Source organism: Streptomyces bathyalis (assembly GCF_015910445.1).
Taxonomy (GTDB): Bacteria; Actinomycetota; Actinomycetes; order Streptomycetales; family Streptomycetaceae; genus Streptomyces; species Streptomyces bathyalis.
Genome location: NZ_CP048882.1, coordinates 1372590 through 1603275, shown reverse-complemented (window position 1 = coordinate 1603275; position 230686 = coordinate 1372590). Strand labels below are relative to the sequence as shown.

186 protein-coding genes and 3 pseudogenes (2 of these 189 only partly in view) are annotated in these 230686 nt (G+C 70.4%); 124 read left to right on the top strand and 65 right to left on the bottom strand.

All coding sequences use genetic code 11. The features are described 5' to 3' along the window. The 3 genes from G4Z16_RS06925 to G4Z16_RS06915 all read left to right on the top strand — a co-directional run. A protein-coding gene (locus tag G4Z16_RS06925) for a FadR/GntR family transcriptional regulator (protein WP_281393669.1) crosses the window boundary here: on the top strand, nucleotides 1-558 show its 3' portion. 435 nt of this gene lie to the left of the window's left edge; the window shows 558 of its 993 coding nt (coding positions 436-993); its start codon lies beyond the left edge, outside the window; the stop codon is at nucleotides 556-558. Between the two features lie 403 nt (nucleotides 559-961). Further along, a complete protein-coding gene (locus G4Z16_RS06920) occupies nucleotides 962-2587 on the top strand; it encodes an RNA polymerase sigma factor (RefSeq protein WP_197349798.1) in 1626 nt (541 codons plus the stop codon). Nucleotides 2588-2757: 170 nt separating this feature from the next. Beyond that, nucleotides 2758-3591, top strand: coding sequence for a S1 family peptidase (locus G4Z16_RS06915; protein WP_197349796.1), 834 nt, complete (start codon nucleotides 2758-2760; stop codon nucleotides 3589-3591). A 233-nt stretch (nucleotides 3592-3824) separates the two neighbouring features. Here G4Z16_RS06915 and G4Z16_RS06910 read toward each other — a convergent pair whose 3' ends face one another. After that, the gene (locus tag G4Z16_RS06910) at nucleotides 3825-4055 is read right to left on the bottom strand and encodes a DUF7455 domain-containing protein (protein ID WP_028437414.1); all 231 of its coding nucleotides are present in this window, start codon (nucleotides 4053-4055) and stop codon (nucleotides 3825-3827) included. A gap of 424 nt (nucleotides 4056-4479) precedes the next feature. Between G4Z16_RS06910 and G4Z16_RS06905 the strand changes: the two genes are divergently transcribed. The 4 genes from G4Z16_RS06905 (at nucleotide 4480) to G4Z16_RS06890 (ending at nucleotide 10052) form a co-directional block, all read left to right on the top strand. After that, entirely contained in the window at nucleotides 4480-6627 is a 2148-nt protein-coding gene (locus G4Z16_RS06905) for a DNA gyrase/topoisomerase IV subunit B (protein ID WP_343070719.1), read from the top strand. A gap of 146 nt (nucleotides 6628-6773) precedes the next feature. Continuing rightward, the gene (locus G4Z16_RS06900) at nucleotides 6774-7322 is read left to right on the top strand and encodes a DUF485 domain-containing protein (RefSeq protein WP_197349794.1); all 549 of its coding nucleotides are present in this window, start codon (nucleotides 6774-6776) and stop codon (nucleotides 7320-7322) included. Then, a complete protein-coding gene (locus G4Z16_RS06895) occupies nucleotides 7319-8905 on the top strand; it encodes a solute symporter family protein (protein ID WP_197349792.1) in 1587 nt (528 codons plus the stop codon). The genes G4Z16_RS06900 and G4Z16_RS06895 overlap by 4 nt, the downstream gene beginning before the upstream one ends. A gap of 286 nt (nucleotides 8906-9191) precedes the next feature. Next, nucleotides 9192-10052, top strand: coding sequence for a glycoside hydrolase family 16 protein (locus tag G4Z16_RS06890; protein ID WP_197349790.1), 861 nt, complete (start codon nucleotides 9192-9194; stop codon nucleotides 10050-10052). A 73-nt stretch (nucleotides 10053-10125) separates the two neighbouring features. Here G4Z16_RS06890 and G4Z16_RS06885 read toward each other — a convergent pair whose 3' ends face one another. Beyond that, nucleotides 10126-11760, bottom strand: a complete 1635-nt coding sequence (locus tag G4Z16_RS06885) for an ATP-binding protein (protein ID WP_197354217.1) — start codon at nucleotides 11758-11760, stop codon at nucleotides 10126-10128. A 436-nt stretch (nucleotides 11761-12196) separates the two neighbouring features. Here G4Z16_RS06885 and G4Z16_RS06880 point away from each other — a divergent pair, with 436 nt between their 5' ends. Next, entirely contained in the window at nucleotides 12197-13369 is a 1173-nt protein-coding gene (locus G4Z16_RS06880; protein ID WP_197349788.1) for a CobW family GTP-binding protein, read from the top strand. A gap of 72 nt (nucleotides 13370-13441) precedes the next feature. On the opposite strand, the gene G4Z16_RS06875 is transcribed toward G4Z16_RS06880, so the two are convergent. Further along, nucleotides 13442-15886, bottom strand: a complete 2445-nt coding sequence (locus G4Z16_RS06875; protein ID WP_197349786.1) for a DNA gyrase/topoisomerase IV subunit A — start codon at nucleotides 15884-15886, stop codon at nucleotides 13442-13444. Nucleotides 15887-16179: 293 nt separating this feature from the next. Here G4Z16_RS06875 and G4Z16_RS06870 point away from each other — a divergent pair, with 293 nt between their 5' ends. The 3 genes from G4Z16_RS06870 (at nucleotide 16180) to G4Z16_RS06860 (ending at nucleotide 20391) form a co-directional block, all read left to right on the top strand. Then, nucleotides 16180-17532, top strand: coding sequence for a M16 family metallopeptidase (locus G4Z16_RS06870; RefSeq protein ID WP_197349784.1), 1353 nt, complete (start codon nucleotides 16180-16182; stop codon nucleotides 17530-17532). 59 nt (nucleotides 17533-17591) lie between these two features. After that, complete coding sequence (locus tag G4Z16_RS06865) at nucleotides 17592-18962, top strand: M16 family metallopeptidase (RefSeq protein WP_197354216.1); 1371 nt, start codon at nucleotides 17592-17594, stop codon at nucleotides 18960-18962. 610 nt (nucleotides 18963-19572) lie between these two features. After that, nucleotides 19573-20391 (top strand): M23 family metallopeptidase, encoded by an 819-nt coding sequence (locus G4Z16_RS06860; RefSeq protein ID WP_197354215.1) that lies wholly within the window; start codon nucleotides 19573-19575, stop codon nucleotides 20389-20391. A gap of 170 nt (nucleotides 20392-20561) precedes the next feature. Here G4Z16_RS06860 and G4Z16_RS06855 read toward each other — a convergent pair whose 3' ends face one another. Continuing rightward, the gene (locus G4Z16_RS06855) at nucleotides 20562-20846 is read right to left on the bottom strand and encodes an HPr family phosphocarrier protein (RefSeq protein WP_197349782.1); all 285 of its coding nucleotides are present in this window, start codon (nucleotides 20844-20846) and stop codon (nucleotides 20562-20564) included. A 141-nt stretch (nucleotides 20847-20987) separates the two neighbouring features. Here G4Z16_RS06855 and G4Z16_RS06850 point away from each other — a divergent pair, with 141 nt between their 5' ends. The 4 genes from G4Z16_RS06850 (at nucleotide 20988) to G4Z16_RS06835 (ending at nucleotide 26404) form a co-directional block, all read left to right on the top strand. After that, on the top strand, nucleotides 20988-23846 hold the full coding sequence (locus tag G4Z16_RS06850) for a bifunctional acetate--CoA ligase family protein/GNAT family N-acetyltransferase (RefSeq protein WP_197349780.1): 2859 nt from the start codon (nucleotides 20988-20990) through the stop codon (nucleotides 23844-23846). A gap of 28 nt (nucleotides 23847-23874) precedes the next feature. After that, nucleotides 23875-24459, top strand: coding sequence for a DUF5998 family protein (locus G4Z16_RS06845; protein WP_028437403.1), 585 nt, complete (start codon nucleotides 23875-23877; stop codon nucleotides 24457-24459). After that, nucleotides 24459-25652, top strand: a complete 1194-nt coding sequence (locus G4Z16_RS06840) for an alkaline phosphatase family protein (RefSeq protein WP_197349778.1) — start codon at nucleotides 24459-24461, stop codon at nucleotides 25650-25652. The genes G4Z16_RS06845 and G4Z16_RS06840 overlap by 1 nt, the downstream gene beginning before the upstream one ends. An 83-nt stretch (nucleotides 25653-25735) precedes the next feature. Next, the gene (locus tag G4Z16_RS06835; RefSeq protein WP_028437401.1) at nucleotides 25736-26404 is read left to right on the top strand and encodes a thymidine kinase; all 669 of its coding nucleotides are present in this window, start codon (nucleotides 25736-25738) and stop codon (nucleotides 26402-26404) included. 19 nt (nucleotides 26405-26423) lie between these two features. On the opposite strand, the gene G4Z16_RS06830 is transcribed toward G4Z16_RS06835, so the two are convergent. Then, nucleotides 26424-27209, bottom strand: coding sequence for a VOC family protein (locus G4Z16_RS06830; RefSeq protein WP_246530715.1), 786 nt, complete (start codon nucleotides 27207-27209; stop codon nucleotides 26424-26426). A gap of 232 nt (nucleotides 27210-27441) precedes the next feature. Here G4Z16_RS06830 and G4Z16_RS06825 point away from each other — a divergent pair, with 232 nt between their 5' ends. Then, nucleotides 27442-28284 carry a sulfurtransferase gene (locus tag G4Z16_RS06825; RefSeq protein WP_197349774.1) on the top strand — a complete coding sequence of 281 codons (843 nt, stop codon included), beginning with the start codon at nucleotides 27442-27444 and terminating at the stop codon, nucleotides 28282-28284. A gap of 122 nt (nucleotides 28285-28406) precedes the next feature. On the opposite strand, the gene sepH is transcribed toward G4Z16_RS06825, so the two are convergent. Next, complete coding sequence (gene sepH, locus G4Z16_RS06820) at nucleotides 28407-29471, bottom strand: septation protein SepH (RefSeq protein ID WP_197349772.1); 1065 nt, start codon at nucleotides 29469-29471, stop codon at nucleotides 28407-28409. A gap of 671 nt (nucleotides 29472-30142) precedes the next feature. Then, entirely contained in the window at nucleotides 30143-31486 is a 1344-nt protein-coding gene (locus tag G4Z16_RS06815; protein ID WP_246531232.1) for a D-arabinono-1,4-lactone oxidase, read from the bottom strand. A 176-nt stretch (nucleotides 31487-31662) separates the two neighbouring features. Here G4Z16_RS06815 and G4Z16_RS06810 point away from each other — a divergent pair, with 176 nt between their 5' ends. Continuing rightward, complete coding sequence (locus tag G4Z16_RS06810; protein ID WP_197349770.1) at nucleotides 31663-32826, top strand: ferrochelatase; 1164 nt, start codon at nucleotides 31663-31665, stop codon at nucleotides 32824-32826. A gap of 75 nt (nucleotides 32827-32901) precedes the next feature. Next, nucleotides 32902-33711, top strand: coding sequence for an inositol monophosphatase family protein (locus G4Z16_RS06805; protein ID WP_197349769.1), 810 nt, complete (start codon nucleotides 32902-32904; stop codon nucleotides 33709-33711). 133 nt (nucleotides 33712-33844) lie between these two features. Here the strand turns inward: G4Z16_RS06805 and G4Z16_RS06800 are convergent, their stop codons facing one another. Beyond that, nucleotides 33845-34018, bottom strand: a complete 174-nt coding sequence (locus G4Z16_RS06800; protein ID WP_165434865.1) for a hypothetical protein — start codon at nucleotides 34016-34018, stop codon at nucleotides 33845-33847. A gap of 338 nt (nucleotides 34019-34356) precedes the next feature. Between G4Z16_RS06800 and G4Z16_RS06795 the strand changes: the two genes are divergently transcribed. From G4Z16_RS06795 to G4Z16_RS06780, 4 genes are all read left to right on the top strand, one after another. Beyond that, on the top strand, nucleotides 34357-35010 hold the full coding sequence (locus tag G4Z16_RS06795; RefSeq protein WP_197349768.1) for a response regulator transcription factor: 654 nt from the start codon (nucleotides 34357-34359) through the stop codon (nucleotides 35008-35010). Nucleotides 35011-35015: 5 nt separating this feature from the next. Next, on the top strand, nucleotides 35016-36296 hold the full coding sequence (locus G4Z16_RS06790; protein WP_197349767.1) for a sensor histidine kinase: 1281 nt from the start codon (nucleotides 35016-35018) through the stop codon (nucleotides 36294-36296). Between the two features lie 451 nt (nucleotides 36297-36747). Further along, the gene (locus G4Z16_RS06785; protein WP_016470291.1) at nucleotides 36748-37047 is read left to right on the top strand and encodes a DUF4193 domain-containing protein; all 300 of its coding nucleotides are present in this window, start codon (nucleotides 36748-36750) and stop codon (nucleotides 37045-37047) included. 117 nt (nucleotides 37048-37164) lie between these two features. Then, a complete protein-coding gene (locus G4Z16_RS06780) occupies nucleotides 37165-37881 on the top strand; it encodes a hypothetical protein (RefSeq protein WP_246530714.1) in 717 nt (238 codons plus the stop codon). A gap of 68 nt (nucleotides 37882-37949) precedes the next feature. On the opposite strand, the gene G4Z16_RS06775 is transcribed toward G4Z16_RS06780, so the two are convergent. After that, entirely contained in the window at nucleotides 37950-38429 is a 480-nt protein-coding gene (locus G4Z16_RS06775; protein ID WP_197349766.1) for a DUF3093 domain-containing protein, read from the bottom strand. Between the two features lie 160 nt (nucleotides 38430-38589). Here G4Z16_RS06775 and G4Z16_RS06770 point away from each other — a divergent pair, with 160 nt between their 5' ends. The 5 genes from G4Z16_RS06770 to G4Z16_RS06750 all read left to right on the top strand — a co-directional run bounded on the left by G4Z16_RS06770 (nucleotide 38590) and on the right by G4Z16_RS06750 (nucleotide 41959). Continuing rightward, complete coding sequence (locus G4Z16_RS06770; protein WP_246531231.1) at nucleotides 38590-39153, top strand: PaaI family thioesterase; 564 nt, start codon at nucleotides 38590-38592, stop codon at nucleotides 39151-39153. Continuing rightward, nucleotides 39150-39671 (top strand): dUTP diphosphatase, encoded by a 522-nt coding sequence (gene dut, locus G4Z16_RS06765; protein WP_197349763.1) that lies wholly within the window; start codon nucleotides 39150-39152, stop codon nucleotides 39669-39671. The genes G4Z16_RS06770 and dut overlap by 4 nt, the downstream gene beginning before the upstream one ends. Nucleotide 39672: 1 nt before the next feature. Then, the gene (locus G4Z16_RS06760) at nucleotides 39673-40449 is read left to right on the top strand and encodes a DUF3710 domain-containing protein (protein WP_197349761.1); all 777 of its coding nucleotides are present in this window, start codon (nucleotides 39673-39675) and stop codon (nucleotides 40447-40449) included. A 181-nt stretch (nucleotides 40450-40630) separates the two neighbouring features. After that, nucleotides 40631-41038 (top strand): OB-fold nucleic acid binding domain-containing protein, encoded by a 408-nt coding sequence (locus G4Z16_RS06755; protein ID WP_197349759.1) that lies wholly within the window; start codon nucleotides 40631-40633, stop codon nucleotides 41036-41038. 3 nt (nucleotides 41039-41041) lie between these two features. Further along, on the top strand, nucleotides 41042-41959 hold the full coding sequence (locus G4Z16_RS06750; RefSeq protein WP_197349758.1) for a DUF3159 domain-containing protein: 918 nt from the start codon (nucleotides 41042-41044) through the stop codon (nucleotides 41957-41959). A 57-nt stretch (nucleotides 41960-42016) separates the two neighbouring features. On the opposite strand, the gene G4Z16_RS06745 is transcribed toward G4Z16_RS06750, so the two are convergent. Together G4Z16_RS06745 and G4Z16_RS06740 are read right to left on the bottom strand one after the other, a co-directional pair. Beyond that, nucleotides 42017-42685, bottom strand: a complete 669-nt coding sequence (locus G4Z16_RS06745; RefSeq protein WP_197349756.1) for a potassium channel family protein — start codon at nucleotides 42683-42685, stop codon at nucleotides 42017-42019. 34 nt (nucleotides 42686-42719) lie between these two features. Next, nucleotides 42720-43388 carry a potassium channel family protein gene (locus tag G4Z16_RS06740; protein ID WP_028437386.1) on the bottom strand — a complete coding sequence of 223 codons (669 nt, stop codon included), beginning with the start codon at nucleotides 43386-43388 and terminating at the stop codon, nucleotides 42720-42722. Between the two features lie 78 nt (nucleotides 43389-43466). Between G4Z16_RS06740 and G4Z16_RS06735 the strand changes: the two genes are divergently transcribed. Together G4Z16_RS06735 and G4Z16_RS06730 are read left to right on the top strand one after the other, a co-directional pair. Further along, entirely contained in the window at nucleotides 43467-45557 is a 2091-nt protein-coding gene (locus G4Z16_RS06735; RefSeq protein WP_197354214.1) for an APC family permease, read from the top strand. Between the two features lie 131 nt (nucleotides 45558-45688). Then, entirely contained in the window at nucleotides 45689-47038 is a 1350-nt protein-coding gene (locus G4Z16_RS06730; protein ID WP_197349754.1) for a class I SAM-dependent RNA methyltransferase, read from the top strand. Nucleotides 47039-47113: 75 nt separating this feature from the next. On the opposite strand, the gene G4Z16_RS06725 is transcribed toward G4Z16_RS06730, so the two are convergent. Next, complete coding sequence (locus G4Z16_RS06725; RefSeq protein WP_197349752.1) at nucleotides 47114-47686, bottom strand: helix-turn-helix domain-containing protein; 573 nt, start codon at nucleotides 47684-47686, stop codon at nucleotides 47114-47116. 65 nt (nucleotides 47687-47751) lie between these two features. Here G4Z16_RS06725 and G4Z16_RS06720 point away from each other — a divergent pair, with 65 nt between their 5' ends. Next, nucleotides 47752-48648 (top strand): NAD(P)/FAD-dependent oxidoreductase, encoded by an 897-nt coding sequence (locus G4Z16_RS06720; protein WP_197349751.1) that lies wholly within the window; start codon nucleotides 47752-47754, stop codon nucleotides 48646-48648. Beyond that, nucleotides 48648-49301 carry a class I SAM-dependent methyltransferase gene (locus G4Z16_RS06715; RefSeq protein WP_197349749.1) on the top strand — a complete coding sequence of 218 codons (654 nt, stop codon included), beginning with the start codon at nucleotides 48648-48650 and terminating at the stop codon, nucleotides 49299-49301. Before G4Z16_RS06720 ends, G4Z16_RS06715 begins: the two co-directional genes overlap by 1 nt. Before the next feature lie 221 nt (nucleotides 49302-49522). On the opposite strand, the gene G4Z16_RS06710 is transcribed toward G4Z16_RS06715, so the two are convergent. Both G4Z16_RS06710 and G4Z16_RS06705 read right to left on the bottom strand, forming a co-directional pair. Continuing rightward, nucleotides 49523-50200, bottom strand: coding sequence for a peptidoglycan-binding protein (locus G4Z16_RS06710; protein WP_197349747.1), 678 nt, complete (start codon nucleotides 50198-50200; stop codon nucleotides 49523-49525). Nucleotides 50201-51848: 1648 nt separating this feature from the next. Further along, nucleotides 51849-52115 (bottom strand): hypothetical protein, encoded by a 267-nt coding sequence (locus tag G4Z16_RS06705; protein WP_197349745.1) that lies wholly within the window; start codon nucleotides 52113-52115, stop codon nucleotides 51849-51851. Between the two features lie 94 nt (nucleotides 52116-52209). Between G4Z16_RS06705 and G4Z16_RS06700 the strand changes: the two genes are divergently transcribed. From G4Z16_RS06700 to G4Z16_RS06690, 3 genes are read left to right on the top strand one after another with little or no spacing between them, the layout of a single operon-like run. Then, nucleotides 52210-52524: a hypothetical protein gene (locus G4Z16_RS06700; RefSeq protein WP_197349743.1), complete on the top strand. Its 315-nt coding sequence runs from the start codon at nucleotides 52210-52212 to the stop codon at nucleotides 52522-52524. Between the two features lie 9 nt (nucleotides 52525-52533). After that, a complete protein-coding gene (locus tag G4Z16_RS06695; RefSeq protein ID WP_197349741.1) occupies nucleotides 52534-53268 on the top strand; it encodes a hypothetical protein in 735 nt (244 codons plus the stop codon). Between the two features lie 29 nt (nucleotides 53269-53297). Then, nucleotides 53298-53702, top strand: a complete 405-nt coding sequence (locus G4Z16_RS06690; protein ID WP_197349740.1) for a hypothetical protein — start codon at nucleotides 53298-53300, stop codon at nucleotides 53700-53702. Nucleotides 53703-54487: 785 nt separating this feature from the next. Here the strand turns inward: G4Z16_RS06690 and G4Z16_RS33230 are convergent. After that, nucleotides 54488-54763 (bottom strand): annotated as a pseudogene (locus G4Z16_RS33230) (NERD domain-containing protein); the annotation flags it as partial. Between the two features lie 398 nt (nucleotides 54764-55161). On the opposite strand from G4Z16_RS33230, the gene G4Z16_RS06680 reads away from it, so the two are divergent. Next, on the top strand, nucleotides 55162-57051 hold the full coding sequence (locus G4Z16_RS06680; protein ID WP_197349738.1) for a DUF2075 domain-containing protein: 1890 nt from the start codon (nucleotides 55162-55164) through the stop codon (nucleotides 57049-57051). A gap of 241 nt (nucleotides 57052-57292) precedes the next feature. On the opposite strand, the gene G4Z16_RS06675 is transcribed toward G4Z16_RS06680, so the two are convergent. After that, nucleotides 57293-57763, bottom strand: coding sequence for a hypothetical protein (locus G4Z16_RS06675; protein WP_197349737.1), 471 nt, complete (start codon nucleotides 57761-57763; stop codon nucleotides 57293-57295). 712 nt (nucleotides 57764-58475) lie between these two features. Between G4Z16_RS06675 and G4Z16_RS06670 the strand changes: the two genes are divergently transcribed. After that, nucleotides 58476-59177, top strand: coding sequence for an HAD family acid phosphatase (locus tag G4Z16_RS06670; protein WP_197349735.1), 702 nt, complete (start codon nucleotides 58476-58478; stop codon nucleotides 59175-59177). A 76-nt stretch (nucleotides 59178-59253) separates the two neighbouring features. On the opposite strand, the gene G4Z16_RS06665 is transcribed toward G4Z16_RS06670, so the two are convergent. Beyond that, nucleotides 59254-59496 carry a DUF805 domain-containing protein gene (locus G4Z16_RS06665; RefSeq protein WP_197349733.1) on the bottom strand — a complete coding sequence of 81 codons (243 nt, stop codon included), beginning with the start codon at nucleotides 59494-59496 and terminating at the stop codon, nucleotides 59254-59256. A gap of 410 nt (nucleotides 59497-59906) precedes the next feature. Here G4Z16_RS06665 and G4Z16_RS06660 point away from each other — a divergent pair, with 410 nt between their 5' ends. Continuing rightward, nucleotides 59907-60527 carry an L-threonylcarbamoyladenylate synthase gene (locus G4Z16_RS06660; RefSeq protein WP_028437723.1) on the top strand — a complete coding sequence of 207 codons (621 nt, stop codon included), beginning with the start codon at nucleotides 59907-59909 and terminating at the stop codon, nucleotides 60525-60527. A gap of 176 nt (nucleotides 60528-60703) precedes the next feature. Here the strand turns inward: G4Z16_RS06660 and G4Z16_RS06655 are convergent, their stop codons facing one another. The 4 genes from G4Z16_RS06655 to G4Z16_RS06640 all read right to left on the bottom strand — a co-directional run bounded on the left by G4Z16_RS06655 (nucleotide 60704) and on the right by G4Z16_RS06640 (nucleotide 63438). Next, nucleotides 60704-61003 carry a hypothetical protein gene (locus G4Z16_RS06655; protein WP_197349732.1) on the bottom strand — a complete coding sequence of 100 codons (300 nt, stop codon included), beginning with the start codon at nucleotides 61001-61003 and terminating at the stop codon, nucleotides 60704-60706. Nucleotides 61004-61207: 204 nt separating this feature from the next. Beyond that, entirely contained in the window at nucleotides 61208-61696 is a 489-nt protein-coding gene (locus G4Z16_RS06650) for an SRPBCC family protein (protein WP_197349731.1), read from the bottom strand. Nucleotides 61697-61753: 57 nt separating this feature from the next. Then, nucleotides 61754-62371, bottom strand: a complete 618-nt coding sequence (locus tag G4Z16_RS06645; protein WP_197349730.1) for a TetR/AcrR family transcriptional regulator — start codon at nucleotides 62369-62371, stop codon at nucleotides 61754-61756. Nucleotides 62372-62559: 188 nt separating this feature from the next. After that, nucleotides 62560-63438 carry an SAM-dependent methyltransferase gene (locus tag G4Z16_RS06640; protein ID WP_197349729.1) on the bottom strand — a complete coding sequence of 293 codons (879 nt, stop codon included), beginning with the start codon at nucleotides 63436-63438 and terminating at the stop codon, nucleotides 62560-62562. Between the two features lie 298 nt (nucleotides 63439-63736). On the opposite strand from G4Z16_RS06640, the gene G4Z16_RS06635 reads away from it, so the two are divergent. The 12 genes and pseudogenes from G4Z16_RS06635 to G4Z16_RS06580 all read left to right on the top strand — a co-directional run bounded on the left by G4Z16_RS06635 (nucleotide 63737) and on the right by G4Z16_RS06580 (nucleotide 76788). Next, the gene (locus G4Z16_RS06635; RefSeq protein WP_197349728.1) at nucleotides 63737-64309 is read left to right on the top strand and encodes an LOG family protein; all 573 of its coding nucleotides are present in this window, start codon (nucleotides 63737-63739) and stop codon (nucleotides 64307-64309) included. 667 nt (nucleotides 64310-64976) lie between these two features. Further along, entirely contained in the window at nucleotides 64977-66008 is a 1032-nt protein-coding gene (locus G4Z16_RS06630) for a 2,5-dihydroxypyridine 5,6-dioxygenase NicX family protein (RefSeq protein WP_197349727.1), read from the top strand. Nucleotides 66009-66069: 61 nt separating this feature from the next. Continuing rightward, nucleotides 66070-67338 (top strand): FAD-dependent monooxygenase, encoded by a 1269-nt coding sequence (locus G4Z16_RS06625; RefSeq protein WP_197349726.1) that lies wholly within the window; start codon nucleotides 66070-66072, stop codon nucleotides 67336-67338. Between the two features lie 109 nt (nucleotides 67339-67447). Next, nucleotides 67448-68866, top strand: a complete 1419-nt coding sequence (locus tag G4Z16_RS06620) for an MFS transporter (protein ID WP_197349724.1) — start codon at nucleotides 67448-67450, stop codon at nucleotides 68864-68866. Nucleotides 68867-68995: 129 nt separating this feature from the next. Further along, nucleotides 68996-69868: an FAD binding domain-containing protein gene (locus G4Z16_RS06615; RefSeq protein ID WP_197349722.1), complete on the top strand. Its 873-nt coding sequence runs from the start codon at nucleotides 68996-68998 to the stop codon at nucleotides 69866-69868. Next, nucleotides 69865-72318, top strand: a complete 2454-nt coding sequence (locus G4Z16_RS06610) for a xanthine dehydrogenase family protein molybdopterin-binding subunit (protein WP_197349720.1) — start codon at nucleotides 69865-69867, stop codon at nucleotides 72316-72318. Before G4Z16_RS06615 ends, G4Z16_RS06610 begins: the two co-directional genes overlap by 4 nt. A gap of 68 nt (nucleotides 72319-72386) precedes the next feature. Beyond that, nucleotides 72387-72845: pseudogene (locus G4Z16_RS06605) on the top strand ((2Fe-2S)-binding protein); the annotation flags it as partial. A 119-nt stretch (nucleotides 72846-72964) separates the two neighbouring features. Beyond that, nucleotides 72965-73693: an SRPBCC family protein gene (locus G4Z16_RS06600; RefSeq protein ID WP_197349716.1), complete on the top strand. Its 729-nt coding sequence runs from the start codon at nucleotides 72965-72967 to the stop codon at nucleotides 73691-73693. Further along, on the top strand, nucleotides 73690-74385 hold the full coding sequence (locus tag G4Z16_RS06595; RefSeq protein ID WP_281393667.1) for an isochorismatase family protein: 696 nt from the start codon (nucleotides 73690-73692) through the stop codon (nucleotides 74383-74385). The genes G4Z16_RS06600 and G4Z16_RS06595 overlap by 4 nt, the downstream gene beginning before the upstream one ends. 72 nt (nucleotides 74386-74457) lie before the next feature. Further along, entirely contained in the window at nucleotides 74458-75312 is an 855-nt protein-coding gene (locus tag G4Z16_RS06590) for an alpha/beta fold hydrolase (RefSeq protein WP_197349713.1), read from the top strand. 71 nt (nucleotides 75313-75383) lie between these two features. Continuing rightward, complete coding sequence (locus tag G4Z16_RS06585) at nucleotides 75384-75866, top strand: MarR family winged helix-turn-helix transcriptional regulator (protein WP_197349711.1); 483 nt, start codon at nucleotides 75384-75386, stop codon at nucleotides 75864-75866. Nucleotides 75867-76035: 169 nt separating this feature from the next. Next, nucleotides 76036-76788 carry a maleate cis-trans isomerase family protein gene (locus G4Z16_RS06580; protein ID WP_197349709.1) on the top strand — a complete coding sequence of 251 codons (753 nt, stop codon included), beginning with the start codon at nucleotides 76036-76038 and terminating at the stop codon, nucleotides 76786-76788. Nucleotides 76789-76886: 98 nt separating this feature from the next. On the opposite strand, the gene G4Z16_RS06575 is transcribed toward G4Z16_RS06580, so the two are convergent. The 7 genes from G4Z16_RS06575 to G4Z16_RS06545 form a co-directional block, all read right to left on the bottom strand. Beyond that, nucleotides 76887-78065 (bottom strand): L-talarate/galactarate dehydratase, encoded by a 1179-nt coding sequence (locus tag G4Z16_RS06575; RefSeq protein ID WP_425508055.1) that lies wholly within the window; start codon nucleotides 78063-78065, stop codon nucleotides 76887-76889. A 395-nt stretch (nucleotides 78066-78460) separates the two neighbouring features. Continuing rightward, complete coding sequence (locus tag G4Z16_RS06570; protein WP_197349707.1) at nucleotides 78461-79828, bottom strand: DUF6895 family protein; 1368 nt, start codon at nucleotides 79826-79828, stop codon at nucleotides 78461-78463. Then, the gene (locus G4Z16_RS06565; protein ID WP_197349706.1) at nucleotides 79825-80652 is read right to left on the bottom strand and encodes an ABC transporter permease; all 828 of its coding nucleotides are present in this window, start codon (nucleotides 80650-80652) and stop codon (nucleotides 79825-79827) included. Before G4Z16_RS06565 ends, G4Z16_RS06570 begins: the two co-directional genes overlap by 4 nt. Next, nucleotides 80649-81629 carry an ABC transporter ATP-binding protein gene (locus tag G4Z16_RS06560; RefSeq protein ID WP_197349704.1) on the bottom strand — a complete coding sequence of 327 codons (981 nt, stop codon included), beginning with the start codon at nucleotides 81627-81629 and terminating at the stop codon, nucleotides 80649-80651. The genes G4Z16_RS06565 and G4Z16_RS06560 overlap by 4 nt, the downstream gene beginning before the upstream one ends. A 53-nt stretch (nucleotides 81630-81682) precedes the next feature. Continuing rightward, nucleotides 81683-83038 carry a lanthionine synthetase C family protein gene (locus G4Z16_RS06555; protein ID WP_197349702.1) on the bottom strand — a complete coding sequence of 452 codons (1356 nt, stop codon included), beginning with the start codon at nucleotides 83036-83038 and terminating at the stop codon, nucleotides 81683-81685. After that, complete coding sequence (locus G4Z16_RS32900; RefSeq protein WP_197349701.1) at nucleotides 83035-86259, bottom strand: lantibiotic dehydratase; 3225 nt, start codon at nucleotides 86257-86259, stop codon at nucleotides 83035-83037. Before G4Z16_RS32900 ends, G4Z16_RS06555 begins: the two co-directional genes overlap by 4 nt. Nucleotides 86260-86359: 100 nt before the next feature. After that, complete coding sequence (locus G4Z16_RS06545; RefSeq protein WP_197349700.1) at nucleotides 86360-86530, bottom strand: gallidermin/nisin family lantibiotic; 171 nt, start codon at nucleotides 86528-86530, stop codon at nucleotides 86360-86362. Nucleotides 86531-86760: 230 nt separating this feature from the next. Between G4Z16_RS06545 and G4Z16_RS06540 the strand changes: the two genes are divergently transcribed. The 7 genes from G4Z16_RS06540 (at nucleotide 86761) to G4Z16_RS32350 (ending at nucleotide 92355) form a co-directional block, all read left to right on the top strand. Then, complete coding sequence (locus G4Z16_RS06540) at nucleotides 86761-87318, top strand: RNA polymerase sigma factor (protein WP_197349699.1); 558 nt, start codon at nucleotides 86761-86763, stop codon at nucleotides 87316-87318. After that, entirely contained in the window at nucleotides 87315-88217 is a 903-nt protein-coding gene (locus G4Z16_RS06535; protein ID WP_197349698.1) for a cupin domain-containing protein, read from the top strand. Before G4Z16_RS06540 ends, G4Z16_RS06535 begins: the two co-directional genes overlap by 4 nt. A gap of 196 nt (nucleotides 88218-88413) precedes the next feature. After that, the gene (locus G4Z16_RS06530) at nucleotides 88414-89097 is read left to right on the top strand and encodes a hypothetical protein (protein WP_197349697.1); all 684 of its coding nucleotides are present in this window, start codon (nucleotides 88414-88416) and stop codon (nucleotides 89095-89097) included. Continuing rightward, nucleotides 89094-89885: a hypothetical protein gene (locus G4Z16_RS06525; protein ID WP_197349696.1), complete on the top strand. Its 792-nt coding sequence runs from the start codon at nucleotides 89094-89096 to the stop codon at nucleotides 89883-89885. Before G4Z16_RS06530 ends, G4Z16_RS06525 begins: the two co-directional genes overlap by 4 nt. Beyond that, the gene (locus G4Z16_RS06520; RefSeq protein WP_197349695.1) at nucleotides 89882-90784 is read left to right on the top strand and encodes an ABC transporter ATP-binding protein; all 903 of its coding nucleotides are present in this window, start codon (nucleotides 89882-89884) and stop codon (nucleotides 90782-90784) included. The genes G4Z16_RS06525 and G4Z16_RS06520 overlap by 4 nt, the downstream gene beginning before the upstream one ends. Before the next feature lie 11 nt (nucleotides 90785-90795). Further along, on the top strand, nucleotides 90796-91323 hold the full coding sequence (locus G4Z16_RS06515; RefSeq protein ID WP_246530713.1) for a DUF2511 domain-containing protein: 528 nt from the start codon (nucleotides 90796-90798) through the stop codon (nucleotides 91321-91323). A gap of 93 nt (nucleotides 91324-91416) precedes the next feature. Then, a complete protein-coding gene (locus G4Z16_RS32350) occupies nucleotides 91417-92355 on the top strand; it encodes a helix-turn-helix transcriptional regulator (RefSeq protein WP_246530712.1) in 939 nt (312 codons plus the stop codon). A gap of 118 nt (nucleotides 92356-92473) precedes the next feature. On the opposite strand, the gene G4Z16_RS06505 is transcribed toward G4Z16_RS32350, so the two are convergent. Together G4Z16_RS06505 and G4Z16_RS06500 are read right to left on the bottom strand one after the other, a co-directional pair. Beyond that, nucleotides 92474-93214, bottom strand: a complete 741-nt coding sequence (locus G4Z16_RS06505; RefSeq protein WP_197349694.1) for an ABC transporter ATP-binding protein — start codon at nucleotides 93212-93214, stop codon at nucleotides 92474-92476. A 2-nt stretch (nucleotides 93215-93216) separates the two neighbouring features. Further along, nucleotides 93217-94020, bottom strand: a complete 804-nt coding sequence (locus G4Z16_RS06500; protein WP_197349692.1) for a lantibiotic immunity ABC transporter MutE/EpiE family permease subunit — start codon at nucleotides 94018-94020, stop codon at nucleotides 93217-93219. A gap of 284 nt (nucleotides 94021-94304) precedes the next feature. Between G4Z16_RS06500 and G4Z16_RS06495 the strand changes: the two genes are divergently transcribed. The 5 genes from G4Z16_RS06495 to G4Z16_RS06475 all read left to right on the top strand — a co-directional run bounded on the left by G4Z16_RS06495 (nucleotide 94305) and on the right by G4Z16_RS06475 (nucleotide 98605). Then, complete coding sequence (locus tag G4Z16_RS06495; protein WP_197349690.1) at nucleotides 94305-94613, top strand: hypothetical protein; 309 nt, start codon at nucleotides 94305-94307, stop codon at nucleotides 94611-94613. A 108-nt stretch (nucleotides 94614-94721) separates the two neighbouring features. Next, nucleotides 94722-94946 carry a hypothetical protein gene (locus G4Z16_RS06490; protein ID WP_197349689.1) on the top strand — a complete coding sequence of 75 codons (225 nt, stop codon included), beginning with the start codon at nucleotides 94722-94724 and terminating at the stop codon, nucleotides 94944-94946. 519 nt (nucleotides 94947-95465) lie between these two features. Then, the gene (locus G4Z16_RS06485) at nucleotides 95466-96368 is read left to right on the top strand and encodes a S1 family peptidase (RefSeq protein WP_425508054.1); all 903 of its coding nucleotides are present in this window, start codon (nucleotides 95466-95468) and stop codon (nucleotides 96366-96368) included. Between the two features lie 255 nt (nucleotides 96369-96623). Further along, nucleotides 96624-98057 (top strand): molybdopterin-dependent oxidoreductase, encoded by a 1434-nt coding sequence (locus tag G4Z16_RS06480; RefSeq protein WP_197349688.1) that lies wholly within the window; start codon nucleotides 96624-96626, stop codon nucleotides 98055-98057. Nucleotides 98058-98113: 56 nt separating this feature from the next. Further along, nucleotides 98114-98605: a hypothetical protein gene (locus G4Z16_RS06475; RefSeq protein ID WP_197354210.1), complete on the top strand. Its 492-nt coding sequence runs from the start codon at nucleotides 98114-98116 to the stop codon at nucleotides 98603-98605. A 19-nt stretch (nucleotides 98606-98624) separates the two neighbouring features. On the opposite strand, the gene G4Z16_RS06470 is transcribed toward G4Z16_RS06475, so the two are convergent. Then, on the bottom strand, nucleotides 98625-100703 hold the full coding sequence (locus G4Z16_RS06470) for a hypothetical protein (RefSeq protein WP_197349687.1): 2079 nt from the start codon (nucleotides 100701-100703) through the stop codon (nucleotides 98625-98627). Nucleotides 100704-101840: 1137 nt separating this feature from the next. On the opposite strand from G4Z16_RS06470, the gene G4Z16_RS06465 reads away from it, so the two are divergent. From G4Z16_RS06465 to G4Z16_RS32345, 6 genes are all read left to right on the top strand, one after another. After that, nucleotides 101841-109151: a type I polyketide synthase gene (locus G4Z16_RS06465; RefSeq protein ID WP_197349686.1), complete on the top strand. Its 7311-nt coding sequence runs from the start codon at nucleotides 101841-101843 to the stop codon at nucleotides 109149-109151. 3 nt (nucleotides 109152-109154) lie between these two features. Beyond that, nucleotides 109155-113906 (top strand): type I polyketide synthase, encoded by a 4752-nt coding sequence (locus G4Z16_RS06460; RefSeq protein WP_281393666.1) that lies wholly within the window; start codon nucleotides 109155-109157, stop codon nucleotides 113904-113906. Between the two features lie 85 nt (nucleotides 113907-113991). Then, nucleotides 113992-114246, top strand: a complete 255-nt coding sequence (locus G4Z16_RS06455; protein ID WP_246531227.1) for an acyl carrier protein — start codon at nucleotides 113992-113994, stop codon at nucleotides 114244-114246. 6 nt (nucleotides 114247-114252) lie between these two features. Next, nucleotides 114253-115089 (top strand): alpha/beta fold hydrolase, encoded by an 837-nt coding sequence (locus G4Z16_RS06450; protein WP_197349684.1) that lies wholly within the window; start codon nucleotides 114253-114255, stop codon nucleotides 115087-115089. Beyond that, a complete protein-coding gene (locus tag G4Z16_RS06445; RefSeq protein WP_197349683.1) occupies nucleotides 115086-116282 on the top strand; it encodes a glycosyltransferase in 1197 nt (398 codons plus the stop codon). The genes G4Z16_RS06450 and G4Z16_RS06445 overlap by 4 nt, the downstream gene beginning before the upstream one ends. 33 nt (nucleotides 116283-116315) lie before the next feature. Beyond that, nucleotides 116316-118820 (top strand): ABC transporter ATP-binding protein, encoded by a 2505-nt coding sequence (locus tag G4Z16_RS32345; RefSeq protein ID WP_246530711.1) that lies wholly within the window; start codon nucleotides 116316-116318, stop codon nucleotides 118818-118820. A 107-nt stretch (nucleotides 118821-118927) separates the two neighbouring features. Here G4Z16_RS32345 and G4Z16_RS06435 read toward each other — a convergent pair whose 3' ends face one another. Next, entirely contained in the window at nucleotides 118928-119728 is an 801-nt protein-coding gene (locus tag G4Z16_RS06435) for an SGNH/GDSL hydrolase family protein (protein ID WP_197349681.1), read from the bottom strand. A 520-nt stretch (nucleotides 119729-120248) separates the two neighbouring features. Here G4Z16_RS06435 and G4Z16_RS06430 point away from each other — a divergent pair. The 5 genes from G4Z16_RS06430 (at nucleotide 120249) to mmuM (ending at nucleotide 124380) form a co-directional block, all read left to right on the top strand. Next, nucleotides 120249-121508, top strand: coding sequence for an AAA family ATPase (locus G4Z16_RS06430; protein ID WP_197349679.1), 1260 nt, complete (start codon nucleotides 120249-120251; stop codon nucleotides 121506-121508). 67 nt (nucleotides 121509-121575) lie between these two features. After that, nucleotides 121576-121905, top strand: coding sequence for a nucleotide pyrophosphohydrolase (locus tag G4Z16_RS06425; protein WP_197354208.1), 330 nt, complete (start codon nucleotides 121576-121578; stop codon nucleotides 121903-121905). 102 nt (nucleotides 121906-122007) lie between these two features. Continuing rightward, on the top strand, nucleotides 122008-122481 hold the full coding sequence (locus tag G4Z16_RS06420; protein WP_343070710.1) for a DUF6099 family protein: 474 nt from the start codon (nucleotides 122008-122010) through the stop codon (nucleotides 122479-122481). A 43-nt stretch (nucleotides 122482-122524) separates the two neighbouring features. Then, a complete protein-coding gene (locus G4Z16_RS06415; protein ID WP_197349677.1) occupies nucleotides 122525-123439 on the top strand; it encodes an LLM class F420-dependent oxidoreductase in 915 nt (304 codons plus the stop codon). Continuing rightward, nucleotides 123436-124380, top strand: coding sequence for a homocysteine S-methyltransferase (gene mmuM / locus G4Z16_RS06410; protein WP_197349676.1), 945 nt, complete (start codon nucleotides 123436-123438; stop codon nucleotides 124378-124380). The genes G4Z16_RS06415 and mmuM overlap by 4 nt, the downstream gene beginning before the upstream one ends. A gap of 76 nt (nucleotides 124381-124456) precedes the next feature. Here mmuM and G4Z16_RS06405 read toward each other — a convergent pair whose 3' ends face one another. Beyond that, nucleotides 124457-126235, bottom strand: coding sequence for a sugar-binding protein (locus G4Z16_RS06405; RefSeq protein ID WP_246530710.1), 1779 nt, complete (start codon nucleotides 126233-126235; stop codon nucleotides 124457-124459). A gap of 315 nt (nucleotides 126236-126550) precedes the next feature. On the opposite strand from G4Z16_RS06405, the gene G4Z16_RS06400 reads away from it, so the two are divergent. Further along, nucleotides 126551-127783, top strand: a complete 1233-nt coding sequence (locus tag G4Z16_RS06400) for an arginine deiminase (protein ID WP_197349674.1) — start codon at nucleotides 126551-126553, stop codon at nucleotides 127781-127783. 107 nt (nucleotides 127784-127890) lie between these two features. After that, the gene (argF, locus tag G4Z16_RS06395; protein WP_197349672.1) at nucleotides 127891-128913 is read left to right on the top strand and encodes an ornithine carbamoyltransferase; all 1023 of its coding nucleotides are present in this window, start codon (nucleotides 127891-127893) and stop codon (nucleotides 128911-128913) included. A gap of 84 nt (nucleotides 128914-128997) precedes the next feature. Here the strand turns inward: argF and G4Z16_RS06390 are convergent, their stop codons facing one another. The 4 genes from G4Z16_RS06390 to G4Z16_RS06375 all read right to left on the bottom strand — a co-directional run bounded on the left by G4Z16_RS06390 (nucleotide 128998) and on the right by G4Z16_RS06375 (nucleotide 132371). Further along, nucleotides 128998-129537: a putative immunity protein gene (locus G4Z16_RS06390; RefSeq protein WP_197349670.1), complete on the bottom strand. Its 540-nt coding sequence runs from the start codon at nucleotides 129535-129537 to the stop codon at nucleotides 128998-129000. A gap of 87 nt (nucleotides 129538-129624) precedes the next feature. After that, a complete protein-coding gene (locus tag G4Z16_RS06385; RefSeq protein WP_197349669.1) occupies nucleotides 129625-130911 on the bottom strand; it encodes a low temperature requirement protein A in 1287 nt (428 codons plus the stop codon). A 196-nt stretch (nucleotides 130912-131107) separates the two neighbouring features. Then, on the bottom strand, nucleotides 131108-131323 hold the full coding sequence (locus G4Z16_RS06380; RefSeq protein ID WP_277400611.1) for an EF-hand domain-containing protein: 216 nt from the start codon (nucleotides 131321-131323) through the stop codon (nucleotides 131108-131110). Between the two features lie 277 nt (nucleotides 131324-131600). Then, nucleotides 131601-132371 (bottom strand): sulfite exporter TauE/SafE family protein, encoded by a 771-nt coding sequence (locus G4Z16_RS06375; protein ID WP_197349665.1) that lies wholly within the window; start codon nucleotides 132369-132371, stop codon nucleotides 131601-131603. Nucleotides 132372-132567: 196 nt separating this feature from the next. Here G4Z16_RS06375 and G4Z16_RS06370 point away from each other — a divergent pair, with 196 nt between their 5' ends. Further along, complete coding sequence (locus tag G4Z16_RS06370; RefSeq protein WP_197349663.1) at nucleotides 132568-133395, top strand: enoyl-CoA hydratase family protein; 828 nt, start codon at nucleotides 132568-132570, stop codon at nucleotides 133393-133395. A gap of 41 nt (nucleotides 133396-133436) precedes the next feature. Then, complete coding sequence (locus G4Z16_RS06365; protein ID WP_197354205.1) at nucleotides 133437-135725, top strand: bifunctional salicylyl-CoA 5-hydroxylase/oxidoreductase; 2289 nt, start codon at nucleotides 133437-133439, stop codon at nucleotides 135723-135725. A 53-nt stretch (nucleotides 135726-135778) separates the two neighbouring features. On the opposite strand, the gene G4Z16_RS06360 is transcribed toward G4Z16_RS06365, so the two are convergent. The 3 genes from G4Z16_RS06360 to G4Z16_RS06350 form a co-directional block, all read right to left on the bottom strand. Then, the gene (locus tag G4Z16_RS06360; protein WP_197349661.1) at nucleotides 135779-136009 is read right to left on the bottom strand and encodes a DUF3099 domain-containing protein; all 231 of its coding nucleotides are present in this window, start codon (nucleotides 136007-136009) and stop codon (nucleotides 135779-135781) included. 68 nt (nucleotides 136010-136077) lie between these two features. Continuing rightward, complete coding sequence (locus G4Z16_RS06355; RefSeq protein ID WP_197349659.1) at nucleotides 136078-136908, bottom strand: PaaX family transcriptional regulator; 831 nt, start codon at nucleotides 136906-136908, stop codon at nucleotides 136078-136080. Nucleotides 136909-136917: 9 nt separating this feature from the next. Then, nucleotides 136918-138636 (bottom strand): AMP-binding protein, encoded by a 1719-nt coding sequence (locus G4Z16_RS06350; RefSeq protein ID WP_197349657.1) that lies wholly within the window; start codon nucleotides 138634-138636, stop codon nucleotides 136918-136920. Between the two features lie 141 nt (nucleotides 138637-138777). Here G4Z16_RS06350 and G4Z16_RS06345 point away from each other — a divergent pair, with 141 nt between their 5' ends. Together G4Z16_RS06345 and G4Z16_RS06340 are read left to right on the top strand one after the other, a co-directional pair. Next, nucleotides 138778-139914 (top strand): acyl-CoA dehydrogenase family protein, encoded by a 1137-nt coding sequence (locus G4Z16_RS06345; protein ID WP_197349655.1) that lies wholly within the window; start codon nucleotides 138778-138780, stop codon nucleotides 139912-139914. After that, the gene (locus tag G4Z16_RS06340) at nucleotides 139911-140330 is read left to right on the top strand and encodes a RidA family protein (RefSeq protein WP_197349653.1); all 420 of its coding nucleotides are present in this window, start codon (nucleotides 139911-139913) and stop codon (nucleotides 140328-140330) included. The genes G4Z16_RS06345 and G4Z16_RS06340 overlap by 4 nt, the downstream gene beginning before the upstream one ends. A 336-nt stretch (nucleotides 140331-140666) precedes the next feature. Here the strand turns inward: G4Z16_RS06340 and G4Z16_RS06335 are convergent, their stop codons facing one another. The 5 genes from G4Z16_RS06335 to G4Z16_RS33225 all read right to left on the bottom strand — a co-directional run bounded on the left by G4Z16_RS06335 (nucleotide 140667) and on the right by G4Z16_RS33225 (nucleotide 145309). Further along, nucleotides 140667-141866, bottom strand: coding sequence for an SfnB family sulfur acquisition oxidoreductase (locus tag G4Z16_RS06335; RefSeq protein ID WP_197349652.1), 1200 nt, complete (start codon nucleotides 141864-141866; stop codon nucleotides 140667-140669). Then, nucleotides 141863-142414 carry an NADPH-dependent FMN reductase gene (gene ssuE / locus G4Z16_RS06330; RefSeq protein ID WP_197349650.1) on the bottom strand — a complete coding sequence of 184 codons (552 nt, stop codon included), beginning with the start codon at nucleotides 142412-142414 and terminating at the stop codon, nucleotides 141863-141865. Before ssuE ends, G4Z16_RS06335 begins: the two co-directional genes overlap by 4 nt. An 84-nt stretch (nucleotides 142415-142498) precedes the next feature. Beyond that, nucleotides 142499-143716: an acyl-CoA dehydrogenase family protein gene (locus G4Z16_RS06325; RefSeq protein ID WP_197349648.1), complete on the bottom strand. Its 1218-nt coding sequence runs from the start codon at nucleotides 143714-143716 to the stop codon at nucleotides 142499-142501. A gap of 51 nt (nucleotides 143717-143767) precedes the next feature. Beyond that, nucleotides 143768-144913: a dimethylsulfone monooxygenase SfnG gene (gene sfnG, locus G4Z16_RS06320; protein ID WP_197349647.1), complete on the bottom strand. Its 1146-nt coding sequence runs from the start codon at nucleotides 144911-144913 to the stop codon at nucleotides 143768-143770. A gap of 306 nt (nucleotides 144914-145219) precedes the next feature. Beyond that, nucleotides 145220-145309, bottom strand: a complete 90-nt coding sequence (locus G4Z16_RS33225) for a putative leader peptide (protein WP_425508053.1) — start codon at nucleotides 145307-145309, stop codon at nucleotides 145220-145222. A gap of 441 nt (nucleotides 145310-145750) precedes the next feature. On the opposite strand from G4Z16_RS33225, the gene bla reads away from it, so the two are divergent. Then, the gene (gene bla, locus G4Z16_RS06315) at nucleotides 145751-146713 is read left to right on the top strand and encodes a class A beta-lactamase (protein WP_197349645.1); all 963 of its coding nucleotides are present in this window, start codon (nucleotides 145751-145753) and stop codon (nucleotides 146711-146713) included. 157 nt (nucleotides 146714-146870) lie between these two features. Continuing rightward, nucleotides 146871-147365: a hypothetical protein gene (locus tag G4Z16_RS06310; protein ID WP_246530709.1), complete on the top strand. Its 495-nt coding sequence runs from the start codon at nucleotides 146871-146873 to the stop codon at nucleotides 147363-147365. 22 nt (nucleotides 147366-147387) lie between these two features. Here the strand turns inward: G4Z16_RS06310 and G4Z16_RS06305 are convergent, their stop codons facing one another. The 4 genes from G4Z16_RS06305 to G4Z16_RS06290 form a co-directional block, all read right to left on the bottom strand. After that, a complete protein-coding gene (locus G4Z16_RS06305) occupies nucleotides 147388-148206 on the bottom strand; it encodes an isocitrate lyase/PEP mutase family protein (protein WP_197349643.1) in 819 nt (272 codons plus the stop codon). Continuing rightward, nucleotides 148203-148931: an ArsR/SmtB family transcription factor gene (locus tag G4Z16_RS06300; RefSeq protein ID WP_197349641.1), complete on the bottom strand. Its 729-nt coding sequence runs from the start codon at nucleotides 148929-148931 to the stop codon at nucleotides 148203-148205. The genes G4Z16_RS06305 and G4Z16_RS06300 overlap by 4 nt, the downstream gene beginning before the upstream one ends. Before the next feature lie 102 nt (nucleotides 148932-149033). Then, nucleotides 149034-149888: a cache domain-containing protein gene (locus G4Z16_RS06295; RefSeq protein ID WP_197349639.1), complete on the bottom strand. Its 855-nt coding sequence runs from the start codon at nucleotides 149886-149888 to the stop codon at nucleotides 149034-149036. Next, entirely contained in the window at nucleotides 149824-150660 is an 837-nt protein-coding gene (locus G4Z16_RS06290; protein ID WP_197349637.1) for a FadR/GntR family transcriptional regulator, read from the bottom strand. The genes G4Z16_RS06295 and G4Z16_RS06290 overlap by 65 nt, the downstream gene beginning before the upstream one ends. A gap of 123 nt (nucleotides 150661-150783) precedes the next feature. On the opposite strand from G4Z16_RS06290, the gene G4Z16_RS06285 reads away from it, so the two are divergent. The 7 genes from G4Z16_RS06285 to G4Z16_RS06255 all read left to right on the top strand — a co-directional run bounded on the left by G4Z16_RS06285 (nucleotide 150784) and on the right by G4Z16_RS06255 (nucleotide 158054). Beyond that, nucleotides 150784-151824, top strand: coding sequence for an ABC transporter ATP-binding protein (locus tag G4Z16_RS06285; RefSeq protein WP_197349635.1), 1041 nt, complete (start codon nucleotides 150784-150786; stop codon nucleotides 151822-151824). Between the two features lie 86 nt (nucleotides 151825-151910). Next, the gene (locus G4Z16_RS06280; protein WP_343070706.1) at nucleotides 151911-153107 is read left to right on the top strand and encodes an ABC transporter substrate-binding protein; all 1197 of its coding nucleotides are present in this window, start codon (nucleotides 151911-151913) and stop codon (nucleotides 153105-153107) included. A 10-nt stretch (nucleotides 153108-153117) separates the two neighbouring features. After that, nucleotides 153118-154005 carry an ABC transporter permease gene (locus tag G4Z16_RS06275; RefSeq protein ID WP_197349633.1) on the top strand — a complete coding sequence of 296 codons (888 nt, stop codon included), beginning with the start codon at nucleotides 153118-153120 and terminating at the stop codon, nucleotides 154003-154005. A gap of 52 nt (nucleotides 154006-154057) precedes the next feature. Then, nucleotides 154058-154873, top strand: a complete 816-nt coding sequence (locus G4Z16_RS06270; RefSeq protein ID WP_197349631.1) for an ABC transporter permease — start codon at nucleotides 154058-154060, stop codon at nucleotides 154871-154873. Between the two features lie 93 nt (nucleotides 154874-154966). After that, a complete protein-coding gene (locus G4Z16_RS06265) occupies nucleotides 154967-155728 on the top strand; it encodes an IclR family transcriptional regulator (RefSeq protein ID WP_246530708.1) in 762 nt (253 codons plus the stop codon). Nucleotides 155729-155827: 99 nt separating this feature from the next. Next, nucleotides 155828-156817, top strand: coding sequence for a PDR/VanB family oxidoreductase (locus tag G4Z16_RS06260; RefSeq protein WP_197349629.1), 990 nt, complete (start codon nucleotides 155828-155830; stop codon nucleotides 156815-156817). Nucleotides 156818-156839: 22 nt separating this feature from the next. After that, nucleotides 156840-158054 carry a cytochrome P450 gene (locus tag G4Z16_RS06255; protein ID WP_197349628.1) on the top strand — a complete coding sequence of 405 codons (1215 nt, stop codon included), beginning with the start codon at nucleotides 156840-156842 and terminating at the stop codon, nucleotides 158052-158054. Nucleotides 158055-158104: 50 nt separating this feature from the next. Here G4Z16_RS06255 and G4Z16_RS06250 read toward each other — a convergent pair whose 3' ends face one another. The 3 genes from G4Z16_RS06250 to G4Z16_RS06240 form a co-directional block, all read right to left on the bottom strand. Beyond that, nucleotides 158105-158896, bottom strand: coding sequence for a ferritin-like domain-containing protein (locus G4Z16_RS06250; protein WP_197349627.1), 792 nt, complete (start codon nucleotides 158894-158896; stop codon nucleotides 158105-158107). A gap of 454 nt (nucleotides 158897-159350) precedes the next feature. Next, nucleotides 159351-160676 carry a hypothetical protein gene (locus G4Z16_RS06245; RefSeq protein WP_197349626.1) on the bottom strand — a complete coding sequence of 442 codons (1326 nt, stop codon included), beginning with the start codon at nucleotides 160674-160676 and terminating at the stop codon, nucleotides 159351-159353. A 42-nt stretch (nucleotides 160677-160718) separates the two neighbouring features. Continuing rightward, nucleotides 160719-160904, bottom strand: a complete 186-nt coding sequence (locus G4Z16_RS06240) for a hypothetical protein (protein ID WP_197349625.1) — start codon at nucleotides 160902-160904, stop codon at nucleotides 160719-160721. Between the two features lie 685 nt (nucleotides 160905-161589). Here G4Z16_RS06240 and G4Z16_RS06235 point away from each other — a divergent pair. After that, entirely contained in the window at nucleotides 161590-163614 is a 2025-nt protein-coding gene (locus G4Z16_RS06235; RefSeq protein WP_197354202.1) for a CocE/NonD family hydrolase, read from the top strand. 292 nt (nucleotides 163615-163906) lie between these two features. Then, nucleotides 163907-164152, top strand: a complete 246-nt coding sequence (locus tag G4Z16_RS06230) for a DUF5133 domain-containing protein (protein WP_197349624.1) — start codon at nucleotides 163907-163909, stop codon at nucleotides 164150-164152. Between the two features lie 374 nt (nucleotides 164153-164526). Here G4Z16_RS06230 and G4Z16_RS33220 read toward each other — a convergent pair. Further along, nucleotides 164527-164745, bottom strand: a pseudogene (locus G4Z16_RS33220) (transposase); the annotation flags it as partial. Between the two features lie 34 nt (nucleotides 164746-164779). Further along, nucleotides 164780-165763, bottom strand: coding sequence for an XRE family transcriptional regulator (locus G4Z16_RS06220; RefSeq protein WP_197349622.1), 984 nt, complete (start codon nucleotides 165761-165763; stop codon nucleotides 164780-164782). 303 nt (nucleotides 165764-166066) lie between these two features. Between G4Z16_RS06220 and G4Z16_RS06215 the strand changes: the two genes are divergently transcribed. Both G4Z16_RS06215 and G4Z16_RS06210 read left to right on the top strand, forming a co-directional pair. Continuing rightward, nucleotides 166067-166243, top strand: coding sequence for a hypothetical protein (locus tag G4Z16_RS06215; protein WP_197349620.1), 177 nt, complete (start codon nucleotides 166067-166069; stop codon nucleotides 166241-166243). A 340-nt stretch (nucleotides 166244-166583) separates the two neighbouring features. Beyond that, on the top strand, nucleotides 166584-167576 hold the full coding sequence (locus G4Z16_RS06210; protein ID WP_197349619.1) for a response regulator transcription factor: 993 nt from the start codon (nucleotides 166584-166586) through the stop codon (nucleotides 167574-167576). A gap of 201 nt (nucleotides 167577-167777) precedes the next feature. On the opposite strand, the gene G4Z16_RS06205 is transcribed toward G4Z16_RS06210, so the two are convergent. Together G4Z16_RS06205 and G4Z16_RS33215 are read right to left on the bottom strand one after the other, a co-directional pair. Continuing rightward, nucleotides 167778-168203 carry a DUF3592 domain-containing protein gene (locus G4Z16_RS06205; protein WP_197349617.1) on the bottom strand — a complete coding sequence of 142 codons (426 nt, stop codon included), beginning with the start codon at nucleotides 168201-168203 and terminating at the stop codon, nucleotides 167778-167780. Nucleotides 168204-168216: 13 nt separating this feature from the next. After that, nucleotides 168217-168501 (bottom strand): DUF3592 domain-containing protein, encoded by a 285-nt coding sequence (locus G4Z16_RS33215; RefSeq protein WP_425508052.1) that lies wholly within the window; start codon nucleotides 168499-168501, stop codon nucleotides 168217-168219. 675 nt (nucleotides 168502-169176) lie between these two features. Here G4Z16_RS33215 and G4Z16_RS06195 point away from each other — a divergent pair. From G4Z16_RS06195 to G4Z16_RS06175, 5 genes are all read left to right on the top strand, one after another. After that, nucleotides 169177-170403 carry an ROK family protein gene (locus G4Z16_RS06195; protein WP_197354200.1) on the top strand — a complete coding sequence of 409 codons (1227 nt, stop codon included), beginning with the start codon at nucleotides 169177-169179 and terminating at the stop codon, nucleotides 170401-170403. A 16-nt stretch (nucleotides 170404-170419) separates the two neighbouring features. Next, nucleotides 170420-171226 carry an ABC transporter permease gene (locus tag G4Z16_RS06190; protein WP_197349613.1) on the top strand — a complete coding sequence of 269 codons (807 nt, stop codon included), beginning with the start codon at nucleotides 170420-170422 and terminating at the stop codon, nucleotides 171224-171226. After that, the gene (locus G4Z16_RS06185) at nucleotides 171223-172002 is read left to right on the top strand and encodes an ABC transporter ATP-binding protein (RefSeq protein ID WP_197349612.1); all 780 of its coding nucleotides are present in this window, start codon (nucleotides 171223-171225) and stop codon (nucleotides 172000-172002) included. Before G4Z16_RS06190 ends, G4Z16_RS06185 begins: the two co-directional genes overlap by 4 nt. Nucleotides 172003-172063: 61 nt before the next feature. Continuing rightward, the gene (locus G4Z16_RS06180; RefSeq protein ID WP_197349610.1) at nucleotides 172064-173044 is read left to right on the top strand and encodes an aliphatic sulfonate ABC transporter substrate-binding protein; all 981 of its coding nucleotides are present in this window, start codon (nucleotides 172064-172066) and stop codon (nucleotides 173042-173044) included. Beyond that, entirely contained in the window at nucleotides 173041-174507 is a 1467-nt protein-coding gene (locus G4Z16_RS06175; protein ID WP_197349608.1) for a sulfatase family protein, read from the top strand. Before G4Z16_RS06180 ends, G4Z16_RS06175 begins: the two co-directional genes overlap by 4 nt. Before the next feature lie 394 nt (nucleotides 174508-174901). Here the strand turns inward: G4Z16_RS06175 and G4Z16_RS06170 are convergent, their stop codons facing one another. Together G4Z16_RS06170 and G4Z16_RS06165 are read right to left on the bottom strand one after the other, a co-directional pair. After that, nucleotides 174902-176425 carry a serine/threonine-protein kinase gene (locus G4Z16_RS06170; protein ID WP_197349606.1) on the bottom strand — a complete coding sequence of 508 codons (1524 nt, stop codon included), beginning with the start codon at nucleotides 176423-176425 and terminating at the stop codon, nucleotides 174902-174904. 1053 nt (nucleotides 176426-177478) lie between these two features. Beyond that, a complete protein-coding gene (locus G4Z16_RS06165) occupies nucleotides 177479-178114 on the bottom strand; it encodes a VOC family protein (protein ID WP_197349604.1) in 636 nt (211 codons plus the stop codon). A gap of 573 nt (nucleotides 178115-178687) precedes the next feature. On the opposite strand from G4Z16_RS06165, the gene G4Z16_RS06160 reads away from it, so the two are divergent. Then, entirely contained in the window at nucleotides 178688-180412 is a 1725-nt protein-coding gene (locus G4Z16_RS06160; RefSeq protein ID WP_197349602.1) for a serine/threonine-protein kinase, read from the top strand. Nucleotides 180413-180488: 76 nt separating this feature from the next. On the opposite strand, the gene G4Z16_RS06155 is transcribed toward G4Z16_RS06160, so the two are convergent. Together G4Z16_RS06155 and G4Z16_RS06150 are read right to left on the bottom strand one after the other, a co-directional pair. After that, nucleotides 180489-182294, bottom strand: coding sequence for a LamG domain-containing protein (locus tag G4Z16_RS06155; RefSeq protein WP_197349601.1), 1806 nt, complete (start codon nucleotides 182292-182294; stop codon nucleotides 180489-180491). Nucleotides 182295-182835: 541 nt separating this feature from the next. Continuing rightward, nucleotides 182836-183762: a hypothetical protein gene (locus G4Z16_RS06150; RefSeq protein ID WP_197349599.1), complete on the bottom strand. Its 927-nt coding sequence runs from the start codon at nucleotides 183760-183762 to the stop codon at nucleotides 182836-182838. 2409 nt (nucleotides 183763-186171) lie between these two features. On the opposite strand from G4Z16_RS06150, the gene G4Z16_RS06145 reads away from it, so the two are divergent. Further along, nucleotides 186172-186867 carry a hypothetical protein gene (locus G4Z16_RS06145; protein ID WP_246530705.1) on the top strand — a complete coding sequence of 232 codons (696 nt, stop codon included), beginning with the start codon at nucleotides 186172-186174 and terminating at the stop codon, nucleotides 186865-186867. A gap of 162 nt (nucleotides 186868-187029) precedes the next feature. On the opposite strand, the gene G4Z16_RS06140 is transcribed toward G4Z16_RS06145, so the two are convergent. Further along, on the bottom strand, nucleotides 187030-187359 hold the full coding sequence (locus tag G4Z16_RS06140) for a hypothetical protein (protein ID WP_197349598.1): 330 nt from the start codon (nucleotides 187357-187359) through the stop codon (nucleotides 187030-187032). Nucleotides 187360-187373: 14 nt separating this feature from the next. On the opposite strand from G4Z16_RS06140, the gene G4Z16_RS06135 reads away from it, so the two are divergent. Both G4Z16_RS06135 and G4Z16_RS06130 read left to right on the top strand, forming a co-directional pair. Beyond that, nucleotides 187374-187673, top strand: a complete 300-nt coding sequence (locus G4Z16_RS06135; RefSeq protein ID WP_197349596.1) for a DUF427 domain-containing protein — start codon at nucleotides 187374-187376, stop codon at nucleotides 187671-187673. Next, entirely contained in the window at nucleotides 187670-188245 is a 576-nt protein-coding gene (locus tag G4Z16_RS06130) for an SRPBCC family protein (protein ID WP_246530704.1), read from the top strand. Before G4Z16_RS06135 ends, G4Z16_RS06130 begins: the two co-directional genes overlap by 4 nt. A gap of 31 nt (nucleotides 188246-188276) precedes the next feature. Here the strand turns inward: G4Z16_RS06130 and G4Z16_RS06125 are convergent, their stop codons facing one another. Further along, entirely contained in the window at nucleotides 188277-188633 is a 357-nt protein-coding gene (locus G4Z16_RS06125; RefSeq protein ID WP_425508148.1) for a TetR family transcriptional regulator C-terminal domain-containing protein, read from the bottom strand. A gap of 6 nt (nucleotides 188634-188639) precedes the next feature. Between G4Z16_RS06125 and G4Z16_RS06120 the strand changes: the two genes are divergently transcribed. The 4 genes from G4Z16_RS06120 (at nucleotide 188640) to G4Z16_RS06105 (ending at nucleotide 192348) form a co-directional block, all read left to right on the top strand. Then, nucleotides 188640-189275 (top strand): peroxiredoxin-like family protein, encoded by a 636-nt coding sequence (locus G4Z16_RS06120; protein WP_197349593.1) that lies wholly within the window; start codon nucleotides 188640-188642, stop codon nucleotides 189273-189275. A 75-nt stretch (nucleotides 189276-189350) separates the two neighbouring features. Next, entirely contained in the window at nucleotides 189351-189797 is a 447-nt protein-coding gene (locus tag G4Z16_RS06115; RefSeq protein ID WP_197349591.1) for a MauE/DoxX family redox-associated membrane protein, read from the top strand. A 200-nt stretch (nucleotides 189798-189997) separates the two neighbouring features. After that, a complete protein-coding gene (locus G4Z16_RS06110) occupies nucleotides 189998-191533 on the top strand; it encodes a radical SAM protein (RefSeq protein WP_246530703.1) in 1536 nt (511 codons plus the stop codon). Continuing rightward, nucleotides 191530-192348 (top strand): class I SAM-dependent methyltransferase, encoded by an 819-nt coding sequence (locus G4Z16_RS06105; protein ID WP_197349588.1) that lies wholly within the window; start codon nucleotides 191530-191532, stop codon nucleotides 192346-192348. Before G4Z16_RS06110 ends, G4Z16_RS06105 begins: the two co-directional genes overlap by 4 nt. Nucleotides 192349-193184: 836 nt before the next feature. On the opposite strand, the gene G4Z16_RS06100 is transcribed toward G4Z16_RS06105, so the two are convergent. From G4Z16_RS06100 to G4Z16_RS06090, 3 genes are all read right to left on the bottom strand, one after another. After that, nucleotides 193185-194954, bottom strand: a complete 1770-nt coding sequence (locus G4Z16_RS06100) for a GDSL-type esterase/lipase family protein (RefSeq protein ID WP_197349586.1) — start codon at nucleotides 194952-194954, stop codon at nucleotides 193185-193187. A 200-nt stretch (nucleotides 194955-195154) separates the two neighbouring features. Beyond that, the gene (locus tag G4Z16_RS06095; RefSeq protein WP_197349585.1) at nucleotides 195155-195307 is read right to left on the bottom strand and encodes a hypothetical protein; all 153 of its coding nucleotides are present in this window, start codon (nucleotides 195305-195307) and stop codon (nucleotides 195155-195157) included. Nucleotides 195308-195360: 53 nt separating this feature from the next. Next, entirely contained in the window at nucleotides 195361-196599 is a 1239-nt protein-coding gene (locus G4Z16_RS06090; protein ID WP_197349584.1) for a PucR family transcriptional regulator, read from the bottom strand. 284 nt (nucleotides 196600-196883) lie between these two features. Between G4Z16_RS06090 and G4Z16_RS06085 the strand changes: the two genes are divergently transcribed. The 20 genes from G4Z16_RS06085 to G4Z16_RS05990 all read left to right on the top strand — a co-directional run. Then, on the top strand, nucleotides 196884-198242 hold the full coding sequence (locus G4Z16_RS06085) for an MFS transporter (protein WP_197349583.1): 1359 nt from the start codon (nucleotides 196884-196886) through the stop codon (nucleotides 198240-198242). Between the two features lie 227 nt (nucleotides 198243-198469). Beyond that, nucleotides 198470-200125 (top strand): long-chain fatty acid--CoA ligase, encoded by a 1656-nt coding sequence (locus G4Z16_RS06080; RefSeq protein ID WP_197349582.1) that lies wholly within the window; start codon nucleotides 198470-198472, stop codon nucleotides 200123-200125. A gap of 315 nt (nucleotides 200126-200440) precedes the next feature. Next, nucleotides 200441-201724 carry a cation:proton antiporter gene (locus G4Z16_RS06075; RefSeq protein WP_197349581.1) on the top strand — a complete coding sequence of 428 codons (1284 nt, stop codon included), beginning with the start codon at nucleotides 200441-200443 and terminating at the stop codon, nucleotides 201722-201724. Further along, on the top strand, nucleotides 201711-202196 hold the full coding sequence (locus G4Z16_RS06070) for a CBS domain-containing protein (RefSeq protein ID WP_197349580.1): 486 nt from the start codon (nucleotides 201711-201713) through the stop codon (nucleotides 202194-202196). Before G4Z16_RS06075 ends, G4Z16_RS06070 begins: the two co-directional genes overlap by 14 nt. Next, nucleotides 202193-203497 carry an ArsB/NhaD family transporter gene (locus tag G4Z16_RS06065; protein WP_197349579.1) on the top strand — a complete coding sequence of 435 codons (1305 nt, stop codon included), beginning with the start codon at nucleotides 202193-202195 and terminating at the stop codon, nucleotides 203495-203497. The genes G4Z16_RS06070 and G4Z16_RS06065 overlap by 4 nt, the downstream gene beginning before the upstream one ends. A gap of 183 nt (nucleotides 203498-203680) precedes the next feature. Beyond that, nucleotides 203681-203971 carry a DUF3040 domain-containing protein gene (locus tag G4Z16_RS06060; protein WP_197349578.1) on the top strand — a complete coding sequence of 97 codons (291 nt, stop codon included), beginning with the start codon at nucleotides 203681-203683 and terminating at the stop codon, nucleotides 203969-203971. A gap of 273 nt (nucleotides 203972-204244) precedes the next feature. After that, a complete protein-coding gene (locus G4Z16_RS06055) occupies nucleotides 204245-204754 on the top strand; it encodes a hypothetical protein (RefSeq protein ID WP_197349577.1) in 510 nt (169 codons plus the stop codon). Nucleotides 204755-204873: 119 nt separating this feature from the next. Then, complete coding sequence (locus G4Z16_RS06050) at nucleotides 204874-206391, top strand: FAD-dependent monooxygenase (RefSeq protein WP_246530702.1); 1518 nt, start codon at nucleotides 204874-204876, stop codon at nucleotides 206389-206391. 50 nt (nucleotides 206392-206441) lie between these two features. After that, nucleotides 206442-207086, top strand: a complete 645-nt coding sequence (locus tag G4Z16_RS06045; protein WP_246530701.1) for an acyl-CoA-like ligand-binding transcription factor — start codon at nucleotides 206442-206444, stop codon at nucleotides 207084-207086. A gap of 217 nt (nucleotides 207087-207303) precedes the next feature. After that, a complete protein-coding gene (locus tag G4Z16_RS06040) occupies nucleotides 207304-208446 on the top strand; it encodes a peptidase C39 family protein (RefSeq protein ID WP_425508051.1) in 1143 nt (380 codons plus the stop codon). A gap of 407 nt (nucleotides 208447-208853) precedes the next feature. Continuing rightward, a complete protein-coding gene (locus tag G4Z16_RS06035; RefSeq protein WP_281393665.1) occupies nucleotides 208854-209060 on the top strand; it encodes an MbtH family protein in 207 nt (68 codons plus the stop codon). Between the two features lie 436 nt (nucleotides 209061-209496). Then, nucleotides 209497-210480 (top strand): 3-oxoacyl-ACP synthase, encoded by a 984-nt coding sequence (locus G4Z16_RS06030; protein WP_246530700.1) that lies wholly within the window; start codon nucleotides 209497-209499, stop codon nucleotides 210478-210480. Next, nucleotides 210477-210734: an acyl carrier protein gene (locus tag G4Z16_RS06025; RefSeq protein ID WP_197349571.1), complete on the top strand. Its 258-nt coding sequence runs from the start codon at nucleotides 210477-210479 to the stop codon at nucleotides 210732-210734. Before G4Z16_RS06030 ends, G4Z16_RS06025 begins: the two co-directional genes overlap by 4 nt. A 4-nt stretch (nucleotides 210735-210738) precedes the next feature. Further along, on the top strand, nucleotides 210739-211932 hold the full coding sequence (locus tag G4Z16_RS06020) for an acyl-CoA dehydrogenase family protein (protein WP_246530699.1): 1194 nt from the start codon (nucleotides 210739-210741) through the stop codon (nucleotides 211930-211932). Then, complete coding sequence (locus G4Z16_RS06015; RefSeq protein WP_197349569.1) at nucleotides 211929-212996, top strand: HAD-IIIC family phosphatase; 1068 nt, start codon at nucleotides 211929-211931, stop codon at nucleotides 212994-212996. The genes G4Z16_RS06020 and G4Z16_RS06015 overlap by 4 nt, the downstream gene beginning before the upstream one ends. 12 nt (nucleotides 212997-213008) lie before the next feature. Then, the gene (locus G4Z16_RS06010) at nucleotides 213009-214964 is read left to right on the top strand and encodes a non-ribosomal peptide synthetase (RefSeq protein ID WP_197349568.1); all 1956 of its coding nucleotides are present in this window, start codon (nucleotides 213009-213011) and stop codon (nucleotides 214962-214964) included. Between the two features lie 41 nt (nucleotides 214965-215005). Further along, complete coding sequence (locus G4Z16_RS06005) at nucleotides 215006-220744, top strand: condensation domain-containing protein (RefSeq protein WP_197349567.1); 5739 nt, start codon at nucleotides 215006-215008, stop codon at nucleotides 220742-220744. Between the two features lie 37 nt (nucleotides 220745-220781). Then, nucleotides 220782-221789 (top strand): 3-hydroxyacyl-CoA dehydrogenase family protein, encoded by a 1008-nt coding sequence (locus G4Z16_RS06000; RefSeq protein WP_246530698.1) that lies wholly within the window; start codon nucleotides 220782-220784, stop codon nucleotides 221787-221789. After that, nucleotides 221782-229110, top strand: coding sequence for a non-ribosomal peptide synthetase (locus tag G4Z16_RS05995; RefSeq protein WP_197349566.1), 7329 nt, complete (start codon nucleotides 221782-221784; stop codon nucleotides 229108-229110). Before G4Z16_RS06000 ends, G4Z16_RS05995 begins: the two co-directional genes overlap by 8 nt. 25 nt (nucleotides 229111-229135) lie before the next feature. Next, nucleotides 229136-230686 carry the beginning of a non-ribosomal peptide synthetase gene (locus G4Z16_RS05990; RefSeq protein ID WP_197349565.1) on the top strand. The gene runs 8292 nt beyond the window's last position, so the window shows 1551 of its 9843 coding nt (coding positions 1-1551); the start codon lies at nucleotides 229136-229138; its stop codon lies off the right edge, out of view.

Below are 230686 nucleotides of genomic sequence, written 5' to 3'. Positions count from 1 at the left end.
ACGCGGGTGCGTCCCGTCAGCGACTGGAATCTGCTCGACCCGGACATCATCGAGTGGCGGGCGTTCGGTCCGCAGCGCGAGGACCAGCGCAGGGAGCTCCGCGAACTGCGCAGCACCATCGAGCCGTTGGCCGCGCGCCTCGCCGCCACCGCTGTACGGGACGAGGTGCGGCAGCGCCTCTCGGACATGGTCGAGATCATGACGCACGCCGTGGCCCAGGGAGACACCCTGACCTTCTCGCGCGCGGACGCCGAGTTCCACGGGCAGCTGCTGCAGGGAGCCGGGAACCGCATGCTCGAACACCTCTCGGGAATCGTCTCCGCCGCTCTCCAGGTGTCCGGCGGTACCGGTACGGGATGTGACGTCGCCACCGAGGCCTCGGTGGCCCGGCACCAGCGGGTCGTGGACGCGCTCACCTCCGGTGAGGGCGGCGCGGCGGAGTCCGCCATGCGGCAGGTGCTCAGCGGTCGCCCCGAGGCGGCTGCCCCCGTCTCCCAGCCCGGCGGGAGCGGCTCCGGCGGCTCCGACCACGTCGTGCCCCCGCCCCGCGAGCACTGAGCGGGTGGATGCCGGGGGAACCGTGCAGCGCTCGCGGGTGCCCGGCCCCCGAGCCCCGTCCGTCGGGGCCCGGATGCGTCCCGTCTCATGGCACGCACGGCTGCGCCGCCGGATTTCGGCGGCGCAGCCGTTTCCGCCCTTGCACATACGGGGCAGCTTCTTTGAGTGATGTCCTTTTCGTCAGCCTCCTTCCAGAATGTATGGAGGGAGGATGTGACCCGGGCCACGTGTATTGCCCGTAACGCTTCGCGTCCCAGCGCGATGACTCAAGAGGTGACAGCCGCGGAGGGAATACTGGCCCAGGAGCCCGGTGCTCGTACAGGCGCTGTATTCCTCCCACAGCTCAGCCCGCGCCGTCGGTTCATCCACACCGGCGGTTTGCCGTTTCCATCGTTCCGAGAGGTTGTTCGTGTCGGCCAGCACATCCCGTACGCTCCCCGCGGAGATCGCCGAATCCGAATCTGTGGTGGCGCTCATCGAGCGGGGAAAGGCTGAGGGGCAGATCGGCGGCGACGACGTGCGTCGGGCCTTCGAGGCTGACCAGATTCCGCCAACCCAGTGGAAGAACGTACTGCGCAGCCTCAACCAGATCCTCGACGAGGAGGGTGTGACGCTGATGGTGAGTGCCGCAGAGGCCCCCAAGCGCACCCGTAAGAGTGTTGCGGCCAAGACTTCCGCCAAGCGCACAGCCACGAAGACGGTCCCGGCCAGGTCCGCTGCCACCAAGAAGGCAGCCGCCAAGCCGGAGACGGCTTCGGTGGAGGCCGACGTCGTGGCCCCCGAGGGCGTCGTCGACGTGGACCCCGTCGAAGTGGCCGCCGCCGAGCTGGCCTCCGAGCCGGTGAAGAAGACCGCCGCCAAGAAGGCCACCGCCAAGAAGACGGCCAAGAAGGCCACGGCGAAGAAGGCCGCTCCGAAGAAGACCGCCGCCAAGAAGTCCGTGGTCGACGAGATCCTCGAGGATGCCGACGAGGCGACCGACGAGGCTCCGGCCAAGCCTGCGAACAAGCCCGGCGCCGACGACGGCCCCACGGCCGAGGTCAAGAACGAGAACGAGGGCTTCGTTCTCTCCGACGACGACGAGGACGACGCACCGGCCCAGCAGGTCGCCGCCGCAGGTGCCACCGCCGACCCGGTCAAGGACTACCTCAAGCAGATCGGCAAGGTCCCCCTCCTCAACGCCGAGCAGGAGGTGGAGCTCGCGAAGCGGATCGAGGCCGGTCTGTTCGCCGAGGACAAGCTCGCCGCCGCCGACAAGCTCGCGCCCAAGCTCAAGCGTGAGCTGGAGATCATCGCCGAGGACGGCCGTCGCGCCAAGAACCACCTGCTGGAGGCGAACCTCCGGCTCGTGGTCTCGCTGGCCAAGCGCTACACGGGCCGCGGCATGCTCTTCCTGGACCTGATCCAGGAGGGCAACCTCGGTCTCATCCGCGCCGTGGAGAAGTTCGACTACACCAAGGGCTACAAGTTCTCGACGTATGCCACCTGGTGGATCCGGCAGGCCATCACGCGTGCGATGGCCGACCAGGCGCGGACGATCCGTATCCCGGTGCACATGGTCGAGGTCATCAACAAACTCGCCCGCGTCCAGCGCCAGATGCTCCAGGACCTGGGCCGTGAGCCCTCCCCGGAGGAGCTGGCCAAGGAGCTGGACATGACGCCCGAGAAGGTCGTCGAGGTCCAGAAGTACGGGCGTGAGCCGATCTCTCTGCACACGCCTCTGGGTGAGGACGGCGACAGCGAGTTCGGTGACCTCATCGAGGACTCGGAAGCCGTCGTGCCCGCCGACGCGGTCAGCTTCACGCTTCTCCAGGAGCAGCTGCACTCGGTGCTGGACACCCTCAGCGAGCGCGAGGCGGGTGTGGTGTCGATGCGCTTCGGCCTGACGGACGGTCAGCCGAAGACACTCGACGAGATCGGCAAGGTCTACGGCGTCACGCGTGAGCGGATCCGTCAGATCGAGTCCAAGACCATGTCGAAGCTGCGCCACCCGTCCCGGTCCCAGGTTCTGCGGGACTACCTGGACTGAGCGGCGGCGCTGCCAGAGCACTCACGGCAGGGGCCGGTGACCTTACCAAGGGTCACCGGCCCCTGCCGTGTGTACGCACCGCCCTCTCAGGATGCGGAGCTGCTCCATCCGGATCACTCTTGATGGTCCGGAAGGCCTTCCCCGAGGCCCTCTCACCGCCAGGAGGCTCCATGCGTCCGCTGCGCGCGCTCCCGATGCCCTCGCTCATACCTGTGCTGCTCGGTGTGGTGCTGGCGCTCGTGCCGGCGCCGCAGGCCCACGCACGGGACCGGGCGGTGGTCGGTGGGCGCCCCGTGGACGCGGCCGAGCATCCGTGGGTCGTGGCCCTCTCCAGTCGCGACCGCTTCGGGAACACCCGCTCCGGTCAGTTCTGCGGGGGAGCCCTCGTGGGCGCCCGTACGGTGATCACGGCCGCGCACTGTCTGAGCCGGGAGGTGCTGGGGGTCTCACACGGCGACGTCGACGACCTGCACGTCATATCCGGCAGGAACGACCTCGGTACGGGCAGCGGACGTGAGGTCAAGGTGAGCAAGAAGTGGATCAATCCCGGATACAACACGAGGACGAACGCGGGCGACATCGCCGTTCTCACGCTCAGCGACCCGATGCCCTCGAGCTCCACGATCCCGATGGCCTCGGCCGGTGACTCCGGCTACGCCGCCGGTTCCGCGGCGGAGGTCTACGGCTGGGGCGACATCAGCGGCAACGGGGACTATGCCCCGCGACTGCGCGTCGCCGACGTCGACATGATCGAGGACTCGGCCTGCTCGCGCGCCTACCGCAGCGGTCCCGAGGGTGCCTTCGACAAGGCGTCCATGGTGTGTGCGGCGGTGGCGGAGGGCGGCCGTGACGCGTGTCAGGGCGACAGCGGCGGGCCGCTGGTGGTGAAGGGGAAGGTCGTCGGGCTCGTCTCGTGGGGGGCGGGCTGCGGTGAGGAAGGCAGGCCCGGCGTCTACACCCGTGTCTCCGCCGTGGCCGGACTCGTCCGCGAGCACAGCGAGTGAAAAATGCGGCAGAAAAGAGGCCCGGGGCGTGAAAGGCGCCGGCGCCGAACGGGATTGTTCGCTTGCAGCGGAATGCCGGGCCACGGTGTGCGGAACGCATTCCGACGGGCCGCTGGGGTGGCTCGGGACACGGAAGGGCGGCCACCCGGTATCACCGGATGACCGCCCACCGATTCCGGCCTGTGCCGGTCCGAGCTCGTCGGTTCTCGGGACGTCTGGTCAAGTAGGGCAGCTCAGCCCTCTCCCGCCTCCGTGCTGGCAGGAGCAGCGGTGAGCTTCTCCGTCTCGTCCTGTATCTCCGCGGCGATCTTCTTGAGCTCCGGCTCGAACTTACGCCCGTGGTGCGCGCAGAACAGCAGCTCTCCGCCACTGAGCAGTACGACGCGCAGGTAAGCCTGTGCGTTGCAGCGGTCACAGCGGTCGGCGGCCGTCAACGGAGTCGCGGGGGTCAGAACTGTAGTCACGTCGCCTCTTCTCTAGCTCGACGAGCTGTCGTACCAGGGTCAACATCCAACCAGGCCGAAAACGTTCCCGCTCTCGGCGAATCCTCGAAGATTTCTCCCCGGGGCGGCTGCATGTTGCCGGGTGGCGGCGAATGAGCCGTATTACGTGGGTTGCTTCGTGATCATGGAGCTTGGTTGCTGTTGTCCAGTTATTTGTCTGTGCAGTGTTCCCGTGTTGAAGGGGACGTGCCCGGAGCCTAAATGGTTCATGCGTCAAAGGGAACGTGATGTGTGCGTCACCCCATCGTGTTATCGAACGTATGAACGACCATGGGCTACCATGAATCCCTTCCTGGGTGGCGCGCCACGCCCTCTCCTGCCTTCTCGGTACCCTCTGACGCGGCAACCAGCCACCACAAGCAGAATTCAGCGAGGAGCGAACCGCGTGACCGCCGACTCTTCCCTGGCCTCCGGCAGGGGGAACACCAAGCCGTCCACCGCGCTGCTCGCCGGGGCAGACAGGGACGGCGGCACTAACTACACCGCGCGGCACCTGCTCGTCCTGGAGGGGCTCGAAGCGGTGCGCAAGCGCCCCGGCATGTACATCGGGTCCACCGACAGCCGGGGCCTGATGCACTGCCTGTGGGAGATCATCGACAACTCCGTCGACGAGGCCCTCGGCGGGCACTGCGACCACATCGAGGTCGTCCTGTACGACGACGGCTCCGTCGAGGTCAGGGACAACGGCCGCGGGATCCCGGTCGACGTCGAGCCCAAGACCGGCCTGTCCGGCGTCGAGGTCGTGATGACCAAGCTGCACGCCGGCGGAAAGTTCGGCGGCGGCTCGTACGCGGCGTCCGGTGGTCTGCACGGCGTCGGCGCGTCCGTCGTCAACGCGCTCTCCTCCCGCCTGGACATCGAGGTCGACCGCAGCAGCCGCACGCATTCGATCAGCTTCCGCCGCGGCGTTCCGGGCATCTTCACCGAATCCGGGCCGGACGCACCCTTCGACCCCGGAAGCGGCCTGCGCAAGGGCAAGAAGCTGCCGAAGAACCGCACCGGGACGCGCGTGCGCTACTGGGCGGACCGGCAGATCTTCCTCAAGGACGCCAGGCTCTCGCTGGAGACGCTGCACGGTCGCGCCCGGCAGACCGCCTTCCTCGTGCCGGGGCTCACGCTGGTCGTGCGCGACGAGCGGGGGCTGGACGGGCAGGAGGCCTCCGAGGAGGTCTTCCGGTACGACGGCGGCATCAGCGAGTTCTGCGAGTACCTGGCGCAGGACAAGCCGGTCAGTGACGTGGTGCGCCTGCAGGGGAACGGCCAGTTCAAGGAGACGGTGCCGGTCCTCGACGACCGGGGCCACATGATCCCCACCGAAGTGCAGCGTGAGCTGGGCGTCGACATCGCGCTCCGCTGGGGCACGGGCTACGACTCCACGCTGAAGTCCTTCGTCAACATCATCGCCACCCCCAAGGGCGGCACACACGTCTCGGGATTCGAACGGTCCGTCGCCAAGACCGTCAACGAGGCGTTGCGCTCCACGAAGATCCTTCGCGTGGCCGAGGACGACATCGCCAAGGACGACGCGATGGAGGGCCTCACCGCCGTGGTGACCGTCCGCCTTGCCGAGCCGCAGTTCGAGGGGCAGACGAAGGAGGTGCTGGGCACCTCGGCGGCCTCGCGCATCGTCGCGCAGGTCGTGTCCAAGGAGCTCAAGGCCTTCCTGATGTCGACCAAGCGTGACGCGAAGCAGCAGGCGCGGGCCGTGCTGGAGAAGATCGCCGCCGCCGCCCGTACGCGTATCGCCGCCCGTCAGCACAAGGAGGCGCAGCGGCGGAAGACTGCACTGGAATCCTCCTCGCTGCCCGCCAAGCTGGCCGATTGCCGTAGCGACGACGTCGACCGCAGCGAACTGTTCATCGTCGAGGGGGACTCGGCGCTCGGCACCGCGAAGCTGGCACGGAACTCCGAGTTCCAGGCGCTGCTGCCGATCCGCGGCAAGATCCTCAACGTCCAGAAGTCCTCCGTCTCGGACATGCTCAAGAACGCCGAGTGCGGCTCGATCATCCAGGTGATAGGAGCCGGGTCCGGGCGGTCCTTCGACATCGACCAGGCGCGGTACGGCAAGGTCATCTTCCTCGCCGACGCGGACGTCGACGGCGCGCACATCCGCTGCCTGCTGCTGACGCTCTTCCAGCGCTATATGCGGCCCATGGTCGAGGAGGGCCGGGTCTTCTCCGCGGTGCCTCCGCTGCACCGGATCGAGCTGGTCAGCCCCAAGAAGGGGCAGGACAAGTACATCTACACCTACTCCGACAACGAGCTGCGGCAGACGCTCATGGAGCTGGAGCGCACCAAGGTCCGCTACAAGGACTCGATCCAGCGCTACAAGGGCCTGGGTGAGATGGACGCCGGCCAGCTCGCGGAGACCACCATGGATCCGCGTCACCGCACCCTTCGCAGGATCAACATCAGCGATCTGGAGGCGGCGGAGTCGGCCTTCGACCTGCTCATGGGCAGCGACGTGGCCCCGCGCCGGGAGTTCATCAGCTCCTCCGCGGCGACCCTGGACCGCTCGCGGATCGACGTCTGAGGCCGAGCCCGTACCCGGCGCCCGGGAAGGGGCGCCGGCCGGGTCTCGGGCCGCGGTCCTGACCCCTTGACCGGTTAGTCACCTGAAGGGGTGAACAGTCCGGGATGCCCCATCCGTGATCTCCTGTGCGTGTCCATCCTTTGGGCATGCGCACCGACGATCCCTGGTACGACGCCGTGGCCTCCGGCTCGGACGATCACGACGCACCGCCTGCGGCGACGGCCGCGACCACGGCCCTGCCCCCTCGTGGCGTGCCGCGCCCCGGAGCCGGTGAGGGTGGACGGACCGGCGACGAACGGCCTGTGGAGTCCGTCGGCCCCGGGACCAGCGATGCGCATGCCGCGGTCTATCTGGCGGTTCAGCGCAGTGAAGCCTTCCAGCAGGTGCGGCGGCGCTACCGGCGCTTCGTCACGCCCGTCAGCGTCGCCTTCCTGACCTGGTATCTCGCCTATCTCGTCACCGCGACCGCAGCGCCTGAGCTGATGGCCCGCCCCGTCGCCGGGGTGTTCAACGTCGCCATGGCCGCCGGCCTCGCGCAGTTCGCCAGCACCTTCCTGCTGACATGGGCGTATGCCCGCCACGCGCGGCTGCGCCGGGACGAACTCGCGCTCGAACTGCGCTGGGAGACGCAGGACATGACCCGCGCGTACTCCGTCGCCCCCACCCCCCGCACCGCCCTGGAGACCATGCGTTGACCGGCAACCATCAGACGCTGACGCTGGTGCTCTTCAGCGCCGTCATCGCCACCACCCTGGCCATCACCACCTTGGCCAGCCGCAGACGGCGCGGCTCACCCGAGGAGTTCTACGCGGGCGGCCGCCTCTTCAGCCCGATGGAGAACGGGTTCGCCATCGCGGGCGACTACATGTCGGCGGCCTCCTTCCTCGGCATCTCCGGCGTCATCGCCCTGTACGGCTACGACGGGATGCTCTACTCGGTCGGCTTTCTCGTCGCCTGGCTGGTGGTGCTGCTCCTCGTAGCCGAACTCGTGCGCAACTGTGGGCGGTTCACGCTGGCGGACGTCGTCAGCGCAAGGCTGCGCGCGCGCCCGGTCCGTATCGCCTCGGGTGTGTCGTCCGTGACCGTCTCGGTGCTGTACCTCGTCGCGCAGATGGTCGGCGCGGGCAGCCTGGTCGCGCTGCTGCTGGGCGGCATGAGCGGGTCGGCGCGCTCCTGGACAGTGATCGGCGTCGGGGCGCTCATGGTCGTCTACGTCTCCTGCGGCGGCATGCGCGCGACGACATGGATTCAGATCGTGAAGGCGGTGCTTCTGCTCGGCGGTGCCGTCACGCTGACCGTTCTCGTGCTGATGCGGTTCGGGGGCGACCTCGGGGCGTTGCTGAGCGCCGCGGCCGAACGCAGCGGCCACGGGCGGGACTTCCTCGCTCCCGGCCTGCGCTACGGCGGGGAGTGGACGCACCGGCTGGACTTCATCAGCCTCGGCCTGGCGCTCGTACTGGGCACCGCCGGGCTGCCACATATCCTCTCGCGGTTCTATACGGTGCCCACCGCGCGTGCCGCGCGCCGGTCGGTGGTCTGGTCGATCGGTCTGATCGGCGGGTTCTACCTGATGACGATCGTGCTCGGTTTCGGGGCGGCCGCGCTGCTGGGGAGCGGGACGGTTCGCGCCTCCGATCCGGCCGGGAACACGGCGGTGCCGCTGCTGTCGCTGGAGCTGGGCGGGGGAGCCGGGTCGACCGGAGGATCCGTGCTGTTCGCCGTCGTCGCAGCGGTCGCCTTCGCGACGATTCTCGCCGTGGTCGCCGGGATCACGCTCGCCTCGTCCGCGTCGGTCGCCCACGACCTCTATGCGTCGCTGAGCAAACGCGGCGCGCGCGGTGAGGTGGGTGTCGCCCGTATCGCAGCGGTCGGTGTCGGAGTCGCGGCGATCGGCCTCGGGTTGCTCGCGCAGCATCTCAACGTCGCCTTCCTCGTCGGTCTGGCGTTCGCGGTGGCGGCTGCGGCCAATCTTCCGGTGCTGCTCTACGCCCTGTTCTGGCGCCGGTTCACCACCAGGGGAGCGGTCTGGTCGGTCTACGGGGGTCTGGTGCCGGCGATCGTGCTCGTGCTGCTCTCGCCGGTCGTCTCGGGCGGGCCCGGCGCGCTCTTCCCCCGGCTCGACTTCGCCGTGTTCCCGCTGGAGAACCCCGGCGTCGTCGCGATTCCGCTCGGATTCCTCTTCGGCTGGCTCGGCACCGTCACGTCGCGGGAGCCGGCCGACGACGCCAAACACGCGGAGACGGAGGTCCGTTCGCTCACGGGCGCGGGCGCGGTCTGACGATCCGCCGCACATCACGGTAGCGGTGCTCGTGGAGCGCGCGGCCAAGTTATGAAGAGTTAGGTCCAGACCTATTGACATCGGTGTCGCAGCGCCGGAAATTGTCTTCAAGAGATGACGGCATGCCCGTCGACGGTCCGCGCTGAGTGAACTGCCGGTCGCCCCACACCCGTTCACCGCAGCGCGGCCCGCCGCCGGACCGCCGGAGCGCGAACCCCGGCCGCGTCACGCGGCCGGGACCTTCTGGGCCGCAGAGGCGGTCCTCCCCACAGGAAGGCACCGCTCGATGAGACCCAAGACCTCCCTGACGGCTGGGCTGTTCGCCGCCGTCGCCCTGGCCGCGATCCCGCTGCTGACGGTGCCCGCGAGCGCGGACGCGCCCCCCGCCCGCCACACCGCGGAGGCGGTGGCGCAGTTCTCGGACGACTTCGACGGACCTGCCGGCAGCCCTGTCGACGGATCCAAGTGGAAGCTGGAGACCGGAGACAACGTCAACAACCACGAGCGCCAGTACTACACATCGGGGACCGACAACGCCGCGCTGGACGGCAACGGCAACCTCGTCATCACCGCCAAGAAGGAGAACCCGGGCAACTACAGCTGCTGGTACGGCCCGTGCGAGTACACCTCGGCCCGGCTGAACACCGCGAGCACCTTCACCACCACCTACGGGCATGCCGAGGCCCGCATGAAGGTCCCTCAGGGGCAGGGCATGTGGCCGGCGTTCTGGATGCTGGGCGAGGACATCGGCAGCGCCGGATGGCCCGGGTGCGGCGAGATCGACATCATGGAGAACATCGGCTCCGAACCGAGCACCGTGCACGGCACCATCCACGGGCCCGGATACTCCGGAGCCGAGGGCATCGGCGCCGGCTACACCCTGCCGAACGGGCAGAAGTTCTCCGACGACTTCCACACCTTCGCCGTCGACTGGTCTCCGGAGAAGATCACTTGGTCGGTCGACGGCAACACGTACCAGACCCGCACCCCCGCCGATCTGGGCGGCGACCGCTGGGTCTTCGACCACCCGTTCTTCATGATCCTCAACCTGGCAGTCGGCGGTTACTGGCCCGGCGACCCGGACGGGACCACCAGCTTCCCCCAGCAGCTCGTGGTCGACTACGTCCATGTGACCGGCGGCAACTGACGGGCGGCTACGGCCGTGCCACGAACCGTCCGGGCCGGCGTTTGCCGGGCGCCGGCCCGGACGCTCCAGGTGCTCAGTCAGATGAGTCCGACGGGTGCAGCGCCTGCGGCAGCACTACGGTGAACTCGGCGCCCCCGCACGCCCCTTCGCCCACCCGCGCGGTACCGCCGTGCCGCTCCGCCAGGCGGCGCACCAGCGCAAGCCCCAGGCCGCGCTGGCGATGGGCAGGCGGGGCCTTCGTGGACCAGCCCTCCGCGAAGACCTGCTCCCGCAGATCGTCGGGGACTCCCGGGCCGCTGTCGGAGACCTTGAGGACGACGCGGGTCGCGTCGTCCTCAAGGGCGCCCTCCCGGAGTCCGGCCGCCTCCGCGTCATCCGCGCGTCCGCTGCGCTCGCCGTCGTGGCCCGTGTGCAGCTTCACCTCGACCCGCGCGTCCGCCGAACCGGCCGCCGCATCCAGCGCGTTGTCGACGAGATTGCCCAGCACCGTGGCCAGCTCGCGCGGGTCGACCAGCCGGTCCGGCAGATGCGTGTCAGGAGTGAGGTGCAGCGCGACGCCGCGCTCGGCCGCGACCGTCGCCTTCCCGACCAGCAGCGCGGCGAGCAGCGGGTCCTCGACGCGTTCCGCGATCTGTTCCGCCGTGGCCCTGTGCACGCCGACGGCCTCACTGAGATAGGCGGCGGCCTCTTCGTGCTGCCCGAGTTGCAGCAGTCCCAGCAACAGGTGCATCCGGTTGGCGTGTTCGTGGTCCTGGGCGCGCAGCGCGTCGATCAGGCCGCGTGAGCCGTCGAGTTCGCGGCCGAGCAGCTCCAGCTCCGTTCGGTCGCGGAAGGTGGCCACCGCGCCTCCGTCGCCCGTGGGCATGCGGTTCGCGATGAGCACCCTGCCCCCGCTGACGGCGAGCAGGTCGGTGCCGGTGACGCTGCCGCACAGCACGTCCGCGGTGCGGCCCGGGCCGAGTACCTGCGCCAGCGGACGGCCCGTGTCCTCGGGGCGCAGCTCCAGCAGCCGCTGCGCCTCGTCGTTGACGAGTCTGATCCTGCCGTCCGAGTCGAGGGCGACGACCCCTTCGCGTATGCCGTGCAGCATCGCCTCGCGCTCGTCCAGCAGGGACGAGATGTCGGAGAAGGCCAGGTCATGGGTCTGACGCTGCAGCCTCCGGGAGACGAGCACGGACGCGAGGATGCCGAAGGCGAGTGCCCCGCCGGCGTAGGCGAGCAGTTCGGGGACGGCTCCGAGGAACTTGTCCCGCACGCCGTCGTAGGCGATGCCGACGGAAACTGCGCCGATCACGTCGCCCTGCCCGTCGCGCAGCGGCACCTTGCCACGAGCGGAGCGTCCCAGGGTGCCCTCGTCGATGTGACGCACCTCGTGCCCGGCGAGGGCGGCGCTGGGGTCGGTGGACACGTGGCGGCCGACGCGGCGCGGCTCGGGATGGGACCAGCGGATTCCGTGGGTGTCCATCACCACGACGTAGCCCGCCCCCGTGGACCGGCGTATCTGCTCGGCCTGCCGCTGCACCGGCCCGTGAACGGACGGCCCCGGTCCGCCCCTGGCCAGATGGCGGGCGAATTCGGGCCGGGCCGCGGTCGTCTGCGCGATGGCCAGGGCCCGGTCCATCGCCCGCTCGTCGAGCTCGTCGCTGAGCGGGGCCAGGAAGAAGCCCGTGACCAGAGCGGTGAGGCCGGTGGCGATCGCCAGCTGCATCAGCAGCACCTGCGCGAAGACCCGCTGCGGCCAGCGTGGGCGCACCAGCGACGCGGACAGCAGGCGGCGCCTGCCGGAGGGGGTCTCCGGCGGAGTCTGCGTCTGGTGCCCGGGCGGCGTGTGCGGTGAGCGGGCCGTGCCGGTGCCGGGCTCCGGAGCGGAGGTGGTGAATGGAGCGGTCACGTGGACCTCGGGTGATGTGCGGGCCGGAACATGATGGTGGCGGCACGGGACTGCGAGCCGCCGGGGCCGCCACGGGCGGTGAGGGGCGCGGACGGACGACGGGCGGGGGAGGCGTGTGAGGACCGTAACCGGTCGGCGGGGTCTCGCGCTGTGACGTGGGCAATCGCCGCGTACGATCGTCAGCCGCCCGCAACTCGCACATCCCGCAGACCTCGCCCGGCCTGCGGACCCGCACATCCCGGAGGAAGCACTCGTGGACCGACCACGGCGCGTACCGGTCATCGTCCTCGCCGGATTCCTCGGCTCGGGGAAGACCACCCTGCTCAACTATCTGCTGCGGCACAGCGGCGGCACCCGCATCGGCGCGATCGTGAACGACTTCGGCAGCATCGAGATCGACGCCATGACCGTGGCAGGGCAGGTCGACTCGATGGTCCCGCTCGGCGACGGCTGTCTGTGCTGCGCCGTCGACACCAGCGACATGGACGGCGTGCTGGACAGGCTCGCCCGTCCGTCGGCGGGGATGGACGTGATCATCGTGGAGGCCAGCGGTCTGGCCGAGCCCGAGACCGTGATCCGCATGATTCTCGCCTCCGGGAGCGAGCACAGCGTCTACGGCGGGCTCGTCGAGGTCGTCGACGGCGCCGAGTTCGAGAGCGTCAGGGCGCGCCATCCCGAGCTGGAACGCCATGTCCGTGCCGCGGACCTCGTGGTGCTGAACAAGTCGGACCGGGTGGGGGAGGAGCAGCTGCGGCGGCTGCGGGAGACGCTGGAGGGGATCGGCCCGGGGACCCCCGTCGTGCCGGCCGCGCACGGGCGGATCGACCCCGCGCTGCTCTTCGATCCGGTGCACCGGCCGCGCCCGCCCGTCGAACAGCTCTCCTTCGACGCGTTGTTGCGGGACGAGGCCGAGGACTCCTGCGAGGGCGCGGAAGCCGACCACTCCAAACACCTGCACGCGGCGTACGAGAGCGTCGAGTTCACCTCGGCGACGGCACTGGACCCCAGGCGGTTCCTTGCGTTCCTCGACAGCCGCCCGTCCGGGCTCTACCGGATCAAGGGATTCGTCGACTTCGGGGCCGCCGACCCCGTGAACAGCTATGCCGTGCACGCTGTCGGCGGGTTCCTCCGCTTCGCACCCTTCCGCCGGAAGACGGGAGAACCGGAGGGCGAGGCGCTGACGCAGCTGGTGCTGATCGGTTCCGGGACCGACGGCGAAGCCCTGCGCAAGGAGCTGGCGGCATGCGTGGCAGACACCTCCGGGCCACCGGACCCGCAGGCGATGTGGGGCGTACTGCGGTACGTCGAGTCCGACGACGCGGGCGATGGACCGTACGACGACGCCGGCGGACTCGACGAGGATGAGACGCCCCAAGTGGCGGCGGCCGACGGCGACTTCACATACGACCCGGGCACGGACGACTGAGGGCCTGACGCCGCGAGCCCGTCATCGGACCCGTGCCGGGCCGCCCCCGCTGCGGCCCGGCACCACCGAGTCCTAGACCGGCCCGGCGACCACCGCGACCGGCTTCTTCAGGGGCACGCCCGACCCGTCCCTGCGGGGATCCAGTTCGGGCAGGTCCGCCGGAGCGCCGGTCTTCGAGGCTGCCTTCGCGGGAGTGGGCCCCGCCCACGCCATCGTCAGAGAGTCCTCACCCTTCAGGAACCGCTGGCAGCGGACGCCGCCCGTCGCCCTGCCCTTCCTCGGGAACTGGTCGAACGGCGTCAGCTTGGCCGTGCTGATCGAGTCGTCGAGCGTGCCGTGCGACCCGGAAAGGGTGAAGACCACAGCGTCCACCGCCGGATCGACCGCCGTGAAGGAGATCACCTTGGCCTCCCCGGTCAGCTTGATGCCTGCCATGCCGCCGGCCGCACGCCCCTGCGGCCTGACCTGGCTCGCCGCGTAGCGCAGCAACTGCGCCTCGTCCGTGATGAAGACCAGGTCCTCCTCGCCGGTACGCAGTTCTGCACCGCCCACGATGCGGTCGCCCTCGCGGAGCGAGATGACCTCCAACTCCTCCTTGTGCGAGGGGTAGTCGGGGACGACCCGTTTCACCACGCCCGCCTCGGTGCCCAGCGCGAGGCCGGGGGAGGACTCGTCCAGTGTGGTCAGACAGATGACCTTCTCGTCGTCCTCCAGCGTCAGGAACTCCGAAATCTGCGCTCCGCCCGCCAAGTTGGGCGACGTCGCCGACTCGGGCAGCTGCGGCAGGTCGACGACGACGAGGCGCAGCAGCCGCCCCGCAGAGGTGACGGCTCCGATCTCGCCGCGCGTCGTCGCGGGCACGGCGGAGACGATCACATCGTGCTTGGCGCGCTTCGCCTCCTGGTCGAAGACCGGCTCGCCGTTGGCCGTACGGGCCAGCAGCCCCGTCGAGGACATCAGCACGCGGCACGGGTCGTCTGCGACTTCGAGCGGCACTGCCGCGACGGGATCGCCTGCCGCCTCCAGCAGCTCGGTGCGGCGCGGGGTGCCGTGCTTCTTCGCGACCTGGGCCAGCTCGCTCGAGACGAGCTTGCGCAGCTCCGCGTCCGACTCGAGGATCCGGGTCAGCTCCTCGATCTCCGAACGCAGACGGTCGCGTTCGCTCTCCAGCTCGATCCGGTCGAACTTGGTCAGGCGGCGCAGCGGCGTGTCCAGGATGTACTGCGTCTGCACGTCGCTGAGGCCGAACCGCGCGATGAGCGACTCCTTGGCCTGGGCGGCGTTCTCGCTCGACCTGATGATCCTGATGACCTCGTCGATGTCCACCAGCGCGACGAGCAGGCCCTCGACCAGATGCAGCCTGTCCTGCCGCTTGCCGCGCCGGAATTCGCTGCGCCTGCGCACCACCGTGAAGCGGTGGTCGACGTAGACCTCCAGCATCTCCTTGAGGCCCAGCGTCAGCGGCTGGCCGTCCACCAGCGCGACGTTGTTGATGCCGAAGGACTCCTCCATGGGCGTCAGCTTGTACAGCTGCTCAAGGACGGCCTCCGGGTTGAACCCGTTCTTCACCTCGATGACCAGGCGCAGGCCGTGCGCGCGGTCCGTGAGGTCCTTGACGTCCGCGATGCCCTGCAGGCGCTTGGAGTTGACCAGATCCTTGATCTTGGAGATGACCTTCTCCGGGCCGACCGTGAACGGCAGTTCCGTCACGACCAGGCCCTTGCGGCGCGGGGTGACCTGCTCGACGGTGACCGTGGCGCGCGTCTTGAAGCTGCCGCGGCCGTTCGCATAGGCGTCCTTGATGCCGTCCATGCCGACGATCCGTCCGCCCGTCGGCAGGTCCGGGCCGGGCACATGGCGCATCAGCGTCTCGAGGTCGGCGCCTGGGTGCTTGATCAAGTGCCGGGCGGCGGAGATGACTTCGGCCAGATTGTGCGGCGGCATGTTCGTCGCCATTCCGACGGCGATGCCGGAGGAGCCGTTGACCAGCAGGTTGGGGTACGCGGCCGGAAGGGTTCCGGGTTCCTGCTCGCTGCCGTCGTAGTTGGCGGCGAAGTCGACGGTCTCCTCGTCGATCGACTCGACCATCAGGTTTGCGGCAGGTGTTGCCCTGCATTCCGTGTACCGCATGGCGGCAGGCGGGTCGTCATTGCCCAGCGAGCCGAAGTTGCCGTGCCCGTCGACCAGCGGCAGCCGCATCGTGAAGGGCTGGGCCATGCGCACAAGCGTGTCGTAGATCGCCGAGTCGCCGTGCGGGTGGAGCTTTCCCATCACCTCGCCGACGACGCGGGCGCACTTCACGTGACTGCGCTCGGGACGCAGACCCATCTCGTGCATCTGGTAAAGGATGCGCCGCTGCACGGGCTTCAGGCCGTCCCGCGCGTCGGGCAGCGCCCTCGAGTAGATGACCGAGTAGGCGTACTCCAGGTAGGAGCCCTGCATCTCGTCGACGACGTCGATATCGAGGATGCGCTCCTCGAAATCGTCCGGCTGTGTCTTCGTACTGCGGGGGGCCATCGCGGCTACGGCTCCTTCTGTGCTTACCGTGCGGGCGGCCGGGCGGCCGGCCGGTGCGGAGGCGGTTCTGACGCGGACCATTGTGGACCGCGTCGCTGACAACCGGTTCCCCGACCCGGCGGTCGGGGGCGTCGTCGTCCGTGTGCTCCCCGCCGTCGGTGCGAGGAAGGGCACGGGACGAGCCCGGCTCCGGGGCGTACGGTACGGGAACTCAGCACGCTCTCGGCTCGGTTGCATAGGGTGACAGGACCGCTTGCGTACGTACACGCAATTGACGCGATCGAAGGGACTCCATGCCCATGGGTCACACTGCCACGCCCCCGCCGGCCACCGGCGGGCTGACAGCGACCGAGCACCGGCTGGCCAACGGCCTGCGCGTCGTGCTCTCCGAGGACCATCTCACCCCGGTCGCAGCGGTCTGTCTCTGGTACGACGTCGGATCCCGCCACGAGGTCGCGGGCCGCACCGGGCTCGCCCATCTCTTCGAGCACCTGATGTTCCAGGGTTCCGCGCAGGTACAGGGCAACGGCCACTTCGAACTGATCCAGGGTGCGGGCGGATCGCTCAACGGCTCGACCAGCTTCGAGCGTACGAACTACTACGAGACCATGCCCGCCCACGAGTTGGAGCTCGCGCTCTGGTTGGAGGCGGACCGCATGGGCTCCCTGCTGACGGCCCTGGACGACGAGTCCATGGAGAACCAGCGCGACGTGGTCAAGAACGAGCGGCGCCAGCGCTACGACAACGTGCCGTACGGCACCGCGTTCGAGAAGCTGACGGCCATGGCCTACCCGGAGGGCCACCCGTACCACCACACCCCGATCGGCTCGATGGCCGACCTCGACGCGGCCTCCCTCGAGGACGCCCGCGAGTTCTTCCGCACGTACTACGCCCCGAACAACGCCGTGCTGACCGTCGTCGGCGACATCGACCCGGAGCAGACGCTCGGCTGGATCGAGAAGTACTTCGGCTCGGTGCCCGGGCACGAGGGCAAGAAGCCGCCGCGGGACGGAACCCTGCCGGAGATCATCGGCGACGAGAAGCGCGAGCTCCTCGAAGAGGAGGTGCCCTCCCGCGCGTTGATGGCCGCCTACCGGCTGCCGCACGACGGCACCCGTGAGTGCGACGCGGCGGACCTGGCGCTCACCGCGCTCGGCGGCGGCGAGTCCTCGCGCCTCAACAAGCGCCTGGTGCGCCGCGACCGGCTCGCGGTCGGCGCCGGATTCGGGCTGCTGCGGCTCGCGGGTGCGCCGTCCCTCGGCTGGCTGGACGTCAAGGCGTCCGGCGGCGTGGAGGTCTCACAGATCGAGGAGGCCATCGACGACGAGCTGCGGCGCTTCGCCGAGGAGGGCCCCGCGCCGGAGGAGATGGAGCGCGCGCAGGCGCAGTTGGAGCGCGAGTGGCTCGACAGGCTCGCCACCGTGGGCGGCCGGGCCGACGAACTGTGCCGCTACGCCGTGCTGTTCGGCGACCCTCAGCTCGCGCTGACCGCCGTCGACCGCGTCCTCGACATCACCGCCGAGGAGGTGCGGGAGGTGGCCGCCGCGCGGCTCCGTGCGGACAACCGTGCCGTGCTCGTCTACGAGCCCACCGAACCGGCCGCCGCAGACGACGAGACCGACGAGACCGAGGAGCCCGGCCAGTGAGCGACGCCCCGAACCCACAGACCGCCGCGGCAGGTACGTCGGAGGCGCAGGGCAAGCAGATGGAGTTCCACCCGCAGCCACGCGGCGGACAGCCGAAGCCCTGGGCCTTCCCCGCTCCGGAGCGCAGCGTCCTCGGCAACGGGCTCACCGTGCTGCGCTGTCACCGTCCCGGGCAGCAGGTCGTGGCCGTCGAAGTCACCCTGCAGGCACCGCTCGACGCCGAGCCGGCCGGGCTCGACGGCGTCGCGACGATCATGGCCCGCGCCTTCTCCGAGGGCACGGACAAGCTCGACGCGGAGCAGTTCGTTGACGAGCTGGAGAGCTGCGGCGCCTCGACCGACGCGTACGCCGACCACGCCGCCGTACGCGTCTCGCTGGAGGTGCCCGCGTCCCGGCTGCGCAAGGCGCTCGGCCTGTTCGCCGACTCGTTGCGTGCTCCGGCCTTCCCCGAGAGCGAGATCGAGCGGCTCGTCGAGAACCGTCTGGACGAGATCCCGCACGAGCTGGCCAACCCGACGCGGCGCGCCGCCAAGGAACTGGCCAAGGAGCTCTACCCGGCATCCGCCCGCATGTCCCGGCCGCGCCAGGGCACCGAGGAGACGGTCTCCCGCATCGACGCGACCGCCGTCCGCGCCTTCTACGACAGGCACGTTCGGCCCGCGACGGCCACCGCCGTGGTGGTCGGTGACCTCGACGGCGTCGACCTCGACACCGTGCTGGACGAGACGCTCGGCGCCTGGACCGGTGCCGCGACCCAGCCCCGCAAGGCGCCGCCGATCACCGCCGACGACACCGGGCGCGTGGTCATCGTCGACCGGCCCGGGGCCGTGCAGACGCAGATGCTGATCGGCCGGATCGGGCCCGACAGGCACGACCGGGTCTGGCCGGCCCAGGTACTGGGCACGTACTGCCTCGGCGGCACACTCACCTCGCGGCTGGACCGTGTGCTGCGCGAGGAGAAGGGCTACACCTACGGTGTGCGCGCCTTCGGGCAGGTTCTGCGCTCCACCACGGACGGCACCGGTGCGGCGCTGCTGGCCGTCTCCGGCTCGGTCGCCACGGACGTCACGGGCCCGGCCCTCGCCGATCTGTGGCAGGTGCTGCGCACCCTGGCCGCCGAAGGGCTCTCGGACGAGGAGCGGGATGTGGCCGTGCAGAACCTGGTCGGTGTCGCGCCGCTGAAGTACGAGACGGCGGCCGCCGTCGCCGACACCCTCGCGGAGCAGGTCGAGCAGCAACTCCCCGACGACTACCAGGCGAACGTCTACGCGGAGCTGGCGCGCACCGGCACGGTCGAGGCCACGGCGGCGGTCGTCGCCGCCTTCCCGCCGGACCGACTGGTCACGATCCTCGTCGGGGACGCCTCGCAGATCGCCGATCCGGTACGGGAGTTGGGGATCGGCGAGGTCAAGGTGGTGACCGGCGGCTGAGGAGCCGCGCCGGGCGCACCCGCCAGGAGACACGCGAACGACGAGAACATCAGGCGGCCCCGGTGGACGGAAGACGTCCACCGGGGCCGCTGCCGTTGCCTGTTCGCCTTCCACGACGCCGTTCTCGGCCTCACTTTGCCCGGATTGCCGCGTATGCCACGGTCTGTGGTGTGGGCTATGCGACAAAACATGGGTTTGGTTTGGCCGTTGCCAGATGCCCCATTTAGCGTCGATCCGGCTGTTCGTCAGAAGTGACCGCGACCGCGGCCGACGTTCGGCATCGCCGAGTCTCCTGTACGACGACGTACACATGGAGAGCCGGGGGCCCTTCCCTCGCGGCGCCGCTCAGGCGCAGAGGGTCCCTCCCAGTCCGGGCCGGAAACGGCAGGGCGGAGGAGGGGTGGGGTGAATCGGTCCGCCGCCCAGCGGACCGTAGGAGACCTTCCTGCTCCGAACCGACTGGGGGCCCCTTCTGCCCGGATTCCCGCCGGACCCCGCCGGAGTTCCGCTGCGCCCATGCACGGAGCCCCAAGCGCGGACGTGCGTGGAGCCACGCAGGCAGATGGCAGACCCGGTAGGCGAGAAGGAGGGAAAGGAGTCACGCCACACCATGGCGTTCATCCGTGCCACCGGGACGCATCGGCGTACCCGCCCCATGAGCCGACGCGCGAGGGCAGCAGGCATAGCCGGTCTGACCTTCGGCGTGGTCGGGACACTCGCATCGCCCGCCCTGGCCGACACCGGCGGACAGCCGCAGGCAGCGAGCAGCGGGGCAGACAAGAGTGCTGAGGACACCACTCGCCGGACCGGCCAGGAGACTCACGAGACCGGCCTGAGCCACGCCATCGGATTCGGCGACGCGATCGCCGACACCGTCAGCGACCAGGCCCGGCTCCAGAAGGCCGCGGCCGCCCAGGCCAAGGCCGCCAACGAGGCCAAGCGCAAGGCGGCCGCCGAGAAGGCGAAGCGCGAGCGCGAGGCCAGGGAGAAGGCAGCAAGGGCCGCTGAGCGGAAGAAGCTCAACGCCTACGTCGCCCCGCTCGAGGGCGCGTCGGTCTCCACGCCGTACCAGAGCTCCGGCGGGCTGTGGTCCTCCGGCAGTCACACCGGTGTCGACTTCCAGGCCGACGAGGGGACCGAGGTCCGGTCCGTCGCCGCCGGCGAGGTCGTCGAGGCAGGCAGCGACGGCTCGTTCGGGAACAGCGTCGTCGTCAAGCACCGCGACGGCACCTACACCCAGTACGGCCACCTGTCGTCGATCAGCGTCTCGGTCGGCCAGCAGGTCAAGCCGGGCCAGAAGATCGCGCTGTCGGGCTCCACGGGCAACACCACGGGTCCGCACCTGCACTTCGAGGCGCGCACGGGTCCCGACTACGGCTCGGACATGGACCCGGTCGGCTACCTGAGGAAGCACGGCGTCAGTCTCTGACCGTCCGCAGAACTGCCCGACGGTCCGGCGTCCCCGTACGCCTCCCGGCAAAGGCACCGAAGAGCCCCCGGCCGCTCACCGGCGACCGGGGGCTCTTCGCATGACGATGGCGCTGCCGCGAGACTCGTGGGCGCCGCACTCCGCCGCGGCGCTATACGCGTAGAGGAGAGTCAGACGGTCTCGGGCAGTTCTTCCAGGCCCTCGGAGACCAGCGTGGCCAGGCGCTCCAGCGCGCCCTCGGCGTCCACCGCGTCGGACGCGAGCACGATCTCCTCGCCGGACTCGGCGCCCAGGCCGAGGACACCGAGCATCGATGCGGCGTTGACGGGCACGCCTTCGTCGCCCTTCTTGACCGTGACGGGAACGCCGGCCGCAGCCGCCGCGCGGCAGAAGATCGAGGCAGGACGGGCGTGCAAGCCCTCGGCCCACCCGACGGTGACACGGCGCTCTACCATGGTTGTTGCCCTTCAGGTCGTGCTTTCGTCCGGCCGGGAACAAGTCTCGCATGCCTCTCTTGGCTGACGGCCGCACCCCCTTGACGTGCGCTGCCGGATGTCCGGGGCCGGAGTTTCCGGTACGGCCGTACCCTGAGTCCCATGCGTACCCCTCGGGAGCGTGCGTATCCGGCGCACTGGGAGGCCGACGTGGTGCTCCGTGACGGCGGCACCGCGCTCATCAGGCCCATCACCGCGGACGATGCAGACCGGCTCGTCGCCTTCTACGAGCGTGTATCCGACGAGTCGAAGTATTACCGCTTCTTCGCCCCGTACCCACGCCTCTCCGACCGCGACGTGCGTCGCTTCACACATCACGACTACGTCGACCGGGTGGGCCTCGCCGCCACTGTGGGCGGCGAGTTCATCGCCACGGTCCGCTACGACCGGGTCGACGATTCAGGACGCGCGGCCACCTCCTCCGACGAGGGGGGCTCCGCACAGGCCGAGGTGGCCTTCCTGGTGCGGGACGATCATCAGGGCCGTGGCGTGGCGTCCGCGCTCCTCGAACACATCGCGGCCGTGGCGCGCGAGCGGGGCATCCAGCGCTTCATCGCCGACGTGATGCCGGCCAACAACAAGATGATCAAGGTGTTCACGGACGCCGGCTACTCGCAGCGCCGCAGCTTCGAGGACGGCTCCGTCCATCTCACCTTCGACCTCGAACCGACCGAGCGGTCCCTCGCCGTCATGAGCGCCCGCGAGCAGCGGGCCGAGGGCCGCTCCGTGCGCCGGCTGCTCGCCCCCGGTTCGGTCGCGGTCATCGGCGCCAGCCGCTCGCCGCGCGGCGCGGGCCGCAGGGTCCTGGAGAGCCTGCGCACCTGCGGGTTCACCGGTCGCGTGTACGCGGTCAACCATGAGCTTCCCGAGGGAGGGAGCGAGATCGGCGGCGTGCCCGCGCACCGTTCCGTCAAGGACGTCCCGGAGCACCTCGACCTTGCCGTCGTGGCGGTTCCCGCGAGCCAGGTGCAGGCGCTCGCGCGGGAGTGCGGCGAGGCGGGCGTGCAGGGACTCGTCGTGCTCACCGCGGATTTCACCCGCGACGAGCAGCGCGAACTCGTCCGCCTGGCACGCTCGTACGGCACCCGCGTCATCGGCCCGAACGCCTTCGGACTGATGAACACCGACCCGGACGTGCGGCTCAACGCGACGCTCTCGCCGGAGATGCCCGCGCGCGGCAGGGTCGGCCTGTTCACCCAGTCCGGCGCCATCGGCATCGCCCTGCTGGCCGGGCTCCACCAGCGCGGCATCGGGCTGTCCAGCTTCGTCTCCGCGGGAAACAGGGCGGACGTCTCCGGCAACGACGTGCTCCAGCACTGGGACGACGATCCCGACACCGACGTCACGCTGCTCTACCTCGAATCGATCGGCAACCCGCGGAAATTCACCAGGCTCGCCAGGCGCATCGCCGCACGCAAGCCGGTCGTGGTGGTCAAGGGCGCGAGGCACAGCGGCGCCGCGCCGCCGCCCGGGCACGCCGCTCCGGTCTCCAGTACGCCGGTCGCCACCGTCACCGCGCTGCTCAGGCAGGCCGGTGTCGTGATGGTCGACACCGTCACCGAACTGCTCGACGCGGGCGCCCTGCTCGTGTCACAGCCGCTTCCGGCCGGGCCCCGCACCGCGATCCTCGGCAACGCCGAGTCGCTCGGTCTGCTCTCGTACGACGCGGCGCTCGCCGGTGAGCTGCGGCCGCAGCCCGTGCGCGACCTCGGCACCTCCGCGACGCCTGACGAGTACCGGCAGGCGCTGCGCGACGCCCTGGAGGACCCGGAGACGGACGCGGTCGTCGTCACCGTCATCCCATGGGTGGGCGACACCCCGACGGCGGAACTGGCGGACGCGCTGCGCGAGGCCTCGGACGGAGCCGACAAGCCCGTCACCGTCGTGCATCTGGCCATCGAGGGACTCGACTCCGCCCTCGCCGCACGCGGCATCCCCGCCTACCCCGCGCCCGAGCGAGCCGTGCGCGCCCTCTCGGAGGCGTCCCGCTACGCGCGCTGGCGTCGCGAGGCGGAAAACCCGGGGCGCGTAACGGAGTTCGAGGCCGACGAAACCGCGGCCTCGGAACTGCTCGCCCGCGCGGCGGCGGACGCGGCGGACGCCCCGGCAGGGGCCGAAGCGCCCCAGGGAACCGCGGACGTCTCCACCGCTCAGGAGGAGGGGGCCGGGGCTCCGGAGACCGGCGCCGAGGGAACGTCCGGCGCCGCCTCCGGCACCGTCTCCCACACCACGGGCGACGCCACCGTCCCGACTCCCGCCGCCGACACGAGCCACGGCCTCACCCTCGGCGCCGAGGACACGGAGGCACTGCTCGCCTGCTACGGCATCATCGTCGAGTCCACGATCCCGGCCCCCGGCCCGGACCAGGCCGCGGCCGCGGCGGAACGCATCGGCTACCCCGTCGCCCTCAAGACCACGGCTCCCCACCTGCGCCACCGCGCCGACCTCGGCGGCGTACGCCTCGACATCTCCTCGGAGAGCGAACTGCGCCGCGCACACGCCGAGCTCACGGAGACCTTCGGCGACGGGGCCGGGCTGCGCCCCGTCGTGCAGACCATGGCCCCGCGCGGCGTCGACACCGTCATCCGCGCGGCCCTCGACCCGTCCATCGGGGTGGTGCTCTCCTTCGGCCTCGCCGGCACCCCGTCCGAGCTGCTGGAAGACGTTGCGCACCGCCTCGTCCCCGTCACCGACAAGGACGCCGCCGAACTGGTGCGGGCCATCCGCAGCGCCCCGATCCTCTTCGGATGGCGTGGCGCGCAGGCCGTGGACGTCGCCTCACTGGAGGAGCTGCTGCTGCGGGTGTCACGCCTGCTCCACGAACACCCCGAGATCGTCGCCGTCGACCTGGAGCCCGTCGTCGTCGCGTCCCGGGGACACACGGTGCTCGGCGCGACCGTGCGGATCGCCGAGCCGTCGCCGCGGACCGACCTGGGCCGCCGCAGCCTGCCCGCTTACTGAGAGTCCCCCGGCCCGTAGGATGGCCCGCATGGCGAAGACCGGTACGACGACCCAGGGGCTGCGTGAGGCGATCGAGCGCAGCGGCTACTACCCGACCCTTGTGGCCGAGGCCGTCGAGGCGGCGGTGGGCGGCGAGCCCGTCACCTCCTACCTCGTGCACCAGGAGACGACGTTCGACTCCAACGAGGTGCGCCGCCATGTCACGGTCCTGGTCCTCACCGGTACGCGCTTCCTCGTCAGCCACACCGACGAGCAGCCCGCCGACGGCACCTCCTCTTCGCCGTACGCCACGACCTCCACGGAGTCCGTGAAGATCCAGCGCATCTCGTCCGTCGTGCTCTCCCGCGTCGTCGCCGACCCCGAGTCCTACACTCCCGGGACGCTGCCCCGCGAGGTCGTGCTGACCATCGGCTGGGGTGCGGTCTCCCGGCTGGACATGGAGCCCGCCACCTGCGGAGACCCCAACTGCGAGGCGGATCACGGCTATACGGGCTCCTCCACGGCGGACGACCTCTCGCTCCGTGTCAGTGAGGCGGCCGACGGACCCGACACCGTGCGGCAGACCCTCGCCTTCGCACAGGCGCTCTCAGAGGCGACGGTGACACCTTCCTGATGGCACAGGCCGCCACCGAGAACCCGCAGGAACCGCTGCCGCTCGATCCGCGTACCGCGCCCGTGCCGCGCTACGGCCTGGCGTCGCTGTCGGACCTGTTGCCCGCCATCGTCACGGCACAGGGCCTGGAGGGGCTGAAGACCGGGCTGCGGCTCGAACCGGCCGACCGTGCCTGCGTGTTCCTCGTCGACGGGCTCGGCTGGGACGTGCTGCGGGCGCACCCCGAAGAGGCACCGTTCCTCACCTCCCTGCTGCACACCTCGCTCGGCGGCACCGGATCGGCCCTGACCGCCGGATTCCCCTCCACGACCGCCACGTCGCTGGCCTCCGTCGGCACCGGCCTGCCCCCCGGCGTGCACGGCCTGCCCGGATACACCGCTCTCGATCCGGACACCGGCCGGCTGATGAACCAGCTGCGCTGGCAGCCCTGGACGGACCCGCACGTGTGGCAGCCCTACCCCACGGTCTTCCAGCTCGCCGACGCCGGCGGGATCACCGCGAGCCAGGTCTCCGCGCCGCACTTCGAGCAGACTCCGCTCACGCGCGTCGCGCTGTCGGGAGGAACGTTCTTCGGGGTGCTCAGCGCCGAGGACCGCATGGACCAGGCAGCCGAGCGGCTCGCCGCCGCGGACCGCACCCTCGTCTACACCTACTACGCCGAGCTCGACGGCCACGGCCACCGGTACGGCATCGACTCCGACGCCTGGCGCGGCCAGCTGATGTACGTGGACCGGCTCGCCCAGCGGCTCGCCGAGCAACTGCCGCCCCGTTCCGCGCTGTACATCACAGCCGACCACGGCATGGTCGACGTCCCCCTCACCCCGCAGGCCAGATTCGACGTCGACGAGGACTGGGAACTGAGAGCGGGCATCGCCGAGCTCGGCGGGGAGGGCAGGATGCGCCACCTCTACGCCGTGCCCGGGGCCGCACGTGACGTGGCGTCGGTCTGGCGCGAGGTGCTCGCCGGTCACGCGTGGGTGGCGACCCGCGAAGAGGCCGTGGAACTGGGGTGGTTCGGGCCACGGATCGACGCCAGGGTGCACGCCCGCATCGGCGACGTCGTGGCGGCGATGAGTGGCGACTCAGCCGTCGTGGCCAACGAGCGCGAGCCCAAGGAGTCCGCGCTCATCGGGATGCACGGCTCCGCCACCTCCGCCGAACAGCTCGTCCCGCTCCTCGAAGTCCGTACGTAGCCCAAGCCGCCCGTACGCCGGCCCCGCGGGCCCGTACGAGCACACACCGACCTGCCCGCGAGCGCAGAAAGGCCGACGTCTCCATGCCAGAGCTGGTGTTCTTCTCCGGAACCATGGACTGCGGCAAGTCGACACTGGCTCTCCAGATCGAGCACAACCGTTCCACCCGTGGCCTTCAGGGCATGATCTTCACCCGCAACGACCGTGCGGGGGAGGGGCGTCTGTCGTCCCGGCTGGGGCTCGTCACCGATGCCGTCGAGGCGAGGGACGGCTTCGACTTCCACGTGCACCTGGTGAAGCATCTGACCGCCGGCGGCCGCACCGACTACGTCATCGTGGACGAGGCGCAGTTCCTCACCGCGGAGCAGATCGACCAACTGGCCCGCATCGTCGACGACTTGGGCATGGATGTCTTCGCCTTCGGCATCGCCACCGACTTCCGCACAAGGCTCTTCCCGGGCTCGCAGCGGCTGATGGAACTGGCCGACCGCATCGAGGTGCTGCAGGTCGAGGCGCTGTGCTGGTGCGGCGCCAGGGCCACGCACAACGCCCGCACGGTCGGCGGGAAGATGGTGGTCGAGGGCGCGCAGGTCGTCGTCGGCGACGTGGGCGAACCCACCGGCGAAGTCGGCTACGAGGTGCTCTGCCGCCGTCACCACCGACGCCGGCTGACCTCCGCGACGGCGCGGGCGGGGGCGCTCTCCCCGGACGTGCTGCCCATCGACGCCCCCGCCACGCCGCACGTGACCTAGCACCCCCCGCTCCCGGCTGTCAGATGTGTGCGATCACGCTGAACTGCGCGCCCTCCGGATCGGCGGCCGTGGCCACCCGGCCGTGCGGTGTGTCGGCCGGCAAGTGCACGACGGATCCGCCCAGTTCGGCGACGCGCCGCATGGTTTCGTCGGTGTCGGTGACGGCGAAGTAGGTCTTCCAGTACGGTCCGCGGTCGCGCGGGAGCGCCTGCCCCACGCCGTGGATTCCCGCCACGGGCTCGCCGTTCACATGGAGCGTCACATAATCCCGGCCGTTCCCGACGTTCGAGTCGCCGTCGCCGTTCCCTGTGCCGTCGGCGGTGGGCTCGTAGCCGAAGACCGCGGGATAGAAGCTCCCGGCGGCCGACGACTCACGGGTGATCAGTTCGTACCAGACGGGCGCTCCCGGCACCTCTGCGGTGGCCGGGGACAGGCTCTCCGGCTGCGGCGCGGGCTGCCACACACCGAAGCCCGCACCCGCGGTGTCGGCCGCGATCGCCATGCGGCCCGCGTTGTCCGCGTCCAGCGGCCCGACGGCGACGGTCCCGCCCCGTTCGCGGATCAGGCCGGCGGTGGCGTCCGCGTCGTCGCTCGCCATGTACGGCAGCCAGGCGACGTTCAGACGCCGGCCGGGGACGATCTCCCCCAGGCCCGCCACTTCGTGCCCGTCCGCCAACGCCCGTACGTAGGGCCCCGGTTGGCGGGGGCCCGAGTAGAACTCCCATCCGAACAGCTGGTGGTAGAACTCCTGGCTCCTGGCCAGCTCCTGCACCAGCAGGCTCGCCCAGCAGGGTGTGCCGGGCATCTGTCTCGGCTGTGTGTGCCGAGTGACTGACTCCGTCATACGTGTTGTCTCCCTCGGACCATCGTCGATGTGGTCCCGTCGTGTGTTGGGTGCGATGTGACCGCTTCGGATTCCGTACCCTTCCGTGACGCTTACCGATGGTCGCACCACCTGTGGCGCCATAGTCACCGACACCACCGGTACTTCCCCTTTCGCATCGGTCTGTTCCGCACACGTGAGTGAAAATGGCGGGATGACAGCCATCACTTCCGCATCAGCTCTCGCGGGCGAACTCTCCCGCGACGAGCCCCCCGTGCTCCTCGACGTCCGCTGGCAGCTCGGCGGACCGAACGGCAGGCCGGACTACGAGGCCGGCCATCTGCCCGGAGCCGTCTACGTCGACCTGGACTCCGAACTGGCAGCGCCGCCGGGCGATTCCGGCCGCCACCCGCTGCCGGACCCGGAGGTCTTCGGGGCGGCCATGCGGCGGGCGGGAGTCTCCGGCTCGCGTCCCGTCGTCGTCTACGACGGGGGTACGGGCTGGGCCGCGGCCCGTGCGTGGTGGCTGCTGCGCTGGGCGGGCCACGGGGACGTACGGGTGCTGGACGGTGGCCTGGCCGCGTGGGACGGGCCCCTGGAGGCGGGCGAAGTGAAGCCGGAACCGGGCGACTTCACGCCACGTCCGGGAGCGCTGCCCGTGCTGGACGCCGAGGGCGCGGCGGCGCTGGCGCGGCGCGGTGTGCTCCTGGATGCCCGGGCCGCCGAGCGGTACCGGGGCGAGGTGGAGCCGATCGACCCGGTCGGCGGTCACATCCCGGGTGCCGTGTCCGCCCCGACGTCGCAGAACGTGACGGACCCCGGGGAGAAGGAAGCCCCGCTGCTGCGCGGGTCCGGGGAACTGCGGGCCCGCTTCCGCCAGTTGGGCGTCACTGAGGGGACCGAGGTCGGCGTGTACTGCGGCTCGGGAGTCTCGGCCGCGCACGAGATCCTCGCGCTGGCCGAGGCCGGAATCGACGCGGCCCTGTACCCGGGTTCCTGGAGCGAGTGGTCCGGGGACACGACCCGGCCGGTCGCCAAGGGGCCCGAACCGGGCTGAGGCGCTGCCGAGTTCGCGGCCGGCGGAACCGCTGAACGGCAGACACGACACCCCGACCGGAGCACCCGGCAGCCGCCTCATGCGGCCGTTGATCACCGGGCGCTCCGGTAGGGCGTGCGCGTTCAGTCCTTCTTGCGGCGGGTGCCGAAGACGATCTCGTCCCAACTGGGCACCGCGGCACGGCGACCGGGACGCACACCGTCCGCCTCGGCCTGCCGGTCGGTGTTGCCCTTCAGCCGGTCACGGTGGGCGCTGACCGAACGGGGCATCAGCACGTCCGCGTACGCCGAACCGGCACCCGCGGCCGTGGCCGGAGGCTCGATGGGCTCCTCCTCTTCCTCGGTCTCCCGGTCGTCGTCGGAGGTGTTCTCCGTCTCCGAGGTGGACGAGGCGTGAGTTGCCGACGCCGGCGCGCTCTGCTGCTCCGGCACGACGAGGTCGCCACGGAAGTTGGGCACGGCCTCCAACAGGCTTGTCAGAGAGTCCGGTTCGCCGTCCGCGTCTCCGTCGCCGGAGAATGCGGTGGGGTCCAGATCCCCGCGGTCGCTCTTGTCGCTCCGCTCCCTGGGGAGCCTCGCGATCCGCGGCACGAAGGGGGTGCTGGGCTCCGGCGTGTCGTCGGTCTCGCCGATGAGCGAGCGCGCCTCGTCGTCGACGGCCTGCACGAGCCGCCGCGGCGGATCGTACGTCCACGTCGCGGAGTGCGCCTGGCCGGCGACCCGGTAGGCGAGCAGCACTTCCCAGGTGCCGTCGTCCCGTCTCCAGGAATCCCAGTGCACCGCGTCCTTGTCGGCGCCGCGCAGCAGCAGCCGCTCGGCAACGGCCTCGCCGAGCTGAGGACCGGCGTTCTCCCCGGGGCGGCGCACCGGCGTCTTGCGTGCGCGCTCCGCCATGAACGCACGCTCCGCGAGCACGGGGCCCTCGAAGCGGCGTACGCGGTCGACGGGGATCCCCGCGAGCTGTGCGACCTCCTCGGCGGAGGCACCGGCCCGTATACGCGCCTGGATGTCGCGGGGGCGCAGGTGGCTCTCGACCTCGATCTCGATCTGGCCGAGGCGTGCGCGGTCGTTGCGTACGGCGGCCCGCAGCCGCTCGTCAATCGGAAGGGTGTATTCCGTGCTGTCGGCAGCTTTGAGCACCAGACGTGTGCCGTCGTTGCTGACGGCCACGACACGCAGTTCGGGCATGTGAACCTCCCGGGTGGTGCCTGCCGACATCACGTGCGTCGCTGCTCCCGCTGGACGAATGTGGCCTGCCCGTGTGCGGCCTGCCACAACCTTGCCGACCTGTCCGACGACCGGGACCTTCCCGGAGCCGCCTGCGGCACGGTTATCACTTCGCAACGCATAGTGACCGTCCTCGTCACCTGTGCTGCCTGAGCCGGGTCTGAGCCGAGGCCAGGGCTCGTCACACTACTCCATTAGGGCCACGGGGGTGGACCGGCGCGCCGTTCAAATTGCTCGCGGGGAAGGGGATTTGATGGTCCGGACAAGCCTAGAAAGGGCCTCCGCAGGTGGCAAGGGTCACAGAACCGCCCGGAACGGAGTCATTCACTTCGGATATTGCCCACTTGGACGCGCGTTATGAACGAATCGCTCAGCGCCGCATATTGACAGGTCAGAACAGCAAGTCCCCCGGACCGGCGACGACTTCGGACGCATCGGCGAGCCTTCCTGTGAACGGGGGTGCGCCGGGGGCGGACGGAGGCAGAGCACGGGCGAACGGGGCCGGATCGTGCTCCCCCCGCTGCGCGGGCCCGTCATGTTCCCCTCGCCCGGCGGCGGTTGACGTTCGGTCGTCGCTGGTCAGATGCCGGGCCGCACGGATCTCCGGCGGATTTCCCACGTGGCGGGCGGCGTCACTCGCCGAGTACGCGCCGCAGATAGTCGTTGCCGAAGACGCGATCGGGGTCGAGTCTGTCGCGGACGCGGGTGAATTCCTCGAAGCGCGGATATGACGACGCGAGATACGCGGCGTCACGCGAGTGCAGCTTGCCCCAGTGCGGACGCCCTCCGTGGGCCGTCATGATCCGCTCGGCCTCCGTGAAATACGCCTCGTGAGGTGAACCCCGGTACATGTGTACGGCGATGTACCCCGTCTCACGCCCCTGCGCCGTCGAGAGCGGGATCCCGTCCGCCGGTGCCGTGCGCACCTCGACGGGGAAGCTGATCTGGAGGCGCGAACGCTCGACGAGCTGCTTCAGCTCCCACAGGGCCGGCACAAGGGCCTCGCGCGGCAGGGCGTACTCCATCTCGATGAAGCGCACACGCCGTGGGCTGGTGAAGACCCGGTACGGGATGTCGGTGTACGTACGCGCCGAGAGTGCCCTGCTGGAGATGCGCGCGATCGGGGGAACGACCGCCGGGGCCGCGGCTCCCAGCGAACAGACGCCCTGGAAGACGCCGTTGGAGAGCAACTCGTCGTCTATCCATCCGCGCAGGCGGGGCAGCGGCTGCGCCGGACCCTCGCTGCGGTTGTTGCGCTTGGTGTTGCAGCTGTCGGTGTGCGGGAACCAGTAGAACTCGAAGTGCTCGTTCTCGGCGACGAGTTGATCGAAATCCCTCGTCACCGCCTCGAAGGCCATCGGCTCCTCGCGCGCGGTGAGCAGGAACTCCGGTTCGACGGAGAATGTCAGCTCACTGATCACGCCGAGCGCACCGAGCCCGAGCCGGGCCGCGGCGAAGACCTCCGCGTTCTCCTGCTCCGAACACCGCAGCACGGAGCCGTCGGCGCACACCAGCTCCAGTCCGGTGACCTGCGCCGCCAGCGAGGCCGAGGCGCGGCCGGTGCCGTGGGTCCCGGTGCTGACGGCGCCCGAGACCGTCTGCTCCATGATGTCGCCCATGTTGGTGAGCGACAGTCCGGCGGCGGCCAGCGTCTCGTTGAGGTGCCTCAGGCTGGTCCCGGCTGCCACCGTCACGGTGCCGGCGTCACGGTCCAACCCGCGGATGCCGACGAGGTGTTCGGGCCGGATCAGCATCCCGTCGGTGACGGCGGCGGCGGTGAAGGAGTGCCCCGTACCGACGGCCTTGACCCGCAGGCCGTCCTCGGCGGCGCGGCGCACGGCCTCCGACAGCGCGTCGGTGGTCGAGGGGGAGACGGTGCGGGCGGGAGCCATGGCGACGTTCCCCGCCCAGTTGCGCCACGTCGTGCGAGTGCCCAGGTCCTTGCGTGCCTGACGGCCGCCCCGGCCGCTGCTCATCGGCTGCGCGCTCATCAAGCCGTGCCCCCTCTCGCAGTGACATCGGATCATACTCACGGCCCGGCGCCCGCTCCGTCGGGGTCCACCCGGCCGCCCGCGGGCCGCCGCGCACCACCGCGACCGGAGCGAGGGAGCCGGGCCGACCACGCGCACTCCGCGGATGGCAGGATCGGGACATGTCCGATGCGCTCGATGCCGGTGACCCCGCCGGTTCTGCCGCCCCCACCGATGCCCGCCCCTACGACGCTCTGCTGCTGCTGTCGTTCGGGGGTCCCGAAGGGCCCGACGACGTCGTTCCGTTCCTGGAGAACGTCACGAGGGGGCGCGGCATCCCGCGCGAACGCCTCGCCGAGGTCGGCGAGCACTACTTCCTCTTCGGCGGCGTGAGCCCCATCAACGCACAGTGCCGGGTGCTGCTGGACGCCCTCCGCAAGGACTTCGCCGAACAAGGGGTGGACCTCCCCGTCTACTGGGGCAACCGCAACTGGGCGCCGTATCTGACCGACACGCTGCGCGAGATGACGCGTGACGGGCGCCGCCGGGTGCTGACGTTCGCCACCAGCGCCTACGCCTCGTACTCGGGCTGCCGCCAGTACCGGGAGAACCTCGCCGAGGCGCTGGCCGCCCTCGAAGGGGAGGGCTTCGAGCCGCCGCGCGTCGACAAGCTGCGGCACTTCTTCAACCACCCGGGATTCGTCGGGCCCATGGCCGAGGGCGTGCTCGCCGCGCTGGACACGCTCCCCGCCCACGTGCGCGAGGGCGCGCATCTCGCCTTCACCACGCACTCCATTCCGACCTCCGCCGCCGACTCCTCCGGGCCGCCCGCGGACCACGGCCCTGGAGGTGCGTACGTCGCGCAGCACCTGGAGGTCGCCCGGCTCGTCGCCGGGGCCGTCGCGGAGCGGAGCGGCACCGAGCGGCCGTGGCAGCTGGTGTACCAGTCGCGCAGCGGCCCGCCCCAGGTGCCGTGGCTGGAGCCGGACATCTGCGACCACCTGGAGACCCTGCAAGCGGAGGGCGCGCCCGCCGCCGTGATGGTGCCGATCGGCTTCGTCTCCGACCACATGGAGGTCCTCTACGACCTCGACACCGAGGCGACCGCCAAGGCCGGCTCGCTCGGGCTGCCCGTGGCACGTTCCGCGACCGTCGGAGCGGATCCCCGTTTCACGGCGGCTGTGAGGGAACTGGTCCTGGAGCGAGCAGCCACCGAGCGTGGCGCGCGGCCCGAACGGTGCGCCGTCGGCAGTCTGGGACCCAGTCACGACGTGTGCCCCGTCGGCTGCTGCCCGGGCAGGACGGAGAAGCCCGCCGCGGCGGGCGCGGACAGTCCTTACGCGTAGGGGCCGCGCGTCGCGAGCAGAAGCACTGGTGGGGACACGCGACGAAGCAGACGAGAGCCCGAGGCAAGGAGAAACGTGAGCGCCCAGGTCGACCAGCTCAAGGCCGAACTCCTCGAACTCGCCCTGGAGGCCGCGCACCGCGCGGGTGCTCTCCTCCACGACGGACGCCCCGCGGACCTCGAGGTCTCCGCGACCAAGTCCAGCTCCGTCGACGTCGTCACGGAGATGGACCTGGCCTCCGAGAAGCTGATCACCGGGTATCTCTCCGAACGCCGCCCCGACGACGGGTTCCTGGGCGAGGAGGGCGCGTCCTCGCAGGGCACGAGCGGTGTCCGCTGGATCGTCGACCCCCTCGACGGCACCGTGAACTACCTGTACGGGCTGCCCGGCTGGGCGGTCTCCATCGCCGCGGAGTTCGAAGGGGAGACGGTCATCGGCGTCGTCGAGTCGCCCCCGCGCCGCGAGACCTTCCGCGGGGCGCTCGGCCACGGCGCCTTCCGCAACGCCCAGCCCATCCGCTGCCGTCCCGCGCCCCCGCTCGACCAGGCGCTCGTCGCCACCGGCTTCAACTACGTCGCCGAACGGCGTGCGGCACAGGCCGATCTGGTGCGGCAGCTGATCCCGCGCGTACGCGACATCCGCCGCTCCGGCTCCGCCGCGGTCGACCTGTGCGACGTCGCGGCCGGGCGGCTCGACGCCTTCTACGAGCGCGGCCTGCACGCCTGGGACCTGGCCGCGGGCGACCTCATCGCACGGGAGGCCGGAGCCCGCACGGGAGGGCGTCCGGGTCTTCCGCCGGACGGCGAACTGGCCGTCGCCGCTTCCCCCGGCGTCTTCGAGATCCTCCAGCCCCTGCTCGACCGCCTCGGCGCCTGGCACGACTGAACGCCCTGCCTCGCAGCAGGGCGCGGGGGCGGCGGGCACATGAGTGAGCCCCGGGGCGGGGGGCTCCCGGGGCTCATATCAGTTCACAGGCGATTCGGATCCGGCCGGCGGCTCTCCGCGCGGCCCGGGGCGCTCAGACCGTGCTGGCGCCGATCTGCACACCGTGCTCGGCGGCGATGCGGTGGAGGTCTTCCAGCTCCGACTGCTCGACGTCCACGAGGAAGTCGTCGCCCGACTCACGAGCGCGGCTGAGGTCGGTCTCGGTGTTCTGTATACGCTGCAGGAGTCCGGCAGTGAACGCGTCCATGGTGCGCCCCCTCGTCATGGGTCAGTGGCACGGGGATGTGTGCCGAGGGTTCTGTCGATCATGATCACGACGTGCTCCCTGGCTGGACGGTCGGCAGCCGGAGCGTCCGGATCTCCGGTCGTGGTGGCTAGCCGCCTACAGGGCGTGATCGCGGGGTGTGCCCCTCGTCCTCCCCTCTTGCAACCTCAGAGAAACCTCAAGCCCGGAAAAATCTCGCGGGCCGTCCGCGAAGCGGCTCTTACCGCCGATTTACCGAGGTACGGGGCAGGATTGCAGCATCACGCCAACCTGCCCACGGCACATCTGCGGGCAGGTTCAGTACCAGGAAGGAAGGTGCCGTGCGGGTACTCGTCGTCGAGGACGAGCAACTGCTCGCCGATGCGGTCGCGACCGGGCTCCGCCGGGAAGCCATGGCCGTCGACGTGGTCTACGACGGAGCGGCGGCCCAGGAGCGCATCGACGTCAACGACTACGACGTCGTCGTCCTCGACCGCGACCTGCCCGTCGTCCACGGCGACGACGTGTGCCGAAACATCGTCGATCTCGGCCTGCCCACGCGGGTGTTGATGCTCACAGCCTCCGGCGACGTGAGCGACCGTGTCGAGGGCCTGGAGATCGGCGCGGACGACTATCTGCCCAAGCCGTTCGCCTTCACCGAACTCGTGGCGCGCGTACGGGCCCTGGGCCGCCGCGCCACCTCCCCGCTGCCGCCCGTCCTGGAGCGTGCCGGCATCAGGCTCGACCCGAACCGCCGGGAGGTGTTCCGCAACGGCTCGGAGATCCAGCTCGCCCCGAAGGAGTTCGCCGTCCTGGAGGTGCTGATGCGTGGCGAGGGCACCGTCGTCTCCGCGGAACAGCTGCTGGAGAAGGCGTGGGACGAGAACACCGATCCCTTCACCAATGTCGTACGGGTCACCGTGATGACCCTGCGCCGGAAGCTCGGTGAGCCTCCGGTGATCCTCACCGTTCCCGGCGCCGGATACAGGATCTGATCGCGATGGCCGCCTCGACGACGCCCTCGGAACCGGCCGAGCACCGGCGGCAGACCCCGGGCCCTGCCTCCGCGCCGCCCAAGCCCACATGGGACCCGGGCGAGCCCTCGCGTCCGTACCCGTGGCTGCGTCCGACGATCCGGATACGGCTGACCCTGCTGTACGGCGGCATGTTCCTCATCGCGGGAATGGTGCTGCTCACGCTGATATACCTGCTCGCGGCCGAGGCCCTGCACGAGGGCAGCAAGCTCCCCTTCCGCATCCTCAACGCCAACGCGCAGCTCACCTCCGACAGCTGCCCCGGTTTGACGGGCACGCTGCCGAGCGAGCAGTTCATGGAGCGGCTCGGCGAGTGCACCGACGCGCAGCGCGCCGTCGCCCTGGACGAGCTGCTCCAGCGTTCCCTGATGGCTCTGCTCGGCCTCGCGGTGGCCGCCTTCGCCTTCGGTTACGTGATGGCGGGGCGGGTCCTCTCACCGCTGGGCCGCATCACCCGCACCGCCCGCCAGGTCGCCAGCTCCGACCTGCACAAGCGGATCGAGCTGGAGGGTCCCGACGACGAGCTGAAGGAGCTCTCTGACACCTTCGACGACATGCTGGACAGGCTCGACCGCGCCTTCACCGCACAGCAGCGCTTCGTCGCGAACGCCTCCCACGAGTTGCGCACCCCGCTCGCGATCAACCGCACGCTGCTGGAGGTCCAGCTCTCCGACCCCGAGGCCTCGCCGGAGCTCCAGCAGCTCGGCAAGACCTTGCTGGCCACCAACGAGCGCAGCGAACAGCTGGTGGAGGGCCTGCTGCTGCTGGCGCGCAGCGAGAACGAGATCGTCGACCGCAAGCCCGTCGATCTCTCCGAGGTCGCCGCGCACGCCGTCGAGCAGGTGCGCGCCGAGGCGGAGAGCAAGGGCGTGGAGGTGCGAGGCGTGCGCCAGCCCGTGTACGTGCAGGGCAACGGCGTACTCCTCGAACGCGTCGCCCTGAACCTCGTGCAGAACGCGGTCCGCTACAACCAGCAGGAGGGCGGCTGGGTCTCCGTCGCCACGGAGGCCCTGCCGGGGCACGGGATGCTGCTCGTGGAGAACACGGGCCCGGCCGTCCCGGCATACGAGGTCGACAACCTCTTCGAGCCCTTCAGGCGCCTGCGCAGCGACCGCACGGGCAGCGACAAGGGCGTGGGCCTCGGCCTGTCGATCGTGCGGTCCGTCGCGCGGGCGCACGGCGGCACGGTGACGGCGGAGCGGCGGGAGGAGGGCGGTCTTGCGCTGCGCGTCGTACTCCCTGTCTGAGACGTCGGCCGAGGGGTACTCCTGCCGGGCGGGCAGGCTTCCGGCCCTGTGCCGACCCGGGGCGGAGCCGGGAGGGTAACCCCGGAGGTTCGCTATTTGCGGAATTTTGTCCCGCGACGCGCACCGGCCGTATCTGTGATCGATCACACACACGATTCTCCTGGTCCCCACCCTGGGTGACCTCGTAAGGGAAGAATTACCGGAAAATCCAGGTTTCCGCAGGTGGGAATCGTGGGCAGTACCCGGGGTGCGTGCGCGCAGCGCGAGCAGGGGACCGTTTAGGGTCCTCCTCGGCAACTGACGCGATCACCTCTTCAGGGGCGCGGTTGGGTGTCGATTGAGTAACAGACCTTGATGTGAGGCAAAATCTCCGCCTCAGGTCGGGCACAACTCCGGCCTCTCACGCGTTACGTGCGCTGAGACACCATGAAACCCAGAGGGGGAGAGCGAAGTGGCTACGGATTACGACACTCCACGCAAGACCGATGACGACGTCAACGAAGACAGCATCGAAGAGCTGAAGGCCCGGCGTAACGACAAGTCGGCGTCCAACGTGGACGTGGACGAGTTCGAGCAGGCCGAGGGCCTGGAGCTGCCCGGCGCGGACCTCTCCAACGAGGAGCTGTCCGTACGGGTCCTGCCACGGCAGGCCGACGAGTTCACGTGCATGAGCTGCTTCCTCGTCCACCACCGGTCGCAGCTGGCTGCCGAGAAGAACGGCCAGCCGATCTGCCGCGACTGCGCGGCCTGAGTGGAGCGGGGCTGCCGTAGTGGCGGACGAAACGCGTGACGACGAGCGAGGAGCGCCTGACCAGCGAACCTCGCTCGTACCCGTTCCCGCGAAGTCCCGTCAGCGGTCCCGTCTCCCGTGGCCGCGCAAGGGGGCGGCGAGGCCGGAGATGACGCGGAGCAGCGCGGCAAGGTGCGGGCCTTTCTGGGGCTCGTCGCCGACCGTGTGATCGATATCGCGCCCCGTATCCCGGTGCGCGACCTGGAGACCCTGCGAAAGCAGTTCCCCGGCCTGGGGCCGGAGGAGATCGCGGACAAGCTGGTCGCCGGAGCCGTACGCGGTTCGGCGACCGTGGGCGCCGGAGTCGGCGCCGCGGCGATGCTGCCGGTTCCGCCGGCGATGCCCGCCGAGCTCGCCGCGGAGATCGTCGGAGTCGCCTCCGTCGAGCTGAAGCTCATCGCCGAGCTGCACGAGGTCTACGGACGCCGTCCGCCCGGCAACGTGAAGCAGCGGGCGGCCGCCTACCTCGGAGCGTGGACGTCCGAGCGTGGCATCGACGTCACCAGGCCCACCACGCTCAACGCCGCACTCGGCGGGCAGATGAAGCGTGAGCTGCGGCAGCAGCTGCTCAAGCGGACCGTCCGCAACCTGCCGAACCTGACGCCCTTCATGGTCGGCGCGGCCGTGGGCGCCGTCATGAACAGCCGGGACACGAAGAAGATCGCCGGAAAGATCCGCGACGACCTGCGTGCCGCCGGAAACGGCTGGGAGGCGCTTCCGCCCGGCGACGCCTACGAGGGCCACGACGGCCTCGGACCGGCGGGCAGGGCCGCACTGCCGCCGTCCTCACGCTGAGACTCTCCTCGCGGCAGCCGGCGTCCTCACACCGCACATCGCAGCGCTGGCGGACCGGCCCGGAATCCTCACTCAGCTGCGGTCCGCCGCGGACCGGCGGCGGCCGCAGCGAGCGCATCGGCCAGCCTCCGCGGCGTACGCGTCGAGAGATAGATGTACGGCGTCGGGTCCGCCGGATCCGTCACCTCCACACGCACCGCTGTCCTGATGTAGCTGCGCAGCAACATGTGAGCGCGCGGATCCGACTTGTGCGTGCGCCAGGCGAAGGCTTCCTCCTCGTCCAGCACGTGCGTGGTGCCCAGCGCCGACAGCGGTACGCGTGCGTCGCCCGCGACCAGCGAATCCGCGACGACGCGGATGCGCGCGGAGCCGTACGAACTGACCGCCACCGCGGCGAGGACGCCCGTCACGGCCAGCCCGCCGAGCATCGGCAGAACGCCCAGGGGAAGCATCACCAGCGCGCCCCCGACGCCCACCAGAGCGGCGATGAGCCACCAGGAGCGGGGAGCCGTGAGGCGTTCGTCGTAGGGGCGTTCCTGAGCAACCATGCGCCCAGCCTGTCACGCGCGGACAAGGCCCAGGACCGGGGTCCGCGTCCCTTCTTCGTCATCCGCAGTCAACTCGGCGGTAAGGTCTGCACACGTGAGTACAGCCCGACCGCGGAACACGCCCGAGACCTCGGGCAGGCACCATCCGCCGAAGACATCACTGACGCCGCCGCCCGGCGCCGGCGCAGCGGTGCGACACCCCGACGCACCGGCGCCCGGGGAGCTCCTCGGCTCCCACTACGGGCAGTGTTTCGGCTGCGGCGCCGACCAGGCGCACGGCCTGCACCTGGAGATCAGAGCGGGCGAAGGCGTCGACGTCACCGCCGAGTTCAGGGTGCGGCCCGTGCACCAGGGCGCTCCCGGTCTCGCGCACGGAGGCGTGCTGTCCACGGCCCTCGACGAGACGATGGGCTCCCTGTGCTGGCTCATGCACACGATCATGGTGACGGGGCGCCTTGAGACGGACTTCGTCCGCCCGGTCCCGGTCGACACCGTGCTTCATCTGAGCGCGACCGCGTCCGCGGTTCAGGGCCGGAAGGTCTTCACCAGGGCGACGGGCCGGATCGGCGGCCCCGACGGACCCGTCGCCGTGCGCGCCGAGGCCCTCTTCATCAAGGTGCAGGTGGAGCACTTCACCGACCACGGGCGCGACGAGGAGATCAAGGCCGCCATGGCCGACCCCGACCAGGTCCGGCGGGCCCGTGCATTCGAGGTGAACCCGTGAGCCGCCGGCCCGTCGACGTCATGCTGCAGCGCCTGGACCCGGGCGTTCCCGTGCCCGCCTACGCCCACCCCGGCGACGCGGGCTGCGACCTGGTGACCACGGAAGCGGCGGAGCTGGCGCCCGGCGAGCGCGCCGTGCTGCCCACGGGGATCTCCATCGCTCTGCCGGAGGGCTACGCGGCGTTCGTGCACCCCCGCTCGGGGCTCGCAGCTCGCTGCGGCATCTCCTTGGTCAATGCACCCGGAACGGTCGATGCCGGGTACCGTGGAGAGATCAAGGTGATCGTGGCCAATCTTGATCCGCGCGAGACCGTGCGGTTCGAGCGTCTCGACCGCATTGCCCAACTCGTCGTCCAGCAAGTGGAGCAAGTGCGTTTCCACGAGGTGGCGGAGTTGCCGGGCTCGGCGCGGGCCGCGGGGGGATTCGGCTCCACAGGCGGTCACAGCCAGACCGCCGCACATCAGAATGACTACGTTCCGGTCGGGGCCGACCGGCATTCCGACCTGAGAGGACAGTGACGTGTTCGGACGTCGTCGCAAGAAGAGCGAAGAGCCTGACGGCACCTCGGACGACTTCGGCTCGTACGAGCAGGACGCCGCTCCGGATGATTCCCGCTCCGTCGACGCGGACGCGACGCGTGTGAAGCTTCCGCCGGCGCCGCGTCCCGACGGTCCCTGGGACGTGACCGAGGTCACCGACCCCGGCAACGGCCGGGTCAACCTCGGCGGCATGTACGTGCCGGGCGTGGAGGGCATGGAGCTGCGTGTCGAGGTCGCGGGCGAGTCGATCGTCGCGGCCACGCTCGTCGTCCAGGACAGCGCTCTCCAGCTGCAGGCCTTCGCCGCACCCAAGCGCGAGGGCCTGTGGGAGGAGGTACGCGAGGAGATCGCGACCGGCATCACCAAGCAGGGCGGTGTGATCGACGAGGTCGAGGGCCCGCTGGGCTGGGAACTGCGCGCCCAGGTCCCGGTGCAGCTCCCCGACGGTACGAACGGGGTGCAGGTCGTGCGCTTCGTCGGCGTCGACGGCCCCCGCTGGTTCCTGCGCGGCGTGATCTCCGGCCAGGGCGCGGTGCAGCCGCAGATGGGCGGGCTGCTGGAGCAGGTCTTCCAGGACACGGTGATCGTGCGCGGCGAGTCCCCGATGGCGCCCCGCGACCCGATCGTCCTCAAGCTGCCGGAGGATGCCCAGATGGTGCCGGACGGCGTCCAGCAGGAGACCGTCGAAGAGGGCTCCCGCTTTGCGGGCGGCCTCGACAAGCTGCAGCGCGGCCCCGAGATCACCGAGGTGCGCTGACCCCGCGACCCGCCGCCCGTACGACGAGCCGCCGCGTGTGCCCGCCCGGAGCGGGCCGCCGGCGGCTCGTCGCGTGCCGGGCGGTCGTCCCGGCGCCGCTGCTGCGCTGGGCGCCCGCGCGCCGTTGCGCTTAGGGACAACGGCCGCCGTCGCAGGGGAGTCTCACCGGTACGCTGGCAGCATGAGTGGCGCCACCCGAGCAGACAAGGCAGAGGGCGGAGGCGGGCGGTTCAAGCGCTTCCTGGAGCGGCTGTCCTCGTCCGAGGAGGAACTGCACTCGCAGGAGCTGCAGCAGGAGGCCGACAGCACCGGTTGCACGCGCATCGCTGCCTGCGGTGACCGCCAGATCGTGCGGGTGACAGGTACGCTGCGCACCGTCACCCTGCGCCCCCGGGCGGGGGTGCCGACACTGGAGGCGGAGCTCTTCGACGGGTCCGCCGCTCTCGACGTGGTCTGGCTGGGCCGCCGTGCCATCGCGGGCATCGAACCCGGCCGCGGTCTCATCGCATGGGGGCGGATCTCGATGAACCACGGCCGACCGGTGATGTTCAACCCCAAGTACGAGTTGCGACCCCTCGGACAGGAGTAGTGGGTGACCCCCCTCGACAAGCCGACCGCTGACGGAACCGGAGCACGGACCGGTACAGGCCCGGAATCCGGAACCGGGGCCGACGGAGAGGCGGTTGCCTCGCGCGCCGTCACCGAAGCCGCGCTCTTCGAAGCCTTCGGCGGAGTCCGCGGGCTGGTGGAGACGACCCTTCCAGGACTGGTCTTCATCACGATCTACACGGTCAACAAGGACATCCACTTCGCGGCGCTGACCGCCCTCGCGATCTCGGCCGTCCTGGGCGTGACGCGGCTGATCCGCCGTGACACCGTCAAGCACGCCTTCAGCGGCATCTTCGGCGTCGCCATCGGCGTGATCTTCGCGATGATGACCGGCAACGCCAAGGACTTCTATCTGCCGGGCATGTTCTACACGCTGGGACTGGCGCTCGCGTACCTCGTCACCGCGGCCGCCGGCGTGCCCCTGCTGGGCCTCGTGCTGGGGCCGGTCTTCAAGGAGAACCTCTCCTGGCGCAAGAGGAACCCGGGCCGCAAAAAGGCCTACACGAAGGCCAGTTACGCGTGGGGCCTCATCCTGCTCGGCAAGTGCGCCATCCTCTTCCCGCTGTATCTGTGGGGCGACACCACGCGGTTCGGCTGGGTGACGGTGGCGCTGAAGATCCCGCCGTTCCTGCTGGCCGTCTATCTGACATGGATCTTCCTCGCCAAGGCGCCCGCCCCCATCAACGTCATCGCGGAGATGGAGGCGGAGGAGAAGGCCGAACAGGAGCGCGAGGAGCGGGAGAAGCGGGAGCAGGCCCAGCGCAGGACGCTCGACGCCATCGGCGAGGAGTTCGCCGACGAGGCATCACGCGCGCTGCTCGCCGACTCGGAACGCCTCCGTGACGACCCGCCGGCTTCCGGCGGCCACGCGCCCGGTCAGGGCGGACGGCACCGCCGCTGAGGAGCGCTCGCGGCGCCTCCGGTTTGCGGTGACCCAGGCCCTGTCCTCGGACAGGGCCTAACCGCCGCCGCGCACCGACAGCAGGTCCTCCAGCTGCTCCTCGCGCGCCGGGGCGGCCACGAACAGCAGCTCGTCGCCCACCTCCAGCGCGTCGTCGTCGTCCGGCACCAGCACGCGGTTGCCGCGGATGATGGTGACCAGAGCCGTGTCCTCGGGCCACGTCACGTCGCCCACGCGCGTGCCGGCCAGTGCCGCCTCAGGCGGCAGCGTCAGCTCGACGAGGTTCGCGTCGCCCTGCGAGAAGCGCAGCAGCCGCACCAGATCGCCGACGCTGACGGCCTCCTCGACGAGGGCCGACATCAGCCGCGGCGTCGACACGGCGACGTCGACGCCCCACGACTCGTTGAACAGCCATTCGTTCTTCGGGTTGTTGACGCGCGAGACGACCCTCGGAACGCCGTACTCCGTCTTGGCGAGCAGCGAGACCACCAGGTTGACCTTGTCGTCGCCGGTGGCCGCGATCACCACGTTGCAGCGCTCCAGCGCGGCCTCGTCGAGTGAGGTGATCTCGCAGGCGTCGGCCAGCAGCCACTCGGCCTGCGGCACGCGCTCCACCGAGATCGCCGTCGGAGCCTTGTCGATGAGCAGCACCTCGTGCCCGTTCTCCAGCAGCTCGCCCGCGATCGAGCGGCCCACTGCGCCGGCGCCCGCAATAGCTACCCTCATCGGCCGAGTCCCCTGTTCGCTGTGCGTACGCCGGTCACGAGCGGCCCTCCTCGGGGCCCGTCGTGAAGACGGCCTCCACCTCGTCGATCTGATCGCAGCGCATCATCACATGCACCAGATCGCCCTCCTGCAGAACCGTCTCCGAGGTCGGCAGCATCGCCTCGCCCACCCTGGTGAGGAAGGCGACCCGGACCCCTGCCTCCTCCTGGAGCCGGCTGACGCGGTGGCCGACCCAGTTCGAGGACGTGTGCACCTCCGCGAGCTGCACGCCGCCGCTGGGATCCCGCCACAGGGGCTCCGCCCCGGAGGGCAGCAGCCGGCGCAGCATCTGGTCGGCCGTCCAGCGCACCGTGGCCACCGTGGGGATGCCGAGACGCTGATAGACCTCGGCGCGCTTCGGGTCGTAGATGCGTGCTGCCACGTGCTCGATGCCGAACATCTCCCGTGCGACCCTGGCCGCGATGATGTTCGAGTTGTCACCGCTGCTGACCGCGGCGAACGCCCCGGCCTCCTCGATTCCGGCCTCGCGCAGGGTGTCCTGGTCGAAGCCGACTCCGGAGACCCTGCGCCCGCCGAAGCCCGAGCCCAGGCGGCGGAAAGCCGTCGGGTCCTGGTCCACGACCGCGACGGTGTGGCCCTGCTGCTCCAACGCCTGCGCGAGCTCAGCGCCAACCCGGCCGCAGCCCATGATCACAACATGCACGCCCGTCCCTCTCGTCACATACAGCGGGCCGTCTCAGGATCGCACGGCTGACCGCATACGATCCTCCCCGTGCCCAGGATGACCCATCTACCGAAGCGACTTCTGCTCGGGCGTGCGCTTCGAAGCGACCGGCTCGCGGAAACACTGCTGCCGAAGCGGATCGCGCTGCCCGTCTTTGCCTCCGACCCGCTCTCTTCGGTGGCCTATGCACCGGGTGAGGTTCTCCTCGTCCTGTCCATCGCGGGAATCTCCGCGTACCACTTCAGCCCCTGGATCGCCCTGGCCGTGGTGGTGCTGCTGTTCACGGTCGTCGCCTCGTACCGGCAGAACGTCCGCGCGTATCCCTCCGGAGGCGGCGACTACGAGGTCGCCACCACGAACCTGGGCCGCAGGGCCGGCCTGACCGTCGCCAGCGCCCTGCTCGTCGACTACGTGCTGACCGTCGCCGTGTCGATCTCCTCCGGGGTGGAGAACCTGGGCTCCGCGGTGCCGTTCATCGTCGAGAACAAGACCCTCGTCGCCGTCATCACCATCGTGCTGCTGACCCTGATGAACCTGCGCGGCGTACGGGAGTCGGGCAAGCTCTTCGCCATCCCCACCTACTGTTTCGTGGCGGGCGTCTTCGTGATGCTCGCCTGGGGCGTCATACGCGGGACCGTCCTGGGTGAGGAGATGCGCGCACCCACCGCCGACTTCGAGATCAGGACCGAACACACCGGCGGACTCGCGGGGTTCGCCCTCGCCTTCCTGCTCCTGCGTGCCTTCTCCTCCGGCTGTGCGGCCCTCACCGGGGTCGAGGCCATCAGCAACGGCGTACCGGCCTTCCGTAAGCCCAAGTCGCGCAACGCGGCCACCACCCTCGCGATGATGGGGCTCATCGCGGCCGTGATGTTCTGCGGCATCATCGTCCTGGCGCTCGCCACCGACGTGAAGATGGCCGAGAACCCGGCCAAGGACCTGCTCATCGACGGTAAGCCGGCCGGCTCCGGCTACGCCCAGAACCCGGTCATCTCACAGGTGGCTGCCGCGGTCTTCGGCGACGGCACCCTCCCCTTCATCTTCCTCGCCGCCGCGACGGCCCTGGTGCTCTTCCTCGCCGCCAACACCGCCTACAACGGCTTCCCGCTGCTCGGCTCGATCCTCGCCCAGGACCGTTACCTGCCACGGCAGTTGCACACCCGGGGCGACCGGCTCGCCTTCTCCAACGGCATCGTGCTGCTGGCGGGCGCCGCCGCCATACTCGTCGTGATCTACAACGCCGACTCGACCCGCCTCATCCAGCTCTACATCGTCGGCGTCTTCGTCTCCTTCACGCTCAGCCAGACCGGGATGGTCCGGCACTGGAACCGGCTGCTCTCCCAGGAGTCCGACCAGGCCGCGCGCCGCCGCATGCACCGCTCCCGCACCATCAATGCGTTCGGGGCCTTCTTCACCGGGCTCGTCCTCGTGGTGGTGCTCGTGACGAAGTTCTCGCACGGCGCCTGGGTCTCGCTGCTGGGCATGCTGCTCTTCTATGCCGTGATGACCGCGATCCGCCGCCACTACGACCTCGTGTCCGAGGAACTCGTCGCCGACGACCCGGACGAGAAGCGCGTACGCCCCTCCCGCGTGCACTCCATCGTGCTCGTCTCCAAGACCCACAAGCCGACGCTGCGCGCGCTCGCGTACGCGAAGCTGATGCGCTCGGACAGTCTCGAGGCCCTCACCATCAGCGTTGACGCGCAGGAGACGGCACAGCTGCGAAGGGAGTGGGAGGAGACCGGGATCGACGTACCGCTGAAGATCCTGGACTCGCCCTACCGCGAGATCACGCGGCCCGTCATCGACTACGTCAAGCGGCTGCGTACGGAGAACCCCCGGGACCTCGTGAGCGTCTACATCCCGGAGTACGTCGTGGGCCGCTGGTACGAGCAACTCCTGCACAACCAGAGCGCGTTGCGCCTGAAGGGCCGGCTGCTCTACACACCGGGCGTCATGGTGACGTCCGTGCCGTGGCAGCTGGAGTCCTCCGAACTGGCGCGCAAGCGCCTCAGGAAGCGCGCGGAGTGGAACGCGCCCGGTGCCGTGCGGCGCGGGCCGGCGGCGCGACCGGGAACGGGACGCGCGGGCAGGAACAAGAGCGGCGGGAAGCCGGGCGGGAACGGGAAGCCCGGCGGGAACGGGAAGTAGACTGCACGGTCGGCCCCGGGCCGGTCCGCGCCGGCGCTCGCACCGCCGTCGAGCGGTTCCGCGCGGGCTGCCCGACCGCACACGTCCCTGGCCCGAAGCCGCGATTTCCGTACCTCTGGAGTTCACCCGCCATGCCCGATGCCCCCGCAGACGCTCCCGCCCCCACGCTCGTCGGGGAGGAGTACGAGGTCGAGATCGGCCCCGTCGCACACGGCGGGCACTGCGTGGCCCGTACGGAGGCGGGGCGCGTGCTGTTCGTGAGGCACACGCTCCCCGGAGAGCGCGTCGTCGTACGCGTCACCGAGGGCCGGGAGGACTCCCGCTTCCTGCGCGCGGACGCCGTGCAGGTCCTGGAGGCCGCGAAGGACCGGATCCCGGCTCCCTGCCCGTTCTCCGGGCCGGGGCGCTGCGGCGGCTGCGACTGGCAGCACGTGAAGCCGGGGGCGCAGCGGCGGCTGAAGGGCGAGGTGCTGACCGAACAGCTGTGGCGTCTCGCCCAGTTGACCCCGGACGACGTCTCCTGGGACGGCACCGTCGAACCGGCGCCCGGGGACAAGGTGCCCGCAGGCGAGGTGCCGGGGTGGCGGACGCGCGTGCAGTTCGCGGTCGACGACGAGGGACACGTGGGGCTGCGGCGGCACCGGTCGCACGAGGTCGAGCCCGTCGACCACTGCCTGATCGCCTCGCCGGCCATCGAGGAACTGGGCATCGAGGGACGGGAGTGGCCGCAGATCGCGGGCATCGAGGCGACCGCCGCCACCGGTTCGCAGGACCGGCAGGTGGTGCTCACACCGAGGCCGGGCGGCCGTCTCCCCATCGTCGAACTGGACCGGCCCGTCTCGGTGTTGAGGGTGGGGGAGCGCGGCAGCGACAAGGGCAACCTGCACCGTGTGCACGGCCGCGACTTCGTGCGGGAGCGCGCCGACCACCGCACGTGGCGCATCGGCGCGGGCGGCTTCTGGCAGGTGCACCCGCAGGCGCCGGAGCTGCTGGTGGACGCGCTGATGCGCGGACTCACCCCGCGCAAGGGCGAGATGGCCCTCGATCTGTACTGCGGTGTCGGGCTCTTCGCGGGCGCGCTGGCGGACCGCATCGGTGAGAGCGGCGCCGTCCTCGGCATCGAGTCGTCCAAGCGCGCGGTGGAGGACGCACGGCACAACCTGGCGGACTTCCCGCGTGTCCGGATCGAGCAGGGCAAGGTCGAGTCCGTGCTGCCGCGCACGGGAATCACGGAGGCAGACCTGGTCGTGCTGGACCCGCCGCGCGCGGGCGCGGGCAAGCAGACCGTGCGCCACATCGCGGGCCTGGGGCCGCGTCGCATCGGCTACGTCGCATGTGATCCGGCGGCGCTGGCAAGGGACTTGGGCTACTTCAAGGACGCCGGCTACGTGCCGCGCTTCCTGCGCGCCTTCGACCTCTTCCCGATGACGCACCACCTGGAGTGCGTGGCGATCCTCGAGCCGGCCGCGAAGGCTTCCTGAACCGCTTTCCCGACCTGCCGTTCTTGGGGTCGTTCCGTTCCTGGGGTGTTCCGTCGGGCGGTCGTGACGGCCGGGTCAGGTTCCTGACCTGACGTGCATACGCTCACCCTGCGGGCCGAACAGCGCCAGCATCTCGGTGGGGTGGTCGCCCCGGTTGGCGATGACGTGCGGGGTGCGGGTGTCGAACTCGACCACCTCGCCCGGTCCGAGGTCGAGTTCGCGGCGGCCGAGGACGAGATACAACCGGCCGGAGAGCACGTAGATCCACTCGTAGCCCTCGTGGACCTTGGGTTCATACGGCCCCGGCGGATCGTGCGCCGGCACGATCACCTTGAACGCCTGCAGCCCGCCCGGCCGCCGGGTCAGCGGGATGAACGTGCGGCCGTGCCGCTTGATGGGCCTGGCCCGCACTCGCGGATCACCGGTTTCCGGCGCGTCGACCAGCTCGTCGAGCGGCACCTGATGGGCCCGGGCCAGCGGCAGGAGCAGTTCCAGGGTGGGCTTGCGCTGCCCGGACTCCAGCCGGGACAACGTGCTGACCGAGATGCCGGTGTTCTTCGCCAGTTCGGTCAGGGTCGCGCCCCGCTCCACACGCAGGGCGCGCAGCCGTGGGCCGACCCCCTCGAGAACGTCATCGAATTCCGCCATCCCCACAGTTTGCCAAACCGGCAAGGATATTTGCCAATCATGACGAGGGTCCGCACTCTTCAGGCATGGATATCAACGAGACGTACGACGTGGTCGTGGTCGGAGGCGGAGCCGCCGGACTGAGCGCCGCGCTGGTGCTGGGTCGGTCCCGGCGATCGGTGCTGGTGATCGACGCCGGCGAGCCCCGCAACGCCCCTGCCGGCCACGTGCACAACTACCTCGGCAGGGAGGGCACCGAGCCCGCCGAGCTGCTGGCCCTCGGACGGGAGGAGGTCGGGCGGTACGGCGTCGAGGTGCGCGCCGGCCGGGTCTCCTCCGCCGCCCGCACCGGTGGCCGCTTCGCTGTGGGACTCGGGGACGGCAGCTCGGTCTTCGCCCGCCGGCTGGTGCTGGCCAACGGTGTGGTCGACGTGCTGCCGCAGGTCCCGGGCCTGGAGGAGCGATTCGGCCGGGACGTGCTGCACTGCCCGTACTGTCACGGCTGGGAGGTCGCCGGCCTGCCGCTCGGTGTCGTGGCGAGTGGGGAGGAGTGCGTCGAGCGGGCGCTGCTGTTCCGCCAGTGGAGCGAGGACGTGGTGATCCTGCTCAACGGCCGGCCGGCTCCGCAGGGGGAGGACGCCGAGAGACTCGCCGCGCGCGGCATCCGCTGGGTTCCGGGCCGGATCAGGCGGGTGGTCGTCGAGGACGATGCCGTCAGCGGCGTCGAGCTGGATGGGGGCGAGATCGTGCACCGGGCGGCGCTGGTGGTCACCACCGTGCCGACCGCCGACACCACGCTGCTGGACGCTCTCGGCGGACCCGAGGCCCCCGGCGTGAAGGTGGTCGGCAACGCCGCTGCCCCGTACGCCGGCGTCATCGCCTCGGCCGCCGACGGCATGACGGCCGGGACGCTCATCAACCACGAACTTGTCGTCGAGGAGACCGCGGCCGCCGTCGCGGCGTACCGGAAGGAAGCCGCCTGATGAGTGGTCACGAGCACCAGCTCACGGATGAGGAAGCGGCAGCCATGTTCGAGCCGGAGAGCTGGGAGGAGCGGTATTCCAGCGAGGAGACGATCTGGAGCGGGAACCCCAACCCGCAGCTGGTCGCCGAGGTGTCCCGGCTGACCCCGGGCACCGCGCTCGACGTCGGCTGCGGCGAGGGCGGCGACGTGATCTGGCTGGCCCGGAAGGGCTGGAGGGTCACCGGCGCGGACTTCTCCGCCAACGGGCTGGCCCGCGCTGCCCGGCACGCCGACGAGGCCGGAGTCGCCGACCGTACCGACTGGTGGCAGGTCGACGCCCGCACCTTCGCCGCCGACGGCCGGTCCTACGACCTGGTCACCACCCACTTCCTGCACCCACCGGACGGCGGGATGGTCGAGGTCGCCGGCCGTCTGGCGGAGGCCGTCGCGCCGGGCGGGCACCTCCTGGTCGTGGGCCACGCGCCGTCCGAGATGTTCCCCCATCTCACGGCGAGCCACCGCAGGGCGATGTTCGTCGCCGAGGACCTGCTGCCCGGGCTGCCCGACGGCTTCGAAGCGCTCGTTGCCGAGCAGCGGCCACGGTCGATGGTCCGCGACGGCGTGACGGTCGATGTTCACGACTCGACGCTGTTGGCGCGCCGCACGGCGTAGTTGCGGGGTTCGTGCTGATGCGCACGACCTGGAGTGCGTGGCGGTCCTGGCGCCTGAGGGGGAGGAAGGCTGACCCGAGGGCCGCATACGGCGGCCGGGGCCGCACCGTATGTGATCCGGCGATCCGCAGGGCCGCGGTCCTCGTCCAGCAATCGGCGACCAGCGGTCGGCCGGGTGGCAGAGGAGCGCGGCCCTGCGTCGTGTGGGGGGTCGGCTGTCGGTCAGGGGATCGGGGGGACGGTCGGCCCCTCCTGCGCGAGCAGGTCGCGGGCGAACTGTTCCCACTGGGCGTACCGGTCGGGGAAGGCCGAGCGCTGGACGGCCTGGCAGACCTCGCCCGGGGGCATGCCCTCCCAGCCGTCGATCTGGATCAGGCCGGGGTTGGAGCCGAACGGGGCCACGCCGTAGAAGGACTTGGAAGACGTGGGGACGTCGGTGATCTGCTCCGGCGTTCCCCAGCCCGTGCTGGGACGCTGCTGGAAGATGCCCAGCGAGTCGTGGTCGACGGGCGTCGTGTAGTTGACGAACTTCGACTCCTGCATCGCCGTCATCAGGGCGATGACCTGGCCCTGTTCAGGGATGTTCGCGCCCTTGCCGACGCCGATCACCGTGCGGGCGTTGGCGAGTTCGTTGGGGCCGAGGTCCGCGGGGGAGGCGAAGACCTTGCGCAGCTCGCTGTCCGGTGCCTGCTGCAGTTCCTTCGCGGTCGCCTTGTTGACCGAACCCGTCTCCTTCAGCCCGTGCGTGGCCTGGAACCACTTGATGCCGTGGCCGGACTCCTTTGCCGACGCCTCGGCCGCTGAAGCCGACGGGGTGCCCTGAGCGACTGCCGGCAGGGCGATCATGCTGCCCGCGGCGACAAGGGCGGCTGCTGCGATTGCTGCTCGTTTTCTCTGCATGTCCGCGACCCTGACGTGTACACGCAAAACATGTCAAGGTGTCAGAAAACCGGTATTCACGACTCGTGACGTATGTATCGAAGTGATGCCGCACTGTGGCCGTGCGGTGCGCCCTGCCCCATCACGCCTCGTGCACGAGAGGCTGGCGAACCCCCAGCCAGGCACCCCCGTCCGACCAGGGCCGGTTTTCCCTGACGGGCCGTGGCCGGGCAGGACCGGTGCGCTCAGCGCTTGCCGGGAAGTGATCCACCGGCTGGGCGGTCCGGGGTGTCCGCGATGCATACTCCGCATACGCACAAGCAGCCCCTCGCGTATGACACGACTGGCTGTGATGCGCGCCACTTACGGTGTCGGCAGGGGGATTTGGCATCAGCCAGTGCTGAGGCTGCTGCGTGGAGGAAGTTCGGCCAGACGCAGGCCGGGTCAGTGAGAGGGATCGGTGTGAAAACGAACGGGCTCCTTCAGGGCCGCTCGTGCACCATCGAAGTCCGCGAGGCGGGCGGCGACTGAGGCCACCGCGAGTGGCATGGGAAGGGCAGCGGAGAACTTCAACCCATGGGCGGCCCGTTGATCGACGTTCGGGAGCACCGTGGGCGCTCCGTCGGCGGCTGCTTTGTGGCTCGCCTGCCAGACGTCGGGCGTCAGGTCGCTCCGTAGTCGTACGAAGCAGTCCGTTGGCCGCTGAACGGGATCGGCGATCGGCTGCAGTGTTGCCGCGAGTGTTGCGTTTGCCCGGAAGCCGGCCCAGGTCCACCAGCGCACATCGCTGCCTCGCCGCGTCACCAATGTCCTGGCGGGATGTACGCGGTCGGGGGCTTCTGTTGCCCGTCGAGCGCGGACTTGATAAGGCCGAGCGCCTGGTCGAAGCTGTCCAGCAGCCGCTCCGTGACCACGTAGTCCCACGGCGCATGTTCGGCCCGTCCGGGGTTGTCGCCTCGGGAGCCGGAGGACGAAGTCCGAGGTCGATATCGACATCCTCGATGTCGATGACCTCGAGGAGCAGGGGCGCCTTCTGGGCCTGGGCCATTACGGGGTCTCGTCTTCTTCTGGCGGCGGGTGCGCGCCGTCGCTGTGGGGGACGGACGGGCCCTCGTTGAGGTTCTGAGGAACTATCAGTACATTGTCCAGGCACCCGGTGGTTCTCAGCGCCGTTCGACCGCTAACTCATGGCGCGCGCTGTGGAGTTGAGGGCTTGTCACGGGGGTACTCGAGCCTGATGTCCGAGGGTGATCAGGCAAGCGAGAAGTGCCCCTGACCAGCAAGAACGAGGGTCGGCGAGTCCTTGTTCTTACCACCGTCGGAGGCACTTCCCAGATGGAGTAGAGGATCGGGTTCTACTCGCGCGTTCGCATCGAATGCGCGGGCCCGTCGGTCCTTCGTCGCGGGGGCACCCGTAGCATGCCGTTCATGAACGAATCGGAGAGCGGCCCACTCAGCCGCGAGCAGATGCAACAGCGTTGGCAGTCCGCGGACCCTCGGGAACGACGGGAGATGATGCGTCGTCTGCGGGCCTCTGAGAGGAGCACCCCGGAAGGTGCAGCTCGGGACCGGCGTCGCAAGGCGATCGTATACACGGCTGTCGGGCTCATCATCGCCTGTTCGTTCGTGTATCAACTCGTCGCGCGCTGACGGGAGGTCAGAACACTGCTCAGCCACTCACATACCGGCTGAGCGCCATAGCTGCAAGCAGCAGTGCAAGCCCGCCGCCCGAGAAGGCGACCTTCCTCCGGCGCCATCCAAGGAAGCCCAGCCAAGCGGCGACGGACACCAGCACGGTGATGAGTAGACCCCCGAGGGTGAAGCCGCTGGTGAGCAACGAGACGACCAGAATCGCCCAGTACGCGAGAGCAAACAGGCCACCGGCGATGAGTCCTGTTATGTAGAGGTAGCGGTAGGGGTCGTCTTCGCCGTCCATGCTGCGGGTTCCTTCCGTTCGAGGGGTGTGCATAGGATCTACCTTAGGCCGTGGGACGAAGTGTTCGGGGTGCCCAAGGATGTAGGGGGAGGCTATGGGATTCAAGGTAAACGCGGACGATCTGGAGTCGTACCGGCGGATGGTCGACCGGGCAGGGGCAGACGCGCTAGCAGGCAAGGCGTATCTCAACCAGCACGGGGAGATTTCTTCACCCTCGCAAGGGTTGTTCACTCGACCGTTCCAGTTCCATGATCCGCTCCAGAATAAGGTCGTGAACGTTCTTAGCCGCCTACACACGATCCTTGCGAGTTCGTCCCGCGAACTTGCCAAGTCGGCTGATTACTACCGAGAAACCGACAATCAAGAGGCCGCGAAGATGGATGGCCTCCAACCTCCCTCCAAGCGCTGAGGTGGCGCCGTGGCATTTACAGATGTTGCAGAGCCAACCAGTCACCTCAAGACACCGCAAGAACCTGCTGAGTTCCACAGCCCTTTGGAGCTGTTGAACAAAGCAAGCGATCTCATCAGTCCCACTTACTGGGTGACGGAGATCCTGGAGGCATCCACCGGATTCAACCCGATGGATAAGGCAAAGGAGTACTTCGCTGGGGATTGGGAGGCCTACGCGAAGTGCAGCGAAGTCTGGGGAAATCTCGGCAAACTGACTAGCGACATAGCCAAGAACATCGACGCGGGCAACGGTGAGCTTGACGCAACGTGGGATGGGAACGCTGCGGACGCCGCCTTCAACTATTTCAAGCGACTGGCCGACCGTTGTGACGAACTGCAGTCCGATCTAGACACGTTGAAAACTCAGTACTACGTCGTCTCGCACGGCGTGTGGTCTACGGCGGAGGCAGTCGGTGCAATCCTGGGGCAGATCGGTGACATGGCCGCCACTGCAGCCATCTCCGCTGCCGCTGGCACACTAACCTCCTGGACCGGTTGGGGTGCGGCTGTCGGCTACGGTCTCGCCGCCTACGAGATTCTCCGCATCATTGACTTGTGGGGTGACGCCACAAAACAGATCAACAGTACGCAGCTGCTTGTCAACGGTGCCATGGGGGCACTGGAGACGGTCGGCGGCGAACTTTCCGGCAAGTTGCATGACTTTCCGCTTCCAGGCACCGCTTACGACAACCCTGTGGTCTGACCGCTCCTTGGACCGAGGACTGATGCAATGTGAACCACCCCGACCGACAAACCGACGCTGAAGTCGGCGATGCCGAATTCTTGACTGACACACGGGACCGTGTTCAAGCCCGGGCCCTCCGCAAGCAGTTGCAGCAGCTGGCGGGCGGCGAAGCCGGCCGTGCACTGCAGGAAATGGCGAAAGAAGTGCTAGCCGGGCGTGTAGGGCTGCGCGAAGCATTGCGCGTACCCGCCTATGCCGAAGCTCTCGGGGAGCGTGTGAACACTTTCCGGAAGGACTGGGAGCGGATGAGCCCCGAGGAACAGAAGGCCCAGCGGGAAGAGGCTCAGCGCTTTCTCGACGCTCAGCGCGATGAGATCGAACGCGAGCAGGACGAGCAACAGAAGCCAGCCGGCGGATCTCCGAAGCACAGCAGCCGTGGCTGGCAGCTCTAACTAAGACGGTGTCGTCGTGGTGAGGCGGACGGGGGCGCTTGTAGCAGCAGAGGGCGGCTGCGAGGCCGAGGAAGGCAAGTAGTTGTGTGGAGCCGCTATTGCGGGGCTGAGCGTTCAGTAATCGGACAGCCAGGGGGAGATGGTCTGTTCGATCACCCAACGGCCTCGTCCCAATGCGCTCGCTGGACTCGATGTCTTACAGCCGCTCCGAACCTCAATAGGCTTGCCGCGTAACCATTTTCGCAGGGGCGGGACGCCATGAGCTTTGTCTGCGTGCGCAGGAGCTGGGGCTAGCATTAGCGTCCGCAGCGCGGGTCGTGACTCGTGGGAAGGCGGTGCTCGTCACGCGAGATGCGCTTGGTCCATCCCCGGTCAGGCTGGTGTCGCAAGACGTCCCTGCTGATCCGCAGGCGTGGCGCCAACGTGAGACATGCCTGCCCTTCCACCGATGGATCCGCTTACCTCCAGATCGCCATCGGCACGAGTGACGTGGACCGTTGGCCAGGTCTTCTTCCCGTCCTCGGCGGATTCTTTGCAGGGTCTCATTTACCCCGTGCGTATCCACATCGTCTGCATCCAGAAGCTCGAACGCTGTGATTTATGGATGTGCCCGAAGGGATTTTTTGGGTGAGTGACGACCGTCGTCTGGACCGCGCGACATCGTCCTTCCTTACTTTCTGAGTGCTCAGAATGGTCATTGGAAGCAGAGCGCCTGGAGGGACGTAAACGTCCCGGTGAGGTAGGTCAAAATGACCAGGTATTCTGGCGCTGCGTACGACGATGAACGGGCGCGGCAGAGTCCTAGGCGTGGTCTGCACCCAAGTGCCGTTCTCGCTGGTCAGGGAACCATGCCAGTTCTTCAGCTCGATCATGCACACGCCGCCGGGCGCGACGACGAGCAGGTCGACCTCCGGGAGGTGGCCGGTATTGGCGGTGAAGGTGAAGTTCGACCAGGCACGCCACGGATCGGCGTCGGGCAGCTGTTCCCAGATGGCCTCCAGGCCGCGGCGCTCGTGCTCGAACTCCGACTCGGTGACCGTGGTCCACCGGCCTTCCCGCATGCGCTGTCCCCGCCTCGTGACTCGGTGGTGAGTGCTCCCCCGTCCGACCGTCCTGTGGGGGTGAGGCGGCCGACTGCTTGGACGAAAACCCTAACTGTGCATTGGCACAGGTAAGTTGAGGTTGCGTCAGATCGAAACGGTCGGCAAGCTCCAAGGTTTACGGGGCGCCCCGAGGAACGGCGTGCGCGGCCGAGGCTTCGCTGGGGCGTGAGCACGCTGCCGGGCCAGAGACGTACCCATCGACCCCTCCGCCCCGAAACGGTCTCCGTCGGCGCCGACAGGTACCCTCGGACGGATCGCCAACGCGGCCCGACGGGCTTCCGCTCCACCCCCGGTGGAGTCTCCAAGGACACGCCCCCACCCGTACGAGTCACTTCGTGCTGCCTGGGGGAAGCTCTTTGCTGTTCCGCGCGTCCGCAAAAACGCTCGCCGTCATGGCACTCGACGGTTCACTCCAGCTCCAACTCACCGAGCAGTTCGTCCATATGCACGGCTATCGACCCGGAGCCTCGGAGTTGCGTTCCTGGGAACGGAGCATCCCCGCGCTGACCGCCGCGCTCAACGACGCGGGTCTGGGTGATGTGGAGGTCCTGCTGGAATACGCGCTCCCGCTGAACTGCAAGCGTGCCGACGCCGTACTTGCTGGAACGCACCCGGTGACGGGAGAGCCGTCCTACGTCGTGGTGGAGCTGAAGCAGTGGAGCCAGGCCGAACCTGACGAGGACGATCCTGCTCTGTGCCGTATCGATGCCTACGCGCGCCCCGTCCTCAATCCGATCGAACAGGTGCGGCGTTACTGCGACTACCTCGTCCACTTCAACGGCGCGGTGGCCGAGCACCCCGACAGGGTCAGTGGAGTGGCCTTCCTCCACAACGCCACCGAGTTCGGCGTCGCCGGTCTGCGCGCGATGGAACTCGAGAACCACGGCCAGCTGTTCACGGGCGAGCAGCGTGGCGCGTTCGTCGAACACCTCCATGCCAGGCTCAGTGACAAGCACCCGGGCGCCGGCTCAGCCGACGAACTTCTCGCCGGAAAGACTGCGCCCTCGAAGCAGCTGATGGCAGTGGCGGCCCAAGAGGTACGGGAGCGAGAGCAGTTCGACCTGCTCGACGAACAGCAGGTCGCGTACCGGTTGGTGCTCAACGCCGTGCGCAAGGCGAAACGGTCCGACCACAAGGGAGTCGTGGTGGTCACCGGCGGGCCCGGCACTGGCAAGAGCGTCATCGCTCTCTCACTGCTCGGTGAGCTGTACCGGCAGGGCGTTCCAGCCCTGCATGCCACCGGCTCACAGTCCTTCACTACAACGATGCGGAAGGTCGCAGGTACCCGCAAGCGTGAGGTGCAGGAGCTGTTCAAGTACTTCAACAGCTTCATGACCACGGAGAGAAACACTCTCGACGTCCTGATCTGCGACGAGGCCCACCGTATTCGGCAGACCTCCGCCAACCGCTTCACACCTGCCGCTCGCCGCACCGGCAAGCGGCAGATCGACGAACTCATCGACGTCGCCCGTGTCCCTGTCTTCCTGCTCGACGAACACCAGGTCGTGCGTCCTGGCGAGATGGGCACGGTGGATGAGATCAAGGCCGCTGCGGCAGCCAAGGGCTTGGAGTGCCACGTCGTGCCGTTGGAGGGCCAATTCCGCTGCGGCGGCAGTGAGGCCTACCTGCGCTGGGTGGTACGGATGCTCGGCCTGGAACCTGGCGGCCCCGTGGTGTGGGAGCCAGACGATCGCATGCGAATCATGGTCGCCGACAGCCCGCAGGAGATGGAGGCGTTCCTCGACGACCGCCGTTTCCGGAACTATGGCGCCCGCATGTCCGCGGGGTACTGCTGGCGCTGGTCCGCGGAGCCCAGGCCCGGCGACCCGCTGCCCCTCGACATCGTCATCGGTGACTGGGCCCGTCCCTGGAACCTGCGCGGCGACCGTTCGGTATCCGGAGCGCCCCCGGCAGCGCTCTGGGCCACCGACCCTGCAGGCTTCGGGCAGGTGGGCTGCGTCTACACCGCTCAGGGCTTCGAGTACGACTGGTCCGGCGTCATCCTCGGGCCCGACCTGGTCTGGCGCGGGGACCGATGGATCACGGACCGAACGGCGTCCAAGGACCCGGTCTTCAAGCGGTCCACCCCGGACGCAGACGTGGACCGTCTCATTCGCAACACCTACAAGGTGCTGCTGACCCGAGGCATGATCGGCACGATCGTGTACTCGACCGACCCGGAAACGCAGGAGAAGCTTCGGGAACTGGTCGGCTGCGGTCTGGAGCGTGACCACGCCGTGGTCTGACGGATATGTATGTCGACGCCGTACGTGGTGCGAGCAGCCCGCCATTTTGTGCGCACCGATTGCATGGCTTTCTCCTTGTTGTCGCTCGACCGAGCGACAACAAGGAGCCGGGCATACAGAGCGGACACATGCGGGCGGTGAATGCACGCGAGCGGTTCCGGCCGGCGAACGCCCCGGTGAGCGGCGCGGCGTCCGACGCCGCCGCCCCGCCCACCGGCAGAGAGTGCCGTGCTCAACCGCCTCAGAAGGTGAACGGCCCAGGTGTCTGGGCCGAGGTGGCGTTGCAGGTCACCGTGATGGTGCCGAAGATGACGAGCTTCACCGACTTCGCCTCCATGACGTCGCCCGCGGCGACGGTCCCGTCCAGGGGACCGGAGTTGACGTCGTCACCGGCGGACATCGCGGGGTTGGACTTGCCCGTGAAGGTCGCGGTGTCGCTGCCGTTCTTCGTCATGGTGAGCGTGGTCTCGACCGATCCGGCGGCCACGTCGATCGGCGCCTTCACGGCCGAGGAGGAGAGCGTGATCGTCGCGGCGGTGCCGTCCTGCGTGGCGGTGAGGGTGGCCTCGCCGGAGCCGGCGCTGCCGCAGTCGGCGCTCACGGTGGCCGTCGTGGGGTCGACGGCGGACGCGGTCGGCGCGAACGCCAGGGCGCCCACCGCCAGTACCGCCGTACCCAGTGCTGTTCCCAAGGCTGATCTGCTACGTCCCATGGAAGTGCCTTCCGTGTGTGGGGGAGTTGCATGACCACCGCAGTCGTCGCGCCACGTCTGACGCTCGGGGGACGGTGTGGGGGTGCGGTGCGTGCCGCGGTCTCCGGGAGCGCGAAGGTCCGCGGCTCAGGCCGCACTCCGGGGTGCCGCGGGTCTGGCTTGCAGGTCAGTCCACGCGCTGCTTATTGATGCCCCTGGCGCGGGTGAGCGCAAGAGCGCCTGAGGGGGGTCGGGGGGTGTCTGTGGTGGGTTTGAGCCATCGTGTCGACGCGTCCAGTGGGGGCGGTATCCCGGGCCGTGCGCTGACAGGTCGGAGCGAACCCCCAGTTCCTGGACCACGAGGTGACGAAGCGGGTGGCGTCCTGCTCCGGGTTCCCCTTCGTCGCTGAAGGCAGGAGGCACATCCCTCGCGGCGAGGTGCTCGGAGCCGGCCGGCGGTGACGGGCGCCGGGAGCCCGGCAGTTCAGGGCCCCGGCCTGCGCAGACGTCGTGCGGCTCGTCGAGTTCGGGGACGGCCGTCGCGTCCATGGCGATCACCAACGGGCGCTCGTCCCGGGCGCGTTCAGATGTCTTGGAACACACCAATCACTACCGATCGGTAGCCGGAAGTTTCCACTCCGGCCATGATGAGACGTGAGCATGCCACGGGCTCTTCGTCGATCCGGCGACGGGCCGTCCCGTGTCGGATCTGCGACTCAGGAGTGAACCCCCCATGCATGTACGCAAATTGACAACTCGGATAGCGGTGTCCGCCGCCGGTGCGGCAGTGGCGACCGTGACGGCGGTCAGCGCGACATCGGCGACCGCCGCCCCCGCGCCGGCCGATTCGCAGTCCGCACGCACCGCTGCGACCGCTCCGGCCCAGCAGCAGGCCGAACGCGGCAGCAGCACGCGCGACGACGTCAGCACGCGCGAAGACGTCGACTACGAGACCTGGAAGCGCGACGTCAGCGCCGTGACGGACGAAGCCCGCCCGTACCTCGAGGAACGCATCTCACAGGGCGCCGGCGAGAAGATGGCGATCGTCCTCGACATCGACAACACCTCGCTGGAGACGCACTTCCACCCCATCTGGGAGTTGCCGACGCCTCCGGTCCAGCAGACGCTGGATCTCGCCCGTTACGCGGATTCCCGCGGTGTGGACGTCTTCTTCGTCACCGCCCGCCCGGGCATCATCCACTCGCTGACGAAGGACAATCTGGAGAAGGCTGGATTCCCGATCGACGGGCTCTATCTGCGCGACCTGCCGGACATCTTCGACGAGGTCAGCAAGTACAAGACCGCCAAGCGGGCCGAGATCGAGTCCAAGGGCTACAAGATCATTGCCAACATCGGCAACACCCCGACCGACATGGTCGGCGGGCACGCAGAGAAGACGTTCAAACTGCCGGACTACGACGGCGCGTTGTCCTGACGCCGGCCACCGGTGACGGAACGCGGAGGACGAACGGCCGGGGGTGCGCCGGACCCCGGCCGTTCGCCCGGCTGCGTCAGCCCGGTCGCCGCGCGTGGTGGAGCCGCCGGGCTCCCAGGGCCATGGCGGGTATGAGCATCACGCCTATGTAGAAGGCGCCGATCGCCGGGGCGGGCAAGCGCACTTCACCGGCCTGCTCACCGACTCGGAGCAGTGAGGTCGTGACGGTGTTGATCAGGGTCGATATCCAGAACCCTCTGCGGCGTGCCTTCCCGGCGAATCGCGCATAGTCCCTCAGGGCCTTCAAGAACTGGTGCATGTCTTTCTCCTGCGGTGCGGGCCACGCCGCACCCCCCGTTTCGTAGTGCTGCCGGATGGACCGCGTTCGCGGAACGGGCGGCGTTCCCCCTGTCGCCCGGTCCGCGTCCACGGTCCGATCCGGATCTCACTTCATTGCTGCCGCACCGCCGTTGCGGCCGGCCGCCAGCGGCCGCGGACAACAGAGGACGTGACCCGGAGATCGCGGTGACACGTACTTCGTGGACGGCTGGTCGAACCGGCCACGGCTGCTGTCTCGGGCAATCAACGCCGACGCACAGTGATGATCAGCGCGTGAGGGAGGCGGGCGCGTGAGTAGGCGCTACTCAACTTCGCTACGCAGTGTGTTCGTTACCCGGGCGGCCATGCCTCACCTGGGCGCCGGTGCCGCAGGTCGCATAGGGTCGGCGGATGGCGAAGTACTTCGACGTGCACCCGGACAACCCGCAACCCCGCACCATCAGCGCCGTGGCGGACAGCCTCCGCAACGACGCACTCGTCGCGTATCCGACGGACTCCTGCTTCGCACTGGGATGCCAGCTTGGAAGCCGCGACGGCATGGACCGGATCAGGTCGATCCGGAACCTGGACGACCGTCACCACTTCACCCTCGTGTGCCAGAACTTCGCGCAGCTCGGTCAGTTCGTCCACGTCGACAACGACGTGTTCCGTGCGATCAAGGCGGCCACGCCCGGCAGTTACACCTTCATCCTCCCCGCGACCAAGGAGGTGCCGCGCCGGCTGCTGCACCCGAAGAAGAAGACGGTCGGGGTCCGGATCCCCGACCACGCGGTCACTCAGGCGCTGCTCGCCGCGGTGGGTGAGCCGGTGCTCTCCAGCACTCTGCTTCTGCCCGACGAGGAGGAGCCGATGACGCAGGGCTGGGAGATCAAGGAGCGGCTCGACCACGTCGTGGACGCGGTGGTCGACTCCGGCGACTGCGGCACCGAGCCGACCACCGTCATCGACTTCTCCGGCAGCGCCCCCGAGATCGTGCGCAGGGGTGCGGGCGACGTCGCACGGTTCGAGTAGGCGGACCGCCGGTTCTCCGGTCGGAGAACCCGGCCGGAGTTCACGGGCGCCCGGAGTTCACGGCCCCGTGGATCACGGAACCGGTGGTCACCGCCTCCCGAGCCCGGGGGACGTGCTCGGCCTTTCCCAGATGCACGTCTCGCGCCTGCTGCGCCGGTGCCTCGGCGAGCTCCTGGTCAGACGGGATCGGTGAACGAGATCGGCTTGCCGGTGGCGTGGGCATATGCGATCTCCCTGCTCGTGGACTCGCCGACGTACCCGCCGGGGTTGACGACCAGAACCCGGTCAGCCAGGTCGATCTTGCGCAGGTGGAGCGCGTCCAGCGCGGTCTTCTGCTCGTTGGTGATCAACTCGTCTGCTTCGCCTGGCGCGACGACGATGACACCTGCGAAGGTCAGATCACGGTTCGCCGCACGCATCTCGTCCACGAACCGGGTAGAGCCGCAGATGCAGACAATCTCAGGTCGGTCGGGCACGGCTCAGTCCTCAGTCGAACGGGAAACCGTCAGTGTGCACGTTGACATCACAGACAGGCACACGAGCCCACAGTCACGCAGCGAGATGGACACCACACGGCTGCACCGTGGCAGGCGGGAGGCGTGGCCCGTACTGGGAATCGCGCTGCTCGACGGCGAAGTGCGGGGTGCACGCGGCTCGCCAGCTTCCCTTGGCAACACGGCCTAGACAGGAGCGGTCTCCAGGTGCGACCTGAGGCGCTCCAGCGTGGTGGTGATGTGGGCGTTGTTGGCGCCCATGCGATCGAAGACGCCGGTGACCAGGATCGCGAAGGGGATGAACCACAGCGGTACGCGCAGCCAGTTGGTCTCGGTGACGGTGCAGCCCTCGGCGGTGGGCGCGATGTCGTACTGCCAGCGGGAGACGGGGATTCCGAGGGGTGCCTTCACCTCGTAGGCGAAGCGCCGGCCGACGTCGGCGTCCGTGACGCGGCAGGTGGTCGTCCAGCGGTGGAGGCCGTTGCGGTTGTAGCCGCGGAAGCAGGCCCCCACAGCCGCGGCCTGGGTGCCGCCCAGCCAGCGGGCGCGATGGGCCTCTTCCGTGAAGCGGGCCATGACGGGCGGGTCGCTGATGATGCGGTACGTCTCGGCGGGGGTCGCCCGGATCGTCACCGTGCCCGTGGCCGCGGCCTCCGGGAATCGGGGTATGTGCATCCGGATGCTCCCTCCGTCGATGTAAGCGCTGATTACATCAACGCCGCATGACGAGGGTCAAGACCGGGGGATCTCGGGGGAGTTGACGACGCCCAGGCCGAAGGTGTCCAGGACCTGCTCGGCGAGCCGCTCCGCCTTCGCGGGCGGCAGATACCCGTCGACGATCATCTGGGACAGGCCGTAGACCAGTGCCTGGCCTGCCAGGCCGACCACGGCGGGGTCGCCGGCGCGCAGCTCACCTGCTTCCTGTCCCGCGACGATGATCCCGGTCACGGCCTGCTCGATGCCGCTGAGGTGCTCGCGCAGTTCGGAAGGCCGGCTGCTGCCGAACACGCTGGACCTGATCAGCTCGAAGCGGTGCGGATGGCGGATCGCATAGCGCACGAAGCCGAGCCCGAAGGCGCGCATTGCCGGGCCCCTCTCCTCCGAGACCGCGGCGCTCTGCCACTCCTCGAAGTCGGCCAGTATGCGTCCGGCCACGGCAGTCAGCAGTGCCTGCCGGTCGGCGAAGTGGCGGAAAGGCGCACCCGGTGACACCCCGGCTCGGCGTGCGACTTCGCGCACGGTCACCTTCTCCGTGCCCCGTTCGTCGAGGAGATCGAGCGCTGCCGTGACGAGTGCTTCCGGGAGGGAGCCGTGGTGGTAGCCGGCGCGTTCGGCTGGCTGGTCCTTCATGGGCGCAGTGCTACCACAGACCCGGGCGGCCAGTTGATGCGCCAACGCGTTGAGCGCGCGAGGCTGTCCCGCTCAACGCACGGTCAGCGATGTCGCGTTGAGGCTGTGAGGGCGGAACGGCGCCTCCCGGAACGGGCTCCCGGCCGGCCGGGTTCCGGGGCCGGTCGGCCGGGGCGGCCCGTGACCGTTCAGGCGCGCCGGGCGATGGTGTGCGTGACGTGTTCCCTGAACATCGACGGGCCGGTCTGCGGGCGCTGGAAGGCGGCGGCGCTCTCGGCGACGGGGTGGTCCTCGAATTGCCAGCCCAGACGGGTCAGTTGCTTCTCGACGGGCTCGCGCTCCCCGCCGGGGAGGAGGGCGAGCAGATCGAAGCCGACCGAGTCCGCACGCTCACGCACGAGTGGATCGTTGAGCAAGTGGTGCATGTTGTCGATCCGTTCGAGGGCGAAGCGGCTGTCCGCCGCCGAGAGGCGGCTGACCTCCTCGAACAGGCGGACCTCGGCCTCGGGCGGCAGATACGGCAGCAGTCCCTCCGCCAGCCAGGCGGTGGGGCGGGACCGGTCGAAGCCGCGGGTTTCCAGCGCGGCGCCCCAGTCGTCCCGCAGATCGACGGGCACCGGCCGGTGATCGCAGCCGGGGGCGGCGCCTTCCTCGTCCAAAGTGGCCGACTTGAAGCCGAGCACGGCCGGCTGGTCCAGCTCGAAGCAGACGGTGCCGGAGGGCCAGGGCAGCCGGTAGGCACGGGTGTCGAGCCCGGACGCGAGGATCACCACCTGCCTGATGCCGTCCGCGGAGGCGCGCAGGAAATAGTCGTCGAAAACCCGCGAGCGCAGACCGACGTAGTCGGAGGTGCCGGACCACAGTTCGTCGTCCGTGCCGTCCGCCAGGAGCTTTCCGTCGGAGAAGGACACCGGTGCCGACGGCCTTGCCGCGGCCACGAGCCGGGAGGCGTAGGGGTCGTTGATCAGGGCGTCGGGCCGCTCCGATTCCGCTGCCCTTCCGGCGGCCACCGCCAGGGCGGTCAGTCCGACGCCGGTGACGATGTCCCACTGCTGGTCCGTGCTCAAGGGACGACCTCCGAGTTCGCTTGGTGCATCGGCCGGTGCGACTCGCGAACGTGCGACAGGAGACGTCCGGCGACCTCGCGGGAAGCACCGGGACGGCACCCTAGTAGGTGGTAGCCCCAAGCAACTACCAAGAGTTGTTCGGGAGTTGGCATCGGAGGCGTGCTAGCTGTGCCCGGCCGACCCGGTCTCCGGCCAGTCCTGTTGGTGGGTGGACAGCCCCGCACGGGGAAGCGCGTGGTCAGCATCGGTGCGCCTGTGGTACACCGAAGGACCCGTCACAGCTGTCCCGGAGGTCTCCGTGCGCCGCCTTGCAGTCTTTCTCGCCTCATCCGACGGGCGCGATCCGGCGTACGCCGAACTGGCAGCCGACGTGGGCGGGGAGCTGGCCCGTCGCGGGATCGGCCTCGTCTACGGCGGTGGTCGCAGAGGGCTGATGGGAGTGCTGGCAGACAGCGTTCTCAAGGCGGGCGGCGAGGTCATCGGTGTGATGCCGCGCAGCATGGTCGAGCGGGAGTGGGCTCACGAGGGCGTGACGGAGCTGCTCATGTGCGATTCGATGCATGAGCGCAAGGCGCTGATGGCCGAGCACGCTGACGCCTTCGTCGCCCTGCCCGGCGGGCTCGGCACCCTGGAGGAGATCTTCGAGGTGTGGTCATGGCGCCAACTGGGCTTCCACGCCAAGCCCGTGGGCCTCCTGGACGCCGGGGGTTTCTGGACGCCGCTGCTGGACGCCCTGCGCGGCATCGCCGACTCCGGTTTGCTCCCCGCGGCCACCCTGGACGACCTCGCGGTGGCGTCCGGACTGCCCGGTCTGCTGGACGCCCTGGAGGAGCGGTTGCGCCGCGCGCCGCAGCCCGCGCACGGAGGCTGAGACGACCTTCGGTCGGTGAGCCCCGCGGTTGCTGATCAGGACTGCGCCGAAGGCGATGAGCGCTGAGACCTTCACCGAGTACCGGTTCGTGACCAGGTGTCCGGCAGTGAGCACTTGGCGAGAGGTCAGCAGACAGCGGCAGCCTGTCTGGTGCCGGCGATCCGGAAGCGTTCCGGTCCTGTGGACTCCACCGTCACCTTCTCCGGGTCGCCCGGCCGCGTCGGCCGTGTGAGGAGTGGCGGCCCTTCTTCGCGCAACCGTACGGCTCGGCCTCGTCGGCGGTCACGTTTCCCCGTTCGTCGTCGGTCAAAAAGACCGCAGGGCGACGAGCGGAGGTTCGTCAGGGGTTCCACCTGCGCGTTCCGGCGTTCCCGAAGGGCGTTCACGGGGCGATCGTGACCGGACTCAGCCGATTCAGATCGGTCAAAGGCGATCAGGAGCCGACGAAAAATCCGCGTTAACTCATGGCCCAACCCTTGCCAATCCAAGTTAGTACGTGTTCGGATTAGTTTTGTCCAGACGCCCAGCGCCTGCCCATTTCCGCTGGTCAAAGCCTATGCGGTGGGCCGATTTCGGCCTGCGCTCCCGACGGTATCGACGGTCGGTCCACGCGGTGAGCGCCGTACGAAGGCCCCATAGCTGAAGCGAGCCTCCTGGAGGAACATCCATGTTCGATCTGTCGTCCGTCGATCTGCTCGACGCGTTCACCCGTGAACTGGAGCTGTGCAAGGTGAAGAAGGACGAGCACGTCGTCGTCCTCGCCGAGCCCGGTAGCCGCGGGGACTACGTCGCTGCCGCCTTCGGAGCCGCGAAGTCCCTGGAAGCCCGCGTCATCTGCGCGACCGTGCCCGGTGGCAGCCCCGCTCCGATGGACAGCACGCACACCGGTGCTGGTCCCGGCCTGACCTCCGTGCTCAACGACACGGTCGCCCAGGACCTGCTGAAGTCGGCCGACCTGGTCGTCGACCTTACGCAGGAGGGCTTCATCCACGCCCCCGTCCAGCAGGAGATCCTCAAGGCCGGCACCCGCATCATCTTCGTCTGCGACGCCCCCGACGTCCTGATACGGAACCTGCCGCAGGCGAGCGACAAGGAGCGAGTCCTGGCCGGATCCGGCCTGCTCGCGCGCTCGGAGGTCATGCGCGTCACCTCCGGCGCCGGTACGGATCTGACCGTGCAGCTCAAGGGGTCCCACCCGGAGTTCCAGGTGGGCTTCGCCGACGACCCGGGCCGCTGGGACCACTGGCCGAGCACGATGGTGATGTGCTGGCCCGAGTTCTCCGACGGCCAACTGGTGCTGGCCGAGGGCGACATCCTGCTGCCGTTCAAGGAGTACGTCCGCGACCCCGTCACGCTGCACGTCGCCGACGGACACATCGAGAAGATCTCCGGCGGCGCCGAGGCGAAGCTCCTGGAGACCTTCTTCGAGGACGCCGACGACCAGTGGGGACGAAGCCTCTCCCACATGGGCTGGGGGCTGATGAAGACCGCCGACTGGTTCGCCACCGCCCTCTACGGCAAGGGCGACCTGATGGGCATGGACGCCCGCGCCTTCGCCGGGAACTTCCTCTGGTCCACCGGGCCGCACCCCGTTCTCGGCCGAGAGTCCTACGCCCACGTGGACATCGCGATGCGCGGCTGCACCGTCTCCGTCGACGGCACCGACGTCGTCGTGGACGGCCGGCTCATCGAGAGCTGACCCTGCCGCACCGCCGGCATGGCCGCAGATCTTCATGTCCACCCCTCGTCCTGGAGGAGCCTTGGCGCCCAGCCAGTCTTTCGAAGTCACCGTCGTCGGCGGTGGATTGGGCGGTCTGACCGCCGCGCTCGCCCTGCGTCAACGGGGCATCCGGGTCACCGTCCTGGAGCAGGCCCCCGAGCTGGGAGAGGTGGGGGCCGGGATCCAGACGGCGCCCAACGCCAGCCGCGTGCTGCTCGGACTCGGACTGCGCCGGCAGCTGGAGGCCATCCACACCGAGCCGCAGGACCAGGTGCGGCGCAGGTGGAAGGACGGCAGCGTCGTCGCCCTGACCAGGCTGGGCCAGTACTGCAAGAGCAAGTACAACGCCCCGTACTGGCACTACCACCGCGCCGATCTGCACCGGGTGATCCTGGAGGCCTGCACGGATCCGGAGGGCCCCGGCCCCGTGGTCACTCTTCACACCGACAAGAAGGTCACGGGACTGGACCGCACGGACCGGCGGCGTCCCGCGGCCCTCACCGGCGACGGCTGCCGGTACGAGGCCGACGCCCTGATCGGGGCGGACGGCATCCGCTCACGGGTGCGCGACGAGATGGGTGCCGACGACACCCTGCACTTCTCCGGCGAGATGGCGTACCGGGCCCTCATCCCGGGTGACCTGATCGCCGCGGACCCGGCCACGAGATGGCTGGTGGACCGCTTCCAGAGCACCATCTGGTACGGCCCCGACCGCCACCTCGTGCACTACATGATCCGCGGCGGCGAGTATCTGAACGTCGTCGCCTGTGTCCCCTGCACCGACGAGGTCGCCGAGAAATGGGTGGTGCCCTCCAGCGCGCAGGAGCTGGCCGACGCCTTCCCCGGCTGGGACGACAGGGTCCCGGCCATGCTCTCCAAGGCGAAGGAGGACGTGTCCTGCTTCGCGCTGCACTACCGGCGTCCCGACCCCGTATGGATGGACGATCACGTCGCGCTCCTCGGCGACGCCTGCCATGCCATGCTTCCCTACCAGGCACAAGGCGCCTCACAGGCGATGGAGGACGCCGCCGTACTCGCGGAGGAACTGGGCGCCGTCAGCGCCGACGGCATCCGGGGAGCGCTGCGCCGCTACGTGGACCGGCGGGCCAAGCACGCCGGCATGGTGCAGCAGGCCTCACTGCGGAACAAGACCTTCTACCACTACCCGGACGGCCCCGAGCAGCGGCAGCGCGACGAGAAGCTGAAGCACTTCGACGGGGAGTCCGACGTCTCCTACGACTGGCTGTGGAGCGGCACGCCGCTCAACGACCCCGACCTGGGGGCCTTCTCCTACCAATTCTCCCGGTGAGCCGCGCGGGCGCGTCGATGCGACGTTCCCGCTGACCGGCGAGCGAACCGGCATCGGCGTCGTCTTCCGGCGACGCGCATGAGCCCATCACCGAACCGTGGAGCGAACCGTGAAGACAGGCGATCAGATAGTCCAGGAACTCCCATGGAAATGGGGTGTCCAGGGCAGGATTTTCATCATCGGTGGCCTCGGCTACCTGTTCGACGCGTGGGACATCGCGCTCAACGGCTTCCTCATGCCGCTGCTGTCCAAGGACTTCGGCCTCACCGTCGGCGAGAGCGGTCTCGTCGCGACGGCCAACCTGGTCGGCATGGCCGTCGGAGCCGTCGTCTGGGGTGCCATCGCCGACCGCATCGGACGCCGCAGGGCGTTCAGCGCGACGCTGCTGATCTTCGCGGTGTTCTCCGTGCTCGGCGCCCTCTCGCCCGACTACTCGGTCTTCCTCGTGCTGCGCTTCCTCGCCGGCGTGGGCCTGGGCGGGTGCATTCCCGTCGACTACGCCCTGGTCAGCGAGTTCTCACCGAGGAAGTACCGCGGCCGGATCCTGACCGCGCTCGACCTGTGGTGGCCTGTCGGCGTCACGCTGTGCGGCCTGGTGGCGACCATGATGGTGCCGCTGCCGGGCAACTGGCGCTGGATGCTCGCGACCATGGTCCTGCCCGCGCTGCTGCTGTTCTGGGTGCGCCGCGGCGTGCCCGAGTCGCCGATCTACCTCACGCGGGTCGGCAGGGAGGCCGAGGCACGTGCGGTCATCGACAGCCTCTCCGCGCGCACCGGAGCCCTTCCCGAGCAGTACGAGATCCCCGCGCCCGCGGCCGGTGACGGCTCCGACCGGCCCGGCGGTGTGCGCGCCGGTGTCGAGCAGTTCCGGCGGCTGTGGAAGTACAACCCCCGCATCACCTCGGTCTCGTGGCTGCTGTTCATCACGATCATGCTTGTGTACTACGCGGCCCTGACCTGGATGCCGTCGATCCTCAAGGACGAGGGCTACAACGACACCGCGTCCTTCATGGGGCCCACGTTGATGAGCGGCGTCGGCATCCTCGGCGTCCTCGTCTCGACGTGGCTCGTCGACATCGTCGGCCGCAAGTGGCTCATCGGGGTCGCCGCACCCGTCTCGACCGCAGCGCTTGTCGCCTTCGCGATCGTGCTGAAGGTGGAGACCGCGGCGATGGTGGCGATCGCCGCCTTCGGCTTCCTGATCCAGCTGACCATCCCGGTGCTCTACGCCTACGCCGCCGAGCTGTATCCGACGACGCTGCGCGCCAGCGGCTTCGGCTGGGCCTCGTCCGTGAGCCGGATCAGTACCGGGTTCGCCCCGATGCTCTTCGGGTCGCTGATGTGGCCGCTGCTCGGACTGCCGCTGACCTTCGCGGTGCTGGGCGCGGTCGTGCTCCTCGCCGTGGTCTGGATGGCCTTCGGCGCCCCGGAGACCAAGGGCAAGGACCTCGACGACATCGACGTCGGGCCGGCGGACGAGGCGATGACTGTTCCACGGCCCGCTGAGAAGACGCCCGTAAAGGGCTGAGGCCGCCCGCGGGCACGGACGCGTGGCCCCTCGCATCCGTGCCCGCGGGACTTCCCGCGGATCACCCGCGCTCGTCCGCCGTCCGGGCCGCCCCGTTTGACGGGAACGCCGCAGCAGGAGAGGAGTGAGATGAAGCCCGCCGCCTTCACGTACCACCGTGCGCGCGACGTCGAGGGCGCAGCACGCCTGCTCGCCGAACTCGGGGACGAAGCGAAGATCATCGCGGGAGGTCAGAGCCTCGTGGCGATGATGAACTTCCGCCTGGCACGGCCCGAGCACCTCGTCGACATCGGCGGGCTGGACGGGCTGGACGGCGTCCGAACCGACCCCGACGGCAGTCTCCGCATCGGAGCGCTCGCCACGCACCACGCGGTGGAGACCGCACCACCCGAAGCCGTGGGGCCCGGCTTCGCCGTCGTACGGGAGGCCATGCGCTGGATCGGGCATCTGCCGATCCGCACGCGCGGAACCGTCGGCGGCAGCCTCGCGCACGCCGACTCCACCGCGGAGTGGTGCCTGCTGGCGGTGCTCCTCGACGCCGAACTGGTGGCCCGGGGCCCGTCCGGGGAGCGGCGCATCCCGGCCGGAGACTTCTTCCACGGCTACTACACGACCGCGCTGGAGCCCGACGAGATACTCGTCGAGGTCGTCTTCCCGAAGCCCGCGCCTCATGCCGCCCTCACCGAATTCGCCGAGCGGCAGGGCGACTTCGCCGTCGTGGCTGCCGCCGTCGACCTCCGTCTCGACGCGGACGGCCGCAGCGTCACCGGGGGCCGCGTCGCGCTGGGAGGGGTGGCACCGCAGCCCGTGCGGGTGCCCGAGGCGGAGGCGGTTCTCGCACGGGGAGGCCCGGTGGGCTCCGGACTCTTCGCCGCGTGCGCCGAGTCGGCGGCAGCCGCGGTCGACTCTCCCCCTGCCGACGCCAACGGCAGCGCGCGCCACCGGCGCAGGCTCATCCGCACGCTCGTGGCGCGCGCGTGCGAGGAGGCGACGGCCCGATGACGCAGGATCACCGCCCTCCCGGCGGTCACCACCTCGCGGGCCCCGACGGCCGCTCCGGCAACGGCGATGACCACGGCGGCCGCAGGGACCGTCCTTGGATCGGCGCGTCCGTCGGACGCCGCGAGGACCCGCGGCTGCTCACCGGCCGCGGATGCTTCACCGACGACCTGGAGGTGCCGGGCACGCTGCACGCCCAGTTCGTGCGGAGCCAGGTCTCCCACTCCACCGTCACCTCGCTCGATCTGTCCACCGTACGGCAAGTGCCGGGCGTCGTCGCCGCGTTCGACGCGACCGATCTCGAACTGGCCGACATCACAGCGCGGTTGGGCCGTCCGCTCACCGAGTTCGTTCCGACCGGCATGCCGGTGCTGGCGCGGGACCGCGTCCGCTACGCGGGGGAGCCGCTGGCGGTCGTGGTCGCACGCGACCCGTACGCGGCCGAGGACGGCACCGAAGCGGCGAAGGTCACCTACGAGACGCGTCCGCCCGTCCTCACCGAGGAAGCGGCGCTCGCTCCCGGCGCTCCGCTCGTGCACGACGAAGCGAGCGCCAACACCCTGCTCGACGTGTCGATGTTCGCCACCGAAGGTATCGACGACGTCTTCGAGGAGGCGTCCTGCGTCGTCAGCGTCGACACCCGTACGGGACGGCAGAACGCCCTTCCCCTGGAGACCCGCGGTGTCCTCGCCGGCTGGGACGACCGCGAGGACCAGCTGCTGCTGCGCACCTCCACGCAGGTGCCGCACCAGGTGCGCACGACTGCCGCTCGCTGCCTGGGACTCGATGAACGCGCAGTCCGCGTCGTCGTGCCCGACATGGGTGGCGGCTTCGGCCAGAAGTGCGTCGTCGGACGCGAGGAAGTCGCGGTGGGCGCGGCCGCGCTGCGCCTGGGACGGCCGGTGAAGTGGATCGAGGACCGCAAGGACGCGCTCAGCGCCTCCTTCCTCGCACGTGAACAGCACTATGACGTGCGCGCCGCCTTCGACGCCGACGGGCGCATCCTCGGGCTCGACGCCGCGATCGTCTGCGACATGGGCGCCTACTCCTGCTATCCCTTCACCGCCGGCATCGAACCGCTGATGGCCTCGGCCGAGATGCCCGGCGTGTACAAGGTCCCCGCCTATCGCGTACGGGCGCGCGCCGTGACCACCAACAAGGCGCCCACGGCGCCCTACCGGGGCGTGAGCCGTCCGCAGTACGTGATGGTCATGGAGCGCATCTTCGAGCGCGCCGCACGCGAACTCGGCCTGGGCGCAACGGAGATACGCCGCCGCAACCTGATCACGCAGTTCCCCTACACCGGCGTCAACAACGTGACGTACGACCCGGGCTCCTATCTGGAGTCGCTGAACCTGTGCGAGAGCCTGCTGATGGAGGAGGGCTGGTACACGGCCAAGGAGAAGGCCGCAGCCGAGGGCCGCCACATCGGTATCGGCTACTCCTGCTTCAGCGAGCGCACCGGCTACGGCTCAGCGGCCTTCGCGCAGCGCAAGATGGAGGTCGTCCCCGGCTTCGACATCTCCGAGGTACGGATGGACACCAGCGGTGCTCTCGTCGTCACGACCGGCACGATGAGCCACGGCCAGAGCCACGAGACGACGATGGCGCAGATCGCCGCCGACGAACTCGGCCTCGACATCGCGCATGTGCGCATCCACCAGGGCGACACCGACCGCATCACCTACGGCTGGGGCACCTTCGCCAGCCGCTCCATCGCCATCGGTGGCAGCGCGGTGCGGCTGGCGGCCGGAAAGCTCGGCGAGAAGCTGAAGACGATCGCCGCATCGGTGCTCGAAGTGCCCGCCGAAAAACTGGAGTTGGGTGAAGGGCTGGTCGCCCACCCCGCGACCGGCGGCTCGGTGTCCTACCGCGAACTGGCGGACATCGCCTATCTCAAATCGCATCTGCTGCCCAAGGGCGTCGAGCCGGGGCTCACCGCGACCGCCACCTTCGACGTCTTCAACGACGGCACCTTCTCCAACGCCACCCACGGCGTCGTCGTCGAACTCCACGAGGGAACGGGACGCGTCGAGATCCTCCGCTACGTATGCGTCGAGGACTGCGGAGTGGCGATCAACCCGAAGGTCGTGGAGGGCCAGACCAGGGGAGGCATAGCGCAGGGCATCGCGGGCGCGCTCTTCGAGCAGGTCACCTACGACGAGCAGGGCGCACCGTCCGCGGTCAGCTTCATGGAGTACAAGGTCCCCACCGCTCTCGAGATCCCCGACGTGAGCATCCACCACCTCGAGACTCCCTGCGCGTTCACCGAGACCGGCGCGAAGGGCGTGGGGGAGGGCGGCACCATCGGCGCGCCCGCCGCAGTGATCAACGCCGTCAACGACGCGCTGCTCCCCACCGGCGTCGAGCTGAACAACACCCCCATCACGCCCGAGACGGTGGCCGACGCGCTCGAAGCGCCCTCGGTGCGAGCACTGGAGCACACGTCATGACCGAAACGGCGCACCCCTTTCACTCCGGCCCCGACTCCCACTCCCACGACCCGGGGCACCGGCAGCTGATGACCCTGCGCGTCAACGGTGAGACGTACGAACTGCTCACCGAGGCCCGCCGCACCCTCGTCGACGTGCTCCGCCACGACCTGCGCCTGACGGGCACCCATGTCGGCTGCGAACACGGCATCTGCGGCGCCTGCACGGTGCTGCTCGACGGGCGACCTGTGCGCGCCTGCCTGATGTTCGCGGCGCAGGCCGAGGAGATGGAGATCCGCACCGTCGAATCGCTCTCGGACGGACGCGAACTCAACGACCTGCAACGGGCGTTCAGCGAGCACCACGGCCTGCAGTGCGGTTTCTGCACACCCGGGTTCCTGATGCTTGCCGAGGGGTACCTCGCCGAGCGGCCGCAGGCGACGAAGGAGGAGATACGCGAGGTCGTCGCCTCCAACCTGTGCCGCTGCACCGGCTACCAGACCATCGTCGAGGCGATCGACGACTGCGCCACGCGGCGCCGCGCCGCGCTCCAGCAGCGCCTGGACGAGGCACGGCCGGACGAGGCGCCACCGGACGGGAGACATTCGCACGGCACACAGCCGGAGGACACACGCCCCGACGGCACCGCAGAGCAGGAGGAGGTTCCATGCGGATCGACAACGCGGTCCCGGTGAAGGCGTCACCCGAGGAGGTGTTCGCCCTCGTCAACGACGTGGAACGCGTCGCCAGGTGCATGCCGGGAGCGACGCTGGACGGCCGGGACGGCGACGCCTGGACGGGCAGGGTGAAGGTGAAGGCCGGTCCCATCACCGCCGCCTATGCCGGCACGGTGCGGTTCCTGGAGGTCGACGAGGAGAAGCGGAGGCTGCGCGTACAGGCACGTGGCGCCGACACCCACGGCAGCGGCGACGCCGAGGCGGAAGCCGTCCTGGAGGTCGCGGAAGCACCGGAGGGCGCAGAACTTCGCGTGACGACGGACCTCGTGATCCGCGGGAAGATCGCGCAGTTCGGCAAGGGCGCGGTGGGCGCGGTCTCGGACAGGATCCTCAAGCAGTTCGCGGTGAACCTCGGGAGCCTGCTCGACGAGGAGCGCCGAGGCACGGCACCGGCTCTCGCGGGCGACGGCCCGGGGGCCGCCCGAGTGCCCACCCGAGTGGCCGCCTCCGTAGGGGAGTCGGAGCCTGCCGTCACGCGGACCGCGACCACCGCCGATGCCGAACTGGACGGCCTCGCCGTGCTCATGGGCCCGGCCGCGGCCAAGTACGCACCCGTCGTGGGGGCGTTCGCGTTCGGTCTCTTCGAGGGATGGCTGCTCAGCCGGGCCTTCGGCGGCGGACGGCACCGGTGCGGTGCGGCGTCGAGGAGGGCCCGTTGAGCCAAGAGCCCCTGCAGGTGGGCCGCTACGGCGAGGAGACCGACCGCACTTACGAGCGGGCCGGATTCGGCGCACCGGTGCGGCGCGGCAGCAGCCCTGCCCTCGTCGTCGTCGACCTCACGCGCGGATTCACCGAGGACTCCTACCCGTCCGGCGCCGACCTGACGGACGTCGTCGAGGCGACCGCAACTCTCGTGGAAGCGGCACGCGCCGCCCACGTCCCGGTGATCTGGACCGCGATCGCCTACACCCGGGCCGAGGCGGAGGGCCACTCCGTGACCTGGCTGGACAAGGCGCACGGCATGCGGGCCCTCGTCGAAGGCAGCCAGGCAGTCGCGCTCGACCCGAGGCTGCCGCGCGCCCCGGAGGACCAACTCATCGTGAAGAAAGGCGCGTCGGCGTTCTTCGGCACGTCGCTCGCCGCCACGCTGGTCGCCCTCGGATGCGACACCGTGCTGGCCTGCGGTGCCACCACCAGCGGATGCGTACGGGCCACCGTGGTCGACGCGGTGCAGTCCGGCTTCCCCGTGCTGGTGCCGCAGGAGTGCGCCGGCGACCGGGCACAAGGACCGCACGACGCCGCGCTCTTCGACATCCAGGCCAAGTACGGCGATGTCGTACCGCTCTCCGAGGCCCTCGCGTATCTCGGCAAGCTGCCCGGCTCCACCGTGCCCGGCCGTCCGCCGGGGTGACCGGGGCGTGCCTCCCCAACCCCGATGTGCGACCCGTCCGTTCCGTACCACTCGACCGAGGAACCACCACCCATGACAGACCGGTTCATCACCCAGCCCGCCCTGGCCGACCTCGCCGACGTGCCGGCCCGCAGCCGCTGGGTGCGCTCCGGTTCGCTGCGGCTGCACGCCCTCGACTACGGCGACGACCCCGGGGGCGGACGCGTGCCGATGCTGCTGCTGCCGGGAATCACGAGCCCCGCCGTCACGATGGACTTCGTCGCACGCAAGCTGACCGATCTCGTGCGCCCGATCGTCCCCGACATCCGCGGCAGGGGCCTCTCCGACGACGGGGACAGCTACTCGCTGGAGGCCTACGCCGAGGACACCGAGGCCTGGATCAACGGACTCGGCCTCGAACGCCCGGTGGTGGCCGGACACTCGATGGGCGCCCGCATAGCGGCGGTCACCGCTGTGCGGGCGACGGTGCCGCTCCTCGGCACAGTGCTGGTCGACCCGCCCATGAGCGGCCCCGGAAGGGGCCCGTACCCGACGACGCTGTCCGCCTTCCTGGGTCAGCTGGAACAGGCGCGGCGCGGCACGGACGCCGACGAGGTGGCCCGGGCATGGCCCCGGTGGCCCCGCCGTGAGCAGGAGCTGCGGGCCCGTTGGCTCTCCAGCTGCGGTGAGGAGGCGCTGCGCGCGACGCACCACGGCTTCGAGACCGAGGACTTCTTCGACTGGTGGTCCTCGGTGCCCACACCCACGGCTCTCCTCTACGGGGAGGACAGCCCGGTCGTCACCCCGGCCTGCGTCGAGGAGGCAACCCTCAAGCATCCGCAGGCCAGGCTGACCTGCATCCCCTCCGCCGGTCACATGGTCTTCTGGGACGCACCGGAGGCGGCCCTCGACGCTCTGCGCGAGTCGCTGCGGGCCATGCTGGCGTGAACGGGCGGGTGCGTGAGCGGGGGGCGGGAGGCGCGGAACACGGCGTCACGTCGCCGTGCTTTAGTGGGCCCATGGCTGACAAGACCTCTCCGGCCTCGGGTACGGCTGCCCCGCCCGCGGCGCTGCTCGCCGCGCCCGGATATCAGGTGCGCCGTCTCTACCAGGCATACCTCGCGGCATGGGTGCGCAGCGTCGATCCGACCCTGACAGGCCCGCAGTTCGCCGTGCTCACCGCGGTGGACGCCGCGCCGGGGCACGACCAGAGCGCGATGGCGTCGGCGGTGGCGCTGGACACCTCGACGATGGCGGACGTCGCCCGGCGCCTGGAGAAGCGCGGACTGATAGTGCGCCGCACGGCAGCCGACGACGGTCGCCGCAAGCTGCTCTACCTCACCGAGGACGGGGAGAGGACGCTGCGGGAGGCGGACGACCGGGCGCGGGCGCTGGACGAGCGCCTGCTGGAGCACTACGAATCCCGCGCGGACCGCAGCCAGTTGATGCGGGAGCTGACAGAGCTCGCCGACCACTGGGAAGGGCTCTCCGGGGACGCCTGAGCGCGTCCGCTCTCGACAGGGGCGTGTCCCGTGGGGAAGCGAACCCTGCGAGGGGCTTGCTCCGCAGGCTACCGCTGGGAGATGCTCTTGACCAAATAATACGTGTCCGGATTAACTCTGTGTGCGGCAGTCCCCGTCGGCCATGCCGCCGGAAGGACTGGAGGCTCCCATGGCAGAACACCACATAGGCATGATCGTCCCGAGCTCCAACTTGACGATGGAGACCGAACTGCCGCGCATGCTCCGGGCCCGCGAGGAGGCCCTGCCGGAGGACCGCTTCGTCTTCCACAGCAGCCGGATGCGGATGCAGCAGGTGACGCCGGAGCAGCTGAAGGAGATGAACGCGCAGACCGAGCGCGCCGCCCTCGAACTCGCCGACGCCCGGCCCGACGTCGTCGCCACCGCCTGCCTGGTGGCGATCATGGCGCAGGGCCCCGGGCACCACTGCACGGCCGAGGACGAGATCACCGCCGTGCTAAAGGGGCAGGGCGCGGAGGTTCCGGTCGTCTCCAGCGCCGGTGCGCTGCTGAGCGGGATCGAGGCACTCGGCGCGAAGCGCGTCGCGGTCATCACCCCTTATATGAAGCCGCTCACCGAGACCGTCGTGAACTACATCGAGGACGCCGGGACCGAGGTCGTCGACTCTCTGAGCCTCGAGGTCCCGGACAACCTGGCCGTCGCCCGCCTCGACCCCTCGGGTCTGCGGGAGCACTGGCGGCGCCTCGACCTCGCGCGGGCCGACGCGATCGTGCTGTCCGCGTGCGTGCAGATGCCTTCACTGCCGGCCGTCCAGCATGTGGAGGACGCCTCCGGTCTGCCGGTGCTGACCGCCGCGACGGCCACGACCCACCGCATCCTGACCGAGCTGGGTCTCGAAGCCTCGGTGCCGGACGCGGGAGCCCTGCTCGGTGGCGGGCGCTGAGCTGAACGCAGAGGCGGCGGCCGCACGGGCAACGAGGCCGTCAGGTCCGGGAGTTGCCCCGGGCGGATGACCGTGCACCGGTGGGGCCATCCAGGCCGTCACGGGCGGTCGGTGATCTCGCACTCCTCCCGCGTCCATTGACGAGCCTGCTCGGAGAGGGTTATCCCGAGGCCCGGACGGAACGGCACGTGCATGCGGCCGTCGCCGATCTCCAGACCCTCGTTGAACAGCGGCTCCAGCCAGTCGAAATGCTCGACCCACGGCTCGTACGGATAGGCCGCCGCCAGGTGGAGATGGATCTCCATCGCGAAGTGCGGTGCGAGCTGCAGGTGTTGGTGCTCGGCGAGAGCGGCGAGCCTGAGGAACTGGGTGATGCCGCCGATCCGCGGGGCGTCAGGCTGAATCACGTCCGCCGCGCCGGCACGTATCAACTCCCAGTGTTCGGCGACGGACGCCAGCATCTCGCCGGTCGCCACCGGGGTGTCCAGCGAGGCCGCGAGGGCGGCGTGACCCTCGGAGTCGTAGGCGTCGAGGGGCTCTTCGAGCCAGACCAGCCCGAAGTCCTCCAGTGCACGGCCCATCCGACGGGCCGTGGGCCGGTCCCACTGCTGGTTGGCGTCGGCCATCAGAGGCACGTCGTCACCCAGTTCCTCGCGCACGGCGGTCAGCCGCCGCAGATCCTCCTTGTGCTCCGGATGGCCCACCTTGATCTTGATTCCGCCGATGCCGTTGGCGAGGGAAGCGGAGGCGTTGTCGAGGAGTTCCTCGACAGGAGTGTGCAGAAAGCCGCCCGAGGTGTTGTAGCAGCGCACGGAATCGCGGTGCGCACCGAGGAGTTTGGCAAGCGGCAGACCGGCGCGCTTGGCCTTGAGGTCCCACAGGGCGACGTCGAAGGCGGCGATCGCCTGTGTGGCCAGGCCACTTCGGCCCACGGAAGCCCCCGCCCATACGAGCTTCGTCCAGAGCCGGCCGATGTCGCTGGGGTCCTCGCCGATCAACTCGGGGGCCACCTCCCGCGCGTGGGCGAGCTGCCCCGGCCCGCCCGCGCGCTTGGAGTAGCCGAAGCCGATCCCCTCGTGGCCGTTCTCCGTTTCGATCTCGGCGAAGAGCAGGGCTACTTCGGTCATCGGCCGCTGGCGTCCGGTGAGCACCTTCGCGTCACTGACCGGTGTGTCGAGAGGGAGACGGACGGAGGAGACCCTGATGCGCCGGATCCTGTCGGGCGTCGCGTCGTCCGCCCGGCGAGCGGCGTGCGGGCCGCTGTGCGTCGTGTTCACGGCTGTGTCCTGGAGTCGGGAGCGATGAGGGCCGACCGCCGCCGTCCGGTTGCGCATGGGCAGCCGCACGCCCGATCGACCCGTCCTGGCCACAACCATAACCTCGATTCTCATACATGGACACCGTCCTTGTATGAGGACGGACGCGGAGGTCGCGGGGCGGGGCAAGGCGAAGAAGGCCGGAAGAGGTTGGAGCACGGTGACTGGGCCTGGGTGAATCGAGGGCCGCATGCGTACTGGTACCCGGCTCGGCGAGTCAGGAGCGACAACTCGACTTGCGTGCCGTGGAGTTCACGCACTTGAACTCGTCGTGGGTTTCTGCTGACGTCGGCCTACCGCAGTACACATGCCCGGCCCCGACGGGCCCGACGAGGCCGGAGCGCGCTTGCGCAACCTCAGCGACTCCATGCCGTGAGCAGGGCTTGCGCGGAACGGACCAGCGAGTCGCCGCCCAGGCCGAGTCGTTCGGCGGCAAGCAGCACATCTGCCAGTACGTCCGGGTCCCGTGCCTGGACGGCGAGGACGAGCAGGGGACCCAGATGCCCACGGCACGCCCCGTGTTCGCCCTCCCTCGCGGGCCCCGAAGTCCTGGAAGCGGCGGCCCGTGCCCATCGCCGGATCTCCTCGGGCCCGGCGCGGGGCATCGGGGTGGGCGGGGCGCAGGAATTTCCGGCTCCATCAGCCCGGGAGCCCTTCGGGACAGCGGCTGGCGCAGCACCTGCGGCGAGGGCTGCCGCCAGGGTGGTGTGGTAGCACGTGCCGAAGACGTAGGCGGCGGCCTTGTCGCCGGTGAGGCCGTCCAGGATGTCGGGACGGTGCACGGGGCTGGGCACAGAGCCGTCCGCGCGGGCCGCCCGTGCCAGCGCGTTCCAGCCCGCGCTCACCAGGAACTCCGAACCGTCGCTCCGGCCGCGCCCGGGTCCGCTGTGCTGGACGCCCTCTCCGTCCGACGACAACGCCGAGACGCAGAGCAGAAGTTCGGCCAGCAGATCGAGACTACCGCGCGCCAACTGGACGCCGAGCAGCACGCGTACGGTCTCGCGCAGGCCGGCCAACTCCTCGGGGCCGCCTAGGAGATCGCGGCGCCGCCCGAAGTCGGTCACGTAGAACAGGACGTGCGTGAAGGCGTAGATCTCGCTCTCGGTCAGGTGAAGCACGTCGGGGCCGAGCGCCGCGATGCTCTGCCGGTGCAGCGTGCCGAGGCCGGGCAGCGCCGCGGGGGCGGTGAAGCCTCCGCGATCGATGAAGTAGCGCAGCTCGATCCTGTTGAGCACGGGCTTGTACGGCAGGGCGTGGCCGCCGGAGCCGGCGGCCAGCAGCGCCTCGCACCGTGTCCGGAGCTCGCGCTGCGGACGCCCCAGGCACTCCATCAGTCCGATCAAATTGAGGTGATAGGGGAAGAGTTCGTCGACCCTGTTCATCCCGCGTGCGAAGTCATCGGTGTGCGTGGCCTCTTCGGCGAGGTCGAGCGCCCGGATCCGCAGCGGAGCATCGGGCGGCATGAGGCCCGAGCGCTCCAGCACACGTATCAGGCCGAGGAGTTCGAGAAGCGGACCTGGCCCGAAGGGACGCGGCGGGAGGTACTCTTGCCAGCGTTGCGGTGCGAACCATTCCAGGTTCGCCTCGGTCCAGCGCAGGGCCCCGGACAGGACCCGGCCTGCGGCTTCCTCCTCGGTGAGCGGCGCTGCGGCCAGGGCATGATCCTCTGTGCCGGCGTGTGCGGGGAGTGCGGGCCAGGAGGGAGCGTCGGCAGCCGGGCTCATCGTCCGCTCCTGATACGCAGCAGAGTCAGGACGGCCGCGAGGATCGCGCCGAGCGTGCACAGGTCCGCCCACCAGGGCAGCAAGCCTCCACCACCCAGCAGGGTCTGGCGGGAAAGGTCGACGGCGTACGTCATCGGGTTGGCGTGCATGATCCAGCCCAGCCACTCGGGCGCGTCGCCCGGGGCGAAGACCGAACCGGACAGGAACAGCATCGGGAACATGGCCATCTGCACGGTCGCCTGAAGCGTCTGGACCCGCTTGATGAGAGTGGCCAGACAGAGTCCGATGACGCTGAAGACGGTGGCGGCGAGCGCGTAGCAGCCGACCGCGGCAACGAAGCGGGACGGTGTCAGCGGCACACCCATCAGCGGGGCGAAGGCGAGCATGACGATGCTCTGGAGCGTCACCATCCCGGCGCCTGCCAGCACCTTGCCCAGTGGCAGGCAGATCCGTGGCACCGGTGCCACGAGGAGCTCCCGCAGCACGCCGTACTCCCGGTCCCAGGCGTAGCTCTGCCCGGAGGCGATGCCGATGGAGACCACCTGGATGGCGATGATCCCGGGAAAGACGTACGCGCTGAACGGCAGGGAGCCGACCGAACCCACCATCCCGTCGAAGCCGACCGCGTAGACGAGGACGAAGAAGAGGATCTGAACGGCCTGACTGCACAGCACGCCCAGCTTCTTCACCTGCCGCAGCAGGTCGCGGTGCGCGATGACGGCCACGGCGCGCAGAGCCACCCGCAGCTGCCCGTCCTCCGCGGGTCGAGATCCGTCCGCTGCCGGAGCGGCGGAGGAGGCGGGTGCGGTGGCGGTCGCGGTCATGGGGTGCTCACACTCTCTCGCTCCTGCGGTGCTCCGCTCGCAGCCGCGGCAGCCAGATAGACGTCGTTCATGGACGGGTGGTGCACCGAGACCGTCAGACCGGGGACGTCGAGCGCCCGTACCACGCGGGCGAGTTGAGTCTCCGGATCGGGGCAGTGCACCGCGACGCCACCGGGCTCGATCAGCGGTTCGAAGCCGGCCGCGAGCAGCTGGCGGACAGCTGCGTCCTCGTCCGCGCACGTCACCACGACACGCGAGGAGTCCAGGCTGCTCTTGAGCTGCTCGATGCTTCCCTGCCGCACCACGCGGCCCTGTTGAAGGATGACGATCTCGTCGGCGAACTCGGCCTCGTCCATGTAGTGCGTCGAGTACAGGACGGTGACGCCGAGTTCGTCGCGGAGCCGGAGCAGGTCGGTCCACACCCCGGCCCGAGCTGTCGGGTCCAGGCCGTTGGTGGGTTCGTCGAGGATGAGCAGCCCCGGCCGGTGCAGCAGGGCGCGGGCGATCTCCACCCGGCGGGCGAGCCCGCCGGAGAGTTCCTCCACCGGCTGCCGGTGACGGTCCGTGAGCCCGAACAGGTCCAGCATCAGACGCGTCCGTGCACGTGCGTCGTCGCGCTTCATGCCGAACAGGCGCGCGTGGAACCACAGGTTGCGCTCGATGGAGAGTTCCTTGTCCAGGGTGCGTTCCTGGAAGACCAGTCCCAGGCGGCGACGGGCGGCCATGGGCGACTTCCGCACGTCGTGCCCGAAAATCCGCACCGTGCCCGCGTCGGGTCGGGCCGCCGTCGACAGCACTCCCAACATGCTGGATTTTCCTGCCCCGTTGGGACCGAGTAGCGCCGTGATGCGGCCGGGTGGAGAGCTGACCGACACACCGTCCACGGCGGTGACCTTGCCGTAGCGGACGATGAGACCGCTCAACTCGAAGGCGGATGTGGCGCTTCCGGACAACTGCCTCGCCTCGCTCACATCCATCCCCGTCGCCGTCCCCGTCGCTGTCCGCGCCGCCTCCGTCCCCCGTGGCCCCCTCATGCCAGGCCCAGCGTTCGGTCCCACGGCAGCGGGCCGGTGCCGGTGGGCAGCAGCGACAGCGCCACGCCCGCGGCGCCCTCGAGCATGCCCGCGGTGTCGACCGCCCGGTGGGGAACGGGCGAGCGGGCCGCGGCCGGGAAGCGCATGAGGTGACGGAAGCCGAACGGCGCCTCCGCGTCGGCGCATTCGAGCACCTTGCCGGTCAGGCGGCGACAGCCGGCGAGCAGCTCCGGGTCCTCCGCGGACTCGTTCACACGCGTCAGCACGCGCAGCAGCCCGGCATAGCCGTGGCAGACCGTGGCACCCTCGATCGCCCACAGGGACTCGTCCCGGCGCAGCGCCGCCCGAAGTGCCCCCAGCGCGGCGGTGCACCACTGAGGGCGGTTCACGATCCGGCCGGCGCGGTGGAGCGCAGCTGCCACCCCCGGGGTGCCGTAGCACCACGCGGTACGTGTGAAGAGGGCATCCGGGCGGTCCCGGGCCGTCTCGGCGTCCCATCCGGCGCGCGCGGGCCAGTACGGGCCTGCCTCGTCGTGCAGCGTCCAGCTGATGAGCCAGTCAGCGATGCGGTGGATCGCCTCGTGTGTGCCGGGCACCTCTCGTCCGCCCTCGACGGCCGAGCAGAGGACGGCGAGGGGGCCGGCGATTCCGTGTGCCATGCCCAGGTTGAAGTCCCCGCGGGGGTAGGCCTCACGGTCCCGTTCGCTGATCTGCAGCTCGACGGGCACCCACCAGCCCGGAACGTCGTGGCCGTCGACATGCACCGGCTCGGTGACGCGGACCAGATGACGCAGCGACGCCGTCAGTGCGGCCTCCACTTCTGGCCCGGCCTCCGCCGGGTCGGCCGCCGAGTCGATGAGCAGGCGCGCTGTTCCCGAGAGCCCGTTGATGATGTCGTAGGCGGCCCAGTCGACCCCGGTCCGGCCCGAGCGCGCTTGCTCGTCGAAGACGTGGAGCCGTTCCGTCTGGTCCTGTGCCACCCAGACGGCCAGCTTGCGGCGCAGTGAACCGTAGTGGCCCTCCGGACCGGCGCAGGTCTGCGCCGCCGCCAGCAGGGCTGCCGGACCGGAGAAGAGCCCGCGACTCGGCGCCGACTTCATCGCCTGCCCCGCCGCCGTGATGTGCCGGTGCGCGACCTGACGCCACGTCTCGTCGGTGCGGGCGAGTTCGCCGTAGAGGAGCGCTGTGCCGGGCAGGCCGTTGGCGAGGGTCAGTGGGCCCCACATCACCGCGTCGTAGATGGGGTCGCGGTTGTCGTCGCGCGAGGCGACGGCGGCGACATGCTCCGGGTCGGCGAGCCGCTGGGCGACGAGTGACACGGCTTCCTCACCGCGTACGAGCGTGTCGTTCATGACTGGTGCCTCCGGCGGTTGAGGTGGTCCTGCACGGCGCCCCGCGCGATGCCGAGCACCGTCAGCTCACGGGCGCTCTCGCCCCCGAAGAGGCGGTTGCAGACCATGTGCAGCAGGCTTCCCACGACCCGGCCCTCCGGGGTCTCGCCCGACTCCCTTACGAGCATGGCGAGTTCGCTCGCGGCCTCGTCCCGGGGGCGCAGTGCTTCCAGGGCACGCGCTCCCGCTGTCTCCTGCGAGAGGGCCGGCCACCCGCCGTAGGGGTCGATCAGCCGGCGCCAGCGAGCCGACCCGGCACGGAAGGCCGCGGGCAGATCGCGCCGCGATCCGGTCATGGACAGCCATGCGGCGGCGCCGTCGTCGCCGCAGTCCTCCGTGACGAGGGGATTGCCGGGGGACGGCGGCCCGAACGCATGAGCAAGGGCGGCGCACGAGACGACGGCCAGGTCGTCGATGCCGTACTCGTTGGAGGGGTCCTTCGCCAGGCGCAGCAGCTCGATCGCTGCTTCGCTGTCGTACCTGAAGACCTGCTCTGCCAGGCGCTGGGCGCCCGGGCCTCCGTAGCGTTCGGTCTCCGGGTCGTACTGAGCGAGGGAGTGGCTGCGCAGGACGCCCTCCATCTGCCAGCGACGCAGCACCTCCCCGACGGCCGGAGCGACCTCACCCCACAGTTCCGCGGGGCGGGGGCCGTGCAGCCGCAGTCGCAGGTGGTGGCCGCCGTCATCCGTGTAGCGGATGAAGAACCAGCCGTCGGCGCCCTTCTCGCCTGCCAGGCCGACCAGTTCGGGGATGCGGTCGCGCAGCACGTCGTCCTGTGTGCGGGCCGAACCGTGCAGCTTGAGGTAGAGCCACTCGCCGCCCAGGCCGTGCACGGTCCGTGCCGGCTGAAGGCGTCCGGCGTACGGGCGCCGGCCGGGGGTGCCCTCCCGGCGGACCAGCGGGACGACCAGCTCGGTGGTGTGCCCCGCGAGCGGGCCGTCCATCCAGTTCTCGTACTCGCCAGGGACCTCCTGGGCGATCAGATCCGGGTGGCGGATCACCTGATCGAGAAGCAATTCGCGGTGCCAGGCGAGGTCCAGGTCGAGCAGCAGCCGCTGGTCGGCCGTGACGGCGAGCACGTGACGTGGCACGTGCCAGTCGCTGCGCCACTTCGCTACGAGGGCGTCCCGGTCGGCGTCCGCGGAGCCGCTCCGTCCGCCCTTTCCCTCGACGCGTTCTCGCAGCTCCTCTGCGCCTGCCCTCAGCACGTCCGGACGCCACACGGCGCAGGCCAGTACGAACCGTCCGTACCGCACGCGGGGCACGAACGGAGCGTCGGCCAGTGGGCCCCAGTTCCACGGCTCCCACAGCCGCTGCCCCTCCAGCCCGATCTCCCAGAGCAGCCGGACGGCGTTGGGTGCCTGGGCCGGAGCGCTGACCATGTTGCCCAGGACGGGCACGACTTCACGGCCCGTGGGGATGTGCACGGCGGTGAGCCGGTCGAGGGTGGCACCGATACCGATGTCGCTCAGTCGCAGCTCTTCGATTCCCGGCGAGTCGGGAATGCCGACGGTGATGCGCCGCCCTGTCGCCGGCACGGTGTGCGCGAGGTTGGCCGCACGTCCCGAGCGCGGCATGAAGGCGAGGTCGACGGGCCGGGCGTCCCGTACATGCACGGGATTGTCGCGGTGCAGCGCAGTGAACTCCTCCCGCCAGTCCGGGTGTTGGTCGGCGAAGCGGGCAAAGGTGGAACCCGCGCGGTGGGAGCCGGGGGAGGGGGAGAGGAAGACGCGGAAGTCGCCCTCGTCCAGAGCCTCGACGGACGGCGCTGCAACCTGCACCGTCACCTCGCAGGAGTTGGGAAGGTCCGCCGGGTTCGCGGTGTCGTGACACAGCTCGTCGATGTCCGCGTCGCTGAGGACGACTTCTCGTTGCCCCCGCCGATGTGCCGCGGCGACGAGCCGCGCCATCGCGCGGTCGCGGCGAACCGTGCGCGGGTCGTCGGGGGCCACCGGCGCGGCCTCGCTGTTCGGCCAGCCGTAGCCTGAGGGCGCGCCGAGACCCGTTGCCTCGTCGAGGAGTTCGAGCACGGGAACCAGCCGGTCGGTCCCGTAGACGTCGAGGAAGCGACGGTGGTGGTCGCGTAGGGCGAAGAGCCCGAGCTTGCTGCGGGAGAGGCGCCACATCACACCGGTGGCCTCTTCGATGACCTCGCGCACCTCATGCGGGAGATGCAGCGCCGCATCGAGGCGCGTGTCGATGTGCACGGGGGTGTCGTCCGGCTCCACCGAGCGAGCAGCCGCGAGCAGCCGGCCGAGCTGTACACCGCCCTCGCCGACGCGGCGCTCGTCGTACGCCTGCCGCTCTCGCTCCACCGTCAGCAAGCCCTGGTGGATGGTGCGTGTGGCCTCGGACGGATCCTCCACCCACGCGAGGATGCTCAGCACGTGGGCCAGCGGATCACCGCCGTCGAGCGGTGGACGCAGCCCGGTGATCAGGATCTCCTGGCGGACCAGTTCGGCGAGCAGGGCCCGCACCCGCTCAGCCGGTGCCCCGGGGAACGCCGCGGCGGTGAGCCGGACCAGTTCCTCGTAGGGGAGGGGGGCCCGGGACTCGGCAACGGCCCGCTCCACGACGGGGGTCCTGCGCACCGACACCACGGAGCGGCCCTCTCCGCTGTCGCCGGGACGCACCCCCTGCGTGGAGGGCGAGGTGAGGATCAGCCGGTCACCGCGGTGCACCAGGGCCTGATGTGCCTGGACGGTGAGCGTGCGGAGCACGTCGGGGTCGGACTCGAGACGGTGGACGATCCGGGTGAGCCACTGCATGTCGGCGTGGGTCCGGGTGCTGTGCGCCGTTCCCCGCCCGGCCTTGGCGGCGGAGTCGAACTGCCCGGTCGCCACGCCCGCGAAGAGACCGAACGGGGTGGGTCGGGTCCGCATCCGGATGTCGTAGCGCAGCACTGCCAGCGCGGCCCGGCGGAGCTGGCCCGCCTTGATCGCCCCGGCGCCGCGTTCACGCACGCGGCGGATCATGGCGCTGAGACTCGGCGAGGCCAGGTCGAGCGCCTCGCTCAGCGCGTCGTCACCGGGAACGGAGGCGAGCAGCTGCGCACAGGCGGACAGCTCGCGCGGCCCTCCTTCGGGGCCGTGCGGCAGGGGCAGCCCCTCGGATCCGGGTGCCAGCGGCGCCCGGAGCAGGAAGACGTCCTTCGCCTCGAACGGTCTCGCAAGTGACGGCATCCCCACGTTCCCCCTTCTTGTGCGCCGGTCTGTGCGCCCGCGTGCGCGGTAGAGCCCGTGGGGCCGGGCGGGCGCCCGCCCGGCCCCACGGTGAATCAGGTCAGCAGCAGTGGCTGCAGCCGGAGCCGCCGCCCTCGCTGGTGCAGCCCGGGGTGCAGTACGAGATGCTCGTGATGGCCGGGCCTGCGACGGACTTCTCCACGCCGATCTCCAGGTCGAGATCGAAAAGGTTCGCGTCGTTGTGCGTCTGAGCAGGGGCGATGTTTCCCATGCTGACTACTCCTCCCGTTTGGACGAATGAAAGTTCGTGGGTCGCGATCCGGGAATTACCGAATCACGCCGTTCGGTGGCGATCAACGGATTCCAACCGACTTGGCAGCAGTGGCAGTTGAGTGGCAGGTATGGGGGAGGAGGGTGCCCGAGCGATGCTTTCCGGCCTGAATCGGTGATTCCTCCCAGCGACACGTGAACCGGACCGGGCTTTCCTGATACGTACGTGATGTGTGTTCGGACGAAGCCCTGCTTACCGCCGTCGCCGACGGGGACCAGACCGCCTTGCGTGCCCTCTATGAGCGGCATGCCTCTGCCACGCTCCGCCTCATCCGCAGGCTCACCTCGGACCAGGGGGTGGCCGAGGAGATCCTTCAGGAGACGTGGCTGGCCGTCTGGCGCTCCGCGAAGGGATTCCGCGGCGACTCCTCCGCGCGCGGCTGGCTCATGGGCGTCGCCCGGAGGCAGGCGCACAATCAACTCCGCAAGTCACGCCCGCAGTTGGCGGATCTCTCCGAGGCGCACGAGGTGCCCGACCCGGCGCCGGGCGTCGAGGAGCAGATCGTGAGGGAGGCCGAGCACACCGAGTTACTCGCCGCGGTGCGTGCTCTTCCCGGGCATCTGCGGGAAGTGCTCGCCCTGGTGCTGGTGGACGAGCTGGCATACACGGAAGTAGCCACCGTGCTCGCCATCCCGGTGGGCACCGTCAAGAGCCGGATGTCCCACGCGCGCAGGCGGCTGGGCAGCATGCTCGCCGCCACGCGGCTGGAAGGATCGGGACGATCATGACCGAACACATCACCGACGACGTCCTGGCCACGCTTGCCCGGTCCGACCGGGACGGCGGGAGCGGAGCGGAGCACCTGGCAGGGTGCACGGACTGCCGCACGCGGATGGCAGTGTGGCAGAACATCGGTTCGGCAGTGCGTGCGGAAGCGGACGAGCGAGCCGTCACACCTCCGTCGTTCGACGCCCTGCTCGGCCCCGCTCTGGCCGGGGCAACCGTTCCGTCCCGCGGCCAGGCCGCCGCCACCGTCCCGGCACCGAAGGCGGACGGGCGGGACATGTCATGGCGGACGGCATGGCAGCTGACCCTGCGCCAGGCGGCGCTGATGCCGCGGCTGTGGGCCCCGCTGAGCGCCGCCGGGTTCGTCGGCGCGGCTCTGGTCGCCTCGGCGCGAGTGCAGGACGGCTTCGGAGTGCGGTTGTTCGGCGCGGTCGCGGTGCTGCTGGTGATCCTCGGCGCCCTCATGGTGGCCTCGCCCCGCCGGGACCCCCGCCGGGAGCTGCTGTTCACGCTGCCGGTGCCGCCCGCCGCGGTGTTCCTCGCCAGGCTCACTGTGGTGCTCTTCGCGGACGTCGCGATGGCGATGATCTGCTCCGCCCTCGTGGACGGGCCCGGTTGGTGGCCGGTGGTGACGAGCTGGCTCGGTGAGTCGCTGCTGGCGGCCTCGCTGGCGCTCGCCCTCGCCGTCCGGTTCGCGCCCGCTGCCGGGGCAGCGGCCGGCGGCGCGCTGTGGCTGCTGGGAGTGGTGGGAGGTCCGCAGGGGCTCTTCTCCACACCGGCCGACGCGCTGCTGAACGCACTGCTGTCGACGACGCCTTGGACCCTGCTGCTCGCGCTCGCCCTGCTCGGATGGGCCGCCGGTGCCATGAGGAGCCACGGCACTGCGGCGTCGGCGCCGTAGCCCGCACGCGAGCGGTTCGAGGGGAGGGCCGCCCGGCAGCGACGCGAAGAATACGCAGCGATGCGTGAACCATCCGCCTTCGCCGGGCTACGTACTCAGTGCACCACTGCTCACCGGCCGGTTTCCCCCGTTGCCGGCCGGGGGCGGTGGTGCCCCGGGCCGCCGGAGGCAGGGGACTGACGGGAGGAGCTGAGAGATGACAATCGCGACGTGGTTGCCGCACGAGGTGCGCCGCTGCGGGAAGCAGGCCTTCGTCCTGCCGGTGCTCGCCGCGCTGCTGTCATGTCTCGCGATGCTCACCGGCCCCGGCGGCGGGACGCTGCTGGAGCGTTCGATGCTGACCAGCGCCCTGCCCGCGGCCACTGCGCTGGCCTGCGCGGCGGTGGTCGCCCGCGAGCGACTGCTGGAACTTCATATGTCGCTGCCCACGCCCTATCCGCGGACGGTCGCCCGCCGTCTCGCCTGGCCCGCGGCGGTCGCTGCCGTCTCGGCCCTCACCTTGGTGACGCTGGCGCGGGCCGCGAGGGACTCACTGGATGTCGGGGCAGCTCTCCTGGAATTGGCCGGACTGACGGTGCTGCTGGCCGGCGGTGCGGTGTGGGCGACGGTGCGGTCCGGTTCGGCCGCGCCCGCCACCGGTCTCGTGGTGGCCGCCGTCCTGGCCAAACTGCTGCTCGTCGACCGCGTGGTGCCCGAGGGGGCGGGGCAGGGCGTGCCGGCACTGCTGGCCGGCTCCGTGCTCATCCTTCTGGCCCTGCGGTCTCTCGGCGACGCGGGGCGTTCAGGCAGCGAAACGACCATCACCGGAAGACGGCCGGGGGGCGGTGACCCGTCCGGAGACGCCCCCGGGCGGCACTCGACGAACGGGGAGGCAGGATGACGGCGCTGCTGTGGACACTGCGGTACGAGGCCCTGATGGCGGCCCGCCGCAAGGTCGTCTGGGGAGCGGTTCTGCCACTGGCGCTGCTGAGCCTGCTGCTGGCAGCCACCTCGCCCGTGGTCACCGGCCACAGCGACCCTGCCGCGAGAGCCGGCGCGGGCGCGGTGCTCGTCAACACCCTCTGCACCCTCGGCGTGGGTCTCGCTCTCGCGGACGGATTGCGCAGGGGCTTGGAAGCGCGCGGAATGCCGGAGTTGCTGGCGGCCACCCCCGCCCGGGCACTGTCGCGCACGGCCGGGGCTCTGGCGGGTCCGCTGGTGACCGCACTCGCGCCGGTCGCCGTGCTCTTCCTGCTGGCGGGCGCGGTGCTCACCGGGACCTCGGGTTCCGCGGCGCCTGTCGTGTCCGCGGTCGTCTCCCTCGTGGCGGTCGTCCTCCCGGCGACACTGCTCGTCACCGCCTTCGCAGGGCTGCTGGGCGTGCTGATGCCGGTCGCCGCCGCGCGCGCCGTCACCGTCGTGGTGTGGCTGTGGGCCTGCCACTTCCCGCCGGAGTTCTCTCCCCTGCCCACAGCGACGGGCACGGTCCTGTCACCACTCGGGGGCTACGCGCTCGTGGCATGGGCCCACGCACCTCAGGTGTGGGCGGCGCGCGAGGGCGGCGGTGCGCTGCGTCCCGAGGTCAGCGACGCGGCTGCCCTGGTCAACGTTCTCCTCGTGCTCGCCATGGCCGCCGCCTGTTACGCCCTGGGCCACCTCATCGTCCGCCGTCGAGACGGAGCAACATGAACATCACCACTGAGCAGTTGACGAAGGTCTACTCCGGCGGCCGCCGCGCGCTGGACGCCGTGGACCTGCACATCGAGAACGGCACCGTGGGGCTCCTGGGAGCCAACGGGGCCGGAAAGACAACCCTGTTGCGCATCCTCACAGGGGTGCTGCGACCGACCTCCGGCCGCGTGACCGTGGGCGGGCACGACCTGTCGACCAGCGCCGGACTCACCGCCGTCAAGAGGATGCTGGGCTATCTGCCGCAGGAACTCTCCCTCTACCCCGACCTGACCGCCCGTGAGTTCCTCGACTACATCGGGGTGCTCAAAGGCATCCATGACAAGCGGGACCGACGACGCCAGGCGGAGGAACGGATCGCCGAGGTGGGCCTGGAGGAACGGGCCGACGAGCGCCTGTCGGGGTTCTCCGGTGGCATGAAGCGTCGGGTCGGCATCGCGCAGGCCCTGATGGGCGACCCTTCGCTGCTGGTCATCGACGAACCGACCACCGGCCTGGACCCTCACGAACGCATGCGGTTCCGGACGCTGCTCGCCGGGCTCGGCCGCGGCCGCACCGTTCTGCTCTCCACCCACATTCTCGACGATGTCGCACAGACCTGCCCCGCGGTGGCGGTGCTCTCCGGCGGTCGGCTGGTCTTCCACGACGCCACCACGGCGCTGGTCAACCAGGCCGCCGGCTGCACATACGTGTACGAGGCCGAGGGCCCGGCAGGAGGGCCCCCGCCCGGAGCGGAAGTCGTGAGCGCGGTGACCACCGCGCAGGGAGCCCAGTACCGGGTCATCACAACCGATCCACCGCCCGGCGCCCGTCCGGTCGAGCCGTCACTCGAGGACGGCTATGCCGCGCTGCTCGGCGCCCACGGCGCAGCCCGATCCATCACTCCGATCCAACAGTGAGGCAATTGCACGTGACTTCGAAGAACCACACCTTCGCGAACACCGGGACCACCGACGCCACCACCATGAACACCTCGACGCCGACCGCCACTTCGACGGCCATCTCGGCCCCTGCGACCACTCCTTCGAGCGTCTCCCGCCGGCCCCGCAGCCGTACCCGTGCGGTGGTCCTGGCGTCGGCTGTCGCCGGGCTCGTACTGCTCGGGGCGTCGGCATGCGGCGGCGGAGGGAGGACGGACCCCGACACCAAGGACCCCAAGCCGCTGCCCAGTCCGACCACGACGAAGCAGGAGATGAGCGAGAGGAACCTGGGCTACACCTGGCCGCTGAAGACCGACCACGGCACCGCGGAGTGCCGTGAGGGTGACCAGGCTGTGTTCACGGTTCCCAATGGCACGACCTACGCGCTCAACGAGCGTGCGCGGCAGGCCGGTTACCGTGATATCGGGGCGGTCAGGGCATCCGGGGACGACGGGGACAAGGTGAGCCTCGGCTCGCTGCTCAGCAGAACCATGAAGCTCTGTCAGCTCGCACGGTGACCGGTACCGGATCACTCAGTGCCGGCAGGGGTGTGATCCGTGATCGTCGACCAAGACCGGACGATCACGGGGATGAACAACGGGGGAAACACGATGCATCAGCAAGAACAGCAGCACGTTTCGAACTCCAGCGAACTCCATGTCCTCGTCCACTCGGGCCTCAAGGCTCATTTCGAATCGCCTCAGGCGCCACTCGGCAGAATCCGTTCCGGCCTCGACCGGGTCGATTTCGTCGATGACGAGGATCTGACCGCGCCCGGCGGAGCCCTCGACCTGCCGGTGCTGATTCCGGTCACCAGCGAATTCCAGGCCGAGGGGCTGCGCGTCGTAAGAGTGCGGCATCCCCTGGCTCTGCTCGTGGCTGTCACCAATGACGTCTCGGGATTCCGTACGTACTACGCCATCCGTTCGGGCGCGGACTTCGTCTTCAACATGGCCATTGCCGGTGCGAATCAGGTCGACATGCTGTACGCACAGCTCCGTTCGCACTGCACCACCGCCTCTTCCGAGTCGGCGGATTCACATTTCCAGCCCTTCCGGGTCGCGCGCGGGGCCGGTTCCGCCGAGGAGGAGCACCGGCAGGCCCTTTCAGGGGACTTCCAGGAGAGGTCGGCCAGACCGGGCAGCGAGTGGAAGGAACGGGGACTGGAACATGCAGCCGTTGCGGGCCGCCGTCCCTTGCAGGCCGACCACGGACTCTCGTCCCATCCTCCGCACCCGGAAGGCCCCACGTCCGGTGAACACGAGTCAGCCCGCCCGTCCGAGCACGACCCGGCTCACGCACTTCGGACGGTACCCGGGATCGACACCCGCCTGATGCGGATGCTGTGTTCGTCCATGACGGTGTGCGAGATCGCGCGGCGCTACTACTGCTCGGAGCGCACGATGTACCGCCGCATCCGCAAGCTGTACGACGACGTGGGCGTGAGCAGCCGAGCCGAGCTGATTCCGCTGGCATCGGTGCTGACTCTGAATCAACCGCGCGCCGCGGCGCAGCTGCCCTCGCAACGCGACCGCAAGCAGGCCTCCTGAGGGCCGAGCGGACGTTTCGCCCTCAAGGCGACGCCCCCCTCGTCCTCCGCACGTGCCGGCTCGCCGCCGTTGCCCTCGTGACCGCCCGTCACGGGGGCAACGGCGGTGGTGCGGCCGCTCAGCGGATGCCGGCATCGGCCGTCTCCAGCAGGCGGAAGAATCCGGCCTCCACGTCGCCGTCGACGGCCAGGCCCTCCAGCGACCCCTCGTACTGGGTGCGACCGGCCGTCAGCACCTGCACCCTGTCGCATACCTGTGCCACTTCGCCCAGTTGGTGACTGGCGATGAGCACTGCCACACCCTCGCCTGCCAGCGACCTGATGATGCCGCGCATTTCGCGGATGCCGACCGGGTCGAGGCCGTTGGTGGGTTCGTCCAGGATGATCAGCCGGGGCCTGGCGAGCAGAGCGATGGCGATGCCCAGACGCCAGCGCATGCCGAGCGAGTACGCCCCGACCCGGCGACTGCGTGCGTCCGTCATCTTGACCAGACGCAGGGCACCCTCGATCCAGTCCTCGGGCACTCCGCGCAGCTTGGCGTGCACCTTCAGCGTCTCGTCCGCCGTCAAGGTCGGCCACAGGCCCGGCACTTCGATGAGGGCGCCGACCTCGGCAAGAGTGTCCCGGCCGACGGGTCTGCCGAAGATCTCGATGCTGCCGGATGTCGGCCGCTGCAGCCCGAGGAGCGCCTTCATCAGCGTCGTCTTTCCGGCGCCGTTCGGCCCGAGGAGGCCGTAGACCTCGCCGGCCTTCACGGTGAGATCCACACCGTCCAGCGCGCGGTGCGTCCCGTAGTGCTTGTGCAGCTGACGGATCACCAGTGCGTCCGCCGTCTGTGTGCCGGGTGTTCCCACGGACATGGTCAGATCTCCTTACGGATCATGTGCAGGCGGCCGAGGAAGAGCAGGACCACGGTGAGCACCGCGGCGAGGCCCAGGGCGAGGGGGATCGCGGACATCTCCGTGACGGGACTGTCCTTCGGCAGTGGCACCCCGTTGGGCCCGATGCCGGCGAGCGGCAGAACCACCCGCATCGGCCAGGCGAAGGGGACGGCGAACCAGAAGACCTTGTCCGAGACGAGAGCCCCGCACAGCAGGCCCGCGACCCCGACCCCGATGCTGGGGCCCATGCCCCACATGACCGCCACGAGGACGGCCAGCGCGGTCATGGACAGGCCGACCAGCCACGGCAGGTAGACCGCCGCGACCACCGTCCCCATGCCTTCGGGGAAGCGCCCGCTGATCACCGAGCCGAGCGACAGCATCACCAGGAGCACGGTGGACGAGACGAAGCCCAGGACGCCCAGCGCGGCGACCTTGCCGACGAAGTAGCGCCCGCGCGGCACGCCGTAGGAGAGCAGCAGCCGCCAAGGGTCCTGGTCCGCGCGGACGGCGAGCGCCGCCGCGAGCCCGGCCGTCATGGGCACCAGGACGCCCCAGAACTCCAGGGTGACGTTGCGGAACACCTCGAAGGTCTGGCCGGCCTTCGCCTCGGAGGAGCCGAGAGCGCCGAGGAAGAGGGGAACGGTGACGATCACGGGGGCGAGCAGGTGGTACCAGAAGATGAATCCCCGCTTGTTGCGGGCGAGTTCGGTGCCGGTGACCGTCGCCAGTGAAGGATTGTCCCGCTGCCTCGCCCTGAGGGGGACAGCCGTTTCGTGCGCCATGTGATCTCCTGCGGGCCGCTGTGTGTCTGCTCCCTGTACGTAGCGGGGCGGGGGTCTTCGGTTCACGGACGCGGTGACGAGCCACCCCGGCGGGTGCCGCCGGGACCGTGCCGCGGCAGGCATGTCATGCCTGATGCCGCAAGTCGGCAGCTGACTGACGGAGACCTGACGCAGGACTGCCGACGACCTGACAAAGGCCCCATTCCGGGGTGCTCCGGTGCGAAGGTCATCTGGCGCCGCCGGACACGCCTGGTCCGGCTTCACCACAGTCAGGGAGGAATTTCATGAAGACGCTCCGCCGCGTGCTCGTGCCCGGAGTCATGGCCCTCACGCTGGGCGGTCTCGTGGCACCGTCGGCCTCGGCCGCCGGCAGCTCGCACGAGGTCGCCGCGCACAGCGCCGGAATTCTGCGGACGTGGCACGCCACCGTGCAGTGCCAGATCGTCCGTATCAGCGACAACAACGTCGTCGGTTACGACCGGGCCGACGGTTCCGGCAACTCCAAGGAGAACGCGATCAAGGCCGCGAAGGCCAACGTCCCCGTGCCCCAGGGCCACTACAAGCGGCACTGCGACGCAAAGCGCGTCTGGTAGCGTGCAAAGGGAGGCGAGTGAGAGCTCGCCTCCCTTTTTCTTTTCTGTTCAGTTCCGTTTTCTGATTCATTCCGACGGAATTCTTTTTTCCGACGAGGACGGTGGATTTTGCCGGACGAGCCGAGTGTGTGGGAAGTGCGGCTGGGCATCTACGCGACCGAGCAGCAGGCGGAGGAAATCAAGGAGCGCATCACCCGGCTTCTCTGCCCGGACCCGGACCACGCTCCGCCGTGCCCGGTCCCGTGGTCGGCGCTGCTTCTGCACGGATCGGATCTCGATGACGCCGAGTCCTATTCCGACCTGGTGGAGCAGGCCCGTATCGAGAGGCGCTGACCGCACGCCTCCGCGTCCGACCGCCGGGTTCTGAACTCCGGCGGGGCTCAGAGCATGATCAACGGCCTCCCGGGCTGCACGTGCAGCCCGAGTGAGGCGCGTCCCGGCCGCGCCGGGGGAGCGGGGCCGGCGGCGCTCGCAGGGACCCGTCGCCGGATGTCCCGTCCGGAGCCCGCGTTCCCAACTGGCCGCCACACAGCGGTGATCCGCGTACCTCAGGGGCGAGTGCCGCGCGCCGGACGGGGCCGCGGCGGCGGCCCTCCGAGAATCGTGTGGCAGGGGCATCTACTCGTCCTATGTCCGCTTACGGCTGTTATCGCATGGATCAACCTGACATTTCGTCCCCGCTCGTAACTTTCACTTTTTGAACTTTGAAACAGCGTCTTGCGTGGACCGGGGGCCTGGGCAAACATTCCGTCCAGCGCTTGTCAGGGACACGGCGGCCCCACCGGCGTGTGCTGACTGCTGCGCCCCATGGGCCCCCACCCAAGGGCCCCCGTTCTCCTACTGGAGGAATCAGTGAGGATCACGCGCACCACCCCCCATCGCACCCTTGCGAGACGCGCGCGGCTGATCGCGGTCACCTCCGGCTTCGCGGTCGCCGCCGCACTTGCCCTCCCGGCGAGCGGCGCCTCGGCAGCCGAACCTGCTCCCACGAAGTTCAGTTCCGCCGCGCTGAGCGACGCGAGCCAGGCGCTGCGCTCCGCGCACGTCGGCGGCGCCGCCTGGTACACCGACGCGAAGGCCGGCAAGGTCGTGGTGACGGTGGACAAGACCGTCTCCAAGGCCGACCTGGCCAAGATCAAGAAGGAAGCCGGTGTGAACTCCGGTGCCTTCGAGATCAAGCGGACGGCGGGCAAGTTCACCAAGTTCATAGCCGGTGGCGAGGCCATCACCACGGGCGGCGCCCGCTGCTCGCTCGGCTTCAACGTGCAGGACAGTGCGGGCACCAAGTACGCCCTGACCGCCGGTCACTGCACCAACATCGGCAGCTCCTGGTCGATCGGCACGACGGCCGGCAGCAGCTTCCCCGGCAACGACTACGGCATCATCCGCCACTCCGACCCGAGTGCGGCTGACGGCCGTGTCTACCTCTACAACGGCGGCTACCAGGACATCACCAGCGCCGGTGACCCGTCCGTCGGCCAGTCCGTGCAGCGCAGCGGCAGCACGACCGGCTTGCACGGCGGCACCGTCCAGGCCCTGAACGTCTCCGTGGACTACGGCCCTGACGGCATCGTCAACGGTCTCATCCAGACCAACGTCTGCGCCGAGCCCGGCGACAGCGGCGGCTCGCTCTTCGCCGGCAGCACGGCCCTGGGCCTGACCTCCGGCGGCAGCGGCAACTGCTCCTCCGGTGGCACGACGTTCTTCCAGCCGGTCACCGAGGCGCTGAGCGCCTACGGCGTGAACGTCTTCTGATCCACCTCGCCACGCGGCAGGGACCCGATCCCTGCATGTGGTGAGCGCCGGCCTGTGCACCCCGACGGGTGCGCAGGCCGGCTTCGTGGTGTGCCGGCTTCGTGGACGTGTGGCTTCGCGCCGTGCGGGCCGGGTCGGGCCGAAGATCGAACGGTCCGGTGACGCGGCAGGCGCCTTCCGCGATCCGGCCTGCCGCACGCCATACCGTCGATGTGACGGGCCGTCCGGCCGTCGTCGCACCGTGCGGAGGACGAGATGCAGGCCGAGCAGAAGCAGGCGGACACCGGCCCGGAGGAAGGGCGCAGACCCGGACCAGGCCACGGTGCACGCCGCGCCCCCGAACGGCCGGGCGGGCGCGGACGGTTCGCCCGCATCCGGGGCGCCGCACGAAAGGGCGGGAAGGGCGGCTCGCAATCGAGCCCGCCGCCGGGACCGACGCGGCCGGGCTTCTGGCGCAGCCCGATCCGCGGACCGTGGCTGACCTCGGTCTTCGGACTCGTCCTCCTCGTCGGCATCACCGTTCTGTTCGTGACGGGACTGCTCTCGTACGCCGCCTACAACCCGGGCCTGGGACCCCCCAACGACAAGACGCCGGACAAGGGCTGGCTCGGCTTCTACCTCTTTCCCTGGCCGACAGATCCGCCATGGCTCTACCGCCTCAACCAGGGGGTGCACGTCACGCTCGGGATCGTTCTCGTGCCGGTCCTGCTGGCGAAGCTGTGGTCGGTGGTGCCGAAGCTGTTCACCTGGCCGCCGGTGCGCTCGCTCAGCCACGCGCTGGAGCGGCTGTCGCTGCTGCTGCTCGTCGGCGGAGCGCTCTTCGAGTTCGCCACCGGGCTGCTGGACGTGCAGCTGGACTACATCTTCCCCGGCTCCTTCTACACCCTTCACTTCTACGGGGCCTGGGTCTTCATCGGCGCCTTCGTCGTCCACATCGCCTTCCGCATCCCCCTCGTGATCCGCGCTCTGCGCAGCCGCGATCTGCGCAGGGAGCTGCGCACCCCGGCCCGCCGCACCGAGCCCGAACCGCCCGACGAGACCGGCCTGGTCACCCCCGATCCGGCGCCGGCGACGATGTCCCGGCGCGGTGCCCTGGGCATGGTGGGTGCGGGCTCCCTCGCGCTGTTCGTGGTGACGGCGGGTCAGAGCATCGGCGGATCGCTGCGGGAGACGGCGGTCCTGGCGCCGCGCCACACCGACCCCGGTACCGGGCCCAACGGCTTCCAGATCAACAAGACCGCCGAGGCACGCGGCATCCGCGCCGCCGACATCGGTGACGGCTGGCGGCTGGCGGTGCGCTCCGGCGGGCAGGAGAAGGTCCTCACCCGGCAGCAGCTGCTGGACCTGCCCCAGCACGGCGCCGCGCTCCCCATCGCCTGTGTCGAGGGGTGGTCCACCGAGGACCAGCAGTGGAGCGGCGTACGGCTGACGACGCTGGCGGCGCTGGTCGGGATCCGCGAGGACCCTCCGGACGTCTTCGTTGAATCGGTGCAGCGCAGCGGCTCGTTCGCCTCGGCGGGCCTGCGCGACAACCAGGTCCGCGACCCGCGGTCGCTGCTGGCCCTCCGCGTCAACGGAGCGGATCTGTCCCCGGACCACGGCTATCCCGCGCGGATCATCGTCCCGGCCAACCCCGGTGTGAACAACACGAAGTGGGTCATGCGCCTGACCTTCGGAGCGCGGCCATGACGGGTGACCGGAGGGAGAAGGGACCCAAGGAGGTCGGCAGGGAGCGGCCGAAGGGAATGGCGGCTGTCCGGGCGCGGTACGGGGCATCGCCGCTTCATCTGATCCTGGTGCTCGCGTCGTTCGCGCTGGCCGGGTACGCCGGGGTGCGGCTGCTGGAGGGGGACACGCTCGGTGTCGTCCTGTGGTTCGTCGGCGCGGCTGTCGTGCACGACCTCGTCCTCGTGCCGCTCTACTCGGCGGCGGACCGTGCGCTGCGGGCCGTCGCGGCGCGGCCCCGCAAGGGCCACGGACGCGACGCGGCGGCGTGGCGGGAGCAGATCAACTATGTACGGGTGCCCGCCGCCGTCTCGCTGCTGCTGCTACTCGTCTGGTACCCGCTCATCCTCGACCGGGTCGGCCACTACGCCTCTTACACGGGCCTCGAGCCGGGCGTCTTCATGGGGCGCTGGCTGCTGGTCACCGCGGCGCTGTTCGCCGTCTCCGCGGTGTGCCTGGTGGCGAGGGCAGCGCGGGGACGGCGGCGGACGCACCGTGAGGACGGGACGTAGTGCCGGCCGGACCTCCTGATCACCTCTGTCGCACGGCGCCCCGCCGCAGGACGGCGAACCCGTCTGCGGGGACGGTCACTTGAACGTCCGGGCCGGTGCCGGTACGGCGCCCGCGAGGCCGCGCCCGCGCGTCGTACAACTCGACGGTGACCGGGCCCTGCCCCGGCATGCTCACTCCGGTGGTGTGCGGCTGCCCGTCGCCGTTGTGGAGCAGGGCGAGGCTCCGCTCCGGCCCGTGGAGCACCCGTCGGGCCACGACGGGCCGCACCATGACGGCGTCGACCCGCAGCGGATGCTCTCCCACGCCCTCGGCCCGCGCCCGCAGCCGTCCTCCCGGCGCGAACGTGCCAGGCAGCGACACCGGGGTCAGCGCACCGGGCGCCGCCGTGATGCCCTGTGCGCCTGCCGTGCCGTGGTCGACGCGGGTGGTGCCGGTGCCGCGGGTGTTCCAGAGCGTCCCGCCCGCGTCCCGGTCGGAGACCAGGTTCACGACCGGCGAGGCGAGCAGCGGTCCTTCCGTGTCGTCCGGCAGCGTCCACGAGACGCCGCCGCCCTCGCGCAGGGCGACGTACGCGTCGCCGCTGTACTGCGACTCCCCGGTCCAGGCCGAGTCGGGGCGCACCGGCTCGGCCTCTCCCGTCAGTTCGCCCTTCTCCGCCTCCAGCACGCGCAGTCCGTCACGTTCCCCGGTGCCGCCGAGGCCCAGCGGGGAAGCGGCGGCGCGTGCACCGCCGTCCTCGTTCAGGGAGTCGAGCGCGAGCATCGAGAGCAGGCCGTGAATGGTCGACTCCGCGCCTGAGTTGCGGTTGATCTTCCCGTCGGGTGCCACGCCGTCGAAGGTGACACCGGTGTCGGGGTCGTAGACGGCTTCCCCTGCCGCGTTGGCCCCGAAGTACCAGGCGGCGGTGAGGGCAGCCAGCGGATACAGGCCCGGTGCGCCGCCGTTCTCCGCCACGGCGAGCAGCGCGCGCAGGCGCGAGTCGACGCCGTACGCGATCTGGTTGCGGTCGACGGGCGCGGGGAGCCAGCCGTTGTCGCACCCGCCGGCCGTCAGCAACTCCGGGGTGAAGCCGGCCGTGTCCGCGAGCGCCGTACGGAGCAGGCCGGGCCGCGAGAGCACGGCCGAGGCGGCAGCGAGCGCCGTCGGCATCTGCGCACCCCAGGCGTGCCACTGCGAGATGGACGCGGCGCTGGGCAGCACAGCGCCGTAGGGCCACTGTCCTGGACCGCCGGAGGCCAACGCGGCGATGCCCTCCGCCAGTTGGCCCGTGGCCCGGCGGGCCCGGGTGCCGCCGCCCGCCCGCACGTACGCAGCGAGTCCGAGCACCGCCTCCGAAGAGGAGTCCGCGCCATGGGTGATGAGCCACCCCGGCACACGTCGGCCATCGGCCGTCTCCCATGTCCCGTACCGGCCGAGCACGTCGCGTTCCAGGGCGGTCAGGGCCAGTTCGAGGCGGTCGCGGAGGAACGCGGCGAATCCGGGGTCGGTGCGGCGGAAGGCCTCGAAGCCCTCGCCGACCGCCCAGACGAAACGGGCGAGCCAGTAGGAAGGCCCGGAGTCCGAGGGGTCGGGCTTCTCGGGAGGGTAGGCGCTGCGGGTGAGGGTGCCGTCGGCCTGCTGCCACAGGACGACGTTGCCGGCGTGCGGGCCGTCGGTGGTCTGGAGATAGCAGATGCCGCGCAGCAGTTGACGCGCCGAGCTCCGGCTGCGATCGGAGCCCGTGTGCGTCCAGTGCCGCAGGTGCACGACGGCGGCGCGGGCCATGTCGTCGGCGTTGAAGGCGCCTTGCTCGTAGTGCCCGGTCTCCGGATCGAGCTTTCCGCCGCCGATGCGCTCGTACGAGCCGTCCTCCTGCCGTTCCGCGTAGGTCCACAGCGTGCCGAGCGCAGGCTCTTCGCGCAGCCGGTACGTGTCGTGCCCCGGGAGCGGTTCAGGCTCGACCGTGTCGCCGAGGAAGCGGAGATGGGCGAGGTTCGTCAGGCCCGAACGGCCGCCACGGGCACCGGCGGAAGCGGCCCGCGCGGGTGCGGTACCCAGCAGCGACGAGGCCGGTACCGCCGCTCCCAGGGCGAGGAGTCTTCTGCGGGGCACGCTCATGTTCGGCTCCTCTTCCCTGTGTTCTTCGTCTTCTTCCACGTTCCGGTCCGTGTCCTGGTCCGCACCTCCGGCGGCGTCGAGCGCCTCGGCAGGCGTTCTGATCCACGCAGGGCGCCGCCGTTGGGCTCGGAGGATCTCGCACCCTGCCCGTTTAAATCGGTTTAGACAAGCCTGTGAACCGGACTTGGGTGCTCGGCGTATAGCGCCGGATCGCCGTCCTGTCGAGTCCGGGGTACGAACAGGCGGAAAACAGCGGGTGGTTGAGACCCGGCCGGCCGACGAGCGTGGCCGGATGAGGCCACGACGGCCGAAAGCGCACCTTTGCGCCCCGGCAGGGAGCTGAAATCGCACCGTCCGGGCGTCGGCACACATGAATCCGTGGCAGGTAATTGCCATTGTGGGTCCGTCTCTTGTGACTCACGAGTATCCCGACGTACTTTCTCCGCGCGTAGACATTCCGCCCCCACCGGGACAGTCGCCAAGGAGACCGCCGTGATCGCCAACCACCTTGCCCCGAGGGTGAGATCGAGCAGACGCACGCCGATGCCGGGACGGGCCCTCACGCCCGCACCGGCCGGCGGCGCCGCGCACGCAGAGCCCTCCGTCTGCCGGACCGCCGCTGACGTGCCCTCTCTGCCGGCGCCCTTCGACGGGTGACGGGCCGCCCGGTCCCTCAGTCCCCTCCCGGTCGCGTATTTGCGCGTTTGCTCAATGGCGGCCCCGGGTGCGGGGAGCTGGGGCACAATCGCGGGACAACCGGAATCCGCCCGGCGCAACCCGCCCCGGGTCACCGGCAGGCCGACCCCCTGCCTCACAGGTGGCCCGTCGCGGCCGCCGGTTGATCCGGAAATCCCCGCTTCAATGCTGTGATCTGCCACACAGTCCCCGTGTGGCACATAAGCGGACGGTTACATGGCCATGACAAACGTAATGACTGCTGCGTTTTGTCTTCATGACGTGCGTGTCAAGGCCCTGCTCGGTGTGCCACGGAGGGCGAATTGCCCGATCGTGGGCGGCTCTCCGACGGTTGACGGAGAGTGACGAGCACGCGGACAACCATCGGTTGACCGCACAGTAACCGTCCCGTCTACTACGCATGGTCAGCTGACCGAAGCGATCGTGCAGTCGGGAGAGCCCATGAGGATGCTGGATACGGACGCGTCCCACGTGTCCTCGCGATCCAATCCGGTCATCGCGATCAACCCCCTGCACAGGCCGTCACCACGGCTCACCGCGGGCGCCTGCGCCGCTGGGGCGCTCGGAGTTCTCGAACTGCCCGCCGGTGACGGCGCGCTGCGCGAGGCAGCCGAGCATCTCGACCGCACGAACCGCTGGACGGCACGCCCGTTCGGTGTCCGTATCCGCCCCGGGTGCCCGGTGACGGACGGCGACCTTCCCGACGCCGCGGAGACCGTGCTGATCGCCGACCCCGCACGCTCTCCGGGGGAGTTCGGCGGACGGCGCGTCCTCGTCGAGGTCACGGGGCTGGATGAGGCACGCCGCGCCGCGGCGTCCGGAGCGCACGGCCTCATCGTCCGCGGTACCGAAGCGGGCGGCCGCGCCGGGGAGTTGAGCACCTTCGTGCTGCTGCAGCAGGTGCTCGCGGCCCTCGGGGGCGGAGGCCGGGACGGGCTGCCCGACGGGATGCCCGTGTGGGCGTGCGGTGGCATCGGGCCCCACACCGCTGCCGCCGCCGTCGCGGGCGGAGCGGCCGGTGTCGTACTGGACACGCAGCTGGCCCTGCTGGACGAGGCGGGGCTGCCCCTGGAGATCACCCAGGCCCTCTCCGGACTCGACGGCTCCGAGACGGTGCTGCACCACGGCATGCGCGTGCTGCGGCGTCGCGGTCCCGGCGCTCCCGAACTGCCCGAGGACGCGGGGGAGTTCATCTCCCGCATCGGGGGCGACGATCTGCGCTCCCAGTTCCTCCCCATCGGTCAGGACGCCTTCCTCGCCGCGTCCTTCGCGCGCCGGTGGAACTCCGTCACCGATGTCGTACGGGGCATACGCGAAGCCGTCGCGGCCGCCGTCCAGGACGACCAGGCGGCCACCGCACTGGGCCCCGGCGCTCCCGGCGCCGTCGCCCTCGGCACCCGGCTGCCCGTCGCGCAGGGGCCGATGACCCGCGTCAGCGACCAGCCCGACTTCGCCGCCGCCGTCGCCGCGGACGGCGCGCTGCCCTTCCTCGCGCTGGCGCTCGCCGCTGCCGGCCAGACCAGGACGATGCTGGAGGCCACCAAGTCCGCGCTGGGCGAGGCTCCTTGGGGCGTGGGCATCCTCGGATTCGCCGACGAGGAGATCAGGGCGGCCCAGCTGGAGGTCGTACGCCAGGTCCGGCCCACCCACGCCATCATCGCCGGCGGCCGTCCCGCACAGGCGGCCGCGCTGGAGGCGGAGGGCATATCCACCTTCCTGCACGTGCCCTCGCCGGGGCTGCTGCGGCAGTTCCTCGCCGCGGGCGCCCGCAAGTTCATCTTCGAGGGAGCCGAGTGCGGCGGGCACGTCGGCCCGCGCAACAGCTTCCCGCTCTGGGAGGCGCAGGCCGAGATCCTGCTGGAGTTCGTGGCGAAGGAGAGACCCGGCGCTGCCGGTGAGATCACCGTCCTCTTCGCCGGCGGCGTGCACGACGAACGTTCCGCCTCGATGGTCGCCGCTCTCGCCGCACCGCTGACCCGCGCCGGGGTCGCCACCGGCGTACTGATGGGCACCGCCTACCTGTTCACCCAGGAAGCCGTGGACGCAGGTGCCATCCTTCCGCGCTTCCAGCAGCAGGTCGTCGCCGCCGAGCGCACCGACCTGCTGGAGACCGCGCCCGGACATGCCACCCGGTGCGCACACAGCGCCTTCACCTCCCACTTCTCCTCGCTCAAGGACCAGTTGCGCGAGGCCGGCGTGCCCGAGCGCGAGATCTGGGAGCAGCTGGAGAAGTTCAACGTCGGCCGGCTGCGCGTCGCCAGCAAGGGCATCGAGCGCGTCGGGCCCGAGCTGCGCGGGGTGGACGAGCAACGTCAGGGCGACGAGGGCATGTTCATGGCCGGCGAGGTCTGCGTGCTGCGCAGGAACGTCACGACGGTCGCCGCCCTCCACGAGTCCGTGGGCGAGCGTGCCGCCGCCCTGCTGCGCGTACGTGCGCACCGGCTGCGGGACGAACTCGGCCTCGCGACAAGCGGATCCGGGGTCGAGGAGGAGAGCCGGGCCGAACCGCTGCGCATCGCGATCGTCGGCATGGCAGGCATGTTCCCCGGCGCCGAGGACCTCACCGCCTTCTGGGCCAACGTGCTGGCAGGCAAGGACTGCGTCACGGAGGTGCCCGAGGAGCGCTGGGACCCGGACCTGTACTACGCGCCCGACGGCGACGGGGAGCGCACACCGTCACGCTGGGGAGGCTTCCTTCCCGAAATACCCTTCGACCCGCTGAGCTTCGGCATTCCTCCCGCCTCGCTGGCCAGCATCGAGCCCGTGCAGCTGCTGGCGCTGGAGGCAGCGCGGCGCGCTCTGGCCGATGCCGGGTGCGAGGGCCGGCCCGTCGACCACTCCCGTACGTCCGTCGTCTTCGGGGCGGAGGCCGGCAGCGACCTGTCCAACGCCAGCGTCCTGCGCACCGTGCTTCCGGCGTACCTCGGCGGTGACCTGCCCGCCGCCCTCGACGAGCAGTTGCCGCACCTGACCGAGGACTCCTTCCCCGGTGTCCTGGCCAACGTCATCGCCGGGCGCATCGCCAACCGGCTCAATCTCGGCGGGGCCAACTACACCGTGGACGCGGCGTGCGCCTCGTCGCTGACCGCCGTGGACGTCGCCTGCAAGGAACTGGTCACCGGCACCAGCGACATGGTCCTGTGCGGCGGCGCCGACCTGCACAACGGAATCAACGACTACCTGCTCTTCTCCTCCGTGCACGCCCTCTCGCCGACCGGGCGCTCCTCCACGTTCGACGACAGCGCCGACGGCATCGCGCTCGGTGAGGGCGTCGGCTGCGTCGTGCTCAAGCGCCTCGCCGACGCCGAACGCGACGGCGACCGCATCTACGCGGTGATCGACGGCGTCGGCAGCGCCAGCGACGGCCGCGCACTCGGCCTGACCGCGCCGCGCCCCGAGGGTCAGCGCGCGGCGCTCACCCGCGCCTACCGCAACGCGGGCGTCACTCCGGCTCAGATCGGCCTGGTCGAGGCGCACGGGACGGGCACCGTGGTGGGCGACCGTACGGAACTGACCACGCTCACCGAGGTGTTCACGGAGGCGGGAGCAGCACCCGGCAGTTGTGCCATCGGATCCGTCAAGTCGCAGATCGGGCACACCAAGTGCGCCGCCGGTCTCGCCGGGCTGATCAAGACGACACTGGCCCTGTACCACGGCGTGAAGCCCCCGACGCTGCACATCGAGGAGCCCAACGCCGCCTGGAACCAGGACAGCAGTCCCTTCTTCTTCCACTCGGCGGCCAGGCCGTGGGCCGCCGAGGCTTCCGAACGTGTCGCGGGTGTAAGCGCATTCGGCTTCGGCGGCACGAACTTCCACGCCGTACTGCGCGCCTACGACCAGGCGCCTTCCGTGCACTCCAGCGACGAGTGGCCGGTCGAGCTGTTCACCTTCCGCGGGAAGGACGCGGAATCGGCGCAGCGTGCCGTCAGCCGGCTCCTGGAGAAGGTCGAACAGGCCGGGAACGGCGGCACGTGGCGGCTGCGGGACTACGCGCTCGGCGCCGCCCGCGTCAGCGACTCCGCCGCCGTACGGGGCGAGCCGGTGCGCATCGCCCTCCTCGCGCAGAGCGTCGCGGAACTGCCAGGACTGCTGCGGCGTGCGGCCGAGGGCGCGCACGACCCCGCGGCGGGCATCTTCGCCGCCGGGGGCAGCACCACCGGTGCGGGGGCCGCTGGGACCCCGACCGGGACGGAATCCGGGGGAGGCGCCGTCGCGTTCCTCTTCCCCGGACAGGGCAGTCAGCGCCCGGGGATGCTCGCCGACCTCTTCGTCGCCTTCCCCGAACTCCAGCGCTACCTGCACATGGGCAGCCGCTGGGCGGACGCGCTCTACCCGCCGACCGCCTTCGACGAGGCGACCGCCGACGCGCAGCTCGCCCGCATCACCGACACCGCCGTCGCGCAGCCCACCCTGGGCATCGTCGAACTCGCCGCGGCCGATCTGCTCGCCTCGCTCGGCATCCGTCCGGACATGGCGGCCGGTCACAGCTACGGCGAACTCGTCGCGCTGGGTGTCGCGGGGGCACTGTCTCCCCAGGACGTGCTCACGGCGAGCGCCGCACGTGCCGAGGCGATACTCGACCAGATCCCGGACGAGGGCGACGCGGGCGCCATGGCCGCCGTGACCGCTCTGCCGGAGAAGGTCGACGAGGTGCTGGCACTGGCGGGCCTGGACGGCGAGGTCGTCACCGCCAACCGGAACTCGCCGCGGCAGACCGTGATCTCCGGCCCGACGGAGGCGGTCACCAAGGCCGTCGGCCACCTCAAGGACGCCGGTCTGTCCGCCAAGACGCTGCAGGTGGCGTGCGCCTTCCACAGCCCGCTCGTGGCAGGGGCCGGTGAGGCGTTCGCGCGGACTCTGCAGTCGATGTACATACACGCGCCCGGACTTCCCGTCTGGTCCAACAGCACGGCCGAGCCCTACGACGCCGTCCCCCATGCGGTGCGCGCAGGGCTCGCCGAACAGATCGGATCCCCGGTCCGGTTCGCCGAACAGATCGAGTCCATGTATGCCGCGGGCGCCCGCGTCTTCACAGAGGTCGGACCTGGCAAGGTCCTGACCAGGCTCGTTTCGGCGATCCTGGGGGATCGCCCGCACAGTACGGTCACATTTGAGGACGCCAGGCGCGGGGGACTGTACGGTTTTCTCGCCGGTGTCGCACAACTTGCCGTCGCTGGCACAGACGTGCGCACCGGAAAGCTCTACCAGGGGCGGGACGCCGTCGACCCGGAGAGCGCCACCCCCGGCAAGCCCGTCGGCTGGACCGTGGACGGTCAGCTCATCCGCCTCGCCGACGGCACCATTCCGCCCAACGCCCTTCGTCCCCCACGCCCAGTCACGGAGCTGATCGTGCCGGAACCCCCCACGCAGGACAGCCCCACGCTGTCCGGTCCGGACGCTCTCATCGCCGAATTCCTGCGCTCCAGCAGGGAGATGGTCACAGCGCAGAGAGATGTGCTGCTGCGCTACCTGGGAGCCGCCGACCTTCCCCCCGCTCCCGCCGGTTCACCGGCGCTGCCCGCTCCATCCGTCACGCTGCCTGCCGCGCCTGCCCCCATGGCGGCCGCGAGCACGCCCGCCGCTCCGGCCGAGCCCGTTGCCTCGCCCGCCGCTGCTGCTCCCTCGGGGACGGCTGCTGTGTTGTCGGCGGAGGCGGTGCTGGAGTCGGTGCTGTCGGTGGTGGCGGAGCGTACGGGTTATCCGGTGGACATGATCGAGCCGGACTTGGATCTGGAGGCGGATCTGAGCGTGGATTCGATCAAGAGGGCTGAGATCGCTGGTGAGTTGGCGGTGCGGTTGGGTCTGCCTGTGGGGCAGGACGCCGATGTGGAGGAGCTGAGTACGGCCCGTACGGCTGCCGGGATCACCGAACTCCTCGTCGCCAGGATCGGCTCCGCGGCTCCCGAGCCCGTTGCCTCGCCCGCTGCTGCTGCTCCCTCGGGGTCGGCCGCTGTGTTGTCGGCGGAGGCGGTGCTGGAGTCGGTGCTGTCGGTGGTGGCGGAGCGTACGGGTTATCCGGTGGACATGATCGAGCCGGGCTTGGATCTGGAGGCGGATCTGAGTGTGGATTCGATCAAGAGGGCTGAGATCGCTGGTGAGTTGGCGGTGCGGTTGGGTCTGCCTGTGGGGCAGGACGCCGATGTGGAGGAGCTGAGTACGGCCCGTACGGCGGCCGGGATCACCGAACTCCTCGTCGCCAGGCTGGCCCCTGCCGCCGGGACCGAGGCTCCGCAAGCCGCGGCCCCCGGAACCACGCCCGCGCAGGCGGAGAGCGGTGCGTCCGAAGAGCCGGCGGCGGGCAGTGCCGTCGTCGTGGCGCCGCAGCGGCTGGAGTTCACCGAGGTCGAACTGCCCGCGCCGCCGGCCCCCACCCTCGCCGAGGGCACCACCGTGACCGTCCTGGGCGGCGGCTCGCTGGGCACCCTCGTTGCGGAGAGGCTTCGGGAAGTGGGCGCGCTGCCGCAGACCGTGCCCGACGGTCAGCGACTCCCCGAGGAGCTCGGAGAGATCGTCTTCCATCTGCACTTCCTCCAGTCGCCGGAGGCCACGCTCCCGGATACCTTCCCGCTCTTCCAGGGCGTCCTGGCCTCCGGGCCCGTACGGCTGATCGGAGCGGAACGCCGTGCCGAGGGCGCCGCGTCCGGCCTGCGCGGCTTCTTCCGCAGCGTCGCCCGGGAGTACGAGAACGTCGCCGCGACTCTCGTCGAGGTCGGCGCGGACGACGACCCGGAGACGGTCGCCCGCGTTCTCGTGGCCGAACTCGGCGCCACGGAGCGCGAACCCGTCGTCCTCGCCGAGGGCGGACGCAGGCGGGCGCTGAAGCTGGCGCCCAAGGACCTGGGTGCCGTCGCCGCGACGGGCGCCGGTCCGGCCGGGGACGGCGTGTCCGAGGCGGCCGCCGCCGGACTCGACCGCGACTCGGTCCTGCTGCTGGTCGGCGGAGCCCGCGGCATCACCGCACGCTTCGCCCGTACGGTCGCGGCCGCGAGCCGCTGCCGGATCGAACTGCTGGGCCGCACCCCCGTGCCCCCGCAGTCCGAGGACCCGGCCACGGCCGCGGCGTCGGGACGCGACGAGCTGCGTACGGCCTTCATCGCGTCCGGCATGAAGTCGCCCGCGGAGATCGAGCGCGCCGTTTCCGCAGTCCTCGCCGAACGCGAAGTGCGCGAAACCCTCAGCGCGCTGCGGGAGTCGGGCAGCCAGGCGCGCTACCGCTCCATCGACGCGCTGGATGAGGAAGCCGTACGGGCCGCCGTGAAGGAGATACACGCGGAGCACGGCAGGCTCGACGGAGTCGTCTACGCGGCAGGCGTCATCGAGGACAAGCTGATCGCGGAGAAGTCGCCCGAGTCCTTCCGCCGCGTCTTCTCCACGAAGGCCGACGGTGCCCGCGTACTGCTCGACGCGCTCGGCGCGCTGCCCGAATCCCCGCGCTTCGCCGTGCTGTTCGGCAGCATCGCCGGAGCTCTGGGCAACCGCGGGCAGGCCGACTACGCGGCTGCCAACGACGCCCTGGAGGAGCTGGGCCGGCGCTGGTCGACCGAGGACCGCCGTGGCCTGACCGTCCACTGGGGGCCCTGGGCCGCGTCCGAGACCAACAGCGGCATGGTGACGCCCGAACTGATGCGCTCCTACGCGGCTCGCGGCATCGAACTCCTCGACCCCGAAGAGGGGCCGCTGAGTCTCCTGCGCGAACTCGCCTGGGGAGCGCCCACGGTGCACGCGGTGGTCGCCGCTGCATCCGGCTGGTGAACCGTGTCCACCCCTGAGCGGGGTTCGTCCCGCACTCCCGTCGCGATCGTCGGCATGGCCGCTCTCTTCCCGGGCGCCGGCGATCTGGACCGCTACTGGCAGAACATCGTCGGCGGCGTCGACGCGATCACCGATGTGCCCGAAGGCCGCTGGGACGAGGAGTTCTACGCGGCCGACGGGCCACGGCGCGCCGACCGCGTCTACTGCCGGCGCGGCGGATTCATCGACGACACCGCCGAGTTCGACCTGACGCGGTTCGGCATCATGCCCAACTCGGTGCCCGGGACCGAGCCCGATCAGCTGATCGCCCTCGATGTGGCCAACCGCTCCATCGAGGACGCCGGCGGGGACGGTGCGCTGCCGGAGGACCGGCAGCGGGCGGGCGTCGTGCTGGGCCGCGGCGGATACCTCACGCCCGGCCTGGTCCGGCTCGACCAGCGCGTGCGTACGAGCAACCAGGTCGTGCGCACACTCCGCGAGCTGGTGCCCGAACTGGGCGAGGACCGGCTGGAAGAGGTGCGCTCGGCCTTCGCCGCCCAACTCGGGCCCGAGGCACCGGAGTCGGCCATCGGCCTGGTGCCCAACCTGGCGGCCTCGCGTGTCGCGAACCGGCTGGACCTGCGCGGCCCCGCCTACACCGTCGACGCCGCGTGCGCCTCGTCGCTCGTGGCCGTCGACCACGCGGTCCGCGAACTCGACGCCGGACGCTGCGACATCATGCTCGCGGGCGGAGTGCACCACTGCCACGACATCACGCTGTGGTCCGTCTTCAGCCAGCTCGGCGCGCTCTCGCGGAGCCAGCGGATACGCCCCCTGCACCGCGGCGCGGACGGAGTCCTCATCGGCGAGGGCACCGGAATCGTGGTGCTCAAGCGCCTCGCCGACGCCGAACGCGACGGCGACCGGATCTACGCCGTCGTGCGCGGCACGGGCGTGGCCAGCGACGGCCGTTCGGCCAGCCTGTTCAACCCCGACCCCGGCGGCCAGGTGCGTGCCGTGCGTCAGGCGTGGGACGCCGCCGGACTCGACCCGCTCGCACCCGGCTCGATCGGGCTGCTGGAGGCGCACGGCACCGCGACACCCGCGGGCGACGAGGCCGAACTGACCACGCTCGCCGAGGTGTTCGGCACCGAAACGGCCCCCGGGGGCACCGGCGCGGAGCAGAACGGCAGCGGCGCGGTCATCGGCTCGGTGAAGTCGATGATCGGGCACACCATGCCCGCCGCGGGCATAGCCGGACTCATCAAGGCCGCACTCGCCGTGCACCACGGGGTGCTGCCCCCGACGCTGCACTGCGACGACCCCCACCCCGCCCTGGCCCGTACCCGCTTCTCCCCGCTCGCCGAGGCACGCGCCTGGGAGGAACCCCTGGACGGCACCCCGCGCCGGGCGGCCGTCAACGCCTTCGGCTTCGGCGGCATCAACGCCCACGTCGTACTGGAGCAGCCGGCGACGCGCCCCGCAGACGGGAAGGCCCCTGCCCGCACGACCCCGACGGCCACGGCGCAGGTCGAGGAACCCGAGCGGGTGCTGCGGCTGGCGGCCGACGGCCCGGAGGCGCTGGCGGACCTGCTGGAGCGCGACGACGCGTCGGTACTGGCGCTCGGCCTCGACGAACTCACCCCCGTGACCGCACGGTGCCGGCTGGGCATCGTCGACCCGACGGCGCGCCGCCTGAAGCTCGCACGCAAGGCCGTCGCCAAGGGCGTGCCGTGGTCCGGCCGCAGCGACGTGTGGTTCAGCCCCCGCCCGATACTCGGCCCCGCGGGAGGGCGCACCGCGTTCGTCTTCCCCGGACTGGAGGCCGAGTTCGACCCCAGGGCCGACGGACTGGCCGAGCGGTTCGGGCTGGACTTCTCCTTCGGCAAGGACGCGGAGGTGGGCGACGTCGGACGGCACGGTGCCGCCGTCTTCCAGCTCGGCAGGATCCTCGACGCGGCACTGCGCAAGCTCGCAGTCGTGCCCGACGCGGTCGCCGGGCACAGCGTGGGCGAGTGGACGGCGATGGCGTGCGGCGGCATCCACGCGGCCGACGAGGTCGACGCGTTCCTCGCCGGGTTCGACCCCGACGCGCTGCGCGTGCCGGGAGCCGTCTTCGGCGTGCTCGGCATGCCTGCCGAGGATGTCCTCGCGGAGCTCAATGGACGCAACGACGTCGTGCTCTCCCACGACAACGCCCCGAACCAGTCGATGATCTGCGGCGCCGAGGAAGCCGTCGAGGCGATCGTGCTGCGCATGCGGTCCCGCGGAGTGATCAGCCAGGTGCTGCCCTTCCGCTCCGGGTTCCACACGCCGATGCTCGCCCCATACCTCGGGCCGATCCGCGAAGCGGCGGAGGCCTACCGCCTGCACCCGCAGACGACACCCGTGTGGTCCGCGACCACCGCCTCCCCCTATCCCGAGGGCCCCGACGAGATACGGGAGTTGTTCGTACGGCACCTGCTGGAACCCGTGCGCTTCCGGCAGATGATCCTGGCCATGTACGACGCCGGGCACCGCGCGTTCATCACGCTCGGAGCCGGGCAGCTCGGCTCCCTCATCGACGACACCCTCTCCGGGTGCGACCGCCTCGTCGTCTCCGCACACGCCGGCACCCGGGACAGCCTCGCCCAGCTGCGCCGCGTCGTCACCGCGCTGTGGGTCGAGGGCGCCGCACCGGACGTGCGGCCGCTGCTGGGTTCCGAGCGTGCCGACAGGAGCGAGTCGAAGCAGGTCAAGTCCTCCGCGCGCCGTCCGGGCATGCGGCTGGACCTCGACGGGGCGCTGGTGTCCCTGCCCGAATCGGTTCACGGAAGCCTCTCCGGAGCGGTCGGTGCGGCGGCGACCGCCCACGCGGAACCGGTCACCGCGGCGCCGGCCCCCGCCGCGGCGCTCGCCTCCGCCTCGATGGCGCGGCTGGACCGGGCGGGCTCGGGCAATCCGCTGGCCGCCGAACTCTCCGCGCTCCTGCACGACACGGCCTCCGCCGCCGCCGACGTGATCGGTGCCGGAGCCCGCCGCCGCGTGCCGGCCGCACGTCCCGCACACCGGGGTCCTGCGGGCGGCCCGCCCGGGCGTCGCGGTCCTTCACCGGCACCGCCCTCACGCCCGCAGGGCCGGGAGCGCACGGCACCGCCCGCATCCACCACGCCGTCGGCGCCCCCGGTACCGGAGGCTCAACAGGCCCTGGCGCCGGTGCCGTCCGTGCTCCGCGTGGGCGTGGAGGAGATGCCGTACCTGGTCGACCACTGCTTCTTCCGGCAGCGCCCCGGCTGGCCCGACATCGCCGACAGCTGGCCGATCGTGCCCGCCACCACCGTGATCAAGCACCTCATGGAGATCGCGGAACGCGCCGTGCCGGGCATGCGCGCGGTCGGTCTGCGCGATGTGAGGCTGCTGAAGTGGATCGAGGCCGTCCCCGCTCACGACGTCCCGGTCGCCGTCCGCCGGACCGCGCCCGCCGAGCTGGAGGTCGAGCTGACGGGCTCCTCGCGCGCCGTCGTCGAGCTCGCCCCCCGCCACGACCTTCCCCCAGACTCCGTCCGGGGGGTCCCCCAGGCGCCGTGGCCGGTCGACCCGTCCGCGGACCGCGCACCGGACATGCGTGCCGAACAGCTCTACACCGAGCGGTGGATGTTCCACGGGCCGCGGTTCCAGGGCGTGACCGAACTGACGGCCATCGGCGACAGGCACGTACGGGGCGTGATCACCGCGCCCGAGGCGCCGGGCTCGCTGCTGGACAACGTCGGCCAGATACTGGGCTACTGGATCATGGCGACGCTCACCGAGCGCACGACCGTCTTCCCGGTGAGCGTGAACCACATACGCTTCCACGGCCCCGAGCCCGGCGTGGGCGAGCGCCTGACCTGCTCCATACGCATCACCGGCGTCACCGACAGCTCGCTCACCGCCGACATGCAGCTCCTCCACGAAGGCCGTGTGTGGGCGGAGTTGAAGGGCTGGACGGACCGCCGCTTCGACACCGACGCGGGCATCCGCGCCGTCGACCGCTTCCCCGGCTGCAACACGCTCTCCGCACAGCAGCCTGAAGGCTGGTCGCTGGTGCACGAGCGCTGGCCGGACCTGGCCACGCGCGAACTGGTGATGCGCAACATGCTCGGCGGTGAGGAGCGTGCGGGCTACGCGGCGCTTCCCCCCGTCCGCAGACGGCAGTTCCTGCTCGGCAGGATCGCCGCCAAGGACGCCGTGCGCGGCGTGCTGTGGGCGGAAGGCGCCGGCGACGTCTACCCGGCGGAGGTCTCCGTGCACAACGACGACGAGGGCAGGCCCTTCGTCCGCGGCGTGCACGGGCGCACCGTCGGGGAGATGACGGTCTCCATCGCGCACCGCGGCGAGTGCGGTGTCGCGATCGCACGCCGCGGCCCGTGCGGCATCGACGTGGAGGAGATCACGGCCCGTCCGCAGGCCACCGTCGAGGCGGCCTGCGGTGCGGAGGAACTCGCCCTGCTGCGCGGCCTGTCGGAGGGCGGGCCGGAGCACGGCGCGGAGAGTCCCGGGAGTGAGGAGGTCTGGTTCACGCGCATGTGGGCGGCGAAGGAAGCCGTCGCGAAGCTGCGTGGCACCGGGCTGAGGGGCCGTCCGTCCGACTACCAGGTGGTCTCGGCGGACAACGACCGGCTCCGGGTGTGTCACGGGGGCGACTCGTACGAGGTGCGGGTGCGGGAAACATCGAATCCGCCGGGCTTGCCCGAGCGGCGGTATGTGGTCGCCTGGGCGGCCGCCTACGAGGAATCAGGAGTGCGAGATGACCACTGACGCGACCGGGTTCGCGCCTGCGCAGCCGCACGACCAGGCGCAGGCCGGAGCCGAACCGGGGGACGTCCTGGCGGACATCGCCGGCATGCTGCGTGAACTGCTCGAGGAGTACGGCTTCGACGAGGCCGAGATCGGGAGGGAGACCACCTTCCACGACGACCTGGAGCTGGAGAGCATCGACCTGGTGACGCTCTCGGGTTCACTGCGCGAGCACTACGGGGACCGCGTCAACTTCGCCGAGTTCGTGGCCGATCTCGAACTCGACGAGATCATCGCGCTCACCGTCGGGCAGTTGGTGGACTTCGTCGTCGCGTCGCTGCGCTCCACGGAAGCGGGCTGATCCGGGATGAAGATCCGTACCGGAGAGATCACCACCCATGTGCAGCGCCTCCCCGCCGCCGAGCGCGAGGGGCAGCAGGGGGAGCCGCCTGTCGTGGTGTTCGTGCACGGGTTGCTGACCGACAGCCTGGCCAGCTACTACTTCACGCTCGGGCCCGCGTTCGCGGCGGCCGGCATCGACGTGATCATGTATGACCTGCGTGGGCACGGCCGCAGCGACCGGCCGGAGAGCGGCTACCAGGTGGAGTGCTTCGTCGACGACCTCGTCGCACTGCTCGACGCGCTCGGTGAGCACCGGCGGGTGCACGTCGTGGGCAACTCCTTCGGAGGGACGGTCGCAGCCGGGGCAGCGGCCTGGTACCCGGAGCGGATCGCGACCCTCACCCTGATCGAGGCGGAGCCGCCCGTCCCCAGGTGGACCGAGCACATGGCCAACGGGCTCGCCCTCGCCAAGGAGCACCTCGTCAACGAGGACGTCATCGAGTGGATCAAGGAGAACCGTGGTGCGCAGACCGCGCGCCTCTCGCGCGTCGCGGGCCGCATCCTCAACTCCACGACGCTGGGCGCGGAGGTGTGGAGCGGACGCGTCATAGACGACGACCTGTCGGCGATCACCTGCCCGGTGCTGGCCATCTTCGGTGAGGAGTCGGGGCTCGTCGCCCAGGTCCCCCTGTTCGAGAGCGCGCTGGAACGCTGCCGGACCGTCGTCCTGCCCGACCAGGGTCACTCCGTCCTGGTGGAGCGCACCAAGGAGACGCGCGACCTGCTCCTGGACTGGATACTCGAGCACGACGAGGCCGAGAAGAGGGCGGCCGGGCACGAACTGGCAGAGGCCGTACGGTGACTCGCTTCCTCTTCGTCGTCCCCCCGCTGGTCGGGCACACCAACCCGCTGCTGGGGGTCGCCGATGAACTCACCGGCAGGGGCCACCGGGTGGCCTGGGCCGGGTACGGCGACCTGATCCGGCGCCTGGCCGGACCGGACACCGAGGTCCACGAGACGCGGATGCCGGACAGCGACATCGCGAGGCCGCCGAAGCTGGCCGGGCCCGCGGCCTTCCGCTTCCTGTGGGAGGACTTCTTCGCGCCGCTGGCCGGGCTCATGGCGCCCGGCGTCGACGCCGCAGTACGCGAGTTCGGCCCGGACGTCGTCGTGGCGGACCAGCACGCCGTCGCCGGCGCGCTGGTGGCCGAACGGCACGGCATCCCGTACGTGACGTCGGTGACCACCTCGGCCGAACTCACCGACCCGCTTTCCTCGATGCCGAAGGTGGACGCGTGGCTCAAGGGCATCTTCGCCTCGCTGCGCGCCGAGTTCGGTGACGTGCGGCGAAGCGACGACCCTCGTTTCTCCCCGCACGGCATCGTCGCCTTCACCGGCCGCGCGCTGCTCGGGGACGCCCCGCTGCCCTGGGACGGCGTGCACATGGTGGGCCCGGCGATCGCCCCGCGGGCATCGCAATGCGACTTCCCCTACGAGGAGTTGGACCCGGGGCGGCGCAAGGTCCTGGTCACCCTGGGCACGGCCAACGCGGATGCCGGCGGGCGGTTCCTGGGGGAGGCCGTCGCCGCGCTGGAGAGCATGCGCGAGACGGTGCAGGGCATCGTCGTCGACCCCGGCGGCCTGCTCGAAGGGCCGGCGAAGCGGCCCAAGTCGGAGCTGCTGGTGCGCGAGTACGTGCCGCAGCTCGACCTGCTTCCCCACCTCGACGCCGTCGTGTGCCACGGCGGCCACAACACCGTGTGCGAATCGCTCTGGCACGGCGTACCGCTCGTCCTCGCACCGATCAGGGACGACCAGCCGATCGTCTCGGGGCAGGTCGTCGACGCCGGCGCCGGAGTGCGGGTGCGCTTCAACCGGGTCGACGCTCCCCGGCTGGCCGCGGCGGTCACCTCCGTACTCGATCCGGCGGGCGGCCACAGGGCGGCGGCCGAGTCGATCGGCCGCTCCTTCCGTGAGGCCGGTGGTGCGCGGGCTGCCGCGGACCACCTCGACCGCGTCGCCGCCCAGGCGGCGAACTACCAGGCAGCAGGCTGACTCCCGCCCGAACAGCGACCTGTAGGACGGCACATGACGACGGCTCCCGGACCCCACGAGCCCTTCGGGTTCTTCAAGGGCTCCCAGCCCCAGGCTCCGCCACCGCAGTATCCGACCGCGCCCGAGCGGCCCGGCGACCCGCGGGCGAGCGTGCTGCGGATCGACCACCGCAAGCGCGCGCCGCTGCGCGTGCTGATGGGGTACGCCCGTCCCCACCGTCTCGTCCTGTTCGCGACGCTGCTGCTGGTGCTCGCCTCCAGCGGGGCGGGCCTGATGCAGCCGCTCGTCGCGCAGCAGGTCCTCACCTCCCTCTCCGGCGAGGGCGATGTGAAGGGTCCCGTCATCCTGCTCGGTGCCCTGGTGGTGGCCGGCGCGGGGCTGACGGGCCTCCAGTCGTGGTGGCAGCAGCGCACATCGGAGCGGGTCGTGCGGCGCGTGAGGCAGGACCTCGTCTTCCGGCTGATCAGGCTGCGCGTACCCGAACTCGACCGGCGTCCGCCGGGCGACCTCATCGCCCGCGTGACCTCCGACAGCACGCTGCTGCAGAACGCCGCCACCGAGGGCCTGGTGATGATCGCCAACGGCATCCTCAGCATCGCCGGTGCCGCAGTGCTCATGGGGATCGTGCACCTGCCGCTGCTCGGCGTGACCGTGGGCGTGCTGGTGGCGGTCGGCCTGATCATGGGCGGCATCCTGCCGCGCATCCGCAAGGCGGTCGCCCGCGCCCAGGAGTCGATCGGTGCCGTCGGTTCGGCGCTGGACCGCACGCTCGGCGCCGCCCGCACGGTGAAGGCCAACGGCGCGGAGGACCGGGAGACGGAGGTCGCCGACAAGGCCATCGACGGCGCCTACAAGGCGGGCCTCGTGGGGGCCAAGTACGTAGCGCTCGTCAAGATCCTCTCCGGTGTCTCCATCCAGGCGGCGTTCCTTGCGGTGCTCGGCGTCGGCGGTGCGCTGGTTGCCTCGGGGGACCTCAAGACCCCCCAGCTGATCGCCTTCCTGCTCTACGTCTTCTACCTGGCGAGCCCGATCGGCTCCCTCGTCGCCGGACTGGGCATGCTCCAGCAGGGGCTGGGCGCGGTGGGGCGCATCGAGCAGATCAAGCGGATGGGCGTCGAGGCCGACGTCGACGAGATGCCGCAGGACCACGTGCCGCCGCAGGCCCCCCAGGACCACATGCCGCGGCATCCGTCGAGCCCCGGCGCGAACGGCAGGGCGAACGGACGGCCCGACGGCCGTATGAACGGCCTCGCCGACGGCTACATGGACGGGGAAGAGGGACCGCAGGGCAGCCCGTCCTCGACGATGAAACTGAAGGTCATCGGCGCGCGGGCCGCGGGTGTGCGCAGGCCGCCCACCATCGAGTTCCGCGACGTGCGCTTCGGCTACCCCGGACGCGGCATGGCGCTGAAGGGCATCTCGTACACCATCCCCGGCGGAACGCAGACGGCACTCGTCGGTCTCTCCGGCGCGGGCAAGACCACCATGTTCGCTCTGCTCCAGCGCTTCTACGACCCGACAGCCGGTCAGATCATCATCGACGGGGTCGACATCGAGAGCATGCGGCGGGCCGAGGTGCGCCGCCGCATCGCCTACGTCGAGCAGGACTCCCCGGTGATGGCGGGCACGCTGGAGGACAACCTCAAGTACTCGGCGACGAACGCGACTCCGGCGGACATCGCCGAGGCCCTGCGCGTGACGCGGCTCGACGCGCTGATCAGCCGCCTGCCGGACGGGCTGCGTACCGAGGTGGGCAACCGCGGCGTCTCCCTCTCGGGCGGTGAGCGCCAACGGCTCGCGATCGCACGGGCGTTGCTGCGCAAGCCGGAGGTGCTGCTGCTGGACGAGGCTACCGCCCAGCTCGACGCGCGCAACGAGCAGGCGCTGCGCGAGGCGGTGGACCAGGCGGCCCGGCGGTGCACCGTCATCCTCATTGCGCACCGGCTGTCGACCGTGACCCATGCCGACCAGATCGTCGTGATGGAGCACGGCGAGATCCGTGCGCTCGGCAGCCATGAGGAACTGGTCAAGTCCGACCCTCTGTACCGCGAACTCGCCGCGTCCCAGATGCTCGTGGGTGAAGAGGGCGGAGCGGACACGAAGGGCGGCGCGAAGCCGGGCCGACCTGCCGATGGGGGAGCGCCCGCCGGCGCGCAGGGCACCGGCACGGGCGGCGGCAACGGCGGCGTTCGCGTGCCCGGTGGCACGCAGGGCGGTGGACCGGGTGGTGTGCCGGGTGGTCCGGGTGCCGGGCGGCCCGCCGACCAACGAGGCGCTCGTATGCCGGGTGGCACGCAGAGCGGTGTGCCCGGTGGCCCCGGAGCCGGGCGTCCTCCCGCCGATCAAGGCGGTGCACGTATGCCGGGTGGTACGCACGGTGGCGGGCCGGGTGCCGCGCCCGCGGGTGCCCCGGGCGTCCGTGGCGGTCAACGGCCCGTGCAGGGAACGGGTCCCGTGCAGGGAACGGGTCCGGGGCCATCGGCCGACCCTCCGCAGGACCGCCGCGTCACGTCGCCGGGCGGACCTCCGCACCGCTGATCGCACGAGCAACTCCAGGCCCTGCGCAGGTACTTCGAACATGAAGGGCGCCCGCCGAGTACGACGGACGCCCTTCACTTTCTCTGCCGGAGGAAACCCCCGGACGGTCAGCCCATGAGCGGGTTCAGGGCGGCGAGGTAGCCGTCCCGGTGTCCTGCCGTATTGGGGTGGTAGGACTCGTTGAGCTTGTCCCACTCCAGACTGGTGACCCATTCATCGCCGTTCGAGCAGATGGTGTGCGGGTCGAAAACCGGCCGCGCGTCCAGGAAAGTGAATCCGGCTTCCTTCGACCGCGCGGACATGATCTCGGCGAGTGTGTCGGCCGCGGAGTTCAGCGCTGTCCGCTCCTTGTCACTGAGACCGAGAATGCCGCAGTCACCTCCAATTGTGTAGAGACGCGGATATCCGACGACGATCACTTTCGCGGACGGTGCCGCGGCACGCACGGCCGAGTACGTCTGGGAAAGCGCCGGCGACAGTGTGCTGGTGGCGGCAGCCTTCGCCGCCTCGACGCCGGCAATGCAGTCGGCGTCGTCCGCGGTGAGGATGCAGTTCTTCAGCACGTCGACGAACCCGACGTCGTTGCCGCCGACCTGCACCGTCACCAGGGACGTGTCCGGCGTCAACTGGCCGACCTGCGAATTGATGACATCGGCCGTGGTGGCGCCCGAACACGCCGCTTCCACGAATCCGACGTCCGGATGCGCCGCTGCCCAGAGCCTCGGGTAAGAGGTGGGACCACGGCGGCAGGCGTCGTCCGGATTGTCGTAGGTCCTCGTTCCTACAGCCACGGTGTAGGAATCGCCAAGGGCCACATATTTGCCCGCGGCAGCCTGTGATCCCGGAGCGACGAAGGCAATGGCCACCATCGCAAGCAATGCGGCGAACAGCAGCTTCAACGAGCGCATGAAGTTGTCTTCTCCGAAGGTGGGGGATGAGAACAGAACAGAACATCATAGAAATAGCAGCAGCCCTGCTCGCGCGGGTACGGCCGGGTACGTAATTTTTGATCACGTTTCGATAAACTCAAAGATTTTCGATCATGTTTCGGTGATCCACGGCAGGTGGCAATACCGGCAAATGCGGGCGACTTTCTTTGCGGATTTCTCCGGGTCTGTGAACGGAAATTGCGGACGCGATTACGGGTGCCGGAAGGCGGTCGCCGTGCCCGCCCGCCGGTGCGTGCGCGTCCCCCGGCCCGGTCGGCCTCGCTGTCTGCCGTGAAGACCCTTCACGCACCCGTCACTTGATCCAACGTCTTCCGTCACGGCCCCTGCAGGCCCTGGTCGGCTTCGCGTTCGCAACCCGCACATCACTCCACCCGCCGCGACCGCTCCCGGGCAACCCTGGCCGCGCACATCGCTCGTTCGGGGGAGACGGAGCAAGACGGAACGGTTCCGCTGCCTGGACGGTGCTTACGGTCCGGGCATGCACGTCACGAAGAACCGCACCCGGGAGGGCTCGCACACCGGCCCGGCCGCGGAGCGTCCCGAAGAGGCAAGCCTCGCGGCCCGGTCGAGAGCGGCAGTTGTGACCGGCCTGCACGTCTCCTCGTTCCGCACGCTGCGCGACCGCGCCATCCCCCTCGCGCCGGTCACCCTGCTCACCGGGCCGAGCGGCAGCGGCAAGTCGGCGGTCCTGGAGGCGCACGAGGCGCTGGCAAGGCTCGGCGGCGGTGAGGCACTGGGGGAGGTCTTCGGGCGTGCGTCCGGAGGTGCGGGCGCGTACGTGCCGAGCCGGTCCCGTCCCGACGCGGAGGGGCGGCGCGGCTTCCGGCTCGGCTGCACGGTGGACGGCCCGGCCGGGCCCGTACGGTTCGATCTCGCCGTGCAGGCCGAGCCCGAACTGCGCATCGCGGGGGAGCGGTTGTCCGTTCCCGGCGGACGCACCCTGCTTGCCACGGCCCTGCGCGACCCGGCCCGCCCCGCTGTGCAGGCCGAGTGGCACAGCGCGGGCGCCGGACGTGTCACGAGGGCCCGGCTTCCCGCCGACAGGCTCGCGACGGCCCTGCTGCCGCTGCGGGTCGCCGGCGGCACGGAGGAGGAGCGCCGGGTGTTGGAAGCGGCCGAACAGGTGGTGGTGGCGCTGCGTTCGGCATTCGCCTGCGATCCGCGTCCGGAGACCATGCGCGATCCCGTCTCAGCAGCCGACACCCTGCTGCGCGGCGGCTGCGACAACCTGGCGGCCGTGCTGCGCCGCACCCGCACGGAGTGCGCCATCCGGCACGGGCATCTCATCGACGCCCTGAGTGCCGGCTTCGCGGGTCCGGTCGCCGATCTGGTCTCCGACCTCCCGGACGAGCGGTCCGAGAGGGGCCGCGTCCGCGCGTTGATCGTCGGCCCCGACCGGGGACCCGGCCACCCGCGCGACCGCACGCCCCTGGAGTGGCTGGGCGACGGCGAGTTGCGCTACGCCGCGCTGGCCCTGGTGCTGCTCACCGGCCCCGGAGTGCTGTCGATGGACCCCGTGCAGGAGGTGCTTCCCGCCAGGCAGGCCATGACGGTCCTTGCCGACGGGCTGGACAGGGCACTGGACGCACGGCAGACGGCCGAACTGATCGCGCTTGCGGTGCGGATGGGGGAGCGGGGGCACGTGAGACTGCTGGCCGCCGTGAGCGATGCGGGCACTGCGGCTGCCGAGGCCGCGCGGCACCCGGGCGTGTCCCTGGTAGACCTGGGGGGTGATTGAATTCCCCTCTTCTTCCCCGTCCTCCGGCGACCGGCCCTCGCGGCCCGGTCCGCAGGAGCCCGTGTCTTTGTCCCAACTCCAGCGCAGGCTCGCGGAGTTCGCGAAGGCGCGCGACTGGGAGCAGTACCACACGCCGAAGAATCTGGCCGCGGCGCTGAGCGTCGAGGCCGGCGAACTCGTCGAGATCTTCCAGTGGCTGACGCCCGAGGAATCGGGCCGCGTCATGGAGCGTCCGGAGACCGCCCACCGGGTCGAGGACGAGGTCGCGGACGTCCTCTCGTATCTGCTGCAGTTCTGCGAGGTGTTGGGCGTCGACGTGCTGAAAGCGCTTGCCGCGAAGATCGAGCGCAACGAGAAGCGTTTCCCGACTACCGGAAGCGGTCACTCTATGAAGTGACAGAGGTATTCGCGAGAGGCGGTACGCCCGGATCAGTCCCAATTTGCCCGGCTTGCTTGCCTATTGGGCGTCACTCTCCGTAGTGACGCGTGGAGGGAGGTGGTGAGGTTGGATGCGGTGCATCTCATCAAGGCCACCCGCCACGCGCTCGCCGAGTGCGAGTCCGTGGAAGAGATTGTCGCCGAATCATGGCAGGTACAGGCTCTTGTCGGGGCGATCGGACGTCTTCTCGCGGCGAGCGGACCGCAGTCGGTACGGGCCGACGCGCGCGGTCTGAGCGAAGCGGGCCAGCAGGCCCGCCACTCCTCGGTGGGTCCCGGGCTGCGCGACGGCGGGACGCGCGAGGTGCGGGCGGACCGGCTCTCCCAGATCCAGGACCCCAAGTGCGCACTGTCCGACCTGAGCGGGCTGCTCGCGGAGACCGGTGTGGCGCTCGTGCTCGTGGCCGTCTCGGCAAGGGAGGAGGGGGTCTACTGGCAGTGCATCGAGGCCATCGACGCCGCCGACGAGTCAGGGGAGTGTGTGGCGGCCATTCTGCGCAGGCTGGAGGCGCAGGAACACGGTCCGGCAGCCTGACGCGGGGAGGGGCCTCCGGTGGGGTTGAGGCAAGATGGGCGTCATGAGGCTGCGCGTATTCACCGAACCCCAGCAAGGAGCGAGCTACGAGACGCTGTTGCGCGTCGCGAAGGCTGCCGAGGATCTGCAGTTCGACGCGTTCTTCCGGTCGGACCACTATCTGGCCATGGGCGACTCCGACGGCCTGCCCGGCCCGACCGACGCCTGGACCACGCTCGCCGGGCTGGCCCGCGAGACCAGCCGCATCAGGCTGGGCACCCTCATGACCGCGGCGACCTTCCGGCTGCCCGGTCCGCTCGCGGTCCAGGTCGCCCAGGTCGACGACATGTCGGGCGGCCGGGTCGAACTGGGCCTGGGCACCGGCTGGTTCGAGGACGAGCACACCGCGTACGGCATCCCCTTCCCCGCGGAGAAGTTCGGACGGCTCGAGGAGCAGCTGGAGGTCATCACCGGGCTGTGGTCGACGCCGCCCGGAGAGAAGTTCGACTACCGCGGCAGGTACTACACGCTGAAGGACTCGCCCGCGCTTCCCAAGCCGGCCCAGCCCAGGGTGCCCGTGCTCATCGGCGGGCACGGCAAGGTCCGCACGCCGGCTCTCGCCGCGCGCTTCGCCGACGAGTTCAACATCCCCTTCGCCTCCGTCGAGGACAGCGAGCGGCAGTTCGCACGGGTGCGGGCGGCCGCGGAGAAGACGGGGAGGGACATCGTCTTCTCCAACGCGCTCGTGGTCTGCGTCGGCAAGGACGACGCCGAGACGGCCCGGCGCGCCGCGGTCATCGGACGGGACGTGGAGGAGCTGAAGGAGAACGGTCTCGCCGGCTCGCCCGCCGAGGTCGTCGACAAGATCGGCCGCTACCAGGAGGCCGGTTCCTCCCGCATCTACCTGCAGTTCCTCGACCCGCACGATCTGGATCACCTTCAGCTGGTCTCCGAGCAGGTGCGCCCTCAGCTGTCGTGACCCGTCCCGCGATTGCTCTGAGCACAGCCCTCGCCCGCGGCCCGCTCGTCCTGGACGGCGGGCTCTCCAACCAGCTCGAGGCCCAAGGCTGCGACCTGGCCGACGAGTTGTGGACGGCGCGGCTGCTGCGCGACGACCCCGGGCAGATCGCGGCCGCACATGAGGCGTATGTACGGGCGGGGGCGCGCGTGCTCATCACGGCCAGCTATCAGGCGTCCTTCGAGGGCTTCGCGCGGGCGGGAGCACGGGGCCGGGAGGCGTCGGAGCTCTTCCGCCGCAGCGTGGAGCTGGCCCGCCGGGCGGCCGAGCGCTGCGGCGCGGGCGAGGAGGTGTGGGTCGCGGGCTCGGTCGGTCCCTACGGCGCGGTCCGTGCGGACGGCGGCGAGTACCGGGGCAGATACGGGCTGAGCGTGCGCGAACTCGCCGCCTTCCACCGCCCGCGGATCGAGGCCCTGGCAGAGGCGGAACCGGACGTACTGGCGCTGGAGACCGTCCCGGACGCCGTCGAGGTGGAGGCGCTGCTCCAGGCCGCGGCCGGCTGCGGCATCCCGGTGTGGCTGAGCTGCACGATCGCCGGTGGCCGCACCCGTGCCGGACAGCCAATCGAGGAAGCCTTCGCGCCGGCGGCCGGCCAGGACCAGGTCGTCGCCGTGGGCGTCAACTGCTGTGCGCCGGGCGACGCGGACCGGGCTGTCGGGAGGGCGGCGGAGGTGACGGGCAAGCCGGTCGTCGTCTACCCCAACAGCGGCGAGGAGTGGAGCGCCGCCCCCGGCCGTGAGTGGCACGGCTCCCGCTCCTGGTCGGCGGACCGCGCCGCCGGCTGGGTGGAGCGGGGCGCGCGCCTGGTCGGCGGCTGCTGCCGAGTGGGCCCTGACCTCATCGCGGAGCTGGCACGCGAACCCTCCATGAGGGCCCGCGGCCAGGCGGCGTCCGACGACTGAATCTGCCGCGGACGGCGGCCAGTTGACGGACAAGAGCGGACTCGGGGCCGCCCACGGTGACCGCCGCATTCCGGCGTCAGCGGCAGGGGCGCGGGCCTCCGCCGAGCGGGACGCCGGTGCGCCGTGCCTGTTCGACGGACGCGGGGGAGTCCTCGCTGCGTGCCGCCTCCGTCGGGATCTCGGGTTCGGCGGGGACTGTCGGACGGTCCGCCGGCGGTGTGTACCCCTCGAGGCGGGCCGTGCCCCAGACATACGGGTCGGCCTGGGCGCTGCCGAACGGCGACCACGCGAGCCGCGTCTGGCCCGTCTTGTCCTGGGTGTCGGAGTCGTAGACGAGGATGTTCGCCGCGAACCGCTCGGGGTCCGCCGCGGCGGGCAGTTCCCCTAGCGGGATCTTCGCCTCGACGGTGTAGCCCTTGTAGGGCTCGCCGACCGCGGCCGCGACACGCATCCCGGGTGCCGTCTTCTCGGCGGGACCCTGCCGGTTGTCGGCGTCCCGCTCCGCCACCGGACCGCCGTCTCCGTCCGTGAAGGGGAAGATGCCGGTCTTGAACGTCACCGAGGTGTCGTCGCCGTTGCCGCGGGGGTCGAGCGTGATCTCGACGGAGTCGGTCCGCCAGTGCCTCTTGGCGTCCTCCTTCTCCAGCCGGGTGCCCTCGCGGTCGTCGGTGACGGTGACGAGCACGTAGAGGTCGTCTCCGTGCCGGGACATCTTGGCCGTCGCCGAGGAGTCGGCGGCCGGTACCTCGTCGCCCTCCCAGTGGCGGAGGCGCAACTCGGGGCCCGGGTACTCGGCTTCACCCTCGACGCCGTTCAGGACGGGAGCCACGGCCACTTCGGGAACGGTAGTCGACGGCGGAGCCGGGTAGTCGGGCTGCGCGTTGTTGGCCAGCCACGGCAGTCCCACGCGCCGCGTCCACTTGCGGAACTCGGCGTACACGGGCCGGAGTTCGTCCTGCTCGCGCACGGGCGCCCCGACGGCCCGGCCCTTGTCCGCCAGCACGCTGAACCAGTCCGAACCCAGCTTCTCGGGGTCCGTGGGAACCTCGGGCGGCATCGCGGCCCATCCCTGGCTGCGGTACATGCGGCTGGCGTCCCGCTCCACCTGCGCCCAGGTCTTCCCGCGCTCGCGCGACGTGTGCCCTGACCAGACGCCGATGACGGGCAGGCCCGTGTCCGGGTCCTTGCGGCGTTCCTTGGGCGCATCCGGCCCGAGGAGATCCGAGAAGCCGTAGTTCTGGGACAGCAGCCGCCGCGGGTGCCACGGCCTCAGTCCCTCGCACGAGATCTGGTCGGGGAAGGCCCGTTCGTCACCGGCCAGGAAGAACGCCTCGATCGCCAGCCGCGCCGACATCTGGTGCCCGCCGTGCTGGTTGAACGGACGTGGATCCATCGTCACCACGGTGTGCGGCGTGGTCATGCGCAGCAGCCGGACCATCCGCTCCAAGGTGTCCCGCTCGTGCCAGATCCGCTCGGTGAGCGGGGCGGAGAGCGTGTACCAGAAGTCGGGCTTGTCGAGGTAGAAGATGTTCTCGATGCCCGCGAGCGCGGTCGCGGAGCGCTCCTCGCCCTCGCGCAGCATGCCCAGCGGTGCGCCTTCCTCCGGGCCGACGGCGTTGCCGCCGCCCTCACCGCGCGTGATGGTGACGACGCCTGTGCGCAGCCCCAGCCGTTCACGCCACAGGCCGAAGGTGGACAGGTTCCCCGCCTCGTCGTCCGGGTGCGCGCTCACGAACAGCACGTCGTGGTGCGCGGGGTCGCGGCGTCCGGCGGACGGACGTTCAGCGGCATGCGCGGCGGGGATCCCCGCCGTGCAGACCGCGCCCACCAGGCCGGAGGCCATGGCGGCCGTCACGAGCCGCCGAGGGGGTCCTGCTGTGCCGGTTCGCCCGTCCGGATCGACCACGATGAAACCGCCTCTTCCTCGGCCCGTATTCAGCTCGCGGATGTTACCGGCCGCAACCCTTCGGCATCTTCCCCCTCCGGACAAGCGGCCCGCAGGCCATATCCGCCGCCCGTGACGACCTGCCCGGGACCGGTGACCGGGCACCCCGGACATAGCAGCGGGCCGTACCCGTACAGGCACGGCCCGCTGCGTCCCGCCCCTCCGGCGTGGAGACCTTTGCGCAAACACTACGCGCGTCACGTCCTCCTCGGCGAGGATGGAGACATGGGTTTCCATGTCGATTCAGAGGCCGGACGGCTGCGCCGCGTGATCCTGCACCGTCCCGACCTGGAGCTGAAGCGCCTCACGCCGACGAACAAGGACGACCTCCTCTTCGACGACGTGCTGTGGGTCCGCCGTGCCCGCCAGGAGCACGACGCCCTCGCGGACGCGCTGCGCGACCGCGGGGTCGCGGTGCATCTCTTCGGTGACCTGCTGGCCGAGACGCTGGACATCCCCGAGGCCCGCACCCTCGTCCTGGACCGTGTCTTCCACGAGAAGGAGTACGGGCCGCTCGCCACCGGCCATCTGCGTGCCGCCTTCGACCGGTTGCCGACGAAGGAGCTGACCGAGGCGCTGGTCGGCGGCATGACCAAGCGCGAGTTCCTGGAGGGGTACGAGGAGCCGGCCTCCGTCCGCTTCCACGTCATGGATCTGGACGACTTCCTCCTCGCCCCGCTCCCCAACCACCTCTTCACGCGCGACACTTCCGCGTGGGTCTACGACGGCGTCTCGATCAACGCGATGCGCTGGCCCGCCCGTCAGCGCGAGACCGTGCACTTCGAGGCGATCTACCTCCACCACCCGCTCTTCGCGGGGCCGGACAGCCCGGCCTTCAACGTGTGGTCCGAGGGTCAGGGCGCGTATCCGTCGACCATCGAGGGCGGCGACGTGCTGGTCATCGGCTCGGGTGCGGTGCTGATCGGCATGAGCGAGCGCACCACGCCGCAGGCCGTGGAGATGCTGGCTCGGGGACTCTTCGCGGCGGGTTCCGCCCGGACGATCGTGGCGCTCGACATGCCCAAGCGCCGTGCGTTCATGCATCTGGACACCGTGATGACCATGGTCGACGGAGAGACCTTCACCCAGTACGAGGGGCTGGGCATGCTCCGCTCGTACACCATCGAGCCCGGCAGCAGCACCAACGAGCTGAAGGTGACGGATCACCCGCCGGAGCACATGCACAGAGCGATCGCGGCGGCCCTCGGGCTGGACCACGTCCGCGTCCTCACGGCCACACAGGACGTGCACTCCGCCGAGCGCGAGCAGTGGGACGACGGCTGCAACGTCCTGGCCGTCGAACCGGGCGTCGTGCTCGCCTACGAGCGCAACGTCACCACGAACACGCACCTGCGCAAGCAGGGCATCGAGGTGCTGGAGATCCCCGGCAGCGAGCTCGGCCGGGGAAGGGGCGGACCGCGGTGCATGAGCTGCCCCGTGGAGAGGGACCCGGTCTGAGCGCTGCCGCGACGGTACGGAGCAGGTGCACTGTATAGAGATTCGAACGACGGTATAGAATTCCAGGTCGATATCAGTCAGCCTCTGCCAGCGACCTAGGAGCCCTCATGGCGACAGACCTCACGGGCCGCCACTTTCTCAAGGAACTGGACTTCTCGCCCGAGGAGTTCCGTTACCTGATCGATCTGGCCGCCGAGCTGAAGGTGGCCAAGAAGGCGGGCGCCGAGCAGCAGAGGCTGCGGGGCCGGACCATCGCGCTGGTCTTCGAGAAGACCTCCACCCGCACCCGCTGCGCCTTCGAGGTCGCCGCCGCCGACCAGGGCGCCGGCACGACCTATCTGGATCCCAGCGGCTCCCAGCTGGGCCACAAGGAGTCCGCGCGGGACACCGCGCGGGTCCTGGGCCGCATGTACGACGGCATCGAGTACCGCGGCAGCGGCCAGGCCGTCGTCGAGGAGCTCGCCGCCTACGCCGGCGTCCCCGTCTACAACGGACTCACCGACGACTGGCACCCCACGCAGATGCTGGCCGACGTGCTCACCATGACCGAGCACTGCCCCAAGCCCCTCGCGGAGACCTCGTACGCCTACCTCGGCGACGCCCGCAACAACATGGGCAACTCCTATCTCGTCACCGGCGCCCTGCTCGGCATGGATGTGCGCATCGTCGCCCCGCGTGCGCTGTGGCCCGAGGAGCCCGTCATCACGCAGGCACGCGCCGTCGCGGCCCGCACCGGTGCCCGGATATCGCTCACCGAGGACGTCGAAGAGGGCGTGGACGCCGCCGACTTCGTCGCCACCGACGTGTGGGTCTCTATGGGCGAGCCCCAGCACGTCTGGGACGAGCGCATCGGACTGCTGCGGCCGTACGCCGTGACCATGGAGGTGCTGCGGGCCACCGGCAACCCGGACGTGAAGTTCCTGCACTGCCTGCCCGCCTTCCACGACCTGGGCACGGCCGTTGGACGGGAGATCCACGCACGGCACGGCCTGGACTCCCTGGAAGTGACGGACGAGGTATTCGAATCGGCCGAGCACTCCGTCGTCTTCGACGAGGCGGAGAACCGGATGCACACCATCAAGGCCGTGCTCGTCGCCACCCTCGAGGACGGGTCCCCGGACAGGGCGTAGGGCGACCATCGACGGATCCAGGACGCGCGGCTTCGTGAGCGCCAGTCGATCACGAGCACCGGTGACGTCCCCGAAGGTGATCCTTCAGCGCGATGCGCGCAGGTAAGCGTCCAAGGTGCTCATGAGGTGGGCAACGCGGCCCTTGCCCGTCGGCGCGAGCGGATACCGGCCGAGCACATCGATGAGGACCGGTGAGGCGCGTCGCCCGGCTTGCTCGAGGAACTTGTCCCCGACGTCCGGGTCGTCGCCCGCACGCAACTCGGCCACGCGCGCTGCGCACGCGGGCCCGCGCAGGATGTGACCCACCTGGGTGGCCTTCGCGATGGGGTGCAGATACGCGGAAGCTGCGGCATCGCCGGCGGCGCGCGCAGCAAGACGTACGACTTCGGCAGGTGCTTCCTTCGCTGCGCGGTGTGCGTCCAGCGCGGCGACCCGCTGCAGCTTGGTTCTTCTCGCCCCGTTCACGAACTCCCAGGCAGCATCAACGGCTGCACGGGGGCGGGGATCACCTGGAACGCCCTCCTCGAACACCGGAAGGACTTCCTGGGCACTCTCCACCACATAGCGCGCCACGACGCGCAACTCGTCCATCGTCAGCTCGAAGTCACCGGCGCCGGTCGTCATCGGCCGAGTCTCCCATCGACGCGGTGGTCGACGAGGGCGCGCCGAGTACGGGCCCGGGGCCGTCCGTCAACATGCGCCTACGGGCCGTCAGTCGCCGCGCACCGCGAGACCGTCCAGCATCTGCCGCTGATGCCGGTGGCCGATCGTCTCGTAGCCGACCACGGTGACGAACGGGGCGAGCATCACCACCAGCAGGCACGCCGCGACCCCGACACCCGCTGCGGACAGCCCCACCGCGACGGCCAGCACCGCGAGCGTGACGGAGATCAGCAGCAGGTGGAAGGGGTCGCCCGCCGACAGCAGCAGCGTGTGCAGCAGGTAGACCATCAGCAGGTAGAGGCCGACCGGTACGGCCAGGGAGAGCACCACGGGGACCGGGCCCAGCTCCGTGTGGTGCTCGAGATACAGACCTGCCACGTGCAGGCCGGCGCCGGCACCGGCGATCCCCATGAAGAGAGGGATGTGCCCGTAGCCGAAGAGGTATCCGCGGCGCCGGCGGTGGACCAGGATGTCGCCGAAGGGCGTGAGGAAGTACGTCCACCACATGCCGAAGGTCAGCCCGACACCGGCGACGACGACGGCGATCGCGTCCCCGCTCCAGTGCGTCCCGACGGCTCCTCCGAAGAGTTCGCCCGAGGAGGCGACCGTGCCGACGACTCCCTCCCCGAGCGTGATGATCGCGAACAGGCCGTACCGCTCGGCGACATGGTGGGGATGCCAGGGCGTCCCGCCCGCGCTGCCCTGAGTGAGGACGGGCAGCAACAGCTCCAGCGCCCCGAGGGCGATGATGGCGGCGATCACGACGCTCAGCGGTAGATGCGCGAATCCGACCGCGATCCACCCGATCTGCGCGGTCGCCGTCCAGCGGATGTTCGCCATCCCGACGCTCACGAAATCGCGGGACCCCCGCGCCACGCGCCACCACTGGACCACCATCGCGATCCGCATCACGACGTATCCGAGCACCATCATCCGCAGCTCGAGGTGTCCGCCCACCTCGACCGAGTGGAACATCCCCGGAAGGCCGAGTGAGAAGACGACGACCCCGATCATCTGCACCATCGTCAGCACGCGGTGGAGCCAGTCGTCCGTGCCGAACGCGGACGCGAACCAGCTGAAGTTGATCCAGGCGACACTGATGGCGAACATCGCCAGCGAGAACGCGGCGAGCGCCTCCACGGGGTGTCCCTCGGCGAGCATCTCCGCGAAGTGGGTGGCCGCGGTGCCGACCGCGACCACGAAGGTCAGATCGAACAGCAGCTCCAGAGGTGTTGCCGACCGTCCGCTTTCCTCCGGGTCCCGGCCGGTCACCGGAACCAGGCTGTGTGCCACCCGGCCCTTGCCGGCGTCGTCGGAGCGTTCAGAGTTGCCCATGCGCCGCATGATGCCGCATGGAGACGCGGCGGCCCCCCGGTCTCGGCGGCGGCCCTGCATCAGCGTCGGACGGACGAGAGCGACGGCGGGGGACGGACAAGAGCGACTGGGCCGTAACCGCCCGCGGTTCGGTCCGCGTGGCGATGACGCGACGAAACGCGGTTGCCGTCTCCGACCGTCGCTCCGCCTGTGGTGGTCAGTCCGCGCCGCCCTGCATCGGGGCCCAGAACTCCTCGAACGACATCGTGCCGTCGCCATCCGTGTCGAGTACGTCGATGAATTGCTGCGCCTGCTCTTCGGTGAGGTGCTCGCCGCGCAGCTCGGCGACAACCTGCTGGTATTCCTTGGCGGTTATCTGCCCGTCGCCATCGAGGTCGTACGCATCGAAGACCTTGCGCGCGGCCGCTTTCATGTCCACCACGTGAGTTCGCCCTTCCTCGTTGGATGTTGTGCGATGTTACTGCGCAATGATCGCCCGCAGCACGCCGAAGCTTGACGTGCGCCGGGCGGCCGGATGGCTGCCAGGGCTGATGGTCGGGGAGAGCAGGGCGAGCCGTGCCCACGGCAGGAACTTCCGTGCGTGTTCAGCCTGTTGCCGCCGCCACACCGCTGGTTGAGCCGAAGCGAGGAAGACGCCGGAGCCGATGCAGACAGGCGTAACCGGACCAGCCTGATCCGCCGGACAGGCCTCAGCCGTGCAGCGCCAGATAGGGCGCCAGAGCCAGAAGCGTGCCGGCGAGGGCGAACTTGAGTTTCCGTACGGGCACGGCATGGGCGATCTTCCAGCCGATGACGACGCCGGCCAGCTCCGGGATGCCGACCAGCGCGGCGAGCGCCCAGTCGATCGAACCGTGCACGAGATACGCGGCGGTCCCGACGCTCGCGATGACCACGGACTGCGCCTGCGCGGCGGCCAGAGCGGGCAGCAGCGGCAGGCCGCAGATCACCAGCAGGGGCACGCTCAGCATCGGGCCGCCGAGCCCGAAGAGCCCCGCGGCCACGGCGACCAGGAGCCCGACGGCGCCCGTCACCACCGGTGAGAGGGTCTTGTCGTCGTCCTCCTCGGGTGCGGAGGTGCGGCGCTCACGCACCCACACCAGGATGCCCGTCGTGGCGACGGCGAGGGCGAGCAGGATCCCGAACACCCGCCCGTCGACAAGGGTGTTGAAGAGCACGCCCAGAGGTGAGCCCACCAGCGCAGCGCCCGAGAGGATCAGCGCGATGCGGCGCGTGCGGGCGTCGCGCAGCTGGCCGGAGCGCGTGTAGGCGGCGGTGCCGAGGGCGCCTGTCGCGATGTGCGTGGCGATGGCGGTTCCGGCGACGCCCGAGGGCGAGAGCCCCGTCAGCAGGAACATCCCGATGGTGGGCAGCACGCCGCCCGGACCCACCGCCGTGATGCCGATGCCGCCCACCAGCCCGAAGAGCGCCAGCAGCGCGAGTATCAGCGGACCGTGCTCCATCAGCCTCTTTCCCTCCCCGCGACCGGCGACCACGCTATCCGGTCGCGCTTCCGCACCCCAGCCACGTCTATCGCGCACCCGTGACGGCAGTCACGAACCGGTGATACGTTCAGCGTGTGCCGTCGCCGGCGTCTCGAAGGAGGCCTTGAGCCATGAGTGAGCCCACCAGCGAGCACAACGCCCCGGGAGCATCCGCATGAGCCCGTACACGGGCTCGGCCCGTCCGACCGGCGAATGGCGGCACATCAAGGTCAGCGAGGACGACGGCGTCGTCACCGTGACGCTGGCCCGCCCGGAGCGGCTCAACGCCCTCACCTTCGGCGCCTACGCCGATCTGCGCGACCTCCTCGCCGAGTTGTCGCGGGAGCGCCGCGCACGCGCGCTCGTGCTCGCGGGCGAGGGCCGCGGCTTCTGCTCCGGCGGTGACGTCGAGGAGATCATCGGCGCGACCCTGGACGCCGACACCGCCGAACTCCTGGACTTCAACCGCATGACGGGCCAGGTCGTTCGTGCCCTGCGCGAGACGCCGTTCCCCGTCGTCGCGGCCGTGCACGGCGTCGCGGCGGGCGCGGGTGCGGTGCTCGCGCTGGCGTCGGACTTCCGCGTCGCGGACCCCACGGCCCGCTTCTCCTTCCTCTTCACGAAGGTCGGCCTCTCCGGCGGAGACATGGGTGCGGCCTATCTGCTGCCGCGTGTCGTCGGCCTCGGTCACGCCACCCGCATCCTCATGCTCGGTGAGCCCGTACGCGCCGATGAGGCCGAACGCATCGGTCTCCTCAGCCAGTTGACCGAGGAAGGCCAGGCACAGCACGCCGCTGCCGAACTCGCCCGCACACTCGCCGACGGCCCCGCTCTCGCACTCGCGCAGACCAAGGCGCTGCTCACGGCGGAGCTCGACCTGCCGCTCTCGGCGGCCGTCGAGATGGACGCCTCGACGCAGGCGCTGCTGATGCACAGCGACGACTACGCCGAATTCCACGCGTCGTTCAGCGAGAAGCGCCCGCCGAAGTGGCGGGGGAAGTGAGCGGGCGTACCGCGGCGGCCTCCGCGCGCGGCGGGGCGGGCATGCGCGTCGCGGTCGTGGGCGGCGGACCCGGCGGGCTGTACGCGGCCGCCCTCCTCAAGCGCCTCGACCCCTCCCGCAGCGTCACGGTCCACGAACGCAACGCCCCCGACGACACGTTCGGCTTCGGCGTCGTCCTCTCCGACGAGACCCTGGGCGGCATCGAGCACGCGGACCCCGCCGTGTACGCCGCGCTCCAGCAGGAGTTCGTGCGCTGGGACGACATCGACATCGTGCACCGCGGCCGCACTCTCACCTCCGGCGGCCACGGCTTCGCCGCGCTGGGACGCCGCCGCCTCCTGGCCGTACTGCACGAGCGCTGCCGCGAACTGGGCGTGGAGCTGCGATTCCGCAGCGAGGCACCCGCGCCGGCCGAACTGGCCGCCTCCCACGACCTGGTGGTCGCCGCCGACGGGGTGCACAGCGCCACCCGGGACGCCTTCGCCGACGTCTTCCGTCCGCACGTGACCACGCACCGCTGCCGCTACATCTGGCTCGCCGCGGACTTCGCGCTCGACGCCTTCCGCTTCGAGATCGCCGAGACCGAGCACGGCGTTCTGCAGCTGCATGCCTATCCGTACGAGCGCGCCGACGAGTCGGGCCCCGGCGCCTCCACCGTCATCGTCGAGGCGCGCGAGGAGGTCTGGCGGGCCGCGGGGCTGGACCAGCTCGACGAGCGTGCCTCGGCCGAGCGGTGCGCCAAGCTCTTCCCCGAGACCCTCGGCGGCAGCCCCCTGCGCGGCAACAACTCGCAGTGGATCGCCTTCCGTACGGTGCTCAACGAGCGCTGGTCGCACGGGAACGTGGTGCTGCTCGGCGACGCCGCGCACACCGCGCACTTCTCCATCGGCTCCGGCACCAAGCTCGCCGTGGAGGACGCCCTCGCGCTCGCCGCCTGCATCGAGGAGCAGCCCGACCTGCCCACGGCGCTGGCGGCGTACGAGGAGGAACGCCGGCCCGTCGTCCTCTCCACGCAGCGCGCGGCACGCGGCAGTCTGGAGTGGTTCGAGGACCTGGCGACCTACATAGGCCAGCCGCCCCGCCAGTTCGCGTTCAACCTGCTCACCCGCAGCCGCCGCGTCACCCACGACAACCTGCGGCTGCGCGACGCAGGATTCGTCGCCGGGGTCGAGGCCGAGGCGGGCGTTCCCGAGGGAACCCCGCCGATGTTCACGCCCTTCCGGCTGCGCGAACTGACCCTGCGCAACCGCGTCGTGGTCTCCGCCATGGACATGTACTCGTCCGAGGACGAGGCGGGCACCCCCGGCGACTTCCACCTCGTGCATCTGGGGGCACGCGCGCTGGGCGGAGCGGGTCTCGTCATGACGGAGATGGTCTGCGTATCGCCGAACGGCCGCATCACGCCCGGCTGTACGGGCCTTTGGACGCAGGAGCAGGAGGCGGCGTGGAGCCGCGTCACCGGCTTCGTGCACGCGCAGTCGCCCGGCACCGCCGTCGGCGTGCAGATAGGGCACTCCGGCCGCAAGGGCTCGACCAAGGTGATGTGGGAGGGCATCGACGAACCGCTGCCGGACGGGAACTGGCCGCTCGTCGCGCCCTCACCCCTGCCGTACCGCGAAGGCGTCAACCAGGTGCCGCAGGCCCTCACGACGGCCGAACTGGCAGGGATCCGCGAGGAGTTCACCGACGCGGCACGGCGGGCCGCACGCGCCGGCTTCGACCTGCTCGAACTCCACTGCGCCCACGGCTACTTGCTCTCCAGCTTCCTCTCGCCGCTCACCAACCGCCGCACCGACGCCTACGGCGGCGGCATCGACGCCCGCCTCCGCTTCCCGCTCGAGGTCTTCGACGCGGTGCGCGAAGTGTGGCCGCGGGAGCGGCCGATGACCGTACGCGTCTCCGCCACCGACTGGGCCGAGGGAGGCATCACACCCGAGGAGGCGCTGCACGTGGCCGCCGCGTTCGGCGAGCACGGCGCCGACGCCATCGACGTCTCCACCGGCCAGGTCGTTGCCGACGAACGGCCCGACTACGGACGCTCGTACCAGACGCCGTACGCCGACCGCATCCGCAACACCGTCGGCATACCCGTCATCGCGGTCGGTGCCATCTCCTCGTGGGACGACGTCAATTCGCTGCTGCTCGCGGGGCGCGCCGATCTGTGCGCGCTGGGACGACCGCACCTCTACGACCCGCACTGGACGCTGCACGCCGCGGCCGACCAGGGATACGAGGGGCCCGGCGCGCCCTGGCCGCTGCCCTACCGCGCGGGCAGCCGCAAACCCCCGACGGGCCGGACCGACGCGCCCAAGCAGCGGCTCACGCTGTAGCCCCTGCCTGTCACGGACGGTACGTGCGGTGCCTGCCGGGCGTCTCCGCGGCGTCACCTTCGATAGGTGTCCCGGTCGGGGTTCCAGTCCTCGTCGAACCAGCGGTCGTCCGGCTCGCGCCGGTTGCCGACGATCGCCGCGATGGGCGGAATCACCAGCGCCGCCACGCACAGTCCGACCGCGGCGGGAACCGAGATCAGACGCACAAAGCTCCACGCGCTGATGAAGAGCACCAGGCACGTGGCCATCAGCACGAAGTAACGCCTGCGCCGTCGTGCGTACATACCTCAAGGGTATTGCGGTCAGGTGGCCGCCGGGAGGTCCGGCCGGTGGGCTGCCGGCCGTCCGCGGGTCAGCCCTGTGCGAAGCCCACCGCGTACTCGCGTCCCGGCTCCCGCAGCTTCTCGTGCAGCGCGAAGAAGACCTCCGCGGAGCGCTCGCCGGGCCAGTCCGCCGGCAGCAGGGCCGCCGGCAGCCCGGGATCGGCGTAGGGGAGTCGCCTCCAGGCGTCGAGGGCCGGCAGATAGTCCCGGTACGCCTCCTCCGGGGGCGCCTGCCGACGCCGTGACCAGGAATGCAGCACCGGCTCGTGCGCGTCGAGGAAGGAGCGGTGCAGCGAAGCCAGGGACTTCAGGTCCCACCAGCGCGCCACCGCGTCCGCGGTCGGCTCGAAGCCCTCGTGCGTGCCGGTGAAGAGATCCACGTACGGGGTGAGACCGAGCCGTCCCAGACTGTGACGCGTCTCCTCCTCCAGGTGGGAGGGGGCGATCCAGATGCCGGGAGCGGCGTTGCCGAAGCCGAGCCGTGCGAGGCGTGAGCGGAGTATGTGGCGGCGGCCCCGCTCGCTCTCCGGGACCGAGAAGACGGCCAGCAGCCAGCGGCCGTCCGCCACGGGGCGGGCGTAGACGCGGCGGTCGCCGTCGTCGAGGAGTTGCCGCCCGGCCTCCGAGGGCGCGTACCCGGCCGCCTTGCTGCCGGGCCGGTCCGCGCTGAGCAGCCCGCGCCGCTTCAGCCGTGACACGGCGGAGCGGACCGAGGGCGCGTCCACGCCGACCGCACCGAGCAGCTGGATCAGCGCCGCGACCGGCACGGTGCTGCCGGGGAAGGCACGCCCGTACGCCCCGTAGAAGGTGAGGATGAGCGAACTCGGCGAGGGTCTGGCGGCGGGCTGCTGCTGATTCACGCGGTCACTCTAGGCGGGCAGTCCGTCCGCGGCCTGATCCGCTTCGGTCTGCCGCGGCTCGGCCTGTTCGGGGCCGGCTTCGCGCAGCAGGTACCGCTGGAGCTTGCCCGTCGGCGTACGCGGCAGGGAGTCGGCGAAGACGAATTCGCGTGGGCACTTGTACGGCGTGAGCTCCGCAGTGGTGAACTCGCGCAGCGCCTCGGCCGTCCCCGCCCCCGCCTCGGTCCCCTCCCGCAGCACCACATGGGCGACGACGACCTGGCCGCGCCGCTCGTCGGGGCGTCCCACGACGGCCGCCTCGGCCACGTCGGGATGCCGCAGCAGGGCCTCCTCGACCTCCGGGCCCGCGATGTTGTAGCCGGCCGAGACGATCATGTCGTCGGCGCGTGCGACATAGCGGAAGTAGCCGTCGGCCCCGCGTATGTAGGTGTCGCCGGTGAGGTTCCAGCCCTCGCACACGTACTCGCGCTGCCGCGGGTCCGCGAGGTAGCGGCAGCCGACGGGGCCGCGCACCGCCAGCAGCCCCGGCTCGCCGTCCGGCACCGGAGTCAGATGCCCCTCCTGGTCCCTGCGCACCACCCGGGCCTCGAAGCCCGGCACGGCGACACCCGTGGTGCCTGCGCGGGCGGCCTCGTCCGCTGCGGAGACGAAGATGTGCAGCATCTCCGTCGCCCCTATCCCGTTGATCATCCGCAGACCGGTCGTCTCCTGCCATGCCTCGTAGGTGGCGGCGGGCAGGTTCTCGCCGGCGGAGACGCAGCGGCGCAGCGAGGAGATGTCGTACGTGCGCTCGCCGTTCGCAGCGCCCGTGGAAGCGGTGCCGATCTTGGAGAGCATCCCCCGGTAGGCGGTCGGAGCGGTGAACAGCACGGTGACACGGTGCCGTTCGACCGCCGAGAGCATCTGCTCGGGGCCGCTCCACTGACCGAGCAGAGCCGATGCGCCGGCCCTCAGCGGGAAGATGACCAGCCCGCCGAGCCCGAAGGTGAAGCCCAGCGGCGGGCTGCCCGCGAAGAGGTCGTCCGGCGTCGGACGCAGCACGTGCGCGGAGAAGGTGTCGGCGACGGCGAGCACGTCACGGTGGAAGTGGACGCAGCCCTTGGGTTTTCCGGTGGTGCCCGAGGTGAAGGCGATCATCGCGACGTCGTCCGCGGCGGTGGCGACGGCCTCGTAGCGGTCGGGCTGCGACTCGCACAAGGCCAGCAGATCCTCCGGGCCGTCGCCTCCGAAGGCCGTCACGCGCAGCCCGGGTACGTCCGCCTTCGTCAGCTCGTCCAGGGATGCCGCGTCGCACAGCGCATGGCTGACCTCGCCCATGGCGCACACCGTGCGGAGCTCGTGCGCCCGCTGTGCCGCCAGCACCGTCACGGCGACCGCTCCCGCCTTCATCACCGCGAGCCAGCAGGCCGCCAGATGAAGGGAGTTGGGGCCGCGGAGCAGTACCCGGTTGCCCGGGACGACGCCCATGACGCTCGTGAGGACGTGGGCGATCCGGTCCACGCGGGCGCGCAGTTCGCCGTAGTTCCAGCACTCGCCGTCGTCGCCCCGGAAGGCGGGCCGCTCGGCGCCGTACCGCTCGGCGGAGCCGTCGACCAGCTCGGCGCCGCAGTTGACGCGGTCCGGGTAGCGCAGCTCGGGCCGGTCGAAGACCAGTCGCGGCCAGTCCTCGGGCGGGGGCAGATGCTCCCGGGCGAAGGTGTCGACGTGTGCGGACGGGCTCAGATGCATCGCAAGCCCCCTCAGGGGTGTGCCGTGTGCCGGTGTCGCCGGTGTGCCGTTGAGCGTAACGTGTTGGTGACGACAGTCAACGGTCCGCGATAGAGGATCAGCGACTGCGAGCACCAGCCGCCATCAGGAGGAGGCCCGCCGATGCCCGCGTTCGCCCTGGAACCGGAGCAGCACAAGTGGTGCGAGGAGCTGCGCACGCTCGGAGTCCGTGAGCTGCGCCCGCTCGCCGAGGCCGGGCAGGACGGCCGCATCAACCGCGAGTTGCTCGCCGCTCTCGGCGAACTCGGCCTGCTCGGCCGCCTGTTCGCACCGGACGGACGCCCGGCGAGCGCCCTCGACCTGTGCCTGCTGCGCGAGTCCCTCGCCTACTCCTGCACCGAGGCCGAAACCGCGCTCGCCCTTCAGGGCCTCGGCGCCGGGCCGGTAGCCCTCGCGGGCACCGACGCACAGCGCGCAAGCTGGCTCGGCGAGGTGACGGCGGGACGTGCCGTCGCCGCCTTCGCACTGAGCGAGCCGGGCGCGGGCAGTGACGCGGCGGCCCTCACCCTCCGCGCCGAACCGGACGGCACCGGCGACGGGCACGGATGGCGGCTGACCGGAACCAAGACCTGGATCTCCAACGCCCCGGACGCCGACGTCTTCACCGTCTTCGCCCGCACGACGGAGGGCACCGGCTCCCGCGGCGTGACCGCCTTCCTCGTACCCGCCGGGCGGCCCGGACTCGGCGGCGAGCCACTGGAGATGATCTCCCCGCACCCGATCGGCACCCTCACCTTCGACGGCGTCCCCGTCTCCCGCGACGACCTCCTCGGTGAGGTCGACGGCGGCTTCGGCGTCGCGATGCGCACGCTGAACCTGTTCCGGCCCAGCGTCGGCGCGTTCGCGACCGGTATGGCGCAGGCCGCCCTGGACGCGGCCGTCGAACACGCCGGAACGCGGCCCGCGTTCGGCGGCACGCTCAGCGATCTCCAGGCCGTCTCGCACCAGTTGGCGGAGACCGCGACCCGTATCGAGGCGGCGCGTCTGCTCGTCTACTCGGCCGCCGCGGCCTACGACCGCGGCGAGCCGGACATCGCACGCCGCGCCGCCATGGCGAAGTTGCTGGCCACGGAGACCGCGCAGCAGGCCGTGGACACCGCCGTGCAGATCCACGGCGCCGCCGCGCTCCAGCGCGGGCACCTCCTCGAACACCTCTACCGCGAGGTGCGCGCGCCCCGCATCTACGAGGGCGCCAGCGAAGTGCAGCGCTCGATCATCGCGAAGGAGCTCTACCGGTGACCGACGCCGACTCCCGCCCCCACCTCCAGCGCACCAACCCGCCCGAGCTCTCCCCGCCCACCGGCTTCTCGCACGCCGTCACCGCGACCGGCTCGCGGATCGTCTTCCTCGCCGGCCAGACGGCGCTGAACGGTGAGGGAGCAATCGTCGGCGGCACGCTCACCGACCAGTTCGAGCAGGCGCTGGCCAATCTGCTGACGGCGCTGTCCGCGTCCGGCGGAAGCCCCGCGGACCTCACCCGCGTGACCGTCTACACGACCGACGTCGCTGCCTACCGCGCCGTCGCCCGCGACCTGGGCGCCGTCTGGCGCCGCCACGCCCGCCGCGACTACCCGGCGATGGCGGTCATCGGCGTCTCCCGCCTGTGGGACGAGGAGGCGATGGTGGAACTGGACGGCATCGCGGTCCTGCCGTGAGCGGCCCGTCCACGCCGTTCACCTGGAACCTCAACTTCAGTTGAGGTCAACTCCTCTTGCTGGCCTGACGGTTGTCAGGGAACCTCACGGGCAGCGATTCGGGTCCTCGCCGAGCGCATGCAGTGATGACGGCTCCCTCACGCCAGGCCGAACTGGACTTGCTACGCAAGGCGTTGGCCAGGAATTGCCGGTGCTCGGGAACTGTCCGGGTGTGCGGCTGCTGGCCGTGGCGGCGGGCGGCCAGGCCCGGTGCCGCTGGCGGCGGAATCACCGGGGATCTCCCCAGGTCAGTTTGGCGGCGGGGCCGCCTGGATTGCGGCGTGGTGGGTGAGCGCTTCACAGCAGGCCGTGGCGGGGCGGGCGGGTGCCGTTGAGTACGTGGCGGCCGAGGTGCTGGATCTTCCAGCGGGCCGGGTCGTGGAGGGTATGGGTACGCGCGTCACGCCAATGGCGGTGAAGGTTGAGGCTGTCCAGGGCGGCGCGGGTGCCGGCCACTTCGAAGAGAGCACTGCTCGTCTGTACTGCCGCCTTGCCCGCGTGTACTTTCGCCGCGGCGACGGCCAGTGACGCTTCGGCCGCGGTGTCGTCGGTGAGTTCGGCGGTGGCGGCGTCCACGGCTCGTGCCGCGGCGTCGAGGAGGGCTTCCGCCGCGCGCACCTGGAGGGAGAGTTCGCCAAAGCTCTGAATGAGCAGTGGATCCTCGGCGGCCGTGGCGTGGCCGCTCTCGAACCACGGGCGGCTCTTCGTTCGTACGAACTCTGCCGCCTCCGCCAGAGCACCCACCGCGATGCCCGTGTCGATGGCCGCATGAAGCAACTGTGCGACGGCGCCGTGCAGTTGAGGACCTTCGAACGTCAGATGGTGCGGCACCACGCGGTCCGCCGGTACGGCGACGCGCTCCAGGTGAACCGTGCCGCTGGCGGTGGTGCGCTGGCCCATGCCGTCCCAGTCGTCCTCGACGGTGACTCCTGGTGCGTCCCGTGGGATGTAGGCGACGTGGAGCGCGTCGTCCGCGTGAGCGGCGCGGGCGAGTACGGGTATCCAGTGCGCGAAGAGCGCACCGGTCGAATAGTGCTTCACACCGTTGAGCACGAAGCCGGCGCCGGTTCCGTCAGGTTCGAGGCGGGTGCGCAGGTCCTGGATGTGCTTGGTGCCTCTTTCCGACTGGGCGTTGCCGAACCGCCGCCCTGCCAGTACCTCGGCGAAGAAGAACCGCTGCTGCGCCGGACTCCCTTGCCGGCGCAGCACGTTGACATAGACGAAGTGGCTCTGCGGGATCTGCGCGAGGCTGGCGTCGCCGGAGGCGAGCAGGCGGAACACCTCTGCCAGCGTCCGTGCCGGGACGTCCGCTCCGCCGTGCTCGGCCGGCACCGTGATGCCGAGCAGACCGCTGGAGGACAGATGCTCCAGCTCCTCACGGGGCAGCAGCCGCCCTGCGTCCCGCTTCGCGGCATCTGCGCGGAAGACGTTCGCCAACTCGGCGGCGGCGGAGAGGGCTTCGGCGCTGTCGGAGATGACATGGGCGGGGGCGCTCACACCGCGGCCCTCAGCCTGCTGCCTGTCAGCGCGACCGAGAACTGTTCAAGGACGACGTCCAGGGCCTCCTGCGTGCCGACGTCGACGGTGACCGCATCGTCCTCCCGTACGGCGATGTCCTTGTCGAGTACGAACCATCCCTGCACGACGTGCGCTGCGCCCATGGAGGCGAGCACGGGCCGCAAGGCGTAGTCGATGGCCAGGACGTGCGCGGTGGTCCCGCCGGTGGCGAGGGGCAGCACGGTCTTGCCGGTCAGCACGAGCTGCGGCAGCAGGTCGAGTAGGGACTTCAGCAGGCCCGAGTAGGCGGCCTTGTAGACGGGTGTGCCGATGACGATGCCGTCGGCCTGCTCGAAGAGCCTCTGGGCCTCGGCGATCGCGGGGTGCCGGAAGTCTGCTCGGAGCAGGGCCTCGGCGGGCAGCGTACGGACGTCGAGCGGGGTCACTTCGTGCCCCTCTGCGGTCAGTGTCGCGTCCAGATGGCGGAGCAGCCGGGCTGTGCGGGAGGTGGGGGAGGGGCTTCCTGAGACGGAGAGGATCGTGGCCATGGCGGATCACCTCGTGGGTGTGTGGCGGTCGGGGAGAGGCGGTGGCACGGGGCGGGCCGGCGGCGCACGCCGGCCCGCGGGTGCTCACGAGTACCAGGTGGGTTGGGGGAGTTCGCCGGTGAGGACGAAGCGGCCCACTTCGCGTCGCTTGTAGGCGACGGGGTCGTGCAGGGTGTGGGTGCGGATGTTCCGCCAGAAGCGGTCGAGCCCCTCGGGAGAGGCGGTCGACCTGGCGCCGGTCACTTCGAAGATCCTTTGGGCTGTCTCGAGTGCCACTTCCGTGGCGCGGGCCTTCACCGCGGCGACCCGTACCTCGAATTCGCCGCGGTCCTGCTCTGTCACTGAGTCGGGCTCGTCGTGGAGCGGTTGGCCCTCTTGGGCCACCTGGTCGGCGAACGCCTCGACGGCCCACAACTTCGCGGTCAGGTCCCCGTATGCGTCGATGACGTACGGCTCGTCGACGGCGCTGTCGTATCCGCCGTGCAGCCATGGGCGGGACTTGGCTCGGGTGTAGGTGTTCGCGGTCTCCAGGGCGCCGGCCGCGATGCCGAGGTAGAAGTGTGTGAAGACGAGCTGGATGGTGGGGACGTTGAGGGTGTTGTAGACGCGCGGCTGGAAGGTCTTGTCCACGTAACCTGCAGCCGACGCCCAGGGTGTGCGGACACCGTCGAGGGTGACGCTGCCGCTCTCGGTGAGCCGCTGGCCGATGTTGTCCCAGTCGTCGTGGAAGGTGAGCCCGTCGCTGTCGGAGGGAACGATCGCGAAGACGTGGTCCTCGGTGCCCTCGAAGACGCCTTCCAGCACGGTCACGTCCGAGACCTTGCTGCCGGTGGAGAACGATTTCCGGCCGGTGAAGACGAGGTCGTCGCCGTCTTCCTGCACGACGACGTCCTTGTCGCGTGGATTGACCGCGCCGCCGAAGAACCAGCGCTGCCGGGCTGCTTCGGCCTCGACTTGTTCCCACTGTTCACGGGTGCCGACGAGCCTGGCGGCCCAGTTCCACAGGTAGTGGTAGCCCAGCAGTTGTCCGATCGATCCGTCCGCCTTGGCGACTTCACGGATCACGCGGTAGGCGGTCGGCCAGTCTTGGCCTCCGCCGCCGTGTTCAGCGGGGCCGAGCAGGGTGACCAGGCCGGAGTCCTTGAGCAGGGCCACTTCGGCGTACGGGGTGGTGCCTGCTCGGTCACGTGCTGCGGCGTCGGCGGCCAGTACGGCGGACACTTCGGCTGCCCGGTCGATCCACTCCTGGGGGCTGCCGGGGGTGGGACGGTTGGTCCATTCGATGGGTGCGATGGTGGTCAAGTCCGTTCTCCTTCGGGGTCATCGCGAGTGTGGAGCGCCGCGGTGTGGGCGTCAGGCACGTACGGCGGCGATGTCCGCTCGGTGATGTGGTGTGTCGTCGGGCAGTTCGGCTTCCAGTTCGCGCACCAGCGGCAGTACACGCTTGCCGAAGTACTCGACGTCCTCCAGGTAGTGCAGGAAGCCGAGGAGGAAGAGGTCGACTCCGAGGCGCTTGTACTCGACGATCCTCTCCGCGATCTGTTCCGGAGTGCCGATCAGGCCTGTGCGGAACCCGTCGTTGTACTGGACCAGGTCCTCGAAGGAGGAGTCCTGCCACATGCCCTTGCCGTCGGACGTGGATTTCCCTGCCTGCGTTACGGCGGACTCGAAGCCGCGGACCGCGTCGGCGTCCGCTTTGGCGACGATCTCCCGCAGCACTTCGCGGGCCTCGGCTTCGGTGTCGCGGGCGATGAGGAAGCCGTTGAGGCCGAAGCGCGGAGCTGGACGTCCGGCCGCCGCGGCCGACGCGGCTACGTCCCGGAGCTGCTCGGTGACGCCGTCGAAGTCCTTGCCGTTGCTGAAGTACCAGTCGGACACGCGGCCCGCCATCTGGCGTGCCGCGGTGGAGTTGCCGCCCTGGAAGATCTCCGGATGCGGACGTTCGCTGCTGTTGAGCGGCTTCGGCTTCAGGGAGAAGTCCCTGATCCGGTAGAAGTCACCGGCGAGTTCGGCGTGGTCCTCGGTCCAGATGGTGCGCAGTGTGCGGATGAACTCCTCCGAGCGGCGGTAGCGCTCGTCGTGCTCCAACCACGGCTCACCCAGCGCCGTGAACTCACCCTTGAACCATCCGCTGACGACATTCACGGCGAACCGGCCGCCTGACAACTGGTCCGCTGTGGCGCCCAGTTTGGCCAGGACGCCCGGATGCCACAGGCCGGGGTGTACCGCGGCGATGACCTTGAGGCGCTCGGTGGCCAGCAGGAGGGCGAGGCTGAAGCTCGTCGACTCGTGCTGGTACTCGGCGCCGTAGCTGGCCATGTACCGGACCTGGCTCAGCGCGTAGTCGAAACCGTTGTTCTCCGCGAGGACGGCCAGCTCGCGGTTGTAGTCGTAACTCCAGTCGGTGCGCTGCTCGACCTTGCTGGTGACCAGGCCACCGCTGACGTTGGGCACCCAGTACGCGAAGCGCGCGGGCTCGGAGGTGGACGGGACGGACATGAGTAACTCCCTTGGAAGCGGAGGGGTGCGGCCCGGTGGCCGTGCGGTCCGGCCGGAAAATGGCAGGACGACGTACAGCCGTCGGGATCGAATGAGGGGCGGAATCGTGGAACAGTGAAAATGCAGGCACAAGCACGCAGGAATACTCCGCGGGCGAGCAGGTGGATTGATCCGCCAGGATTTCGCAAACCTGCAATGCGCCGTTCATGAAATGAGCCGCGAAAAGGTGCGACGGCGTTCAAGGGCGCGCGACGAGGTCGGGCCGCAGGGCCGCCGAGGACGGCTTCAGTCAGGCTTCAGTGCAGGTCAGGCGAAGGCCGCGGGACGACATGCAGCGCTGAAGACACGCGCCAGATCGACGTGGCGCCGACGCGTAAGTCCGTTCTGCTTCGTCATGACATCGATCAAAGCAGGTGTCCGAGTGCGACGTCAAGGAATGCCAGGACGAGTATCAATTGTGACGGCGGTGTTTCGTTCAAAGCGGGTCGGAGGCCCTCTGCTGCAGGGCTGAATAATGCAAGGAACAGCGCGCGTGGAATACGTGAAGCAATGCGGTCGCGTGGAGTCCGAACCGCCGATCGATCTGGGAGCGCACCGCCGCGCGCGCAGCCAACAGCTGCACGAAGTTGCAACGCGCCGGCAACTGTATTGACCTGGAGCGTTGTTCACGCCGCTGTCCCGCAGGCGGGCCCCGGTCGAACTCCGCGGGTTCGACGTCCTGGCGTCGGGAGTTTTCCCGCCGTTGTGGGACGCACGCAAGGACTCGCGGTGCACACCGGCTCCCGGTGATCGTGGCCGGAACCGGCCGGGGCGCCCAGGATGTCTTGTTTCACTGTTATGGAGTCCGAACACAGTGAAAGAGGCGTCGAGTTGAGCGTGTTCGCTTCCCGTCCCGCCCGTCGCACGCTGCTCGCCGCCGGCGCCGGGAGTGTGCTGGCAGCCTGCACATCCTCGGCGGGCGACAAGCCCGCGGCTCCCTCCGCGCCCGGGTCGCACGACGCCGCGGTCACGGGCCGGCTGAAGAAGCTGGAGCGTGAACACGACGCACGCCTGGGGGTGTTCGCACACAACACCAGGACGGGGAGGACGGTCGCGCACCGCGCGGACGATCGTTTCCCCATGTGCTCGACGTGGAAGCCCCTCGCGGTGGCGGCGCTGCTGAAGGACCGCGACCGCGACGGGAGCGACCGTCTCGCCGAGCGCGTCCGCTACTCCCGGTCCGACCTGGAGGACCACTCGCCGGTCACCGGCACCCGCGGCAACCTCGCCGACGGAATGACCGTCCGGCAGCTCTGTGACGCCACGCTGCGCTACAGCGACAACACCGCGGCGAACCTCCTCCTGCGCGAACTCGGCGGCCCCGCCGCGGTGACACGCTTCTGCCGTTCCGTCGGGGACGAGGTGACACGCCTCGACCGGTGGGAGCCGGAGCTGAACTCCGCGGAGCCCGGGAACGTGAAGGACACCACCTCGCCGCGGGCCGTCGGGCGGACCTACATGCACCTGACGCTCGGCGACGTCCTCGGGCGGCCCGAGCGCCTGCAGCTGACCGACTGGCTCAAGGGCAACACCACGGGGGACGAGGCGCTGCGCGCCGGAATCCCCGAGGGCTGGACCCTGGGGGAGCGGACCGGTGGCGGCGACTACGGAACCGACAACGACGTGGGCGTCGCCTGGACGGTCGGCGACCAGGTGCCGATCGTTCTGTCCGTCCTCACCACGAGGAAGTCCGCCGACGCCGAGCCGGACCACTCGCTGATCGCGGGCACGGCCCGGATCCTGGCCCGGGCACTGGCCTGAGGCGGGCACGGCCCGGATCCTGGCCCGGGCACTGGCCTGAGGTGGGCGCGGTGGAGCGCGTGGGAGCACGACACGCGACGCACGTTCGGCGGGCGGGCGCGGGGCGTGATTCCGCCAACTCCCCCCGTAGTCAGCCCTGTTCTGCGACGCTTCTCGCGTGGTCGCTTCTCGAAACGGCATGGATACCGACGACGACGGCGATCGTTCGCTGACGCTGGCGGCCCGCTTCCGCACCGAGGTCGAGACGCTGCGCTGGGAAGCGGCGGGCCGCGTGCGCATCGCCCATCGCAGAGTGCAGCTTTGGGCCTACATCGATGTCGCCTTGGGCTTCCCGGCCGCTCTCCTCGCCGGAGTGTCCGGAGCGGCCGGGCTGGCGACGGAGAACGCCCGAGTGCCCGCCGCGGTGCTGGCGTTGCTGGCCGCGGGGTTCGCGTCGGGCGCGGGGTTCCTGCGCAGCAGCGTGCGGATCGCCGCCAACAAGCGCGCGCGGCACGCGTGGGCGGCGATGGAATCGGAGGCCCGCATCCTGCTGACGCGTCAGGCCCAGGACGGGGAGTTCGACTCCGATGCCGCTGAGGCAGCGCTCCGTTCCCTGTTCGCCTGCCGTCAGGCCGCGCTGGCGGCGTACGAAGCGGACGGTGCGGAGATCTGAGCCCTGAGTGGGACCCCTGCACCTACGGCTGCGGCCCGAAGTCGGCGTGCAGAGCCTCCACTTCGGCGTAGCCGGGCATCGGTGACGAAGCCTCGGGGCCGCGTTCCGGGGCCGCGATCGATGCGGCCAGGTCGGTCGCCCGCTGCAGCGCCGCGCGGAAGAGCAGCGAGCCGAGGCTGATGCGGCGGACACCGGCCCGCGCGAGCTCGTCGCGGCGCAGATGGGCGGGGGAGTAGAGCACGTTCAGCGGCGTCGTCCCCAACTCCGCGACGAGAGAGGCGATTTCACCGCTCCGTACCAGCCCGGGCACGAACACCCCGTCCGCCCCCGCCTCGACGTACCTGGCGCACCTGCGCAGCGCCCCTTCGAGCGTGGCGTCGGTGCCCAGCCAGTGCGTGTCGGTGCGTGCGTTGACGAAGAGGCCCGGCGCGGCCTCCTTGAGTGCCGACACCTTCGCCGCATGACGTGCCGGATCGGCGAGCGTGCCGTCGGGCAGGCCGTCCTCCACGTTCACGCCGGCCACGCCCGTTCGCGCCAACTCCGCTCCCAGCACTGCGACTTCGTCCGGATCATCGCTGAATCCACCCTCGATGTCGACGCTCACCGGCACCGGCAGACGCGCCAGCCCCCGCCCCAGGGCCAGCGTCTGCGCCCGTGCGGCACCGCTCCCGTCGGACAGCCCCGCGGCCGCCGCGACGCCGAGGCTCGTCGTCCCTACCGCCGGGAAGCCGGACCGGTACAGCGCTGCGGCCGAGGCGTGGTCCCATGCGTTGGGCAGCAGCAGAGGGCGCTCGCCGTGGTGCAGGTCGCGGAAGGTCCCATGCGTCTCGTGTGTGCTCACGCCGCCGCCTCCACGCGCATGCCGATCAGCTCCCCGAACGCGTCCCTGCCCTTGCGCGTCACCCTCAACGCCCGCTGGCTGCCGATGCGTTCGCACCAGCCCTCCTCCAGCGCATGCGAGCACAGGGCGGCGCCCGCGCGTCCCGCCAGATGCGGCCGGCGTTCCGTCCAGTCGAGGCAGCAGCGTGCCATCGGGCGGCGGCTGCCGGAGCGCGGAGCCAGGTCGATGCCCAGCTCGCCGAACCACGCGAGCCCCTTGTCCGTCACGGAGAATCCCGTCGACTGCTGCAGCAGCCCCCGCTCCAGCAGCGCGTCGGTGACACCCACACCGAGGGCGCCCGCCAGGTGGTCGTAGCACGTGCGGGCCCGTGCCATCGCCGCACCTGCCGACGTGGCACGCAGGCCCCTCGGGGCGGGAGGTGGCCCGGCGTGGGCCGCCAGATCCTCGATGAGCTGAGAGATCTGCGGACCGGCGATGTGGACGTAGCGGTGGCGCCCCTGACGCACCTCCTCCAGCAGGCCGCCCGCGACGAGCTTGTCCAGATGCCCGCTCACCGTCGCCGCCGTCACCCCGGCGGCCTTCGCCAGCTCGCCCGCCGTCCATGCGCGCCCGTCCTGCAGCGTCAGGCAGACGGTGGCACGCGTGCGGTCGGCGAGCAGCCCGGCCAGCTCGGCGAGCTGCTGCCCGCTCCGGTCGGGTCTCGACGGTTGGGTCTTCGGCTCCATACGGGCATGATGCTCCCGCGGCACTTCGGCGGGCGCCGAAGTGCCGGCGGTGAGGGCGGGCAGCCGGTGCGCGTGCCGGGCGGGGAGGCGTGGCGCGGGGTGTCAGTCCTCGCCGGTCACCAGGATGAGCGGAATGTCGCCGCAGGCGCGGAGCGCCAGCCCCTCCTGCACGTGGGGGCCGGGTTCGCCGGTTCCCGGCCCGCCGCTCTCCCCGGCCGCACCACCGCCGTCCGCGGGCGCCGCCGGAACCGCCGTGAAGTCGGGCCCCTTGAGCAGGGAGCCGGCCAGATGGTCCGCGTACGTCGAGACGGCAACGCGGCCGCGGGAGTTGACCAGGCATGCCGGCCCCGGCAGCCGCTGCAGCACGGGCATGACGGCGGCCTCGAAGTCCGGGAGGTAGACGTCGGCCGCGGCGACGCCGGTGAAGCGGCCGTCGAGGGTCACCGGCATCGAGAGCGTCAGGCTGTACTCGTCCGAGCACAGATAGTCCACGTACGGTCCGGCGACAGCGCGCTGCCCCGTGTCCCGGGCCAGCGCGTACCACTCCCAGTGCGTGTAGTCCGAGTACGCCGAGTGCTGCGGATCGAGGTCCAGCAGCAGCGGACGCACCTCGCCGCCCGGCCCCGTCTGCCACCACTCCAGCCAGACTTCGGCGTCGGCGAGCAGTCCCGGCGCCGCGACGAATCCGGCGCCCGACATCAGCGCGAGCCGGGCGAGCCGCTCCTTCAGTCCTGGGCGCAGACCGGCGAGGTCGGTGGTGGTGGGCTGTCTGTCCTCGGCCGAGGCGCCCGCGAGGAGCGCCAGGGTGTCCGCACGGATCTCGGTCACGGCGTCGAAGACGCACTCCAGCGCGTCACGGACGCCCGCCGCCGCGACTGCTGCCGCCGCGTCGTCAACGAGCTGTGTTCCGCCCTTCGCGGGACCGGGGCGGTGACTTGGACGAGGACTGCTGCCCACGGTTGCCCTCCTTGGTGTGCGGGCCGCCGGCCGGGCCGGGGGTGCCGAGGCGGAGTTCCACCAGGCGCCCCATGGAGACCTGAACACACTCCTCGGCAAGGGCTCTTGCTTGCTCCGCCGCATCATCCTGCACCGCACAGATCACGGCGCGGTGACGATCGCAGACGTCTTTGAGATGCCTTTCCTCGCCGAGGACGAGGCAGAGGAGAGCGCCCGCCTCGGCGTGGACGCCCACCAGTTCCCTCGTCAGCCGTGCCGACTGGGCGGCGGCCGCCAGCTCGACGTGGAACCGGCCGTGCAGGCGGCTGCGCGCGGGCGCGTCGGGGGCGGCCTCCAACTCCTCGACGGAACGGTGCAGTTGATGCAGGTCGTCCGGGTCGGTGCGCGCCGCGGCCAGGCGGGCCGCGGCGCCGGAGACAGCCGTCCAGTAGTCCCCGAGTTCGCGAAGCTCCTCCAGGCTCCAGCTGCCCAGGTGTGCCAGCAGCCGTTCCTCGACGGGGCCTTCGGGGGTGGTGACGAAGCTGCCGCCGCCGCGCCCCCGCCGTGTGGTGACCAGGCCGCGCTGGCGCAGAGCCGCGAGGGCCTCGCGCAAGGTGACCGTCGATACGCCGAGCTGCGCGGCGAGTTCGGACTCGCCGGGCAGCTGCTCGCCGTCTGCGAGCAGGCCGAGCTCTATCGCGTCACCGAGACGCCGCACGACGGCCTCGACGCGGGCCTGGGCCCCGATGGGCGTGAAGACCGTTCTTCGAGCGCCGTCCTGGTCTCTCCTCACGGCTACCACCTTGTCAGTTGGCTCAGGCTTTACCTGAAGAGGGCTTGGGGCGGTCTTGAACCTTGAACTATGACTTCATATATTCACCCGCCAACGACCACTGCACCAGAAAGGTTCCCGTTCATGGAGGGGAATGCCATCCGGCTGCGGAGCCTGCGCAAGGTCTTCGGCAGGACCGAGGCTGTCGCAGGCGTCGAACTGGCCATATCGGACGGTGAGTTCTTCTCCATGCTCGGGCCCTCGGGTTCGGGGAAGACGACGGTGCTCCGACTCATCGCCGGCTTCGAGACGCCCACGAGCGGAACCGTCGAACTCGACGGGAAGGACGTCACGCGGCTCGCGCCCTTCGAGCGCGATGTGCACACCGTCTTCCAGGACTACGCCCTCTTCCCGCACATGTCCGTCGAGCAGAACGTCGCCTACGGCCTGAAGGTCCAGAAGGTGCCCAAGGCCGAACGGCTTCGCCGGGCGGCCGAGGCGCTCGAGAGTGTCCGCCTCTCAGGGTTCGGCAAGCGCCGCCCCTCCCAGCTCTCGGGAGGCCAGCGGCAGCGCGTGGCCCTTGCCCGTGCCCTCGTCGGCCGCCCCCGCGTGCTGCTGCTGGACGAGCCGCTGGGCGCCCTCGATCTCAAGCTGCGGGAGCAGATGCAGATCGAACTCAAGGAACTCCAGCGCGAGGTCGGGATCACGTTCGTCTTCGTCACCCACGACCAGGACGAGGCGCTCACGATGAGCGACCGGATAGCCGTCTTCCAGGACGGCCGCATCGAACAGACCGGCACGCCCGCCGAGATCTACGAACGCCCGGCGTCCCCCTTCGTCGCGGGCTTCGTCGGCACCTCCAACCTGCTCACCGGCGAGACCGCCGAGCAGGTCGTGGGCAAGCCGGGCACGTTCAGCGTGCGCCCGGAGAAGATCCGGGTGCTCAAGGAGTCGGCGACCGGTGAGGACGAACCGGAACACACCGCCGCCAAGGGCTCCGTCGCCGAGGTCGTCTATCTGGGAGACACCACGCGCTTCCTGGTCGACCTCGACGCCGGAGGACGGCTGACCGCCGTCCAGCAGAACCTGGAGACATCCTCCGAGGACGTCGCCGCATTCCGCGGCTCACGGGTGAGGCTCCAGTGGCACCACCGGCACAACTTCCGGGTGGAAGAGGCGCCTTGAGCGACGCTTCCGCCTCCCGCTCTCATCCCCCTCGACCCACTCCGCCGCACCTACGATTCGCCGCCCCTCCAACTGTGGAGATCTCCGTGCGTATGTCCCGAACCCTCAAGACCCTCGCTGCGGCAGGTGCCTTGCTCCTGGCCACCGCCTGCGGCTCCTCCGGCTCCTCCTCGTCCTCCCAGGGAGCCATCGATCCCCCCGACCTCAAGCCGCAGAAGAAGATCGGCAAGGCGGAGAAGTCGGTGAACCTCATCGCCTGGGCCGGCTACGCCGAGGACGGCAGCAACGACCCGAAGGTCGACTGGGTCACGCCCTTCGAGAAGAAGACCGGCTGCAAGGTCAACACCAAGACGGCCGCCTCGTCGGACGAGATGGTCAGCCTCATGAAGACGGGCCAGTACGACGCCGTCTCCGCGTCCGGCGACGCCTCACTGCGCCTGATCGCCTCGGGTGACGCCGAGCCCGTCAACACCGAGCTCGTGCCCAACTACAAGGACATCTTCGAGGGCCTGAAGAACAAGGACTGGAACTCCGTCGACGGGAAGCCCTACGGCATCCCGCACGGCCGCGGCGCCAACCTCCTGATGTACAACACCGAGAAGGTCAAGCCCGCTCCGGACTCCTGGTCCGCCGTCTTCGACAAGGGCGACAAGTACAAGGGCAAGGTCACCGCGTACGACTCCCCGATCTACATCGCGGACGCCGCCCTGTACCTGATGAAGCACAAGCCCTCGCTCGGGATCAAGAACCCCTACGCCCTGGACCAGAAGCAGTTCGACGCCTCGGTGGACCTGCTGAAGAAGCAGAACGCCAACATCGGCGAGTACTGGAGCGACTACCTCAAGGAGATCTCCGCCTTCAAGAGCGGCGACTCCGTGGTCGGCACCTCGTGGCAGGTGATCCTCAACACCGCGCAGGACGAGAAGGCTCCGGTCAAGGCCGTTCTGCCCAAGGAGGGTTCGACGGGCTGGTCCGACACCTGGATGGTCGCCTCCAAGGCCAAGCACCCCAACTGCGCCTACAAGTGGCTGAACCACATCGTCTCGCCGGAGGCGAACGCCCAGGTCGCCGAGTACTTCGGTGAAGCCCCGTCCAACGAGAAGGCATGCAAGCTGACGGCGGACAAGAACCACTGCCGCACCTACCACGCGGACGACGAGCCCTACTGGAAGAAGGTCCACTACTGGACCACACCCACCCAGCAGTGCCTCGACGGCCGCAAGGACGCCAAGTGCGTGCCGTACGCCAAGTGGGTCCAGGCCTGGACCGAGATCAAGGACTAGGACCGCACCGATGAGCAACACCGAGCCGGCCGCCGGGCACACCGCCCGGCGGCTAGCCGGGACCCTTCACCGCCGTCCCCGGCTGCAACTGTCCCTGCTGCTGACCGCGCCGCTGACGTGGCTGATCCTGGCCTACCTCGGCTCGCTCACCGCGCTGTTCATGTCCGCGTTCTGGACCACGGACACCTTCACCTCGAACGTCGTGAAGGTCTGGTCCCTGGACAACTTCACGACCCTGCTCTCCAAGGACGTCTACCAGCAGGTCGCCCTGCGCAGCGTTGGCGTCGCCCTTGCGGTCACCGCCATCTGCGTCGTGATCGCCTTCCCCGTCGCCTTCTTCACCGCACGCATCGCCTCTCCCCGCTGGCGGCCCCTGCTCGTGGTCGCCATCCTCACGCCGCTGTGGGCCAGTTACCTGGTCAAGGCGTACGCGTGGAGGCTCATCCTCGCCGAGGGCGGACTGCTGGACTGGCTGCTCTCACCCCTGGGCCTCGACGGTCCCGGCTTCGGACTCGTCGCCACCATCCTCGTGCTGACGTACCTGTGGCTGCCGTACATGATCCTGCCGATCCACACCGGGCTGGAGCAGATACCCGACAGCGTCCTCGACGCCTCCTCCGACCTGGGCGCGCGGTCGGGCCGCACCTTCCGCTCGGTGGTGATGCCGATCCTGCTGCCGTCCATCGCCGCCGGATCCGTCTTCACCTTCTCCCTCAGCCTCGGCGACTACATCGCCGTGCAGATCGTGGGCGGCAAGACGCAACTGATCGGCAACCTCATCTACTCCAACATCACCCTGGACCTGCCGCTGGCCGCCGCGCTCGGCACCGTCCCCGTGGTGATCATCGTGCTCTACCTGCTCGCGGTGCGCCGCACCGGCGCCCTGAGCAGCCTCTGACCGCACCGTCCGGCGCAGCCGCCGGCGGCAAGAGACGCGAAGGCATTCGACGATGAAACTCTCCCGGCCCGCACGAATCACGCTGGGCGTCGCCGCGGTGGTCGGCTTCGCGGTCATCTACGTCCCGCTCTTCCTCGTCCTGATCAACTCGCTGAATCCGGACCGCAGTTCGAGCTGGCCACCGCCCGGCATCACCTTCGACTGGTGGACGGCCGCATGGGGCAGCGCGGGTGCCCGACACGCTCTGGTCACCTCACTCAAGGCCGGCGTGGGCGCGACGGCCGCCGCGCTCGTCCTCGGCACGCTCATCGCCTTCGCCATCCAGCGCTTCAGGTTCTTCGGCCGCGAGGCGCTCTCCTTCGTCGTCGTGCTGCCGATCGCGCTGCCCGGCATCGTCACCGGGGTCGCGCTCAACACCGCCTTCCGTACGGTGCTCGAACCCTTCGGCGTCGGGCTCGGTCTCTTCACCGTCGTCGTCGGTCACGCGACGTTCTGCGTCGTGGTCGTCTACAACAACGTGATCGCCCGGCTGCGCCGGATGCCGGGCAGCTACGAGGAAGCGGCCATGGACCTCGGCGCGAACACCTTCCGTGCCTTCGTCGACGTCACCTTCCCGCTGGTGCGTTCCGCCCTGGTGGCGGGCGGCATGCTCGCCTTCGCGCTCTCCTTCGACGAGATCATCGTGACGACCTTCACCGCGGGCCCGAACACCCAGACGCTCCCGATCTGGATCTTCTCCAACATGGCGCGCCCGCAGCAGGCACCGGTGGTGAACGTCGTCGCGGCGGTCCTCGTGCTGCTCTCGGTCATCCCGATCTACATCGCGCAGCGGATGTCGTCCGACACGGCGTCGGGCGGCCGGATCTGAGACGCCCGGGCCCCCGGAGCCCGCTGGGTCCGGCCCGGACGAAGCGCCCCTGCCGGGATGGACAGCCGTCCGGCGGCCTTGCACAGTGTCGGTGTGGCACGGACCGGAGCTGGCGAAACGGTGCTGTCGCGGGTGGTCCGGGTGCTCGAGACGTTCGGCAGCGACGTCACGACGCTCACGGTCTCTCAGATCGCCCGCCGCTCGGGCCTGCACGTCGCCACGGTCTCCCGGCTCGTCGCGCAGATGGCCCGCCACGAGCTGCTTCAGCGTGACGGCCGGAGCGTCCGTATCGGCGTACGGATGTGGGAGCTCGGCTCGCGCGCCTCACCCACAGTGGGGCTGCGCGAGGCCGCCATGCCGTTCATGGAGGACCTCCACGCGGTCGTGGGACACCACATCCAACTGGGAGTCCTCCAGGGCGACGAGGTGCTGTTCGTCGAACGCCTGGCCGCGCCCGGAGCAGTGATCAACTACACCCGGATCGCCGGACGTCTGCCCCTGCACGCCTCGTCCTCGGGCCTGGTTCTCTGCGCCCACGCTCCCGTCGACCTCCAGGAACGGATCATCGCGGGACCGCTCACCGTCTACACGGAGCGCACGATCAGCACCCCCCGCCGGCTGCGCGGCACCCTGGCCGACGTACGGCGCGAGGGCTACGCCTTCTGCCAGGGACACATACATCCGGACGCGACAGGTATCGCCGTACCGCTGCGTGACTCGCACGGCGCCGTCGTGGCCGCTCTGGCGGCGATCGTTCCCAACGACGACACCGCACGCGCGCAGATCCCCGCTCTGCTGGCGGCGGCACGCGGCGTCTCGCGTGCCATGGCGGGCCACGAAGCCCGCAGAGCCTGAGACGTGCCGGAAGTTCTCTCTCACTGAGTGAGAAGACCGTGGTGGCCCGCCCGGCAAGTGCCACATCCTCGGGCTCTCAGAGAGTACGAGGAGCCGCAGATGCCTCCCGACAGCTCGCGCCCTGAACCGCCCCGCCCCGGCGGCGGACACTCACGGACGCTGCTCCGCGTCGCCGGCAGACGTGCCGCAGCCGACGGTGTCGTGAGCCTGACCCTGGAACACCCGGACGGCAGGCGCCTGCCGGACTGGGCGCCCGGTGCGCACATCGACCTGATCCTTCCTGGCGGCATGACGCGCCAGTACTCGCTGTGCGGTGACCGCTGGGACGCCTACACCTACCGTGTCGCCGTCCTGCGTGAGCCCGGCGGGCGTGGCGGTTCGGCGTACATACACGACGAGTTGCGGCAGGGCGACCTCGTCGCCGTCGGAGGGCCGCGCAACAACTTCCCGCTCACGCCCTCCGAGAGGTATCTGTTCATCGCCGGCGGCATCGGCATCACTCCGCTGCTGCCGATGGTGCATCAGGCCGAACTGCTGGGCGCCGACTGGAAGCTGCTATACGGAGGCCGCACCCGCGATTCCATGGCGTTCGCGGATCAGCTCCGGGTGCACGGCGACCGCGTCACGCTCGTCCCTCAGGACGAGTCGGGGCTGCCCGACCTGCCGTCGTGGCTGGACGAGCCCCGGCCCCGCACGAAGGTGTACGCGTGCGGCCCGGGCCCCCTCCTGGAGGCGGTCGAGGCGCGCTGCGCGCACTGGCCCCCCGGACTGCTTCGCACGGAGCGGTTCGTGCCGAAGGTGGAGAGCGCCCCCGTCCGCGACGAGGCATTCGAGGTCCGACTCGCCCGGCACGGTGCGTCGGTGACCGTCACTCCCGGGGTCAGCGTGCTCGAAGCCGTGCGCGCCGCCGGCGTGAACGTGCTGTCGTCCTGCGAGGAGGGCACGTGCGGCACCTGTGAGACGGGCGTGCTCGAAGGGCGCCCCGACCAGCGCGACTCGATCCTCGACGACGACGAACGCGGCGCCGGGGACTGCATGTTCATCTGCGTCTCCCGCTCGTGCGGCCCGAAGCTCGTCCTTGACCTGTGACGTCCCGAAGCTAGGAACGCTCATGAACCTCTCCGCGACCTCCCCGGGGCACGACGATCTGCCGTCCAGCGACGTCGACCCGTTCGGCCATGAAGTTCTCGAGGATCCGCACCCCTTCCACGCCGAACTGCGCGAATCCGGGCCCGTCGTCCGTCTGACCGGGTACGACGTCTACGCGATGGGCCGTCACGAGCAGGTGCACGCCGCGCTCACCGACTGGCAGAACTTCGAGTCAGGGGCGGGCGTCGGCCTGAGCAACTTCCGCCGTGAGAAGCCCTGGCGCCCGCCGAGTCTGCTGCTGGAGGCCGACCCTCCCCGGCACGACGCCCCCCGTGCGGTGCTCGCGAGGATCCTCGGGCCCCGTGCCTTGCGCAGGCTCCGCGACGCCTGGTTCGCCGATGCCGCTGCCCTGACCGAACAGGTCCTGCGCACAGGGGAGTTCGACGCGGTGACATCGCTGGCCGAGGCGTTTCCGCTGCGCGTCTTCCCGGATGCCGTGGGCATCCCGGAGGACGGCCGTGAGAATCTCCTGCCCTACGGCGATCACTTGTTCAACGCGTTCGGTCCCCCGAACGACCTTGTGCGTCAGGGCAACCCGCGGATCGCAGAGCTCTCCGCATGGGTCGACGCGCGCTGCCGTCCCGGAATGCTGGACGATGACGGCTTCGGCGCTCACATCTGGCGGGCCGCCGCGCGCGGCGACATCACCGAGGCGCAAGCCCCCCTGGTCGTACGGTCGTTGCTGTCCGCCGGAGTGGACACGACTGTGCACGGGCTCGCCGCGGTCCTCCACGCGTTCGCGACCCACCCGGAACAGTGGCGGCGACTGCGCCGGGATCCCTCTCTGGCACGCGTGGCCTTCGACGAGGCGGTGCGGCTGGAGTCACCGGTGCAGACGTTCTTCCGTACGGCCGTCACCGACGTCCCGATCGGCGGCACGGTGGTCGAGGAAGGCAGCAAGGTTCTTCTCTTTCTCGGGGCCGCCAACCGCGACCCGCGCAGGTGGGAGCACCCGGACACCTTCGACCTCGCCCGCGACCCGTCAGGGCACGTCGGCTTCGGCATGGGCATCCATCAGTGCGTGGGACAGCACGTGGCCCGGCTGGAGTCCGAGGCGTTGCTGACGGCGCTGGCCGAGCGGGTGGAGCGCATCGAGATCGCCGGGCCGGTCGTGCGGCACCACAACAACACGCTCCGCGCGTGGCGTTCCTTGCCCGTGCGCGTCCACCCCGCCTGACCGGGTACCGGGCGGGGCCCGTTCCTGAGGGGTGGCTGCCAGGGCCCGTCCTAGATGACGGGGGTTGTGGCGATGTCGGCCTGTCCACCGAGCGCGTTCAGCTTCTCCGGCATCGTCAGGTTGGCCATCTTGCGCCAGCCGCCGAACCGTTCGACCTGGTACATGCCGTGGATGCCGACGGCGAGCGAAGCGGTCTTGATGGCCGGCCAGTCCAGCAGACGCCCCATGTGGGACATCACGGCGAGGGAGACCTCGCGGTGGACGACGATCTCGGCGCGGGCGCACTGCCGCAGATTGCGGCGGATGGTCCCCTCGTGGCCCTGCGCCGCCAGCCGCAGCAACTCCTCGTGGCAGTACGCCAGATGGTTGTCCTCGTCGTTGCTGATCATCCTGATGGCGCGGCCGGTCTCCGGATCGTCGCCGCAGCTGTCGAGCAGCATCGCCATCTGGTCGGAGGCGCGCTGCTCGGTGACCCTGCTGTGGGAGAGATAGACGATGATGTCGTGCTCGGTGAGCTGCTCGTCGCGCCGCAGCTTCTCGTGCATCAGCCCGATGCCGCGCCGCTCCAGCAGCATTGTGTAGTCGGTCTCCTGCGGGACGGGGACGGGCTCGAGGCCGCGCTTCTTCAGCAGGGCGTTGAAGATCCGGCCGTGCTTGTCCTCGTCCGCTCCGTGCTTGGTGATCTTCGGGGCGAGATCACGCAGGCTCTCCGGCACGAGGGCCGCGATCCGGGCGTTCTCCCAACCACCCTGCGCCTCCCCGCTGGCAGCGATGGAGCAGAAGAGCTGGAAGGAACGGTCGTTCTCCAGGATCTCCCGGAACAGGCTTCGGGACGAGAGCATCAGTGCCACCTCCGTACGGCGTCCGCACAATCGAGTCAAAGGGGACGGCGGGCAACCGGCAACAGCAGGGGCGTTTGCCTGTGCCAAACGAAGTAAGGCGAGCCTGACCGCTTGCCTCGGGACCGGCAGTCACGTATGGGCCACGGGGCGGCGGCCGAGGGCCGGCAGGGGGCGCCAGGGGTGCGGCCCGGTGTGCTCAGGGCGCCGGGAGCCGCTCCGGGCGGCAGTCCCGTACGACGGCGAGGGAAGCGAACGTGAGCCTCCGCCGTCCGGCGTAGGCGAGCAGCGCGGCCGCAGCCGGGCGGTGATCCGCGGCATGGTGGCCGGGGTGAACCCCGGGACGGGTGCGTCCCAGGGGACCAGTGCTGGCCGGCCGGGCCGAACCGGCTCAAGGGGTGGTCGGCGTGGCCCCCGCGAAGGGGGTCTCAACTCCCGGCCGGACGGGGATCGTTGATCAGAAGCCGCCCCCTCCGCCGAAGTCGCCGCCTCCGAATCCGCCGCCGTCGAAGCCACCGCCACCGTCGCCGCCGTCGAAGCCGCCGTCGAACCCGCCGTCGCCGTAGCCGTCACCGTAGCCCCAACCCCCCAGTGAGCTGCCCAGCAATGTACCGACGAGCAGGCCTGGAAGGATGCCGCCGCCGAAGTAGCCGCCTGCCCAGGGTGCGTAGACCGGCCCGGCCTCCCAGTAGGGCCGGCGCCCCTCAGGCGTGTCGACGTTGCGGGCCATCGGCTCGGCACCGTCCCTCAGCCGCGCCGCGTCCGCCGCGCAGACCGGCACGGTCCGCTCGGTGCCGCCCGGCGGTGCCCAGCGCATGTCCTCGACGGACGGGCCGTGACGCGGATCGAAGAAGCACGGCATCCGGCGTTCCGGGAGCGGTTCGCCGTCGCGCCTGGCTTCGAGGGTCGCCAGCGCGAAGCGCCCGTCCTCCACGGCCTCCGTGACAGGTCGGACGTTCCCGGGCCCGCGGGCGGCCTCCATCTTCTGCTTCGCCTCGTCGTACTTGTCGATGGCGTGGGTGTAGTCCCTGCGCATGGCGTCGTCCGACTCCGGGGCCTGCGGGTCGAATCCGATGCGGTCGAGTTCCTCGCCGAAGGCGGTGATGTCCTCGTCCACCACAGGGCGCAGCCGGTCCAGCGCTTCGCGTTCCCGCTCGGCCTGCTGCTTGCGTGCCCGGTTGCGCACGAGGAGGGCGCCTCCCGCGAAGACGACGAGCAGGCCCAGGAGCGCGACCAGGGCGAAGCCGCCGCCCGTTCCCCGTGACTGGCCGCTGTCCCACGAGGCGGGCGCGCTGCCGCGTGCCTGATCGGTCGCACCATCGACGAACCGGTCGAGCTTCGCCTGTGTGCCGCCGCCCGGGTCCACGGACGACCGGCGCAGATCGTCGACCGCGCTCCGTGACATGACGGAACGGTCGGCGCCCGCAGCGAAGCCGTCACCGAGGGTGACGGCGTAGACGCCTCTGTCGCCGACCTGGGCGCGCAGATCCCGCAGCAGGTTGTCCGGCGGGAACTCGCGGGCCTTCGGCAGCACAGCCACGAAGACCGGCTTGTCCTCGTCCTTGATCTTCCGCGTCAGGTCCTTGGCGTCGGCGCTGGACAACCGGTCCGAGGCGCGGGGATCGACGTAGACGGGGCCCTCTCGCAACGCCGCGGCCACCTCGCCGACGCTGTCCGCCTTCCCGGCCGCCTGCGCCCCCGGAGCCACGGCGAACACCGGCAGAAGGACGGCCACGAGAACGAGGAGCAGCCTCAGGAATCCTTTATGCCGTATTTGATTCATATGTTGCGTGTACCCCGGATCCGCCCGAGGGTGCACGGCTTCTCATTTCGACATGACGGGCTCCGTCTCCGTCTCCTTCGACGGAACCAGCGGCGCCGCGTACCGGAGCGGTGCGACGCGGGAGAGCCCGGCGACGTAGCCGTCCGGGTCGGGGACGAGCGTGGCCGTGGCGACGCCGAAGAGGAACGGCAGCGGGCTGGCCCTCTGCGCGGGGGACGGTGCCGCCATCAGATGCCGGGCGCGGCGCCGGTGCGGTATGGAGCGCGACCAGTCACGAGGAAGGCGCCGAAGGGAACCGGATCGGTCGGCGCGGGGCCGCCTCCCCGCGTCCGATCCGGTCAACTCCCATCCCTGCGTGAGGACTTCCCTTGCCTCGGCCCGGCCGTCCTGCCTGCCCGGCTCCGCAGGCGATCCGCGCGGCAGAGCGCGGGCCCGTCCGGAAAGAACAGGTGACACGGCCCGACACCCGCCCGGTGCCGCCGTTGCCGGGGCTGTCCAACTGCCGTCGGGCGCCCCGCATCGCCGAGCCGGCTGTGTGCGATGCCGTACGACACGGGACGGCGGAGGCCGTGGCCCGGGAATGTCATGGCCTGCGACGGCGGCCGGACTGAAGAAGCAAGTCATGGGTACCCCGGGGCCGTGGTCGGCCAGCCGGAGACGTCTTGTGCGCCCGGACTCGACGAGCGCGGCCGGGAGCTCCTGCGGGCTCCCCGTCCGGCGGCGTACCCCTTCCATGTGCGCGCCGGTCTCCCGGCCCTCGGGCCAACTCCCGTACCGGGAAGGGGATGCCGGACGCGCGCGTCGACGTCGCCGCCGAAGAGGACCGGGCCGGGCCCGGAGACGTCCGCTGCGCCGTCCGGAACCGATGCCGTTCGAATTCGACGAGTAGGAGAGCCGAATGCGGGCTTCTGCAATGAAGGAGGTCAACTCCGGGCCGAACGCGGTCAAGGAGGAGGAGCACGTCTGGCTCCCCATGCGGGACGGGACGCGGCTGGCCGGGCGCATCTGGCGGCCGGTTGCCTCCGACACGGAGCCGGTTCCGGCGATTCTCGAGTTCATCCCGTACCGCAAGCGCGACCTGACCGCCCTGCGCGACTCGGTCAACCACCCCTACATCGCCGCCCACGGTTACGCCTGCGTGCGCGTGGATCTGCGCGGCAGCGGCGATTCCGAGGGCCTGCTCGCCGACGAGTACCTGGAACAGGAATTCTGCGACGGCGAGGACATCCTGGAGTGGATGGCCGACCAGCCCTGGTGCAACGGCCGGACCGGAATGATGGGCATCTCCTGGGGCGGCTTCAACGCCCTCCAGCTCGCCGCGCGTCGCCCCCGCGGCCTTGGCGCCGTCGCCGCGCTCAGCTTCAGCGACGACCGGTATGCCGACGACGTGCACTACATGGGCGGATGCCTGCTGAGCGACAACCTCTCGTGGGCCTCGACGATGTTCGCCTACACCTCGTGCCCGCCCGACCCCGAACTCGTCGGGTCCCGGTGGCGCGACATGTGGTTCGAGCGGCTCGACGGCCTGGAGCCGTGGATCGCCGAGTGGCTCACCCACCAGCGGCGTGACGAGTACTGGCAGCACGGCTCCGTGTGCGAGGACTACTCCGACATCGAGTGCCCCGTGCTCGCCGTCAGCGGCTGGGCCGACGGCTACTCCAACGCCGTCTTCCGCGTGCTGGAACACCTCGACGTGCCCCGCAAGGGACTGATCGGGCCGTGGTCGCACAAGTACCCGCACCTCGGCGTCCCGGGCCCGGCCATCAACTTCCTGCGGGAACTCGTCCGCTGGTGGGACCACTGGCTCAAGGACGAGGACAACGGCGTGATGGACGAGCCCATGCTGTGCACGTGGATGCAGGAGAGCATGCCGCCGTCCACCGCCTACGAGGAACGTCCGGGCCGCTGGGTCGGGGAGCCGGAGTGGCTCTCGCCGCACGTCGAGCGGGTCCGGCACCCCCTGGGCGACGGGCGGATCGGGCATGCCGGCGAGAAGCTCGAATCACCCCCGCTGTACGTGGAATCGCCCCTGTCGGTGGGCCAGTTCGCCGGGAAGTGGTGCTCGTACAACGCGCCGCCGGACCTTCCCTACGACCAGCGGGAGGAGGACGGCGGTTCGCTCGTCTTCGAGACCGAACCGCTGGCCGAGCGCTGCGAGATCCTCGGCGGACCGGTGCTGCACGCGACGCTGGAGGTGGACCGCCCCGTCGCGATGGTGGCGGTCAGGCTCTCCGACGTGGCGCCGGACGGACGCGCGACCCGGGCGACGTACGGGCTGCTCAACCTCACTCACCGGAACGGGCATGCCGAGCCCGAACCCCTCGTACCGGGGGAGCGCTACGCGGTGCGGATCCAGCTCAACGGCGTGGCGCAGGCTTTCCCGGCGGGACACCGCATCCGGCTGGCGCTGTCGACGTCGTACTGGCCGTTGGCATGGCCGCCGCCCGAGCCGGTGCGTTTGACGGTGCATCCGGAGGAGAGCGAACTCGAGCTGCCGATCCGCCCGATCAGGGAACCCGACGAGCTGGCCACGCCGCTGTTCGGAGAGCCCGAGGGTGCCCCGCCGCTGCCGAGCGAGACGATCCGTCCCGGCGAGCAGCGCTGGACGGTCTCGCGTGACCTCGTCGACTACCGCTCGGCGCTCGAGGTGGTCAAGGACCTCGGGGTGACGTACATGGAGGACATCGATCTTGAGTTGACCCGCCGGACCTGCGAGCGCTACAGCTGGACCGGAGACGACTTCGACTCCGTGAAGGGCGAGATCGACTGGGTCATGGGATTCGCCCGCGGCGACTGGGACGTGTCCGCCACGACCCGCACCGTGCTCACCTCCGATGCGTCCAACTTCTATCTGCACGCCACGTTGGACGCCTACGAGGGCAACCGCAGGGTCCGTTCCCGGAATTGGAACTGGACGATTCCACGCGACCACGTCTGAGCCCGGCGAGCACGCGCGGCACGGGCCCGCATCGGACGGCAGGACGTGCCGTCCGATGCGGACCGTTCGTCTGTGCCCGCGAATCGGCGGGTCCCGGAAGGCCGGGAGGCATCGCGGACGTGAAGATCCCGTGACGAGGCGGCTGTATTCCTCTGCAGACGCATCGATCCGGGCGAGGGGGTACCCGCGCACGGCGAACGGGCAGTGCGCGGTTGCCTGCCGTGCGGCTTGATCCCGAAAGCAGTTGCCTGCCGTGCGGTTTGATCCCGAAAGCAATCGATGGAGGCCGGTCATGCTGATGGCACACACCGCAGTACTGAACAAGCTGCTCCAGCAGTACGAGACTTTCCACGCAGTCAACGCCGAAGAAGGCGGTCCCGAGGCCCGGCGGCGCCTCGACGACGTCGAGTACAACCTCTGCATCGCCACGGGCACCAACGACGTCGACGCGGCGCTGATCGCCGCCCGGCACCGGCTGCCCGGTGCCCGCACGCACGACGACTCCATCCTCGCCGAACAGTCACGCACGCACGCGTGACGAAGGGCCGCGTGGCCCTGGGCGATCCGGCCGGCAGACACCGGATGCGGCGCGTGGCCGCAGCAACCGGCCGACGCGCGACGCGATCAGATGTCGCGGAAGAGACCAGCCGACACCGTGACCTGCTACGAAGGAGGAATTCAGCTAGCTGACCTGCCCAGATGGTCTTTCGGTTGTTTCACCCTCGTCCCCGTTGATGTAGCCGAAAGTCCCAGAGAAGTCCCACGGGGCGGGTCAGCTGCTCCTCGATTTAGGTGATCAACACGGCATCAGCCAGCTTGCCGAGGTCTACCGGGTTCTGGCGACTGCGGAACCGTCCGGGAGATGCGGCGATGACCGCGGAGGTTCGTCGTGCGTTGAACCGCGGCACGCAGGGATCCGGGTGACGCGGTGGGTCCGGCGAATGCCCAGCGCCGACCGGTCTCGGCCAGGCGGCTGTTCTTGATCCGTCGATGACAGACACGGCGGCTCTTGCCGCACTCACGGGTGATCGGGGTGCTTCCGGCATACGCCTTCAAGTCTCGGGCCGTGTCGAACCTGGTGCGGTCGTCTCGGATCTCGGCGAGTATCCGAGCGCCGGTGAGCCCGACCCCCGACGCCGGTGCCGCCGCTGTCGTCCGGCCGCCGTCACCGGTCCTGCCGGGCGTTCGCCGGGGTGATCAGGAATAGCTGGGCCGTGGCATCCGAGCACGACCCCACGACGGCTTCCGTCCCCTGGGTCGGCGTCTCGTCCCCGAGGGCCAGGCACCCGCCGGTGGCTGTGGACTGGATGCGGTACGACCCGGTGGGTTGCTCCGCCGGCTCGATGTGGAACCGCTGCGTGGCCCGGGCCCCCGAGCAGTCGTCCCAAGGTTCCAGCATGGTGGCGGCTGGCCCGCTGTCCAGCAGTGTCAGGCAGCCGCGGCCGTGCGCCGGGTGATCCCACTCGATGTAGTAGACCCCGGCCGCGTCGGTGGACCGCAGTCGAGTCCGCGGCGGCTCCGCGTGGGCACAGGGGCGCTGAACGGCGATCGCCGCCGTGAACCGGCCGCTTTGTTCCCGGCCCTCGGTCAGGCACTGGCCGGGGGCGCCAACCGGGCGGATCTCCACCCAGCCGCCGGGTAGGGGACCGGCCCCGGCGGCCGTCTCGCGCTCCTTACCCGGCCAGAGTGCCCAGGCCAGTGCTGTCAGGCCCAGCGTCAGCGCGAGTCCCGCCGCACCGAGCCACCACCGTGTCGGGCGGTGGCCCAGTAGGTGTCGGGACCTCATCGCGGGTGGTGCAGATGCCTGTGTGAGCGTGAGCCCGGGCGAGTGTGACCCGTCCGTCCCGTTCGCCCTGGCCGGCTCAGGAAGGGCGGCGAGACGCTCCCGGACCGCCAGCCAGGCAGTGACCTCCGCGTCCCCCGCTCCACAGGCCCGGACGAACGGGGCCACCACATCCGCGCGGGGCACCGCCGACCGGCGCAGCCCGTCCGCGATCGTGCTTCGCGCCAGCACCTCGCCCCGTCGCTCGGCACGCTCCTCCAACTGACGGTAGGACAGTCCGGACTTGTCCTTGAGCTCCCGCAGCAGCGCTACGAACTCCGTGGCGTTTCGCGCCTGTTCGGGTCTCGGCTGTTGGTTCCCAGTCACGGCTCCATTTTCACGTCAAGCATGCCCACGACAAGCCCGTCGAGCGGCAAACGGAGCCCCCTGTGTCCGGACGTGTCCGGCGGCCACCGCGCTGACCAGGCCGGACAGCTCCCGCAGAATCCGGACGGAGACCGGACAGGGATGGACCTTGCGGCGTGAATCCTGCGGCGGCCACGCTCGCTCCGACGGTCGCCGCTCACCCGGCACACCCTCTGAGACGGGTGAGAAGCCCCGGGGGTTCGACCCTGCCCTGTGGCCGGCCGTCTGACATCACTCAACCGGTCTGGTTCTTGGGAGAGTTCAATGCTGGAAGAAAAGGTCAACGAAGCGCTGGCAGACCAAGGTCTGCTGGAGTCCGACGAGGGCAAGCTGCTGGACTCAGGGCTCATCGTGCTTGCCACCCCGGCACTAGCAGTGCCGGCAACGGGGGTGGTTGTCGCTCGAGCCGCCTACGCGGGCTACCAAGCAGCCAACGGATAGGGCCTTTCGGCTTTCACGAGTATTTGCGCGGGGTCGTGATCCAGTCGTGGTCCCTGCCCGGCACGTCCGCCCCACGTCGTCGGCCGCTTGCCGGGAACTGGCGCGTCTCTGTGTCGCGTCGGCTCCCGGCGTTCCGGTACGGCGGCAGATGTGAGTCGCTCTCAGAGGACACCCGAGCTGGGTATATCTCCTCGCTTGTCCTAGTAATCGCCACCCTCAACTTCCTGGCCTTCCTCGACCTGGCAGCCGTCCTCTGTGGTAACGCCGCGTCCGACTCACCACATAGGACGCGGTCTTACCCGCACGGGCCGGGGGGCGACCGAAATGGGGGAAGATCAACTTGGGCAACAAAGAGATGTCGTGCCTCGGTCTCCCGGAGGAGCAGGAACAGATCTACCGCCTCTGCCGCCGTGAGCCCGGCATAGAACTCGACTCCCTCAGCGATCGGCTTCGGCTGCCTCCTGACTCCGCACGCCAGGAGCTTCGTGGTTTGTGTGAGCTGGAGCTGCTGCACAGACAGACCGATGGAGTGGTAGCCGCCGACCCGGATGCGGCGGTCGCCAGGCTGCTGGATCTGCGTCTGCAGGGACTGCGCAAGATGCTTCGACTCCTCACGCAGCTCCAACCCCTGGTGGCCTCCCTGCGTGCGGAGCGCTGCGAGCGGAGCGCCGCCCTCGTGGGCGGCATCGAGCAGGTCACCGAACTGCCCAAGGTCTGCGACCGCATCGACGACCTGGCTTTCTTCGCACGCGAGGAAGTCGCCCTGGTGGAGCCGGGCAACGCGCTGAAGCCGGAGGAGATCGAGCAGGTCCGTCCGCGTGTGCTGCGCTGCCTGCGCAGAGGTCTCTCCGTCCGTACCGTCTTCGTCCGCAAGGCTGTCGACCACCCGCCGACCGTGGCGTATCTGCGGGAGTTGGAGTCGGACGGTGCGCGCGTACGACTGATCGGTCACACCGCGGCCAAGATCGAGATATACGACCGTCGCACCGCAGTCATCCCAGTACATCCCGAAAACCGCGCCCGTGGCGCTCTTTTCGCGCAGGAAAGCGGCCTGGTCTCCAACCTCTTCGCCCTCTTCGAGTCGATCTGGGAAAAATCAAGCGATCTGTTCGCACTGCTCGAAGAGCGCAAGTCCGATGATGACGGACCTTCCGAAGTGGAGCGGATGGTCCTGCGAACGATGTGCTCCGGACGCAAGGACGAGGCCGGGGCACGGGACCTGGGTGTCTCCGTGCGTACGTACCGGCGCCACATCGCCGATTCGATGCAGATGCTCGGCGCAGGTACCCGGTCGCAGGCCGCGCTGCTGGCGCGGGAGCGCGGCTGGATTTGAGTCAGGGCGCGGGGCTCAGCGACAGTGCTACCGCGCTTGCCGGACGGTGTGTTTTGCCGCAGCAGGGAAGTGCCGGGGACCAGACACCCTGTGCGAATGCGCATAGAGGATCCCCCAGGCTCGCTGTCGACGTGAAGAAGGCGTACGAGGCGGAGCCTCCACTCCGACACCGCCGAGGCTCCGGCCTTTGTCAGACGAGACCTAGAGGACCACGAACAGCAGGGCGAAGGCGATGAGCGCCACGCCCGCGAACGCGGCGAACAGAGACGGGAGCAGGAGGTGCTGCCAGGTGTTGACCCGGGCGTCCGGGGAGGCTTCCGGGAGGTAGATCACCTCCACGGTGCGGCCCGTGGAGAGTCCCACGCCGGGGCCCCGCATGCTGGGAGTGAACTCCACCTGGTTGCCCGCACGGTCGGTGAAGGAGACAACGGGGGCCCAGGACGGTCCGTTCGCGCCCGTGCAGCGGACGTTCTCCACCACCGTGCCCTCGGCGGTCAGACCGCGCCGGCGCAGACGCAGCGCCAGGGAGGCTTCCCGGTAACCCAGGCTCAGGACGTAGAGGCCGACCAGGAATGCGCCCGTCTTCTCCGGCAGCCGGCGCGTGAGGTTGCCCGCACGATGCGACATGTCACATACCTTCCTATGCCATGACTTGCGGTCCCAGGCCGATCAGTGCCCACCCGTTGCCGGTCAGGAAGACGGCGAGAAGGGTGATGCCGAGCCACAGATCGCCCCAGGAGTTCATCCGAGCGTCACACGGGCTGTCGCGCAGGTAGATCACTCTCACCGTGCGGCCGAGCGGCAGCGGCCTGCCCGACCGTGCTCGCGGTGCGAACTCCACCCGATAGCCCTCGGTGTCGGTGAAGGCGATGACGGGCACCCACCGCCGTCTCGACTCCGCCGTCTTCTCCACGTTGTCGACCACGGTGCCCTCGGTGCGAACGCCTTCACGACGCAACCGGAGCACCGAGCGAACTTCCAGGCAGAAGAGGCCTGATAGGACCACTGCGCTCGTCAGGCAGATCCAGAACGAAACACCGGCTTCCACCACCGATCTCTCACCCCCGTCGCAGATGTGGGCGCGGCACAACGCAGTCCCCGGGGCGCCGCACTGCCTACCGACGCACACGCGCCCTCGGCGGCGGCAGGTTGCACCGCACGCAGAAGTCGGCGCCGTTCGTCCGAGAACAGCCTTCGTGTGGCGCGAGCCGGGCCCCCTGCTTTCCGCCTCCGCTCCCGGCCACGCCCGCCGACGGTAGCCGAGCCCCGCGCGCATCGAGCTCAACTCCGCTCGGCACGTCGGTTGTCGGTCTCATCCAGCCGTCTGTCCCGTGCCGAGGACGGCGCCCGCCCGCGGCCGCACACGCGACGACGTGGTCGAGGCCGTCGGGCCGACCGCGGTGGTGGGACGCAGCTGGGGCACACCCTCCCGGATTCGGCGGATCGGCAGACCACGGAAGGCAGCGCGCGGCCGGGACGGGCTCCGGTGTTCACCGAGTCGATCGCCCTTGCGCAGGCGCCTGGTTGGGCTCACCGGTGCAAGTGGCCGACTGGCCGATTTATTTTTTCCGAGTTATTGACGAAAATGTTGCGGGTCAGCATGCTGTGCGGCATGGAGTCTCACGACGGTCCCCTGACCCGGCTGCGGCGGGGGCACGAGGAGCTGGTGCTCGACCTGTTGCGCAAGCACGGCCGCCTCAGCCGGGGCGAGCTGGGCAAGCTCAGCGCGCTGTCCCGCACGACGCTCTACGACATCATCGGAGGGCTGCTGGCCACCGGTGCCGTGGTCGCCTCCGCTCCCGGCCAGGGGCCGCGAAAGCGGGGCCGGCCCGTGGAGACGCTGACCCTCAACCCCGAGGCGGGGCAGGCGATCGGGATCGACTTCGCCCGGCGCGCTGTGCACGTGGCCGCCGCCAATGTCGCGCACGAGATCGTCGGGTCCGCGAGCGAGTCGCACGCGGGGGATCTGTCCTGGGTGGATCGGACCGATCTCGCGCAGCGCCTGGTCCGCTCGCTGACTGGAGGGACGCTGGAGTTCGGTGCGCTCAGCGCCATCGGCGTGGGCGTCGTCGGCCCGGTCGCCGACCCGGGCGGTGAGAGCGCGCATGCCCGCGGCGTGGACGGCCTGCCTGAACTGCTGCACAAGCGCTTCGGGGCGCCGGTACTGGTGGACAACAACACCAGGCTCGCGGCGCTGGCCGAATCGGTGTGGGGTGCGGCGGCGGGCGATGAGGATGTGCTCTATCTCCGGCTGTCGCACGGTGTCGGCGGTGGCCTTGTGGTGGGCGGTTCGCTGCACCGCGGTGCGCACGGGCTGTCGGGCGAGTTCGGGCACGTCACGGTCGAGGGGGCCGGGGCGCGCTGTGAATGCGGTGGCGTCGGCTGCCTTGAGACCGTGGCCTCGGTGGGCGCTGTGCTCGACTCCTACCGTGCCGCGGGCGGGCGCGCCGAAGACGTCTCCGCGCTGGTGGCGGCGCTCGATTCAGGCGACGGGACGGTGCGGGACGTGCTGCGTGCGGCGGGCTCCCAGGTCGGCAGGGTCCTTGCGGCGGTATGCAACGCGGTCGGGCCCGGGGTGATCGTGATCGGCGGTGAACTGGCCGCGGCCGGCGCCGCGTTGACAGGTCCGGTCGAGGAGGCGCTGAGCGCGCACGTTCTGCCGCTCTCCAGGCACCGGCTCGAAGTGCGCAGGGCGACGCTCGGCGAGGTCGGCGGCGCCCTCGGCGGCATCGGGCTGGTGCTGCGCGAGTCCTCCCTGCTTTCCCGTTACCCGACGAGGCGCTCCGAGGCCCAGGGGGAGCGACCGGATCCCGAGGAGGACCTATGAAGCAGGTGAGGCACCCATGGCCGTGATCACCACACCCGGGAGGAAGTCCGCGCCGGCCGCTGAGCGGCGCGGCACCCGGCGGGCCGGACGGCCGCTCGTCCTCAACCTGGTCGCGCTCGTGCTCGGCCTGGCGGTGTGGGCGCTGGCGTCTCTCGGAGTGGAGAACCTTCCCGGACCGGTCAGCGTGGCGGAGCGCGGCGGCGAGATGATCGCCGACGGTTCGCTCCTCGACGACACGCTGGCCAGCCTGCGCCGGGTCTTCACGGGCTTCGCCCTCGGCACCGCGGTCGCCGTCCCGATCGGCTTCCTCATGGGCTGGTATCCGCTGGCGCGTGGACTGATCGAGCCCTTCGTCCAGTTCTTCCGTACGATCCCGCCGCTGGCACTGATTCCGCTGGCCATCGTGCTGCTGGGCATCGGCGAGACACCGAAGGTCTTCGTGATCTTTCTGGCGGCGTTCATGTCCTGCGTGGTGGCGGCCTTCCAGGGTGTCGTCGACGTGGACCGGACACTGATCAACGCCGCGCGGGTGCTCGGTGCGTCGGACAGGACCATCTTCGTCAAGATCGTCGTCCCGGCGTCCACTCCGTTCATCCTGGTAGGGATGCGGATCGGGCTCGGCGCGTCCTGGGCGACCCTGGTGGCGGCCGAACTGGTCGGCGCACAGGAGGGGTTGGGCTTCCGCATGCAGAAGGCCTCGACCTGGTACGAAATCCCCACGATCTTCGTGGCGCTGATCACCATCGGCGTGCTCGGCCTGGCCATGGACCGGCTGCTGCTGCTCGCCGAACGACGGCTCACCGGTTGGCAGGAGCGCCGATGACAACCAAGATCTCTTTTCAGGACGTGGTCAAGACCTTCCCGTTGAAGGACACCGCCTTCGTCGCGCTCGACCACGTGTCGCTGGACATCGCCGACAGGGAGTTCGTCACGGTCGTCGGCCCCTCCGGGTGTGGCAAGAGCACGCTGATGAGCATGGCGGCGGGCCTCGTCGCGCCCACGGAGGGCCAGGTCCTGGTGGACGGCGCCCCCGTCACCGGACCGGGTCCGGACCGCGGCGTGATCTTCCAGCAGTACGCCCTGTTCCCCTGGCTGACGGTTCGTCACAACGTGGAGTTCGGCCTGAAGCTCGCCGCGCTCCCGGCCGCGGAGCGCAAGCGGCGCACCGACCACGCCATCGATCTGGTCGGGCTCGGAGACTTCGCCGACGCGCTGCCCAAGACGCTGTCCGGCGGCATGAAGCAGCGGTGCGCGATCGCCCGCGCGTACGCGGTGAACCCGCAAGTGCTGCTGATGGACGAGCCGTTCGGTGCGCTCGACGCGCTCTCCCGGGTGCAGTTGCAGGACCAGCTCCTGGGCACCTGGCGGCAGGAGCAGCGCACCGTCCTGTTCATCACGCACGACGTCGACGAGGCGGTCTATCTGGCAAGCCGGGTGGTCGTGATGGCGGCCAGGCCCGGACGCGTCCACCAGGTCCTGAAGGTGGACCTCCCGTATCCGCGTACCGAGGAGATCCGGCTCTCCGCCGAGTTCCGGCAGATCCGGAACGAGGTCTGGCACTCCGTCTACCACCAGCCCCAGGCGGCGTCCGCCGCCTGACATCCGACTCCTGCTGAATTCCTGCCGAGCTCTTCGGTTTCTTCCGAGAGGACTGTCCCGCATGCGTAGCAGCAGTATTCGGCGTGCCCTCGCGGCCGCCTCCACCATGTCCTTGCTGGTGCTCTCCGTGAGCGCGTGCTCCGAGGACACCGCCAACGACTCGACGGTCGACTTCGGCTACATAGGCGATTACAACGGCGTGAGCCTGCTGGCCATCGCCGAGAAGCGCGGCCTGTGGAAGGAGGCGGGCCTCACCGCGAGGGTCAAGGCGTTCAACGACGGACCGGTTCAGGTGCAGGCGCTCGGCGCCGGCGACCTCGACTTCGGCTACATCGGGCCCGGTGCCATGTGGCTGCCCGCCTCCGGCAAGGCCAAGGTCGTCTCCGTCAACACCCTCGCGTACGCGGACCGGGTCATCGCCCAGCCCGGCATCGACTCGATGAAGGACCTCAAGGGCAAGAAGGTCGGCGTCCCCGAGGGCACGTCCGGCGACATGGCGCTCAACCTCGCGCTGGAGAAGGCGGGGATGACCACCAAGGACGTGCAGAAGGTGCCGATGGCTCCTGGCTCGATCGTCTCCGCGTTCTCCTCCGGGCAGATCGACGGAGCGGGCATCTGGTACCCGCTGATCGACAACATCAAGGACAAGGTGCCCGACCTCGAAGAGGTCGCCAGCACGCGGGAGATGGACAGCACCTTTCCCACCGCCTTCGTCGCGGGCAACAAGGTGAAGCCCGAACTCGCCAGCAAGGTGATCAAGGTGCTGCAGAAGGCCAACGACTGGCGTGCCGAGCATCCCCGTGAGGCCATCGCCGAGTCCGCCAAGATGCTCAAGCTCGACGAGAAGAAGGTGAAGGCCGACGCCGCGAACGTGGAGACCCTGACGACCGCCGATCTCGTCGCCAAGACCAAGAACGGCACCGTCGACGCGTGGCTGAACAACCTGGGCGACTTCTTCGTCCGGGCCGGCCAGCTCAAGTCCTCGCCGAAGCCCTCCAGTTACTACACCGGTGACCTCTACACGAAGGCTTACGCGAAGTGAACCTGCTGTTCCTGATGACCGATCAGCACCGCGTCGACACGCTGGGCTGTTACGGCAACCCGCACGTCGCCACCCCCCACCTCGACGGGCTGGCCGCGACCGGCACGCGCTTCGACCGGAGCTACACGCCCACCGCCATCTGCACTCCGGCCCGGGCCAGCCTGCTCACCGGGCAGGCGCCGTTCCGCCACCGGCTGCTGGCCAACTACGAACGCAACGTGGGCTATCTGGAGGACCTGCGTGAGGACGCGTTCACCTTCGCCGGCGCGCTGCGGGAGCGGGGTTACCAGCTCGGCCTGATCGGCAAGTGGCACGGGGGCACGCACCGCAACGCCGCCTCGTACGGATTCGACGGGCCGGACCTGCCCGGCTGGCACAACCCCGTCGACCACCCCGACTACCTGGCCTACCTGGAGGAACGGGGCCTGCCGCCGTACCGGATATCCGGTCATGTGCGCGGCACCACACCCAACGGCAACCCGGGCAACCTGCTCGCCGCGCGCCTGCATCAGCCCGTCGAGGCGACCTTCGAGCACTACCTCGCCACCCGCGCCATCGAACAACTCGACCAGTACGCCGCCGACGGCCGCCCGTTCTTCCTGGCCACCCACTTCTTCGGGCCCCACCTGCCCTACCTGCTGCCCGACGCGTACTTCGACCTCTACGACCCGGACCTCGTGGAACTGCCGGAGTCGATCGCCGAGACCTTCGAGGGCAAGCCGCCGGTGCAACGCAACTACAGTGAGCACTGGACGTTCGACACCATGCCGATCGAGGTCACCCGCAAGCTGATCGCCGTCTACTGGGGCTACGTCACACTGATCGACGAGCAGATCGGCCGCATCCTGACCCGGCTCGACGAACTGGGCCTGAGCGACGACACCTCGGTCTTCTTCACCGCGGACCACGGTGAGTTCACCGGTGCCCACCGGCTGCACGACAAGGGCCCGGCCATGTACGAGGACATCTACCGGATCCCCGACATCGTCCGCATCCCGGGGGCCGCCCCGCAGGTCAGGAACGAGCTCGTCACCCTCACCGACTGCACGGCGACCATCTTGGACCTCGCCGGCTGCGACACCGGGCCCGCCGTCGACAGCCGCAGCCTCGTACCGCTGGTGCGCGGCGAACACCCGCCCTGGGCCGCCGACTTGGTCGCCGAGTTCCACGGCCACCACTTCCCCTACCCGCAGCGGATGCTCCGCGACGAGCGCTACAAGCTCGTCGTCAACCCGGAGTCCGTCAACGAGCTCTACGACCTCGTCCAGGATCCGAGTGAGCTCCACAACCGGTACCCGCACCCCGAGTTCGCGCCCGTACGCCGCCGCATGCTGCGCCGGCTCTACGACCTGCTGCGCGAGCGGGGCGACAACTTCTACCACTGGATGACACCGATGTACGACATCGGTGCCTCCGACCACGACCCCAGCCTCAGCTCGTTCGAACTGGAGGGCACCGACTGACCCGCCGCTCCACGCTCGTCAAGAACGGCGGAGTGCCGGCGGTGCTCCAAGTAGAAGGTGCCCGGCCGGTGTTCAGGCGGGCAGGGACGCGAGCCGGCCCGGGCCCGCTCCACGGCTGCGGCCACTGGATCCAGTAGGAGCGCCCAGAGGAGGTCGGCCGGATCCTGACCGGGTCGAGGCATGAATCCCAGGGTCTTCGATCTGCCCGTGCCGAGAGCGATCACGTGGCGGACGACGAGGCCGCCGCAAGTCTCGGTCTGGAATTCCGAGTGCGCCCGCAGTTCGCCCGGCGACGCGTGGATGTGGCGGCGCTCGCGCGCATGGCTCGTGCTCCGAAGACAGGCCGAATCGCATGGCCGGTTCAGCGGGAGACCGCAGGACGGGACGCGGCCGGTCACCGGTAGCGGTTGCCCGCGAAGGTGTGCAGCGCCGATTCGAGGCTCTGCACGCGGGTGCGCGTGTCCCTCTTCCAGGGGGAGGCGACCGTGCACCTCAGGACGCCTGCGCCGGCACGCAGCGGGGACGGGACCCGGATGTTCGCGTTCGCATCGAGGGCCGCCGTCAAGGTAAGTGCCCGCTCGTTCTTCTTCCTGCTGAACTGGACGGACGCGATGTCCCGCCAGGGAACGGCCAGCGTGTGCGGTCCGTGCCGCACCGTGAGCCCGTCAGCACCTACGTGCAGCGCCCTGACCCGAAGGAGCGGCAGCGAGACCCTCAGTCCGTAGATCGCAGAGAGCAGCGTGATGACGATCGCGTACACGGACATGACCGGGACCTTGTCGAACCCGAGCCCCAGCAGCAGGAGCACGCCGTCGATCCCCAGCGCCCACCCGACCGGCCGTCGCATACGGCGCCAGAACACATCCGGGCCCCACTGCTCAACCGCGAACGAGTCGCCTGCCGGCGGGCTCCCGGCGGGCTCGCCGACCGGCGCCTTCCGCGGTGCCCCTGCGGGGGGCCTTGTCGTCGCCGTCGAGCCGGCCCAACTCCCTTGCTGCGGCCCGGTGATCGCCAGCGCGTCCCCATGTGGGTCGCTCGTCCGCACGTCCGTCCACGGACCCGCATCGTCGTCCCCCGGCACGGCGCGCGGATCGGGGACCGTCGGCTGCGCGAGGCGCGAGACGAGATCAGCGGCGGCAGGGCGGTCCTCCGGTGCCTTCTGCAAGCAGTCCTGCGCCAACTCCCGCAGGCCGTAAGGCATTGCGCTGAGATCGGGTTCCTCGTACACGACGCGGAACAGCAGGGTGTGAGAGGCGCCCTCGCCGAACGGTCCGGTGCCCGTGGCCGCGTGGACGAGCAGTGAGCCGAGGGAGAAGACGTCCGCCGCCGGGCCCGCCGACTGCCCAAGTGCCTGTTCGGGCGACATGAATCCCGGCGTGCCGAGGATGGTTCCCGCCCCGGTCAGATCGGTGCTTCCGGCGGTCTCCAAGGTCTCGAGGGCCTTCGAGATGCCGAAGTCGATGATCCTCGGACCGTCGTCGACGAGCAGCACGTTGGAAGGCTTGAGGTCGCGGTGCACAAGGCCCGCCTTGTGGAACGACGCGAGCGCCTCGGCCAGTCCGCCGCCGAGGGCGCGAACGGCCTTCTCGTCCAACGGGCCGTGCCCGGCGACACGTTCGGCGAGCGAAGGGCCGTCGACGTACTGACTCGCGATCCACGGCGTGGCGGCGTCCGGATCCGCGTCGACGACCTGCGCGGCCCAGAAGCCGCCCGCGCGCATGGCGAGCTTGGCCTCTCGCCGGAAGCGCTCGCGGAACCCGGGAGAGGACGCCAGGTCCTCCCGCACTACCTTGACGGCGACCCGCCGCCCGGCGGGGGACTCACCCAGGAACACCCGGCCCATCCCGCCCGAGCCGAGGCGGAAGGCCAACCGGTACGGACCGACAGCCCGCGGATCCCCGGCTTCCAGCGGCTGCATCAGGCTCCCCCCGGTCGACTGTGGCCCCAACCCTTGGGCTCCGTACTGACGTTAGTGAAGTCGCCCCTGGCGGCTCATTGGTTCCGTTCACCGGCTCGCCGGGCCGGACGAACGAGCCGGGCGGCCCGCCCAGTTCGCCCCGCTTGCGGCGCCCCGGGAGGCCGGTGCCGGGGGAGCACGGTGTGCGTCTGCCGCTTCGGCCCACGGCGTCCGCGGTGGGGTCTCCAGTCGGCCGCCCGCCCTCGTCCAGGAGTCGACGAACGGCCCGTGGTCGGTCTTGATCCTGACACCGACAGGGAGTTCCGGGTACTCGTTCTCGCCGTTGGTTTCCCCGGTCGGATCAGAGGGCCGTCGTGAGACCGCATGCCGCACAGCATGGCGTCCCTAGATCTTTTCGTCAACGGCCCGGAAAATTGATGAGGGGGTATCGGCCATCCCTGCCCCACCCTGCTGGGCAGCTCAACCGGCCGCCCGTGCCAGGGAGATCATCATGGGGAACACGGGCGCAGCCCGCCACGTGGGAGAGGTGCTCGCCCGGGCGCAGACCGCTGCCAGCGCTGTACTTCGCTGCTGCACCGCCGATGGCACCCGCCGCCCTGCCGAACGCACCGCACGGCAGGGATGTGATTCGGGGCCCCGGGCGACCGCGTTGTCAGACCCCGGTGACCACGGTCGGAACCATGAGCGACCCGACTGCACGCATGCAGGCCCACACGGCGCCGGGGGAGGGGCCGGTGGCTCCCCGCGCACCTGCGCCGCCCTCCGTCTTCGTCACCGACCATCTCGGCGCCACGGACGTCGCGCTGATCTCGGATGCGCTCGATGAGTTCAACGTTCAGGAAACCGGCATCGATGACCGGCGTTCGCTGGCGGTGCTCGTCAGGGACCCGGCAACGGGCCGAGTGATCGGCGGACTGACAGGCCGTTCACGGTCGTACTGCGTGACGGCTCGTCCCACTTCTGCGCGGTCAACGCCCGCCGCGCGGCCCGTCTCAACGCCTGGCGGCGCGACCTCGCCGAGGCCGTACGCCAATACCTGCGCCGCTGAGACCGTCAGCGGTCGCCGTCACTCACGGAAGCCGTGGCCTCCCAGACGAACCCATCTGGGTCGGTGAACGGGCCGGTGGTGCCGGAGATCACGATCCCGTGCGATCCGGTGCCGTCGGCGGGGACACCGACGAGCTTGGCAAGGGCGCGGCGCCTGTAGAGAGCCAGCTTGACCGGGCCCGATCCGGTGGCGAATTCGACGTACTTGCCGCCGAAGCTCTTGCCAACGGTGAGGCCCTGCTCGACGTAGAACTGCTTGCTCGCCTTCACGTCCTCGACACCCAACAGGAGCACGAGTTCGTCGACGTCCCGGGTGACCGGGCCGGTGTCCTTCTTCGCCGACGACGCGATCTGCCAAATGGTGCCGTCCGGGGCCTGGACGGCGCCGCCGTAGCCCCATAGCGACTTCGCGGCGGGCTTGAGTGTGGTGGCCCCTGCGTCGAGGGCGGCGCCGGCGAGCGCGTCGACGTTGCCCGGCTGGGAGACCACGAGCGACAGCGTGAAACCGCGGAAGCCCGTCGTGGGGGCCTCGGAGCCGCGCAGGCGCACGTGCGACGGGTCGAGTCCGAAGGCGGTGGAGTAGAAGCGGGCGGCGGCCTCGGTGTCGGCCACTTCCAGGGTGACGGAGTCGATGGAGTTCATGTCCTCGACGGTATGGGCGGCCGGTCGTCGACGCTTCTTGAATTCTGACCGGTTTCTCCTTCAGGACACGAGCCTGACCTGGTCGTTCGCAGATCGGAGCGTCGGGGGCCTCGGGTACGGCCCCGCGTGCGGCCCGTGGAGGCCGAGCCGCTGGACGGCTTGCGGGACCTGGCCGTCCGGAGCCCGTCGGCGGACGCAGTCACGCCCCAGCCCACGTGCCCGGCCCGCCCGCCGGATTTCACCATGCGGTGGTGGCGTGTTCCGAGAACGCGCGGCATGCGGCGGGATTGCGCTGCGCATCATCGATGGTCCTCGTCGCCTCGTGGTCGTCGACGCCGATGGCCGCAGCCGCGGGTGCTCGGGCGGGCCGCGGCCCTGGGGCCCTGGGGCCCTGGGGCCCTGAGGCCCTGAGGCCCTGGGGCCCTGCGGGCCGGTCGGTCGGCCGGTCACCGGACAACGTATTACCTGCATCCTCGCCCCTCCCGGATATCCGAAGCCGGTCCCCAACTCCTCTGGCCTTCTTGAGAGGTTGATGGTGTATTTGGGTCCTCGTATCGAACGTGGGGGGCTTGGGTGGATCCGCTGCAGCCCAGCGATCCGAGGCGCGTCGGCAAGTACCGGCTGGTGGGGCGGCTTGGCGAAGGCGGCATGGGGCAGGTGTTCTTCGGTCGTTCCCCGGGGGGACGTCCGGTCGCGGTGAAGCTGATCCGGTCCGAATACGCTCACCGTGAGCGGTTCCGCGCCCGGTTCGCCCGCGAGGTCGAGGCCGCCCGCAGGGTCGGGGGATTCCACACCACATTGGTCATCGACGCCGATCCCGATGCCGATCCACCGTGGATGGCCACCGCGTACATCCCCGGCCCTTCCCTGCACGGCGCCGTTACCGGACACGGTCCCCTCGGCACGCAGGCCGTACGGACTCTGGGCGCCGGGCTCGCCGAGGGGTTGGCCGCCATCCACGCATGCGGCCTGGTGCATCGAGATCTCAAACCCGGCAACGTGATCCTGGCCGCCGACGGTCCCAGAATCATCGACTTCGGTATCGCCAGCACGCAGGATGCCAGCCGGATGACCGCGACCGGCGCAGTCCTGGGAACTTACGCCTACATGTCCCCGGAACAGGTGAACGGGCATCCGCCCGAAGCCGCCAGCGACGTGTTCGCCCTTGGCGCGGTCCTGGGATTCGCGGCCACGGGTCACAGTCCTTTCGACGGCGAGACGATCGCCGCCATCCTTCATCGCATCACGAGCGAACCGCCCGATCTGCGCGACATCGTTGTGGAGCGCGAGCATCGCGACTTGATCGTCGCCTGTCTGGCAAAGGACCCGGCCGCCCGGCCTCCGCTGGCCGACGTCCTCGCCCGGCTCGCCGGTCCCTGGCCGAGTGCCGACTGGCTTCCTCCTGCCGTGATGGACATGATCGCCTCCACGAAGTCCGAGTCCGAGTCCACCGGTGCCCCGGCCTCGGAGGCCGAGGAATCGGACCGGCCGCTGCACGGGCAGACCACGGTGGACCCCGCCTCCGCGGGCACCGCCTCCGCGGGCTCCGGCTCCGCGGGCAGCGCCTCCGCGGGCTCCGGCTCCGCGGGCACCGCCTCCGCGGGCTCCGGCTCCGCGGGCTCCGGCTCCGCGGGCACCGCCTCCGCGGGCTCCGGCTCCGGCTCCGGCTCCGGCTCCGGCTCCGAACGCAGGTTTCCGCGCCGAGCCTTCCTGCTCACCGGGCTCGCGGCAGCCCTGGTTGCCGTTGTGGCCGTGGCGATGTTCCTCATTCTCCCCGAGTCCGCCAAGCCGTCGGCGTCCGCCAAGCCGTCGGCGTCCGCCAAGCCGTCGGCGTCCGCCAAGCGCATCGTCACCGACGACGGCCGTGCATTCGGGCCCGGCGGATGGAGCCAGTTCACGGTGAAGGTCGATCCGGCCAATGCCGGCGTGCGGCTGACGCGGCGCCTCGATTCCAGCGTCTCAGGGCAGATCGCGTCGATCTCCGTGAACGGCGAAAAGGCCGGGTCGTGGGCGCCTTTGGAGAGAGCCCTCACCATCTGGGCGGATCAGACTGTCGAGCTGTCGAAATCATCCACCAAGGGCAGGAGAATTCTCACCATCAGGAACACGTTCGAAGCCTCGACCAAAGATTTCAACGAGTTCACCTACTTCGTGGACCAGAAGATCGACGGTGTCTGGCGCCGTGCCGACGTGGTCGACATCGGACCCGGTCACCTCGCCGAAGAAAAGGCGTATGGATACCGCATCAAGAAGAAGTCCTGGGAGGGTACGCGGTCGTTCAGTTACCGGCGTGGCTGACCGGTGATCCGTGAGCCCGCCGGTGTGGGTGAGGAGGCAGCGCGAGGCCGCGGACCAGCAGCCCGGGACGGGATGTTCATGACCTCTCTGCCAGGGACCCGGCCTCCGCCGGTGAGACGGCCTTGCCGAATGCCCGGACATCGTCGATGGTTCCGTCGACACCCCTGAAGAACTCGTTGTCTCCCAGCCCGCGGCCCACGACGAAGTTCCCCGGTGACGCGAAGTCCTCTTCGTGGTCGACCGATTCACCGGGGCGGCCGTCGACGTACAGGCGGACCTTTCCGGCGGCCTCGTCGTAAACACCCGTCAGATGCGTCCATTCCCCCGCCTCGACCTCCACATCCGAGACCGCCTCGTCCGCGTCCGCATCCACGTCGTCCGACGGTCCTTCCGGAATTCGCATCTCCCACTGCGACTCTTCCGCGTCGTACTGGAGCAGGAAGCCGCTGGACTCCGGTCCGTCCTGACTCACCACCGTCTGCGAGCGGTCCGTGTCGTTCAGCTTGACCCGTGCCGATACGGAGAAGCTGCTGCTCGTGTCGACCAACGGACCCTTCGACGCCACGAATTGGCCCCCGTCGAAGCGCAGCGCTCCGCCCGTCACTCTGCTCGCAGGGGTCGCGCCGAAGAGAGTGCCGTCCTTGTTGTTGCCCGAGGTGTCCGGAGTGATCCCGCCGCCGACCTGGTCGAAGAGCCACTCCACTGCCGAACCGTCAGCGGGTGGCGAGGGGGGCCGTTCCCTGCTGGGCTTCGACGACGGATCGGGCTTCTTCGAGGGAGAGGCCGTCGCGCTGGCCGAAGTACTGGAAGGGGAGGGCGCTGTGGAAGGCGAAGACGAGGGCTGCACAGGCGGTCCCGACTCCTTGCTCTGCGGTTTCCCCTTCGGGGGGTCGTCTCCTGCGAACCCCAGAACGACGACGGCCGCGACACCGCACAGTGCGGCGGCAGCCGTACACCGCACGAAGAGATCGGTGCGCCGCCGGCGGGTCATGCGTGCACTGGCGCCCGCCGCGTCGGGTACCCCAGGCCGAGGCCTGCCGCTCGCCGGGCTTCGGGTGGCCCAGAGCTTGGTCGCCAGAGCTTCGGACACCGGGGGTTCGGACACCACGGGCTCGGCTGTCGGGCCCTCAGGCCGGCGGTCGCCGGTCGCCGTACTGCCGGTCGCAGCAGCGCCCGGCGCGGGCGGCACACCGGCCCCGGGCAGGAAGAGCTCCTGGCCGGCGTCTTCCCTTATGCGGCGGGCGGCGTACTCCGGACCGCCCCACGGCAGCAGTGCCCGCGCCAGCAGCGCGCCGCAGTCGTCCTGCACACTCACGAGGTCGGTGACGGCCTGGGAACAGCGGGCGCAACTCTCCAAGTGCGGGGCGAGTTCCGCGCCGACGTCCGAGGACCTCTCGTCCGCGTAGGCGAGCACCATGCGGTGGAATCGGCGGCAGTCGTCCCGCATCCCGTTCTGGTGGATCTGGACGTACGAGTTGTGCAGACCCCTCCGTGCACGGCCGGTGAGCGCGGGCAACTCACCGGAGCCGGCACCGGCCAACTTGGCCGTCAGCGCACTGTCGTCGCGCTCGACCGTCTCGTGCCACAGAACGGCCTGGCTGCGGTCCGGAAGACCGCCGAAGGCGCGCGCCCCGAGTGAGCCGGGGTGGGATTCCGGTGTCGCGGCGTCCTCAAGCGCCACCGGCCCGTTCGTATCGATCCAGCTGCACAACTCCGGGTTCAACGCGCTCCGTTGGCCCTCTCGCGCCCAGCCGGAAGCCGTACGGAGCACCGCAGCGAGGGCGTAGGGGCGTACGGCACCGCTGGCACTGCCGTCCTCCTGCTGCCGCAGCGCCTCATCCCACGACTGGTGCGCCAGCTCGCCGGCGGCCGTCTCGCTCACGGTGCCTGCGGATGCGAAGGCCCGTACGGCAGGGAAGTGGCGCCGCTCCAGCTCATCGAGCGCAGCAGCAAACGGCCCTCCGACTACCCGTGTGAGACGGAGCAGTTCGGCATCAGGCAGGCGTGCGCAATCCATCGGTCTTCCCCCGTTCGACTTACGCCGCTTCAGGCGTCTCCTTCGCGAGTCACGCGGCTACGCGGCACGCGGTCACGCGGTCAGGCGGTCAGGCGGTAACGAGACGAATGCTTTGTGTGCCGGATCAGTGATCCGGCCGCGTCGACGGTCATGGTCGGTCGTCTCCAGGTCCCACGCAAGGGCCTCGAACGTCAACGGCCCCTGACCACCCACTTGTTGGCGGCAGACGGCCAGGAGTGGGGCTGCGGTGGTCCAGCCGTTTCTCGGTTACCGGCAAGTTGAGACCGGTCCCGGGTGACGTCGCCTAGCGTCACCGCGCACCAACAGACCAGGACTTTGTCGTGCCATGTCCAGCGGTGAACGGGCGGCGGCTTCGTCCTGCCGTGAGGAGGCGCCAAGCATGCATCTACGGAGAATCCCGGATCCAACTGGCCGATCCCCGCAGGCGAAAGCACGCTCCGGTTCGCCGGGTGATCACGCGGGTCATGCCTGCCTGGTGCTGGTCAGGGACCCTCAACTGGCCGACGCCGTCGCCGTGGGGATGCGGTCGCGGTTCGCCGAGGCCGGCGCGGACCTGCCGGTGCTCGTACCGCCGATGTTCGGGGACGAGCTCGCCGCGCGGGGGACGGCGAGGCGGCTGCGGGCCTGGTGGGATCGGCAGCGCACCGGTGTGGAGTTGTCGGCAGCCACGTTGCTGATCGTCGACGTCGAGGAGGAACTGGCCTGCCTCGGGCGGGTCACGTACGTCGCGGTGCCGCCTGAGCTGACGAGGGCTCCTTCGCGCCGACGAGGTGCGGTGATCGAGGTGCCGGCGGCCACGGTACGTGAGTTGGTGGACGCCGTTGCGTCGGGCACGGTCGGTGCCGGCGATCGCGGTGCGCCGTCGAAGGGGGCGCAGTCGGAGTTCTCTCCCCCTGGCGGCGCCGGCAGGTGCCCCCAGCCGCGGTCGGAGTGGCACGCGAAGCCGCTGTGGGACCGCCAGTTGGTACGTGCGGCGGTGGTGACCGGGGCGCTGGGGTTCGGTGCGTGGCTGCTGCCGGCGGTCTTCGCTCCTGGTCAGGCGCAGGCCGCGACCGTGCAGCAGCAGCAAGAGCAGCCGGAGCTGCAGCAGGAGCAGCAGGAGCAGCAGGAGCAGCAGGAGCTGCAGGAGCTGCAGCAGCGTCAGCAGGAACGGCAACAGCCGCGCTATCAGCAGCAGTCGAGCGACGCGGCGTCGGCGCAGCGCGCGGATGCGGACTTCCCGCGTTCCGGGCAGCCATCGCTCGAGCAGGAGGCCCGAGAGCGCATTGCAGAGCGGCTGCGTGCCGCCGGGGTGGACGAGGAGGCGTTGCATCGGATTCAACGGGGGCTGCGGGCAGGTCCATCGCTCGATCCCGCTGACCGCGCCGCGGGCCCGCGGACGCTTCCGGCCCCCGTATCGCAGGACTCCGACGACTCGGATGAGGAGTCCGACAGCGGCGAGGACCCGGACACCGGTGACGTGAGCGAGGACTCCGGAGTACCGACTGCGGAACTGCCGGGCCTCGCTGAGCAGTCCGACGACGATGCCGACGAGGACTCAGGCAACGACTCCGAGGACTCTGACGACTCCGACGCCGAGGAGGACTCCGAGGACGACCTGTACGACGCCAGCTCCGGAGCATGGGCGGCGCCGCCGCAGCCCGGAGCGGAAACGAGCGCGACTCCGGACACGACTCCAGAAACGCCCGCTGCAGGTACGCCCGTGCCGGACATCCCTTACGCGGACAGGGCCGCGACGCCTGAGGGGGAGGGTGAGCCTCCGGCTCCGCCCGTGGGTGAGGCTCCGGACTCTGCCGACGGCGTCGCACCTGGAACCGAAGACGGTGCCGCACCTGCACCCGAGAGCGGTGCTCCCGCTCCTGGGGCTCCGGCCCCTGATGGCGGTGCTCCCGCTCCGGCTCAGGCCCCTGATGGTGGTGCTCCCGCTCCGGCTCAGGCGCCGCCGTCGGCGGAGCCTGGTTCGTCACCTTCGGAGCTGGCGCGTGCGGAGGAGGCGGAAGCGGAGCAGGCTCAGACGCCGCCTCCGGCTGCGCCTGAGCCACCGCCTGCGGAGTTCAGCTGGGGCGACTTCGCGGGGCGCACCTTCGACGGTGCCTACACCGGCTTCTTCTATGCCGATCGGGCCGCGGAAACCATCGGGGGTTTCAGGGACCCAGAGAATGCCCGCCCGGTTCCCGGACCAGATGGCAAACTCCCTGCAAGGAGCCTGGCATCAAAACTGGCTGGACCCATCGCCGGTGCTGCAGGCGGCCTTTACAACGCGAATGAGTACCTTGAGTCGACCACCAGCCCTGAGGAGCGGAGGTCCATCGAGCAGTGGAACGAGCACGCGCTGATGGACCTCCCCGACCCGGCGAGTAGCCCACCCACGTATGTCGGTGGACCGGTCAACGACGGCTGGGTGGGCAATCTGCCTCTTGAGGACCTCTGGGGGCCGCTGGCGGCGCCGTCTGCTTCGTCACCTTCGGGGCTGGCGCGTGCGGAGGAGGCAGAGGGCGCGCAGGCGCCGCCTCCTGCTCCTGCCCCGCCGGCTGGAGCCCCTGCTCCTGCCCGCCGGCTGGAGCCCCTGCTCCTGCCCCGCCGGCCGGAGCCCCTGCTCCTGTTCCGCCGCCTGCGCCCGTGGGTGAGGCCCCCGCACCACCGGCGCCTGCTTCGCCGGCGCCTGCAGGTGAAGCTCCCGCTCCGCCAGTACCCCCAGCGCCTGAAGGCGAGGCTCCGCCAGCTCCGCCGGCGCCTGCACCGGCGCCTGCACCGGCGCCGGAGGCTCCCGCTCCGCCTGCACCCGAGGGCGGGGCCCCCGCACCTCCGGCGCCCGAGGGCGAGGTCCCGGCTCCGCCCGCTCCAGGGGAGGAAGCTCCGCCTGCGCCTGCCCCGCCGCCTCCGGCTCCGCCTGGGCCTGAGGGTGAGGCTCCCGCACCTCCGGCGCCCGAGGAGGCTCCCGCTCCTCCGGCACCTGCAGATGAAGCGCCCGCTGCGCCTGCGCCTGCGCCTGAGGAGGAGGCCCCTGCTCCCGGGCCGGAGCCCGCGCCCGAGGAGGAAGCTCCCGCGCCTCCTGCGCCCGAGGAGGAAGCTCCTGCTCCGGAACCTGCGCCTGAGGAGGAGGCCCCCGCTCCTGAACCGGAGCCCGCGCCTGAGGAGGAGGCCCCCGCGCCTCCTGCGCCCGAGGAGGAAGCTCCTGCTCCGGAACCTGCGCCGGAGCCGGAGCCCGCGCCTGAGGAGGAGGCCCCTGCGCCGGAGCCGGAGCCCGCGCCTGAGGAGGAGGCCCCTGCGCCGGAGCCGGAGCCCGCGCCTGAGGAGGAGGCCCCTGCGCCGGAGCCGGAGCCCGCGCCGGAACCCCCGCCCGCGCCCGAACCGGCTCCGGCACCGTAGCCGCCGTCCCGCTGCCGCCCTCCCCTCCGGGCGGCAGCGGGCCTTCCCCGCGTACGAGTTCGGGAGCTTGGGGTGACGCCATGCCGGCCAAGGGGAAGGCCACGGCCCACCCAGCAGGATGGGGGCGGCCTGATCGACCTGATCGACCCCATCGGCCTGATCGGCCTGATCGGTCCGATCCGGGACGTCACTCGTCAGTAAGTGGCTAGCGTGGCCCCGAGCAACTGGGACGAGGAGGCAGACCCGATGACACTGTCGCCGCCGCGGCCACCGAGCAAGGTCAACCTGCTGCCGCCGGATTACGGAAGCCTGTCTCGCGGTATTCCGCCCGCGCAGCCCGGCCCTGTTCGTCATGGGCGTCAACGGCGGCATGAGCATGGCCCCCGACGCCGCCTTCCCCCTCGTGTTCGGCCGCAACGAACCGGAAGTCCACGTCTGCGTCGCGCCGGACGACACGCACGTCAGCCGCAAGCAGGGCTACTTCACGCGGGAGCACTCGCGATGGGTGCTGAACAACACCGGGCGCCTGCCGATCCGGCTCCCGGGGGCACACCTGGTGCTGGGCGGTGACCGGGTCGAGCTCCGGTCCGGGTTCACCCCGCTGTTCATCGTCGCCCCGAAACGGGAGCACTTGCTGGAGGTGCGGGTCGCCACACCGACGCCCGGGGCAGGGGATGGCGGTCTGGGCGAGGTCGCCACGCACGAGGGCGAGGTGTGGGACCTGACCGCGACCGAGAAGCTGGTCCTGATCTGCCTCGCCCAGCGTTATCTGCGCAACGACCCCATGCCGCAGCCTCTTCCCTGGGCGGAGGTCGCGGCCGAACTGGCGGATCTGCGCCCGGCGGAGACCTGGAGCAAGCAGCGGGCCGCACGCGTCGTAGCCGGCGTACGGACGAGGCTCAGCGGCTCGGTGTCCGGGCTCATGGAAGACGAAGTCCCCCAGCCCGTCGGCAACGCACTCAACCACAACCTGATCACCGAACTCCTTGTGACCACGACTCTCGTCAAGTCCGACCTGGCCCTCTTGGAGGGCGGCGGCGACCGCTGAGTGCCCCTGCGTGCCGCCCGCGGCGCTGACCGGCTGACCGGCTGACCGGCGTCCCCCTCGACAACGTGCCCAAGTCGGGCGCTGCACCGGGCTCGCTGCCTCCCGCGAGGTCGGCGCCGCGCTCGCGGGGTTCTCGCCGTTCATCGCGGCGGCGCTGCTCGGCTACGCGGACGGCGACCCCTGGCTCGTCGCCGTGTTCATGGCCGGGACGGCGGCGGTGTCCCTCGTGGCCCCCCAGAGCGCCGACGCCGCAGCCGATGTCGCGCCAGAGCGGTATGCGCCGTGCGCCTTGGGCCGCCAGGTTGCGTGGCACTTGATAAGGCCAACGGCGGCGAGGCCGAGACCGCGGTCGGTGAACAGCACAGCAGCGAGGTCGACCAGCTCCACCGGTGCCCTCTCATCAGCTGCGGACGCCGGGACCCGAGGGTAAGCGGGATCACCGTCGTGGGTGCGCTGGCGCTCTAGCGTCACGATGTGGATGATCAGGATCACGCTGGAGGTGGAGGATGCGTGCTGTGTGGAAGGGTGCGGTGCTTGCACAGGCGGAGCGGACAGTGGTGGTGGAGGACAACGACTACTTTCCGCCCGAGTCGCTCAACCGCGGGTACGTCTCTGAGAGCCGCAGGCGGTCACTGTGCCTGTGGAAGGGGATCGCCCGCTATTACGGGTTGATCGTCGACGGGCAGGATTACGCGAACGCCGCCTGGTGCTACCCGCATCCCAGCCTGTCCGCCAAAAAGATCAAAAGCCATGTCGCCTTCTCGAACGGCGTCACCGTGGAAGCCGTACCGGAGCCCGGACGATGACCGGCGCACGCCTGGCACGGATCGCCGCGTGGACGGTCGGTGTCGGAGGAGTCCTGGGCGGTACCTACCTGGGACTGGTGACCGGAGCGGTGCCCCTCGACGTGGGCGTCGGCCGGCGCACCCGGCCATTGGGCCCGCAGACCGTGGACATCGCAGCGGCCCGGGAGGTGGTCTTCGACGTGGTGGCGCAGCCGTACCTGGGCCGCGCCCCGCGAGCCATGCGCGAGAAACTCAGCGTGCTGGAGCGGGGCAGCGACCTGGTTCTGGCCGAACACTTCACGCCCGTTGCGGGCGGGAGGCTGAGGGCGGTCACGGTGGAGACGGTGCGCTTCTCCCGGCCCGGGCGCATCGACTTCCGGCTGGTCCGTGGCCCGGTTCCGCAGGTGACCGAGTCCTTCGTGCTGAGCGAGCACGCATCGGGGACACGACTGGTGTACGAGGGGCAGATGGGTACGGACCTGTGGGCGCTCGGACAGTGGTGGGGAGCCGCGGTTGCCGCCCGCTGGGAGGCGACCGTCGCTGCGTCGCTCGCCTCTGTCAGGGAGGAAGCGGAGCGCAGAGCGCGGAGTTGAGGCCGCGTGACGGTGTGCCGGATCGCATGGATCACACCGCTGTCCCGCCGATCGCGTCGAGGGCTGAGGTCACTGTCTTCTTGAGGCGGCGTGCGTCCGCGCCGGCGCGCGATCGCAGGTTCACCCCGTGTGCGAGCAGCGCCAGCACCTCGGCCGCGGCAGCGGGATCGCTGCCCAGGGCCAGTTGATCCTGCGCCTGGGCGGTGACGAGGGCCGCGTGCAGCGCGTCGCGCAGGCGATCGTGCTGCCGGTCGAGGAGCGCCCGCACGCCGGGGTCGCCGTTCTCGGCGCCCGCGTGCGCATTGGAGACCATGCAGCCCCACTGGGCGAACTCGCCCCGGCAGCGCGTCTCTATCAGCCGGGTGAAGAAGTCGGTGACGGCGGGCAGTCCCCGATGGTCCTCCGTGAGGCGGTCGAGGACCGGCCGGGTGCGGCTCTCGGCATAGCGCTCCAGAGCGGCGCGGTAGAGCTCCGTCTTGCCGCCGAACGTGGCCAGGCCGACCGCGCGCTTCCCGTGGGTGCCCAGGCGCCCGGCTTCAGCCTGCCGAGCGCAACCGGACGGACCGTCACGCTGGACGGGCTGCTGGCCGAGGGGCCTGCCGTGCTGACCTTCTATCGCGGCGCATGGTGCCCGTACTGCAACATCGCCCTGCGCTCCCTGCAACAGCACCACGACGCCATCGCCGCGCACGGTGCCCGGCCGGTGGCCGTCTCCCCGCAGATCCCCGACGAGTCCCTGTCCCTGACGGAGAAGCACGAGTTGGCCTTCGACGTCCTCAGCGACATCGGCGCCGACACGGCCAAACAGTACGGACTCGCCTACGACCTGCCGGGCGACCTGGCCGGGGTCTACGACAGGCTCGGCTTCGACCTCCAGCGGGTGAACGGGGGCCACGCACGTACCTTGCCGTTGCCCGCCACCTACGTCATCAACCAGGCCGGCGCCATCCAATGGGCCTTCGTCGACACCGACTACACCAAGCGCGCCGAACCGGCCGACATCATCGCCGCGCTCCACTCGCTGGGCTGACCCAGTCCGCATGGAGGGCTCTTCGGTGAGCGCGCTTACAGTTCCGCCCGCTCTCGCGGGCCTAGCGTGCGGGACATGACGCTGCGGATCGTGTTCGGTGCGCTGTATGCCGCGATGGCGGCGGGGCAACTCGCTTCCTTCGGGCAGATGCCCGCGATCATGACGGCGTACGGGCTGGTCACCGACGCGGGTGCCGGCGCGCTCGCAGTGGCGCTGATCGCGGGCGAACTGGTCAGTGGGCTCTGGCTGCTGGCCCGTCCGCGATCGCGAGCGATCACGCCGGTGTGGGTGTTCACCGCGGTCGCGGTGGTCTGGGCGCTGCTGGCCGTCCAGGCCTACATACGCGGTCTCGCCGTCACGAACTGCGGCTGCTTCGGGATCTACCTGGCCCAGAGCCTGAACTGGGTCGTCCTCATCCAGGACGGGCTCTTGCTGCTCTATGCAGGGTTGCTGCTCCGCGCGGCACGGCGCCCGGGAGAAACCAGGTCGCAGGAGGCGGTGAGTGAAGTCCACCGTAGGTGATCGCTTCGAGGTGGGAACGCTCACCCCGATGACCACTGCCCTGGTGATGGAGCCGTGCCGGGCGGCCCGACGCGCGCCTCCGACACGAGCCCTCGCCGATGCCCCACTGCTCCCGCGCTGACGACCAGGAAGGCTCGCCGATGCCTGAGACGCCCCAAGGTCCCCGGACGACCGTGCCTCGGAAGCGGGACCGGGAGGAGGTGTTCGTAGAGTTCACCAAGTCCATCTGCCCGCTGTGCAAGACGCCGGTCGACGCACAGGTCAACATCCGTGACGACAAGGTCTACCTGCGTAAACGCTGCCGCGAGCACGGCGAGTTCGAGGCGCTTGTCTACGGGGACGCCGAGGAGTACATGTCCTCGGCGCGGTTCAACAAGCCGGGGACGATTCCGCTCGCCTTCCAGACGGAGGTGAAGGACGGTTGCCCGAGCGACTGCGGGCTGTGCCCTGAACACAAGCAGCACGCCTGTCTGGGAATCATCGAGGTCAACACCGGCTGCAATCTGGACTGCCCGATCTGCTTCGCCGACTCCGGCCACCAGAGCGACGGTTACTCGATCACACACGAGCAGTGCGAGCGGATGCTGGATGTGTTCGTGGCCTCCGAGGGGGAGGCGGAGGTGGTGATGTTCTCCGGCGGAGAGCCCACCATCCACAGGCACATCCTGGACTTCATCGACCTCGCCCAGGCCCGCCCCATCCGAAACGTGAACCTCAACACCAACGGCATCCGGCTCGCCACCGACCACAACTTCATCGCCGAGCTAGGGCAGCGCAACCAGGTGCCGGGCCGGTCGGTGAACGTCTACCTGCAGTTCGACGGCTTCGAGGAGCGCACCCACCGCGAGATCCGCGGCCGGGACCTGCGTACGTTCAAGCAGCGAGCGCTGGACAACTGCGCCGAGGCCGGGCTCACCGTCACCCTCGTAGCCGCGGTCGAGCGCGGCCTGAACGAGCACGAGCTCGGCGACATCGTCGAGTTCGGCATCGACCACCCCGCCGTACGGTCGGTGGCCTTCCAACCCGTCACTCACTCCGGCCGTCATGTCGCCTTCGATCCGCTGGACAGGCTCACCAATCCCGACGTGATCAAACTGATCAACGCTCAACGGCCGCAGTGGTTCCGGAAGGGGGACTTCTTTCCCGTGCCCTGCTGCTTCCCCACCTGCCGCTCGATCACCTATCTGCTGGTGGACGGCGAGCCGGGGAATCGGAACGTCGTGCCCATTCCGCGGCTGCTGCAGGTCGAGGACTACCTTGACTACGTCACGAACCGCGTCATGCCGGACGCCGGCATCCGCGAGGCGCTGGAGAAACTGTGGTCTGCCTCCGCGTTCATGGGCACGGAGACGACGGAGGCGCAACTGCACGCCACCGCTCAGGCCCTGGACTGCGAGGAAGCGTGCGGAATCGATCTGCCCGAGGCCGTGAAGAACCTGGGCGACAAGGCGTTCATGATCGTGGTCCAGGACTTTCAGGACCCCTACACCCTCAACGTCAAACAGCTGATGAAGTGCTGCGTGGAGGAGATCACCCCCGATGGAAGGCTGATCCCCTTCTGCGCGTACAACTCCGTGGGCTACCGCGAGCAGATCCGCGCACAGATGTCCGGTGTCCAGGTCGCCGATGTGGTGCCCAATGCTCTGCCGCTGGCAGCACAGCTCACCGACACCGCCTACGGCTCCAAGACGGCCCGTCACGCATCCGCGTCCGCCGGCGAAGGGAACCCGGAATGACCGACCAGAGCCCCAGCCCTTCCGCCGCATCCGGTGACGGGCTCAAGGACTGTTGCGCGGCCTCATACTCCTCCGACGTGGTCGCCCTGCTGCTCGGCGACTCCTACCACCCCGGCGGCAGCGCCCTCACACGGCGCCTTGCCGAGGGTCTTCAGCTCACGAAGTCGAGCCGCGTACTCGACGTGGCCTCAGGCCGCGGCACCACAGCTCTTCTCCTCGCCGACACCTACGGCGTGCGGGTGGAGGGCGTGGACTACTCCCCGGCAAATATCGCCCTCGCCCAGGGCGCCGCCTCCGCCGTCGGACTCGGCGACCGCGCCACCTTCATCACGGGTGACGCCGAGGGCCTGCCCCACCCGGACGGGGTCTTCGAGGCAGTGGTTTGCGAGTGCGCGCTGTGCACCTTTCCCGACAAGGCCCAGGCCGCCGCCGAGTTCGCCCGTGTTCTGACCCCTGGCGGCCGGGTCGGAATCACTGACGTCACGGCCCTCCCCGACCGGCTCCCGCCGGAACTGACGGGTCTTGCCGCGCGGATCGCCTGCATCGCTGACGCCCGCCCGCTGTCCGAATACTCACAGATCCTGGCCGCCGCAGGGCTGCGTACGGTGCGCACCGAGCGCCACGACCAGGCGATGACCCGCATGATCGACCAGATCGAGGCGAGGCTGAACCTGCTGCACATGACCGCCTCGACAAACCTCATCGCCGCGGGCGTCGACCTGGACGCGGCACCACCCGTACTGGCCGCCGCCCGCACCGCCGTCTCCGACGGCACCCTCGGCTACGCCCTGCTGATCGCCGAGAAGTCCCGCTGAGCAGCAAAGGGACGTATGAGGGACGTGGCATGCCCGCATTCGTCACCTCCGCCCCGGAACATGGGGACAGTGACTCCGCTGGGCAGCCGCCACATCCGAGTCAGCCTTGACGCACACCTTGAGACCCGAGGTGTTCTCGGTGCCCTGGCCCGTCGGCTCCTGCTCGCCCGGATCGGCCGGACCGGCCGTCAACTGGGCGACGACCTGCGCCACTTCGTCGAGCACGGTACGCCGTCACGACGCAGCGGCAACTCGACCGTGTGCACTCACGCTGGTCTCCCCGCGTGCAGCACGCTCAGCGCGAGCCGCCCCGGCCATGTCCGCAAGCGTCCGCGTCTCCTCAGCATCTGCACCGCACCGTGCTCGCCCACCGCACCAGCCGGTCGTCATCGAGGCATCCCTCATTGGGCGGGGGCGCCGAGATCGATGAGCAAGACCACGATCGCCCCCGCGAACCCACAGAGAGCGAGGGCCGCGGCCCTGTCCGCGTTGTTCCGCAAACGCACCATCAGACGCTGTCGAGTCATCTCTGATCCACCTGTGCTCTCTTGAGGCGTTCATGCCCAGGAAGGTTCGGGAGGGGCTGAATTCGGCGCTGTTCCAGTGGAGTCGGTCCATCGCGGCTCCCCCGGAAAGCTGCCGTGGACGGTGCGCAAGGTCGGAGCGTGTGTGCACGCCCGTCGACAGCGCGATCCGTGCGCCGGCGGGGTGTGCTGTCACGAGGGCGAATTGACGGTGTCTTCGCGGGTCGGCGAGACGTACGTCTGCTGTGGGCGCCTGGCCACGAGGTTCAGGGAGCCCTGCGCCCGACAGGCTTCAGTCAGGGACCCGGGCGTTCAGGCGTCGGTGACGGCCGCCGTGACGATGTCGGCGAACCCTTTCATGCCCAAGGCGTTGGGGTGGAACGGGGCGGCGGGGGACGCCGGCACGTAGGGCTCGATCCAGCGGGTGCCCGGCGGACGGCAGACGTCGTGTCCCGTGCTCCCGGCCGCCAGGTCGATGTAGTGGACGCCCTTCGCGGCGGCGCGCTGTTCCAGCATGGTGTTGAGGTGCCCGATGGTGCTGTGGATGTAGGTGGCGTCGCGCGGCAGGATCGGCACCCTGGGGTGACAGCCGCCGGGCGGAAGGTAGCTGCCATAGCCGACGACGTGCACCGCGGCCCTGGGTGCACGGGCCTGTATGGCGCCGATGGTGTCGTCGATGCGGGGCGCGAGGTCGGCGATCTTCTCCTTCCACTGATCGCGCCCGTTGTCCTGGTAGGTGTCGGCGCAGCGGCTCGTCAGCGGCAGCCGCAGCGGGCTGAGGCAATCGCCCATCAGGCTGCTCAGGGAGATGTCATTGGCGCCGATGTGGAGGGTGACGAGGGTGGTGTCCGCGTCCAGCGCGTCAAGCTGAGGTGGCACCGCGCCCAGTGGGGTCTTCTGTGAACCCGTCAGGTCGGTGGTCTTGGCGCTGGAGCACGTCACGTCTGTGAACTCCGCGGTGCCGAGCGCCCGGGCGGTGCGGGCGGGGTAGTTGCGGGTGGTCCGCAGGCAGCCGGGCTGCCGTAGGTCCGGCGGGAGGATCAGCGGCCCGGCGGCGGCCGAGTCCCCGAGCGCTACGTACCGGACCTTCGCGGACTGCTGCGCGGGGGTGCTCGCCTTGGCTGCTGTGGTCGCCTTGGTGGCTGTGCTGCCGGTGTTCGCCGTGGCCGCGTCCGCCGTGGCCGTGGTGGCCGTGGTGGCCGTGTTCGCTGTGGTGGCCGTAGTCGACGGCTCCGCGCCGGAGTTCCGGCGGAAGTCCGACCAGGCCGGATCGTTGCACAGCCCGCAGTCCGGTCCGAAGAACAGCGCTCCCGCCGCGGCGTCGCCCATCAACTGATGACGGAACCAGGCGGTGGTGGCTCCGCGGAAGCCGCCCGCGTCGCCCACTGTGGTCACATGGCGGGCGCCCTTCAACTCGGCGTAGACGGCCGGTACTTGGTCGGCGTGGTCATACAGGGACCGCACCAGGGCGGGTGGCACGATCAGGTCGCGTTCGCCGGCCAGGAAGAGCGCGGGTCCGCGCAGGGCCGAGGGGGAGTTGAGCGGCCCCGGCTGGATCGGCGCGGTGGTCTTCACCCGCCGGTCGGCTCCGGCGTTGATCGCGCCCGAACCGCCTTGGGAATGCCCGCTGGCGCCGATGTTGGCGAGGTCCACCCGCTCGTGGAACTCGCTCCTCGGGTCGGCGTTCCAGTCGGTCAGCTTGTCGATGCCATGGAGCATCGAGATGCCGAAGTTGCCGTTCGGGGTGTTGGCGGCGGCGACGATGAATCCCTGGCCGGCCCAGTGCCGCAGCAGGGAACTGTAGACGCCGGGGATCACGCCGGTGCCGTTGCCCCAGAGGATCACCGGGTGCTTGCGCCCGCCGTCGCCCATGCCGTCCGGATAGTAGAAGGTGTGCGTCACGCCGATCTTGACTTTGACGCCGTACGGTCCCGGGTTCTCCCAGGGGGCTGCCGCGCTCTCCGTCGCCGGTGCGGGCTCCTCCGGTTCGGCCGCGGCTGTGGGCAGCGCCGGCAAGGTGAGCAGTATCAGCGCCGACACCACTGCGATGAGCGGTCCGGCGATACGTCGTCGCCACGTCATCGTGGCCTCCTCATGACGATGGGGGGTACGTCTCGCGGCTCACCAAAGCACCGGACCACGGCCGGATACAGACACCTCGGGACAGGTCGGGGCAGGCGACCAACCCGAGGCCGCCACGGCTGTGCAGCGCGCACAACACCATGGCGCGCGGGGTCCGTCCGTGCGGGGGTCCGGCTGCGCGGGTGGGGCGAACGCCAGGCTCAGACCGAGGGGGCCACGAAGACGATCGCCGCCACCACCTCGCGGTCCCCGTACCGGCGCCGTCCTCCGCGCCGTGGACCCTGGACTGCGCAGGCGGCACCCGCTTGCTGGGACAGCTCCCGCAACCCGTCGGGCACCGTGCGCTCCAGCACCCCCTGCAGGCCACCGGCCTGACAAGCCGAATGAGACGAGCGCCGACAGGGGCCTAGCTGGCGCGCGACCGGACGGCGGCCGTGGGCGTGAGCTGCTGAACCGCTGTCAGGGCGAGAGAGCTCTCGACGATGTGCGCGGGATCGGTCAGCGAGCGCCCGGTGAGCTGTTCCAGCCGTCGCAGCCGGTTGGCGACGGTGTTGCGGTGGCAGTACAGGCGCTGTGCGGCGGCGGACATGGAGCCTGAGGACGTCAGCCAGACCTCCAGCGTGCTCAGCAGCGTGGCGCAGTCGTCGGGCGGCAGGGAGAGGACCGGGCCGAGGACCACCGTGCGCAGCCGTCCGGCCAGTTCGGTCTGCGCGGCGACGAGCGCCATCGGCAGACGCTCATCGAGCAGCGCGGTCTTCGGGCTCGTACGTCCGCAGGTGCGCAGTGCCAGCTCCGCCAGCCAGCGGGCACGTCCCACCTCGGAGAGGGCGCCGACGGCCGCGCTCACTCCCGCCCGTACGGCGTGAGGCGCGAGCAACTCCCGCAGTGTCTCCACGGGACGGTCCCCGAGGTGGACCAGGCCTGTCTCGCCGTCAGCGCGGATGCGCCACAGGATGCGCACGCCGGATGCCTCGCCCGGGAAGCCGGGGTCGGAGGAAGGCGGTCGCCCCGCGGGGTCGGCACGCAGGACGACGACGGCGTACCGGGCACGTTCCGGGAGTCCCAGCAGCGCCGCGGCTTCCGAAGCGAGCCCCGCCGCCCCGGTGCCTTCGAGGAGCGCGTCCAGGAGGGCGTGCCGTCGCACCTGGTCGCGTGCGGCCCGTGCGGCGTCGGCCTGCCGGTAGGACTCGGCGACCGCGTCCGTGATCTGTTCCACCACGTCCCAGATGACGGACACGACGGGCAGCAGCGTGGGCAGGGCCTCCGGCTCGCGTTCCGCGACGACCTCGGTGACGACCTCCCACAGCAGGCGTCCGCCGCGCCGGTAGGCGTGCAGCAACGACGCCAGCGGCAGGCCCTGCTGCACCCTGCGGTGGCCGGTGCTCAGTGCGTCGTCCAGGTCGATGGGCAGACCCTGCGAATGCTGGGTCACGGCGGTGAGCGCCTGGCACAGGTTGCGGTGGATGCGCTGGGACAGCTCGGTCCTGGTGATCAGTGAGGCGTAGGCGGGGTCGTCGCGCAGCGTCGTAGCCGCCAGGTCGTCGGCAGCCGACGCGAAGCGGCCGGTCAACTCGTCCCGGATCGCCTCGATGATTCCCGGCACATCGTCGGGGAGCGCGTTCGGTGACACTGCGGCCGGCTCCATGACGGGCAGCGTGGCACGGCGCGTCGGTGAACGGTAGGGACGGGCGGCAGCGCACCGCTTTCCTTGTGCACCGTGCACAAGGGAGCCACATCCTTGTTTGGCCGTGGCAACGGCTTCGGCGATACGCCTGGGACAACAGGCCGTCCGGATGCTCGGATGCAGGCGACCGGGAGCCGCCGGATCGTCAGCCGTCCCCGAGGGGCTTTTCGCCCGGAATTGCGGCGCGGCGCTCTCCGTCACCTCTCCCGCGTCACAACCCCCGGAGCGTGAAGCAATGGACAGCCATGGATAAGACCTCAGCCGGATCCTCGATCCCGCGGAAGAACAATCGGCGCAAGGTGGCCGCTGCCGCAGCGGCGGCCTCGGCGGTTGAGTGGTACGACTACTTCATCTTCGGCATAGCTGCCGCGCTCGTACTCGGCGGCAAGTTCTTCCCTTCCAGCAGTCCCGTCGCAGAAGTCCTCTCCGCCTTCGCGACGTTCGCGGTCGGTTTTCTCGCCCGGCCCGTCGGCGGCATCATCGCCGGACAGCTCGGCGACAAGCGCGGCCGCAAGCCGATGCTCGTACTGGCGCTGACCACGATGGGTCTCGCCACCACCGCCATCGGTCTGCTCCCCGGATACGACCAGATCGGTGTCGCAGCTCCTATCGCCCTTGTCGCCCTGCGCGTTCTTCAGGGCCTGGCCGTCGGGGCGCAGTGGGGCGGGGCGATGCTGATGGCGACCGAGTACGCACCGGAGGGCAAGCGGGGACTCTACGGCAGCCTCGTGCAGATGGGCGTGCCCATCGGTGTGGTGACGGCCAACGTCGCCTTCCTCGTCACCGGGAGCGTGACGGATGACGCCGCCTTCAGCTCGTGGGGCTGGCGGATACCGTTCGCCGTCGGCATCCTCGTGCTGCTGCTTGCCTGGTACATACACACGCGGGTCGAGGAGACCCCGGAGTTCCGCGAGGCGGAGCGTGAACTGGCCGAACGTGAGGGCGCGGCCCGCTCGCCGCTGCGCACCGTCATGCGGCACCACTTGGGCACCGTCCTGCTGGCCGGCGGCTCCTTCGCCGTCAACACGGCCACGTTCTACATCATCATCACGGGCGTATTGGACTACACGACGCGCAACCTGCACATGGAGCGCAGCTCGGTGCTGATGGTTTCGCTGCTGGTCAGTCTCACCCAACTCGTGCTGATTCCCGGGGCCGCAGCCGTCTCGGACCGCGTCGGGCGATTGCCCGTCTACACGGCCGGGGCCGTCGGACTCCTCGTCTGGGCGGTGCCGATGTTCCTGCTCATCGACACCGGGTCACTGTGGCTGCTGGGGGTCGGCACGTTCGTCACGAGCTGCTTCCTCAGCATCATGTACGGGCCCCAAGCCGCCCTGTTCGCCGAGTTGTTCACGGCCGAGATGCGCTACACCGGTGCGTCGCTGGGCTATCAGTTCGCGGCGGTGGCCGGCGGCGGTCTGGCTCCGTTCATGATGGTGCTGCTGCTGGAGGCGAGCGGTACGTCGATGGCTGTCTCGGCCTACATCATGGCTCTGGCCGTGATCGCGCTCGTGTCCATCGCCGTACTGGCCAAGCGCGCCCGTGTACGGCGGGACGCAGACGCGCCGGCGGATCCCGCCCCGGCCACCGGCCTCGACCGATGAGTCGGACCTGTGACGAACCGGAGATCTGAACCGGTGACCTGAATCGCCATCTCCCGCCGGTGACGGCAGCGCAGCGCCACCACCATGCGGCTCGACCCGGTGGCCCTGCTCAAGGCCTCGACGTCCTCGATCCGGAAGCCGCCGCCGGCACCGACTGCCACCTCCTGCCCGACACCCGGGTGTACGCCCCCACTTACCGACCGTTCCTCCTTCCTCCAGGAGTCCTTGTGCTGAGCACCATGCAGCGCCGACCGCTGACCGTGACCACCCTGCTGCACCACGGCGCCACCGTGCACGGCCGCAGCGAAGCCGTCACCTGGACGGAAGGAGGAGCCAGACGTCTCACCTACGCCGGGACCGTGGCCCGTGCGACCCGCCTGGCCGCCGCCCTGCGCGGCCTCGGCATCGACGGCGACCAGCGTGTCGCCACCCTGATGTGGAACAACCAGGAGCACCTGGAGGCGTATCTGGCAGTCCCCGCGATGGGCGCCGTCCTCCACCCCTTGAACCTGCGGCTGCCGCGCGGGCAGCTCTGCCACATAGCCCGCCATGCGGACGACCGGATCGTCCTCGTCGACGAGAGCCTGCTGCCGCTGCTCACTCCCCTGCTGCCCGAACTCCCGGGCATCCGGCATGTGATCGTCGTCGGCGGCGCGCAGCCGCCCGAGCCGCTGCCGGGCGTGGCGACCCACATGTACGAGGAGCTGCTCCGCGAAGCGCCCGAGAAGTTCGACTGGCCCGATCCTGACGAGGACTCGGCCGCGGCGATGTGCTACACGTCCGGAACGACCGGCGACCCCCAGGGAGTCGTCTACTCCCACCGCTCGGTCTTTCTGCACTCCATGCAGGTGTGCATGCCCGATGCCCTGTCCCTCGACGACTCCGTGCGGGCCCTCGCCGTCGTGCCGATGTTCCACGCGATGGCCTGGGGGCTGCCGTACGCGGCGCTGATGTCCGGTGCGTCCCTGCTGCTGCCGGGACCCCATCTGCAGGCGGCCCCGCTGGCCGAGTTCATCGCAGCCGAACGCCCCGGCACCGCCGCTGCCGTGCCGACCGTCTGGGGCTCCCTTCTCGCACACCTCGACGCATACGGCGGTGACGTCTCCTCCCTCCAGGAGGTGCTGGTGGGCGGCGCCGCCTGCCCGTCCGCGCTGATGACCGGCTTCGAGGAACGGCACGGAGTGCGGGTGATCGCCGCCTGGGGGATGACCGAGACGTCGCCGCTGGGCACGGTGGCACGTGCGCCGCACCACGCGGGGGACCCCGGGGACGCCCTGCGCTACCGGTCGACCGCCGGAAGGCCGCCGGCCGCGGTCGAACTGCGCCTGACCAACGAGAACGGCGACGTTCTGCCGCACGACGGCGCCACCGTGGGCGAGTTGGAGGTACGCGGGCCGTGGATCACCGGCTCGTACCACCTCACCGGCGCGCCGGAGAAGTTCCGGGACGGCTGGCTGCGCACCGGTGACCTGGGCACCATCACCCCCGACGGCTTCGTGACGCTGACCGACCGGGCCAAGGACGTCATCAAGTCCGGCGGCGAGTGGATCTCCTCGGTTGACCTGGAGAACCATCTGACGGCACACCCGGCCGTACGGGAAGCCGCCGTCATCGGCGTACCGGACGAACGCTGGGACGAACGCCCGCTCGCCGTGATCGTCTGGGCGGAGCACACCCAGCACAGCGGTGCATCAGCCGGATTCGCGGACCTGCGCACTCACCTCTCGGACCGGGTCGCACGCTGGCAACTGCCCGAGCGGTGGACCACGCTGAAGACCCTCCCCATGACCAGCGTCGGAAAGCTCGACAAGAAGGAGCTGCGCCGCCGGTACGCGGCGGGTGAGCTCGACGTCTCGGAAGTCAGCGGTGCGACGGCGGTGTGATGGATGCGGCGGTGGAAGCGGCCGAGGAGATGCATGACGCAGCAGGTGACGAGCCTGCTTGAGCGCCCGCTCAGCACCTCGTGAACCACCGCGTGCCGCGTCCCTGATCGTGGAGTGCTTGGTACCCGATGGGTTGTGGCGATCCATCACCCCACTTGCCGTCCCTGCTGCTGACATCGTGCATCTGACGCGTTCCGCGGGGATCACCTCGACCTGTCGCCGACCGCTAAAGGCCGTGTAAGGTTCTGACCTGGAGTGCCGGGAAGCCTGGTCGGCGATCAAGAGACAGCTCTCTCTTCCGATCGGTGGCTTCCCGTGGTGCTCGTAGTGGTCTTCGGCGCGGCGCTTCTTGTAGCGGTGCTGTTCTCGGGCCTGGCAGCCCGATCGATTCTCTCCACCTCCTTGTTGTTCCTCGTCGGCGGAGCCCTGGTCGGCGACGGCTTCCTCGGGTGGATCCACGTCAATCCGGGCAGCGACGTTGTCGCGGTGACCGCGGATCTGGCCCTGTTCGCGGTGCTGTTCACCGATGGAATGCACGTCTCGTTCCCGAGTCTCCGTGGCGCATGGCGTTCGCCGGCCAGGGCTCTGGTGCTGGGAATGCCGTTGGCGTTCGTCGGCGTGGCGTTGGCGGCGCACTTTCTGGCCGGTCTGGACTGGACGACGTCGTTCCTGGTGGGGGCGGTGCTGTCACCCACCGACCCCGTCTTCGCATCCGCGATCGTAGGCCGCAAGGAAGTCCCGGCTCGTCTGCGGCAGTTGCTGAACGTGGAGAGCGGCATCAACGATGGCCTGGCGCTGCCCGTCGTCCTGGTGCTCATCGCCGCGGCGGGTCCGTCGTCGCACACCGCTACGGCGTCGCTGGACGCGGTTCTCCTGGAGTTGGTGGCCGGCCTGGCTCTGGGCGCCGTGCTCCCACTGGCTGTTCACTGGATCACCCGCGTACCGCTCCTCGGCGCCGAGCCCAAGCTGCAGCCGCTGCTGCCGCTGTCGGTGGGCGTGATCCTCTATGCGGCCTGTCATCTGACGCACGCGAACCCCTACCTGGCGGCGTTCTGCGCGGGTGCCGTGCTGGCGTCGGTCTCCCCGGAGGGCAAGCAGGCCTTCGAACCGCTGGGCGAAGCGTTGGCAGAGTTGGCCAAGTTCGGCGCCCTGCTGGTCTTCGGTGCCCTGCTCACCCCCCGGCTCTTCGACGGGCTCTCCTGGGGCGGTTACGCGGCCGTCGTGCTGACGATCCTGCTCGTCCGGCCCGCATCGTTGTTGCTGTCGCTGATCGGCACGCACTTCGACAGACGGGAGAGGCTGACCGCCGCCTGGTTCGGGCCCAAGGGCTTCGCCTCGGTCGTCTACGGGCTGCTGGTGCTGCAATCCGGCGTCCCGCACGGCCAGGACGTCTTCACGCTGGTCGCGGTGTGCATCGCCTTCTCGATCATTGCCCACAGCAGCACCGACGTGCCGATCGCCCGCCTCTTCTGCGTCGAGGAACTGGTCGGCATCCCGGACGAGGGGGATACGGGAAGGCATCAGCAGACCTCCGCGTCCGGTCGGAATGCCGCGGAGCACGGCGGAATGGTGAAGGGGAGCGACAATGCGCGCACGTGAACTGGCCGAGGAATACCCCTCCGTGACCCTCGACAGCGACATCCTGGAGGCAGCGCGGCTGCTGGCGGGACGTCGGCTACCGGGGCTCCTGGTGGTCGATGACCGGGATCAACCGCAGGCGGTGCTGCCCGCCTCGCAGCTGGTCAAGCTACTCGTACCCGGCTATGTGATCGAGGATCCCGCGTTGGCCAGGGTCGTTGATGAGGAGCATGCCGACCGGCTGTGCCAGGCCCTGGCCGGCAGGCCCGTCTCCGACGCACTTCCCCCGGAGCGTGAACGGCACAAGCCACCGACGGCGGACGCGGAGGACACCGCGCTCGAAGTAGCCGCCCTCATGGCGCACGAACGCAGCCCCTTGGTCGCAGTCATGGAAGGGCCCGCCGACAGGTCCCGTGCCCGGGGTGCGCCGCCCCGGATGCTCGGCGTGATCACAGCACCCCACCTGCTCGACCGACTGCTGGGAGAGACGTGAACGACTGGCACAGCTGGGCAGCGATCGCGGCCTTCGTGGGCGCGTACGTGCTGATCGTCACCGAGCGGATCCACCGCACGGCCGCAGCCCTGGGCGGGGCTGCAGTGATGCTCGCGATCGGCGCCACCGACGACAAGGCCGCCTTCTACAGCGAACGCTCCGGCATCGACTGGAACGTCATCTTCCTGCTGCTGGGCATGATGGCCATCGTCGGCGTACTCCGGCAGACCGGCGTCTTCGAATACCTGGCGATCTGGTCGGTCAAGCGCGCCCACGGCCGGCCCTTCCGCGTGATGGCGATGCTGATCGTGATCACCGCGGCCGCCTCTGCCTTGCTGGACAACGTCACCACGGTGCTTCTGATCGCCCCCGTCACGCTGCTGGTGTGCGAGCGGCTCGGGCTGCGGTCCGCCCCGTTTCTGATCGCCGAGGTTCTGGCCTCCAATACCGGCGGTGCCGCCACGCTCGTCGGTGACCCCCCGAACATCATCATCGCCAGCCGCGGCGGGCTCACCTTCAACGACTTCCTCGTGCACATGCTGCCCATCGCAGTGGTCCTCACGGCTGTCCTGGTCCTGCTGTGCCGGATCATGTTCCGCCGGGTCTTCGTCTACGACGAGGAACGCACAAAGGAGGTCATGGCCCTCGAGGAACGCGAGGCCATCCACGACCCTCGGCTCCTGGTCCAGTCGCTCATCGTCCTCGTCCTGGTCGTTGCCGGGTTCGTGCTGCATCCTGTGCTGCATTTCGAGCCGAGCGTTGTCGCCCTTCTCGGTGCCGGGCTGCTGATCGCCGTCTCCACAGCCGAGACCGGCACAGTGCTGAAGGAAGTCGAGTGGCCCACCCTGGCCTTCTTCGCCGGTTTGTTCGTCATGGTCGGCGCACTGATCGAGACCGGTGTCATCGGCGAACTGTCGAAGTCCCTGGCGAAGGCCACCGGAGGAGAGCCGCTGCTGGCCTCGATGCTCTTGCTGTTCGGTTCCGCCGCCTTGTCGGGCATCGTCGACAACATCCCGTACGTGGCGACGATGGCGCCCATCACCGCCGACCTCGTCCGCGACATGGGCGGGAGCGGCGACGGGCAGCACGTCCTGTGGTGGGCCCTGGCTCTCGGTGCCGACCTGGGCGGCAACGCCACCGCCATCGGCGCATCCGCCAACGTCGTCGTCCTCGGGATCGCCGAATCCAACCGGCAGCCCATCTCCTTCTGGCAGTTCACGAAGTACGGCCTGATCGTCACCGCGGTGACCGTCGCCCTTGCAGCCGTCTACGTTTGGCTGCGCTACTTCGCCCTGGCCTGACGACACGAAGCCTCGCCGTCACGGCCTTGTCCGGAACCGCTACGGAGTGCGGGTCCTTGCCTCCATCTCTGGACGGGAGCACGATGGCACCGCCCAGTCGCACTCTCCCGGTCCGTAGCCAGGTGGTCGGGGAGTGTTAGTGCGACGAAGAGCGGGCGGTTGATGCGTCCAAGTGGAGTGGCTGTGCTGTCGAAACGCGAGAGGGAACAGCTTGCGGCGATGGATGCTGCCCTCACGGCCCGTGATCCGCGATGGACCAAGCAGTTCACCGACATTCCGCCAGGCCCCCGGACTTGGAGCAGCGTGCCGGCACGGCTGACGATGCTGCTCTTGCTGAGCCTCGTGTCCGTCGGGATCGTGAGCGCCAGCCCGGTAGTGGACACCATCATCATCATCGCCTTGATCACGATTCCTGCAGCAGTGCTGCTCGTTCTGGCCCGACGAGACGCAAGGCCCCCATCGCCAGCGCCTTGACGCAGACCGGCTCGGCACGACCACGACCTGGCCGGGCTCTGCGGACGCCCGTGAGTGCTGCCTCACCCACACGACCTTGACGGAACCTCAAGGTCACAAGCGGTTTCCAGTACCGCACGTGGCGCGTGCACGCGCCACGATGCGGAAGCCTACGGCGGCCGAAGACTGCCAGGAGACGGCAATGCGTGGCGACGCGCTGAAGCCGAAACTGCACCAGTGACAGCCCGCTGTGACGTCGGGTGAAGCGGCCCGTTGCAGCGAAACAGGGGTGACATGTCCGGTTCCCGTTCTCACGAGCGACCCGGCGTCGGCCCGTCGATGCTCTGGGCGCAGGCAGCGGACTACGGCCGTTCCGAGGACCGGCTGATCGACCCAGCGCCACTGGCCCGTCTCGTCGAAGCGTGGTCGCGATCCGGCGGCGAGCCACTGGAAGTCATCGCGCGGGAGATGGTCCAGGACGCGAACGAGGGGCCCGTCCACCTCGTGCGCCTGATCGCCGCGATGGAATCCAGTGCCCGTGCGACCGGAGGCACGCTCTCGCGTGTCACCGATACACCGGCCGTGACCGATATCTGCGGGGGCGTACTCCAGCATCTGATCGAAGTCCTCCGCGCAAGCGGCCTGCGCGCTGCCACCACCGCTGCCGGACATCTGGACAACGAGTCCCGACTGCTGGCCGTCAAAGCCCTGCAAACGTTTTGGCAGGCCCCATACCGCGCCCTCTGCGAACCCCTCCACGACGTCCACGTTCTCCAGACCTCTCGGACGCTGTGGCGTTCCTGAGTGTCCGGGGCGGCGCGCCGCGGCTGGCCCGTCGGGCCCGGCGCCCGAAGTTTGCACCCCCTGTCGCTCCGGTTACTGTTAGGGACTAACAGATGTTAGTCCCTAACATGGGAGCCCATGTGAATGCTCCGACCGTGATCGTGGCGGGGGCGGGTCCGACGGGACTCACGCTGGCGTGCGGCCTTGCCGCGGCCGGAGTCCCGGTCCGGGTGATCGACAGTGCTCAGGAGCCGGCGAAGACATCCCGGGCGCTCGGACTGCAGCCAAGAGGATCTGAAGTCCTGGACCGCCTGGGCGCGTTGGAAGACCTGCCGGAGAGTTCGATCCACATCAGGCAGGTGATCACTCATGTCGACGGCCGTCCCGTCGCCCGGCTGAAAGTCGGGAACCCCACAAGGCTGGTGACCCGCCCCGGCCTGCTCATCTCCCAGAGCGAAGTGGAGGCCCGACTCAGGCGGCGTCTGCACGCACTGGGCGTGGAGGTGGAGTGGGGCCAGGAGCTGATCACGGCAGCGCAGGATGCCGAGGGCGTCACCGTCGAGGCCGCCGGTGGGCCGGTCCGTGCGCAGTGGCTCGTGGGATGCGACGGCGCGCACAGCCGCGTCCGGCGAGCGGCCGGGATCGACTTTCCCGGCGTCGCCGTCATCGAACGCTTCCTCCTCGCAGACATACGAGCCAGCCTTCCGCTTCCCCGGGACGCCGCGTCGGTGTGGCTACGCGGCGAGCAGATGTGCGGCGTCTTCCCCCTCCCCGGGAACACCTGGCGTGTGATGGCCCCGGCCCCCGCCGGCATCAGCGGCGAGCTCGACCCCGACGGGCTGCTGAAGGTACTCACCGGGCTACTGCAAGAAGAGGCGAAGCTCGACTCCGTGCCCGTCCAAGAAGCCCTGTGGACCTCCACCTTCCGCATTCACCGCCGGCTGGCATCCACCTACCGCAAGGGGCGCATCCTCCTGGCCGGCGACGCCGCCCACATTCACAGCCCTCTGGGAGGGCAGGGCCTGAACACCGGTCTGGGCGATGCGGAGAACCTGGCGTGGAAACTCGTACTGGTCGCCTCGGGGCAGGCCGAGGAGGACCTGCTGGAGACGTACCAGGCCGAGCGCCGTCCCATCGCACGGGAGGTGCTGGAGTCCACCAGCGCCATGACCCGCGTGGTGACCGGGCAGAGCGCGCCGGCCCGGGCCTTGCGCGATCACCTGCTCGTACCCCTCATGAACCGGCCCGCGGTGCAGCGGCTGATCTGGAAGCAGGCCTCGCAACTGAAGATCAGCTACCGCGGCGGTCCCCTCGCGCACCGCGCCCTGCGCCGTTGGACCTCCCGTGGCCCACAGCCCGGCGACCGGGTCCCCGACCTGGACTGCTCGAAGGACGACGGGAGCAAAACCAGGCTGCACGCCGAACTCGGAGCCCGCTGGGCACTGTTGATGCCACCTACGGGAGCAGCAGACTGTCTCGCGCTCACCCACCGGCGACTCGGAGGCACCGACAAGATCGCCGCTCTCACACCCTCCAAGCCCCTCGGGCCGCACGTGATGCTCGTGCGACCCGATGCCCACCTCGCCTGGCGCGGCACCTCCGTGACCGGACTGAACAAGTGGCTCACGAGGGCCCTGGGCGTCGAAGATGCCCGGTGATCCTGGTAGCCCACACCTTTGTCGCCGTCCCGAACGGAGAGAGAAGAGCCTTGACGTCGCCTGCTGACAGCACTCCGCCGGAAGCTCGGGGCCTGCGTGAACGCAAGAAGGCGCAGACCCGCAGGAACATCCAGGAACACGCACTACGGCTCATCCTCGACCAGGGCTACGACGACACCACCGTCGAGGAGATCGCCACGGCCGCCGGCGTCTCCCACATGACCTTCTTCCGGTACTTCCCCACGAAGGAGTCCGTCGTCGAATCAGACGACTACGACCCCCTGATCGCGCGGCTCATCGAAGAACGGCCGCCGGAGGAAGACGCCCTCACCGCTCTCCACCACGCCCTCAGCCAGGGCCTGGCGAGGATCTACGAGGCAGACAAAGAAGCGCTGCTCGTCCGCACACGACTCGTGCTGACCACGCCGGCCCTCCGTGCCCGCCAATGGCAGAACCAGCACGCCACGGAACAGCTCTTCACCGACGCCCTGACGGCACGCCAGCCGACCGCAGACCCCCTGCGAGTCCGTGTCCTGGCAGCAGCATCACTGGCCGCACTGACCACCGCGCTCACCGTGTGGGTGGACAGCAACGGCAGCGGGCATCTGCCGACTCTCGTCGACGAGGCCTTCGACGCCCTGCAGGCACCGGACGCCCGGCACTCGGGCCAGCAACATCGTGCGAAGGAACCCTGAGACGGACCCGACGGAGCGGGGCCTGGACACCGGAGACACCGGATCAGCGTACGGAACCGCCCGAGGGGTGCTGCGGCCTCCCCGTGGCACTGGTCCACTCCAATATTGGTGAGTGCGTCGGAGCCGGACTGCTGGCCCCGGTGGGCGCCGGAGCGGGGATAGTGGCACTCTGACGCGCACCTGCTGCATGGAAACCGAGGTTGAGGGATCCATGGCCATGAACAGCAGACCCACCACGCGCCGCACCGTACTCGCCGCCGCCGTCGCCACAGCTGCCGTGGCGGCCGCCTCGCCGGCTTCCGCCGCCGAGCGGGCCGTGCCCGGACGAGCGGGAGGCAGCAAGTCGAAGGTCTCGCTGCACAGCTGGAACACCCGCAGCGACTGGGCGGCAGGCAAGGCCGAGGGCACCCGCGTGGCCGGGGGAGGCCGTCCCGCCGTCGTCTTCGAGACCCCTCAGGGCACGGCGAAGTACAAGGACCCGCACACCGGGGAGAGCGCCACCTGGGAGTACGCCACGTGGAAGTCGCCGCTGCGGCCGGCGGGCCTCGCGGCAGGCGAAGTCATCACCTCGTGGAACGCACACACCCCGAAGGGCACCTGGCTGCGCGTCGAACTCCCCGGCGTCTACTCCGACGGCACGAAGACGCCCTGGTACACGATGGGCGTGTGGACCTCCGGCGACGGCCAGGACGGACCGGGCAGCGGCGTCGAGCTCGAGGTTCCGCGTTACTCGCAGGAGGTGCACAAGGGCCGGTACCCCGAGTACGACGGCGGCGGCGAGGCCTGGTGCAGCCCGACCTCCTCGACGATGATCCTCGAATACTGGGGCCGCAAGCGGTCGGAGAAGGACCTGGAGTGGGTCGACCCCGACTTCACGGACCCGCAGGTGTGTCACGCGGCGCGCTACACCTTCGACTACCAGTACGAGGGCTGCGGCAACTGGCCCTTCAACGCGGCCTATGCGGCCACCTACCGCGACATGGAGGCGGTGGTCACCCGGCTCGGCAGCCTCACCGACGTCGAGCGGCTCGTGGCGGCGGGCATCCCCGTCATCACCTCGCAGTCCTTCATCGAGTCCGAACTGGACGGCGCGGGTTACGGCACCGCGGGCCATCTGATGACCGTCATCGGCGTCACGCAGGACGGTGACATCATCGCCAACGACCCGGCCTCGGAGGACAACGAGGCCGTCCGGCGCGTCTACAAGCGCCGCCAGTGGGAGAACATCTGGCTGCGCACCAAGCGCAAGGACGCCGACGGCAAGGTCAAGTCCGGTACGGGCGGCGTGTGTTACCTCTACTTCCCGACCCGCCTGAGCGGCGGCCAGCGCAAGGTGCTCCGGGAGCTCGGGGTGCGTTAGCGGACCGCGGGGCGGTTCAGGCGGCGGGCCCGCCGTCCGCCCACCGGTTCGGCCGGTCCCGACCGTGTGCCCCGTCCACCGGGTGACCGTGGACGGGGCACACGGGTGTCAGCGCAGAAGTCGCGCGCCGTCAGGACCCGGAGGCTCTCGAAGAGGGCGCCGGTGTCCGTCCCGGATACGGAATCCCCGTCCATTCCGGCAGGCGGCAGCGGGCCGGCCGGACAGAGGTACCGCCCGGTCTTCACGGAATGCTGTTCCCTGTGCGGGAGAATAAGCCCTTCGCCCACACAGGGCTGGAGAGTTCCATTCGTCCGCGGAATACTTGCGGGGCGCCCGTGACTGCGGGAGCATGCACCGCCGAGAGGGTGGGGGAGCGGCTTTCCACTCGCATACCGGGGAGAGACCTGATGAGCAATCCGTTCGACGACGAGAACGGCTCGTTCTATGTACTCGTCAACGATGAGAAGCAGAATTCGCTGTGGCCCGCGTTCGCCGACATCCCCGAGGGTTGGACGATCGCCTTCGGCGAGGACAGCCGTCAGGCGTGCCTGGATTACGTCGAGGAGAACTGGACCGACATGCGGCCCGCCCACCTGGTGAAGGAGATGGGCTGAAGGGCTTCCTCACGGGCCCTCGCGCCCGGCCGAGCCCGTTGCGGCGGCAGTGCGGCTGCCGCCGCGAGCCGGAGGGGATTCGCCGGAGTCGGGGTGCCAGTGGTCTGCACCGGTGAAAGGACCGGCCTTCCGGAATGCAATGTTCCGGCGTGCGCGAACCGCTTAATCCGGGCAGAGCGTCCATACTCGGTGAACTCCCAGGAAAAATCGCCCAGAACGATCCTGCGGAGGCGTCCGGAGTCCTCTCCAATACAGGAAACCGCGGCGGAGCGGGCGCCTTTCGCGGTGAATATCCATTCTCGAATTCCTCCCTTCTCCCGGCCGGGCCGCCCCTGTAGCATCCCGCCCGACCAGAAGAATTCGGGGAGGATGCGTGACGCCTCAAGTCGCGGGAGAACGCGCGTTTCGGGTGGCCGTGCGGAGCGCCGCCTGGCATGTGCCCGAAACGGCTGTGGCGGTGCCGGACCTGGCCGAACTGGCGTCGCTGGGCGCGAGCGAGCGGAGCACGTGCCTCGCCCTGGGCATCGAGACGGTACGGGCGGACGACGGCCTGAACGCGGCGGCACTCGGCGAACTCGCCGCACGGGAGGCGCTCGACCGGGCGGGGCTCGCCGCACGTGACCTGGGCGCACTGATCGTCGTGGAGCCGCGTGCTCCGGAGACGCTGCTCAGTTCCGAGGCGACCAGGCTGCAGCATCTGCTGGGTGCGGAGAGGGCGGTCACCTTCACGGTGGGCGGCCTGGGCTGCGTCTCGATCACGCCCGCGCTGCTGGCGGCACGCGGACTCATGTGCGCCGACCGGGACTTGGGCGACGTGCTCGTCGTGCACGGCAGCAAGCCGGCCGCCGCGGGCCGCTACCGCCACCCCGTGACGGTGAACGGGGACGGCGGGCAGGCGCTGCTGCTCTCCCGTGGCGACTCCGGCCCCGCCCCGGTGCGGCTCCTGGACATCGTCCAGGAGACCAACGGGGAGCACTGGGACCTCTTCCACGTGGAGTACCGCGACCGGCCGGCCGACCAGTGGCAGGAGGTGTGCCGTGACCCCTCCACGTACTCATTCCGGCTCGCGATGGAGAGCCGCGGCAGGCTGTCGGGCCTGCTCAGCGGGCTGCTGGAGCGCAACGGGCTGAAGCCCGGCGACATCCGCGGCCACCTCAGCCAGAACCTGTCCGCGGCCGGGTTCACCTTCACCGAGGAGTCCCTCGGGATCGGCATCATGCCGGTCTGCCGGGAGAACCTGCGGCGCTACGGACATCTGGGCCCCAACGACGTGTTCCTCAACCTCTACACGGCGATTGAGCGCGGTGAACTCACCGAGGGAGACCACGCCGTGCTGATCAACGTGAGCCCGGTGGCGGCGTGGAGCGTGCTGCTGGCCGAGATCGGACCTCAGCCCGAGACGGGAGCGCACGCACAGTGAACGACATCACGCGGGAGATCACGGAGTTCCTCTCCGCGGCGCTGCGCAGCGAAGTCGGCCCGGACGACGACTACTTCGAACTCGGCCTCGCGGACTCGCTCTTCGCGCTGGAACTGGTGACCTTCGTCGAGGGCCGCTTCTCCCTCATCGTGGAGGTCGAGGACCTCGACCTGGAGAGCTTCCGTACGGCGAACCGCATCACCCGGTTCGTGCAGCGCAAGACCGGTTCGCCCGAATATATCGAGAACCGGTGAACCGGTGAACCGGGCATCGGGGACGGGGAGTCCGGCGGTCGTCGCCGAGGCGGCCCGGTTCGCCTCGGAGGTACGGGGCCGCGCCGCCGGCTGGGACCGCGATGGCGGACTGCCCGCAGGCGCACGCAAAGAGGCCGCCGCCGCGGGCCTGCTCGGGGCCGGGCTGCCTGAGCACTACGGCGGACCGGGCGTCTCCCCCGCCGAACTGGGCGAGATCTGCGCGCACTTGGGCGGCGTGTGCAGCGCGCTGCGCGGACTGGTCACGGTGCAGGGGATGGTCGCGGCGGCACTGCACCGCTGGGGGACCAGGGAACAGCGTGCCCGGTGGCTGCCACTGCTGGCGGGCGGTGAGCTGACCGCGGGCTTCGCCGCCACCGAGGAGGCCGCGGGCAGCGCCCTTTCGGCCGTCCGCACCCGCATCGAGGACGCCGGCGACGGTGAGCATGTGACGGTCACCGGACACAAGAAGTGGATCACCTTCGGGCAGGTCGCACAGCTGCTTCTGGTGCTGGGGCAGGACCAGGGCAAGCCGGCCGCGGTGGTCGTCGAGGCGGACCGCGAGGGCGTCAGCAGGGAGCCAGTCGGCGGCCAGCTCGGCATGCGGGCCGCGCAGATCGCTCACATCGGCCTCGACGGGGTGCGCGTACCGCGGAGCAATCTCGTCGCGCCCTCCGGGCTGGGACTCTCCCACGTCGCCGCCACGGCCCTCGACCACGGGCGGTTCACCGTGGCATGGGGCTGCGTCGGGATGGCCGAGGCGTGCCTCGAGGACGCCACCGCGCACGCGGCCGCCCGTACGCAGGGAGGCGTTGCACTTGCCGGCCATCAGTCGGTGCGGGCGCTGCTCGCGAAGGCGGCCGTCGAGACCGCGGGGGCGCGTGAACTCGCCCGCCGGGCCGCCGAGTTCCGGGCCGGCGGCGCGCCGGGGTCGGTGACGGAGACCATCGTCGCCAAGTACGCCGCCGCCGCGGCGGCCGCCTCCGCGAGCAGCACGGCCGTGCAGATCCTCGGCTCGGCCGGCTGCGAGCCGGACAGCCGCGCCGGGCGGCACTTCCGGGACGCGAAGGTCATGGAGATCATCGAAGGAGCGCAGCAGGTGGCCGAACTCCACATCGCCGAGCAGCTGATGCGCCGCCACGCGGGCACGGCCACGGCGTCGCCCGGCACGGCTTCCCCGGCCCCGGAGGTGCGGGCATGACGGCCGCCGCGGACGCACCGGTCCCACCCGTCGTCAAGTGCCTGGTGTGGGACCTCGACGACACCTTGTGGGACGGGGTCGTGCTGGAAGGCGACGAGCCGGAGCCGTTTCCCTCCGCGCTCAAGACGCTGCGCGCGCTGGACGAGCGGGGCATCGTGCACGCCGCCGCCGGCCGCGGCGAGTACTCCGTCACCTCCCGCCATCTCGGCCGGCACGGCCTGGAGGAGTGGTTCTGCGACGTGCAGGTGGGCTGGGGCACCAAGTCCGGCGCGGTCCGCCGCATCGCGGAAGGTCTCAACATAGGCCTCGACACCGTGGCCTTCGTCGACAACGACCCGGTGGAGCGCGCCGAGGTGGCGTCCGCGCTGCCCACGGTCCGCTGCTACCCGGCGGACCAGGCCGCAGCGCTGCCCGATCTGGCCGAGTTCCAGCCGGAGTTCGTCACGGAAGAGGCCGGCAGGCGCCGGCAGCTCTACCGCACCGAACGGCGACGCCAGGCGGCCGAGGAGGAGTTCGGCGCCGACCGGCAGGGCTTCCTCGCCTCGCTCGGCCTGGAGATGACCGTACGGGACGCCACCGAGGACGACCTGTCACGGGCCAGCGAACTGACCGTACGGACACATCAGCTCAACACCTCGGGTCTGACGTACGACGCGGACGAGCTGAGAGAGCTGGCGGCATCGGACGGTCACCGGGTTCAGGTCGCCGAACTCCGCGACGGATTCGGCGACTACGGGATCATCGGCCTGGCCGTGACCGAACTCGCCGCGGACGACGCGGTGCTCCGCCTGATGCTGATGTCGTGCCGGGTCGCCTCCAGAGGCGTGGGCGCCGTGCTCCTCGACCACCTCGTCCGGGACGCGGCGGCGGGTGGACGACGGCCCGTCGCGCACTTCGTGCCCACGGAGACCAACCGCAACATGCTGGTGACGCTGCGGTTCGCGGGCTTCGCCCCCGTCGCGGACGAACAAGAAGCCGGCGGGCCGCTCGTCCTCGCAGTCGATCCCGGGAGCCTGGCGCCGCCGCGGCACAGCCATGTACGAGTCGTCAGCGGAACGGACTGAGGTGAGACCACAGTGGCGCACGAGTCCGTGGAAGAGCGAGCCGAGGTGAGGGCCGCACAGCCGGACGCGGCCGGCGCGCCGCAGCCGTCCCTCCTGGAGCGGTTCCTGCGGCAGGCCCGGCGTGCGCCCGCCGCGACCGCGTTGATCGTCGGCGGCGTGGAGCTGACGTACCGGGAACTCGACCTGGCGTCCGCGGCGTTGGCGGACCGGCTGCGGCGACGCGGCACGGGACCCGGCCGCCTCGTGTGCATCCGCCTCGAACAGAACGCCCTCGCCGTCACGGGAATCCTCGCCGCACTGCGCACCGGAGCGGCGTGGGCGGTAGTGGAACCGGACCAGCCGCCGAGCAGGCTGCGGGCGCTGCTCGCCGACACCGACTGTGCGGTGGTGATCAGCTCAGGTCCCGACCCGGTGCCGGCGAGCGTGCCCTACGCTCCAGATCTGCTGGACGTCGCCGGGCTGGAAGTGCGCGAACTCGTCCTGGAGGGCGAGGCGTCCCTCTCAGCGGGCACCTCATACCACGACGCCACCGGCGTACCCGATACTGCGCCCGCCTACATCGTCTGCACTTCGGGATCCACCGGAGCCCCGAAGGGCGTGATGGTCAGCCGGGGCCAGCTGGCCACGTCGATCAGCCCCAGGGGATCGGTCTACGGCTCCGGCCGCTCCACGTTCCTGATGGCGATGCGGATGTCGTTCGACGGGATGCTGGGCGGCATGTTCTGGTCGTTCGCAGGCGGCCACACGCTGCTCCTCCCCGACGAGAAGCAGCTGAAGCAGGTGCACGAACTGGCCCGGCTGGCACGGGTGTTCAAGGCCACGCATCTCATCGTCGTACCCTCCTACTACCGGGCGCTGCTGGAGGAGAGCCGGCTGCTGCCGGACACCCTGCGGCTGGTCGTCGTCGCGGGCGAGCCGTGCACCCAGGATCTGGTCCGCCTCCACCACGAGCGGCTGCCCGGCACTCCGCTGGCGAACGAGTACGGCCCCACCGAGACGACCATCTCCTGCACCGTCCAGCCCGGTCTCGACCCGTCTTGGCAGCGGATACCCATCGGCAGGCCCTGGGAGGGCGCCGAGGCGCGCGTTCTCGACGAGCGGCTGCGCGAAGTGCCCGCGGGAGAGCGGGGGGAGCTGTACATCGGCGGCGGGTTCGTGGCGCTCGGCTACGCCGGGCAGCCCGGCAGGACCGCCGAGCGGTTCGTTGCGGACCCGTACGGACGGCCCGGAGCGCGCCTGTACCGTACGGGCGACATCGCGCACGTCGACGAGACGGGCGCGCTGCACTGCCACGGCAGAACAGACCACCAGGTGAAGATCCGCGGCACCCGGGTGGAACTGGGCGAGACCGAGGCCGCGTTGGAGTGCCACCCCGGGGTGGGGCAGGCGGTCGTCGTGCACGACACCTCCGGAGCGGAGCCCCGGCTCGTCGCTTTCCTCACGCCTGTGGCTCCCGGTGACTGCACACCGTCCTGGCCGGACCTGCGCGCACACTGCGGCGATTACCTCGTCGAGCAGGCCGTGCCGGTGCTCTTCCACACGCTGGAGCGGATGCCGCTCAACGCCAGCGGCAAGGCGGACCGCGCGGCGCTGAAGGCGCTGATCCCCGAGGCGGCGTCCGGGGCACGCGGCGCAGCGGTCGCACGAAGCGGGGGCGAAGCAGACGGAGCTGCACGGGGCGAGGCCGCCTCCGCCGCGGCGGATCACCTGCGGAGCGTCACGGAGATCTGGGCGGCCGTGCTCGGCCACGGCGAGTCGCGGCCGCACGACAACTTCTTCGCGGTGGGCGGCAGTTCGCTCAGAGTCATCGACCTGCACAAGCGGCTGGACCAGCAGTGGCCCGGCGTGCTGCGGGTGGGTGAGCTGTTCGACCTGACGACGATCTCAGCACAGGCGGAGGCGGTCACGTCCCGGCTGGGGGCGACGGGCCCGGGGGACGAAGACCTGCCCGCCGCCTACGAGTTGTGAAGCGGGTTGCCCGTGACCCGGCCGGTGCCGGTGAGCTGTCCATGAACGGAAAGGCGGGAGAGATCGGGATGAGCGGGACGGTCAGCGCGACAAGCGGACGCGCCGGCATCGCGGTGATCGGGATATCCACCCGTTTCCCGCAGGCCGACACCCTCACCAGGTTCCGTGCGAACCTGCGCGCCGGCCGCGACTCGGTGCGTGCCATGCCGCGCGAACGTATCGAGGCGAGCTGCCAGGACCCCGCCGCCGGCTATCCGCACCAGGGGTACCTGGACCGCATCGACCTGTTCGACCACGAGTTCTTCGGGCTGTCGCGGCGCGAGGCGGAGGTGACCGACCCCCAGCACCGGCTGGCGCTGCAACTCACCCGCGAGGCCCTGGAGAACGCCGGATACGCGGCATCGCGGATGCGCGACTCACGTACGGCCGTCATCTTCAGCTCGCCCAGCAACGGCTACGCGCCGCTGGTGCGGGAAGTCGGCACCCTCAGCATGATCGGGAACATCCCGTGCGGCCTGCCCGCCCGTGTCTCACACCTGTTCGGGCTCACCGGCCCCTGCTACGGCGTGGACACCGGATGCAACGGATCGCTCGTCGCCGTGCACCAGGCTTCACGTGAACTGCGCGACGGCGACGCCGACTTCGCCGTCGCCGGCGGAGTGAGCGTACGTCACGTGGTGCCGCCCGCGGCCACGGTCGGTGCCTTTCCCGGCATAGCCTCCCCGACGGCCAAGTGCCGCGCCTTCGACGAGCGGGCCGACGGCGCCGCGAGCGGCGAGGGCGGAGCCGTACTGCTGCTCACCACTTTGGAACGGGCCCTGGAGGAGGGCGCGTTCATCCACGCGGTGATCCGCGGAAGCGCGGTCGTGCACAACGGGCGGCACTCCGCGACCATCGCCACGCCCAGCGCGAGGTCACAGGCCGAGGTGATCAGGAAGGCGTGGCAGAACGCCGGCGTGGACATCGCGACCGCCGGCTATGTCGAGGCGCACGGATCAGGCACCCGCCTGGGCGACGCAGTCGAGGTGGAAGGGCTGGCTCTCGCCCGCTCCGGAGCCGCGGGGGCCTCCGGGGATCTGCCGGTCGGCTCCGTGAAGACCAACCTCGGGCACCTGGACCATGCGGCCGGGATCGCCGGCCTCGTCAAGACGGTGCTGAGCGTGCGGCACGCCGAGCTGTACCCGACGCTGCACTTCACGCGCCCGGCCGCGGACGTCGACCTCCGGGCCGCACGGCTCGACGTGGTGACGTCGGGGCGGGCCTGGAAGGCCGACGTGCGCAGAGCGGGCGTCAGCTCCTTCAGCCTCGGTGGCATCAACGCGCACTGCGTGGTCGAGCAGCCGCCCGCGGCGGCCGAGCGGGAGACGCCCTGCGGAGAGCAGCCGCAACTGATCGGCGTCTCGGCGCGCAGCGCCGACGACCTGGTGACGCTGTGCGAGCGGCTGTCGCTCGAACTGCGCGACGCGCCATGGTCGTTGGCCGACGTCGCGAGGACGCTGAACGAAGGCAGGGACCATCACGGGCACCGAATGGGCGTGGTGGCGCGTACGGTCGCGGACCTGGCGCTGAAACTGGCCGCCCAGGTCACCTGGCGGCGATTGGAGGCTTCTTCCCCTGCCTTCGGCGGGGAGGCCCCTGCCGGCTCCGACGCGGAGACACCGAGGCCTGTGGGGGGCGGTCCCGTCGGGGCGCCCCGCGTCGTACTGCTGCTCTCCGGCGACGCCACCGGAGCACCGGCCGGTGAGGGCGCGCCGCTGCCCGACCGGCTGCCCCTGCCCGCCGGCCCCGCCGCACGGGTACGTGCCCAACTCGCCGCGCACGAACGGCTCAAGGAGACCGGGGTGCGTGTGGACGGGCTCATCAGCTCCGGCGCCTCGCGCTACGCGGTGCGGCATCTGCAGGACAGACTGACGGCCGCCGACACGCAGGCGCTCACGAGGGCGACGAACGAGTGGACCGGCGACGGCGAGAGTGACGGCGACGAGGGCGGCCCCTTCGGGGGCCCGCTCCGGCGCGACCGGCTCCATGCCGCCGTGGAGGAACAACTCGCCTCCGGGCCGGTGGTGTTCGTCGAGCTCGCCGCCCGGGGTGAGATCAGCGACCAGCTCGCCGAGCACCTCTACGGGCGCACCGACGCCCGGGTCATCACCCTCGGGGACGGCCCCGAGGACGTGCTGGCGGCGCTGTGCCGGCTCTATGAGGCCCAAGTCGCCCTCGACTGGACGGCGTTGAGGCCGAAGGACCGTGCGTCTGAACCCCGCAGGGTCCCGCTGCCGGGGCATCCGTTCCGTGGTGTCCGCTGCTGGGCGCGCCCGCTGGGCGACGTCGTCCGCTTCGACCTCCCCGAACCCGCACCGCAGGAGCCCCGGGCAGGTCAGGAGCAGCCGCCTGCGTCCGTCCCCGCTCCGGGAGAGCGAGCGCCCGCAACGGCGCCGGTGCCCGCGCCGGCGGCCGGGGCGTCGGAGCCTTCGGGCGGCGCGCCCGAAGCGGCTGTGCCGAAACCGGCCGAAACGGCGGGACCGACCGTACCGGCCGCAACGGCGGGACCGACCGAATCGCCCAAGTCCGAACCGGTCGAGCCGCCCGCCGAGCCCGATCCGGTCGCCGCGTCCGCTCCGCACGGACCGCGGGCGGACGTGCTGCCATGGCTGCGCCGGACCCTCGCCGGACTGCTCTACGCGGACGAAGTGGCCCCGGACGCCGACTACTTCTCCATCGGCGGCAACTCCGTCATCGCCCTGCAGCTCATCGAGCGCGTGCTCAGCCGGTACGGCGCCTCCCTCAAGCTCGTCGACATCTACGCCCACCCGCTCGTGTCGGACCTCGCCTCCGCCGTCGCCGACCGCATGCCGCAACCGGCGGGCGAAGCGGGCGGGCACCTCACGACTCGCGACGGCTCCGCAGCCGAACCGGGCACCTCCCCGTCGCCCGCGGCGGCTTCCGCGTCCGCCTCCGCGGCTGCTTCTCGCTCCGCCTCCGCCGACATGCACAGACTGCCGCCGGTCCGCCCGGGCCAGGAACCGACGCTCTCCTACGGGCAGGAGCGCATGTGGTTCCACCACCAGCTCGATCCGGGCACGACCCTCTACAACCTGCCCGGCGCCTCCCGGCTGCGTGGCGAGCCGGACCTCGAAGCGCTGCGGCTCGCATGGGAGGACCTCGCCCAGCGGCACGAGGTACTCCGTTCCAACTTCGCCGAGGCCGACGGCCGTCCGCAGCTGGTCGTACGTCCCGAACTCGGCGACTTCTTCCGCGTGCTGGACGTCTCGGGCGAACCGGACCCGGAGGCGGCGGCCCGCGCCGCCGTGCAGAAGGAGACCCACTGGGTCTTCGACGTGGCCCGCGACCCGCTGGTCCGGGTCACGGTCGTACGCATCGCACCCGGTGACTACCTCTTCTGCTGGACCATGCACCACGGCGTGAACGACGGCTGGGCCCCGCAGATCCTCATGGGCGAACTGCTCCAGTTCTACGAGGCCCGCTGCGAGGGCCGCGTACACCGGCCCGAGCCGCTGCCCGTGCAGTACAGGGACTATGCCCGGTGGCAGCGCGACCTGCTGGAGGGCTCGCTGCTCGACGGCGAACTGGACTACTGGCGCGAGCAGTTGCATGACCCGCCCGCCCTGGAACTGCCCACCGACCGGCCGCGAGCCGCACGCATGGACTTCGCCGGCGCCACGTACGGCTTCACCGTCCCCGCCGAACTCGTCCGCAAGCTGCGGGCGTTGGGCAGTGCCGAGACGGCCACCCTCTTCATGGTGATCCTCACCGGGCTCAACGTGCTGCTCTCCCGCTGGTCGGGCCAGCGGGACATCGTGGTCGGCACGCCCACCGTCGGCCGCAGCAGGCCCGAACTGTGGGGGCTGCTCGGCTTCTTCAACAACACCATCGCCCTGCGCTCGGACCTCTCGGGCGACGCCACCTTCCGCGAACTGCTCCGCCGCGTACGGGCCGTCGTGCTGGGAGCGATGGAGAACCAGGAGATCCCGTTCGACAGGGTCGTACGGGAGGTCGCACCGGACCGCGACCCGAGCCGGAACCCGATCTTCGACGTGATGTACGTGCATCAGACGCTGCCGCCCCACTTCTCCTTCGGCGAGAGCACGTTCAACCCCGGGCGTCCCGGCGGCGTGGAGGACGAGACGCCGCTGTTCCCCGGACTGCCGCCGGGCACGGCCAAGTTCGACCTGACGATGGTCGTCGCGGAACGTCCGGACGTCGAAGAGCTGGAGGTCGCCCTGGAGTACAGCACCCAGCTCTTCGACGCCGGGACCGTCACCGCGATGACCCGGGCCCTGCTGGACCTGCTGCGGGCCGCCGCCGACGACGCGGACACCGACCACCGGGAGCTGCCCGCCGGTCCGCCCGAGGAGGGGGAGCGCGGCGGCACCGCCCGGACACCCGCCTCAGCCCCAGCCACAGCCCTGGCGCCCACTCCACCTTCCTCCGACGCCGTCTCCGCCTGCCTGCGGCTGCGCGGCGACGTCGACGCGGAGGTACTGCGAGCGGCGTTCGACGATCTGACGGAGCGGCACGACGTCCTGCGGACCCGCTTCCCGGTCCCGACCGGGCAGACGCTCTCCCCGTTCGCGCGGGACGGCGCCGCCGGCTTCTTCAGCGCGTTGGACGTCTCCGGCCGTACGGACCCGAAGGCGGCCGCGCGTGACCTGGCAGCCGCGCACGGCCGTACTGCCATCGACCCGGCAACGGGCTCCCCGCTGAGGGCGCTGCTGATGACGACGGGCACCGCCGACCACATCCTCGTGGTCACCACGCACCGTGAGGTCTACGACGGTGCGCAGCCCGGCGTGTTCTTCGGCGACCTGCTCTCCTTCTACGCCGTCCGCTCGGGCGGCGTGCCGCCGGAGCCCGCCGCGCTCCCCGTCACCTACAACGACTATGCGCGGTGGCAGCGCAGCCTGCGCGCCGACGGACTGCTGGACGGTCAACTCGCCTACTGGCACGAGAGACTGGCCTCGCTCAAGGCCTTCGAGGCGCCCGCCGACAGGCCGCGGCCCATGCGCGGTACGCACGCGAGCGCGTCCCACGGCTTCCGCATCCCGGCGCCGCTGGCAGCTGAGCTGATCCGCAGCGGCGCACGGGAGCGGCTCCTCGCCGGTATCGCGACGCTGCTGTCCCTCCGCTCAGGTGCGGACGAGGTGGTCATCGGCCTCACCGAGGCTGCCCCCGACACCGATTCGCCGCGCCCGGAGGGTTCAGGCGCGGACCGTCCACCTCTCGGTGAACTCGTCGGCCCGTTCGCCAACCCCCTTGCTCTGCGCATCGATTCCTGCGACGAGCCCGGCTTCGACGCCCTCACCGCCCGCGTCCGCGCAGTGATCGCAGCCGCCGAGGCCCGCGCTGACGTGCCGTTCGAGGACGTCGTACGGGCCCTGCGGCTGCCGCGGCAGCCGGGGCGGGCGCCGCTCTTCGACGTCACCTACGCCCACCACGCGCTGCCGGAGGACCTCGGCTCCGCGTCGGGTCTCGACGTGCGGGGAGTGACGTGGCCCGGCTCGGGCGCCGCCCGGCTGATGGTCCCCGCGGAGGCCGCCCCGAACCGGCACGACCTGGCGTGGTCGGTGCTGGAGGGGCCCGGCCCCGGCTCGCTGAACGTCTCCGTGGACTACCGCACGGAGCTGTTCGACGCCGGGACCGTTGCAGCCATGGCCGACGGCCTCGTCACGCTGCTGCGGCTCGGACTGCGCGAACCCGCCGTACCGCTCAGCGAGTTGTGGCCCGCCGCCGCGTCCCCGCACGCCGGGCCGCACGCCCGCTGACCCCCGAACGGAACGGACCGAAGGAGGCCACGCGACAGTGGGCGAACGCAAGGACATCGAGCCGGCAGCACCGGAAGGCCCGGTTGTGGGGGTCGTCGGCGCCGGCACCATGGGCGCCGGAGTGGCCCAGTGCTTCGCACAGGCCGGCCATCGCGTCGTGGTCGTCGACCCCGACGCGGAGGCGCGCCGGGGCGGTGCGGCGAGGCTGCGGGCAGGGCTGCGGCTGAAGAGCCTGCTGCGCGGCGGACAGACCGGCGGTGCGCGGCAGCGGAACGCTCCTCGGGACGGCGGCGGCGACGCGGCAGGACCGGCACGTCCCGGTCAGCGGGCGGAGCCGAGCGGCCCCGCCGCCGCGGTGCGGCTCGTGGAGTTCTCCGCGGAGCTGTCCGATCTGGCGCAGGCGTCCTTCGTCGTCGAGTGCGCGCGCGAGCGGGAGCCGCTCAAGGAGGAGATCCTGCGGGCCCTCGACGAGCTGTGCCCGCAGGAGACGGTCTTCGCGTCGTGCACGTCGGCCATCCCCGTCGCCCGTCTCGGGTCCTTCACCGGCCGTCCCGACCGGGTCGTCGGCACGCACTTCATGAACCCCGCACCGCTCAAGGACGCCGTAGAGGTGGCGCGTTCACCGCACACGAGCGAAGACACCCTCGCGCGCACGCTGCGCCTCCTGGAGGGCATCGGCAAGAAGCCCCTCGTCGTGGGCGACGGACCCGGGTTTGTGACCAACCGTGTCCTGATGCTGACCGTCAACGAGGCGGCGTACGTGCTCCACGAGGGAACCGCGGACGCCGAGACCGTCGACCGCGTCTTCCAGGAGTGCTTCGGCCACCCGATGGGGCCGCTGCGCACCGGCGACCTCATCGGACTCGACACCGTCGTCGACACCCTCGACGTGCTCCGGGAGCACACCGGCGACGAACGCTTCCAGCCGTGCCCCCTGCTGGCGAAGCTCGTCGCCGACGGCAGCGTCGGCCGCAAGGCCGGCCGGGGTTTCCACACCTATCCCAGCAGCCCGCTCGTCCCACGGGGAGAAACCAGCCATGGCTGACCACCACACCGCGCGCGTCCCGATGTCACCGGCCGGGCGGGAGATCTGGCGCCGTACGCCGGACGCCGCCGCCGGATGCGCCGGCCGGTGCGTCGCCGAAGTCGTCGAGATACGCGGCCCGTTGGACACCGCGCTGTTCGAGGACGCGGTGCGCACGGTGACGGGGGAGAGCGAGGCGCTGCGCCTGCGCATCGCGGAGAACGCCGCCACACAGGGGGACGCCAACGGCCCCCAGCTCGCTGAAGCACCCGGCGGAGCGAACGGCCAGGGGCACGGCGGTGCGAACGGCGAGGGGCACGGCGGTGCGCGGCACGGGGAAGAGCCGCCGGACCTGGAGGCCGACGGCGGCTTTCCACTGCCGCTGGTCGACGTCAGTGCCGAGGCGGACCCCGTGGCGGCGGCGGAGGAGTGGGAACGTGCCGAACTGGCACGGCCGTTGGAGCCGCAAGGCGCACTGTCGGGCCAGGCGCTCATCCGCCTCGCGGGCGACCGCTTCCGCTGGTTCCACCGCCATCACCCCTCCGTGCTGGACGCCTTCGGCTGCGCCCTGGTCACCCGTCGCGTCGCCGAGGTGTACACGGCACGTAAGGAGGGCTGGCCGCACGAGGACGACAGGCTCGTACCGCTTTCGGCCCTGGACGCGGAGGACGCCGAGTACCGGGCCTCCCAAGTGCCCGACGAGGACCGCGACTTCTGGCTGAGCAGGTACGCCGGCCGGCCCGAGCCGCTCTCGCTCGCCACCGGCCCGCAGGTTGCCGACCGGGCGGCCTTCTCCTCGCCCAGCCACGCGCGCTCACGCACCGTAGCCCTCACCGCGGAGGCGAGCGCACGCGTACGGGACGCGACCCGGCACACCGGCACCGACCCCGGCGCGGTGCTGCTGGCCGCCGTGGCGGCGTACGTGCACCGGCTCACCGGCGGCACGGACGTGGTGCTCGGCCTGCCCGTCGACGGCCGCACCAGCCGCTCCTCCCGGCGGGTCCCGGGCGCGGCCGGGGACGTGGCGGCGCTGCGGGCGACCGTGGCGCCGGGGACCGCCTTCACCCGGCTCGTACGGGAAGTCGCGCTGGAGAGCCGCCGCGTCCGGCGCCATCAGCGGTTCCGGCACGAGGAGTTGTGCGACCGGCTCGGTGTCTCGGGTCGGGGCGGCGGCCTGTACGGACCGGTCGTCGACGTGCGCACGGCGGCGCACGAGATCCGCTTCGGCGACCACCCGGCCTCCGTGCGGCGCACCGGCGCCGAAGAAGCGGGGGAACTGCGCGTCGTCATCGACGAGGACCCCGCCGACCGCACCCTCGGCATCACCTTCACCGGCGCGGCCGACCGCTACACGGCTGCCGAACTCGACGCGCACAGGGCGCGGTTCGAGCGTCTCCTGGCGGCGGCAGCCGACGCTCCCGAGCGCCCGGTGGGCGCCCTGGACCTGCTGGACCCCGGTGAGCGGCGGACGGTGCTGTCCTGGGCGCAGGGCGGCGGGACGGCGCCTTCGGCGCAGGGAGGCCTGCTGCCCGCCCTGTTCGAGGAGGCGGCTGCCCGGCACGCGGACGCGGTGGCCTTGACCGACCGTTCGGGCAGCCTCACCTACCGGGAACTCGACGAGCGCGCCAACAGGCTGGCCCGTCTGCTCGTTGAACGCGGTGCGGGCCCCGAACGCGTCGTGGGCCTGATGCTGCCCCGTTCCGCCGGGACCGTCGTCGCGATGCTCGCGGTGCTGAAGGCCGGTGCCGCATACCTGCCGCTCGACCCCGCCTACCCGGTGGAGCGGCTGCGCTTCATGGTCCGCGACGCACGCCCTTCCTGTGTTCTGACCGACGCCGCCGGAGCGGACCGCGACGTCGCCGGAGCCTCGCTGATCGTCCTCGACGACGCCCGTACCGCGCAGGAGCTGGAGCGCCGTTCGCCGGCACCGCTGACCGACGCCGACCGTGCCGCACCGCTGCTGCCCTCGCACCCCGCGTACGTCATCTACACCTCCGGTTCCAGCGGAACCCCCAAGGGCGTCGTCGTCGCGCACGGCAACGTGAGCGCGCTGATCGCCTGGGCGAGGGACGAGTTCGGCCCCGGCGTGCTCCAACACACGCTTGCCGCCACGTCGTTCAGCTTCGACGTGTCGGTGGCCGAGATCTTCCCGGCGCTTACGACGGGCGGCCGGGTCGAAGTGGTCAGGGACCTGCTGGCGCTGCTGGACGGTGACCCGCCGTGCTGGTCCGGCGGGCTGGTGTGCGCGATCCCCTCGGTACTGGCCAAGCTCACCGAGTACGGAGGGCTCGACCTGTCCGCCTCGGCGCTGTCGATGGCCGGCGAGGCGCTTCCCGTCTCCCTCGCCGAGCGCGTGCGCAAGACGATGCCCGGCACCCGGCTGCTCAACGTGTACGGGCCCACCGAGGCGACCGTGTACGCGACCGCGTGGGCCGACGGGTCCACACCGGACGGTGTCACGCCGCCGATCGGGCGGCCTCTCGGCCACGTACGCACCTATGTGCTCGACGGGTCGCTGCAGCCGGTGGAGCCGGGCAGGCCCGGCGAGCTCTACCTGGCGGGTGCGGGGCTGGCACGCGGCTATCTGCGCCGGCCGGGACTGAGCGCCGAACACTTCGTGGCTGACCCGTTCGGCCCGCCCGGCGAGCGCATGTACCGCACCGGTGATCTCGTGCGATGGCTGGAGGACGGGCAGCTCGACTTCCTCGGGCGGATCGACGGACAGGTCAAGTTCCGTGGATTCCGCATCGAGTTGGGTGAAGTCGAATCCGTGCTCGGCCGCCACGACGGGGTGGCCGAGGCGGTGTGCGCAGTGCGCGAGGACACCGAGGGCGAGCAGAGGCTGACTGCCTACGTCGTGCCGTCCGCGGACGGGAGCGGGAACGCTGAGCCCGAGGCGCTGCGGGAGTGGCTCGCCGAACGGCTTCCGGCGTACCTCGTCCCCGGCGCCGTCACGGTGCTCACGGAGCTGCCCCGTACGCCCAGCGGCAAGCTCGACCGCGAGGCGCTGCCCGTGCCGGGCCCGCTCTCCGGCGCGGCCGAGCGAGCTGTACGGCCCGAGCAGCCCGAGCCCGAGTTCGCGCCCGCCCCACCGACGGAGCCCGTGGCCCCCGCCGAGGCCTCCGCCCCGGCGGAAGCCCCCGCCTCCGCCGACGCGCCCATGCCTCCGGCGGCGCCGGAGACCGCAGCCGCGCCGCCCGCCGAGCCCGCCGCCGCGGCCCCCGCTGCTGTGACGGAACCCGTCGCCGCGACGGAACCCGCCGAGTCACGCGAGGACGTCGTCGCCGACGTCTTCGCCTCGGTGCTGCGGCTTCCCGAAGTCGCCCCGGACGACAGCTTCTTCGACCTCGGCGGCGACAGCATCGTCTCCATCCAGCTGGTGAGCCAGCTGCGGAAGGCGGGGCTGGTGCTCACCCCGCAGGACGTCTTCGAGCACAAGACCGTCAGGGCACTCGCGTCCGTGGCGCGCGAGACCGGGCGGGGTGCGGACGGCGGCGAGACCACGTCCGGCGTCGGCGAGGTGCCGCTCACCCCGATCGTGCACTGGCTGCGCGAACTCGACGGCCCCGTCGACGGGTTCCACCAGGCCGTCCTGCTCCAGGTGCCCGGCGGTCTGCGCCAGGACGTACTGACGAAGGCCGTACAAGTCCTCTTCGACCACCACGACGCACTGCGGCTGCGACTGGAGACGTCCGGCAAGGAGTGGCGGCTCGTGGTGCGCCCGCCCGGCTCGGTGCCCGCGGCCTCCTGCATACGCCGCATCGACGTCCCGGAATCGGGCGGCGACCTGGCCGGCGCGATCGGCCGGGAGGCGGCCAGGGCCAAGGAGGAACTGGACGTCCAGGCAGGCACGATGGTGCGGGTCCTGTGGTTCGACGCCGGAGCGGAGGCACCCGGCCGGCTGATGTTCATGGGACACCACCTGTCCGTCGACGGAGTGTCCTGGCGCATCATCGTGCCCGACCTGTCCTCCGCGTACGAGGCCCTGGAATCCGGCAGGGAGCCCCGGCTCCAGCCCGTCGAGACCCCGCTCCGGCACTGGGGACGTGCCCTGTCCGCGCAGGCGAAGGAGGAGCAACGCCTCGCCGAACTGCCGCTGTGGACCGGGATGCTCGCCACGCACGGGCCGCAGCTCGCGAACCGTCCGCTCGATCCTGCGCGCGACACCACGGGCCGCGCGCGTTCACATGTGCTGACGTACGGGGCGGAGCGCGCCCGGCACCTCTTCACCACCATCCCGTCGGCGTTCCACTGCGAGATCAACGACGTCCTGCTCACCGCTCTCGCGCTTGCCGTGCGGCGCTGCCTCGGCACCGAAGGCGAGAGCGACGTGCTCATCGACGTGGAGGGCCACGGCCGTGAGCCCGTCGTACCGGGCGCCGATCTCTCCCGAACCGTCGGCTGGTTCACCAGCATGTATCCGGTGCGGCTCGCGCCCGGCACGGTGGCTCCGCGCGACGGGCAGGGTTACTTGCAGGAGCTGGGGCGTGCCCTGCGGCGCGTCAAGGAGCAGCTGCGCGCCATCCCGGACAAGGGCATCGGCTTCGGCCTGCTGCGTTATCTGAACCCGGAGACGTCGGCGGCGCTCGCCGCCGCGCCCCCCAGGCACATCGGGTTCAACTACTTCGGGCGGTTCCTGCTGCCCGCCGCGGAGGGCGAGCGCGACTGGGCGCCGGCACCGGAGACCGCGATGAGCGCCGGAGCGGACGCGGACATGCCGCTGACGCACCCGCTCTCCATCAACGCGCTGACGCAGGACGCCGAGGACGGCACCGAACTGGCCGTGTCGTTCGTGTGGCCGGAGGGCGTCGTCGACGACGAGGCCGTACGGGCCCTGGCGGACGCCTGGTTCGAGATCCTCGACTCGCTCGCCGAGTACGCGGCGCAGCCCGGCGCCGGCGGACGCACACCCTCGGACTTCCCGCTGGTGAGCCTCGACCAGGACGAGATCGACGAGCTGGAGGATGCACACCCGGACCTTGAGGAGATCCTTCCGCTCTCCCCGCTGCAGCAGGGCATGCTCTACCACGTGCTGCTGGGCGCACTCGCCGACGACGGCGACGACGGCGAGCACGGAGACTCCGCTGACGAGACGAGGAACAACCTCTACACGGTGCAGCTGGCGCTCGACCTGGAGGGCACCCTGGACGCCCGGCTGATGCGGGACGCCGCCCAGGCGCTGCTGCAGCGTCACGGCAATCTGCGCGCGGCCTTCGTGCACGACGGCATGCGCCAGCCCGTACAGGTGATCTGCGGCGATGCCGAACTCCCCTGGCGGGTGGCGGACTTGAGCGGCTTCACGGGGGAGCGGCTGGAGACGGAGTCGCATCGGATGATGCGCTCCGAGCGTGGCCGCCCCTTCGATCCGGCACGCCCGCCGATGGTGCGCATGATGCTGCTCACGACCGGCGTGAACCGCTGGAAGCTGGTGATGACCACGCATCACATCCTGCTGGACGGCTGGTCGTTGCCCGTCCTCGTGCGGGAGCTGTTCGCGCTCTACCGCAAGGCCGTCGGCGCAACAGGTGGCGGCGACGAGGACCTGCCGGCGATCAGGCCGTTCCGCGAATACCTCGCCTGGCTGGAGAACGTCGAGGGGGACGAGGCGGAAGCCGCGTGGCGTGACGCGCTGTCGGGCCTGGCCACCACCACGCGGCTCGCCCCGGAGGAGGACGGCCGGCAGCCGCTGCCCGCGGCACACGTGGCCGTCGAACTGACCGAGGAGACCACGACGGCGCTGGTCGAGATGGCCCGCCGCCACGGAGTCACGCTCAACACGGTTCTGCAGACGTGCTGGGGAGTGCTGCTGGGCCTGGAGACGGGCAACGAGGACGTGGTCTTCGGGTCCGTGGTCTCGGGCCGGCCTGCCGAACTCCCGGGCGTGGAGACGATGGTGGGGCTGTTCATCAACACCGTCCCGACCCGGGTGCGGATGGTCCCGGACGAGTCGCTGGGCACGCTGCTCGTACGGATCCAGCAGGAGCAGACCCGGCTGATGCCGTACCACCACATCGGCCTCGGCGAGATCCGCGGCATCACGAACATGGGCGACATGTTCGACACCGTGATGGCCTTCGAGAACTACCCCGTCGACGGCGTGACGGCGCAGCCGGCACCCGGGCTCACGCTCGCCGGCGCCTCCGGAGACGACGCCCCGCACTATCCGCTCGGCCTCATCGTCTCCGCACGGGGCGAACGCCTCTTCCTGCGCCTGGACTACCGTCCGCACCTTCTCCAGCGGGACCGGGTGGAGGCACTCTCCAGCCGCTTCGTGCAGTTGCTCACGACCGCGGCACACGACCCGGCGAGGCGCGTCGGCGACGCCGGGTCGGGAGACGGAGACGCGGCAGGCGCCGCCGCGCCCGTCGGAGCCGCCACGGGCGTGTCCACGGCCTCCGGCGGGCAGCAGGGCGAGCAGCCGAAGGCTGATCCGGAGCATCCGGAGCATCAGGAGCAGGGCCGGGAGCACGCCGCCAGCGGAATAGGGGTGCTGCTGCCGCTGCGCGACTCCGGCGGCCGGCCGCCGCTGTTCTGCGTACACCCGGCGGCCGGCATCGCCTGGTCGTACGCGGGACTCACCACGTCCCTCGGGGCCGGACAGCCCGTCTACGGGCTCCAGGCACGCGGTCTCGACGGTACGGAGGTGCTGCCGGCCACGATCGGGGAGATGGCGGCGGACTACCTGGCACAGGTGCGCGAGGTGCAGCCGTCCGGCCCGTACCACCTGCTGGGCTGGTCCTTCGGCGGGCTGGTGGCCCACGAGATGGCCGTGCAGCTGCAGAAGAGCGGTGAGCGGGTCGGACTGCTGTCGGTGCTCGACGCCTTCCCCTCGGGACCGGAGGGCGCCTCCGGTGCGCAGACGGCGTCCGGCGCCGGGACACCCGAGGCGGCGGAACCGCCGGCGGACGGCGGCGTGGGCACGGTCCTGGGGCTGCTGCTGGAGTTCTTCGGCTACGACCCGGCCGCGTGGGCCGGTGAGACGCTCACATACCCGAGGTTCCTGGAGATCGCGCGGGACCGCACCGGGCTGCTGGCCACGTTCGACGAGTCGAGGGTCGCCGCGATCTGCCGGATCTTCCTCAACAACGGCACGCTCTCCCGTGCGCACACGCCTGGCCGGTTCGCCGGCGACGCGCTCGTCTTCGCCGCGCAGGAGACCGACGCCCAGCTCGCCTCGGAGCTGTGGCTGCCATATCTGGACGGCGGCAAGCCCGAGGTGCGGACCGTCGGCCACTCGCACGGCGAGATGGGACGCCCGGACGCGCTGGGCGAGATCGGCAAGGTGCTGCTGCCGCGCCTCCAGGGTGACGGTGACGAGACCACGCCCGGTGCCACGCCGTGAGCGGCCCGAGGGGAGCGAGGCCGGCATGAGCGTCGACGCCGTGCAGGACTCCGTGCAGGACTCCGTGCCCCTCACCACCGCCCAGTCCGGCATGTGGATGGGCCAAGCCCTCGCGCCCGCCTCGGCGCGCCACCATGTGGGAATCAGCGTCGAGGTCGGCGGGTCGCTGCACCCGGAGACCTTCGAGGCGGCGTTCCGGCACGTCATAGCGGAAGCCGAAGCGCTGCGGGTTCGGTTCACGGTGGGCGCGGACGGCGAACCGCGCCAGCACACAGGGCCGTTGCCGGAGTGGGGCGTGCCGTACGTCGATCTGAGTGGCGAAGGCCATCCACGCCGCGCCGCGACGGCGTGGATGCGCGCCGACCTGTCGCGCCCCTTCGACCTGGCACGCGGGCCGCTCTTCCGCGGCGCGCTGCTGAGGCTCTCCGGAAGCAGCGTGTGCTGGTACCTGGGAGCACACCACCTCGTACTGGACGGCTTCAGCTCCTCCCTCTTCTCCCGGCGGCTGAGCGACGTGTACGCGGCGATGGAGAGCGGAAAGCCGCCCACGGCAGGGGAGTTCGGGCCGCTGAGGGCACTCCTGGAGGACGAGGCCGCCTACCGTGCGTCGCCCGGTCACCTCGCGGACCGCGGCTTCTGGCTGGGGCGGATGGCCGCCCGTCCCGGCCCCGGTGATCTCGCATGGGCCCCGACGCCGCGCAGCGTCGAAGCGGAGACGCACGCCGCCGCGGACGGACTCGCGCTGCGCCGCAGCGCCGTGCTGCCCCCGGGGGCGTGGCAGGCGGTCCGGGATCAGGCCGGACGGCTCGGCGTGCGATGGCCGGTGCTGGTGACGGCCGCCGCCGCGCTGCACGTGTACGCCCGTACGGCAGGCGGAGACCCCGTACAGGCCGGCGAAGGACGCGGGGGACGCGGCGGGGGAGAGGTGACGCTGGGCCTGCCCGTCACCTCCCGTCCGGGTGAGGCGGTACGCACCGTGCCCGGCATGGCATCCAATGTGCTGCCGCTGAGGCTGACGGTCGACCCGGGCAGGCCGGCAGCCGAACTCGTACACGCCGTGGGCGCCGAGATGAACGCCGCGCTCGCCCATCAGCGCTACCGCTGCGAGGACCTGCGCCGCGACCTCGGACTGACCGGCGGGGGGCGGCTGTTCGGGCTGGCCGTGAACGTGCTGCCCTTCGACTACGGTCGGCTCTTCGCGGGACGGCCGATGGTGATGCGCAACGTCGCGATCGGCCCGGTCGAGGATCTGTCCCTCACCGTCCACCGGGACACCGGCCACGCGTCTGCCACCGTCCCACCGGCCGACGGCGGGACACTGCGCGTCGAACTGGACGCGGACCCGGCCCGGTTCACCGGGGCCGAAGCCGCAGCCGAGGCACGCCGCTTCGTGCATCTGCTGCGCGGGCTCGTCTCCGACCCGGGCCTGCCCGCCGGGCGGATCGACCCTCTGACGGGCGGTGAGCGGCGGCTGTTCGTGCCACGGACCGCCGCTGTGCGGCATGACCGGCGGCCCTCACCGACACTGCCGGATCTGGTCGAGCGCTGGGCCGCGCGTACGCCCCGGGCGGTTGCG

Bases quoted from the DNA above. Each gene is read 5' to 3' on its own strand.
- G4Z16_RS06180 (WP_197349610.1), top strand. From the start codon at position 172,064: ATGCGTAGCAGCAGTATTCGGCGTGCCCTCGCGGCCGCCTCCACCATG.
- G4Z16_RS06630 (WP_197349727.1), top strand. From the start codon at position 64,977: ATGTTCGATCTGTCGTCCGTCGATCTGCTCGACGCGTTCACCCGTGAA.
- G4Z16_RS06525 (WP_197349696.1), top strand. From the start codon at position 89,094: ATGACGGCGCTGCTGTGGACACTGCGGTACGAGGCCCTGATGGCGGCC.
- G4Z16_RS06415 (WP_197349677.1), top strand. From the start codon at position 122,525: ATGAGGCTGCGCGTATTCACCGAACCCCAGCAAGGAGCGAGCTACGAG.
- G4Z16_RS06185 (WP_197349612.1), top strand. From the start codon at position 171,223: ATGACAACCAAGATCTCTTTTCAGGACGTGGTCAAGACCTTCCCGTTG.
- G4Z16_RS06450 (WP_197349684.1), top strand. From the start codon at position 114,253: ATGAAGATCCGTACCGGAGAGATCACCACCCATGTGCAGCGCCTCCCC.
- G4Z16_RS06135 (WP_197349596.1), top strand. From the start codon at position 187,374: ATGCGTGCTGTGTGGAAGGGTGCGGTGCTTGCACAGGCGGAGCGGACA.
- G4Z16_RS06810 (WP_197349770.1), top strand. From the start codon at position 31,663: ATGTCCGATGCGCTCGATGCCGGTGACCCCGCCGGTTCTGCCGCCCCC.
- G4Z16_RS06755 (WP_197349759.1), top strand. From the start codon at position 40,631: ATGAGTGGCGCCACCCGAGCAGACAAGGCAGAGGGCGGAGGCGGGCGG.
- G4Z16_RS06470 (WP_197349687.1), bottom strand. From the start codon at position 100,703: ATGAGCGTGCCCCGCAGAAGACTCCTCGCCCTGGGAGCGGCGGTACCG.
- argF (WP_197349672.1), top strand. From the start codon at position 127,891: ATGGCGACAGACCTCACGGGCCGCCACTTTCTCAAGGAACTGGACTTC.
- G4Z16_RS06730 (WP_197349754.1), top strand. From the start codon at position 45,689: ATGCCCGATGCCCCCGCAGACGCTCCCGCCCCCACGCTCGTCGGGGAG.
- G4Z16_RS06915 (WP_197349796.1), top strand. From the start codon at position 2,758: ATGCGTCCGCTGCGCGCGCTCCCGATGCCCTCGCTCATACCTGTGCTG.
- G4Z16_RS06560 (WP_197349704.1), bottom strand. From the start codon at position 81,629: ATGGATGTGAGCGAGGCGAGGCAGTTGTCCGGAAGCGCCACATCCGCC.
- G4Z16_RS06390 (WP_197349670.1), bottom strand. From the start codon at position 129,537: ATGACGACCGGCGCCGGTGACTTCGAGCTGACGATGGACGAGTTGCGC.
- G4Z16_RS06475 (WP_197354210.1), top strand. From the start codon at position 98,114: ATGGCGGCTGTCCGGGCGCGGTACGGGGCATCGCCGCTTCATCTGATC.
- G4Z16_RS06100 (WP_197349586.1), bottom strand. From the start codon at position 194,954: ATGACGTGGCGACGACGTATCGCCGGACCGCTCATCGCAGTGGTGTCG.
- G4Z16_RS06495 (WP_197349690.1), top strand. From the start codon at position 94,305: ATGAAGACGCTCCGCCGCGTGCTCGTGCCCGGAGTCATGGCCCTCACG.
- G4Z16_RS06840 (WP_197349778.1), top strand. From the start codon at position 24,459: ATGGCACAGGCCGCCACCGAGAACCCGCAGGAACCGCTGCCGCTCGAT.
- G4Z16_RS06675 (WP_197349737.1), bottom strand. From the start codon at position 57,763: ATGGGACGTAGCAGATCAGCCTTGGGAACAGCACTGGGTACGGCGGTA.
- G4Z16_RS33225 (WP_425508053.1), bottom strand. From the start codon at position 145,309: ATGACGAAGCAGAACGGACTTACGCGTCGGCGCCACGTCGATCTGGCG.
- G4Z16_RS06360 (WP_197349661.1), bottom strand. From the start codon at position 136,009: ATGTACGCACGACGGCGCAGGCGTTACTTCGTGCTGATGGCCACGTGC.
- G4Z16_RS06835 (WP_028437401.1), top strand. From the start codon at position 25,736: ATGCCAGAGCTGGTGTTCTTCTCCGGAACCATGGACTGCGGCAAGTCG.
- G4Z16_RS06165 (WP_197349604.1), bottom strand. From the start codon at position 178,114: ATGAACTCCATCGACTCCGTCACCCTGGAAGTGGCCGACACCGAGGCC.
- G4Z16_RS06170 (WP_197349606.1), bottom strand. From the start codon at position 176,425: ATGCAGCCGCTGGAAGCCGGGGATCCGCGGGCTGTCGGTCCGTACCGG.
- G4Z16_RS06705 (WP_197349745.1), bottom strand. From the start codon at position 52,115: ATGGACGGCGAAGACGACCCCTACCGCTACCTCTACATAACAGGACTC.
- G4Z16_RS06215 (WP_197349620.1), top strand. From the start codon at position 166,067: ATGCTGGAAGAAAAGGTCAACGAAGCGCTGGCAGACCAAGGTCTGCTG.
- G4Z16_RS06365 (WP_197354205.1), top strand. From the start codon at position 133,437: ATGCGCGTCGCGGTCGTGGGCGGCGGACCCGGCGGGCTGTACGCGGCC.
- G4Z16_RS06085 (WP_197349583.1), top strand. From the start codon at position 196,884: ATGGATAAGACCTCAGCCGGATCCTCGATCCCGCGGAAGAACAATCGG.
- G4Z16_RS06240 (WP_197349625.1), bottom strand. From the start codon at position 160,904: ATGGCGGCACCGTCCCCCGCGCAGAGGGCCAGCCCGCTGCCGTTCCTC.
- G4Z16_RS06255 (WP_197349628.1), top strand. From the start codon at position 156,840: ATGAACCTCTCCGCGACCTCCCCGGGGCACGACGATCTGCCGTCCAGC.
- G4Z16_RS06005 (WP_197349567.1), top strand. From the start codon at position 215,006: ATGAACGGAAAGGCGGGAGAGATCGGGATGAGCGGGACGGTCAGCGCG.
- G4Z16_RS06195 (WP_197354200.1), top strand. From the start codon at position 169,177: ATGCTGTGCGGCATGGAGTCTCACGACGGTCCCCTGACCCGGCTGCGG.
- ssuE (WP_197349650.1), bottom strand. From the start codon at position 142,414: ATGGCCACGATCCTCTCCGTCTCAGGAAGCCCCTCCCCCACCTCCCGC.
- G4Z16_RS06565 (WP_197349706.1), bottom strand. From the start codon at position 80,652: ATGACCGCGACCGCCACCGCACCCGCCTCCTCCGCCGCTCCGGCAGCG.
- G4Z16_RS06400 (WP_197349674.1), top strand. From the start codon at position 126,551: ATGGGTTTCCATGTCGATTCAGAGGCCGGACGGCTGCGCCGCGTGATC.
- G4Z16_RS06580 (WP_197349709.1), top strand. From the start codon at position 76,036: ATGGCAGAACACCACATAGGCATGATCGTCCCGAGCTCCAACTTGACG.
- G4Z16_RS06500 (WP_197349692.1), bottom strand. From the start codon at position 94,020: ATGGCGCACGAAACGGCTGTCCCCCTCAGGGCGAGGCAGCGGGACAAT.
- G4Z16_RS06610 (WP_197349720.1), top strand. From the start codon at position 69,865: ATGACGCAGGATCACCGCCCTCCCGGCGGTCACCACCTCGCGGGCCCC.
- G4Z16_RS06505 (WP_197349694.1), bottom strand. From the start codon at position 93,214: ATGTCCGTGGGAACACCCGGCACACAGACGGCGGACGCACTGGTGATC.
- G4Z16_RS06270 (WP_197349631.1), top strand. From the start codon at position 154,058: ATGAAACTCTCCCGGCCCGCACGAATCACGCTGGGCGTCGCCGCGGTG.
- G4Z16_RS06710 (WP_197349747.1), bottom strand. From the start codon at position 50,200: ATGCAGAGAAAACGAGCAGCAATCGCAGCAGCCGCCCTTGTCGCCGCG.
- G4Z16_RS06900 (WP_197349794.1), top strand. From the start codon at position 6,774: ATGCGCACCGACGATCCCTGGTACGACGCCGTGGCCTCCGGCTCGGAC.
- G4Z16_RS06715 (WP_197349749.1), top strand. From the start codon at position 48,648: ATGAGTGGTCACGAGCACCAGCTCACGGATGAGGAAGCGGCAGCCATG.
- G4Z16_RS06145 (WP_246530705.1), top strand. From the start codon at position 186,172: ATGGGCGTCAACGGCGGCATGAGCATGGCCCCCGACGCCGCCTTCCCC.
- G4Z16_RS06055 (WP_197349577.1), top strand. From the start codon at position 204,245: ATGTCCGGTTCCCGTTCTCACGAGCGACCCGGCGTCGGCCCGTCGATG.
- G4Z16_RS06650 (WP_197349731.1), bottom strand. From the start codon at position 61,696: ATGCACATACCCCGATTCCCGGAGGCCGCGGCCACGGGCACGGTGACG.
- G4Z16_RS06105 (WP_197349588.1), top strand. From the start codon at position 191,530: ATGACCGACCAGAGCCCCAGCCCTTCCGCCGCATCCGGTGACGGGCTC.
- G4Z16_RS06070 (WP_197349580.1), top strand. From the start codon at position 201,711: ATGCGCGCACGTGAACTGGCCGAGGAATACCCCTCCGTGACCCTCGAC.
- G4Z16_RS06115 (WP_197349591.1), top strand. From the start codon at position 189,351: ATGACGCTGCGGATCGTGTTCGGTGCGCTGTATGCCGCGATGGCGGCG.
- G4Z16_RS32345 (WP_246530711.1), top strand. From the start codon at position 116,316: ATGACGACGGCTCCCGGACCCCACGAGCCCTTCGGGTTCTTCAAGGGC.
- G4Z16_RS06830 (WP_246530715.1), bottom strand. From the start codon at position 27,209: ATGCCCGGCACACCCTGCTGGGCGAGCCTGCTGGTGCAGGAGCTGGCC.
- G4Z16_RS06855 (WP_197349782.1), bottom strand. From the start codon at position 20,846: ATGGTAGAGCGCCGTGTCACCGTCGGGTGGGCCGAGGGCTTGCACGCC.
- G4Z16_RS06850 (WP_197349780.1), top strand. From the start codon at position 20,988: ATGCGTACCCCTCGGGAGCGTGCGTATCCGGCGCACTGGGAGGCCGAC.
- G4Z16_RS06435 (WP_197349681.1), bottom strand. From the start codon at position 119,728: ATGCGCTCGTTGAAGCTGCTGTTCGCCGCATTGCTTGCGATGGTGGCC.
- G4Z16_RS06300 (WP_197349641.1), bottom strand. From the start codon at position 148,931: ATGGAGCCGAAGACCCAACCGTCGAGACCCGACCGGAGCGGGCAGCAG.
- G4Z16_RS06585 (WP_197349711.1), top strand. From the start codon at position 75,384: ATGGCTGACAAGACCTCTCCGGCCTCGGGTACGGCTGCCCCGCCCGCG.
- G4Z16_RS06865 (WP_197354216.1), top strand. From the start codon at position 17,592: ATGGAGTTCCACCCGCAGCCACGCGGCGGACAGCCGAAGCCCTGGGCC.
- G4Z16_RS06205 (WP_197349617.1), bottom strand. From the start codon at position 168,203: ATGTCGCATCGTGCGGGCAACCTCACGCGCCGGCTGCCGGAGAAGACG.
- G4Z16_RS06150 (WP_197349599.1), bottom strand. From the start codon at position 183,762: ATGCAACGCCTCCTCGTCCACCCCGGCGGCACGCAGCCGCTCTGCAAT.
- G4Z16_RS06845 (WP_028437403.1), top strand. From the start codon at position 23,875: ATGGCGAAGACCGGTACGACGACCCAGGGGCTGCGTGAGGCGATCGAG.
- G4Z16_RS06870 (WP_197349784.1), top strand. From the start codon at position 16,180: ATGCCCATGGGTCACACTGCCACGCCCCCGCCGGCCACCGGCGGGCTG.
- G4Z16_RS06520 (WP_197349695.1), top strand. From the start codon at position 89,882: ATGAACATCACCACTGAGCAGTTGACGAAGGTCTACTCCGGCGGCCGC.
- G4Z16_RS06430 (WP_197349679.1), top strand. From the start codon at position 120,249: ATGCACGTCACGAAGAACCGCACCCGGGAGGGCTCGCACACCGGCCCG.
- G4Z16_RS06130 (WP_246530704.1), top strand. From the start codon at position 187,670: ATGACCGGCGCACGCCTGGCACGGATCGCCGCGTGGACGGTCGGTGTC.
- G4Z16_RS06230 (WP_197349624.1), top strand. From the start codon at position 163,907: ATGCTGATGGCACACACCGCAGTACTGAACAAGCTGCTCCAGCAGTAC.
- G4Z16_RS06535 (WP_197349698.1), top strand. From the start codon at position 87,315: ATGACCGAACACATCACCGACGACGTCCTGGCCACGCTTGCCCGGTCC.
- G4Z16_RS06035 (WP_281393665.1), top strand. From the start codon at position 208,854: ATGAGCAATCCGTTCGACGACGAGAACGGCTCGTTCTATGTACTCGTC.
- G4Z16_RS06040 (WP_425508051.1), top strand. From the start codon at position 207,304: ATGAACAGCAGACCCACCACGCGCCGCACCGTACTCGCCGCCGCCGTC.
- G4Z16_RS06375 (WP_197349665.1), bottom strand. From the start codon at position 132,371: ATGGAGCACGGTCCGCTGATACTCGCGCTGCTGGCGCTCTTCGGGCTG.
- G4Z16_RS06700 (WP_197349743.1), top strand. From the start codon at position 52,210: ATGGGATTCAAGGTAAACGCGGACGATCTGGAGTCGTACCGGCGGATG.
- G4Z16_RS06600 (WP_197349716.1), top strand. From the start codon at position 72,965: ATGCGGATCGACAACGCGGTCCCGGTGAAGGCGTCACCCGAGGAGGTG.
- G4Z16_RS06545 (WP_197349700.1), bottom strand. From the start codon at position 86,530: ATGGGAAACATCGCCCCTGCTCAGACGCACAACGACGCGAACCTTTTC.
- G4Z16_RS06825 (WP_197349774.1), top strand. From the start codon at position 27,442: ATGACAGCCATCACTTCCGCATCAGCTCTCGCGGGCGAACTCTCCCGC.
- G4Z16_RS06190 (WP_197349613.1), top strand. From the start codon at position 170,420: ATGGCCGTGATCACCACACCCGGGAGGAAGTCCGCGCCGGCCGCTGAG.
- G4Z16_RS06380 (WP_277400611.1), bottom strand. From the start codon at position 131,323: ATGAAAGCGGCCGCGCGCAAGGTCTTCGATGCGTACGACCTCGATGGC.
- G4Z16_RS06890 (WP_197349790.1), top strand. From the start codon at position 9,192: ATGAGACCCAAGACCTCCCTGACGGCTGGGCTGTTCGCCGCCGTCGCC.
- sfnG (WP_197349647.1), bottom strand. From the start codon at position 144,913: ATGTCCGTCCCGTCCACCTCCGAGCCCGCGCGCTTCGCGTACTGGGTG.
- bla (WP_197349645.1), top strand. From the start codon at position 145,751: ATGGAGTCCGAACACAGTGAAAGAGGCGTCGAGTTGAGCGTGTTCGCT.
- G4Z16_RS06800 (WP_165434865.1), bottom strand. From the start codon at position 34,018: ATGGACGCGTTCACTGCCGGACTCCTGCAGCGTATACAGAACACCGAG.
- G4Z16_RS06235 (WP_197354202.1), top strand. From the start codon at position 161,590: ATGAAGGAGGTCAACTCCGGGCCGAACGCGGTCAAGGAGGAGGAGCAC.
- G4Z16_RS06285 (WP_197349635.1), top strand. From the start codon at position 150,784: ATGGAGGGGAATGCCATCCGGCTGCGGAGCCTGCGCAAGGTCTTCGGC.
- G4Z16_RS06790 (WP_197349767.1), top strand. From the start codon at position 35,016: ATGGCCGCCTCGACGACGCCCTCGGAACCGGCCGAGCACCGGCGGCAG.
- G4Z16_RS06350 (WP_197349657.1), bottom strand. From the start codon at position 138,636: ATGCATCTGAGCCCGTCCGCACACGTCGACACCTTCGCCCGGGAGCAT.
- G4Z16_RS06670 (WP_197349735.1), top strand. From the start codon at position 58,476: ATGCATGTACGCAAATTGACAACTCGGATAGCGGTGTCCGCCGCCGGT.
- G4Z16_RS06455 (WP_246531227.1), top strand. From the start codon at position 113,992: ATGCTGCGTGAACTGCTCGAGGAGTACGGCTTCGACGAGGCCGAGATC.
- G4Z16_RS06720 (WP_197349751.1), top strand. From the start codon at position 47,752: ATGGATATCAACGAGACGTACGACGTGGTCGTGGTCGGAGGCGGAGCC.
- G4Z16_RS06345 (WP_197349655.1), top strand. From the start codon at position 138,778: ATGCCCGCGTTCGCCCTGGAACCGGAGCAGCACAAGTGGTGCGAGGAG.
- G4Z16_RS06370 (WP_197349663.1), top strand. From the start codon at position 132,568: ATGAGCCCGTACACGGGCTCGGCCCGTCCGACCGGCGAATGGCGGCAC.
- G4Z16_RS06885 (WP_197354217.1), bottom strand. From the start codon at position 11,760: ATGCAGCTGGCGATCGCCACCGGCCTCACCGCTCTGGTCACGGGCTTC.
- G4Z16_RS06245 (WP_197349626.1), bottom strand. From the start codon at position 160,676: ATGAATCAAATACGGCATAAAGGATTCCTGAGGCTGCTCCTCGTTCTC.
- G4Z16_RS06645 (WP_197349730.1), bottom strand. From the start codon at position 62,371: ATGAAGGACCAGCCAGCCGAACGCGCCGGCTACCACCACGGCTCCCTC.
- G4Z16_RS06570 (WP_197349707.1), bottom strand. From the start codon at position 79,828: ATGAGCCCGGCTGCCGACGCTCCCTCCTGGCCCGCACTCCCCGCACAC.
- G4Z16_RS06745 (WP_197349756.1), bottom strand. From the start codon at position 42,685: ATGAGGGTAGCTATTGCGGGCGCCGGCGCAGTGGGCCGCTCGATCGCG.
- G4Z16_RS06735 (WP_197354214.1), top strand. From the start codon at position 43,467: ATGACCCATCTACCGAAGCGACTTCTGCTCGGGCGTGCGCTTCGAAGC.
- G4Z16_RS06875 (WP_197349786.1), bottom strand. From the start codon at position 15,886: ATGGCCCCCCGCAGTACGAAGACACAGCCGGACGATTTCGAGGAGCGC.
- G4Z16_RS06015 (WP_197349569.1), top strand. From the start codon at position 211,929: ATGACGGCCGCCGCGGACGCACCGGTCCCACCCGTCGTCAAGTGCCTG.
- G4Z16_RS06725 (WP_197349752.1), bottom strand. From the start codon at position 47,686: ATGGCGGAATTCGATGACGTTCTCGAGGGGGTCGGCCCACGGCTGCGC.
- G4Z16_RS06665 (WP_197349733.1), bottom strand. From the start codon at position 59,496: ATGCACCAGTTCTTGAAGGCCCTGAGGGACTATGCGCGATTCGCCGGG.
- G4Z16_RS06465 (WP_197349686.1), top strand. From the start codon at position 101,841: ATGAGGATGCTGGATACGGACGCGTCCCACGTGTCCTCGCGATCCAAT.
- G4Z16_RS06275 (WP_197349633.1), top strand. From the start codon at position 153,118: ATGAGCAACACCGAGCCGGCCGCCGGGCACACCGCCCGGCGGCTAGCC.
- G4Z16_RS06120 (WP_197349593.1), top strand. From the start codon at position 188,640: ATGGTCCTCCGTGAGGCGGTCGAGGACCGGCCGGGTGCGGCTCTCGGC.
- G4Z16_RS06590 (WP_197349713.1), top strand. From the start codon at position 74,458: ATGACAGACCGGTTCATCACCCAGCCCGCCCTGGCCGACCTCGCCGAC.
- G4Z16_RS06660 (WP_028437723.1), top strand. From the start codon at position 59,907: ATGGCGAAGTACTTCGACGTGCACCCGGACAACCCGCAACCCCGCACC.
- G4Z16_RS06385 (WP_197349669.1), bottom strand. From the start codon at position 130,911: ATGGGCAACTCTGAACGCTCCGACGACGCCGGCAAGGGCCGGGTGGCA.
- G4Z16_RS06250 (WP_197349627.1), bottom strand. From the start codon at position 158,896: ATGCTCTCGTCCCGAAGCCTGTTCCGGGAGATCCTGGAGAACGACCGT.
- G4Z16_RS06480 (WP_197349688.1), top strand. From the start codon at position 96,624: ATGCAGGCCGAGCAGAAGCAGGCGGACACCGGCCCGGAGGAAGGGCGC.
- G4Z16_RS05995 (WP_197349566.1), top strand. From the start codon at position 221,782: ATGGCTGACCACCACACCGCGCGCGTCCCGATGTCACCGGCCGGGCGG.
- G4Z16_RS06555 (WP_197349702.1), bottom strand. From the start codon at position 83,038: ATGAACGACACGCTCGTACGCGGTGAGGAAGCCGTGTCACTCGTCGCC.
- G4Z16_RS06615 (WP_197349722.1), top strand. From the start codon at position 68,996: ATGAAGCCCGCCGCCTTCACGTACCACCGTGCGCGCGACGTCGAGGGC.
- G4Z16_RS06815 (WP_246531232.1), bottom strand. From the start codon at position 31,486: ATGAGCAGCGGCCGGGGCGGCCGTCAGGCACGCAAGGACCTGGGCACT.
- sepH (WP_197349772.1), bottom strand. From the start codon at position 29,471: ATGCCCGAACTGCGTGTCGTGGCCGTCAGCAACGACGGCACACGTCTG.
- G4Z16_RS06090 (WP_197349584.1), bottom strand. From the start codon at position 196,599: ATGGAGCCGGCCGCAGTGTCACCGAACGCGCTCCCCGACGATGTGCCG.
- G4Z16_RS32350 (WP_246530712.1), top strand. From the start codon at position 91,417: ATGCATCAGCAAGAACAGCAGCACGTTTCGAACTCCAGCGAACTCCAT.
- G4Z16_RS32900 (WP_197349701.1), bottom strand. From the start codon at position 86,259: ATGCCGTCACTTGCGAGACCGTTCGAGGCGAAGGACGTCTTCCTGCTC.
- G4Z16_RS06260 (WP_197349629.1), top strand. From the start codon at position 155,828: ATGCCTCCCGACAGCTCGCGCCCTGAACCGCCCCGCCCCGGCGGCGGA.
- G4Z16_RS06860 (WP_197354215.1), top strand. From the start codon at position 19,573: ATGGCGTTCATCCGTGCCACCGGGACGCATCGGCGTACCCGCCCCATG.
- G4Z16_RS06530 (WP_197349697.1), top strand. From the start codon at position 88,414: ATGACAATCGCGACGTGGTTGCCGCACGAGGTGCGCCGCTGCGGGAAG.
- G4Z16_RS06775 (WP_197349766.1), bottom strand. From the start codon at position 38,429: ATGGTTGCTCAGGAACGCCCCTACGACGAACGCCTCACGGCTCCCCGC.